This window comes from Sphingobacterium sp. GVS05A, assembly GCF_019969845.1.
GTDB lineage: Bacteria > Bacteroidota > Bacteroidia > Sphingobacteriales > Sphingobacteriaceae > Sphingobacterium.
In genome coordinates this window covers 57,672-288,357 of record NZ_JAHXYR010000002.1, presented here as the reverse complement: position 1 = coordinate 288,357, position 230,686 = coordinate 57,672, and the positions used below count along the sequence as shown (strand labels likewise).

Annotated in this window: 184 protein-coding genes and 4 pseudogenes (2 of these 188 only partly in view); 100 read left to right on the top strand and 88 right to left on the bottom strand. The window is 39.2% G+C overall.

Annotated elements, in window-relative coordinates:
- The 11 genes from LC454_RS06005 to LC454_RS05955 all read left to right on the top strand — a co-directional run.
- Positions 1-277, top strand: the final stretch of a protein-coding gene (locus tag LC454_RS06005) for a penicillin-binding protein (RefSeq protein ID WP_223580607.1). It extends 1,841 nt beyond the left edge of the window; 277 of the gene's 2,118 nt are visible here — the last part of the coding sequence; its start codon lies off the left edge, out of view; its stop codon occupies positions 275-277.
- Positions 277-1,737 (top strand): UDP-N-acetylmuramoyl-L-alanyl-D-glutamate--2,6-diaminopimelate ligase, encoded by a 1,461-nt coding sequence (locus tag LC454_RS06000; RefSeq protein ID WP_223580606.1) that lies wholly within the window; start codon positions 277-279, stop codon positions 1,735-1,737. The genes LC454_RS06005 and LC454_RS06000 overlap by 1 nt, the downstream gene beginning before the upstream one ends.
- 3 nt (positions 1,738-1,740) lie before the next feature.
- Positions 1,741-2,985, top strand: a complete 1,245-nt coding sequence (mraY, locus tag LC454_RS05995; RefSeq protein WP_120259581.1) for a phospho-N-acetylmuramoyl-pentapeptide-transferase — start codon at positions 1,741-1,743, stop codon at positions 2,983-2,985.
- A 2-nt stretch (positions 2,986-2,987) separates the two neighbouring features.
- Positions 2,988-4,361: a UDP-N-acetylmuramoyl-L-alanine--D-glutamate ligase gene (murD, locus tag LC454_RS05990; protein WP_223580604.1), complete on the top strand. Its 1,374-nt coding sequence runs from the start codon at positions 2,988-2,990 to the stop codon at positions 4,359-4,361.
- Positions 4,362-4,392: 31 nt separating this feature from the next.
- A complete protein-coding gene (locus tag LC454_RS05985; protein ID WP_223580602.1) occupies positions 4,393-5,592 on the top strand; it encodes an FtsW/RodA/SpoVE family cell cycle protein in 1,200 nt (399 codons plus the stop codon).
- A gap of 14 nt (positions 5,593-5,606) precedes the next feature.
- On the top strand, positions 5,607-6,710 hold the full coding sequence (gene murG / locus LC454_RS05980; protein ID WP_223580601.1) for an undecaprenyldiphospho-muramoylpentapeptide beta-N-acetylglucosaminyltransferase: 1,104 nt from the start codon (positions 5,607-5,609) through the stop codon (positions 6,708-6,710).
- Positions 6,711-6,719: 9 nt separating this feature from the next.
- Positions 6,720-8,075 (top strand): UDP-N-acetylmuramate--L-alanine ligase, encoded by a 1,356-nt coding sequence (gene murC / locus LC454_RS05975; RefSeq protein ID WP_223581216.1) that lies wholly within the window; start codon positions 6,720-6,722, stop codon positions 8,073-8,075.
- Complete coding sequence (locus LC454_RS05970) at positions 8,068-8,904, top strand: cell division protein FtsQ/DivIB (RefSeq protein ID WP_223580599.1); 837 nt, start codon at positions 8,068-8,070, stop codon at positions 8,902-8,904. Before murC ends, LC454_RS05970 begins: the two co-directional genes overlap by 8 nt.
- A gap of 25 nt (positions 8,905-8,929) precedes the next feature.
- On the top strand, positions 8,930-10,303 hold the full coding sequence (gene ftsA, locus LC454_RS05965) for a cell division protein FtsA (RefSeq protein WP_223580597.1): 1,374 nt from the start codon (positions 8,930-8,932) through the stop codon (positions 10,301-10,303).
- Positions 10,304-10,443: 140 nt separating this feature from the next.
- On the top strand, positions 10,444-12,144 hold the full coding sequence (gene ftsZ, locus LC454_RS05960; protein ID WP_223580595.1) for a cell division protein FtsZ: 1,701 nt from the start codon (positions 10,444-10,446) through the stop codon (positions 12,142-12,144).
- Positions 12,145-12,233: 89 nt separating this feature from the next.
- Positions 12,234-13,376: a sugar phosphate isomerase/epimerase family protein gene (locus LC454_RS05955; protein WP_223580593.1), complete on the top strand. Its 1,143-nt coding sequence runs from the start codon at positions 12,234-12,236 to the stop codon at positions 13,374-13,376.
- A 23-nt stretch (positions 13,377-13,399) separates the two neighbouring features.
- On the opposite strand, the gene LC454_RS05950 is transcribed toward LC454_RS05955, so the two are convergent.
- Positions 13,400-14,041 (bottom strand): response regulator transcription factor, encoded by a 642-nt coding sequence (locus LC454_RS05950; RefSeq protein WP_223580591.1) that lies wholly within the window; start codon positions 14,039-14,041, stop codon positions 13,400-13,402.
- Positions 14,042-14,325: 284 nt separating this feature from the next.
- On the opposite strand from LC454_RS05950, the gene mscL reads away from it, so the two are divergent.
- The 5 genes from mscL to tsaB all read left to right on the top strand — a co-directional run bounded on the left by mscL (position 14,326) and on the right by tsaB (position 16,542).
- Positions 14,326-14,733 carry a large-conductance mechanosensitive channel protein MscL gene (gene mscL / locus LC454_RS05945; RefSeq protein WP_120259590.1) on the top strand — a complete coding sequence of 136 codons (408 nt, stop codon included), beginning with the start codon at positions 14,326-14,328 and terminating at the stop codon, positions 14,731-14,733.
- 240 nt (positions 14,734-14,973) lie between these two features.
- The gene (gene rpmH / locus LC454_RS05940; RefSeq protein WP_075991291.1) at positions 14,974-15,132 is read left to right on the top strand and encodes a 50S ribosomal protein L34; all 159 of its coding nucleotides are present in this window, start codon (positions 14,974-14,976) and stop codon (positions 15,130-15,132) included.
- Positions 15,133-15,192: 60 nt separating this feature from the next.
- Positions 15,193-15,609 (top strand): ribonuclease P protein component, encoded by a 417-nt coding sequence (locus LC454_RS05935; protein ID WP_223580589.1) that lies wholly within the window; start codon positions 15,193-15,195, stop codon positions 15,607-15,609.
- Positions 15,572-15,826, top strand: coding sequence for a membrane protein insertion efficiency factor YidD (gene yidD, locus LC454_RS05930; RefSeq protein ID WP_223580587.1), 255 nt, complete (start codon positions 15,572-15,574; stop codon positions 15,824-15,826). Before LC454_RS05935 ends, yidD begins: the two co-directional genes overlap by 38 nt.
- A 14-nt stretch (positions 15,827-15,840) precedes the next feature.
- Entirely contained in the window at positions 15,841-16,542 is a 702-nt protein-coding gene (gene tsaB, locus LC454_RS05925) for a tRNA (adenosine(37)-N6)-threonylcarbamoyltransferase complex dimerization subunit type 1 TsaB (RefSeq protein ID WP_223580586.1), read from the top strand.
- Here the strand turns inward: tsaB and LC454_RS05920 are convergent.
- Positions 16,537-17,442, bottom strand: coding sequence for a CorA family divalent cation transporter (locus LC454_RS05920; RefSeq protein WP_223580584.1), 906 nt, complete (start codon positions 17,440-17,442; stop codon positions 16,537-16,539). The genes tsaB and LC454_RS05920 overlap by 6 nt on opposite strands.
- A gap of 163 nt (positions 17,443-17,605) precedes the next feature.
- Positions 17,606-18,223 (bottom strand): OmpH family outer membrane protein, encoded by a 618-nt coding sequence (locus LC454_RS05915; RefSeq protein ID WP_223580582.1) that lies wholly within the window; start codon positions 18,221-18,223, stop codon positions 17,606-17,608.
- 191 nt (positions 18,224-18,414) lie between these two features.
- Between LC454_RS05915 and gyrB the strand changes: the two genes are divergently transcribed.
- From gyrB to LC454_RS05895, 4 genes are all read left to right on the top strand, one after another.
- Complete coding sequence (gene gyrB, locus LC454_RS05910) at positions 18,415-20,373, top strand: DNA topoisomerase (ATP-hydrolyzing) subunit B (RefSeq protein WP_223580580.1); 1,959 nt, start codon at positions 18,415-18,417, stop codon at positions 20,371-20,373.
- Between the two features lie 214 nt (positions 20,374-20,587).
- A complete protein-coding gene (locus tag LC454_RS05905) occupies positions 20,588-22,567 on the top strand; it encodes a ComEA family DNA-binding protein (RefSeq protein ID WP_223580578.1) in 1,980 nt (659 codons plus the stop codon).
- The gene (locus tag LC454_RS05900; RefSeq protein ID WP_223580576.1) at positions 22,555-24,654 is read left to right on the top strand and encodes a ComEC/Rec2 family competence protein; all 2,100 of its coding nucleotides are present in this window, start codon (positions 22,555-22,557) and stop codon (positions 24,652-24,654) included. The genes LC454_RS05905 and LC454_RS05900 overlap by 13 nt, the downstream gene beginning before the upstream one ends.
- Positions 24,651-26,552: an ATP-dependent DNA helicase RecQ gene (locus LC454_RS05895; RefSeq protein ID WP_223580574.1), complete on the top strand. Its 1,902-nt coding sequence runs from the start codon at positions 24,651-24,653 to the stop codon at positions 26,550-26,552. Before LC454_RS05900 ends, LC454_RS05895 begins: the two co-directional genes overlap by 4 nt.
- On the opposite strand, the gene LC454_RS05890 is transcribed toward LC454_RS05895, so the two are convergent.
- The 6 genes from LC454_RS05890 to LC454_RS05865 form a co-directional block, all read right to left on the bottom strand.
- Positions 26,553-27,392: a sulfurtransferase gene (locus LC454_RS05890; protein ID WP_223580572.1), complete on the bottom strand. Its 840-nt coding sequence runs from the start codon at positions 27,390-27,392 to the stop codon at positions 26,553-26,555.
- Positions 27,393-27,490: 98 nt separating this feature from the next.
- Positions 27,491-29,422, bottom strand: a complete 1,932-nt coding sequence (rpsA, locus tag LC454_RS05885; protein WP_223580570.1) for a 30S ribosomal protein S1 — start codon at positions 29,420-29,422, stop codon at positions 27,491-27,493.
- Between the two features lie 236 nt (positions 29,423-29,658).
- The gene (locus LC454_RS05880; protein ID WP_223580568.1) at positions 29,659-30,627 is read right to left on the bottom strand and encodes a YihY/virulence factor BrkB family protein; all 969 of its coding nucleotides are present in this window, start codon (positions 30,625-30,627) and stop codon (positions 29,659-29,661) included.
- A 1-nt stretch (position 30,628) separates the two neighbouring features.
- Complete coding sequence (locus tag LC454_RS05875; RefSeq protein WP_223580566.1) at positions 30,629-31,036, bottom strand: acyl-CoA thioesterase; 408 nt, start codon at positions 31,034-31,036, stop codon at positions 30,629-30,631.
- Positions 31,036-32,076 (bottom strand): endolytic transglycosylase MltG, encoded by a 1,041-nt coding sequence (mltG, locus tag LC454_RS05870; protein WP_223580564.1) that lies wholly within the window; start codon positions 32,074-32,076, stop codon positions 31,036-31,038. The genes LC454_RS05875 and mltG overlap by 1 nt, the downstream gene beginning before the upstream one ends.
- Positions 32,077-32,172: 96 nt before the next feature.
- Positions 32,173-33,174 (bottom strand): PASTA domain-containing protein, encoded by a 1,002-nt coding sequence (locus LC454_RS05865; RefSeq protein WP_223580562.1) that lies wholly within the window; start codon positions 33,172-33,174, stop codon positions 32,173-32,175.
- A gap of 116 nt (positions 33,175-33,290) precedes the next feature.
- On the opposite strand from LC454_RS05865, the gene LC454_RS05860 reads away from it, so the two are divergent.
- On the top strand, positions 33,291-34,301 hold the full coding sequence (locus LC454_RS05860) for a D-alanine--D-alanine ligase (RefSeq protein ID WP_223580560.1): 1,011 nt from the start codon (positions 33,291-33,293) through the stop codon (positions 34,299-34,301).
- A 52-nt stretch (positions 34,302-34,353) separates the two neighbouring features.
- Here the strand turns inward: LC454_RS05860 and LC454_RS05855 are convergent, their stop codons facing one another.
- The 3 genes from LC454_RS05855 to LC454_RS05845 all read right to left on the bottom strand — a co-directional run bounded on the left by LC454_RS05855 (position 34,354) and on the right by LC454_RS05845 (position 36,994).
- Positions 34,354-35,598 (bottom strand): serine hydrolase, encoded by a 1,245-nt coding sequence (locus LC454_RS05855; RefSeq protein ID WP_223580558.1) that lies wholly within the window; start codon positions 35,596-35,598, stop codon positions 34,354-34,356.
- Positions 35,599-35,606: 8 nt separating this feature from the next.
- The gene (locus LC454_RS05850; RefSeq protein WP_223580556.1) at positions 35,607-36,101 is read right to left on the bottom strand and encodes a dihydrofolate reductase; all 495 of its coding nucleotides are present in this window, start codon (positions 36,099-36,101) and stop codon (positions 35,607-35,609) included.
- 71 nt (positions 36,102-36,172) lie between these two features.
- The gene (locus LC454_RS05845) at positions 36,173-36,994 is read right to left on the bottom strand and encodes a thymidylate synthase (protein ID WP_223580554.1); all 822 of its coding nucleotides are present in this window, start codon (positions 36,992-36,994) and stop codon (positions 36,173-36,175) included.
- 357 nt (positions 36,995-37,351) lie between these two features.
- On the opposite strand from LC454_RS05845, the gene mtaB reads away from it, so the two are divergent.
- Positions 37,352-38,674: a tRNA (N(6)-L-threonylcarbamoyladenosine(37)-C(2))-methylthiotransferase MtaB gene (mtaB, locus tag LC454_RS05840; RefSeq protein WP_223580552.1), complete on the top strand. Its 1,323-nt coding sequence runs from the start codon at positions 37,352-37,354 to the stop codon at positions 38,672-38,674.
- Positions 38,675-38,835: 161 nt separating this feature from the next.
- Here mtaB and LC454_RS05835 read toward each other — a convergent pair whose 3' ends face one another.
- Positions 38,836-39,732, bottom strand: coding sequence for an EamA family transporter (locus LC454_RS05835; RefSeq protein ID WP_223580550.1), 897 nt, complete (start codon positions 39,730-39,732; stop codon positions 38,836-38,838).
- A 201-nt stretch (positions 39,733-39,933) separates the two neighbouring features.
- Here LC454_RS05835 and LC454_RS05830 point away from each other — a divergent pair, with 201 nt between their 5' ends.
- From LC454_RS05830 to LC454_RS05820, 3 genes are all read left to right on the top strand, one after another.
- Complete coding sequence (locus tag LC454_RS05830; protein WP_223580548.1) at positions 39,934-40,596, top strand: C40 family peptidase; 663 nt, start codon at positions 39,934-39,936, stop codon at positions 40,594-40,596.
- Between the two features lie 175 nt (positions 40,597-40,771).
- A complete protein-coding gene (locus LC454_RS05825; RefSeq protein ID WP_120260009.1) occupies positions 40,772-41,191 on the top strand; it encodes a hypothetical protein in 420 nt (139 codons plus the stop codon).
- A gap of 429 nt (positions 41,192-41,620) precedes the next feature.
- Positions 41,621-43,180, top strand: a complete 1,560-nt coding sequence (locus LC454_RS05820) for a calcineurin-like phosphoesterase C-terminal domain-containing protein (protein WP_223580546.1) — start codon at positions 41,621-41,623, stop codon at positions 43,178-43,180.
- A 443-nt stretch (positions 43,181-43,623) separates the two neighbouring features.
- On the opposite strand, the gene LC454_RS05815 is transcribed toward LC454_RS05820, so the two are convergent.
- From LC454_RS05815 to LC454_RS05795, 5 genes are all read right to left on the bottom strand, one after another.
- A complete protein-coding gene (locus LC454_RS05815; RefSeq protein ID WP_223580544.1) occupies positions 43,624-44,937 on the bottom strand; it encodes a mechanosensitive ion channel family protein in 1,314 nt (437 codons plus the stop codon).
- A gap of 38 nt (positions 44,938-44,975) precedes the next feature.
- Positions 44,976-46,346, bottom strand: a complete 1,371-nt coding sequence (locus LC454_RS05810) for a nucleoside permease (protein WP_223580542.1) — start codon at positions 46,344-46,346, stop codon at positions 44,976-44,978.
- Positions 46,347-46,391: 45 nt separating this feature from the next.
- Entirely contained in the window at positions 46,392-47,018 is a 627-nt protein-coding gene (locus LC454_RS05805; protein ID WP_120259614.1) for a bifunctional nuclease family protein, read from the bottom strand.
- 202 nt (positions 47,019-47,220) lie between these two features.
- The gene (locus LC454_RS05800) at positions 47,221-48,195 is read right to left on the bottom strand and encodes an electron transfer flavoprotein subunit alpha/FixB family protein (RefSeq protein WP_223580541.1); all 975 of its coding nucleotides are present in this window, start codon (positions 48,193-48,195) and stop codon (positions 47,221-47,223) included.
- A gap of 21 nt (positions 48,196-48,216) precedes the next feature.
- Positions 48,217-48,954, bottom strand: a complete 738-nt coding sequence (locus tag LC454_RS05795; RefSeq protein ID WP_223580539.1) for an electron transfer flavoprotein subunit beta/FixA family protein — start codon at positions 48,952-48,954, stop codon at positions 48,217-48,219.
- Between the two features lie 614 nt (positions 48,955-49,568).
- Here LC454_RS05795 and LC454_RS05790 point away from each other — a divergent pair.
- Together LC454_RS05790 and LC454_RS05785 are read left to right on the top strand one after the other, a co-directional pair.
- Positions 49,569-49,901, top strand: a complete 333-nt coding sequence (locus tag LC454_RS05790; protein WP_223580537.1) for a tetratricopeptide repeat protein — start codon at positions 49,569-49,571, stop codon at positions 49,899-49,901.
- 85 nt (positions 49,902-49,986) lie between these two features.
- On the top strand, positions 49,987-50,406 hold the full coding sequence (locus LC454_RS05785) for a copper resistance protein NlpE (protein WP_223580535.1): 420 nt from the start codon (positions 49,987-49,989) through the stop codon (positions 50,404-50,406).
- A gap of 81 nt (positions 50,407-50,487) precedes the next feature.
- On the opposite strand, the gene LC454_RS05780 is transcribed toward LC454_RS05785, so the two are convergent.
- The 4 genes from LC454_RS05780 to rsmI form a co-directional block, all read right to left on the bottom strand.
- Complete coding sequence (locus LC454_RS05780; RefSeq protein WP_120259619.1) at positions 50,488-51,624, bottom strand: cysteine desulfurase family protein; 1,137 nt, start codon at positions 51,622-51,624, stop codon at positions 50,488-50,490.
- Between the two features lie 310 nt (positions 51,625-51,934).
- Positions 51,935-53,557: an apolipoprotein N-acyltransferase gene (gene lnt / locus LC454_RS05775; RefSeq protein WP_223580533.1), complete on the bottom strand. Its 1,623-nt coding sequence runs from the start codon at positions 53,555-53,557 to the stop codon at positions 51,935-51,937.
- A gap of 15 nt (positions 53,558-53,572) precedes the next feature.
- Positions 53,573-54,298, bottom strand: a complete 726-nt coding sequence (locus tag LC454_RS05770) for a PH domain-containing protein (RefSeq protein WP_223580531.1) — start codon at positions 54,296-54,298, stop codon at positions 53,573-53,575.
- A 36-nt stretch (positions 54,299-54,334) separates the two neighbouring features.
- Positions 54,335-55,000, bottom strand: coding sequence for a 16S rRNA (cytidine(1402)-2'-O)-methyltransferase (gene rsmI, locus LC454_RS05765; protein WP_223580529.1), 666 nt, complete (start codon positions 54,998-55,000; stop codon positions 54,335-54,337).
- Between the two features lie 91 nt (positions 55,001-55,091).
- Here rsmI and LC454_RS05760 point away from each other — a divergent pair, with 91 nt between their 5' ends.
- The 15 genes and pseudogenes from LC454_RS05760 to LC454_RS05695 all read left to right on the top strand — a co-directional run bounded on the left by LC454_RS05760 (position 55,092) and on the right by LC454_RS05695 (position 85,181).
- Positions 55,092-56,165, top strand: a complete 1,074-nt coding sequence (locus LC454_RS05760; protein WP_223580527.1) for a class I fructose-bisphosphate aldolase — start codon at positions 55,092-55,094, stop codon at positions 56,163-56,165.
- Positions 56,166-56,624: 459 nt separating this feature from the next.
- Complete coding sequence (gene serS, locus LC454_RS05755; protein ID WP_223580525.1) at positions 56,625-57,896, top strand: serine--tRNA ligase; 1,272 nt, start codon at positions 56,625-56,627, stop codon at positions 57,894-57,896.
- 647 nt (positions 57,897-58,543) lie between these two features.
- Entirely contained in the window at positions 58,544-61,723 is a 3,180-nt protein-coding gene (locus LC454_RS05750; protein WP_223580523.1) for a SusC/RagA family TonB-linked outer membrane protein, read from the top strand.
- A gap of 10 nt (positions 61,724-61,733) precedes the next feature.
- The gene (locus LC454_RS05745; protein WP_223580521.1) at positions 61,734-63,326 is read left to right on the top strand and encodes a SusD/RagB family nutrient-binding outer membrane lipoprotein; all 1,593 of its coding nucleotides are present in this window, start codon (positions 61,734-61,736) and stop codon (positions 63,324-63,326) included.
- 769 nt (positions 63,327-64,095) lie between these two features.
- The gene (locus LC454_RS05740) at positions 64,096-67,158 is read left to right on the top strand and encodes a SusC/RagA family TonB-linked outer membrane protein (protein ID WP_223580519.1); all 3,063 of its coding nucleotides are present in this window, start codon (positions 64,096-64,098) and stop codon (positions 67,156-67,158) included.
- An 18-nt stretch (positions 67,159-67,176) separates the two neighbouring features.
- The gene (locus LC454_RS05735; protein ID WP_223580517.1) at positions 67,177-68,544 is read left to right on the top strand and encodes a SusD/RagB family nutrient-binding outer membrane lipoprotein; all 1,368 of its coding nucleotides are present in this window, start codon (positions 67,177-67,179) and stop codon (positions 68,542-68,544) included.
- Between the two features lie 391 nt (positions 68,545-68,935).
- Complete coding sequence (locus LC454_RS05730) at positions 68,936-72,064, top strand: SusC/RagA family TonB-linked outer membrane protein (protein WP_223580512.1); 3,129 nt, start codon at positions 68,936-68,938, stop codon at positions 72,062-72,064.
- Positions 72,065-72,068: 4 nt separating this feature from the next.
- On the top strand, positions 72,069-73,580 hold the full coding sequence (locus tag LC454_RS05725) for a SusD/RagB family nutrient-binding outer membrane lipoprotein (protein ID WP_223580511.1): 1,512 nt from the start codon (positions 72,069-72,071) through the stop codon (positions 73,578-73,580).
- Between the two features lie 203 nt (positions 73,581-73,783).
- Positions 73,784-74,002 (top strand): annotated as a pseudogene (gene tnpA / locus LC454_RS26615) (IS66 family insertion sequence element accessory protein TnpA); the annotation flags it as partial.
- Positions 74,003-74,142: 140 nt separating this feature from the next.
- A pseudogene (tnpC, locus tag LC454_RS05720) lies at positions 74,143-75,418 on the top strand (IS66 family transposase); the annotation flags it as partial.
- Positions 75,419-75,760: 342 nt separating this feature from the next.
- A complete protein-coding gene (locus LC454_RS05715) occupies positions 75,761-78,934 on the top strand; it encodes a SusC/RagA family TonB-linked outer membrane protein (RefSeq protein ID WP_223580509.1) in 3,174 nt (1,057 codons plus the stop codon).
- A 17-nt stretch (positions 78,935-78,951) separates the two neighbouring features.
- The gene (locus LC454_RS05710; protein ID WP_223580508.1) at positions 78,952-80,454 is read left to right on the top strand and encodes a RagB/SusD family nutrient uptake outer membrane protein; all 1,503 of its coding nucleotides are present in this window, start codon (positions 78,952-78,954) and stop codon (positions 80,452-80,454) included.
- A gap of 448 nt (positions 80,455-80,902) precedes the next feature.
- The gene (locus tag LC454_RS05705) at positions 80,903-82,138 is read left to right on the top strand and encodes a porin (protein WP_223580506.1); all 1,236 of its coding nucleotides are present in this window, start codon (positions 80,903-80,905) and stop codon (positions 82,136-82,138) included.
- A 115-nt stretch (positions 82,139-82,253) separates the two neighbouring features.
- Positions 82,254-84,368, top strand: a complete 2,115-nt coding sequence (locus LC454_RS05700; RefSeq protein ID WP_223580504.1) for a WG repeat-containing protein — start codon at positions 82,254-82,256, stop codon at positions 84,366-84,368.
- A gap of 33 nt (positions 84,369-84,401) precedes the next feature.
- Complete coding sequence (locus tag LC454_RS05695) at positions 84,402-85,181, top strand: hypothetical protein (RefSeq protein WP_223580502.1); 780 nt, start codon at positions 84,402-84,404, stop codon at positions 85,179-85,181.
- 5 nt (positions 85,182-85,186) lie between these two features.
- Here the strand turns inward: LC454_RS05695 and LC454_RS05690 are convergent, their stop codons facing one another.
- The 6 genes from LC454_RS05690 to LC454_RS05665 form a co-directional block, all read right to left on the bottom strand.
- Complete coding sequence (locus LC454_RS05690) at positions 85,187-85,756, bottom strand: Crp/Fnr family transcriptional regulator (RefSeq protein ID WP_223580500.1); 570 nt, start codon at positions 85,754-85,756, stop codon at positions 85,187-85,189.
- Positions 85,757-85,766: 10 nt separating this feature from the next.
- Entirely contained in the window at positions 85,767-87,041 is a 1,275-nt protein-coding gene (locus tag LC454_RS05685) for an adenylosuccinate synthase (RefSeq protein ID WP_223580499.1), read from the bottom strand.
- 128 nt (positions 87,042-87,169) lie between these two features.
- A complete protein-coding gene (locus LC454_RS05680; protein ID WP_172391981.1) occupies positions 87,170-87,751 on the bottom strand; it encodes an NAD(P)H-dependent oxidoreductase in 582 nt (193 codons plus the stop codon).
- Positions 87,752-87,810: 59 nt separating this feature from the next.
- Positions 87,811-88,377 (bottom strand): Crp/Fnr family transcriptional regulator, encoded by a 567-nt coding sequence (locus LC454_RS05675; protein WP_223580497.1) that lies wholly within the window; start codon positions 88,375-88,377, stop codon positions 87,811-87,813.
- A 128-nt stretch (positions 88,378-88,505) separates the two neighbouring features.
- A complete protein-coding gene (locus LC454_RS05670; RefSeq protein ID WP_223580495.1) occupies positions 88,506-88,973 on the bottom strand; it encodes a cupin domain-containing protein in 468 nt (155 codons plus the stop codon).
- Between the two features lies 1 nt (position 88,974).
- Positions 88,975-90,009 carry an NADP-dependent oxidoreductase gene (locus LC454_RS05665; protein WP_223580493.1) on the bottom strand — a complete coding sequence of 345 codons (1,035 nt, stop codon included), beginning with the start codon at positions 90,007-90,009 and terminating at the stop codon, positions 88,975-88,977.
- 139 nt (positions 90,010-90,148) lie between these two features.
- On the opposite strand from LC454_RS05665, the gene LC454_RS05660 reads away from it, so the two are divergent.
- Complete coding sequence (locus LC454_RS05660) at positions 90,149-90,529, top strand: winged helix-turn-helix transcriptional regulator (protein WP_223580491.1); 381 nt, start codon at positions 90,149-90,151, stop codon at positions 90,527-90,529.
- Between the two features lie 125 nt (positions 90,530-90,654).
- Here the strand turns inward: LC454_RS05660 and LC454_RS05655 are convergent, their stop codons facing one another.
- The gene (locus LC454_RS05655) at positions 90,655-91,122 is read right to left on the bottom strand and encodes a DinB family protein (protein ID WP_223580489.1); all 468 of its coding nucleotides are present in this window, start codon (positions 91,120-91,122) and stop codon (positions 90,655-90,657) included.
- 202 nt (positions 91,123-91,324) lie between these two features.
- Between LC454_RS05655 and LC454_RS05650 the strand changes: the two genes are divergently transcribed.
- From LC454_RS05650 to LC454_RS05605, 10 genes are all read left to right on the top strand, one after another.
- Positions 91,325-91,945 carry an RNA polymerase sigma factor gene (locus LC454_RS05650; RefSeq protein WP_223580487.1) on the top strand — a complete coding sequence of 207 codons (621 nt, stop codon included), beginning with the start codon at positions 91,325-91,327 and terminating at the stop codon, positions 91,943-91,945.
- Positions 91,946-92,005: 60 nt separating this feature from the next.
- Entirely contained in the window at positions 92,006-93,208 is a 1,203-nt protein-coding gene (locus LC454_RS05645; protein WP_223580478.1) for a FecR family protein, read from the top strand.
- 130 nt (positions 93,209-93,338) lie between these two features.
- Positions 93,339-96,806: a TonB-dependent receptor gene (locus LC454_RS05640; protein WP_223580476.1), complete on the top strand. Its 3,468-nt coding sequence runs from the start codon at positions 93,339-93,341 to the stop codon at positions 96,804-96,806.
- Positions 96,807-96,810: 4 nt separating this feature from the next.
- Positions 96,811-98,544, top strand: a complete 1,734-nt coding sequence (locus LC454_RS05635) for a DUF4397 domain-containing protein (RefSeq protein WP_223580474.1) — start codon at positions 96,811-96,813, stop codon at positions 98,542-98,544.
- 135 nt (positions 98,545-98,679) lie between these two features.
- Positions 98,680-99,885, top strand: a complete 1,206-nt coding sequence (locus LC454_RS05630; RefSeq protein WP_223580472.1) for a hypothetical protein — start codon at positions 98,680-98,682, stop codon at positions 99,883-99,885.
- 120 nt (positions 99,886-100,005) lie between these two features.
- Positions 100,006-101,010, top strand: a complete 1,005-nt coding sequence (locus LC454_RS05625; protein ID WP_223580460.1) for a fasciclin domain-containing protein — start codon at positions 100,006-100,008, stop codon at positions 101,008-101,010.
- Complete coding sequence (locus LC454_RS05620) at positions 101,000-102,343, top strand: hypothetical protein (RefSeq protein ID WP_223580459.1); 1,344 nt, start codon at positions 101,000-101,002, stop codon at positions 102,341-102,343. Before LC454_RS05625 ends, LC454_RS05620 begins: the two co-directional genes overlap by 11 nt.
- A gap of 2 nt (positions 102,344-102,345) precedes the next feature.
- Positions 102,346-103,344, top strand: coding sequence for a fasciclin domain-containing protein (locus tag LC454_RS05615; protein ID WP_223580451.1), 999 nt, complete (start codon positions 102,346-102,348; stop codon positions 103,342-103,344).
- A gap of 37 nt (positions 103,345-103,381) precedes the next feature.
- Positions 103,382-106,696 (top strand): carboxypeptidase regulatory-like domain-containing protein, encoded by a 3,315-nt coding sequence (locus LC454_RS05610; protein WP_223580449.1) that lies wholly within the window; start codon positions 103,382-103,384, stop codon positions 106,694-106,696.
- 100 nt (positions 106,697-106,796) lie between these two features.
- The gene (locus tag LC454_RS05605; protein ID WP_223580448.1) at positions 106,797-108,953 is read left to right on the top strand and encodes an IPT/TIG domain-containing protein; all 2,157 of its coding nucleotides are present in this window, start codon (positions 106,797-106,799) and stop codon (positions 108,951-108,953) included.
- Positions 108,954-109,040: 87 nt separating this feature from the next.
- Here LC454_RS05605 and LC454_RS05600 read toward each other — a convergent pair whose 3' ends face one another.
- From LC454_RS05600 to LC454_RS05590, 3 genes are all read right to left on the bottom strand, one after another.
- Positions 109,041-109,781 carry a metallophosphoesterase family protein gene (locus tag LC454_RS05600; RefSeq protein WP_223580446.1) on the bottom strand — a complete coding sequence of 247 codons (741 nt, stop codon included), beginning with the start codon at positions 109,779-109,781 and terminating at the stop codon, positions 109,041-109,043.
- Positions 109,782-109,974: 193 nt separating this feature from the next.
- Positions 109,975-110,736, bottom strand: a complete 762-nt coding sequence (locus LC454_RS05595) for an SDR family NAD(P)-dependent oxidoreductase (RefSeq protein WP_223580444.1) — start codon at positions 110,734-110,736, stop codon at positions 109,975-109,977.
- Between the two features lie 93 nt (positions 110,737-110,829).
- On the bottom strand, positions 110,830-111,744 hold the full coding sequence (locus LC454_RS05590; protein ID WP_223580436.1) for a helix-turn-helix domain-containing protein: 915 nt from the start codon (positions 111,742-111,744) through the stop codon (positions 110,830-110,832).
- Between the two features lie 175 nt (positions 111,745-111,919).
- Here LC454_RS05590 and LC454_RS05585 point away from each other — a divergent pair, with 175 nt between their 5' ends.
- The 5 genes from LC454_RS05585 (at position 111,920) to LC454_RS05565 (ending at position 114,372) form a co-directional block, all read left to right on the top strand.
- Positions 111,920-112,345 carry an organic hydroperoxide resistance protein gene (locus LC454_RS05585; RefSeq protein WP_223580434.1) on the top strand — a complete coding sequence of 142 codons (426 nt, stop codon included), beginning with the start codon at positions 111,920-111,922 and terminating at the stop codon, positions 112,343-112,345.
- 3 nt (positions 112,346-112,348) lie between these two features.
- Positions 112,349-112,717: a DUF1304 domain-containing protein gene (locus tag LC454_RS05580; protein ID WP_223580432.1), complete on the top strand. Its 369-nt coding sequence runs from the start codon at positions 112,349-112,351 to the stop codon at positions 112,715-112,717.
- Positions 112,718-112,729: 12 nt separating this feature from the next.
- Positions 112,730-113,365, top strand: coding sequence for a nitroreductase family protein (locus LC454_RS05575; RefSeq protein WP_223580430.1), 636 nt, complete (start codon positions 112,730-112,732; stop codon positions 113,363-113,365).
- A 44-nt stretch (positions 113,366-113,409) separates the two neighbouring features.
- The gene (locus tag LC454_RS05570) at positions 113,410-113,841 is read left to right on the top strand and encodes a MarR family winged helix-turn-helix transcriptional regulator (protein WP_223580428.1); all 432 of its coding nucleotides are present in this window, start codon (positions 113,410-113,412) and stop codon (positions 113,839-113,841) included.
- A 99-nt stretch (positions 113,842-113,940) separates the two neighbouring features.
- Positions 113,941-114,372, top strand: coding sequence for a hypothetical protein (locus LC454_RS05565; RefSeq protein ID WP_223580427.1), 432 nt, complete (start codon positions 113,941-113,943; stop codon positions 114,370-114,372).
- 23 nt (positions 114,373-114,395) lie between these two features.
- Here the strand turns inward: LC454_RS05565 and nudK are convergent, their stop codons facing one another.
- From nudK to LC454_RS05540, 5 genes are all read right to left on the bottom strand, one after another.
- Entirely contained in the window at positions 114,396-114,977 is a 582-nt protein-coding gene (gene nudK, locus LC454_RS05560; protein ID WP_223580426.1) for a GDP-mannose pyrophosphatase NudK, read from the bottom strand.
- 53 nt (positions 114,978-115,030) lie between these two features.
- Entirely contained in the window at positions 115,031-116,257 is a 1,227-nt protein-coding gene (locus LC454_RS05555; RefSeq protein WP_223580425.1) for a hypothetical protein, read from the bottom strand.
- Positions 116,258-116,982: 725 nt separating this feature from the next.
- A complete protein-coding gene (locus tag LC454_RS05550; protein ID WP_223580424.1) occupies positions 116,983-117,840 on the bottom strand; it encodes a DUF2071 domain-containing protein in 858 nt (285 codons plus the stop codon).
- A gap of 17 nt (positions 117,841-117,857) precedes the next feature.
- A complete protein-coding gene (locus LC454_RS05545) occupies positions 117,858-118,748 on the bottom strand; it encodes an SIR2 family protein (RefSeq protein ID WP_223580423.1) in 891 nt (296 codons plus the stop codon).
- A gap of 239 nt (positions 118,749-118,987) precedes the next feature.
- A complete protein-coding gene (locus tag LC454_RS05540; RefSeq protein ID WP_223580422.1) occupies positions 118,988-121,177 on the bottom strand; it encodes an ATP-binding protein in 2,190 nt (729 codons plus the stop codon).
- A gap of 132 nt (positions 121,178-121,309) precedes the next feature.
- Between LC454_RS05540 and LC454_RS05535 the strand changes: the two genes are divergently transcribed.
- Positions 121,310-121,516 carry a hypothetical protein gene (locus tag LC454_RS05535; protein ID WP_223580421.1) on the top strand — a complete coding sequence of 69 codons (207 nt, stop codon included), beginning with the start codon at positions 121,310-121,312 and terminating at the stop codon, positions 121,514-121,516.
- A 150-nt stretch (positions 121,517-121,666) separates the two neighbouring features.
- Here LC454_RS05535 and LC454_RS05530 read toward each other — a convergent pair whose 3' ends face one another.
- Positions 121,667-122,389 (bottom strand): phytanoyl-CoA dioxygenase family protein, encoded by a 723-nt coding sequence (locus tag LC454_RS05530; RefSeq protein ID WP_223580420.1) that lies wholly within the window; start codon positions 122,387-122,389, stop codon positions 121,667-121,669.
- A gap of 535 nt (positions 122,390-122,924) precedes the next feature.
- Between LC454_RS05530 and LC454_RS05525 the strand changes: the two genes are divergently transcribed.
- The 3 genes from LC454_RS05525 to LC454_RS05515 are packed head-to-tail and all read left to right on the top strand — an operon-like array spanning position 122,925 to position 124,240.
- The gene (locus LC454_RS05525) at positions 122,925-123,419 is read left to right on the top strand and encodes an N-acetylmuramoyl-L-alanine amidase (RefSeq protein WP_223580418.1); all 495 of its coding nucleotides are present in this window, start codon (positions 122,925-122,927) and stop codon (positions 123,417-123,419) included.
- Positions 123,406-123,783, top strand: coding sequence for a hypothetical protein (locus LC454_RS05520; protein ID WP_223580416.1), 378 nt, complete (start codon positions 123,406-123,408; stop codon positions 123,781-123,783). The genes LC454_RS05525 and LC454_RS05520 overlap by 14 nt, the downstream gene beginning before the upstream one ends.
- Positions 123,740-124,240 (top strand): hypothetical protein, encoded by a 501-nt coding sequence (locus tag LC454_RS05515; protein ID WP_223580415.1) that lies wholly within the window; start codon positions 123,740-123,742, stop codon positions 124,238-124,240. The genes LC454_RS05520 and LC454_RS05515 overlap by 44 nt, the downstream gene beginning before the upstream one ends.
- 86 nt (positions 124,241-124,326) lie before the next feature.
- Here the strand turns inward: LC454_RS05515 and LC454_RS05510 are convergent, their stop codons facing one another.
- A complete protein-coding gene (locus LC454_RS05510) occupies positions 124,327-124,950 on the bottom strand; it encodes a hypothetical protein (RefSeq protein WP_223580413.1) in 624 nt (207 codons plus the stop codon).
- A gap of 360 nt (positions 124,951-125,310) precedes the next feature.
- Here LC454_RS05510 and LC454_RS05505 point away from each other — a divergent pair, with 360 nt between their 5' ends.
- Together LC454_RS05505 and LC454_RS05500 are read left to right on the top strand one after the other, a co-directional pair.
- Positions 125,311-126,117 (top strand): LexA family transcriptional regulator, encoded by an 807-nt coding sequence (locus LC454_RS05505; RefSeq protein ID WP_223580411.1) that lies wholly within the window; start codon positions 125,311-125,313, stop codon positions 126,115-126,117.
- Positions 126,118-126,623: 506 nt separating this feature from the next.
- Positions 126,624-126,857: a hypothetical protein gene (locus LC454_RS05500; RefSeq protein WP_223580409.1), complete on the top strand. Its 234-nt coding sequence runs from the start codon at positions 126,624-126,626 to the stop codon at positions 126,855-126,857.
- 368 nt (positions 126,858-127,225) lie between these two features.
- Here LC454_RS05500 and msrB read toward each other — a convergent pair whose 3' ends face one another.
- The 11 genes and pseudogenes from msrB to LC454_RS05450 all read right to left on the bottom strand — a co-directional run bounded on the left by msrB (position 127,226) and on the right by LC454_RS05450 (position 135,212).
- A complete protein-coding gene (gene msrB / locus LC454_RS26610; protein ID WP_279634411.1) occupies positions 127,226-127,675 on the bottom strand; it encodes a peptide-methionine (R)-S-oxide reductase MsrB in 450 nt (149 codons plus the stop codon).
- Between the two features lie 75 nt (positions 127,676-127,750).
- Positions 127,751-128,320 (bottom strand): annotated as a pseudogene (gene msrA / locus LC454_RS26605) (peptide-methionine (S)-S-oxide reductase MsrA); the annotation flags it as partial.
- 6 nt (positions 128,321-128,326) lie between these two features.
- On the bottom strand, positions 128,327-128,776 hold the full coding sequence (locus tag LC454_RS05490) for a DUF417 family protein (protein ID WP_223580407.1): 450 nt from the start codon (positions 128,774-128,776) through the stop codon (positions 128,327-128,329).
- Positions 128,777-128,853: 77 nt separating this feature from the next.
- On the bottom strand, positions 128,854-129,123 hold the full coding sequence (locus tag LC454_RS05485) for a hypothetical protein (RefSeq protein ID WP_223580405.1): 270 nt from the start codon (positions 129,121-129,123) through the stop codon (positions 128,854-128,856).
- Between the two features lie 11 nt (positions 129,124-129,134).
- Complete coding sequence (locus tag LC454_RS05480; RefSeq protein ID WP_223580403.1) at positions 129,135-129,686, bottom strand: sigma-70 family RNA polymerase sigma factor; 552 nt, start codon at positions 129,684-129,686, stop codon at positions 129,135-129,137.
- Positions 129,687-129,769: 83 nt separating this feature from the next.
- Positions 129,770-130,171: a DUF3784 domain-containing protein gene (locus LC454_RS26600; RefSeq protein ID WP_120259680.1), complete on the bottom strand. Its 402-nt coding sequence runs from the start codon at positions 130,169-130,171 to the stop codon at positions 129,770-129,772.
- A 65-nt stretch (positions 130,172-130,236) separates the two neighbouring features.
- Positions 130,237-131,319, bottom strand: coding sequence for a hypothetical protein (locus LC454_RS05470; protein WP_223580401.1), 1,083 nt, complete (start codon positions 131,317-131,319; stop codon positions 130,237-130,239).
- Between the two features lie 388 nt (positions 131,320-131,707).
- On the bottom strand, positions 131,708-132,211 hold the full coding sequence (locus tag LC454_RS05465; RefSeq protein ID WP_223580399.1) for a hypothetical protein: 504 nt from the start codon (positions 132,209-132,211) through the stop codon (positions 131,708-131,710).
- A gap of 344 nt (positions 132,212-132,555) precedes the next feature.
- Entirely contained in the window at positions 132,556-133,053 is a 498-nt protein-coding gene (locus LC454_RS05460; RefSeq protein ID WP_223580397.1) for a DUF1772 domain-containing protein, read from the bottom strand.
- A gap of 38 nt (positions 133,054-133,091) precedes the next feature.
- Positions 133,092-134,177: an NAD(P)-binding domain-containing protein gene (locus LC454_RS05455; protein ID WP_223580395.1), complete on the bottom strand. Its 1,086-nt coding sequence runs from the start codon at positions 134,175-134,177 to the stop codon at positions 133,092-133,094.
- A gap of 12 nt (positions 134,178-134,189) precedes the next feature.
- A complete protein-coding gene (locus LC454_RS05450) occupies positions 134,190-135,212 on the bottom strand; it encodes an LLM class flavin-dependent oxidoreductase (protein ID WP_223580393.1) in 1,023 nt (340 codons plus the stop codon).
- Positions 135,213-135,392: 180 nt separating this feature from the next.
- Here LC454_RS05450 and LC454_RS05445 point away from each other — a divergent pair, with 180 nt between their 5' ends.
- The 4 genes from LC454_RS05445 (at position 135,393) to LC454_RS05430 (ending at position 138,579) form a co-directional block, all read left to right on the top strand.
- The gene (locus LC454_RS05445; protein WP_223580391.1) at positions 135,393-135,995 is read left to right on the top strand and encodes an HD domain-containing protein; all 603 of its coding nucleotides are present in this window, start codon (positions 135,393-135,395) and stop codon (positions 135,993-135,995) included.
- 142 nt (positions 135,996-136,137) lie between these two features.
- On the top strand, positions 136,138-136,800 hold the full coding sequence (locus tag LC454_RS05440; RefSeq protein WP_223580389.1) for a hypothetical protein: 663 nt from the start codon (positions 136,138-136,140) through the stop codon (positions 136,798-136,800).
- Between the two features lie 509 nt (positions 136,801-137,309).
- The gene (locus LC454_RS05435; RefSeq protein WP_223580387.1) at positions 137,310-137,531 is read left to right on the top strand and encodes a methyltransferase type 11; all 222 of its coding nucleotides are present in this window, start codon (positions 137,310-137,312) and stop codon (positions 137,529-137,531) included.
- A 187-nt stretch (positions 137,532-137,718) separates the two neighbouring features.
- The gene (locus tag LC454_RS05430) at positions 137,719-138,579 is read left to right on the top strand and encodes an alpha/beta hydrolase (protein ID WP_223580385.1); all 861 of its coding nucleotides are present in this window, start codon (positions 137,719-137,721) and stop codon (positions 138,577-138,579) included.
- Between the two features lie 34 nt (positions 138,580-138,613).
- On the opposite strand, the gene LC454_RS05425 is transcribed toward LC454_RS05430, so the two are convergent.
- The 5 genes from LC454_RS05425 to LC454_RS05405 all read right to left on the bottom strand — a co-directional run bounded on the left by LC454_RS05425 (position 138,614) and on the right by LC454_RS05405 (position 145,030).
- Entirely contained in the window at positions 138,614-139,825 is a 1,212-nt protein-coding gene (locus LC454_RS05425; RefSeq protein ID WP_223580383.1) for an MFS transporter, read from the bottom strand.
- 87 nt (positions 139,826-139,912) lie between these two features.
- Positions 139,913-140,830, bottom strand: a complete 918-nt coding sequence (locus tag LC454_RS05420) for a helix-turn-helix domain-containing protein (RefSeq protein ID WP_223580381.1) — start codon at positions 140,828-140,830, stop codon at positions 139,913-139,915.
- A 103-nt stretch (positions 140,831-140,933) separates the two neighbouring features.
- Complete coding sequence (locus tag LC454_RS05415; RefSeq protein ID WP_223580379.1) at positions 140,934-143,591, bottom strand: glycoside hydrolase family 78 protein; 2,658 nt, start codon at positions 143,589-143,591, stop codon at positions 140,934-140,936.
- A 670-nt stretch (positions 143,592-144,261) separates the two neighbouring features.
- Entirely contained in the window at positions 144,262-144,747 is a 486-nt protein-coding gene (locus LC454_RS05410) for a hypothetical protein (protein ID WP_223580377.1), read from the bottom strand.
- A complete protein-coding gene (locus LC454_RS05405; protein WP_223580375.1) occupies positions 144,716-145,030 on the bottom strand; it encodes a hypothetical protein in 315 nt (104 codons plus the stop codon). Before LC454_RS05405 ends, LC454_RS05410 begins: the two co-directional genes overlap by 32 nt.
- A 230-nt stretch (positions 145,031-145,260) precedes the next feature.
- On the opposite strand from LC454_RS05405, the gene LC454_RS05400 reads away from it, so the two are divergent.
- Positions 145,261-145,707, top strand: coding sequence for a nuclear transport factor 2 family protein (locus tag LC454_RS05400; RefSeq protein WP_223580373.1), 447 nt, complete (start codon positions 145,261-145,263; stop codon positions 145,705-145,707).
- Between the two features lie 127 nt (positions 145,708-145,834).
- Here the strand turns inward: LC454_RS05400 and LC454_RS05395 are convergent, their stop codons facing one another.
- Complete coding sequence (locus LC454_RS05395) at positions 145,835-146,737, bottom strand: DUF6528 family protein (protein WP_223580371.1); 903 nt, start codon at positions 146,735-146,737, stop codon at positions 145,835-145,837.
- Positions 146,738-146,846: 109 nt separating this feature from the next.
- Here LC454_RS05395 and LC454_RS05390 point away from each other — a divergent pair, with 109 nt between their 5' ends.
- The 3 genes from LC454_RS05390 to LC454_RS05380 all read left to right on the top strand — a co-directional run bounded on the left by LC454_RS05390 (position 146,847) and on the right by LC454_RS05380 (position 149,338).
- On the top strand, positions 146,847-147,455 hold the full coding sequence (locus LC454_RS05390; RefSeq protein ID WP_223580362.1) for a hypothetical protein: 609 nt from the start codon (positions 146,847-146,849) through the stop codon (positions 147,453-147,455).
- 151 nt (positions 147,456-147,606) lie between these two features.
- Positions 147,607-148,053 carry a nuclear transport factor 2 family protein gene (locus tag LC454_RS05385; RefSeq protein ID WP_223580360.1) on the top strand — a complete coding sequence of 149 codons (447 nt, stop codon included), beginning with the start codon at positions 147,607-147,609 and terminating at the stop codon, positions 148,051-148,053.
- A gap of 148 nt (positions 148,054-148,201) precedes the next feature.
- The gene (locus tag LC454_RS05380) at positions 148,202-149,338 is read left to right on the top strand and encodes a hypothetical protein (protein WP_223580358.1); all 1,137 of its coding nucleotides are present in this window, start codon (positions 148,202-148,204) and stop codon (positions 149,336-149,338) included.
- Positions 149,339-149,412: 74 nt separating this feature from the next.
- Here the strand turns inward: LC454_RS05380 and LC454_RS05375 are convergent, their stop codons facing one another.
- The 6 genes from LC454_RS05375 to LC454_RS05350 all read right to left on the bottom strand — a co-directional run bounded on the left by LC454_RS05375 (position 149,413) and on the right by LC454_RS05350 (position 153,818).
- Complete coding sequence (locus LC454_RS05375; RefSeq protein WP_223580356.1) at positions 149,413-150,168, bottom strand: YwqG family protein; 756 nt, start codon at positions 150,166-150,168, stop codon at positions 149,413-149,415.
- A 56-nt stretch (positions 150,169-150,224) separates the two neighbouring features.
- Positions 150,225-150,986, bottom strand: a complete 762-nt coding sequence (locus LC454_RS05370) for a hypothetical protein (protein ID WP_223580354.1) — start codon at positions 150,984-150,986, stop codon at positions 150,225-150,227.
- Between the two features lie 50 nt (positions 150,987-151,036).
- Positions 151,037-151,561 carry a GNAT family N-acetyltransferase gene (locus LC454_RS05365; RefSeq protein WP_223580352.1) on the bottom strand — a complete coding sequence of 175 codons (525 nt, stop codon included), beginning with the start codon at positions 151,559-151,561 and terminating at the stop codon, positions 151,037-151,039.
- 171 nt (positions 151,562-151,732) lie between these two features.
- Positions 151,733-152,536 (bottom strand): helix-turn-helix domain-containing protein, encoded by an 804-nt coding sequence (locus LC454_RS05360; RefSeq protein WP_223580351.1) that lies wholly within the window; start codon positions 152,534-152,536, stop codon positions 151,733-151,735.
- Positions 152,537-152,554: 18 nt separating this feature from the next.
- Positions 152,555-152,959 (bottom strand): GlcG/HbpS family heme-binding protein, encoded by a 405-nt coding sequence (locus LC454_RS05355; protein ID WP_223580348.1) that lies wholly within the window; start codon positions 152,957-152,959, stop codon positions 152,555-152,557.
- A 67-nt stretch (positions 152,960-153,026) separates the two neighbouring features.
- Positions 153,027-153,818: an SDR family oxidoreductase gene (locus LC454_RS05350; RefSeq protein ID WP_223580346.1), complete on the bottom strand. Its 792-nt coding sequence runs from the start codon at positions 153,816-153,818 to the stop codon at positions 153,027-153,029.
- 720 nt (positions 153,819-154,538) lie between these two features.
- Here LC454_RS05350 and LC454_RS05345 point away from each other — a divergent pair.
- The 7 genes from LC454_RS05345 to LC454_RS05315 all read left to right on the top strand — a co-directional run bounded on the left by LC454_RS05345 (position 154,539) and on the right by LC454_RS05315 (position 165,319).
- Positions 154,539-155,144: an RNA polymerase sigma factor gene (locus tag LC454_RS05345; RefSeq protein WP_223580344.1), complete on the top strand. Its 606-nt coding sequence runs from the start codon at positions 154,539-154,541 to the stop codon at positions 155,142-155,144.
- Between the two features lie 104 nt (positions 155,145-155,248).
- Positions 155,249-156,421: a FecR family protein gene (locus tag LC454_RS26500; RefSeq protein WP_223580342.1), complete on the top strand. Its 1,173-nt coding sequence runs from the start codon at positions 155,249-155,251 to the stop codon at positions 156,419-156,421.
- A gap of 238 nt (positions 156,422-156,659) precedes the next feature.
- Positions 156,660-160,070: a TonB-dependent receptor gene (locus tag LC454_RS05335; RefSeq protein WP_223580340.1), complete on the top strand. Its 3,411-nt coding sequence runs from the start codon at positions 156,660-156,662 to the stop codon at positions 160,068-160,070.
- 11 nt (positions 160,071-160,081) lie between these two features.
- Positions 160,082-161,707 carry a RagB/SusD family nutrient uptake outer membrane protein gene (locus tag LC454_RS05330; RefSeq protein WP_223580338.1) on the top strand — a complete coding sequence of 542 codons (1,626 nt, stop codon included), beginning with the start codon at positions 160,082-160,084 and terminating at the stop codon, positions 161,705-161,707.
- 77 nt (positions 161,708-161,784) lie between these two features.
- Positions 161,785-162,927, top strand: coding sequence for a SusE domain-containing protein (locus tag LC454_RS05325; protein WP_223580336.1), 1,143 nt, complete (start codon positions 161,785-161,787; stop codon positions 162,925-162,927).
- A 9-nt stretch (positions 162,928-162,936) separates the two neighbouring features.
- Entirely contained in the window at positions 162,937-164,064 is a 1,128-nt protein-coding gene (locus LC454_RS05320; RefSeq protein ID WP_223580334.1) for a glycoside hydrolase family 76 protein, read from the top strand.
- 70 nt (positions 164,065-164,134) lie between these two features.
- Entirely contained in the window at positions 164,135-165,319 is a 1,185-nt protein-coding gene (locus tag LC454_RS05315; RefSeq protein ID WP_223580332.1) for a glycoside hydrolase family 76 protein, read from the top strand.
- Between the two features lie 284 nt (positions 165,320-165,603).
- Here LC454_RS05315 and bla read toward each other — a convergent pair whose 3' ends face one another.
- Positions 165,604-166,524, bottom strand: a complete 921-nt coding sequence (gene bla / locus LC454_RS05310; protein ID WP_223580330.1) for a class A beta-lactamase, subclass A2 — start codon at positions 166,522-166,524, stop codon at positions 165,604-165,606.
- A 214-nt stretch (positions 166,525-166,738) separates the two neighbouring features.
- Here bla and LC454_RS05305 point away from each other — a divergent pair, with 214 nt between their 5' ends.
- Together LC454_RS05305 and LC454_RS05300 are read left to right on the top strand one after the other, a co-directional pair.
- Positions 166,739-167,665, top strand: coding sequence for a 2-hydroxyacid dehydrogenase (locus LC454_RS05305; protein ID WP_223580328.1), 927 nt, complete (start codon positions 166,739-166,741; stop codon positions 167,663-167,665).
- A gap of 206 nt (positions 167,666-167,871) precedes the next feature.
- Positions 167,872-168,321 carry a nuclear transport factor 2 family protein gene (locus LC454_RS05300; RefSeq protein WP_223580326.1) on the top strand — a complete coding sequence of 150 codons (450 nt, stop codon included), beginning with the start codon at positions 167,872-167,874 and terminating at the stop codon, positions 168,319-168,321.
- A gap of 167 nt (positions 168,322-168,488) precedes the next feature.
- On the opposite strand, the gene LC454_RS05295 is transcribed toward LC454_RS05300, so the two are convergent.
- Complete coding sequence (locus tag LC454_RS05295) at positions 168,489-169,025, bottom strand: STM3941 family protein (RefSeq protein ID WP_223580324.1); 537 nt, start codon at positions 169,023-169,025, stop codon at positions 168,489-168,491.
- Between the two features lie 1,033 nt (positions 169,026-170,058).
- Here LC454_RS05295 and LC454_RS05290 point away from each other — a divergent pair.
- Positions 170,059-170,505, top strand: coding sequence for a nuclear transport factor 2 family protein (locus LC454_RS05290; RefSeq protein ID WP_223580322.1), 447 nt, complete (start codon positions 170,059-170,061; stop codon positions 170,503-170,505).
- Positions 170,506-170,859: 354 nt separating this feature from the next.
- On the opposite strand, the gene LC454_RS05285 is transcribed toward LC454_RS05290, so the two are convergent.
- The 5 genes from LC454_RS05285 to LC454_RS05265 form a co-directional block, all read right to left on the bottom strand.
- Positions 170,860-171,639 (bottom strand): GLPGLI family protein, encoded by a 780-nt coding sequence (locus tag LC454_RS05285; protein WP_223580320.1) that lies wholly within the window; start codon positions 171,637-171,639, stop codon positions 170,860-170,862.
- Between the two features lie 80 nt (positions 171,640-171,719).
- The gene (locus LC454_RS05280; protein ID WP_223580318.1) at positions 171,720-172,058 is read right to left on the bottom strand and encodes a hypothetical protein; all 339 of its coding nucleotides are present in this window, start codon (positions 172,056-172,058) and stop codon (positions 171,720-171,722) included.
- A 1,308-nt stretch (positions 172,059-173,366) separates the two neighbouring features.
- Positions 173,367-174,281 (bottom strand): hypothetical protein, encoded by a 915-nt coding sequence (locus LC454_RS05275; protein ID WP_223580316.1) that lies wholly within the window; start codon positions 174,279-174,281, stop codon positions 173,367-173,369.
- Positions 174,282-174,314: 33 nt separating this feature from the next.
- On the bottom strand, positions 174,315-175,172 hold the full coding sequence (locus LC454_RS05270) for a helix-turn-helix domain-containing protein (protein WP_223580314.1): 858 nt from the start codon (positions 175,170-175,172) through the stop codon (positions 174,315-174,317).
- 90 nt (positions 175,173-175,262) lie between these two features.
- Positions 175,263-176,168, bottom strand: a complete 906-nt coding sequence (locus LC454_RS05265; protein WP_223580312.1) for an alpha/beta fold hydrolase — start codon at positions 176,166-176,168, stop codon at positions 175,263-175,265.
- Positions 176,169-176,555: 387 nt separating this feature from the next.
- Between LC454_RS05265 and LC454_RS05260 the strand changes: the two genes are divergently transcribed.
- Positions 176,556-178,343 carry a hypothetical protein gene (locus tag LC454_RS05260; RefSeq protein WP_223580310.1) on the top strand — a complete coding sequence of 596 codons (1,788 nt, stop codon included), beginning with the start codon at positions 176,556-176,558 and terminating at the stop codon, positions 178,341-178,343.
- Positions 178,344-178,759: 416 nt separating this feature from the next.
- Here the strand turns inward: LC454_RS05260 and LC454_RS05255 are convergent, their stop codons facing one another.
- The gene (locus LC454_RS05255) at positions 178,760-182,818 is read right to left on the bottom strand and encodes a response regulator (RefSeq protein ID WP_223580309.1); all 4,059 of its coding nucleotides are present in this window, start codon (positions 182,816-182,818) and stop codon (positions 178,760-178,762) included.
- 382 nt (positions 182,819-183,200) lie between these two features.
- Between LC454_RS05255 and LC454_RS05250 the strand changes: the two genes are divergently transcribed.
- The 7 genes from LC454_RS05250 to LC454_RS05220 all read left to right on the top strand — a co-directional run bounded on the left by LC454_RS05250 (position 183,201) and on the right by LC454_RS05220 (position 194,637).
- The gene (locus tag LC454_RS05250; protein ID WP_223580307.1) at positions 183,201-184,316 is read left to right on the top strand and encodes a glycoside hydrolase family 88 protein; all 1,116 of its coding nucleotides are present in this window, start codon (positions 183,201-183,203) and stop codon (positions 184,314-184,316) included.
- Between the two features lie 13 nt (positions 184,317-184,329).
- Positions 184,330-185,574, top strand: a complete 1,245-nt coding sequence (locus tag LC454_RS05245; protein ID WP_223580305.1) for a DUF2264 domain-containing protein — start codon at positions 184,330-184,332, stop codon at positions 185,572-185,574.
- 43 nt (positions 185,575-185,617) lie between these two features.
- On the top strand, positions 185,618-186,955 hold the full coding sequence (locus LC454_RS05240; protein ID WP_223580303.1) for a BNR repeat-containing protein: 1,338 nt from the start codon (positions 185,618-185,620) through the stop codon (positions 186,953-186,955).
- A 14-nt stretch (positions 186,956-186,969) separates the two neighbouring features.
- On the top strand, positions 186,970-188,979 hold the full coding sequence (locus tag LC454_RS05235) for a DUF2264 domain-containing protein (RefSeq protein WP_223580301.1): 2,010 nt from the start codon (positions 186,970-186,972) through the stop codon (positions 188,977-188,979).
- Between the two features lie 508 nt (positions 188,980-189,487).
- Positions 189,488-192,451 carry a SusC/RagA family TonB-linked outer membrane protein gene (locus LC454_RS05230; RefSeq protein ID WP_223580299.1) on the top strand — a complete coding sequence of 988 codons (2,964 nt, stop codon included), beginning with the start codon at positions 189,488-189,490 and terminating at the stop codon, positions 192,449-192,451.
- Positions 192,452-192,489: 38 nt separating this feature from the next.
- The gene (locus LC454_RS05225; protein WP_223580297.1) at positions 192,490-194,202 is read left to right on the top strand and encodes a RagB/SusD family nutrient uptake outer membrane protein; all 1,713 of its coding nucleotides are present in this window, start codon (positions 192,490-192,492) and stop codon (positions 194,200-194,202) included.
- Positions 194,203-194,427: 225 nt separating this feature from the next.
- Entirely contained in the window at positions 194,428-194,637 is a 210-nt protein-coding gene (locus tag LC454_RS05220) for a hypothetical protein (RefSeq protein WP_223580295.1), read from the top strand.
- Between the two features lie 277 nt (positions 194,638-194,914).
- Here LC454_RS05220 and LC454_RS05215 read toward each other — a convergent pair whose 3' ends face one another.
- From LC454_RS05215 to cobA, 4 genes are all read right to left on the bottom strand, one after another.
- The gene (locus LC454_RS05215) at positions 194,915-196,384 is read right to left on the bottom strand and encodes a rubredoxin (RefSeq protein WP_223580294.1); all 1,470 of its coding nucleotides are present in this window, start codon (positions 196,382-196,384) and stop codon (positions 194,915-194,917) included.
- A complete protein-coding gene (locus tag LC454_RS05210) occupies positions 196,374-199,895 on the bottom strand; it encodes a nitrate reductase (RefSeq protein ID WP_223580293.1) in 3,522 nt (1,173 codons plus the stop codon). The genes LC454_RS05215 and LC454_RS05210 overlap by 11 nt, the downstream gene beginning before the upstream one ends.
- Before the next feature lie 18 nt (positions 199,896-199,913).
- Positions 199,914-201,158: an MFS transporter gene (locus LC454_RS05205; RefSeq protein WP_223581214.1), complete on the bottom strand. Its 1,245-nt coding sequence runs from the start codon at positions 201,156-201,158 to the stop codon at positions 199,914-199,916.
- 293 nt (positions 201,159-201,451) lie between these two features.
- On the bottom strand, positions 201,452-202,213 hold the full coding sequence (cobA, locus tag LC454_RS05200; protein WP_223580292.1) for a uroporphyrinogen-III C-methyltransferase: 762 nt from the start codon (positions 202,211-202,213) through the stop codon (positions 201,452-201,454).
- A gap of 201 nt (positions 202,214-202,414) precedes the next feature.
- Between cobA and nirB the strand changes: the two genes are divergently transcribed.
- From nirB to LC454_RS05180, 4 genes are all read left to right on the top strand, one after another.
- The gene (nirB, locus tag LC454_RS05195) at positions 202,415-204,931 is read left to right on the top strand and encodes a nitrite reductase large subunit NirB (RefSeq protein WP_223580291.1); all 2,517 of its coding nucleotides are present in this window, start codon (positions 202,415-202,417) and stop codon (positions 204,929-204,931) included.
- A gap of 74 nt (positions 204,932-205,005) precedes the next feature.
- Entirely contained in the window at positions 205,006-205,365 is a 360-nt protein-coding gene (nirD, locus tag LC454_RS05190) for a nitrite reductase small subunit NirD (protein ID WP_223580290.1), read from the top strand.
- Positions 205,366-205,413: 48 nt separating this feature from the next.
- Positions 205,414-206,226, top strand: a complete 813-nt coding sequence (locus LC454_RS05185; RefSeq protein WP_223580289.1) for a formate/nitrite transporter family protein — start codon at positions 205,414-205,416, stop codon at positions 206,224-206,226.
- A 68-nt stretch (positions 206,227-206,294) separates the two neighbouring features.
- Positions 206,295-206,663 (top strand): hypothetical protein, encoded by a 369-nt coding sequence (locus LC454_RS05180; RefSeq protein ID WP_223580288.1) that lies wholly within the window; start codon positions 206,295-206,297, stop codon positions 206,661-206,663.
- A 61-nt stretch (positions 206,664-206,724) separates the two neighbouring features.
- On the opposite strand, the gene LC454_RS05175 is transcribed toward LC454_RS05180, so the two are convergent.
- From LC454_RS05175 to LC454_RS05165, 3 genes are all read right to left on the bottom strand, one after another.
- Entirely contained in the window at positions 206,725-207,384 is a 660-nt protein-coding gene (locus LC454_RS05175) for a Crp/Fnr family transcriptional regulator (protein WP_223580286.1), read from the bottom strand.
- A gap of 93 nt (positions 207,385-207,477) precedes the next feature.
- Complete coding sequence (locus tag LC454_RS05170; RefSeq protein WP_223580284.1) at positions 207,478-207,744, bottom strand: hypothetical protein; 267 nt, start codon at positions 207,742-207,744, stop codon at positions 207,478-207,480.
- 179 nt (positions 207,745-207,923) lie between these two features.
- Positions 207,924-208,259 carry a hypothetical protein gene (locus tag LC454_RS05165; RefSeq protein ID WP_223580283.1) on the bottom strand — a complete coding sequence of 112 codons (336 nt, stop codon included), beginning with the start codon at positions 208,257-208,259 and terminating at the stop codon, positions 207,924-207,926.
- A 519-nt stretch (positions 208,260-208,778) separates the two neighbouring features.
- Between LC454_RS05165 and LC454_RS05160 the strand changes: the two genes are divergently transcribed.
- A complete protein-coding gene (locus LC454_RS05160; protein ID WP_223580282.1) occupies positions 208,779-210,329 on the top strand; it encodes a discoidin domain-containing protein in 1,551 nt (516 codons plus the stop codon).
- Between the two features lie 64 nt (positions 210,330-210,393).
- On the opposite strand, the gene LC454_RS05155 is transcribed toward LC454_RS05160, so the two are convergent.
- From LC454_RS05155 to LC454_RS05120, 8 genes are all read right to left on the bottom strand, one after another.
- Positions 210,394-213,240, bottom strand: coding sequence for a glycoside hydrolase family 2 TIM barrel-domain containing protein (locus LC454_RS05155; protein WP_223580281.1), 2,847 nt, complete (start codon positions 213,238-213,240; stop codon positions 210,394-210,396).
- Between the two features lie 248 nt (positions 213,241-213,488).
- The gene (locus LC454_RS05150) at positions 213,489-215,078 is read right to left on the bottom strand and encodes a RagB/SusD family nutrient uptake outer membrane protein (RefSeq protein ID WP_223580280.1); all 1,590 of its coding nucleotides are present in this window, start codon (positions 215,076-215,078) and stop codon (positions 213,489-213,491) included.
- Positions 215,079-215,097: 19 nt separating this feature from the next.
- Positions 215,098-218,484, bottom strand: coding sequence for a TonB-dependent receptor (locus LC454_RS05145; RefSeq protein ID WP_223580279.1), 3,387 nt, complete (start codon positions 218,482-218,484; stop codon positions 215,098-215,100).
- A gap of 115 nt (positions 218,485-218,599) precedes the next feature.
- Positions 218,600-219,760 carry a FecR family protein gene (locus tag LC454_RS05140; RefSeq protein ID WP_223580278.1) on the bottom strand — a complete coding sequence of 387 codons (1,161 nt, stop codon included), beginning with the start codon at positions 219,758-219,760 and terminating at the stop codon, positions 218,600-218,602.
- 74 nt (positions 219,761-219,834) lie between these two features.
- The gene (locus tag LC454_RS05135) at positions 219,835-220,455 is read right to left on the bottom strand and encodes an RNA polymerase sigma-70 factor (RefSeq protein WP_223580277.1); all 621 of its coding nucleotides are present in this window, start codon (positions 220,453-220,455) and stop codon (positions 219,835-219,837) included.
- A 377-nt stretch (positions 220,456-220,832) separates the two neighbouring features.
- Positions 220,833-222,488 carry a hypothetical protein gene (locus LC454_RS05130; protein WP_223580276.1) on the bottom strand — a complete coding sequence of 552 codons (1,656 nt, stop codon included), beginning with the start codon at positions 222,486-222,488 and terminating at the stop codon, positions 220,833-220,835.
- 37 nt (positions 222,489-222,525) lie between these two features.
- Positions 222,526-222,684: a hypothetical protein gene (locus LC454_RS05125; protein WP_223580274.1), complete on the bottom strand. Its 159-nt coding sequence runs from the start codon at positions 222,682-222,684 to the stop codon at positions 222,526-222,528.
- Positions 222,685-223,008: 324 nt separating this feature from the next.
- A complete protein-coding gene (locus LC454_RS05120; RefSeq protein ID WP_223580272.1) occupies positions 223,009-224,409 on the bottom strand; it encodes a LuxR family transcriptional regulator in 1,401 nt (466 codons plus the stop codon).
- Between the two features lie 358 nt (positions 224,410-224,767).
- Here LC454_RS05120 and LC454_RS05115 point away from each other — a divergent pair, with 358 nt between their 5' ends.
- Positions 224,768-225,154, top strand: coding sequence for a helix-turn-helix domain-containing protein (locus tag LC454_RS05115; RefSeq protein WP_223580271.1), 387 nt, complete (start codon positions 224,768-224,770; stop codon positions 225,152-225,154).
- A gap of 80 nt (positions 225,155-225,234) precedes the next feature.
- On the opposite strand, the gene LC454_RS05110 is transcribed toward LC454_RS05115, so the two are convergent.
- A complete protein-coding gene (locus tag LC454_RS05110) occupies positions 225,235-225,408 on the bottom strand; it encodes a hypothetical protein (RefSeq protein WP_223580269.1) in 174 nt (57 codons plus the stop codon).
- A 642-nt stretch (positions 225,409-226,050) separates the two neighbouring features.
- On the opposite strand from LC454_RS05110, the gene LC454_RS05105 reads away from it, so the two are divergent.
- The 3 genes from LC454_RS05105 to LC454_RS05095 all read left to right on the top strand — a co-directional run bounded on the left by LC454_RS05105 (position 226,051) and on the right by LC454_RS05095 (position 228,088).
- The gene (locus tag LC454_RS05105) at positions 226,051-226,806 is read left to right on the top strand and encodes an SDR family oxidoreductase (RefSeq protein WP_223580267.1); all 756 of its coding nucleotides are present in this window, start codon (positions 226,051-226,053) and stop codon (positions 226,804-226,806) included.
- A gap of 65 nt (positions 226,807-226,871) precedes the next feature.
- Positions 226,872-227,627, top strand: a complete 756-nt coding sequence (locus tag LC454_RS05100; RefSeq protein WP_223580265.1) for a type 1 glutamine amidotransferase domain-containing protein — start codon at positions 226,872-226,874, stop codon at positions 227,625-227,627.
- Positions 227,628-227,734: 107 nt separating this feature from the next.
- Entirely contained in the window at positions 227,735-228,088 is a 354-nt protein-coding gene (locus LC454_RS05095) for a DoxX family protein (protein WP_223580264.1), read from the top strand.
- Between the two features lie 519 nt (positions 228,089-228,607).
- Here LC454_RS05095 and LC454_RS05090 read toward each other — a convergent pair.
- The gene (locus LC454_RS05090) at positions 228,608-229,384 is read right to left on the bottom strand and encodes a type 1 glutamine amidotransferase domain-containing protein (protein ID WP_223580262.1); all 777 of its coding nucleotides are present in this window, start codon (positions 229,382-229,384) and stop codon (positions 228,608-228,610) included.
- Positions 229,385-229,696: 312 nt separating this feature from the next.
- Here LC454_RS05090 and LC454_RS05085 point away from each other — a divergent pair.
- Positions 229,697-230,110, top strand: a pseudogene (locus LC454_RS05085) (DUF1016 N-terminal domain-containing protein); the annotation flags it as partial.
- A 492-nt stretch (positions 230,111-230,602) separates the two neighbouring features.
- On the opposite strand, the gene LC454_RS05080 reads toward LC454_RS05085, so the two are convergent.
- Positions 230,603-230,686: the 3' end of an ADP-ribosylglycohydrolase family protein gene (locus LC454_RS05080; RefSeq protein ID WP_223580260.1), read on the bottom strand. 930 nt of this gene lie beyond the right edge of the window; the window shows 84 of its 1,014 coding nt (coding positions 931-1,014); the start codon falls outside the window, past its right edge; it ends in the stop codon at positions 230,603-230,605.

Here is a 230,686-nt window from a genome sequence, read left to right as displayed (position 1 = left end):
AGTATACGATAAGTTGGGAATTAATACAGTGAATTGGGATATGGTCGCCAGAGGCGAAGTAGATACGTCGAATAGAGGTGTACCATTTGTGGATTTGAAATATAAAGAAGGAATTGTTCCAAATGTAGTGGGAATGGGATTAATGGATGCATTGTATGTGATGGAGAATGCGGGATTTAAAACACATGTATTTGGAAAGGGAAGAGTGGGAGCGCAATCTTTGACTGCGGGTCAAAAACTCCCGTTTGGAACAGCGGTAAATTTAGAACTTAAGTAATGATGGATTTAAAAAAAGTATTGCATGCTATCCCTGTTCAACAGGTGGTGGGAAACCTCGAAGAGGTCGATGTGCACTCTTTGTGCTTTGATTCCAGAAAGGTGGAACTGGGAAGTTTGTTTATCGCTGTGCGTGGTGTTCAGACAGATGGGCATTTGTTTGTCGATAAGGCAATTACCTCTGGAGCAAGAGCCGTTATTGTTGAAGAACTTCCTGTGGAAACATTGGACTCTGTGGCTTATATTTTAGTGGCAGACTCAGCATATGCTTTGGGAGTTGCTTCTGCTAATTTCTATGGTAATCCATCCGAGCAACTCAAGTTGGTTGGAGTGACAGGAACCAATGGAAAAACGACAGTAGCCACATTGTTATTCCAATTGTTTACTGAGTTGGGATATCATGTTGGTTTGCTGTCAACAGTGCAGAATCAAATTGGTCCAAAGATAATTCCCGCAACACACACTACACCGGACCCGATCCAGTTGAACCAACTCTTACGGAATATGGTAGACGATGGTTGTGATTACGCTTTTATGGAAGTCAGTTCGCATGCTGTGGTGCAGGAGCGTATAGCAGGGTTAGTGTTTGCAGGTGCAATATTTACGAATATTACACACGACCATCTGGATTTTCACAAAACTTTTGACAACTATATCAAAGCAAAGAAGAAGTTCTTTGATGATCTAGACATACATGCGTTTGCTTTAACAAATGCGGATGATCGCAATGGTCAGATCATGTTGCAAAATACGGTTGCCCATAAAAAAAGCTATGGCTTGCGTTCTGGCGCTGATTTTAAAGCTAAAGTTATCGAAAGCCATTTTGATGGTATGTTGATGAGTATTGATGGGCAGGAAGTATGGGTCAAATTGATCGGTGATTTTAATGCTTATAATCTTTTAGCGGTGTATACCGCAGCAATCCTATTGGAGCAGGAAACAGTAAAGGTGTTGACGGCCTTAAGTACATTGAAAGGGGCAGAAGGGCGCTTTGAAACGATGAAATCCACTTCAGGTGTCTTTGGTATTGTGGATTATGCACATACACCTGATGCTGTTGAAAATGTCTTAAAAACCATTAGTTCTTTGAGACGTCCAGAGCAAAAGATTATTACTGTTTTAGGTTGTGGTGGTGACCGCGACAAAACCAAAAGGCCAGAGATGGCAGAAGCAGCGTTACGTTATAGCGATCGTTTCTTGATAACATCTGATAATCCACGCACAGAGGATCCATATCAGATTATTAAAGATATTGAAGCTGGGGTAGGAGCTGAACAAAGGGTAAAAACACTTTCTATTGCAGATCGTAAAGAAGCAATACGTACAGCGTATCAATTGGCAAACCCTGGAGATATTATTCTGGTCGCCGGAAAAGGACATGAAAAATATCAAGATGTGAATGGTGTTAAGCATCATTTTGATGATAAAGAAATTTTAGAGAATACATTTAACGAAAAATAGAATATGTTGTACCATCTATTTACGTGGCTTAGCGAATATATCCATATACCAGGAGGAGGTTTGTTTCAATACATCTCCTTTAGAACATCTATGGCTGTTATCGCTTCATTAATTATTACCACGGTTTTTGGGGGAAAATTGATCCAGTTCTTGCATAATAAACAAGTTGGGGAGACAATTCGTGATTTAGGGCTAGAAGGTGAAAAAAAGAAAGCTGGTACGCCCACAATGGGAGGAATAATTATCATTGCGGGGATCTTGGTTCCTACCTTATTATTTGCCAAGTTGACAAATATCTATGTGATCATCATGATTGTAACGACACTTTGGATGGGGGCAATAGGTTTTCTGGATGATTATATTAAAGTTTTTAGACATAATAAAGAAGGGTTAGCTGGAAAATTCAAAGTGGTTGGCCAGGTCGGCCTTGGGGCTATTATTGCCTGCACGATGTATTTTCACCCGGATATTGTGGTACGTAAAGGTGTGGATAAGCCAACTTCAACTAAACCGGTGGAAGTGGTTATTAACGAAGGTACAGGAGAAAAAACATATGCTGAAAATGTGAAATCTTCTAAAACAAATATCCCTTTTTATAAGAATAATGAATTTGACTATGCCAAGGTGTTCAAGATGTTTGGCTTGCAAAGTGACTATTTGACTTTTGTAGTCTTTTTAATTGTTGTCATTTTTATCGTTACTGCAGTATCCAATGGTGCTAATATTACCGATGGCATCGATGGCCTGGCCACAAGTACGTCCGCAATAATTGGGGTTACCTTGGCAATTTTGGCTTATGTGTCTGGTAACGTGATTTTTTCAGACTATCTCAATATTATGTATATCCCCAACTCTGGTGAGCTTGTGATTTTTGCAGGAGCATTTGTGGGAGCTTGTGTCGGTTTTCTATGGTATAATACCTATCCTGCACAGGTTTTTATGGGGGATACAGGTAGCTTGGCAATTGGAGGTATCATTGCGGCATTTGCGATTTTGATCCGTAAAGAATTGTTGATTCCGATTTTATGTGGTGTGTTTTTGCTGGAAAATCTCTCTGTAATCCTACAGGTTTCCTATTTCAAATACACCAAAAAGAAATATGGTGAAGGAAGAAGGATATTTTTAATGTCTCCTTTGCATCACCACTTCCAAAAGAAGGGGTATCATGAAGCAAAAATTGTAACACGTTTTGTCATTGTGGGAATAATTTTAGCCATTCTGACAATTGTAACATTAAAAATTAGATAACGATGTCAAATATATCAACAGCATATTACCCTCAATCAGGAAGCTTGGTCATTTTAGGCGCAGGTGAAAGCGGTGTGGGTACAGCAATCCTGGGAAAGGAAAAGGGCTATGATGTTTTTGTGTCGGATAAAGGGCTGATAGCGGATCATTATAAGGAGCAATTGAAAGCGGAAGGCATTGCTTTTGAAGAGGGGAATCATGATGAATCTCGCATATTGAATGCGGCTCTTGTTGTCAAGAGCCCCGGAATTCCGGAGACAGTGCCCTTGGTGGTCGCCTTAAAGGAAAAAAATATTCCGGTAATTGCCGAAATAGAATTTGCAGCCCAATATACTGCTGCTAAATTAATTTGTATCACAGGATCAAATGGGAAGTCTACGACAACCATGTTGACATACGAAATGCTAAAGCATGGTGGTCTCAATGTTGGTTTGGCTGGTAATATTGGAAAAAGTTTTGCCCTTCAGGTCGCGCGTGAAAATTTTGACTGTTACGTATTGGAAATTTCAAGCTTTATGTTGGATGATATGTACCATTTTAGAGCAGATATTGCTGTAATTCTGAATATCACGCCAGATCATTTGGATCGTTACGACCATAAAATGGAGAATTATGTGGATTCCAAATTCAGAATGATACAAAATCAGACGGAGAAAGATTATTTTATATACTGTCTAGACGATCCTGAGACGATCAAAGGATTGGAAAGACACCATAGTAAGGGGACTTATTTACCTTTTACACAAGAACAGCTTGTTGAATTGGGAGCCTATTTAACTGCCAATAAAACAATGATTATTAATACACCAAATAACGATACATTCACTATGAGAACTGAGGAATTGTCATTGCAGGGGAAGCATAATATTTACAATAGTATGGCTTCTGGATTGATTGCAAAAGTGCAGGAGTTGAGAAATCAAGCGATGAAAGAGAGTATGGGATCGTATGTGAATATTCCACATCGTCTTGAACACGTTGCCTGTATTGGGGGTGTAAACTACATCAATGATTCAAAGGCGACGAATGTTAATTCGGTATGGTACGCTTTGGAAAGTTTTTCGACACCGATCGTATTGTTATTGGGAGGTGTAGATAAAGGAAATGACTATACGATGCTTGCTGATTTGGTGAAAGACAAAGTGCATGCTATAGTTTGTTTAGGAAAAGACACTGCAGCAATTCATAAGGCCTTTGAGCAGGATGTTGAAATTATTGTTAACAGTACATCGATGCAGGATGCAGTTATCTTGTCTTCACATTTAGCTAAAAAGGGTGATACGGTATTATTGTCCCCAGCGTGTGCGAGCTTTGATTGGTTTAAAAACTACGAAGATCGAGGTGATAAATTTAAAGCAGCTGTAATGGAATTATAAATAAATGGTACAACCATAAAGGGAGAAGGATATGCTACAGAACATAATGTCTAAATTAAAAGGTGATCGATGGATATGGATCATTGTGATGATCTTATCGGGATGGTCACTTTTGGCTGTATACAGTTCGGTCGGAACCCTGGCCTATAAAGAGGGAAGGGGGACAGAAATGTATCTGTTGAAACATTTTTCTATCATCGCAGTGGGATTTATTTTGATGTACCTTTCTCACAAATTGGACTATCGTTATTACGCTGGTATATCCAAGATCATGATGGGAATTACAATCCCTCTATTGTTGTTTACCTTGTTGTTTGGAAGTAAGGTCAATGAAGCTAGTCGTTGGTTGACTATTCCGGGTATCGGCTTGACTTTTCAAACTTCGGATTTAGCCAAGCTTTCTTTGATTGTTTTTCTTGCACGGATGTTATCGCGTAAGCAGGAAGAAATTAAGGATGTGAAAAAGTCATTCTTACCAATCATGGGATCAGTATGTGGGGTGTTTATTCTCATCGCCTTGGCGAATTTGTCTACAGCACTCATGTTATTTGGTGTTAGTGTATTGCTGCTGCTGATTGGTCGGATATCGTTTAAACAGATTGCTATTGTTTGCTGTGGTGGAGGAGTTCTATTGATGTTAGTCATCTTTTTTGGTCCACGTAAAACAACATACATTAGTCGGGTAAAATCGTTCTTTAATACCGAAAAAGTTGATAAAACCGTTTCATTCCAGGATGATAAGAACTATCAGGCAAATAACGCAAAGATCGCAATTGCTACCGGTGGACTCTTTGGTAAAGGTCCGGGAAATAGCGTTCAGCGAAATGTATTGCCACATCCATATTCCGATTTTATTTATGCAATTATTATTGAGGAGTATGGCACCGTCGGTGGGGTGATCCTGCTATTTCTATACTTGGCTTTTATGTATCGATGTATACGTATAGTCACGATGAGTCCCAAGGCGTTTGGGACGTTCTTGGCCGCTGGTTTAGGTTTCAGTCTTACCATACAGGCGCTAGCAAACATGGCGGTAGCAGTAGGGTTAGGACCAGTAACTGGGGTGCCATTACCATTAGTGAGTATGGGAGGAACTTCGATTTTGTTTACAAGTGTAGCCTTAGGAATTATTCTGAGCGTGAGTAGAAATATTGAGGAATTAAAAGGAAAAGAACAGTTGGATGAAAAACCGAAGCCCAAAAAGGTGGTTATCGGCTCCATTCCAGCTTAAACGATATATTGAGCATGGCAATTCGAGTAATAATAAGTGGGGGTGGTACCGGAGGACATATCTTTCCGGCGATTTCAATTGCAAATGCGTTGAAGACGATGGATCCTGCAAATGAAATTTTATTTGTAGGTGCTAATGGTCGGATGGAAATGGATAAGGTGCCTGCTGCAGGTTACACTATTGTTGGACTTGATATTCAGGGAATCAATAGAAAGCAGCTTTGGAAAAATATCCTATTACCATTTAAATTAATGAAGAGTCTTCGTAAGGCAAAAAAGATAATTCGGGACTTTAAACCCGACGTCGCAGTAGGTGTTGGCGGTTTTGCTTCGGGACCTTTATTGATGATGGCGAATAAACTGGGAATTCCTACAGTTGTTCAGGAGCAGAATTCTTACGCGGGCGTAACAAATAAAAAAGTCGGTGCTAAAGCAGCAAAGATTTGCGTAGCCTACGAGGGGATGGAACAATTCTTCCCAGCTGATAAAGTGTTGTTGACTGGAAATCCGATACGAAGAGAGTCTGTTGCGATCGAGGGAAAAAAGGCTGAGGCTTTGGAGTTCTTTGGATTGGATCAACATAAGAAGACAATCTTGGTACTAGGAGGAAGTTTAGGTGCTAGAACATTGAATGAAAGCGTCGTTGCCTATTTGGATGCTCTGCGTAATGAAGAGGTACAGGTGATTTGGCAATGTGGTAGCTTTTATATCGACACTCTTCGGACGGAATTGGAAGGAAAACTTCCGGCAAATGTGAAGATGATGGCATTTCTTCAAAAAATGGATTATGCCTATGCTGCGGCTGATTTGATTATTAGCCGAGCAGGAGCAGGTACGATCTCAGAACTGTGTGTGATCGGGAAACCCGTTATTCTGGTTCCTTCGCCAAATGTTGCGGAAGATCATCAGACTAAAAATGCAATGGCATTGGTCAATAAACATGCAGCACTGTTAGTGAAAGATATAGATGCTGCAAAGACTTTGATTCCAACAGCCTTGGATTTATTCGGGAATCCGGATAAAGTGGCAGAGTTGAGTGAAAATATAAAAATACTTGGTAAGCTGGATGCTGATATTCAGATTGCAGAGCAAGTGTATAAATTGGCAAATAAGAAATAGATAATGAGTATGAATCTAGATGCAATAAAACAAGTTTACTTGATCGGAATTGGCGGCATCGGCATGAGTGGCCTTGCACGCTATTTTAAGCATTTGGGCTGTGAGGTGAATGGATATGACCGTACGGAAACCGAATTGACCAAGACATTGGTCAAAGAAGGTATTTCGGTCACATATCAGGATGATGTGAATTCTATTGATTCTATTTTCCATCAGCCTGTAGCTGCTACATTGGTGATATTTACACCTGCGATTCCTAAGGATTCTAAGATTAAAGCATTTTTTGAATCTCAGGGTCATGTATTGTATAAAAGGTCACAAGTACTCGGTATCATTAGTGAAAGCAGGTTTACCATTGCGGTAGCAGGAACACATGGTAAAACGACTACCTCAACGATGGTAGCACATTTGTTAAAAGATTCGGGATACGATTGTTCCGCTTTTTTAGGCGGTATCAGCTCTAATTACGATACGAATGTGCTTTACGGAAACAATAATACCGTAGTGGTTGAAGCTGACGAATTTGACCGTTCATTTTTGACACTTCATCCGAATATCGCGATCGTAACTTCTTCGGATGCAGATCATTTGGATATCTACGGTGATAAGAGCCATTTGCTTGAATCTTTCCAGTTGTTTTTGGACAAGGTCGTTGATGGTGGCACACGTATAATAAGGAAAGGACTGGAATTCAAGGGCCAGATTAGTTATTCTGGCCAGGAAGTGGCAGATGCTTATGCGTCCAATGTTCATGTAAGAGAAGGAGAGTTCTTTTTCGATTACCAGGATGCCAATGGGAAAATTGAAGATATTCATTTGGGTATTCCTGGGATTCACAATGTTGAAAATGCTGTTGCAGCAATTACGGTAGCACGTCTGTTGGGAATTTCGACCGAGGCAATTAAGACTGCTTTGACAACATTTAAGGGCGTCAAAAGACGATTTGAATATATTGTCCGCACGCCGGAGGTGGTTTACATTGACGATTATGCACACCATCCTGAAGAGTTACGGGCATTTTTGACTTCAATGCGGAAATTGTATCCAACAAAGAAACTAAATGTTGTATTTCAGCCACATTTGTTTACGCGTACCAGAGATTTTGTGGATGGGTTTGCTGAGGTATTATCTACTGCGGATAATCTTCTCTTAATGGAAATATATCCAGCACGGGAACTTCCGATAGAAGGGGTTAACTCAAGTTGGTTGTTGGATAAAATTACAGCGCAGCATAAACAGATTGTTACAGCCGAAGAAGTATTAGATTTTGCACGGAATGAAAAACCGGATTTAATCGTGACTGTAGGAGCAGGAGATATAGATAAATTGGTAAAACCATTACAAGCGATTTTAGAACATGCTTAAAAAATTACGTGACATACAATGGAATCGTGTACTCTACTTTACCCTATTTTTTATTGGGGTTATTGTAGTTGTTGTGATCATGAACATTGTAGGCAAACGTGATGAACAACAACTTTGTAAGGACGTGAAAATAGTCATCGAAGGGACAGAGGCTTTTATTGATCAAGCAGATATTTCAAAATTAATTGAGCAAAACTACGGAAGTTTTGTAGGGAAGAAGGTCAATGGCATTCCTTTTCAGCGCGTGGAGAAGACACTGAAAAAATTGCCTTATGTATCGAATGCAAGCATTCATGCCGATATGAATGGTACAGTAAAGATTAATATAGATCAGCGCGAAGCGGTCATGCGGATTATCAATAAAAATGGACGTGAGTTCTATGTTGATCCCAAAGGTTTAAAGATACCGACTACATTAAAGTATATCCCGCACATCATGGTGGCAACTGGCAATATAGCCGAAGGATACAACGAAGCATTGGATACAATCTCAACTTCCTTGGTGAAAGATTTGGTGAAGGTGGCGGAGTTTATTGGAAAGGATGAATTGTGGAGTAACCAGGTTGTACAGATTTATGTGAATGCCGACCATGACATTGAACTTGTGCCCCGTGTTGGAACACAACAATTGATTGTTGGATCTGCCGATTCGTTGGAACAAAAATTTGAATTATTAAAAACATTTTATACGCAGATCATGCCAAAAGTAGGTATCAATGCCTATGGTGTGGTGAATGTAAAATACGGAGGACAGATCATTTGTGAAAAGCGAGGAAATTGGAGCTTTTCAGATGATCAAACAAAAAAAATAGCAAATAATACATTATAGTAATACAGCAACAATACAGGAAATTATGAACTCAAAGGCAGCAGAAATTGAAAGAGAGAATCCAATTATCGTGGGACTCGATATTGGTACTACCAAAATTTGTGTTACGGTTGGGAGACGTAGCTCAGGGAACAAAATCGAATTATTAGGTGTGGGCAAAGCCGACTCTGCTGGTGTGAGCAGGGGAGTGGTTGCCAATATCCAAAAAACTGTGGGAAGTATTTTGGAGGCGGTAGAAATTGCCGAAGCACAATCTAATGTCGATATTAAGGTTGTCAATGTGGGGATCGCTGGTCAGCACATTAAGAGCATCCAACACCGTGGAATATTTACCAAAACAGATGGTGATGATGAAATCATTCGAAGAGATATCGAACGATTGATTTCAGATATGTATAAACTGGTACTGCCTCCAGGAGAAGAAATTATACATGTTTTACCTCAAGAGTTTACGGTAGATAATGAACCGGGTATCCGCGAACCTATCGGCATGGCTGGACGTCGTATAGAAGCAAATTTCCATATTATTTCGGGAAGAGTTACCGATATCAAAAATATTAAAAAATGTATTGATAATTCCAACCTGGAAGTTGCTGAACTGATCCTTGAGCCTTTGGCATCTTCGGAAGCTGTATTGGATGAAGATGAAAAAAATGCTGGTGTTGTATTAGTTGATATTGGTGGTGGAACGACAGATGTTGCAATCTTCCATGAAGGAATTATTCGTCATACTGCTGTAATCCCATTGGGCGGTAATATCGTGACTGAAGATATTCGCCAAGGTTGTTCTGTATTGCGTTCGCAGGCGGAATTGCTGAAAACTCGATTTGGATCTGCTCTTGCAGATGAAAATAAAGAAAATGAGGTAATTTGTGTGCCGGGATTGAAAGGTCGTGAGCCGAAAGAAATTTCGGTGAAAAACTTAGCTTATATTATTCAAGCTAGAATGGAAGAGATTATCGAGCACGTGTATTACGAGATCAAATCTTCTGGTTATGAAAATAAACTGATAGGGGGTATCGTTATCACAGGAGGTGGAGCTCAATTGAAACATTTGGTACAACTCGTTGAGTACATAACTGGAATAGATTGTCGTGTAGGTTTTCCTAACGAGTATCTTTCGAAGAATGAAGTGTTACCGAAACCGCTATTTGAAGAATTGAAAAGCCCATTATACGCAACAAGTATTGGCTTGTTGATCAAAGGGATTCAATCGCATGAAGAAGAGGAAGATAGTCGTAGAGAAGTGCATGCTCCTGCTAAAAAAGTGCAGGCGACCACGACGACGAAAGAAGTTTCGGAACAACAGCAAAAAGAGCAAGGATTGTTGTCATGGTTCAAACGATTTATTAAGGATGGTAACGAAATTGATGACGCAAGTTTTTTAGATAAAAAGTAAGTTTTCCACAATGGTTGAAGTTTTCCACAATTTCACAAATGTGGAAAACTTTTGTTGAAATTATATTATTATTACATTACATATAGTGGGTTTGGTTCATTTTGATATCGTGTTCATTATAAGTTAAATAGGGATAAGTTATGTCAATACAGTTTGAAATGTTAAAAGAGCAATCTTCAATAATCAAGGTTATTGGGGTTGGTGGTGGTGGCGGCAATGCCGTAAACCACATGTATAAACAAGGAATTAGTGGGGTAGATTTTATCGTGTGTAATACTGATGCGCAAGCATTGGAGTTAAGCCCGATCCCAAATAAAGTTCAATTGGGAATAAGTCTAACCGAAGGTATGGGTGCTGGAGCAGATCCTGATGTAGGTGAAAATTCCGCTATCGAAAGTATTGAAGATATTAAACGCATGTTGGGCACCAATACCAAAATGTTGTTTATTACTGCTGGTATGGGTGGTGGTACAGGTACTGGAGCAAGCCCCGTTTTGGCTAAGGCCGCTAAGGAATTGGGTATTCTTACTGTTGCGATCATTACCACACCATTTACGTTCGAAGGTAAACGTCGTCGCTCACAAGCGGAAGAGGGACTTTCGGAATTACGTAAATATGTAGACTCTTATCTTGTTATCTCCAACGATCGCTTGCGCGAAATCTTTGGAAATCTAACGATGACAGCAGCTTTCGCAAAAGCTGATGATATATTGACGACGGCAGCAAAAGGTATCGCCGAAATTATCACTATCCCTGGTTATGTAAACGTCGATTTTAAAGATGTTCGTACAGTTATGAATGATAGTGGTGTAGCGATTATGGGTAATGCGATTGCCGAAGGCGAAGATCGTGCGTTACGTGCAGTAGAAGGTGCTCTGGCTTCTCCATTGTTGAAAGACAATGAGATCGAAGGAGCTCGTTATATTTTATTAAATATTACTTCTGGAACAAAAGAGGTAACGATGGATGAAGTTGCAATCATTACAGATTATATTCAAGAAAAAGCAGGCTTGTCTGCTGATTTGATCTGGGGTAATTGTATTGACGAAAACTTTGAAGATGAATTGTCAGTAACAATTATCGCAACAGGTTTTCAGACTTCAGAAGAACGTGATAAAGAGCGCGAAAATACAAAGGTATCTATGCCCTTGACACCTGAACCGGTAAATTCTTTTGTTAAACCTGTTTCTCAGGTGGCTCCAAAAGAAGCGCCAGTTGCCAATAGTTTTGTCACTCCGGTTCAACGTGTGGATACACCAGCTCCTTCAACAAATACATCGACGCCGAATAATCTGCAGTCTGACTTATTTACTTCTCCTAAAAATGTTGTGCAACAACAGCAAGTAGTGATTGAAGAACCACAAGTAATACGTCATGATTTGGGGTTTGATGGCGCTTATGAAGAGGAGACTCCATTCGCTGAAAGTGATTTTCAATTGAAAACTTCACCTTCTGTTTTTCAGTTTCAAATGCCGACAGTATTTGATTCATATGCTGCTCCATCATCATCAGACTATGATGAAAGACCTACGTTTTCTTCTAGCACAACCAATGAGCAGATCGAAGTTCCTCAGGTAGAAGAAGAACAGGTTTCGTTTGAGGATCAATTGGTACGTACAAAAGAGCGTATCCTGCGCTTGAAAGAACTAAGCATGAAATTGAAATCTTCGAATGGTCTTCATGAGTTGGAAAATGAGCCAGCTTACAAAAGAAAGCAAATGTCATTGGAGGATACACCACATTCTTCGCAGTCACAAGTCTCTCGCTTTACATTGTCATTTGAGGATGGAAATACCGAGATTCGACCAAATAATTCATTTTTACATGACAATGTAGATTAATCGAATTGACATAAAATACTAAAAAAGCCATCCAATCGGATGGCTTTTTTAGTATCTTTAAATACCGATATAATACAATTATACAAGCTATGACTACAAAATTAAATAACCCTGTATGGGTGATGAGTTCTGCCTTTGATAAATTGTCACTACCAGAATTGATTCAAACAACAAAAAGAATTGGCGCCGGTGGAATTGACCTTTGTGTTTTCAGAAAAGATGGTACACGCGAGGACCATACAGCTACACATTTAGACTATGAGGGATTTACACCAGTAAAAGCTAAAGAGACGCTAGAATTGTTTAATCAGGCCGATTTAAAGCTTTCACTTGGAGCCTTTGAGAATATGATTGGAGGGGATCCCGAACAGCGTGTGAAAAACCAGAATCACCTATTAAAATTGATCCGGATTGCCCATTTGTTGGGTGGTGATGAGAATAATGTCAAAGTTGGTACTTTCGTCGGTTATAATCACGAATTGGGAAATCAGCTAGATGGATTTCAAAAAAACCTGGATGAGTATAAACGCGTATTTGCACCAATTGTTAATTACGCTGAGAGTCTTGGGGTAACAATACTATATGAAAACTGTCCTATGGAGGGCTGGCGTTCTTCAAGGTATAGTTCTACCTACAACAACTTACCTGCCGTCTTGGCAGCACGTAAATTGATGTATGCAATGGTTCCTAGTAAAGCACATGGTGAAATTTACGATCCTTCACATGATGTTTGGCAAAATACAAACCCAATTGATATTATTCGTAATACTGATATCAGTAGATTGCAGCGTATACATGTGAAAACTACGCGAAATCTGCAAACAACTGCTCGTGTAGACTGGGGTGGAATGTATCCCATGCAACATGTTGATGCTGAACTAGCAAAAAAAGCGAATGTGAGTATTCCGGGGCATGACTGGGATAGACATCATTATGAAGCGATGCTTCCAGGATTTGGTGGATCAGATAGCATGGATTGGCGTGGTTTTGTTGATCTACTTCAGGAACGTGGATTCAAAGGGCCTTTTGAAATTGAAAATGAGGCAAAAAATTCAAAAGATACGGGTGATTTCTCAGCAACAGTACAGGGATTTACGACCTGTCTTAATTTCTTAGCTCCTATGTTATGGGATTTGGAAGCTGAGGTTGGTTACACTTATAAAAAATCTGAACCTTTAAAAGATATCAATGCAAAAGATATTCCGGTTACTACGATGGATGATCTGATCTAAAAAAAATACACTCCAACAATCTTCTAATTGCTGGAGTGTATTCTGAAAAGTTCAATTAGTTCAGGAATATTGGAAACATTTAATTTCTCAAATATCCTGCTTTTATAGGTACTCACGGTTGATGGGCTTAGCTCAAGTAGGCCCGATACTTCAATGATTCCTAGACCTTTGATCAGTTGTTTTGCTACATCCACCTCTCTGTTTGACAAGCGTGCCAATGGGTTTAATTTCGTAAGTTCGGATTTACTCTGAGTCAATTTTTGGACGTATAAATCCTGCACATTGCTCGACATATACTTACCTCTTTCTTGGATAGCTAATATAGCGTGGCTCAATTCTGCCATCGCGGTAGTTTTATTGAGATAGCCTACTGCTCCAGCTTCAATATAACGTAAAGCATACAATGATTCATCATAAGATGAGAAAATTAGAATTTTTATAGTAGGTTGAATCTGTAGGATTTCTTCAACAACTCTAATATTGTTTCCTCCTGGCATATTGATGTCCAGTAATAATAGATCGAAATCTTCCAGTTTTATCTTTTCTAGTACCTCGTCGAAATTTTCGGCTTGAAATATTTCCGCTTTTTTAAGGGTCTCCTTAATAATAACGGAAGCTCCGAGTCGTACAATACCGTGGTCGTCTGCAATAAGAATCTTCTTCATAGATACTTTATATTATTCTGGGCTTTAATTACCGTACGAAATTTAAAGTACTATCAATATACAATATATCTTGATATTTTGCCCTAGTTAACGAGCAAATATAGCAAATTAAGTTAATAAAAAACTTGAGCATATCGTTTTAGGTCATAATTTTAAAAATAGGATTTAAGAAGCAAAAATATAGGACAATAAAAGACTCGCGATAAAAAAGTGGTTTATTTTAATTAGATTTATGTGACAATTACTAGTTTTGGTAAAATTTTAAAAGATTAAATGGTTTTAATATGGGATTTTTAAAAGAATTTAAAGAGTTCGCAATGCGCGGTAGCGTTGTTGATTTGGCTGTCGGTGTTGTTATCGGTGGGGCATTTGGTAAAATTGTTACCTCATTGGTTGACGATATTATCATGCCACCCATAGGTTATTTAACAGGTGGCGTAGATTTTGCATCCAAGAAAATTATACTTAAAGTTGCTGATGAGGCTACAAAACAAGCTGAAGTTTCTATTAATTATGGGAATTTTATCAATGTGGTCATCCAGTTTATAATTGTTGCATTATGTATTTTCACTGTTATTAAAGCATTAAATTCGTTAAAACGCAAAGAGGAGGCTGCTCCTGCCGCTCCAGCTGCACCAACAAAAGAAGAAACATTGTTGACAGAGATCCGAGATATTCTGAAAACTAAATAATTTCAAATTTTTATTTGATTTCGAATAAACCAGAGGAGTAGCACTTCTCTGGTTTTTATTCTTGTGCAATTTGTAAATTGGTTTTTTAGGCTGTCAATGAATAAATTAGAGATGACTTTTTACTTAAAGTCTAAATGTTCTCAATATTGTTTGTTTTTGTCTAAAATAAACTTTACTTTTGCATTCCTCTTGGGGAGTTTTGTATTAATTGAAGTAAGAACAAATTAGCATAATAGCGTCATGAAAAGAACATTTCAGCCATCGCAAAGAAAAAGAAGAAACAAACACGGTTTTAGAGAGCGCATGAGCTCTGCAAACGGTAGAAGAGTATTAGCTTCACGTAGAGCTAAAGGTAGAAAACGTCTTACAGTGTCTGACGAATACCGTCACAAAGGTTAATCTTTGACAAGGATCGGTGGCCGCTTATAAGAGCTTTTTCTGATAAGATCAAGTCATCGTATGAGAAATACATTTACAAAAGAAGAACGGTTATGTGCGAAAAGGCGTATTGATACGCTTTTTAAAAGCGGTTCTTCTTTTGTTTTGTACCCTTTTAGAATTGTTTTTGTATTCGAAAAAAACAGTGAGACTGAAAATTTCCCCCCCTGTCAGTCTATTATATCAGTTTCCAAACGTAGGTTCAAAAGAGCAGTAGATCGTAATGCGATAAAGCGTATGATGCGTGAAGGCTATCGTCTTCAGAAATCGAATGATTTGATTCCTTTTTTGTTGAAACATAATGTAACTTTGTATTTAGCTATTCAATACGTGGGCAAACATATCTTAGCATATGATGTGTTCCATACCGCGATGAATAAAATGCTGAAAAAATTACAGGATGAATGTGCTGATGCTTATTTGGAAAAAGGGAATTAAACCTTTCTTTAGTTTTATTTTCTTAGCTATTATTCGTTTCTATCAACTATTTATTTCACCATTCTTGGGTGCCAATTGCCGGTATACACCTACTTGTTCTCAATATGGCAGGGAGGCTATTCTAAAATATGGGCCTTTTAAAGGGGGCTGGATGGCTTTGAAGCGAATTGGACGTTGTAATCCTTGGGGCGGCCATGGCCATGATCCTGTACCTTGATCTCAATATAAACGATGAATAATTTAATTTTACAAATTGATACCTCAACCACCGTTTGTTCGGTTGCTTTAAGCGAAAATGGACAGACATTGGCTGTGATAGATCTTGACGAACCTAATGCACATGCGGCTAAACTGACTGTTTTGATCGAACAAATTTTGTCTGAAACAGAACGTTCTATGAAAGAACTGGCAGCGATAGCGGTGAGCATGGGACCTGGATCTTATACAGGGCTGCGTATTGGTGTGTCTACAGCGAAAGGTCTTTGTTATGGTTTAGATATACCTTTGATTGCGATCAATACGCTTGAAGCATTGTTTTTTGGATATCAAGAGCAATTTGGACTGCAAGAAAACGAAGCTTTTATACCAATGTTGGATGCACGTCGCATGGAAGTATATTCTGCAATTTATGACCATAAGCGCGACCTTGTAAAACCTACTTCGGCAGAAATCATTGACGCTGATTATTATGAAGAACTGTTGACTACATACAATTGTGTTAATCTATTTGGCTCAGGTGCTGATAAATTTGATACATTGTTTGATACCAACGATCGGGTGAATGTGCAGTTGGGGTTTAAAGATTCGGCTGCATTTTTATCGCAGTTGGCGTTTGATAAATTTCAAAATAAAGAATTCGAGGATGTTGCCTATTTTGAGCCTTTCTATCTGAAAGACTTTGTGGTAATGACAAAGAAAAAGGTTGGCTTATAGCCAACCTTTTCTTTTGAACCATAAGTAAATGGCCATCGAAATAGCAACCATGATTGCCATAGCAATGGGGTAACCATAATACCATTCTAGTTCTGGCATATTTTTAAAATTCATTCCATATACTCCAGCCACAAATGTAATCGGCATAAAAAAGACTGAGAAAATCGTCAAAATACGCATGATTTCGTTCGTATGATTTGATGATATATTAAAGAATACATTCAATAATTGCGCAACATTCTCAGATAAGTTTTCATACAATGTCGAGGTGCGTATTTGAAGATCTTTTAAGTCTCGCGTGTATACGTCTTTTTTGGAGGATGAATGAAAATGTTCGATGACCTCCTTATACAAGAAAATAACTTTTCTGGCGACATCTATTTGCCGTTTGATGAAATATAGATTTTTCAGTACAGGCTGTTGCTTCATGCGTTTCAGAAAAATCAGTTCCTCATAAGAATCGATACGTGTTGACAGTTGCTCCAATGTTTTACTGAAAGTGAAAACCGCAGCTGTGGTAATAAATACAGCCAGTTTTCGGCTATTTTTTGTCTTTATACTCGTAAACTCAATGTTTTTGAGCTTCTCTAAAAACTCAATACGGCGTTTATGTACAGTGATTACAAAATCGCTCCCATAGAAGATTGTTAGGCGGTCTGTTACTTCGCCTATACTATCCGAATTCTCTTTGAAACTATCAGACATGACCCGGAGAATAACAAACGTGTAGTTTTCAAATTCTTCAATTTTAGGGAGATGATCCGGTTCCTTGGAATCCTTAATGGAGGCATCATTTAGATTATATCTTTCCTTGATGAACGCAAAATCTTCTGAGGTAGGCTCGGAAATATCAATCCATTCGTAATTTGCGATTTCTTTTTCAACAATCGTTTTGATCATAAATCTAATTTATACAAAGACAAGATACTAAACAATTTTGTTTGTTGCCAATATTTGCAGAGGGGGATTGGGGTGTGCTTTTTAATCAGTAGGCTCAGAGGCTTAATAAATCAAAAAAGCCATCAAATGTTATGATGGCTTTCCTGATATTATTTTAGTCTTCTTATTTGTTGGAAGATTTGTATTCGTCATTTAACTGTTTGATTACTTCATTGGTGATTTCCAGAGAAGGATCAGCATATAATACAGTAGGATTAGATTTAGAATAAGTCAGTACAAGTTTATAACCGTTATCTGAAGCATGTTTTTTCAAAAACTCAGTGATTTTATTATACACGTTGTTGAATTCTTCTGACTCATCTTTAGCGAGGGATGAAGAAGCCGTCTGATCTAATCTTGCCAACTCATCTTGTTTGCGCGCTAATTTTTGTTCGGTAGCTTGTCTATCTGCAGCAGACATTGTAGCGGCATTTTTTTGATAGTCAGCCACCTCACGTTGAAACGCAGCACTTTTAGCTTGAAGATCAGCTTGCGCTTTTTTTACTTTGTTTTCAAGCTTTGATTTGATGTCTTTAAAATATTGATATTTTTCCGAAAGTGAATCAGAATTTAAATAAACGATTTTATCCTTGCTGCTGCCTTGACTCTCTTTGCTTACAGCGTTTGAATCATTTTTGGAAGGTTCATTTTGCGTTTTCGCACCTTGATTACATGATACGATTGTTCCAGCCAATAAAAGACCAAAGGAAACTTTCGATACAATTGAAAATATAGTGTTCATTTTTTTATTATTTGCGAATTAATACTGAAACAAACCTAACATAAAAAAATCGAAATTCTAATTTTTAACCATAAAAAAGTAAAATTATCGACCACTTAATTGTTTCGGATTATCCATTTAATACTTCACCACAGACTTGATAAATCGGCCAAAATTTCGTATTTTTGAATATTACATTTAACAGTTTTTCAATGAGCGAAGAAAAGAAAAATGCATCCACCTACTCGGCCGATAATATTCAGGTATTAGAGGGTTTAGAGGCGGTTCGTAAGCGTCCATCCATGTATATTGGTGATACCGGTGTAAAAGGATTACACCACTTGGTATACGAGGTTGTAGACAATTCAATCGACGAAGCTGTAGCAGGGTACTGTACAGATATCTTTGTTACCATCCATAAAGACAATTCAATTTCTGTTCGGGATAACGGTCGTGGTATCCCTACCGGAATCAACAAAAAAGAGAATAAATCAGCGTTGGAGCTCGTTATGACGGTATTACATGCTGGTGGTAAGTTTGACAAAGATACATACAAAGTATCTGGGGGTCTACATGGTGTGGGGGTATCTTGTGTGAACGCATTGTCTACACTTTTGAAAGCTGAGGTACACCGCGATGGAAAAGTATACCAACAAGAGTATCAAATCGGTAAACCTTTATACGATGTAAAAGAAGTTGGTGTCTCTGATAAGACAGGTACAATTGTAACATTCCATCCAGATGCAACAATATTCACACAGACCACGGTATATAATTACGATACTTTGGCCAACCGACTTCGTGAGCTTGCATTCTTGAATAAAGGAGTAAGCCTTACTTTGGAGGACGAGCGTGAAACCAACGAAGACGGTTCAGAAAAAAAAGAAACTTTCCATTCTGAAGGTGGTTTGAAAGAATTTGTCAAATTCTTGGATGGCACGCGTCAAGCATTAATTCCTGAACCAATCTATGTAGAGGGAATCAAACAAGGTATTCCTGTGGAGTTGGCTTTACAATATAATGATACTTATTCTGAGAATGTCCATTCTTATGTAAATAATATCAACACGATCGAGGGTGGGTCACATGTCGCGGGTTTCCGCAGAGGTCTGACACGTACCTTGAAAGCATATGCTGATAAATCAGGTTTGCTTAAAAACTTAAAAGTCGAAATTACAGGCGATGATTTCCGTGAGGGATTGACTGCTGTCATTTCGGTGAAGGTTGCTGAGCCTCAATTTGAAGGGCAGACAAAAACCAAGTTAGGTAACTCCGAGGTAATGGGAGCTGTTGATGTAGCTGTTGGTGAGATTTTAGGTGTTTACCTTGAAGAAAACCCACGTGAAGCGAAATCTATTGTTCAAAAGGTTGTTATCGCAGCCCAGGCGCGCGCAGCGGCACGTAAAGCTCGTGACTTGGTACAACGCAAAACTGTAATGGGCGGTTCCGGACTTCCAGGTAAATTGGCCGATTGTCAAGATAATGACCCTACCAAATGTGAGATTTATTTTGTCGAGGGGGATTCTGCGGGGGGGACAGCTAAGTCTGGCCGTGACCGGAAGCACCAAGCCATTATGCCATTACGAGGTAAGATCCTGAACGTTGAAAAAGCAATGGAGCATAAGATCTATGAAAATGAAGAGATCAAAAATATGTTTACCGCTTTAGGCGTAAGCGTTGGTACCGCTGAAGATGCCAAAGCGTTGAATATTGACAAATTACGTTACCACCGTATCATTATCATGACCGATGCCGACGTGGATGGTTCCCACATTACGACTTTGATTCTGACATTCTATTTTAGATATATGAAAGAATTGATCGAAAGAGGATATGTATACATTGCTACTCCTCCTTTGTATCTTGTGAAAAAGGGTAAAGAACATGAGTATGCATGGAATGAAGACCAACGTATGAATGCTATTCAGCGTCTAAAAGGAACAGGTAAAGAAGATAGTGTACACGTACAGCGCTATAAAGGTCTAGGTGAGATGAATGCGGAGCAATTATGGGATACAACAATGAATCCTGAGACGCGTACTTTGCGTCAGGTAACTATTGAAAATGCTGCTGAATGTGACCGTATTTTTTCGATGTTAATGGGAGACGAAGTTGCACCTCGTCGTGAATTTATTGAGAAAAATGCACGTTACGCAAAAATTGATATCTAAGCACAATTTTATAGCGAAAATAAAAGGTCTGATGAAATTTTTCATCAGACCTTTTTTTATTCCATTTTATTTTCTAACTTAATACAAAGGAATCATTTTTCTGCCGGGATAAGTGCTTCTTCAACCAACGGATAGCCAATATTTAATAGAACCTATTATGAAATATTGTAGCAAAATTTTGCTCTTTATAGGTTATTTTATTGGGATAACCTGTATGGCGCAAACAAATGAAAAAATCAACCTTGAAGAACTATTTGAAAGTTTATCGGAGGAACTACCCGAAGATACCGATTTAAGTGAACTAAGTGAAAAATGGACTTACTATCTAAAAAATCCAATTGATCTGAATAAGACTGATGGGACAGAACTAATCGAATTACAATTTATAGATCCTTTATTGTTGCAGCGGTTGATTGAGCATCGTCAGGTTTCCGGCGACTTTATCAATATCTTGGAGATCCAGTCCATTGAGGGGTTTAATACACGGATTGTGAGCTTATTGTTGCCTTTCGTTAAAGTCGGAGAGGCTAGTCCATTTACTGGAAGCAAATTCAATGATTTATCACACGAATTTATATTGCGTTATGGACGGACCATAGAGAAAACAAAAGGGTACCAAATTATAGATACCACAAGATCCCGTTACCTGGGAGACCCCAACCGATATGCCTTCCGATATCGGGCTAATCTAAAAGATAAAATTCGCTTAGCAATAAATATGGAAAAGGATGCTGGCGAGCCATTTTTTAGGGATAAGCAAAAATTAGGATTTGATTTTTATGGAGTAAGTTTATTCGTTAAGTCCATTGGTCCAGTCCGCAACCTTGTCATTGGAGATTATGCATTGCAATTTGGTCAGGGACTTAGCATGTGGAATGGTTTGAGCTTTGGTAAGGGAGGACTCGTACAGAATACCGCCAGACAAGGAATCGGTGTGAAGCAATACACGTCATTAAATGAGGTTAATTTTATGCGCGGGATTACTGGAACCTTACAACTGTGGCGATTTGAGATCACACCATATTTTTCATACCAGAACATCGATGCTAATGTATCCGATAATATAGAATCTAGGGTAATTAAGACGATTGCAAAATCAGGATTACACCGGACAGCAACTGAGCAACGCTATAGAAATGCTGCACATCAAATGACTTATGGGGTGAATGTTTTATGGCGACATAATCGATTCAAAATAGGAGTCAATTTCAATCAATCTCAATTGGATGCGATTAAGCTCAAAGGGACGGGCAAAAGACAGCAGTATGATTTCGAAGGCGATTTGTTGCAAAATATAAGTCTATATACAAACTATACGTTCCGAAATGCCCATCTATTTGGAGAATATGCCAGTAGTCTAGATGGTGGATCGGCTATGTTATTGGGGTCAATTGTCAGCTTACACTCACGCGTATCCACAGTTGTTCTTGTTCGGAATTATAGAAAAAACTACCATACTTTTTATGGGCAGGGCTTTGGTGAATCGAGTAACAACTCAAATGAAGAGGGAATTTATGCGGGACTTAGCTATCAATTGGCAAGAAAGTTAGTTTGGTCCAGTTACATTGATATATTTCGATTCCCAGAGGCTAAATATCAGGCCGATACCGCATCTGTAGGTGCGGACTTTTTTAGTCAACTCAGTTATATATGGTATAAGAGGGGACAACTCACGTTGAGGTATAGAAATCGATTAAAACAGACAGATTATTTAGGAGAGGGGCAAACTGAATCAGGACTGGCGAATAGCTCAAAACAACAAGTTCGTATAGAGTTTCAATATAAATTGAATCGTATCTGGACTATTCGTTCCCGAGCTGAAGCTAATTTATTCCAGAAAGAATATGAGGATAATAGCTTGGGCTATCTATTTTATCAGGATGTTTTCTGGAAACCAGATGTCGGAAAAATTCAATTGAATTCACGGATAGCCTATTTTCAAGCTGATACTTATGATAATCGGATCTATGCTTATGAGAACGATGTGTTATATGCTTCAGGATTTGGAATGTATAATATGAAAGGCTGGCGTGCATATCTGAATTTAAGGTATAGAATAAACCATAATCTTGATATATGGGCAAAGTATGGCGTTTATTATTATCCTGATAAAGACGTCATCGGTACAGGATTGGATGAGATCAGCGGTAATAGAAAGTCCGAAATCAAGCTGCAATTGAGATGGCAATTATGAAGGAATTGAGTTTTTATCAAAAGCTGGAACGAATTCCTATACTAAAGATTGCTTCGGTTTACGCTATTGGGCTTTTTACAGCTCCAGTGCTAAAGCTCTCACCTGTATGGTTTCAATACCTGCAATATAGCTTGTTCCTGTTAACAGGAATAACCCTTTGTTGCTATATACTCAAAGGAAGACTCTTTAAATATAGCTATCTTATCGGATATTATATGCTGGTCCTGTTATTTGCTGTGTGGCAATTTTGGCGTAACGACCCGCTTTACGTCACAAATCATTTTTCACATTTTGAGTTAGATAACTATGTTGTGGATATTACTGAGGAGCCTAAAGCTAAGTCCGGTGTCATTCGATTCTCAGCTGAGGTAATAGGTGGTTATAGCCAGGGAGGTTTTATTGCAACTACCGGCAAGATTATGATCTCCTTAAAGTCTAGAGTGAAAGACCAGTTTCAATATGCCGATCGGATTTGGTTAGCCGGTAAAATGGTAAGCGTACCTCCGCCATTGAATCCACTCGAGTTTGACTATAAAGAACACTTGGAAAGAGCCGATATCTATCATCAAATTTTCTTACGAACGGATAGCTGTACCACAATCGAAAAAGGAGCTTCCCAATCCGCCGATATTACCGGTATGGCGCTAGAAATACGGGGGTATTTTTTAAAGAAACTTCGGAATTATTTTAAGAAAGAGGAACACTTCTCCATTGTAGCTGCTTTGATATACGGTTTTCGTAATAATCTTGATGAAGATACCATAAGGACATTTACAAATACGGGAACGATACATGTATTGAGCGTTTCTGGAATGCATGTGGCAGTGCTTTTCGGGTTTTTATCGCTCGTATTTAGATATATTCCCTTGCCGTTAATGTTGAACTGGGTGCCTGTTGTAATAACATTTTCCGCGATTTGGCTATACGCTTTTATTACGGGCTTAGATCCACCTATTACCCGCTCTGCTATTATGATAAGTTTTGTTTTATCCGCACAATATTTTAAACGAAATAGTTCGACTTTAAATGCGCTGGTTGCTGCCGCAACAGTTATTTTGCTTTTGTCTCCTAGGGCGGTTACGAATGTGGGATTTCAGCTCTCATTTTTGGCGGTCTTAGGCATGATATTATTTTTGCCAATTTTTGAAAAAATGATTGTTGCAAAAAATCCGGTACTGCGTTTTTTTAGGGATACCGTTGGTATCTCTATAGCCGCACAAATTTTGACAACACCACTTACGCTCTATTATTTTGGACAATTCCCTACCTATTTTTTACTGGCTAATCTACTAGTTGATTTCCCTTCAACATTAGCAATGTATCTGGGGTTTGTGATGACAATCAATCCCATTGATTGGTTAAATGAGATCTTGGGAAATCTTCTGGAAAATTTAATCAGATTTATGCTTTATTTCCTGAATTCCATTGATCATTTGGCCTTTTCAACGATCAAAATCAATATCATTGACAATGGTCTCCTTTTTCTTTCATATGCGGCTATTTTTTCGTTTTTGTATGCCTATCAATGGAAAGACAAAAAGTATCACTATCTGGGGCTCCTTTGTGTGACTGGGATCATGATCATAGACATCAATCAACAGATGATAAATAAAAATATGGAGCGATTTCGGGTATACAATACGAAAAATGAACTAACAGTAGCTTATTTTAAGAATAGACGGGCTGTAATTTATAGCACCTTTGATTCATTAAATCATAAAGCTCTGCAATATGCTTGCGGTCGGGAAATCCAGGTATTGACTACTGATGGCAATATTCAATTTATTCCATTAAATGGTAAAGCTATAAGGAATAATTATTTAATAGAGCTACCAATAGGAAAAGTAGTCATTATGGAGCATTTTAAAGATACACTACCACAAGCAGATCTATTGGTCATTAGGAAGAATGCTATTCATAAACTATCTGCGGCAGTGCGTATAATTTCACCCAAACAGGTTATCCTTGATGGTTCCAATTCACTGACAAAATCGTTCAAAGCCCAGGTCATACTGGACAGCTTGCGTATAAAGAGTTATATCATAAAAGATAATTTTGCGTATGTTTGGGATAAGGAGAGCTTATGACTTTAGATAGTATATCAATCTTAAGGCAATATTGGGGTTTTGAATCATTTCGACCATTACAGGAAGAAATTATTCAGTCAGTTATTTCTGGTAAAGATACACTTGCTTTACTACCTACAGGAGGGGGGAAATCCATTTGTTTTCAGGTGCCAGCATTGATGATGGAGGGAATCTGCATCGTGGTAACACCGCTGATTGCGCTGATGAAAGATCAAGTAGAACATCTGAAGAAAAACGGTATTCAGGCAGTCGCTATTTATTCAGGAATGAAAAAGAGGGAAGTGGATATTACCTTGGATAATTGTGTCTATGGAAAAATAAAGTTTCTTTACCTATCTCCTGAGCGATTGTATAATGATCTTGTCAGGGAGCGGATCCGCTTTATGAACGTCAATCTGTTTGCTATCGATGAAGCACATTGTATTTCTCAATGGGGTTATGATTTTAGGCCACCTTATCTGGAGTTAGCAAAACTGAAAGAGCTTCATCCTAAAGTGCCATTTTTAGCGCTGACAGCAACCGCAACTGAACGGGTTATTGTCGATATACAGCAGAAACTCAATTTTCCGCAGAAGAATGTATTTGTCAAAAGTTTTCTTCGGGACAATTTAGCCTATATGGCTATTGAGGAAGAGGACAAAATGGGACGGATGGTGCGTATTATTCATAAACTGGGTGGATCAGGTATTGTGTATGTTCGAAATCGGAGAGAGACGCAGGAAATAGCACGTATTTTAATCAACAATGGAATTGCATCAGACTACTATCATGCGGGACTGCCGGGGCAAGAGCGTGATCAGAAGCAGAATGGCTGGATGACTAATGCTGTTCGTGTTATCGTTGCCACAAATGCTTTTGGTATGGGAATCGATAAACCTGATGTTCGTTTTGTAATTCACCTAGATCTGCCTGATTCGCTGGAAGCTTATTACCAGGAAGCTGGTAGGGCCGGACGTGATGGTAAAAAAGCTTATCCAGTTATTCTTTATCAAAAGAATGATGAAAAAAAGCTTGTTGATAACTTGGAAGCCAGCTTTCCGGATGTTCCTTTCATTCAACAGACTTATCATTATTTATGTAATCATTTCCAGATTCCCTATGGAGCGGGCGAAGGTCTGACAATAGATTTTGATGTGGTTACGTTTGCCAAAAAATATCAATTGCCTTTGGTGCCGGTCATGAATGCATTGAAATTTTTGGAACGCGATGGTTGGTTGACGTTGTCAGAAGCGGTAACGATACCCTCACGTTTCAAATTTGAAATTGATAGCACAGAATTGTATAAGGTTCAAGTGCAATATGTGAAATATGATAAATTGATTAAGGCAATTTTACGTACCTATGGTGGCGTTTTTGAGAATTACATACTAATTAATGAATATGAATTTGCAAATAAGCTTGGAGTTCCATACGGTCGGGTGGTAGAACTGCTAAAATCACTGGAAGCATTGGAAATTGCGAGTTACCTCCCTTCTACGGATGCACCACAGCTGACATTTTTGCAAAATCGTGTTGACTATAAACACCTGTACATCGATCATATCTTTATTCGCGACCGTCATCAGGTCAAAGGGGAACAGGTCAATGGAATGATAGATTATATCGAAAAGTCCCATTGTCGCAGCCAGTCCTTGCTGCTTTATTTTGGCGAAAAGAATGCAGGTTTCTGCCAGGTATGTGACCTCTGCTTAATGCGTATACATAAAGAAAGCCAGCGAGCTAAAATTAAGGAAGAGATAAAAAACAGCTTGTTGTTGGCACCTAAAAGTCTTCACGACCTGATTGACAGTTTGACCCTTGGAACTGAAAAAAGAAGAATAGAGGTTGTCCGAGACCTACTGGATGCCGAAGTAATTCGTTTGGAGGACAAGCTCTATTCCTGGAATACTTTATTTTGATTATTTTTCTATTGGGAGGTTAAGTTCTTCTCGGCCCCATTCAGACCAGGAACCATCGTATACACGTATGTTTGTTTGGCCTGAAATATACGATGCAAAGGCAAGGATAGAGGCAGTTACCCCCGAACCACAGGAAAATATGTATTCACTTCCTGTTGTTTTAAATTGATCAAATTGCTGCTTAAGTTCATCAACTTGTTTATAATAAATACCATCAAGCAATTCTTCGAAAGGCAGGTTTTTGGAATGTGGAATATGTCCACCATTAAGGCCTTTTCGGGGTTCAGCAACTAAACCAATAAATCTTCCTTTACTTCTAGCATCGAAAATACTTACTTCTGGTGCTTTGTAATGTGCTAAGATATACTCTTTGTCAGCGTAAAGGTTTTTTTGGAAATGTGCCTTGAAATTTCCCGTATTATGCTGCTGCTTGTAACTGTCTGTTAGTTCAAATTTATTTTTTTTCCAGGCAGGAACTCCTCCATTTAAAATATAGACCTGATCAAACCCCATGACTTTAAACATCCACCAGGCACGTGGACTGGAATAAACTCCCCATCTATCATATAAAACAACGATACTGTTCTGATCAATTCCTAAAGCTTGAGCTTCTTTCTCAAACACCTGTTCAGATACTAAGGTATGGGGCAATTTAGCCGCGTGCTCAGAGAATTTCCCCTCGATATCAAAAAATAATGAATTTGGAAGTAATTCTAATTTTGCGTCTTTTAAAGATTGACCGACCTTATCGATGGTGCAGTCTAGTAGGATTACATTTCCATTTTGGACCAATGTATCCTGAAGTTCGGATGGACTAATTAAGGCTGATTTGAATAACATAACAATGATCTTATGTACACAAAATTACAAAGCAGACCGTTAAAAACAAAGCGGCTGTTCTTTTGGAACAGCCGCTTTTTATGGATTGAAAATACTAATTACTTAGCGTTTTTGTCATTTTCCATTTGCTCTTTCAATTGAGCTAACACGTCTAAGTCGCCTAAAGTAGATTTTTCAACTGAATCTTTTACTTTTTTAACAGCTGAAGACTCAGCTTTAGCGTCTTTTTTACGGTTGCTAGACTCTTCTTTGCGAGCTTCTTCTTTCTCTTCTTCCCAGATACGAGAGTGAGAAATTACCAAACGTTTGTTCTCTTTGTTGAACTCGATGATTTTGAATGAAGTTACTTCATCAACTTTCAATGAAGAACCGTCTTCTTTAACAGAGTGTTTAGAAGGACAGAAACCTTCAACACCATATTGTAGCGCAACGATATCACCTTTGTCACCAACTTTGATCACAGTACCTTCGTGGATAGAACCTTCAGTGAAGATTGTCTCGAAAGTATCCCAAGGATTTTCTTCCAATTGTTTGTGACCTAAAGATAATTTACGGTTTTCTTCATCTAATTCTAATACAACTACTTCTAATGTTTCACCAACTTTAGTGAATTCGTTAGGGTGGTTAATTTTTTTAGACCAAGATAAATCAGAGATGTGGATCAAACCGTCGATACCTTCTTCTAACTCAACAAATACACCGAAGTTAGTCATGTTTTTAACAACAGCTGTTTGTTTAGAGCCTACTGGGTAACGCTCAGTAATGTTTTTCCAAGGATCTGGAGTCAATTGTTTGATACCTAAGCTCATTTTACGCTCATCACGATCTAAAGTTAAGATTTGAGCTTCGATCTCATCACCAACTTTTAAGAACTCTTGTGGAGAACGTAAGTTTTGAGACCAAGACATTTCAGAAACGTGGATCAAACCTTCAACACCTGGGATGATTTCTAAGAAAGCACCGTAATCAGCAACTGTTACGATTTTACCTTTAACTTTAGAACCTACTTCTAATGCTGTATCTAAAGATTCCCAAGGGTGCTCAGATAATTGTTTCAAGCCTAAAGCGATACGTTTTTTCTCATCATCAAAGTCTAATACAACAACGTTGATTGTTTGATCTAAAGATAAAACTTCTTTTGGATGCTCGATACGACCCCAAGAGATATCTGTGATATGCAACAAACCGTCAACACCACCTAAGTCGATGAATACACCGAAGTCAGTGATATTTTTAACAGTTCCTTCTAATACTTGACCTTTTTCTAATTTAGCAACGATCTCAGATTTTTGGTTTTCTAAGTCGTTCTCAATTAATACTTTGTGTGATACGACAACGTTTTTGAATTCGTGGTTGATTTTAACAACTTTGAATTCCATTGTTTTACCTACGTATATATCGTAGTCACGGATAGGCTTGATATCAATTTGAGATCCAGGTAAGAAAGCTTCAACACCTTTGATGTCAACGATAAGACCACCTTTAGTACGGCTCTTAACGAAGCCAGTAATGATTGCATCATTTTCCAATGCCTCATTGATAGCTTCCCAAGATTTTTGAGTTTTAGCACGTTTGCGAGAAAGTACTAATTGACCGTTAGCATCTTCTTGAGATTCAACGAATACGTCAACTTTGTCACCAATTTTTAATTCTGGTAAGTCACGGAATTCGGATAAAGAAACTAAACCGTCAGATTTGAAACCAACATTTAAGACTACGTCTTTATTGTTGATAGAAACGACAGTACCTTCAATAATTTCACCTTGGTTAACTTGGTTGAAAGTATCTGCGTATTGTGCTTCAAGTTTAGCGCGTTCAGCTTCGCTATAATTTCCGAAACCTTTATCATTTGCATCCCAGTCAAATTCACCTTCTGGTGTGATCCAAGTGTTTGATTTGATTTCGTCGATTAAGTTTGAATCAGCTTCTGATTCAATTTTTTCAGTGTCTTTCACTACTTTAGTGTCAGCACCTTGTAGCTCTGCGTTTTTCGCTGCTAATTCTTTTTCTGCTTCTTGTTTTTTTGCCATTAATTAATTTTCTCCTTTTTCCTACGTTGTAGGAGTTGCAAAGGTACAAAAAAACTTTTAATGCAAAATTTTATTTTTCTTATTTTATTGAAAGACTTTCAGTTATCCCCTAGTTATAGGTTGCTGTCGTACAACTGGGGCTGAAGGGGCTCAGGACATGAGCTTTCATTGGTCAGAATAGGAGAGGTTTAAGCCTGACAACATTCTTTTTGACTGTTCGTTGTGTCTTGTAGTGCCTATTCGTTATCTTTTTTAAATGAGTTGAAGATCCGCGGCTTGGCAATGACAATGGTTTGCTTGGACAATGCTATTGCGGCATTTAGCTCATAGCCCAATAATAATATCAGGGTATTGAGGTAGATCCAGAGCATAATGACGATCAATGTTCCGATCGAACCATATAATTTATTATATGCACCAAAATGATTAATATAGAATGTGAAAATCGAGAAAGTCAAAATCGCTAATATTGTGGCCATGGAGGCGCCGGGGCTAAAAAGCTTCCACTTGTTTGATGTAGATGGACCAAACTTATAGATACAGCTCACCGTAAAGAAATAAATTGCGAAAATAATAATCCATCGTGCGAGTTTTAACAAAGTCGCCCACATACTGGATTTAATGCCCGTGGTTTCTTTTAGATAATCAATCGTTACACCAGCAATGGTGAATACAGTCATTCCGACGGTGAGAGCAAAAATAATCAGAAAGGCTAATGTTAGCGCAATGAGCCTTTTTCTTATCCAAGGTCTTTTCTCGGTCATTAAGGAAGCTTTATTGAAAGCATTCATTAATGAGGCCATGCCATTGGTCGCAAAATATGCTGCGAAAAGAAAACCAAAGGAAAGGAGCCCACCATTCTGGTTTTTAATAATATCCTCGAGGGTGGTTTCAACAACAAGGAATGCATTTTTAGGAATGACAACCGCTAAAAAATCCAGTAATTGCTCCTGAAAGTTGTTGATTGGGATATACGGAATTAATGTAAATAGAAAGATTATGCCAGGAAATATGGCCAACAAAAAACTATATGATAATGAAGAGGCCTTACTGACGATTGAATCTCTGGCGAGCTCCTGGAAGAAAAACACCGCTACAGTATAAAGGGGAAGTGAACCAAATCCTGGTAACACAACCCGTTTGCTCCATTCGATTAATCTAAAATAAGGTTCAAAATTTAATAGCCATTGGTGGAATTTCCCCATATCAATTAAAATATTTACTCATCTTATCCTGAAAGATCTGTGGAGGCATACAAGGTTTGTTCTTTTCCATATTGACAAATACCAATGTTGTCTCTCCTTGATTGAGTAACTCGCCACTTTCGTTAAAAAGTTCATATTCAAAAATAATACGGACCGCCGGTTTCTTACGAATAGTTACCCGGATCGTTATCAAATCATCATACTTACCCGGTTTGAGATATTTTGTTTTCAACTCCGTGACAGGAAGCATAACGCCCATTTCTTCCAGTTCTTTGTAAGATATCCCAGTACTTCTCAGCATTTCAGTTCTCGCTATTTCGTAAAAAGCAGCGTAATTACCATAATAGACATAACCCATTTGGTCTGTTTCTGCATAGCGGACACGAATCTGATGGTCAAATACAAACATTATTTCTTGATATTTCTGGCATCTAACGCTTGTTGGAATTTTCGCGCATTTACCAGGTGTTCTACTTCTGTTTTTGCAAAATTATGGTAGCCTGAGAAATCATCCTTTGCACACATATAGATATAGTCATGTTGTTTGAAATTCAGAACCGCATCAATGGCAGCAATACTCGGGATGGAAATAGGCCCCGGAGGCAAGCCTCTATATATGTATGTATTGTAAGGGTTGTCCATTCTTAAATGTTTATTTAAGACCCTTCTGATCGTAAAATCATTATTAGCAAAGATTACTGTTGGATCGGCTTGTAGGAGCATGCCTTTTTTTAGACGATTTAAATATAAGCCAGCGATCATGGGCATTTCGTCTTGGTGCAAAGCCTCGCCTTTAACGATGGAAGCCAATGTACTCACCTGTTGTGGTGTTAGATTCAGTGTTTTTGCTTTAGCAATGCGATCTGCGTTCCAGAATTTTTTCCACTCATCATCAAAGCGGGCAATAATCTTTTCTGGACTCGTGTTCCAGTAAATTTCATAGGTATTTGGAATGAAAATTGAAATCAGGTTTTCTTTGGTAAATCCAAATTTTTGCGCTGTAGCTTCATCATTCAGTATTGCAATAAATTGTGCTGAATCAGCCTCAAAGTTTTTGCCCAATAATGCAGCCATATTTTCTTTTAGCCTTACATTGGCAAATCTAAATTTCACAGGTTCCTGATAGCCTCCGATCAAGTTACCGATCAAACGTCTATTGTTCATCCCGGGAGTTAATAAGTAGCGACCCGGCTTAACATTTTGTTCGTATTTTTTATATTGAGCAGCACGTTCGAATGAAGCGATATCATCCAAAAGACTAGAGTCTTGAATCGATTTGAGGACATCTTCATACTTTGCACCCTCATGAATGTAAAGATATTTTTTCTCTCCAGAAACGTTTGAGGCAAAGAAAGCCTTATAAAATGTCCATGCAAAATACCCCCCGACAAGGATGACGATTAATGCAACAATTTTTAACCAACTTGGTATTCCTTTTTTATTTTCCATCAGAATTACTTTTTTATATCTGTGATAAAACCTTCACCGACATAGAACTCATCTTTTATACAAATGATTATGGCTTATGAAGGTTTCATGATCGCTTTAGAAGCCTAGACTATTTGCTTTATTTTCCTTTTTTTGTCCCGCTGTAGGCGCTGTATTTGAAGACTTGGCGGGAGGGGTGTTTGTTGTCGTTTTTGTCGTGGTAGCTGGCTTCGTAGCAACGGGCTTCGCGGCAGGTGGGTTCGACTGAGTCGGAGTTACCTGTGGTTTGGGTACAGTTGAAGAGCCTGGTGTACCTGTTGTCGGTGAAGGCGCTGTCAGCGAAAGTGTCACGTCTATTTTGGCACCTAAGCTTGTTAATCCCTTTTCTACCCCCGGAGATTGCACACTGATCACCGCTGTTGTTGTATCGGTTACATTGGGATCGTAGGTTACTGTTCCCAAGCCAAGTCCGGCACCAGAAAGGGCAAATTTAGCTTCGTTCAAAGGCAGTCCGATCAGATTGGGGATTTCAACTTCATTCGCCCCAAGACCATTACCTAGGACAAGATCTATCCGTGAACCTTTTGGAATCATTCGGCCATTTCGAATAGACTGACCCGCAAATTGAGCATCCAGAACAATATCTCTAGCAATATCAGCAACATAAGAAGTGTCACCTATTTTAAGATTATGATTTTTCAAGATAGCTGTTGCTTCGATCAGGGTCTTATCTTTAATATTTGGAAAGGAGACTTCCGGAGCCACCTGGGTGATAATGGTCAGATAAATTGTTCGACCAGATTTCACATGAAATCCCTGCTCGGGATCTTGTTCGATCACTAGGCCCGGTTTAGCATCCATCTGATAGACGGAGTCTATTTGATATTCTAATCCGGCATCCTCCAAGGCTTGGATGGCTGCGTTGATATGGAGTCCCTTTATTTTTGGAACTGCAATAGATTCATCATGCTTAGTATATATTTTCAGCCCCACATATACGGCAAGAAATAAGCAGACTATCGCGATGAATGCGGCAATGAGATTTTTTCTGAAGGTGGGTGTCTGAAGATATTGTACGACTTTGGACATTACTGTGTTTGATAAAAATGAATTCTGCATAGAACCGCAATATTGAAGCCAATTTTGCAGAATGGTTAAATAAAATTATTCCTCACAAAATTATTCGTTTTTCCGTGTATAGCAAATTATATTTGCTATTCGAATCGCTAAAATTTATGAAAGCAAAAATAGCATTAATAACTGGAGGTTATACAGGGGAGGCCGAAGTTTCTTTTAAAAGTTCTGCCTTTGTCAACTCTCAACTCGATCATGACAAATACGATGTGTACCTGATTACCATATCAAAAGACGCATGGTTTTATACTGATAAAGATGGTCGGCAGTATCCGATCCTGCGCGAAAGCTTTACCTTACCATTAAATGGAGAGACAATAAGTTTTGACTTAGCCTTTATTATGGTTCATGGCGTACCCGGAGAGGATGGAAGACTACAGAGCTACTTTGATTTACTGGATATTCCTTATACTTCATGCGATGCGCTGACGTCAGCTTTGACGATGAACAAGGGCTACACGAAGGCGGTCTTAAGTGGTATTCCTGAATTGTACCTGGCCAAATCGGTTTTATTATTTGAATCGCAACGGGCGGAAGCAGTCAACGTTGTAGAAACTAACCTTTCCCTTCCATATTTTGTGAAGCCTAACGCTGGTGGAAGTAGTATCGGAATGACAAAGGTGAAAGAATCAGTTCAGTTACAGGAAGCTATTGACAAAGCATTCGATGCCGAGAATACGGGAAAACAAGTGATTGTTGAAGAATTTGTGACCGGACGTGAGTTTTCTGAAGGGATTTTCCGTAATGCGAAAGGGGAATTGGTCGTGTTGCCTGCAACAGAGGTTCGTACGACACGTGAATTTTTTGATTTTGAAGCGAAATATATCCCTGGCTTGACCGAGGAAATTACACCAGCAGACCTGACGACAGAGCAGCAAGAACGTGCTGCCCGTATTCTGAAGGAAATTTATGTTAGGTTAAATTGTAAAGGCATGGTGCGCGTGGACTTTTTCCTGGAAAACGGTACCGATAAGTTTTACTTTATCGAGATCAATACAATTCCTGGGCAGACAGCACAGAGTTTTATCCCGCAGCAGGTGCGTGCCTTTGGTATGAAAGAAGGTGATTTCTATGGTGAATTGATCGAAAGCGCTTTATTATCCGCTAAATAAAATAGATCATTTCTAACACAAAGGGACTTTCAATTTTTTGAAAGCCCCTTTGTTATTTTCTGAAATCAAACTTGGATAAATCAGGTTTGATTTTTTTTGTTCTCTTTAATTCTTCCTGATAGATAAGCTGTCCGATGTTTTTCAAAAATGGATAGGTGACCGTCTCGTATTCATAAATACCGTCATTGTAAATACCATTTTCATTAGACTGGACAACGACGGCAAGGAGAAACTCTACGCCATGTTCAAAATCTACAATATAGGCGTTATCAATATTATAACCATAAGAGTCACCATACTTATTGAAGATACGGATATTAGGGTTTAGCTCTGCACTTTTTTCACGTCCATAGAACAGTAATTTGCTATATGTTGGCCAAAATTCTGTCGTATCATATTTAGGGAAATCCGATTCAAATGGATATCGTGACATATAATCATAGAGTAGCGTATAATCCTCTTTCAACAGATTAAATCTGTCTTTGCTTTTGAATGCTTCTGGAAATAGTAATTTCTTCAAGATCAGCTGTTGATCCGCTAGCGCATAAACGTTTAGGCCCTCAAAACTCCATGGTTCGTGGATGAGTTCATCTTTATCATTCATGTAACCTTTTCCCTGAAGCGTATTGGCTAACTTGATATCATAGTCTTTGGGGTCAAATTGTTCTTTTTGCTGATAGATAATATTGTCACCGTTGTAGAAGGTGAAAGGATTAGTATGCTTCGCCCAGATTCCTTTGTCACTTATAGCAAGACGGTTGACAATTCGGCTGTACTTGGTGCCATATTTTTTGAGTTTTGCATTTAGCTCAGCACGGCCAATAAATTCGAACAGTCTGTTTTGGGCATCATTGTCACTGGTCAATAATATTTTTTTTACATACTGAGCAATTGACGGAAGACCATTAACTGCAGATTCATCCACAGATACTTTGGTTTGTTTTTCAAAAGCAGAGTCAATGCGTAGGGCGGTATCTTTTGTAAGGCCCTTAATATGTAGTTCATTGATTTTTTCCAGAGCCAAAATCGCAGTCGGCAGTTTTACGGTGCTTGCGGGATAGAAGTACCAATTGGGATTCAGTCGATAACTATAAGACCTGAAGTGTGGGATATTGGATTTATCACGATCAATTTGAGTGTATAGGATCTGCACTTCATTCTTTGTCGGATGATTTAATATTTGTTGGAATAGATCAGGACGACTTTGAAGTAATTTTTCCAAGTATACGGTATCTATCTTTTGAGCATAAGTCTTGGACATCAGCATAATGAAAACAAGAGATAAATATTTTAACATTCCAATAGTTATTTTCTTGTATACACTTCAAAGGTGTAGTTGAATGCATGTTTATCATCGGCCTGGTGTGGTTCCGCGGAAACCAGTTCCCATTCTTCCGATGATAGTTTGGGAAAAAACGCATCTCCCTGAATTGTTGTGTGTACTCGTGTTAAAAGTACCTTATTTGCCAATGGTAAAGCCTGTTGATAGATATTTGCTCCACCGATGATAAATACTTCACGCTCGTCACGACAATATAAAAGAGCCTCCTGGATACTGTTGGCAACATCAATATCCTCTCCTTGAAAATTAGCATTACGTGTGATGACGATATTTCTTCGATCGGGCAATGCCTTACCAATAGCCTCAAAGGTCTTTCTGCCCATCAGGACAGAATGCTCAATGGTGTTTCTTTTAAAATATTTAAAGTCATTTGGTAAATGCCAAGGCATCTGGTTATTGATGCCGATCGCATTGTTTTCCGAGGCAGCTACGATTAATGTGATCGTTGGGTTACTCATTTTTGTGTCGTGTAGATTAGTTCTGTTGTGTAAAATGATGTTGCGTAAAGGATAGCTTCTTAAAGGTTTTTCTAAACTGCAACCGGCGCCTTGATATGAGCATGTGATTCATAATTCAGCAATTCGAAATCTTCGAATTTGAAATCAAAAATATCTTTCACCTCTGGGTTTATCTTCATTTGTGGCAATGGCTTTGGATCACGGCTCAGCTGTAGTTCCGTTTGTTCAAAGTGATTGCTATAGATATGTGCATCGCCCAATGTATGGATAAATTCAGCGGCTTCCATGTCACAGACTTGTGCCACCATCATCGTCAACAGGGCATAAGAGGCAATATTGAAAGGAACACCTAAAAATATGTCGGCGCTACGTTGATAAAGCTGACAGGATAATTGCGGCTTCATAATCCCTTTCTCAGGCTGTGCTGGTGCTACATAAAATTGAAAGAAGGCATGACAAGGAGGTAAGGCCATGTTTTCGATTTCAGCAACATTCCATGCCGATACAATAATGCGACGGGAATCCGGTGAATTTTTCAGTTGGTTGATAACCTGTGTGATCTGATCGATATGACGACCATCAGGTGTTGGCCAAGAGCGCCATTGCGAACCGTAAACAGGGCCTAGGTTCCCCTGTTCGTCAGCCCATTCGTCCCAGATACTCACGCCATTGTCTTTTAAATACTGAATATTGGTTTCTCCTTTCAAAAACCAGATTAACTCATGAAGAATTGATCGCAAGTGCAATTTCTTTGTTGTTACTAGCGGGAATCCTTCCTGAAGGTTGAAACGCATCTGATATCCAAAGACACTTTTGGTACCTGTCCCGGTACGATCCGTTTTTACAACACCATCCGTATATACGTGTCTGAGTAAATCTAAATATTGTTTCATCTGTAAGTTTTATTTATTAAATGCTTAATATCCGAGGTCTGTATCTGTATGTTCTAATGCTTACTATTATAGGTGTGTGCTTTTAGCTGCAGCAGCAGTATTTATGCTGTTCGGCTAAAACTTCCCTTGCTGGAAGCATCTAGCTTAGATTAAAATTTACACGCCTTTCTATATCCAAATTGCATTAAAACCATAACCAGTGGATGCAGTATCTGTCTTTAGCTATAAAATTTAAATCTTCTAGCGCATCCAACCTTTCAAGATAGTCAAAACTAAGGAAAATCCTTATAACGAGAAAGTCAAAACTGAAAATGATAAGAGGGGTTACTAAAAAAAAATGTAATTTTGCAAAATATTATGGAGAATAAAAAAGTAGCTTTTTATACACTTGGATGTAAACTGAATTATTCGGAGACATCATCCATAGGACGTTTATTTAAGGATGCGGGCTATGATACAACAGCTTTCAATAGCCGTGCGGACGTCTATGTAATCAATACATGTTCTGTAACGGACAATGCTGACAAGAAGTGTAGAAAAGTGGTTAAAGAAGCTTTAAAGCACTCTCCGAATGCCTATATTACCATTGTTGGTTGTTATGCCCAACTAAAACCAAAGGAGATCGCGGAGATTCCTGGTGTAGATATGGTATTGGGAGCTGCTGAGAAATTTAATATCATTGAACATATCAATGACTTGACCAAACAGGAGAAAACAATTGTTTATAATGGCCCGATTGATGAAACCAATCAATTTGTGTCGGCTTATTCCATCGGCGACCGTACGCGTACCTTTTTAAAAGTACAGGATGGATGTGACTATTCATGTACTTTCTGTACAATCCCTTTGGCACGTGGAGCTAGCCGTTCAGGAAAGATTGAAGAGATTGTCAAGCAAGCGGAAGAAATCGCTGCCTCAGGTGTAAAAGAAATCGTATTGACAGGGGTTAATATTGGTGATTTTGGTATTCGGGACGGGAAACGAGAAGACCGCTTCCTGGATTTGGTAAAAGCACTGGATGAGGTGGATGGTATTGATCGGATACGTATTTCTTCTATTGAACCTAATCTTCTTTCCAACGATATCATCGAATTTGTGGCACAATCTAAACGATTTGTTCCACATTTTCACATGCCATTACAGTCCGGAAGCAACAAGATTTTAGGGCTGATGCGCCGGAGATATAAACGGGAGTTGTATACAGAGCGTGTGGAATTCATCAAGTCATTAATGCCGAATTGTTGTATAGGTGTTGACGTGATTGTTGGATTTCCTGGAGAAACACGTGAGGACTTTATAGATACCTATAATTTTCTGAACGATATGGATATTTCCTATTTGCACGTGTTTACCTATTCGGAACGTGAAAATACGATTGCAGCCCAAATGGAAGGAGCTGTACCGGGGGCACAACGTAGTGATAGAAGTAAGATGTTACATATTCTTTCAGAGAAGAAACGTCGCGCTTTTTATGAATCACAGCTTGGAGCTCAAGGAGATGTCCTGTTCGAAGCAGATGAAAAAGACGGATATATGCATGGTTTCTCTAAAAATTATGTCAAGGTGAGGACTTTGTATGATCCGTTATTGGTGAACGAGGTTGTACCTGTGAAATTTATGGAAGTAACAGATGCTTGTGAAGTAGAAGTCGAGGAGGTTCCTGAAACATTAGCACATTAATTTTTTAAGAATTATACATTCATAAAAAGGGCAATCTTCTATAAGATTGCCCTTTTTACTAAGGAAGAGTTTCATTTCAAGATCTTTTGATCATGGTTGATATTCTATCCAATACGATTGTATAGAATACCTGAGATCGTGTTTTGAAATGTACGCATTGATTAGTGCGCACTGCTTTTTGCGGCATTTAACCAGATCACTGTCCCTAAAATCAAAAGAACACCGATCCATTGTACCAACGAAACAGATTCATGTAATATAAAATAAGACATACAGGTCGCTACAGGCAATTCTGCAGAACTTAATATTCCACCTAAAGAGAAGCCCGTTTTTGGTAAACCATAAGCGAATAGCAATGGCGGAATGACGGTGCCAAATAAGGACAGGATCAGTCCAAAAAGTAGAAAATTAGCATCAAATTGACCATTAAATAAATAGTTCGGTGGAAATAACGTGAAAATCAAAATACAGGAACCTGTTACCATGATTGCACTTTTTTGTATTGGATGATAATCATTGCCCACACGGCCATTCACGATCATAAAAACCGAATAAGCGGTAGCGGCCAAGAACCCAAATAATAAACCTGTTAAGCTGAGATCCTCCAATCCTTTCTCAATGAGCCCTGTTGCCAATAATGTTGCAATCAATACGATACCAATACCGATCAAGTTGTTTTTTGATGGTTTTGTTTTGAAAAAGATAAATTCAATAACCACACCGATCCATATATACTGCATCAGTAGGACAATAGCAAGAGATGCCGGAACCAGCTGCACACATTTATAGTATAAGACACTCACAAGCCCCGTTGATGTACCACTGATCAATATTTTGACCCAAGATGATTTTTTAGTTGAAGATTGAAAGGATTTTCCAGAAAATAGTTTGATCACGATAAAGATAAGCCAAAGCATAAGCATGCCAAATAATACCTGAATCCCTGTTACCTCTCCTAAAGTAAGCCCCTGACCATATGCTTTTTTTACAAACGTTGATAGTATCCCAAAACTACTCGCACCTAAAAAGACAGCTAATGCACCTTTTAATTTTTCCATTCTCAAATAAATTAGGCGGCAAAGTTACGATTTCTGGACAATTCTTTTTCCGATCCTACGTTCTTGGTAGGGAAAAAGGATAGATCCGCAGCTATTGAGGATAGTTGAACTAAAAGCTTCAATGAAGATCAACCAATCCTAACTACTCAGTGTATGGGAATAATCCTTTATGACGAATAGCTTATCAATAAAATAGGGAGAATGAATAAATTGTTTTTTAAGAAGGGGGTTAGGTTGTATATCAGGGGCAATTTATTTAAGTTTGTCTTACAGGAAAGTAAATCGAACATAATGATTGCTAAATCTTATTTTATCTTCTTTTTAAGCGCACTACTATTCTTGAGCAGTTGTTCAACGAAGAAAAAAGTACTCACCTCCGGTTCGCGTTCCTCCAGTGGTTCGGTGTTGACAGATGCGAGTTCGGCGCGAGGAAAAACATTTTCTGGATCTCGTCTCGATAATTATGCCTCCTTACTGAATGTAAATACGAAGAAGCTAAACCCACAGCTCTATTCATTTATCGACGACTGGATGGGGATACCGCATCGAATGGGTGGACAGACCAAAAGTGGAGTGGATTGTTCGGGTTTTGTTAATCTATTATATATCGAAGTCTACAAAGGCAATCTTCCGCGGACATCACGAGATATGGAAGGTATTGTGAAAAGAAAGAAGCCTGAGAAATTGGAAGAAGGTGATTTGGTGTTTTTTTCTTTCGGTAAAAAAGGAATTGACCATGTGGGCGTATACTTACACAACAATAAATTTGTTCATGTCTCAACGCGCAAAGGGGTTATTATATCAGATCTGACGGATAGCTGGTACGCCAAAACTTTCGTTGATGCAGGTTCTCCAAAGATCTAACCAGGTGAAATCCATGTAGGTTTTATGTCATATCTTGACATAAACTTTTATACCCTATATAAATCCTTATTTTTGTCAAAATTTTATAGAAATGACAATAAAGAGTAAAAAGATTTTTTTAGGCCTTTGTATTATTGTGCCATTTTTAATGTATTGTGTTTATTATTATAGCAATATGATTAAAAACGCACCTTTCCGTTTTGCTGATTTTGAATCCATTGAATTCAAATATGGTGAACCGAATCATATGGTCAATGAATACAATTCGAAAACGCGTATCTATAAATATTTAGACAAACAAGATTCATTAATTACGGATACTGTAAAGTTCACAAAAGATGATCTATTGTATTTGCACCGCAAAGCAATGGAATTAGGGTTTTGGAATTTAGATACCGATATGACAGGTCCAGAATGGAAAAAGGACTCCACAAATTCTAAAGTACCTCGTTTTTATCTGGAATATAACTACAAGGATAAGTCAAAACGTGTCACTTTAGATGCGGACTTTGCAGGCAATCCACGGATGCATGATGCCGCCAAATCGATGATAGACGAAGTAAATCGTATGTTAGCGACTGCCCAAGCAAGATAATAACGATAATTATATTTATTGAAAGAAGGAGAGACCGAGCATTTGGTTTCTCCTTCTTTTTTTTACGCTTTTCCGAATAAATGGAATCCTTTATCGATAAGCCAATTATTCAAATAATTTCATGCCATTACAATTCTAAAATTTGAATGCAATGATGCTGGAAAACCTTATATCAAGTGGTGAGCAAATTCATACTAAACAGTGAACTAATAGGGACTTGATACGGACCTTATACGGACCTCACTCGGACCTCATTCGGATAAATACGTATAAAGTCCGATTTAAATCCCTATCATATAAGAACTAATTAAGTGTTATTTGGTAAGTAGGTCACCCTTTGATACGCGTTTATATTTACGAATCCTTTATATTCAATTGATATTTTCTTAATGGGAATAAGGTACTTTAGCGGCAAAACTAACGTTCGATATGAAAACATTTATGGCATTGGCCATTTCTTTGGCGCTAGCCCAGACAGTACAAGCACAAGAATTTGCAAAGGGAAAAGTTTTTCTAGATGTAAACAGAAACGGAAAATTAGATAAAAATGAGAAAGGGATGGCATCTGTTTCGGTAAGCAACGGTCGCGAAGTTGTTGCTACAGATAAAGATGGTAACTATCAATTACCAGTTGGAAATGATAATATCATTTTTGTCGTCAAACCTTCGGGATATGCAGTACCCGTGGATGAGAATAACCATCCAAAATTCTATTATATACACAAAGTCAATGGTAGCCCAACATCAAAATATCCCGGTGTAACTGCAACGGGTAAAATCCCTGCCAGTGTGAACTTTGCTTTATATCAACAAGATGAGCAAGCCAATTTTTCCGCTTTTGTCTTTGGTGACCCACAAGCATATACCGAGGAAGAACTGGGATTTTTTAAGGATGGCATCATCAATGAAATCGCTGATAAATCTGTCGCTAAATTCGGAATCAGTCTAGGAGATTTGGTCGGTGATGATTTGTCTCTTCAGCCAAAATACAAGTCGGTCATTTCTACAATGGGATTACCTTGGTATAATGTCATGGGAAATCATGACATGAATTATGATGCTAAAACCGACAGCCTTTCGGATGAGTCTTTTGAGCGAACTTTTGGCCCTAATAATTATTCCTTTAATTATGGAAATGCACATTTTATTGTATTGGACAATATTATCTACCCCAACCCACGTACCGGAAAAGGGTATCTCGGAGGTTTTCGGAAAGATCAATTGGATTTTGTTGAGAATGACTTAAAGCAGGTAGCTAAAGACAAATTGGTTGTCCTTTCCTTCCATATCCCATTATATCATGAAAACTCTAATGTGTTTCGCAATGAAGACAGACAGCGTCTTTTTGATATTTTAGCCCCTTTTAAACACACACTTTCGCTTTCGGCACATACACATTTTCAACGCCAATATTTTTATGGACAGAAAGATGGTTGGAAACAGGAACATGCGCATCACGAATATAATGTCGGAACCACATCAGGGGATTGGTATTCAGGCGAACTGAATGACAAGGGAATTCCGGTTTCGACCATGCGGGATGGTACACCAAAGGGGTATGCCATTTTGAAAATTGAAGGTAATCAATATAGTTTCGATTATAAAGTGGTGGGTAAGCCGGCAAACTATCAGATCGATATTTATGTTGCTTCCGTAGTACCCGAAAAGTATACGAAAAGATACCCGATTTATGCAAACTTCTTTATTGGTAGGGAAGGAGATAAAGTGGCTTATCGAATTAACCAAGGAGATTGGAAAGAGATGGAATATGTTAACGAGAGTGATCCCGCTTTCTTAAAATCGCTAGCGAAATATGATACCGCCGAAAAGCTGATGACAACTCGCCGCCCATCTAATCCGGAAAAATCCAGCCATCTGTGGGTAACGAATTTGCCGAAACTTAAAACAGGGAAATATCAGATCGAAATTAGGGCAATAGATATGTTCAACAGAGAACATGTCGCGACGAAAAGTATTGTGGTGGAATAATTGAGTATTTACTATTTCAGGAAAAGGCAATCTTCGGATTGCCTTTTTTTTGGAAAAACCGCAGTATCCCTATTGCGATAGGGGTAAGAAATTAATCGAAAAACAATTCCAACAGGTTTGGCACACAATCTTATAGGATTGGTTCAGTTGACGAGCCAAGATTTATTTTAAGTGTATTGAAGTCTGATTTATTGATAAAAGATGCGAATTAAATGATTTAAATAACTATTTGTCGAATTGTTTTAAGTTTAAAGTTAGCTTAAGATGGACTTAACATAGCAGTCCTATATTTGTGTAGAGTAATTTTTGATTCATAAAGAGTTAGGGTTAATGTGTAGATCTGTTGTGAAACACGTCTAAAAATTTAGTTTGTTTTTAAAGTGAAAAGGTAATCTCCCCGGATTACCTTTCACTGTTTTTATGGATAGCGCTTGTTACTGGCACTAATTCAATACACTGATTTTTTGTGCTCTTATAAATTGTCTAAAATCATCCGAAGCAGGATTTTCAAATATTTCGAGGTCAAAATATTTTGTGGCAGCAAACAGATGGTCAAAAACATCGGATACAATGCCTTCATAATATTCCCAGCGTATATCATTGACAAAGAAGTAAAGTTCGATCGGTACCCCATGTTCGGTCGATGCCAACTGCCGTACCATTAAGGGCATGGTTTTATGGATATGGGGATTCTGACGGAGGTAAGTAAGTGCATAGGCACGAAACATACCCAAATTGGTCATTTTCCTGCCATTAATTGGATTGGAAGGATCAATCTGATGAATGCTGTTAAATTCATCTATTGTTCTTGCACGGTCTTCGATATAGGGACGGAGAATCTGTATATTCTTTAGTTCTTCAATCTCCTTATTATCTAAAAACCGGATCGTGGAAATTTTAATATTTATAGCTCTTTTTAGGCGCCTTCCTCCAGATTGCTGCATGCCCCTATAATTCTTAAAGGAATCCGATAATAAGGTATGTGTTGGGATTGTTGTGATGGTCTTGTCGAAGTTCTGCACTTTAACATTATTGAGGTTGATTTCCTTTACGGTTCCGTCGGCTCCGTATTTAGGCATTTCAATCCAGTCGCCTACCCGTATTGAATCATTGGCCGAGACCTGTATACTGGCGACAAAACCTAAGATAGTGTCTTTGAAGACCAGCATCAGGATCGCTGAGGCTGCACCCAGTGATAACAGAAATGACCATGGAGAACTGCCTGTTAAGATCGAAAAACAGATGGTACCACCGATAAAGAGCATGATGATCTGGCAGACTTGTAAATAGCTTTCTAACGGTTTGTCCGCAAAGGATTTTTTTGTTCGTAATATATCCCTAATACTTTTTAATAAGGAGTGTACAATCAGCAAACTGACAACTGTAGTGGCAATCGCCAACAATTTGTTGATGTTTTCTTTCCAATTCGGGAAACCCATGAAAATAACGGGTATGATATATTGTGCGACCAATATGGGAACAAAATGGGCAACCAGTTTTAATGTTTTATTCCGAATCAATAAGTCATCAAATCGGTTGGTGCTTCTTCGGATGGCTTTGATCGTTAATAATAAGAGTGTTTTTTTGCTGAAATAATCAACAATGATCAAAAATAAGACGACCAACAACAATAAAATAATTGAGTTGATAAAATGGTTGGTTTGGTTATCCAAACCAAGATTTTTAATCCATTGAAAAGTCCAGTTATAAATTTGGGATTGAGAATCCTTCAACAATTCTGTTGCTGTGTTTTGCATCCTGCAAATATACAAAAAGCCGCATTTGCGGCTTTTTGTTATTTTAAATTTTGCGATTCACGCTCATGTTTATGTCTAAAGAATACTGCGAAGAGAACTGCTATAATCAGCGTGTAGATGGCAAAGGCAAGCCAGATGTCATGCCAATCCTTGAGCATGAGACTATTGTTCAGTGTCCCGTCAGGCAATAGGGAGATACTTTTTTCCTTCAGAAAATTAAGGAAATGCGTATCATTGATATTGGTGTCCAGATATTGGGCAAGATCTTGTCCATTCTGAAAGCTTTTGGTGAAATAATGGTCAATAATCCAACCGGAAGCAAAACTGCCAAATACTGCACCAAAGCCATTTGTCATCATCATAAATAAACCTTGGGCAGAACTACGTATGCTCGAAGTTGTAGATGTCTCTACAAATAGGGAACCCGAGATATTGAAAAAGTCGAATGCCATTCCGTAGACGATACAGGAAAGTACAATCATCCATAGACCACCTGCCGGATCCCCGAACGAGAATAGGCCAAAGCGCAAGACCCAAGCAAACATAGAGATCAACATGACTTTCTTAATACCAAATCTTTTTAGGAAAAACGGGATTGCCAAAATAAAAAGTGTCTCTGATATCTGCGAAATCGACATGATGATCGTTGAGTATTTCACAACAAAAGATTCCGCAAACTTCGGGTAGAATTTAAATTCGTCCAGAAATACATCTCCATAGGCATTGGTTAACTGTAGTGCAGCGCCCAAAAACATGGAAAATATAAAGAAGAGAGCCATTTTATAGTTTCCAAATAATTTAAAAGCTTCTAATCCTAATAGTTGTGTCCAAGATGCATTTTCCTGCTGTAATTTTTTGGGTGGACATTTTGGTAATGTAAAGGCATAGAGACTTAAAGCCAAGGCCGCTGTTCCAGCAATATAAAATTGATATGCTGTTGCTTTATTGCCTGTTAGATTTGTAATCCACATCGCTACAATAAATCCAATAGTTCCAAAGACACGGATAGGAGGGAATGCTTTGACCAGATCGTAGTTGTTTTCATTCAACGCCGTATAAGCGATTGAATTGGACAGGGCCAATGTAGGCATGTAGAAACACATCGCCGCGAGCATCGCATAAAAAAAGGTGTTAGGGTCATTTACCTGCGGTAGATAAAAAAGAACAGCAGCATAACATAAATGCAGCATGAAATATAGTCTTTCAGCATTTATCCAGCGGTCTGCAATGATCCCCATTAGTGTTGGCATAAATAGCGAAGCTATTCCCATTGTCGCGAAGATAGCGCCGAATTGTGTGCCATCCCATTGCTTTGTGCCAAACCAATAGTTAGCTATTGTAATCAACCATGCTCCCCAGACAAAAAACTGAAAGAAGCTCATAATGGTCAATCTTAATTTAATAGACATAAAACGATATTATTTAGAGTTTTTGTTTCGCTTTAGAGAAAGGAGTTATTTTCTTTTGGAAATTTCATCCCTAATCAACGCTGCTTGCTCGTAATTCTCTTCCGTTAATGCTTGGTTGAGTGCTTGCTCCAATTGTTCGTCTGTTAACGAAGAAAAAGGGTTATTAGGGGATTTGGAAGGAGTCTTTTCTTCGACCTCAACCATACTGGGATCTTGTACTTTATTGGCTTTGTCCAGATTTTCCAAAAATGCGAATTCATGTCCCTCAATAATGATTCCCGCAGATGACATGATAAATTCGTAGGCATAAATTGGTGCTTCAAATCGAACGGCCAGCGCAACGGCATCGGAGGTTCTTGCATCAATTTCAACCATTTTGTTGCCGTCAGAACAAATAATCTTCGCATAAAAAATACCCTCAATCAGGTTATAGATAAGCACCTCAACGAGTTTAATACCAAAAGATTCCGCGAAAGATTGAAATAGGTCATGCGTAAGGGGGCGGCTTGGAATCATTTTTTCTATCCGAATAGCAATAGCTTGGGCTTCGTGGCTACCAATAATGATGGGCAATCTTCTGTTGCCCTCCACTTCTCCCAATACCAGGGCATAAGCCCCAGACTGTGTTTGACTATAGGATAAACCAACTATATCTAATCTGATTTTCTTCATTTTAATTCCAAAGCGGTGTACAAACTTAGATAAATTTGCTTTTATATGCAATTATAATTACGTTCTGTGTGAAACAAATTTATCGATTTCTCCTTAGTAATTAAGACCTTTTCGAATGTGGAGAGTGCAAATATTTAAAGGCAAAACAAAAACTCCCCATTCACTTTTTTATGAATGAGGAGGAAAATATGGTATAAAAAGCTTAACTACCTTTGTAAGCTTTTAATGCTTGTGTCAATTTGGGTACAATATCAAAGGCATCACCAACGATACCATAATCAGCAACTTTGAAGAATGGCGCTTCGGGATCCTTGTTGATGACAACAATAGTTTTCGATGAGCTGACCCCAGCCAAGTGTTGGATGGCACCTGAGATACCAATTGCGATGTAGAGATTAGGACTCACAACAATACCCGTTTGGCCAACGTGTTCAGAATGGGGACGCCATCCTGCATCAGAAACAGGTTTTGAACATGCTGTGGCGGCACCAAGTACATCTGCTAATTCTTCGATCATTCCCCAGTTTTCAGGACCCTTTAGTCCACGGCCTGCGGAGACAACGATTTCTGCCTCAGGTAATGAAACTTTATCTGTCGCACGTACAATCTCCTTGACGATTGTAGAGAAGTCTGCCTGGGCAATATTTGCGCTAAATGATTCAACCACAGCGGTGCCTCCGGTTTCCTTGGTCTCGTAAGCATTGGGACTAAGGGCAATGACCTTGGTTGCTGCGGTCAATTCTACTGTGGCAAATGCTTTATTTGAAAATGCGGTCTTTTTAATCGTCAGTTTTTCACCTTCGATAGTTGGTAGGGATAGCGCACCATCTGCAAGAGCTGCATGGAGCTTCGCAGCAATCCGGGGAGCAAGTCCTTTACCCGAGAATGAGTTGGAAAGTACAAGCAGGTTAGCTCCTATGCTCTTGACAGCCTCAGCGATAATGCTTGCATAAGCCTGATTGACGAAAGAGGAGAGTTGCTCGTTATTTACGGTGAGTACTTTGGAAGCACCATAGTTGCCCAGTGCAGCAAGTTCATCCTGCGCAACATTACCAATGGAAATGGCGACAAGATCAGTGTTTGTATTATCAGCGATGGCTTTCGCATAAGAAACTACTTCAAAAGCAGACTTTTTGAATTTTCCATCGGTATTTTCTACATATACTAGTATTGACATAGTTTTTTCGGAATTTAATGATTAAATAACTTTGGCCTCATCATGTAATAGAGAAACCAGTTTCTCAACTTCTGCAGCATCAACGAGTTTTACAGTGCCGCGTGGAGCTGGAGTCTCATAATTAACAATGTGGGAAAGTGTATCAACTGCGGATGGTTCTAGCACATCCAATGGTTTGGTACGTGCACTCATAATACCACGCATATTGGGTATCTTAGGTTCGGCAACTCCTTCCGCTGTGCCAATAACAATGGGAAGTTTAGACGTTACGACTTCTTTTCCACCTTCTATTTCACGTTCAATACTGACGGAATCAGCAGCTATATCAACCTTTTTGGCGATTGATACCGATGGTATATTCAGCAATTCGGCAACTATTGCACCGACCTGAGCACCATTATAATCGATGGATTCTCGTCCGGTTAAAATCAGATCAAAAGCATTGTCCTTTGCGTAATTTGCGATTTGATTGGCCACAAACCAGGCATCTCTGGGAATAGCATTAATACGTACGGCATTGTCTGCGCCTATAGCCAATGCTTTGCGAATGGTCGCATCGGTGGATGCATCTCCAACATTGATGACAGTCACTGTTCCTTTTCCTCCTTCAGCCAATTCAACTGCCTTTGAAAGGGCAATCTCATCATAAGGGTTTATAATAAACTGCACCCCAGCTGTATTAAAGGCAGTGTTGTCATTTGTAAAAGTGATCTTCGATGTAGTGTCAGGGACATTACTTATACAAACTAATATTTTCATATACGATTGGTTTTACCCAAACTTACCATATTTTCTCTCAAATAAAAAGCCCCGACCCGCTTAAAATTTTGTCTCAGGGTCCACTTGTGTTGTTGTGTTATTTTTAATTTGTATTGCTTATGTCTAGTTATTTTTACTGTATTTTGAATTTTTCGGCTTATTTTGTTTGTATTTGTTAAATTTTGACAGTTTCAGTATTCTTTTTTTTAATGAAGATCATGCGTCAGTATAATGTCATTTTATATGCTAGCATAGTATTTTTACTTCGACGAATTGCTCAGACTGTAGCATTTAATGTTCAATTGCTTGGAGCAAGCTAGCAATATAACTTTGTTGTTTTTTGATGAAGTTGAAAAGGTGACAGCTTTTTATGATGACCTTCATTGTGATGACCTTCATAGGGTACTATTATGATTGTTTAGGAAGCGGCCATGATTTAGATTTTATAGCTGAGATATAGCCGAAATTTAGAACACTAAATTGAATACATTTCACTCTCTCATTACGAGAGAAGTATGCCGAATGGGTTGATTTACGGCATAGCAGCTACCGTAGAATTAAAACAATTGTTTACAGATAAACACATTTTTAGTTAAATTTGAAATAAAAAAGATATGTCGACACGATTGGATCAACTCAACGAATTTTTGAAAGAGAGTCCTGAAGATCCTTTTTTAAAATACGCCATTGCAGCGGAGTATCTGAAGCTGAATGATGAGCAGGAAGCTTTGGTCAGATTTGAAAAGCTGATAGAAAACCATCCCGACTATGTGGGGACATATTATCATCTGGGAAAATTATATGAAAAACTGGACAAACAGGAACCTGCAATTACAACCTATAAAAATGGAATTGAAATAGCACGTAAAAGCCGTAATTTCCATGCATTGGGAGAGTTACAGGGAGCTTTGTCATTTTTAGTAGAGGATGACGATGATGATTTTTAATCCATTCTAAATTTTTGGTATCTAATTTGTTATGAATTTTATGGGTGTAACTATTAGATGCTGATTTTTTTGAATTTGGAATGAGATGAAAAGGTTTATTTGGACAGTGGGATTGTTGGTAATGATTGTATTTGGGGGATGTGATAATCCCAAACAGAGTGTGGCTGCCTATAAAGACAATTTGCAAGAATTAAAGGGAAGAGACAGAGCGGAAATCGTGATCGGAGAATATAAAGGGGTGATGCCCTGTGCCGACTGCGATGGCATTGAAACATTGATCTCATTACACAAAGACAACTCTTATAAATATTCGTCCAAATATCTCAATAAAAGTGATGATGTTTTTGTACGTGAAGGAAAATGGAAGTTGGATGGAAACATTATTACACTGGACGGCGTTGATTACAAATTCAAATTAGGCAACCATTTCTTAAGCCAGTTGGATTTATCGGGTAATGATATTACCGGGGATATCTCCAAATACTATGTGCTGACGAAAAACTGAAATTTATTGAACGATATAGTACCTACATAGAAAAAAACCGAAGAGAATTCTCTTCGGTTTTTTTGTTTAGTCGACTTATTGCTATTTATTTTTTGTACAAAGTTCTTTTAAGGTTGACACAACAAAATCCACTTCTTCTTTGGTGTTGTTTTTGCAAAAGGAGAATCTGACCGATGGACGGTCTGAATTTGTTTTAATAGCCCCTAGTACATGGGATCCAATATCGGTTCCTGAACTACAGGCGCTTCCACCGGAGCAGGATATGCCCGAAATGTCAAGATTGAATAGCAACATGTCAGCAAGGTCACTGCAAGGGAAGGATACGTTTAGTACCGTATATAGCGATTTACTAGGCTCGATAACACCATTGAAATCAATATCTGGAATTGCTTTTTGCAGCTCATCAATCATATACGATTTAAGCGCTTGGATATAAGCTTGATGTTCTTCCATATGTTCATAGGCAAGTTCTAAAGCCTTGGCTAGTCCCGCTATACCATAAACATTCTCAGTTCCGCCACGCATATTCCGCTCTTGAGCTCCACCATAAATCAACGGTTTGATTTTGTTATTTGCATTGATATAGAGAAAACCTACACCTTTTGGTCCATGAAACTTGTGCGCTGCACCTGTAATGAAATCGATTTTAAGATGACCTAGATCATGCGGATAATGACCCATTGTCTGTACGGTATCGGAGTGAAATATCGCATTGTATTGTTGGCATAATTCCGATATACGTTGGATATCATTCAGATTGCCAATTTCATTATTGGCGTGCATAATGGAAACAAAAGTACGGGGATTACTACTTAAAAGCTCTTCCAGTTGATTCAGGTCCAGATTCCCCTTGTTGTCCACATGGAGCAGGTCAAGATGAACTTTTCCTTGCTTCTCCAGCTCCTCCAAGGTATGGAGAACAGCATGGTGCTCTATCGGTGAGGTAATTGCATGTGTGATGCCAAAGTCCGTGATCGAACGTACTATAGCCATATTATCGGCTTCAGTTCCACCCGAGGTAAAGAAAATTTCTGCCGGAGATACATGGAGTAGGTTTGCGATTGTTTTCCGAGCTTTTTCTACTATTGTTTTTACTTGTCTTCCGTGACTATGAATAGAAGATGGATTTCCAAAATTGTTATCCATGACATCTACCATTACTTTTATAACTTCAGGATCTAAGGCTGTAGTCGCAGCATTGTCAAAATATACTTGCATGATGCAAAATTACAAATCTCAAAAGTAAATCAAATGCATTAAATGACTTATTTTCATCATAATTTAGTCGTTTTTTTTATTGAAGCGTTGAATAAGGATGGAGAACTTATCGATTGAAATCAGAAGACCTCAAAAAAGTAAAAGTGGATATGTAGTGAATTGGATATTTGATATGGAATAGCAAGGGAATATGAGGGTAATAGGGACAAACTTGTTGTATCGAGGTTGAAGTGTACCCCAAAAGTTAAATAATAACTTTTGGGATTCACCAACTATGCCAAAACATACATTTGAGTAAAGGAACTAGCTATTATAGTAAACGAGGATCGCGTTTGCGTACAATTATTATAAGAAATCCAGCCAGAGCGATCGCTAGACCAAGATATGCAGCGATGTCACCTACTTTGGTATATGTTGTAATCTCTTCGTTCAGATTGATCTCCTGATTCAATGCTGCGGGCTCCCACCATTTTGTCTGCTGTATGATATCACCACGTTGATTGATAAAACCAGAAATTCCGGTATTCGCCGATCGGGCAACCCAGCGTCGATTTTCAATGGCTCTTAATTTTGCATATTGCAAATGTTGGTCTTTTCCAGAAGTATTGCCCCACCAGCCATCATTGGTGATGATCGCTATAAACTGCGCTCCTTTTTTAACATATTTTGCCACATAATCTCCCCAGATAGATTCATAGCAGATGACAGGAGCAGCGCCAATACCACTTTGTGCATAGAAAACCGAAGGTTCTGCTTGTTTTCCATAGCCACCTGTCGTACCGCCAAAAGCTTTAAACAAGGGTTTTAAAAAATTCATCGCAGCACCAAAGGGCATCTGTTCTACGCCAGGAACCAATTTAGATTTATGGTAAAATTGCAGCTTGGAAGAATAATCGATCAATGTTGCCGCATTAAAATTATCCTGGTAAATGTTAGGGGCAATTTCACGTGCAGTTGCTGTTTTCGCATAATTGTATAATTGATAACTCTCTATACCCGATAAGACATTGCCATTTTTGTATTGATCCAAAAATTTTAGAATCCGTTGATAGGAATACGTTTCACGCAGGCATTCTTCATCAAAATCACCATTTTGGGAAAGAGCCGTTTCAGGCCAGATAAAAAACTCCGTATTGGGTTTGGCTACTGAACTTGACAGTGAAAACAGGGTGTTTAATTGCTCCTCAGGGCTGATCTGAAACTTGATGTAAGGATTCACATTGGGCTGCACCACTACCACCTGGGCTGGGTTTTGGTGTTCCTCGTAATTGAAATAGCGAACCAATGAATAGACCGTTGGAACACATAAGACCAGCACTAGACAAAGAATGGGAACTATCCTATTTTTGAGTTGGTAGATACCTTTTCGATTGAGGTATAGCACAAAAACCAAGATATTGACCAACCAGATCCATATTGATCCGCCGTATACACCAGTGATATCGTACCATTGAATCAATTGATGAAAATTAGCAAAGCCGTTTCCTAAAGTCATCCATGGAAATGCAAGATCCCAAGTAGCATGAAGAAATTCATAACTAATCCAAAATCCCATTAATCCAAAAAGGGATAACAACAGCGAAGTCTTACGTCTTAATCGATAGTATAAGTTGAATGCAATGGCCATTAATGCAGCGCCCAGACAGAAGGGGATCAAACTGATCAAAATCGCTGCAAAAGGAGGCATAACTGCAGAGATGGAATTGTATACCCAATAAATGGATGCGGTATTCCAGATGATTGCCGTCAGACCTGCCGTTAGAAAGATCTTTTTACCTTTCTTTTTAATTGTATCATTACGGATGATATTTTCCAGCGCAATCAATAAGGGTAAAAAGCCGATAAAAAGCAATACGCTGGAATAGGGGATGGGAGGCCAACCCAACCACAATAAAAAGGCACTTAAAAGTGCCAATAAATAGTTGTTCTTCACAATATCCACTTATTTTTATAAACTGGATAAAACTTCTTTTTTCTTTTGTTCATATTCATCTTGTGTGATGAGTTGCTTGTCAAAGAGAGTTTTTAGTTTTTTTAGCTTTAAGGTAATTTCATCCTCTTCTTCTTCGATAACCGGAGTCACAGGGGCGGAAACAGGTGGCGCTGGTGGAACTACGGGTGCCGAGAAAACAGGTTGTGCTACTGGCGCAGGAGGGGTAACGACTGGTGCAGGTGTCGAAACTGGTACCGGAGTCGGCTGATTGTCTTCAACCTTCTCCACGATAACCTCCCGAGGGCTGCTGGGGGCGATTACGATCTTTTCCTTTTCAGCTGCTAGCTCTGCTTTTTTATAATTTTCAAGAGCAGCTTTAATATATTGGTAGAGTTTTCTGGCTTGAACTTTTGGAATGTAGTCAATACTTAAGTTTTCTCCAGTAAAAGGAATGACAGTGACCTTTGAACCAAAGATCTCTTCTTTGAAGGCAATATCTTTAATATCCTGCCATCCGAAAATCTCAAAATCAGTCGCTAAGCCCAATTTGGTAAATTCACACATAAAAATGCGTTTATTACTAATGGTGATACTGTCCGGTAAAATTGTCACCGCAGGTTTTTTCTGTACCGCGATATAATCTATTTTTTCTCCTGGAGTAAGCATGTCCTGGACTTTAGTAATCAATTTTTCAATGATTTTTATATCCTGTCCATCTTGTGCAAATTGTTCCATGTTCATGTCAAATACGTTTTATTAATCAAAGATTGTCAAAATTTATTCCAATCCACCTACACAAAATACAAATTCTCCTTTAATTGGATTGTTTTCAAAGTGTAATTTTAAATCAGTTAAAGTTCCGCGGACATTTTCCTCATATAACTTGCTCAATTCTCTAGAAATAGAAGCTTGTCTCTCTGCACCGAAGACAGTAATAAACTCTTCGATTGTCTTGAGGATGCGGTGCGGTGATTCGTAGAAAATCATTGTTCTCTTTTCTTCAGCTAAAGCTTTGAGACGAGTTTGGCGTCCTTTTTTAACAGGTAAAAATCCTTCAAAACAGAAACGGTCGTTTGGTAAACCTGAGTTTACAAGTGCCGGTACAAAAGCGGTGGCGCCGGGTAGACATTGTACCTCTAACCCTTCTTTAAGAGCAGCCCGCACCAATAAAAAACCGGGATCAGAGATTGCTGGCGTCCCAGCATCTGAAATTAGGGCAATTTTTTGGCCTTCTTTCAGAAACTTTATGATTTCGGAAACCGCTTTGTGCTCATTATGTTGATGATGTGCAAATACCTTTTTATCGATGCCAAAATGCTTTAAAAGGGGAGCACTTGTTCTTGTATCCTCTGCTAAGATGATGTCTACTTCTTTCAGAATATTGACTGCACGAAAGGTCATGTCTTCCAGATTGCCAATAGGTGTTGGAACTAAATATAACATGGTCAAAGTTAAGTTTTTTTTACTATATAATATGTGCTAAAACATTCTGTCTATTTTGGAGTTATTTTCTATATAAATGCAATAATAAATTATGCAAAACATCGAAAAAATACAGGCACATCTAGGTGCAGAATCAGATTATCTATTAGCGTTTGACAAACCAGCAATTTCCAAAACGATGCTCCATCTTCCCGAAACTACTTTTATTGATCAGGTATATGGTGCTAGCGACCGCACGCCGCAGGTATTGCGTAGCTTGGGACAACTTTTCGGAACGGGACGGCTTGCGGATACAGGATATCTTTCCATCTTGCCGGTAGATCAGGGGATCGAACATAGTGCTGGCGCTTCTTTTGCTCCCAATCCCCAATATTTTGACCCGGAGAATATCGTGAAATTAGCATTGGAAGGAAACTGTAATGCCGTAGCCTCGACTTTTGGTGTTTTAGGGGCAGTATCCCGAAAATATGCGCACAAGATTCCTTTTTTGGTCAAGATCAATCACAACGAATTGTTGACCTATCCCAATCGTGCGGATCAAATTCTGTATGGAACGATACGTGAAGCTTGGAACATGGGAGCGGTAGCAGTTGGAGCGACCATTTATTTCGGTTCGGAAGAGTCCGATCGTCAGATTATCGAAGTAGCAAGGGCATTTGAAGAAGCACATTCACTTGGTATGGCTACGGTATTGTGGTGCTATTTGCGGAATTCAGCATTTAAAACAGGAGACAAAGATTATCATTTAGCTGCGGATCTAACGGGACAGGCCAATCATCTCGGTGTAACCATAAAGGCAGATATTATTAAACAAAAACTTCCGGAATTGAACGGCGGTTTTAAGGCGTTGAATATGGGTAAAAGCAGCTATGGTAAATTGGATGAACGGATGTATACTCAGTTATCATCCAACCATCCGATTGATCTTTGTCGCTATCAGGTACTCAATTGTTTCGCCGGTAGGGCAGGACTGATCAATTCGGGTGGAGCATCGGGACAAAACGATATACAGGAAGCTGTAAAAACCGCTGTGATCAATAAAAGAGCCGGCGGGACAGGCTTGATATCCGGTCGGAAAGCTTTCCAAAAGCCGATGAATGAAGGAGTCGAATTGCTACATGCAATCCAAGATGTCTATTTATGTAAAGAAGTTACGATAGCTTAGATGATCGTTTAAATCTGATTTAATATCAAGGTGTCGACAAAAGATCTTTACCTACTGATTCATTTAGTGAAAAAATATTGCTTGGGACGTACTTCAGGAAACTGTTTTTTCGGAGGACGTTTTTTATATCGGTCGGATCGGAATGAAAATAGGTAAAGAAAATCTCTTTCACTCTTATTGAGCGTATCGCTACCTGATGGTAAAAGTGCGTTAACTTTGATTCTGATTAAATCATTGAGGGATCTTGCAAGCTATCAATAATAGATGGTATCTTCTGAGCAAAGCCAAGCCTTTCCATTCAATCGACACGTGTATAACGCACAAGGGTGACGGGGAGACCTATGCGGGTGAAAGGAGTATGAACGCGCTACAAACAGGCGCTACTGAATAAATTTGCTTGTTTATGAAGGCAAATTTATCTAAGTTTGTTCACTATTTTTTAAATAACACATTTATATTATGTTGCAATTAAATTATATCCGTGAAAACAGGGATACGGTTATCGAAAGATTGGCTGTCAAGCATTTCAAGGAAATTGGATTGGTCGACGAAATCATCAGTTTAGATGAAGACCGCCGTAAGATCCAAGCGGAATCTGACGCCCTTTCGGGAGAAGCTAATGCGGCAGCAAAACAGATTGGAGATCTGATGCGCCAAGGAAAAAAAGAAGAAGCTGAAGCCGTTAAATCACAATCGTCCGGATATAAAGAGCAAGTAAAGCAACTGTTGGATAAATTAGGCGCGATCGAAATCGAGTTGAATGATAAGATTGTACAATTGCCTAATTTACCCCATCAATCTGTTCCCGTTGGTGTAAGCGCTGATGATAATGAAGTCGTATTAACAAATGGAGAGATTCCAGCTTTATCAGAAGATGCATTGCCACATTGGGAATTATTAAACAAATATGATATCGTGGATTTGGAGCTCGGAGTAAAAGTTGCGGGAGCCGGATTTCCAATTTATAAAGGCAAGGGGGCAAAATTGCAACGTGCATTGATCAATTTCTTTCTGGATCAGGCAGCTGAGCAAGGATATGAAGAGGTACAAGTGCCGATCTTGGTGAATGAAGACTCTGCGTTTGCTACAGGGCAATTGCCAGATAAGGAAGGGCAGATGTATTATGTCAACAATGACAATCTATACTTGATTCCTACAGCAGAGGTTCCCGTAACCAATATTTACAGAGATGTAATCGTTAAGGAAGCGCAGTTCCCGATTAAGCATTGTGCGTATACACCATGTTTCCGTCGCGAAGCAGGTTCTTATGGTGCTCATGTACGCGGTTTGAACCGTCTGCACCAATTTGATAAAGTTGAGGCTGTACAGATTGTTCATCCGGAAAAATCGTATGATGTGTTAGAAGAAATGAGCCTATATGTACAAGGTCTGCTTAAAAAATTGGAACTACCTTATCGCGTATTGCGTTTATGTGGTGGCGATATGAGTTTCACTGCTGCGTTGACTTATGATATGGAGGTGTATAGTTCAGCCCAAAAACGCTGGTTGGAGGTTTCTTCCGTATCTAATTTTGAAACGTATCAAGCCAACCGCCTGAAAGTACGTTTCAAAAATTCCGAAGGAAAAATGCAATTGGCTCACACATTAAATGGTTCGGCCTTAGCTTTACCACGTATTGTTGCGGCTATTTTAGAGAATAATCAAACGGATAAAGGTATTCGGATACCAGCTGTTTTGGTACCTTATACCAAATTTGAATATATTGATTAATAGATGTAATTAAGTAATAAATTCCTGTTTCAGGATTTTTATTGAAAAGAGACTCTACCTGAACAGGTAAAGTCTCTTTTTTTTGGAATAACTCGATTCAAAACAACTTTAGAATCATTATAAATTACACCTTTTTGGTTATAAAAAACGAATCTATCCTTATGTTAATGTTTTCTTATTGCATTGTTAATATTTTGTTAAATATAAGTGATTCCGTATAAAATTCTGTTTTGAATTTGTTTGTAGAGTTTTTATTCTAAAATGGATCTCGCGTTTGAATTTGTAAGATACTGATGTCTTTATTGCAGTATTTTTTGTTTTTGCGAGTGAATGTTAAAAAACTTGTAAAAGCAACTTTGGCTTTATATATTTGGAACCGCTAATAAAAATCGCACTAACTATTATTTACTGTAAATGCTGAAAGGAGCAAATTTTACAGCTGAGTATTTTCAACGGATTGACTCTACATCTACCTAGGGTTGACTTTTCCAATAATATTTTCAACTGTTACCAACTGAATGGCGATATGCTGTTTTGCGTATTGTTATTTATTGTCTAAACAATGTCTGTTTAGACAGTTATGTTAACGGATATAATTTATATCAATATAAAGGACTAGAAAAATAATAAAATTAACTAACTAAAACATGAAACAAACATTACTAAGTTTTCTTGTTGGTGGAATGATCCTGACTTCGGTCGCATTCGCACAAGAAAAGAAGATTAGTGGTCGTGTTACATCTGCTGATGGTAAGGGGTTACCAGGGGTTACAGTTGTTGTACAAGGAACTAATCAAGCGACACAAACAGATGCTAGTGGTAATTATTCATTAAATGTACCTGCGGGCAAAGTTGTTGTCTTCCGTTCAGTTGGTTTTGACGATAAAACCATTATTGTTAATAACAATAGCACCGTATTCAATGTTTCTATGGAGAATCATGACAACGCTTTAGAAGAGGTTGTTGTGACTGCAATGGGACAATCGCGCCAAAAACGTGCATTGAGTTATGCGACACAAGAAGTCAAAGGCGATAAATTGACTGAAGCTGCAAATAGCAACTTGGCTACAGCATTACAAGGTAAAGTGTCAGGGGTTCAGGTAACACCTTCATCAGGTATGCCAGGAGCATCTGCGAATATTACGATCCGCGGTGCACGTTCATTTACAGGAAATAACTCGCCGCTATACATTGTCGACGGATTGCCAATTTCTTCGACTTCAGATCAGTCTACAGGTAACTCTGTTTCTGGTGCAGATTATTCATCCAGAGGGCTGGACATCGATCCGAACGATATCGAAAGCATCAATATCCTAAAAGGACAGGCAGCATCGGCATTATACGGTATGCGTGCTTCTAATGGTGTAATTATTATTACCACGAAGAGCGGTAAAGGAAAACAAGGTAAGCCACAAATATCATACAGTTCCAATGTTTCCTTCGATAAAGTCTCCGTTCTTCCGGACTTTCAGACGAAATATGCACAAGGAACAGGTGGAAAGTATTCACCGTTGTCATCTATGTCCTGGGGACCTGTTATCGATCAATTGGCTAATGATGCGACTTATGGTGGAAATACCGATAATGAGTATACGAAACAATATGGTAAACACCAAGGGCAGTATTACGTTCCACAACGTGCCAATGCAGGGTTAGATCCTTGGGCAACTCCGCAAGCATATAACAATGCGAAGGATTTCTTTAATGTTGGAAATACCTTTAATAACTCTTTTAATATTGTACAAGGATTTGAAAAAGGAAGTTACGCGTTGTCTTTAGGTTCTACCAATGCCAATGGTATTGTCCCTTCGACAGGAATGGACCGTTATACGGCTAAATTATCGGGTGAGGCGAAATTGTCTGATAAATGGACGACTGGTTTCACGGGTAACTATGTGAACTCCCATATCTCAAAACAAACAGGTGCAAATAATGGAATTGTAGCTACTGTTTATGGTGCTCCAGCTTCATATGATCTAAAAGGTATACCATCCTATTATTTGAATGCGCCTACAAGCCAAAATACTTACCGTGGTACAGCTGGATTTGATGGTGCTTATTGGGCAGTTGAGAATAACAAATTTACAGAGGATACACAACGTTTCTTTGGTAATGGCTTTGGACAATATGCGACTAACTTAGGCGAGAACCAAAAATTAACACTAAAGTATCAAGCAGGTGTTGATTCATATACAACAAACTACACTGATCTTTGGGGGTACGGCCATGCGAATGGTTTTGGTGAAGTCGAAAATTTCAACGTCTCTGTTACAGAGTGGAACTCCTTAGGAACAGCTGCTTACAATTGGAAGATTAATGATGATTTGGTCTTTGATGCCATGGTGGGTAACGAGATTGTAAACCGTGTTCGTAGAAGAGATTACGCTTATGGAATGAACTTTAACTTTCCTGGATGGAATCATATCAATAACGCTTCAAGTGTAACTGGTGAGCAAACTTTGCGTCACACACGTACTTTTGGTACTTTTGGTAGTTTAGCATTGGCGTACAAAAGCATGTTGTTTTTAAATGCCACTGGTCGTAATGACATCGTTTCTTCCATGCCTAGAAACAACCGTTCATTCTTCTACCCTTCTGTTTCGGCAGGTTTTGTCTTTACAGAATTGGAAAGTGTTAAAAATTCGGTATTGACCATGGGTAAATTGAGAGCTTCATACGCTGAAGTTGGTCAAGCAGGAGATTATTATGAGAGCTACTATGACAAACCAACATATGGTGGCGGTTTTTCTAGTGGTACACCAATTATTTATCCAATCAACAGTGACGGTATAACTTCTTATACCCCATACTCCATTGTTTATGACCCGAATCTAAAACCGCAAAACACGCAAGCGATTGAAGTTGGTACAGATTTAACATTCTGGAATGGTTTAATTAATTTGAATTATACCTTCTCACGTCAGAATGTAAAAGACCAAATATTTGAAGTGCCTTTAGCGGCTTCTACAGGTTACTCTAGCTTGGTTACAAATGGTGGTAGAATTCATACCAATGCACATGAGGTTACTTTAGCGGTTGCACCATATCGTAAGGGAGATTTTAAATGGGATTTTGCGTTCAACTTTACCAAAATAGATAACTATGTCGATGAATTGGCAGAAGGTGTAAACAGTATCTTTATGGGAGGTTTTGTTACTCCGCAAGTTCGTGCAGGTATTGGATCTAAATTCCCAGTAATTTACGGGGTGTCTTATTTGAGAAATGACGCCGGACAGATTGTCGTTGATAAAAATGGCCTTCCTCAAGCGGGTGAAGAAAAAGTAATCGGTAGCGTTTCTCCAGATTTCAACCTAGGTTTCAATACCAACTTTGAATACAAAAAAGTAAGACTTTCAGCGGTACTGGATTGGAAACAAGGCGGACAAATGTATCACGGTACTTCAAACACGTTAGATGTTTATGGTGTCACACAGAAAACAGCTGATTTTCGTGATGGAAATGGATTCTTATTTGAGCAACCTGCTGTAAAAGAAGTAGCTCCAGGTCAATATGAAACTAACGATATCCTGATTGATCCTTCAAAAGCATATGATTATTTCAATACTTTAAGCAATATCTCCGAAGCTGGTATTCGTGGAACTTCATTCGTGAAGTTACGTGAAATTGCTGTAGGATATCCGGTATATCAAAATTCAAAAATCAAGGTTGATGTAAATGCATTCGCACGTAATATCATTCTTTGGTCCGAATTAAAGGGTTTTGATCCTGAGGTTTCACAAGGAAATACAAATATGTCGGGTGCATTTGAGCGTTTCTCTCTACCGGGTACATCGAGTTATGGTCTAGGTGTTAATGTTAAATTCTAAGATTAAGACAATGAAATTAAAATTAAATATAGTAGGATTATTGGCTATGGGCGTCTTGGCTGCTCCAGTAATTTTTACTTCTTGTTCAGAGGATGCGATGGACAAGATCAACGAAAATGTAAATAAACCTACAGATGTACAAGCTAAATTTGTTTTGACTGATGTGATCACAAGGACTGCTTTTTATAATGTCGGTGGGGACTTCAATACTTATCTTTCTACTTATGTAGAGCATGAAGTGGGAGTGTTCAATCAGACATGGAATGCCGAACATCGTACAAATGAACCATCGGCAGCATCAACGTTTAACAATACTTGGGGGAATATGTATTTTGCCCTTCGTGATGCCCGTATTGTCATTGAGAAATGTTCAGAAGGTGGTCCACAAGCTGGCAACTATACCACATTGGGTATGGGGCAGGTAATGGCGGCTTACAACTTAGCTTTGTTGACCGATATGTTTGGTGACGTGCCATATTCTGAAGGGTTTAAACCTTTGGAAATTAAGAATCCCAAATTAGATAAACAGCAGGAACTATATAAACAAGTCATCGCTTATTTGGACGCGGCTATTGCTAATCTTCCTAAAGGAGATACGCATGCGTCGGGTGCTGCCGGTGGACAAGATATACTATATAATGGTAACAGCGCTAAATGGCTGAAATTTGCATATGGGCTTAAAGCTCGTTACGGAATGCGCCTTTTGAATGTTTCTTCAAATAAGTCGGCTGCATTAACTGAGGTTATCGCGAATGTAGATAAATCTTTCGCGAGTGCTTCGGATGAAGCGAAATTTACGCAATACAGCAAGACAAACTTAAATCCATTATTTGATTTTCAGTGGTCAAGAGATGGTTTAGCTGCAAGTAAAAGTCTAGCAGATAAGATGGTTGCACGCAAGGATCCACGTTTAGTAAGAGATTTCTTTACGCCACAGAATTCAAAAACTGGTGTTTGGACACAAGTAAATGATATCGCGTCAAATGCAGCATCCTATAAGCTATTGGCTCCAAATGGAGAAAGCGAGCAAGTACAATATCAGTACTTAACATCAACATTTGTGTTTTCTCAAACTGCTCCTACTCAGTTTTTGAGTTATCATGAGTTGTTATTTTTGAAAGCAGAGGCTATGCAACGTTTAGGACAGGGAGTGAATACGGTAGAGGCTGTGTTGAAGGATGCGGTAATAGCGTCTATAGCTAACTCTGAGGTTTCAGTTGATGCGGCTTTGGCTGCACCAACAGTAGCGGCAAATGGTACAATGGTTGAAACGTCAGATAAAATTACAAGTTCAGCTGCTTCGGATTATTTCAATAATAACGTTAAACCATTATTTCAAGCTAATGCATTGAAAGAGATTGCTAACCAAAAATATTTAGCCTTCTTTGGTGCTTCTGGTGAGTCAACAGAGATGTACAACGACATCCGCCGCTGGAAAGCAAATGGTGAAAACCTTATCGAATTGAAAAATCCTGGTAAATTCCCATTACGTTTACCATATGGTAACGATGATACCACAACTAATCCAAATGTTCAGGCAGCATATGGTAATGGACAATACGTCTACACTGAAAATGTTTGGTGGGCAGGCGGTACACGCTAGTCTATCGGCTTAAGGTTATAAATTGGAAGGCGGTCTCGAAAGAGGCCGCTTTTTTTTGTTATCAACCTCAAAACTGACGCCTCGATTACTGACACGTAAGGATTGTTTTGTTCGTAAGCGTATTTCAATAGATTTATTAAATTTCAGAAAGATTCTTTTTCATTACTATAGTTTTATGTTTAAATAATATAGTTATGCTTTACTTCTGTTTCGTTTATTTTAAGATATTAATGAATTTAAAATATTTTTTTTATAGCCAAAAGGCTTTAAAATACCTTTAGATGTCTTTTGTAATATAAATGATACTTTAAATATTCTCTAAGAAGAAATTTTATTTTTTGCTATGTTGTTGTAAATAAGTTGTTTTCTTGTTGTAGAGTTGCAGTTTTAAAATTGTGTGTAATTGAAATCTGAAAACCTTGATTTAGTAAATGGTTTAGAGAATTGAAATTGTTTAATTTAATACTAGCGACATGTCTACCGTAGTTGTAAAGGGAGATTATTAGCCTTAAGGTTATTGTTATAGTTTTTTTATAAATTAATTATTTGTTAATCAGTTGTTTGTGTGTTTTGGTATTGCTAAATGATCTCATGTTTTTATGCATGCATTGTAAAAGATAAAAAAAGTTATAAATTTGCTCTTAACATTTTTTAACAAGAGAAAATTTTGTTAAAAATACATTACTAACTAAAATACTTATTTATACTAGATGGCACTTGCCTACATAGCTTTTATAAGATATAAACACTTTTAATAAACATAAATTATATGAAACAGACATTACTCAGTTTTTTTGTGGGTAGTATGATCTTGACTTCTGTTGCGTTTGCGCAAGAAAAGAAAGTCAGTGGTCGTGTTACGGGTGCCGATGGTAAGCCATTGGTCGGAGTAACTATTGCCGTACAAGGATCAAATGTGGCAACCTCCACAGATGCTAACGGAAACTATACTTTGACGGTACCAACCGGTAAAGTAATTGTTTTTCGCTCTGTGGGTTTTGCTGATAAAACATTGATTGTAAAAGAAGGTCAGACATCCTTTAATATGGTGTTGGACAACAAGGATAATGCTTTAGAAGAGGTCGTTGTGACGGCATTGGGAATTTCAAAAAGTACCAGAGGTATAGGTTACTCAACATCTAAGGTAAGTGGAGATGATTTGGTAAAATCTGGTGAAGCAAACATTATCCAGGGTTTAGCTGCAAAGGCATCAGGTGTTCAAATCACTTCATCAGCGGGTACACCAGGAGCTTCTTCAAAAATTGTGTTGCGTGGTGCGGCCTCTTTTTCAGGAGATAACCAGCCACTTATCGTTGTTGATGGTGTTCCAATTGATAATGGTTTGAACAATACAAAGGCTGGCGATGATCCTTATAACCAGAGTCTTTCTGGTGTGCAGGTTGCTAATAGAGCGTTAGATATTAATCCTGATGATATTGAAACAGTGACCATCCTCAAAGGTCCAGCGGCGGCGGCTTTATATGGTCAAGCAGCAGGTAATGGGGCTGTTATTTACACCACAAAAAAAGGTAAACTAGGCTCAGGTCTTGGTATTACTTTCTCTTCGAGTTATGAAATGCAGAAGGTAAATAAATTGCCCGAGTTTCAAAAAAAATATGGTCAGGGAACGGATGGAGTATATACTAACGAGACGGCGGATAGCTGGGGTGAAAATTTAATAGCTGCAGGAAAGCCAATCTATAACAATGTGGATGAGTTTTTCAAAAACGGAAATGTTTTCAATAATAACTTGTCGATCACTTCCGGTGGAGAAAAAACCACCATGCGCTTTTCGGTAGGATCCACAAATAATACCGGGATAATACCGAACACAAGTTATAATCGTTATACTTCCCGACTGAACGCAGAATCAAAATTGAATGACCGAATTACCGTAGGCGGAAATTTCAGTTTTACAAATGCAAATACACGAGCTGCCCAAAACGGTAGTAATATTGCTGGGGTGATGCTTGCTCTCTTGCGCTCTCCGGTAGATTTTAATCTGAAAGATTATCAAAATGAATTAGGTGTGCAAAAAACCTATTTCGAAAGTTATGATAACCCCTATTGGTCAACCGAGCGTAATCCCTATAAAGAAGAAAATAATCGTTTTTTAGGTAACGTCTATGCAGACGTCAAATTAAATGATGTTTTCTCTGTTTCTTGGAAAACTGGACTTGATACCTACGCAACTAACGGGAATCAGATTTACGCGGTGGGATCAAGCGGTGATGATGATTCAGCTGGATGGGGTGAAATTAAGCGGACAAATGTCAACTACCGTAATATTTATACCGATCTTTTGTTAAAATTTAATAAAAAAATTTCGGAAGACTTCTCTGTTTCGGGTTTGTTGGGGGGAAATTTTAACTATATTCAAAGTGTCGCTAATTTTGCTAGGGGAAAAAATCTAAGTATTCCAGATTATTACAATTTAAATAATGCAAAGATCCTTTATGCGAGTAATTCTGAAGAATACAGAAATAGCAAAGCAATCTTCTTAGACGCAACATTTGATTATCGGAGTATTTTATTTTTGACATTGACTGGTCGTAACGAGTGGTCAACTACCTTTGGCCGAAATGCAAAAGGATTCTTCTATCCGAAAGCTGATATCTCATATGTTTTCTCAGATTTGTTTAAAGAATCGGAAATTGTAAATTTTGGTAAAATTCGTTTGGCTTATTCAAATGTGGGTATATCACCTAAGCCTTATTCAAATAGAACGTATTTCACATCACCATTGATTGCGGACGGTATGACAAATGGTTATTCCTTTCCATATCAAGGACAGTTAGGTTTTGCTATTTCAAATGAATATGTCTCTGAAAATCTTAAACCAGAAAGAAACGTTGGTTATGAAGCAGGTTTGGAAATGAAATTTTTGAATAATCGTCTTGGCTTTGATTTCACCTACTATCAACAACATGCATCTAATCTTTTGATTTCGATGCCAGTAGATCCAACAAGTGGATTCGCTTATTACTATAACAATTTTGGAAAAATGAAAAATAGTGGTATTGAAGTTACTTTAAATGGACACGTTGTGAAGTCAGACAATTTTAACTGGAATGCTACTTTAAATTGGTCCAAAAATACCAACGAAGTGACGGAACTAGCACCTGGCGTGGATAAATTATCTATTGGTGACGCTTTTTCCGCCCCGCAATCTTTTGCGATCGTAGGACAACCATTTGGAGTGATCTATGCGCAAAAATTTCAGCGAAATGCGCAAGGACAAGTATTGATTGATCCAAACAGTGGTTTGCCAATGTATGAATCTGATTTAGGCAGTGTAGGAAGTACTATTCCTAAATGGTTAATGAATATCAACAATGAATTTTCCTATAAAAATTGGTCTTTCTCTTTCTTATGGGATTTTAGAAAAGGCGGTAAGTTATGGGGAGCTACAAATGCCGTATTGATCAACCGGGGTAAGGCGGCTATTACCGAAGATCGGGAACGCAAATATGTCATCGATGGTGTCTATGGTGGTGGTGCTAATGAAGGCCAGAAAAATACGACAGAACTGACCGCATTTAATTATTTTAAGAATTATTTAGGGAATTCCTCTTCTGAAGTATCCATTCAAGATGGTACATGGGCGAGACTGCGTTCAATTGATTTAAATTATCGCTTTAATAAAGTTTCCAAAGCGATACAGTATATTCAAGTAGGCGTTAACCTTAGAAACCCAATCTTAATTACAAAATATAAAGGGATTGACCCGGAAACAAGTTTGACTGGTTCAGACCAAAATTTTGCAGGTTATGATTTCTTCAATAATCCTGGTACAAAGTCTTATTCACTTAATTTTAGAGTCGGTTTTTAATTAAACATTATTCATAACATGAAAAATAAAGTAAAATTATTATATGCCTTATGTTTTACAGCTATTGTCGGATGTAAAACAGGCGATGATCTATATATAAGTCCCAATAATCCACTTGATGGGAACTTGCCTTCCATGTTGACAGCAGCTGAGGTGAATACCTTTCAAAATGTAGAGGGGGATCTGTCCCGTATGAGCAGTATTTTAGTGCAGCACTCAGTAGGTCTGAACGCCCAGTATTCAGATGTTCAAAATTACCGTATTACCCAAGGAGATTTTGATAATGTTTGGATCGGATTATATACGAATACGATGTATAATTTGAAGCTGATGATCGATAAAGCAAAGATCGCTGAAACCAAAAGCCCGTACTATGAGGGTATAGCGAAAGTTATGATGGCGCTTAATATCAGTTTAGCGACTGACCTATGGGGCGATGTGCCCTATTCTGAGGCTTTTCAATGGACAACTGGTAATAAAACACCTAAATTGGATTCCCAACAGGATGTGTACAAAAGTATTGACAATCTGCTAGCTGATGCAATTACAGATTTATCTGTTGCTGAAGATGAAAACTATTATCTGCCAGCAGAAGATGATTTGATTTTCAAAGGGGATACTGAAAAATGGGTGAAGGCAGCTTACACGTTAAGAGCACGCTTTTTGAATCGGACGTCGAGTAAACAGGCAGGTACTGAGACTAAAGTGCTTGACTATTTAAAGAAGGGAATTTCTTCTAATGATGAAAACATGATAGCTCCACACGATGAAAACTCTCAAAATCAATGGGGAGCTTTTCAGGCTGCGAGAAGAGGCTATTTGGGAGCGAGCAATCTATTTGTTGATAGATTGTCTGCAAAAAATGATCCACGGCTAGCTTACTTTCTACGTCCTAATTCTAAGAAACAATTTATTGGAGGAGATATTACTAAGGAGTCTATTACTCCCGATATATCAGTGGTTGGTCCTTTTTTCGCAGCGGATCAGAATTTTCCGATCATCACATATTATGAAGCAAAGTTTATTGAGGCGGAAGTTAAACAGCGCCAAGGTACAAATGCTTCAGCTATATTAAATGAAGCAATCAAGGCGAATGTGGAGTATATAACAAGTGGAAAAGAGTCGGCCAGTGGTGTAGCAAATTATGCTTCCGCTACTAAAACAGATATTTTGACCGAAAAATGGGTTGCTCTTTATAATCAGGGTATTGAACCTTATAATGATTATAGGAGAACTGGAATTCCTACGTTGACGCCGAGACCACAAAGTGTTGGAGCAACTTTGCCAATTATTCCAAAACGTTATCCGTTCCCACAAACAACAACTTTATATAATCCAAATGCGAAGAACATTCCGATGGATGTCGCTGTTTGGTGGGGAATGTAATATATTTAATTCATTTATATAGGTATTAAGGGTTGTATCATTTTCTCTGATACAACCCTTTTTTGTGTTCATCTTTTTTATTTTATATCAATAAATGAAGATTTTTTTCTTTACAGTGTTTTTCTTTTTTTAAGAAATTTAAAGAAAATAATTTACTGATTATTAGGTGTTTGTTATTTTTTATTTAGTTTAATGTTATGACAAAATTATGCATGCATTGCAAATGTTAAAAAAAGTTATAAATTTGTATTTAACATTTTTTAACAAAGGTAGCTTTGTTGGGGATGTATTGCTAACTAGACAACTTATTTATAGATTATTGAAAAGATAGAATTTCTAGCCAAATTATCTTTTACTAAAGAATAAACTTACTTATAATAAACATAAACATATGAAACACAAATTACTCAGTTTTTTCGTGGGTAGTATGATCCTAACCTCTGTAGCATTTGCGCAAGAAAAAAAGGTAAGTGGTCGTGTAACTGGAGTGGATGGAAAACCATTAGCAGGGGTTACGATCGCTGTGCAAGGAACAAATACTGCTACCCAAACTGATGTGAACGGTAACTATTCGTTATCTGTTCCAACAGGAAAGATTATCGTATTCCGCTCGGTAGGATATGCTGATAAAACCTTAATTGTCAAAGAAGGGCAGTCTGCTTTTAATATTACTCTTGATGGCTCTGATAATGCATTGGAAGAGGTGGTTATCACTGCTTTAGGCGTAAAGAAAGAGAAAAAATCTGTTGGTTATTCTGTCCAAGAAGTTAAATCCTCAGATATCTTGAATTCGCGTGAACCCAATGTTGTAAACTCTTTAGCAGGAAAAGTAGCGGGGCTGCAGATTTCGAGTTCAGGAGGACAAGCTGGCTCTTCAGCTTCAATTCAACTTAGAGGAAACACCTCAATAACAGGTAGTAGTGAGCCTCTTTTTGTAATTGATGGTATTCCAATGGATAATTCTGTCAATGAAGGGGATACGCAAGTTGATGCATTGTTTGCTGGAACAAATGGAAGCAGAATAGCAGATTTGGATCCGAATATTATTGAAAGTGTTTCGGTTTTGAAAGGAGCTGGGGCGAGTGCCCTTTATGGTTCTAGAGGAGCAAATGGTGTGATTATGATCACAACAAAGAAGGGATTGGCTGAAGAAAACAGAAAAATTCCAAGGGTTTCATTGTCTTCTTCAGTTACATTTGATAATGCAATAACTGATGGTTTTCAGACATCCTATCTTCAGGGTACAAATGGTAAATACCGTAATGGCTTACCATTGATTTACGGTGGTTATGCGGAAGAAGGTGGAACAACTAATCCTCAAACTTCTGCGATATGGGGCCCTCATAAAGACTCAGTAAGTCAGAAAGTAATTGACGAAATTGGTATGCCTAAACTGACTGACCCTCGTAAGCAATTCTATCAGACTGGTGTCATGTGGAATAATTCGGCAACTATTAGCGGTGGTGTAGGAAATACAAGTTATAGATTAACTTATTCTAATACTAACCAAGATGGTATTGTTCCAAATAATACCTTTAAGCGGAATGGATTTAGTGGTGGATTCGGAACAAAGCTAAGTAAACTGGTTACCTCTAATACTTCAGTATCATATACTAATACAAAAAATAATCGGATGCTTGAAGGAAATGGTTCTCAATCATTTCTTTATGGACTAAATTTTGCACCTGTAAGTTTCGATATGAAAGAGGCTTACGAAAAACACGGTAATTTGTCTTGGCAATCGGCTGAAACCGCGACATCAGGTTTTAATAACCCATATTGGCTTGTAAATCATAATTCAAGACCAGGTGTTACTGACCGATTCGTTATTTCCAACGAAACTGTAATAGATATATTGCCATGGTTAAAAGCTACAAATAGAATAGGGTTAGACACCTATACCGATTTGTTAGAAGAAAAAATTGATATTGGTACGAAGGGTGTTCCAAGAGGAAGATATTTTTCAGCTTTGGTTAATTATAAACAATGGAATAATGATTTTATCTTATCTGCAAACCATAAAATAAACGACGATTGGAATATTTCAGGATTATTAGGAACGAATTATAACCAGCGTGGATCTCATCGTAGAACTGTCCGTGGGCTGGATTTGAATATACCTGAATTTTTTGATATCAGTGGAATGGCAACGGTTCAAGCATACCAGGCTGATATGCTTAGACGATTAGTTGGTGTTTATGCTTCAGCGAGTATCGACTATAAAAATTACTGGTTCTTAAATGTTACCGCTAGAAATGACTGGTCATCAACTATGCCTAAGGGAAATAATTCGTATTTTTACCCTTCTGTCTCATCATCTTTTGTGTTTTCTGAAGCATTTGGATTAACTAACGATATCTTCTCTTTTGGTAAGGTAAGGGCTTCATATGCTGTAGCGGGAAATGATGCACCAGAATATTACACTACTCAAACTTATACAAAAGCAAATCCTGGTGATGGAACTAGGGGGAATATTGATTTTCCATTTAATGGGTTAAATGGATTTAAAATAAGTAGTGTTTTGGCTAGTAATGAGTTGAAGCCAGAAATTGTTACTGAGTATGAATTTGGTACTGAATTGAAGTTTTTTAAGAATCGTATCAATTTAGAATTTTCGTATTATAATAAGCAAAGCGAAAAACAAATCCTTCAACAACCGATTGCAGCGTCATCTGGATATAATTTCAGAGTTGCTAACGCTGGAAAACTAAGGAACTCAGGTATAGAAGTTATGTTGGATATTGCTCCCGTAAGAACAGAGGACTTTCAATGGAATATCGTTACAAACTTTGCTAAAAATAAATATAAGTTAGAATCATTAGCAGAAGGAGTAGATAATATTTTTATTGGTGGATTTACTAGTCCTCAAGTACGGATTGATAAAGATTATGGCTATGTGATTTGGGGACAGGGTTTTAAGAAAAATGAACAAGGACAAACACTAATCGGTGATGATGGTTTACCTGTATTAGCTGATGATTTAGGACCAATTGGGAACGTGATGCCGAAATGGACCGCTGGAATTAGAAATACTTTTAGATATAAAAATCTCTCAGTATCTGGTCTTTTAGATATTAAACATGGAGGTGAAGTCTTAAACTTGGATTTGTATTATGCAACATTCTATGGTTCGTCAATAAAAACAGCTGATAGAGGGACAAAAACAGTTTACGAGGGTATTCGTGAATCAGATGGCCAAACTAACACCACAGAAGTGGTGAAAGACCAAGCTTACTATCAAAACTGGTTTTCTGCCGTAGATCAGAATTTTGTTGAAGATGCTGGATTTGTAAAACTGAGAGAGTTGACACTTAGCTACTCATTACCAAAGTCGTGGTTAAAAAGATCAAAATTGGGAGATGTAACAATATCTGCGACAGGTAGAAACCTGTGGATCAAATCTGATTTTACTTACAAAGATCCAGAAGGAAGCTTGTTAGGGAACCAGATGCAAGGATTATACCATGCTGTAACTCCCAATACGAAAGGTTTCACATTTGGTGTAAACGTTAAATTTTAAGATAATGAAAAGAAATAATATTATACTATCCATACTTTTAGCATTGTTTGTAGCACCTAGTACATTGCTAACTTCATGTAGTAAGAAACTGGATATTAATCAAGACCCCAATAATCCTACAGATGTACCAGAGAACTTAATGCTAACTGCATTGTTGTCAAATTTTTCTTACGAAGTTATAGGAGGGTATCCCGCAAGAATTACGGGACTGTGGTCAAAAAATATTGCTGGTGCTATCTCAGGTAACCACGAAGGTAATTATTACCTAACGACAAATGATGTAAATAATTTGTGGGAAAATTATTCATATACTGATGTTATGAATAATGCCGTGGTGCTAAAAAATAAAGCAGCTGCAAATGGTAATCCAAATTATAGTGCTATAGCAAAGATTATTCTCGCATGGAATCTATCTATTGTTACGGATTTATATGGTGATGTTCCTTACTCAGATGCTTTTAAAGGTGCCGAAGGTTTAAAGCCTAAATATGATAAGCAAGAAGATGTTTATAAATCTATTCAAGGTTTGTTAGATGAAGCTATTTTAGAGGCAGGAACTTCGGCTAATGCTTTAAAGCCAGGTGCGGATGATTTTGTCTATAAGGGGGACATGTCAAAATGGGTTACATTAGCACATTCCCTCAAGGCGAGGTTTTATTTACGATTATCTAATGCGCCTGGAATGGTAGCTGCAACTCAAGCGAAACTAGCATTAGATGAATTGGCTAAGGGTTCGATTACAGCAGCTAGCCAGCCAACGTTCGCTTATTTTGCGAGTACGGGATCAGAAAATCCTTGGTACCAATATGCCATAGATGGGAAATGGGCTAATACCACACGTCCATCTCAATACTATGTTAACAAATTATTGGCTACTAACGATCCTCGTATTGAATTTCAAGCAACAAAAGTGGTTGCTGGAACTAATGTTAATCCCGCCAACGTTGGTAAGTATATCGGTGTGACTAATGAAGCTCCATCTAATAACATTGGAAACTACTCAGCAATAGCGCCGTTTTATAGCGCTGCTGGTGCAAAATTATATTGGATGGCTTATCCGGAAGTGGAATTTATAAAAGCGGAAGCCCAATTCTTGATGGCAGGAAAGACTGTTACTCCGGGTGTGAAAACCGCCTATGAGAATGCAGTGAGAGCTTCTATGGATTTTTATAGCATACCTGCTGGTGAAGCAAACATATATTTGACAAATAATGCTTTAAGTTCTAATTCAGATAATGCATACAAACAAATTATGACTGAAAAGTACATCGCAAATTATTTAATGTTTGAATCATACAATGATGTAAGAAGAACGGGATACCCACAATTGCCAATTAATAATGAAGTGTATCCTGGTCAGACAGAATTGGATCAACCTCCTCGTATTAATCAAATACCTGTAAGGTTTCCTTACCCTTCTTCGGAAAGACAATATAATGGAGCTAATATTCCTTCGGAAATACCAAATGATCCTATAAAATCAATAACAATCCCTGTTTGGTGGGATAGTAAATAATTCATAAAAAACAAAAGCCGTTCAATCAGAACGGCTTTTGTTTTTTATTTGTAACCATTCTAAATATTTTCTAATTGATCCTCCGAAATATGTAATTTGTATAATTGCGTAAAAAGTCCACCACTTATTAAATCAATAAGTTTGCAACTACATGTTTTATTGAAAAAATTTATTGAATAATAGCAGACTGACAGCAGAACGGAAAAAGTAAGAAAGCTTACTGTGCTGAAAATGGGATCAACGAAGCGACCTTTTATTATTGGTTTTCACGCATTAAAGAAAATGGCACAGGTAGTGGTAGCTTTATAACAATCGATAAGGCGCCAAGAAAGAACGATGTTGAGATCATTTATCCCAATGGTGTGCGTATAAAGACTGAAAATGATCTTGCCTTTGTATCACAGCTGATCCGTCTGTACTGATGTTTGCATTGGGTTCTTCGCACCGGTTTTACCTGTATGACGGCTTTTGAGACATGAGGAAATCATTCGACGGACCCTGCGGACTGATCAGTTCAGGGATGCAATTTCAGGCTACGAGTGGTGAAGTGTGTGTAGAAAAAGAGCAACAACAGGAAGAAACCAGGCAAAAGATCGAGTATACACGCAAGCGTGCGAACCATAAGTGACGGGCGAAACTACCCTAACACCTTCCCGTAGTAGAGATCGACATCCACCCGGAAGGTACCCTGTCAGATATGGTATGCATCGGAAAAGAGATCATCGAGGAACTCGAGTGTGAACCCGCCAAATTCTACATCAACCGCTACAACCGCTATAAATACATGCCTAAAAATGGTGAGGGAGTTAAAATCGGTGGCCTTCCTGAGCGGGTGATTGACAAAGGTATCCCCGGGGCAGGCTTATTGGCGATGATCCTTACGGGTTAATATGCAGACCACCTCCCGCTGCACCTCCAGAAGCAGATTTTCGCCAGGGAAGATATACAGATCGCTTCTTCAACGATCGAAGGATGGACAAAAGAAGCACTGATCAAGCTCGAACCGTTATATAACCAACTGGTCTCCGATACGAAAACAAAGGGTTACCTGCAGGTAGATGAGACGGTTATAAAAGTATTGGACAGTGATAAAAAAGGCGCCACCCATCAGGGATCTTATTGGGTGTACCACTCGCCATTGGACAGAACGGTATTGTTCGATTACAATTCTCCACGTAGCAGGTACGTACCTAAATCCATGTTGGCGGGCTTTAAGGGCTAACTGCAGACGGATGGGTATGCCGCATACGAAAAGTATGGACGGCAAAAAGACTTAACACATCTGGTCTGTTGGGCGCCCTCAATTCGAAAAAGGGCTGGACAATGACCGTTCATGGGCCGAAAAGGCACTGCTGATGATACAGGAGCTGTAGAAAACAGAACGAAAGGCAAAAGAAAAACAGCTCTCATCCCAGCAGATCAAGAAACTGCGACTAAAAGAAGCCTTACCTGTAATCAACGAAATGGGAAAATGGATCTTCCAGGAGATCAAAAACACACTGCCCAAAAGCCAGATCGGAAAGGCCATGGCTTATGCCTATGCACGTTGGGATGCCCTTTCGGCTTATCTAAACGACGGGAATCTCCATATTGACAACAACCTTATCGAGAATGCCATTCGCCCGGTTGCTCTGGGACGCAAAAACTACCTGTTCACTGGCAGCCATGAAGCCGCTCAGCGGTAGGCGATGATATATTTATTCTTCGCCATCTATAAAAACCATGAGGTCAACCCGTTCCAGTGGTTAAAAAATACACTATTGAATATAGCATCAATAAACCACAAAAATATAAAAGATCTTTACCCGCGGAACTTCAATAAATCAACTGACCTGTAGTTCGTCGGGAGCATGCTGCCATAGTAATAGAGATATAAGGTACAATAATATTGATTTCTTCATTATCAGAGAATTTACAGTTTTTTAATTTTTTTTTGGAAAATGCTATGTAAGCATTGCAAATAAAAAAGTTTATTATATCTTTGTTTTTAACATAATCTTAACAATTGCGTTTGAATATGTTATATCATTACTAACTAAAAGCTCATGAAGCTAACCTGATTTTTATAAATGAATTTGATTAAGATTGCAATTAAACTTGCCAGAATATTTTAATAAAAATATAAACAGCCAATATATTTTGTAGAAAATAAACATATTTATTTAAACAATCATAAACATATGAAACACAAATTACTCAGTTTTTTCGTGGGTAGTATGATCCTGACTTCAGTAGCGTTCGCGCAGGAGAAAAAAGTAAGTGGTCGTGTAACTAGCGCTGATGGCAAGCCATTGGCTGGGGTGACGATTGTAGTACAAGGATCAAATACTGCTACACAAACAGATGCAAATGGTAATTATTCAATTACTGTGCCAAATGGGAAAGTTATTGTTTTTAGATCAGTTGGTTATGCTGATAAAACATTAATTGTAAAAGAAGGACAATCACTATTTAATGTCGCTCTCGATGACCAAAATGAGAATTTGGAAGAGGTCGTTGTTGTTGCTTATGGTACCGCCAAGAAGAAAGAAGTAACAGGTTCAATGGCTACAATGAGCTCACAAGACTTAGAGAAAAGAGTTGTAACCAATGTAACGAATGCTTTAGCTGGTATAGCTCCAGGGGTAGCAGTAAATGCCGGGAATGGCCAGCCAGGTACAGGATCGTCTGTTCGTTTGCGTGGTTTTGGATCAATGTCCGCATCTCAGTCGCCACTATATGTTGTCGATGGTTCGGTCTTTGACGGCGATATAGGTGATATCAATGGAACAGATATTGAAAGTGTATCTGTTTTAAAGGATGCTACATCTGCAGCATTATATGGTTCAAGAGCAGGTAATGGTGTTATTATCATTACAACCAAAAAAGGCAAAAGAGGAGGGGCATTAAACGTTAACTTCTCTCAAGGTCTTTCTTCGAGGGGTATTCCTGAATATGATTTGGTGGATACATATAATTATTATCCTGTAGTATTTCAGGCTATCAAGAACTCATTGATGTTTCCGAATAGTGGAACTCCACTTTCTGAAGCAGATGCTGCGCAAAGGGCAAAAAATACAGTTAAAAATAATCTTGTTTACAATCCGTTTAATGTGGCTGATACAGAAATTGTCGGTCTAGATGGTAAAATGAATCCTGATGCAAAATTGTTATATAATGATTTTGATTGGTATAAGTATATCGTGCGGACGGGGAAAAGAACTGAAGCTAATATGAGTGCTTCTGGTGCCTCGGACAAATCTGATCATTATGCCTCATTTGGTTACTTGAAAGATCAAGGCTATGTGCAACAGTCAGATTTTGAGCGCTTCAATGGACGTTTGAATTTAAATACGCAGGTGAAAAGCTGGTTAAGAGCTGGTTTCAATATCGCAGGAAGCATGTCACAGGGAAATCTTGCTGCCGATGCATCAACAGGAAATGGTTCGTCCTTCGTAAACCCTTTTAATTTTATAAGGGGGATTGGTTCTATTTATCCTGTAAAAGCTTGGGACAAAGAGGGAAATCCAGTCATTAACTCGATTACGGGAGAACAGTGGTATGATTACGGAATGCATCCTGGTGCAGTTAACCGTCCTCAAGGTGCTAACCCTGGACGACACGTCTATTACGAAACATTGGTCAACGACCGTGACAATAAACGAACTTTGTTAAGCTCAAGAACATTTGTGGAAATCAAATTCCTTAAAGATTTCACATTTACTCCTAGCTTCAATGCAGATCTAAGAAATCGTACGTATCGAACTTTTTGGGATAACTCAGTTGGCGATGGTGTTACTTTGAATGGATCTGGTTACGAGCTGAACTCACAGATTAGATCATTTACTTTCAACCAAATTTTAAATTATACAAAGAAGATTGATCAGCATAGTGTTTCTGCCATCTTGGGACATGAAAACTATGACTATTACTTACACAGCGCAGCAGCTGAAAAAAGAGGATTAATCTCAGCGGGAAATATTGAATTTGACAACTTTGTTACCCCTTATTCGATTAGCGGATACACAGATAAGAATAAATTGGAATCTTATTTTGCAAAAGCTTCTTATAATTTTGACGAGAAGTATTTCTTTGACGGAAGTGTGCGTCGAGATGGGTCTTCTATCTTTCATCCAGATAAACGCTGGGGGACATTCTTTTCACTAGGAGGTGCGTGGGCCCTAAAAAAAGAGAAGTTTTTGGAAGGTGCTGACTGGCTGAGTGATTTAAGACTAAAAGCTTCTTATGGACAGGTTGGAAATAATAATCTTTTGGATCCTGATGGAAATACCATATTCTATGCTTACCAATCACTTTATACTTTGGGATTAAATAATGGTGTTTCGCCAGGAACCTTGTTATATAGCGCACCGAATCCAAACTTAACTTGGGAAAGCTCAAATACTTTTAACGCTGGAATTAATTTTGGACTTTGGAATAATCGTTTGACAGGAGAAATTGAAGTATATAAAAGAGGATCAGATAAATTATTATTATCTGTTCCGCTCCCTGTTTCGGATGCTATTAATACACAAATTAGGAATGTAGGGGCAATGTATAATTCTGGATTAGAAATTTCGTTAAACGGTGATATTGTTAGAAAGGAAGATTTTAGATGGAATTTGGCAACGAATTTTACAACATTTAAAAATAAGATTACAAAAATGCCTACGGAAAATCCAGTTATTACGTCTGGAACTAAACGTCGGGAGGTTGGAAAAGACTATTATTCTTTTTGGTTAAGACAATATGCTGGAGTTGATCATACAGATGGAGCTTCACTGTATTTACCAGCCGAAGGTACGGAGGCGAAGAATATTACAGTGATAGACGGGAAAGAGTATGTTAAAAATCAAAATTATGCAAAATTTGACTATTCAGGATCAGCTATTCCAGATTTTTCCGGTGCTGTAACGAATACGTTCAATTATAAAGATTTTTCTCTTTCTTTCTTAATAACCTATCAAGTGGGGGGAAAATTCTATGATTCTAACTACGCAGGCCTAATGGGGACTTCTTCCTATGGTAAGGCATACCATGCTGATGCGCTAAAAGCTTGGACGACAGAAAACACGGATAGTGATATTCCAAGACTTGATGCTGCAAACTCTACAAATATCAATGCCGCTTCTACTCGATGGTTGGTAGACGCATCTTACATCAGTTTTAGAAATGTCAATTTCGCTTATTCTCTACCGAAATCATTCTTGAGTAAATTGGATGTATCTAATGCTAGAGTGTTTTTTACCGGAGAAAATTTGGGATTGATCTCTAAGAGGAAAGGAATGAACCCGACGGAAAGTTTTGATGGAACAAATTCTTCGACTTACTTACCAAGTAGAGCGTTTACCGTGGGAATTAATGTATCGTTATAATTTAGTTGAAACAAGTGATGAATAAAATATATTTAACTTCAGGATTGATCGCATTACTAGCGTTCAGTTCATGTAAAAAAGATTATTTAGATACTGCACCGACCAATAAGGTGGATATATCGAAAGTCTTTACGACAACAGAAAACGCCAATACTGCTTTAAGCGGTATATATAGATATATGTTTGAACGGACCAATGAGGTCGCTAGTAATCAACAGAACAAACCAGGTGTGGGGGGAATCTTGTTGGATATGGATTTTATGGGTGAAGATCTTGGTATATCATCCGGAAATTGGTTTACATCCACAGGAGAAGGTAATTGGGTTGGACATAGAACGGATAATCATGCGGTGACTTTTTATGTTTATCGTACATTTTATAAGATTATTGGAAATGCAAACTTTATTATCGACAACATAGATCAAGCTGAAGGAACCGAAGCTGAAAAGACGCGTATAAAAGCTGAAGCCTTGACTCTTCGCGCGTACGCTTATTCATTTTTGATTCAGCTTTATGCGAAACGTTATAATGCCAATGCAAAACCAAATAGTCAGCCGGGAATTCCTTTGTTATTAAAATCTTCTGATACGGCCAAACCAAGAGAAACAGTAGAAAATGTCTATGCTGCAATTATCAACGATTTGGAAGAGGTAATCAAACTTAATGTTGAAACACGTGGTAATAAGTCTCAGGCAAACGTGCATGTTGCGATTGGTTTGCGAGCTCGCGTGGCCTTAACCATGCAGGACTATACAAATGCAATTAAATATGCAAATATGTTTATTGCTACAGGGAAATATCCACTTATGGATCAGACTACTTATCAAAAGGGCTTTAATGACGCTACACTCATGAGTGAAGAAGTCTGGGCATCTATGCCAACACCGGATCAGGGAGATACCTTTGGGTCTTATTTTGCTCAAATAGCGTATGATGCAAACACATCGTTTATGCGAGCCAATCCAAAACGGATAAATTCAGCATTGTATGATAAAATATCTGCTACCGATATTCGTAAAAAAATGTGGGAACCAGCGCCTACTGCAAGTAATTTTCCATTGCCGGCATCTACTTTTGCCAGACAGCCTTATATGTCGCGTAAGTTTGCCGTTAAAGCAGCTGGTGGTACTTTAGGAGATGTTCCATTATTACGTGCTTCGGAAGTTTATTTAATTTTAGCCGAAGCTTACGCAAAATCTAATCAAGATGGGCTTGCACAAAATGCACTGTATGATTTAGTGAAAGTACGCGATTTAGCGGCAATAAAATCAACTCAAAGCGGCCAAAGCTTAGTTGATGAAATATTAATTCATCGTCGTGTTGAGCTTTGGGGAGAAGGATTTAGATTTTTAGATTTAAAGAGACTAAATCTCCCTTTAGATAGAACGATTGTTCCTAACTATGTGTCGGGCTCTGTTAATAATTGGATGACGGTAGCAGCAGGTGATGATAACTGGCAATATCTCATCCCTAGAACTGAAATGGAATCAAATCCAAATATTGGAGAACAAAACAAATAGTGAGAGTCTTCTTTTCAATCAGATCTCTTTTTGATTCGAAAAAAAAGACTTATTATTAGAATAGAAACCAACAAGCTATTTTGCTTGTTGGTTTCTTGTTTTTTTACCTACATTCATTATAAAAATTGAAAAGTTATTATTACCAAATCATTAATTTTATGTATACAAATTAATAGTCTAACAATTTATTAATACTAACTTAACATTGAGAATCTATTTTTACGGCGTTGAAAGAAGAGCGCTTATACGATTTAATGAAAGCATATAATGCGCTTAAAATTCATTCATTATATTAGAGATTATTTTATTCCAATGAAACCATCAAAAAGTATTCAAACCGTATAAGGAATTGAATAGATTTGATAGTTTCATAACAGCTGAAAACAAACCGAGTGCAACAAGCTCATTTATAACGATGAGATTAGTCACTTGTAAATAAATTAAATAGATGAAAAAAGCACTTTTACTCGCAACTCTGATCGGTCCAGCAGTAGCCATGGCGCAAAATAACAATGCACCATCAAGTTATGATCCACATGATATCAAAATCACAGGATACCTTCAGACGCAGTTTCAAAAGGCTCAATCGCCTGGAATAACTTCTTTTTCCGGCGGTGATTTCTCCAAAAATTCCGATAATCGTTTCATGATCCGACGTGGTCGCCTCAAGATTGACCGTGTAGATACCTATTCCAGTATTGTATTCCAGCTCGATGCAACCCAAGACGGGGTGCAATTAATGGATGCTTTCATTCAGTTGCGGCACCCCAGCCAAAAGGGATTAAGCCTTACTGCCGGTCTTTTCAATAGACCCTTTGGTTATTCCATTGTTTACTCGTCCGGTTATCGTGACTTCCCTGAAAGAGCTCGTGTTTTCCAAACCTTAATGCCACGAGAGCGTGACCTTGGGGGGATGATCAGCTACCACCCTGGAGGCAAAATGAAATTCCTGAACTTGGACTTGGCTCTGGTAAACGGAAGCGGCCACTCAGCCAAAGATTACGACTCCAAAAAAGATCTGATCGGTAACTTAGGATTTAAATTCGATAGCCTTGCAGATAAAAGATTGCAGCTCGGATTTGGTGGTTCCTTCTATAAAGGTTCTGTCCGTAATGATACCAAAACATACTACAAAGCGATCTCTAATGGTTATACTGCTCATACCAGTGATGACAATGAAGGAAAAGCCATCGGTCGAAACTACTATGGTGCAAACTTACAGATTGAACTTGACCATAGCTTTGGAAAATCTAGCTTCAAGACAGAATATGTAGCTGGTGATCAGCCTGGTGTCGCAGGAGGTACGGATATCAAAGGCCCATATGCGAGCAGAAGTTTTACGACACAACCGGCGACGGATTTATATCAACGGAAATTTAACGGTTATTATCTTTGGCTTACCCAGGAAATCGCAAAAACGGGTGTTACAGCTTTATTGGCTTACGATGTGTATGACCCCAATACTAAGGCAAGTGGCATGACCATAGGAATGCCTGATAATTTTACGGCGGATGGTGATGTCAAATTTAGTACATTGGGTTATGGCGTCGCTTATCAGATCAGTAATAGATTAAAACTTACGGTATATAATGAGCATGTGACCAATGAAAAAACGAGCTTGAAAAATTTTTCTGATGATCTGAAAGACAATGTTTTTACAACCCGATTGTTATACCGTTGGTAAAATGTACCAGTTAATTTTATTGAATGTTTAAAAATTAAAGCAAACTCTCCGAATTAGGCAGGATATTTGATCATATGGTGAAATAAATGACTTGGGTTTTGAAAAGAGAAATTGCATGAGAATAACATTCCTATTTTTATTGTTCTTGTTTTTTGCTTCCTGTACGCAGAAAAGAGATATTGGACAATTCGATAGCCGGACAGAGATGCTGGCTCATATCCGTAAGCTTTCCCCTCAGGATCGGGCGAACTTTTTTAAACAGCAGGTACAATTGATTGATACCGCCCTAGCGAAGGTAAAGGATCAAACCATTTATTTTAGCTTTTCAATGGGATTATCTTCAGGTGATCCTAAGGAAGTTAATTGGGATACGGTAAACTGGAATCGGATGGATATCCAAAATAAGGCCTTTGTTATTCCTAATCCCGACACATTAAAAGCTGCATTTGAAAGTTATTCCAACACGCTTAAAGCTGTGCAACGTTTTGGCATTCCACATTCATCATTTAAGCTAGATGCTACCGATGATAAAATATCAGAAACAGGACAGCTCTCAACCTCATTTAAACAATTGTTCCAAGGAAATAAATCCCTTGATTCATCCAAAGTTGGCCTTTTGCCCGTTAGTCAGGCGCTTGTGGAAATAAAATACCAACTTCCACATGAATTAGACTCTTTGGTAATCGCTCCAAATGCCAAAACGGTGAAATATATGGGCTACGATTTAACGATTGATACCATTAGCCCACAGGGAATAGAACTCGACCTGCCACTGGATTTATATGACAACTATCTTGGTCACCGAGGGAAAATTCCAAATGATAAACTGGTGGAATCGAATTCTTATTCGGCGATGCCACTTTATGGACTACATCCGGAAATTCAGAAACAGGCGAAGTCGGCTGGTCAGTTGTTTCAAAAATTCCAAACCGCAGCGGTAGAGGATGCCATGCTTGACCGTTTTGAACCGCAGTTTACTGAAGCGATGTTTCAAGGTTTGAAAAAGTTGAATTACTACCAGTCAGCTATTGAGAAAGAGCTTAAAGTATTGTTGGGCGATAACAAAAATGAAGATGTGTTTGATGTTATCAAAAAACTTAGAGAATATATCGAATCCAATGAGGAATATCTAGGACCTGTTGAACAGCGACTCTCCATCTCTTTCCCTTATCCTGTAAAGCAATTCTTACTGTATTTTGGAAAATCAAATGAAACAATTAAAGCAGAACGCCGGATTCCTGTTTCACGTACTGCTTCCTATGGATATATGACCTATTTAGACCAAGAAGCAAAGAAATATGGTATTGTGGATTCCATGGGTAATGTTATTATTGAACCTCGTTTTAAAGAATTGACCCGTAGTAGTCAAGATTACTTCTTTGACTCAAGTGATAGCATTGATTATTTCCTAAATGTGAAAGATAAAAAGCTGGAACCTGTTAAAGCTAGTTATCGATTTGAGCGGAAGCTTGATGCGGATTTATCCGTATTTAAAAATAAAAAGGAAGATTTGGGTGTGCTTCGCAATGGACAGGAGGAAATAGTGCCTTTTAAGTATACGACTATAGAAAGACAGGGTAAGCTATTCGTTGCAAAATACACACTAAGGGGACGCGAGACGTTTGATCTATATACATTAAAAGGAGATCTGATCGAAACTCCATTGTTAAGTGCCGTTGAAATACTTGCAGATAGTAGTTTTATGGTACGCAGTAAGTTGCATAAATTCGGTGTCTTAAATACCAGCGGAAAATTAGTCATTCCGATGGAATATGATAAAATTGAAGGATTGAAAACTGCGAATTGGGTGTATGCCACTAAAGCTCGGGAGACTTTTTTGCTAGATTACCAGAATAAACGGGTTGATCTTCCCGCCAACCTTAGATATGTAGACATCAGTCGGAGCGCCGAAGGGATGATTCCTTTCTCTGACTATGATGGTTATGGTTTTATTGATCTGAACGGAAAGATTGTTATTCAGCCCCAATATAGTAATATTACCGAATTCTACAGGGGGCATGCATTGGTTCGCACTGCAAAGGAGGAGTTATTTCTGATCGATAAAAACAATAGTATCTTCAAAAAAATTGTATTGCCTCCTTCTCCAGATGGTTCTCAACGCTTGGATGTTGCCTTTTCAAAGGATGGTACAGGATATTTCACCATGGGAGAGATCGTTCTTGACAAGGACGGAAATGTTGTTAATGTTTCTATTGATAACCTCTACTAATAGGACGAATAGAAACTTAAAAAATCAAAACGTATGAAAAATACAAAGATAGGGACTATAGGCATTGCAATCTTATCGCTTAGCATATTTGCCTGTAAACAGTCTGTCAAGCCATACGCAGAAGCCCCACTGCAGTTGAAAGGGGTTGATATGAATGTGGATCTTACAAAATTTCTAGGTAATGAGGATCTTTTTCGGGGTAAAGTCGATATGGTGAATCTCGATGTGGAAGAAAATGAAATCGTACTTGAGCGAAAAGATCTTCCTGATAGCACAGTGTATTATGTTCAATATAATGTCAATTCTAATAAGGATGACATCAATCTGGCGGATTATGGTAGTTTTAAATTTAAAACACTTGAACTCCTAACAGATCTGGCAGAAAAGGAAGTTTTTGCCTGGATGGCTGAACAAGAGGATGTATCTGCGGATGATGTGAATAAATTAGTGGACCAGATTGCATTGGATAATCCTGAGGCAACAATGAATTCGAGGGAATTGGAAGGTGTTTCCTCTGGATTGCGTTTGATCTGGCATACCAAGGATAAAGTATTTCAACTCGTGGTGCCCGAAATAGAACCCCTGCGATTTGACCGGAGCAATGAGGAGTATAGTCCTTCCTATGATGACGATGGTAATCCTATAGAACCGAAAGAGACTTTTAGTAAAGAGCAGATTATTACATTGTTTAAGGACAAATTAGACGATTCAGCGAAAAATAAAATTACATTCTTTATCGCCAAACCTCAGTTTGATGAGTGGTTCCGTGATAACTCACCAAGTTCGCGAGGAACGATGACCCGATATGATTAGTATCCTCACGTAATATTTTTTCGGATGCGACTTAAGGAAGAAGCTGTAATCCCCAGATAGGAGGCCAGCATCGTTAAGGGAACACGATTTGCCAGTCCGGGATAGAGCTTTAGAAATAGAAGATAACGTTCGCTGGCATCAAGATTCATCATAGTATTCGCTGTTTTTAACTTGCTTTCAATGACAAACCCATACAGCTTTGCCATTAATAAGGGCCAGATTTTGATCTCCTTTTCCAACAACAGAAAATTATGGATATCGAGGCTCCATAGCTGTGCATCTGTAACGGATTCGATATAGTCGTTGGATGGAGTACGATCCAGAAAACTTTGGAAATCTCCAATAAAACGACCTTCATAAATAAAGTATCGTGTAAAATCGTCACCTTTATCATTGTAATAAAGGGAACGAAATACCCCGCTTTCTACGAAGGCTATACTATTGGTAACTTTTCCGCAGGCAACAAAATAGGTCGCTTTTGGAAGATGCTTTTTCTCAAAGGCCTGCCTGATTAGACCTTCCTCCCGCTTATCAAGCTGACCAAATTTTCGTATATAGGCTAAAAGCTGCTCCATAATACTTGTATTAATTACCTAAGATAATCAATTCTTCCCGTTGCGGTCCAGTGGATATATATTTTACGGGGATCTTTAATTCCTCCTCCAAAAAGGAGATAAGTAGTTTCAGTGCTTTTGGAACTTGTGCCTGCTGGTTGATTTTATTCAGTGGAGCATCCCATCCGTCTAAAAATTTCCAGACCGGCTTTGGGACATTGTCTAAGCATGTCGGAGCAGCTAAGGTTTTTGTTTCACCATCAATCTCATATGCTGTACAAATTGGCACCTCGGACATTCCATTTAGGATATCCGCCTTTGTCAGTACAAGGTCGGTCACTCCGTTTAACATGGCAGCATATTTTAATGCGGGAAGATCAAGCCAGCCCACTCTTCGCGGGCGTTTGGTGTTGGATCCAAATTCACCTCCTTTTTCACGTAGTTCTTCGGCAAGGGGGCCTGTTAATTCGGTTGGAAATATGCCGTTTCCTACACGTGTGCAATAGGCTTTGGTAATACCATAGATCTTATCAACTAGCTTGGGCGACACCCCTAGACTTACACATGCTGCGGACGCGATGGTATTTGAGGAAGTGACATAGGGGTAGCTGCCATGATCGATATCCAATAAAGTGGCCTGAGCACCTTCGGCCAATACTTTTTTATTGTTGCTGAGTGCTTCATTGATGAAAATTTCTGTATCAGTAATTTGTAGCTTTTTTAAAAAATTACATGCCTCTAGAAAATTATCATATAATTCTTGTACTGCCGGCATATCCTGCCCCAAAGCCTGTAATTCGGCATACTGTTTATTCAAAATTTGGAAAACATAGGCTTCGAAATCTTTGGAAAAGATATCCTCCACGCGTACATTCTGCCGAAGTATTTTATTTGAGTAAGTGGGTGCAATGCCATTTTTTGTTGTTCCAATAGTACGGTATTCCGGTGATTCTTCGAAATACATATCCCAGTACTTGTAGGTTGGCAACACAAGATGAGCCTTCACCGATATCAGGATCCGGTGGATTAAATTAGCGTCAGACAGACAGTCTTGAAGCTGTTCCACTTCCGCCTGGAGTGCAACTGGATCGATCACCACAGCGGTACCGATAATATTTTTGATATGGGGATAAAAGATTCCCGAGGGCAGTAATTTCAGCGTAATCCGTTTATCATTGTGGTAAATGCTATGTCCAGCGTTTGCGCCACCATTAAACCGGGCAATAATGTCATACTCACGGCTGATCAGATCAATGATTTTTCCTTTTCCTTCATCTCCCCACTGGAGTCCAATTAAAATATCCATTTTGCTATTGTGTTGAATTAATGGATCAAAGCTAGGGGATAACAGGAAGGGTACAATTGCCATTTGACAAAAAAACAGATGCTTATGTTTATTCCTGAAAAATTGAGCAAAGAGAACCAGGTCAGTTTTTAACCTTGTCTTTTTCCGAGCTGTTTGATTTTATATAACCATTTATCCCGCTTTGTCGCATCGGACGTTTTTATAATACCAAGATAAGTCACTTTCACAGGTGATATGCCACAAAATTGCAAGGTTGATCTTTTGAGCTGATTGACACTGGGCCTACCGTAGATAAGGGCATAATACCAACCGGGCTGATCTAGGGTCGTTATAATTCTGGCGGATTTCCCTTTGAGTAATTTGTCCCAAAAAAGTGAATTTTCACGGTACTGGAAAGCAAAGCCAGGTAGAAAGAGTCTATCGATAAAACCTTTCATAATAGCCGGAAGACCACCCCACCATACAGGGTGTACCCAAACTAAATGTTCGGCCCATAGGATATCTTCCCAGGCTTGCAGGAGATCTGGTTCGAGCTCTGTCCGCTTCTGGTATCCAAACTGGAGATTGGGATTAAAATTCAAATCTGCAATGTTAATCGAGCGAACTTCCGCTCCAGATTCTTTGGCACCTTCTTTATAAGCTGCGGCAATACCAAAATTGAAGGATTCCCTATTGGGGTGACCGTTGATGATAAGTATTCTCTTTTTCATGTTATTCTTCTGATAACACAAAAGTAGGGGGGCTGTCCCTTCAATTATAGGACAAATGTCTAAAAAGTAATCTCATTGCGGATCCGGCTTAAATGCCGTTGTGTGATGCCCAGGTAGGACGATAAATACTGCAATGGTATTTGTCGGACAAATTCGGGCTGATCCCGAAGTAGGACCGTATAGCGTTGCAAAGCTGTTTCTTTCTGCAATTGAAAGATACGTTTTTCGAGTTCCAGATATTGCTGTTCAGCAATCATCCTGAGGTATTTTGTCCAGACTAGACTTTCAGCTGCAAGTTTGTCAATAGCACTTTTTTTAATCACCCATAGTTCAGCAGAAGAGATGGCCTGCATCGTCTCCACACTTGGTCCACCTGTAATAAAAGAGGAGTAGGCAGCGATTAGGCTGTTTGGAAATCGAAAACAATAGGTGACATCTTCTGTGTTTGAGCTGCTGTAATACGAACGAAAAATTCCAGAGGCAATGAAGGCGACCTCGTTACAGGGCTGATTTTCTTTAACAAAAAAATCATTCTTGTTTAGCTTCCTATATTCAAAAAGCTGAACAATTTGGGTGATGTCTTCCCGGTCGAAGAGACCCAAAGACTGAAAATAAGTTGCCATCATAGACATCAAACTTAACTAAATTGCGTTAGCAATGCAAGATAAAGTTATCGGGAAACATTTTTATTAAAGTAGTGTTTTTCAATACAATATAAATATGATCGTTTTTTAGTATGAATGATGTATGCAATCTATTTCGCATCAATAAGAATAGCCAATTGCAGACACATTTGATCGGAACGGTTGCTCCAAGCGTGGTTGGTACCGCGTTGGATCACAATATCTCCAGCTTGTAATAAGGTTTCTTCGGTATCTGTAATCAGATAGATTTCGCCCGAAAGAATCACAATATAGTCCAGACTGGCAGTTTGATGCATTAGAGGGTGTGGCTGACCAATCGGGACCTCAATACCGAGCTGTTTGTCGGGGGGAATTTGTACATAACGGAAATAAGTTCCATTCCTAATGACTTGTGGTATGGCTGAATTTTCTACAGGGCTTTCCTCAATAAACTGTGCTGGCATCTGACTTGTCTGCCAGATGTCTGAAATAATGAGGTTGGGATAATGCTCAGATACATTCGTTACGATAGCATCTTGTTTTATATACGATTTACCGTTTCGTTCTGCGGTGATGACTCTTCTCGGAATAGCTCTCATACTATAATGGATTGTGTAGGATTAATTTATAACCTTCGGTTTTGTTATTTTTTAATAGCTGATGTCCTTTTTCGATCGTCTCTGATGTCAGATCGCCGATCGGATGAATTGGCATAGGCAGTATAGTTTCTTGCTCTATATAATTTGTAATACGGTTCAATGCCTGTTTGAAATATGTATAATTGAGGTTTTGCGCATGAATAAAGTTAGAGATATTGATGATTTTGGCGGCTGAGCTAAAAAGTGTGTCTCTCGCTGAGGTTGTTGTAAAGTGGGTAATATCAATATAGCAGCCATAGGGTTTCAATACGACCGCTGAGGTCTCTGAAAGGGCATGTCCTACCGCATCAATAGAAAAGTCAAACCCTTGATTATTAGTCTTATTTTTTAGTGTTTCGATTAAATTGTACTGTTTATAATCGATGATATTATCGGTGTTTAATCCCAGCTGATGTAGTCTTTCGAAACTTGTTGCATTTCCTGCTGTAGCAATAATATTATTTATACCATTGGCCAAGAGTAGTTTTAACACAAAAAGGCCTACACCACCTGAAGCTCCTGTAAGGAATACTTGATCGGGGGGAGTAATGGATGCGCGATCAAAGACTTGTAAAGCTGTGATTCCAGATGTAGGTAGTGCAGCCGCTTGTTCAAAAGAAATATTCTTGGGCTTTAGAGCAACGAGGGCTGCGGGTAGTAAAATGTAATCTGAATATGTGCCATTGCTTCCCATACTGCCACAAGCAAAGAAAACCTCATCACCGATGAGGAAATCTATGACCTCGGAGCCTACCTCTGTGACTACGCCCGCACCTTCCCTCCCTAAAATAGGTGAAAATATATACCTTCTTTCGTATTCATTTTCACGCATTTGATAATCGATGGGATTGATTGCAGATGCGATTATTCTAATCTTTATCTCCTGGGGTTTTAATTGACGCAGTACCACTTTGGCATTGACCAATTGATTTTTTTCATTTAAAATGACAGCATTCATCTCATATTCATTTATGTTTTTCAGTCTTATTGGCATCATCTAACTTATTTGAAACCGATAGTATCCTATGATCGGACTAGATTTTTTGCCCTGAACAGTCATTATTACAAATTTAAGTGAGTTTTGATATATATTTGTTGGTGGTTAACAAGTGGTAACTAGTAGTTTTGATAAATTAATGGGTAAAGTCATCGAAGAAAATACTGTAAGGAGGGAAGCAAGCTGTGGTGAGGAACTACGTGCAATGCGTGATGCGTTGGATATTTTAGGTGGAAAATGGAAATTAATGATCCTCCGCTATTTAACTAACCGTGAGAAACAAGACATTCATTTTAAAAAAATGCAGCGGGAGATCCTGGGGATTTCAGCGAAAGTGTTGACTAAGGAACTGCGGGACCTTGAACAAAATTTATTGGTGTCACGTCAAGCAAGTGAAGAGCCTGTTCGGGTTTTCTATAAAATCACGAATTACGGGAAAAGTGTTGTTCCCGTTACTGAATCGTTGGTCGACTGGGGGTTGGAATACCGTGAAAAGATCAAACAGGAGCATTCAATCTAAGCCCAATGATATGATCTAAGCAGCTATGTCAATAGTAAGATCCATTTTTAGATTCTTTTAAAAATAATATGGGCTTGCTAACTGAACGTTGGGGATCAAAAAAACGAGGGAAAGTTCTTTACATTTCATTGGCTGATTATTTTCTTGATCAATACGATTTGTCCCAGATGATAATAACTATGCTCAATCACGCCTTCCATATTCCTTAGATAGGAACCATATTTCTCATCAAAAAAAGGCTGGCTAAAAATTTCTGTATCAAATTGTTCAATTTTATCTGCGAAGCGCTCTGCATTTCTGATGAAATCAAGCCGGAGCTCTTCCCAATCGGCTTTGTTGGTTATTTCAGGTAAATCAAAACTGTATTTATCATTAATTTCCAGCTTTCCCGTTTCAAATGCGGCAAGTAATCCCTTTAAGTAATAATTGATGTGATAGGTGAGTACGGCAATGGAATTTAAATTGTTGATCTTCAGGATAGCCTGTTCCCAACTGATATCTGCTAGTTGTTCTTGGTAGTTGGTATTTGCAATCCAATGACCATTTAATAAAACTTCTCTAAGTCTGCTTGCAATAAATAGCTGCTTTTCCATTTCCTGTTAAAATTTTCTATTGATTAGTACTCCTTTGTTTTTGATAAAAAATTAGATTTTTTAAAGTAATGTCAGTATCGTAAGGTTTATATCATTTTTATAATTCTAATTTACGTACAATTTCCTTATTCTTCATCTTGGCTTAATCTCTTGTTAATAAGACTTTTGTTCTTTTGTTCAAAGTCATCATTACCAGGAGATCATGTTTGCACTAACCGGAAAAGATTTAAGGAATGTTTGGGACCAATTTGTGGAAGATAAATGTGAAGAGTCATTTTATATTTTATATAAACACTATTACCATTATCTTTCGTATTTGGGGCTGAAGAAAAAAATGTCGATGCAGCGCATTCAGGATAGTATCAATGATGTGTTCTTACATCTGTGGGAGAAAAAAACAGGCAATCGACAAATACGAAATCATCACAATTATATTATCACCGTGTTCTTTCGAAAGCTCTTTCGGAAGGAAATGTTGCAACTAGCGGATCTGGATTTTTCCGAAGAAGCACATGATCCAGCAGTCCATCAATCTGTCGAAGAACAATATATTCGTACGGTAACAACAGATACTGTTGCGCAATTGGTACAAGAACACCTGGAACAGCTGGGCGCAAAACAACGTCTGGTAATTTATCAGCGCTTTTTTCTGGATCTTTCCTATCAGGAGATCGCTGATGCGAATCAAGTTTCTATTCATACCATTTATAATACCATCTATAAATCGCTGGAAAAGATCAAAAATAATCTGTCCAATGAACAAGAAATCTTTCTTAAAGTGGCCGTAGGACTGCTTTCTTCATTTTTGTTGATTTTTTCTTAAAAATAAGTAGTGAAAAAATGATGTCCCTTGCTCTATTGGATAAATTACAATTAGAGCAGAATGGACGAACTTAATTTACAGGCTTTATTGCAAGATGAATCTTTTATTAATTATTGCAAGAGAACTGATCAAGAGGATATCGAGAAATGGGAAAAATGGTTGCAAAAATATCCGGAACATCAACAGTCCATTGGAGAGTTAAAGGCGACTATCCTGGCATTGGGCTATTACTCCGGTGAAGAATCCGTGCAGGCAAATTATTTCCGTTTGCAGCAACAGATAAAAAAGCGTTCTGACCAGCACCGTTTTAAGAAAATTGGCAAAACGGTCTGGTTTAAAATTGCAGCCGCCTTACTTGCTGTGGGGGCAATTTCACTGTTTTTATTCCGGCAACAAGCTCCTAAGGAAACAAAAGCAATAGGCCAACAGGTTGGTTCTCCAGGAAAAGATGCCGCAGTACTTACTTTAAAAGATGGATCAGTCATTTCCTTAGCAGATATTCGCAGGGGGAGTGTTGTGGCGCTCCAAGGTGGTGTAGAGATACAAAAGAACAAAGACGGTGAGTTGGTCTATCGAGCCGTTGAGCAGGATGCTGCGGCCACTGCTGCGGTCAATAAAATTACAACCAATCGGGGCAATCAATATCAGGTTATTCTACCCGATGGCTCCAAAGCTTTTCTGAATGCAAATTCAACATTGACCTATCCATTGAAGTTTGCTCAAAATGCCCGAACTGTACGTATGACGGGTGAAATCTATTTTGAAATCTCAAAATTGGAAATGCAGACTGGAGGGGATAAAAAACGGATTCCTTTTTATGTGGAAACAGCAGAACAAAAAATTGAAGTACTTGGCACTCATTTCAATGTCAATGCTTATCCCGATGAACCTTATACCACGACAACGTTGCTGGAAGGCAGTGTGCGCGTTACTTCTTTAAAAAGGAATGAATCTGTTTTATTGAAACCTGGACAAAGGTCATTGTTAAGTGAGCGCTTGCGTATAGATAATACTGATAGTTCGCAAGATGTGTCATGGACACAGGGCGATTTTGTATTTAAAGGTGAAGAGTTGAGTAGTTTGTTGCGTAAGATTTCGAGGTGGTACAATGTGGATGTGGAGTGTCCGCAACGACTAGAAAAACTCAAATTTGATGGTATGGTATCGCGTTCTCAGCCGTTATCCACCATCATTGATATGTTAGAAATCACTGGGAAAGTAAAAATAAAAATTAATGGAAGGAGGCTTATTGTGATAGATTGACCTATCTAATCATGCGATAAGCCAAATGAAAACAACCAAAGGTGCTGGTAACACCCTTGGTCAATGTGTTAAGCTTATCGATAACGTTGCGATTCAATAATCATCAAATAATATTAACAACAACAAATATATGAGTTTTTATCAATGCATGCGTGTTATGAAAATCACCATGGTATTTTTAACTTGTTTGTTGGTGAAAGTCAGTGCGTTTACTTATGGTCAACGGATTACACTCAACAGGCAAAATAGCAATATCCCAACTATTTTAAAAGAAATAAGGCAGCAGAGCGGCTATGATTTTTTTTATGATAATGGCTTATTTAATCGAGCAAAAACCATTAATATAAGCCTCAAAAATGCGACCGTGGAGGAGGCGTTAGCGACTTGTTTTGCAGGACAGCCTTTTGGCTATGTCGTGAAAAATAAATTGGTTGTTGTGACGGCTGCACCTTCGGGTTCCAACAAAGCGGCTTCTATTTTACAGCAACAGCTTCTTTCGGGGCGGGTAACCGACCAGGAAACCAAGCGCGCGCTGGCCAGTGTGTCCATCCGTGTCAAGGGAACCTCGGGCGGAACAAATTCCGATGGCAATGGAAACTTCTCCTTAACGGTTGCCAGAATTCCAGCAACATTGGTTGTTTCGTATTTAGGCTATCAGACAAGAGAACTGGAGATAAAAGAAGCACAGGCAAATCTTGCGATTAGTTTGGCACCACTTGCGACTGCTTTGGAGGAGGTCACTGTTCAGGCAAGGCGCAAAACGAATACAGAAACGGCCGTACTGGAAGAACGTAAGCGTGCATCCATTGTACAGGATGCTATTTCCGCTGAAATGATAGAGCGAACAGGGAGTATCACAACTACTCAGGCACTCCAGCGTGTCACGGGAGTGACCGTAACGGATGATAAATATATTGCCGTTAGAGGGCTAGGGGACCGGTCTGTGATTGGACAATTGAATGGGGTACGTTTGGCATCTTCAGATCCTGACCGTAGTGCTATTCCCTTAGATCTCGTTCCTGCTTCACTTCTGGACAATATTACCGTATATAAAACAGTTACGCCAGATAAGCCTGCGGATGCAGCTTCAGGTATCGTTGAGCTCAAAACGAAATCTGTACCTGATAAGATGACATTCGAACTTATCGCGCAGACGGGTCTCAATTCGAATATCGGTCTAGGTGGTAACTATAATAGCTTCTGGAATAGTGAAATGGGATTATTAGGGACACGAATCAATAAAAAAGACCTGTCGAATGATTTCCTGGATCTCTCAAAGCAATACCCAAATGGACTCAGTTCTATTCAGGATATGATTGCCAATAGCAATTATAGCCCTTCCGGCTATCAGGAAGTGAACCGTATCAATGGTATTATGAAAAGTTTTGATCCTGTCATGACGACGCGATATCGCCGGGCACCTATGAATCAACTGTATTCCGCTACCTTTGGAAATAGCTACGATGTCTTCGGTAAACACAAGTTGGGACTTGTTGTCGGTGGAAATTATTACCGAAGGTTCTCTGATACTTATCAAGGCGAACTGACACAATACAGTATCTACCAAGGTGTCGTCACAGGTAATCCCGATATATTTAGTTTTAGAAATATCCCCAATTATATTACACCCAATAGCTTATTTATGGGCAAATATCAGACCTATCAAGAAAATACAGGGACAGAAACTCTTAACTATGGTACGCTTGTGGGTGTTACCTATCGGTTTAATCCGCAACATGAAATCAGCATGCAATACCTCGGAAGCTGGGGTGGTGAATCCATCGCAACTAATCTGAATGGACGTTATGAATATTCCGGATTACCGGGAGAGGTCCGAAGCACCATTCATTCTTTAAAACAGACTTTTCGAAATCTGAATACGTTTAATTTACAAGGTGAACATAAGTTTTTGAAAGATGAATTTTCCCCGCGATTGAGCTATAACGTGGCGACATCAAAATCCACCCAAAATGATCCGGATTTTAGATTTGTAAGTCTGGTGGATTACACCCCCAGGGGCGGGGGCTGGTATAGACGGCCGATTGTTGGAGAACAGGCAGGTAGCGATGATTATGTCTATTCTGAACACTTGTATGCACTCACATCAGGCTATGTAAACGGATTTGGAAATTATGGCATTATTCAGGCTGAACCCAATGGTCGGAGATGGCGAAATTTAAATGAGGACAATTTTAATGCAAAAGCGGATTTAAATATTCCTTTTAAGCTGTTTGGACAGAAACAATCGTTAAAGACGGGCTTTAACTACCTGTTCAGAGACCGTAAATTCATGGAAAACCAATTGTTTCTGCCAGGATCAAATTTTACGGGCAATAAATCCATTCCATTGTATGATGTTCAGGGCAATCTGGATCGCCTGGTCAGCAATGAAATAGTTGGCGTTGTGCTACCCAAGGCCGGACAGGGAGAAGGAATGATGCCTATAGGGGGATTTCTATACAATAGCCAAAAATCACCAAATAACTATAAAGGTTATTTCGAGACGAATGCGCTTTATGGTATGTTGGATCTTAAAATTGCAGAGCAACTACGTATAGCGGGTGGTGTACGGTTTGAGCTGACTAACATCGGGTCAGCAGTAGATACAGCTAATGTGTTTTTAGATCCTGCACTAACGGCAACATCTCCGGATGGAACACGTATTCCATTGGATCCAATTAATCCAAATTCTGTCTATAAAACGGGTTACAAACCTTTTTATTCGGTAAATGCTACTTATACGCTCAACGACAATATGAATTTTCGTGGAGCTTTCAATACGACCTTGGCAAGACCGGAGTTGAGAGAGATTACGAACGTATTTGAATTTGATGCTTTCCAGATGGGGTTGGTCGTAGGTAATCCTAATCTGAAAAATCAGTATACACAAAATGCAGATTTTCGTTGGGAATGGTTTCCCGCAAAAGGGGAAGTGATCGCTATTTCTGCTTTTGGAAAACGTATCGAGAACCAATTGGTCAAAGTCTTTAATTTAAAAACGGAGGGTCTGGCGGCCACTTACCCTGAATTTCCGACAATTCAATTTCAAAATGATGCTAATGTCGGTAAAGTGTGGGGACTGGAGTTCGAGGTAGTCAAGAATTTAGGAAGCTTATACGATCCTTTAAAAAACCTGTTTCTCGGTACCAACCTATTGTTGGCACAGAGTGAGATAAAAAAATCTGCCGAACGTTATGAAGCGAATCGTTCCCTTGACCGGTACACGCCTAAAAATAGCCCACTGTTTGAACAAGCCCCTTATTCCATCAATGCTTGGTTAAATTATGATAATGACAAGTCCGGCACTGACCTGACCTTGACCTTCAACATGGTCGGAGAACGTCTGGTACAGATCAATCTGACAGGGGAGCCTGATCTGTATACACAACCTGTACCTTATCTTGATTTTGTATTCTCACAAAAGCTCAATAGACGAATCTTATTTAAAGGCTATGCAAAGAACATTATGAATCCTGCCATAAAAACAGTGTATGCAAATCCACAAACCGGCGGGAAATGGTATGGAAATGAATACATCAACCGAAGCTACAAACGTGGTGCGGAAATTATGATCGGTTTTACCTATAACTTATTTTAATCCAATGAAAATCAATGTATTTGCCAATAGCTATTGGTGGTTATTAGGAATTTCGGCTGTATGTTCCCTTTCTTTTTCCGCTTGTAAAAAAGAAAAGTTGGACGTTATTACCGACAACCGCCCTGTAACCGAAAATAGGCCAAATTCGAATTCGAGAATTATTAACTTATTTGACTACAACCAACTTATTGCCAATGGTGATAGCTTGACCAATTTCGTGGTATTACATCCGCTAAACCCGGGTAACCACAAATATCCGGGGACATCCTATTTCCCAACGGATGGACGCCTGGGGAAAATATGGCCTATTCCACAAGATCTTTTTAACCAGAATGAAGAGGCTGAATTGAGTTTTGCCGCACGTTATTATGCGGGATTTGGGCTAGACCATGATCTTAAAGTCAATGTAAATAATAGTTACGATACGCCCAAAGACTATTTTTTACTGCCAACTACGTTCATGAATGGTCAGCCTGAGGTTGTCTCCATAGCGCGGGTTGCGACAAGTCCGAGCAAACCCGATCATTTCAAGATCAGGATTGTGAATCTAGCTGGGGCAATTAAAAATCCAGCCAGTGGATTGACGGGGCCACAGGAGAATTTGGTTGGGGAGATATCGCTGGCCTATGCCGACGGTACGCTAGTTAGCCCAAAGACGAATGCAATATCCGTTGCCCGGAAGGTATCTGATTATGTTGAATTGCCTTACGGTACTTATCAATTCAAGGTATTGCTTCAGGATGGGAGACCGCTTCCTGCATTGGGATCCGAACGACATGAATATGGTCTGATTGATCTGTCAACTTCTACTATCCCCGAAAATCATGCAAGATCAACTAATCTGGTCTATGCACCCATTCAGGACTTCAAGCCCGGTGGGGTATATACGATTGTAGTTGCTCCGCAGAAATTTAGCTATATCTCCAATGAAATAGATGAAACTGTTAATGTGTATCAGAATTCATTTCAGATTATTACAGATATCGCCGCGCCGGTAAACCAAAGTTATCTCCGGATACAGGGAGTCAATGCATACAAAGACCAATCTATCGGATTTAAGATAGAAGGAAAAACGCTTGTATCGGGCCTTGATTTTGGAGAAGTAAGCGGCTACGGTGTATTTACCCAGAAACGGTATACGATCGAGGCAGTTGACAATTCGGGCAATGTTATCGCTTCCTTAAATTCGGAGTTACGGAGTAATCAAAATTATACGATTTGGATATACCCGGATCAAAATGGAAAGGCTCAACTGTTACTGATTGCTAATGATCTCAGTGGTACGTTGCCTTTACCTGCCGAAGATGATGGAACGTATAGCAGACTCGCCTTTAAGTTTTTCTTTTTCAATCGTTTCTTAAATCTATCCATTGGTAATCCTTATATCACGTTTACACTTCCAAATGGGCAAGCCATCGGAAATCATTCCAATGTGAATCTTCAGCCGGGAATTCCGTCGACAAATATGCCTTACACGAATATGAATACGATGATGGAGCCTTACCAGATTATGGCTTATCGATCTAAGCCCGATGTGGTTCCCGGAGTGTGGGCCGAAGATATCAATGTACTGAAATCTACAGACTTTATCGCTGATAAATCACTCTACACAAAAATCAAAAGAGCATTGCCTGCCCACGAACCCGGAATTTATACCGTCGCATTAATTGGAAAAAGCGGTGCAGGAGCATCTGCTAAAGAGAAAGCTAGAATGATCATTATCAAACATAATAAGTAATGAAACCATCATGATTTATTCATTCACATAGGGGAATGGTTAACCGAACAAAGCGAGCTCATGAATGCCGCTTTAAGCATACACTCGATGGATAAATCTGATCGCTTCATCACAGCTGAAAAATAAAATTAAACGATGAAAACACAAAGAATACTACATTGCATAAGCGTATTGGGCATTTTTCTCATCCTGCTCACGGCTTGTACCAAAATTGACTATACACAGATCGCTGAGCCTGCTTACTTAAGGGTGTTTAATAACATCAATTATGTGCAAACCATGGGCAGCAAAGATGATAAGGTACCTTATTTCTGTATGCTCATCAATCCAAAGACTGGAGCAGACGGGAAATTTACAGGAGCAGAAATCATAGGTGACTTTTTGGACAAGCGTGATCCTTATGCGCCACCTTATCCTTCACATATCGGCAACAGTACAAGCTTGAGTAATCCAGAATATCCGGGAAAAGAGAATGTACTGGTTGGCCCAGTTTTAAATGGATTTGATCTAAGCAGCTGGGCACAGATTCCATCTGGAGAAGTTCGTATTGTATTTGCTTACCGACCCAAAAATACAGTTCCTTTCTTTGAATTGGAGGAACGCTTAAGAAATGACATCCTGATAGATACGGTGATTAACCTGCAAAGTAAGGAGGTGTATACATTGCATCTGCTGCAAAAAGATTTTGTCAAGAAAGACCATGGGATTTTATTGAGGCAGGAAAACTTCCATAAACTCCCTTTATCGGATTCATTGGTCTACGTCAATTTTTACAATATGAGCGCAAAAGGATTTTGGGAAGCTGATGCCAGTTTAAAAGATGACGATTACAAACTCGCAAGTTTTAAGTATGGCATCAAGGATGAAATGAATGTGTATATGTCGCTTTATGAAAGTCAGGAAGAGTTGAGCCACTATGCCGCCACCGTAAAAGGATACCGCGGTAAGTTTATGTCCACAATTAGACGTAATACGAGCTCAGATGTTGTAAGTTCCTATGCGAGCTTTCCGCTATGGGCAAGTAATCATGCTAATGGCATTCGAACATCCATATGGGAACGGTTTGACTTTTTTGCGCCCGGAATGAATCCGGTTACAAATCCTTTTTACGATAGTGACCGCAATACAGGAAGCAATTGGGCTGTACTTAACTGTCTTCTGAATGGAAAAGTTGGATTAACAAGTAATGAAAATGGAACGCTTCTTCCGAATTTATTGGTCAATGTCCATTCCGGAAAAGACAACCCGCGCACTTTCGCCACGGTCAATACGATTGAAGTTGTTAATGGTCGAGTGTACTTAACGACAATACAACGGAAATATGCACCTCCTATCTACTAAACATAAGCAAAGATGAATCGAAATATAAAATATAAGATGTCTCAGATGAGGTTTATAGGCTGCTTTTTTGTATACCTGTTTATTTCTATCTTACAAAGTTGCAAACATGACAATCTTACTATGCCTGTACCGAATGAAAATATACGGCCGGCAGCAGATTTTATTCATAATAATTACGAAATGCGCCTATTTGATGCTGCGCTCCAAAAGACAGGCATGGCTATGGAGCTCAATGAAGCGGGACCATTTACAGTGCTCGTACCCAATGATCTTGCATTTAATGAAATAGGGATATTTAGGCCAACTGATTTTGACAAGATGAATAAAGATAGTCTGCGACGGATGATTGCCTACCATATTCTTCCGCGCCGTCTTTACCTACGTGATATTCCAAGTAACGCTGTCGATTTTCGGTATGCAACCCTTGAGGGGTCAGAATTATATGCTTCCATAGGTTCGATCATGCCAGGGGCAACTTCACCATCCAACATGTTGTTTTTCAGCGGTGCAAAGGCAATCCGTAAGGACGTGGTTCTGTCGAACGGTGTCCTGCATGTGCTTGATAAGCTGATGAAGCCCCAGTTTGAAAAAAATATTCAGGAATGGTTGAGTGATAAAAAGGAATATACGGTGTTTGTAGCCGGATTGAAGAAATTCGGTCTGTGGGATCAACTTGCTGAAAAAGGTCCATTTACGGTGTTCGCACCAACGAATGAGGCGCTGGAAAAGAAGGGAATTACAATGGGCTTTTTGGATAGTGCCGTGCCTCAAAGATATATAGCTGAGGTATTATTCGGTGCCTATATCATGTATGATAAACATTTTTTTATCTCGGATTCGCAAGTGTTCAGCATTATTAATTCGAACGGTTCGTATAACTATCATTTGAAAGATAACATTCATTACATGGAATACTTTGCGAATGAGGCCTATCCGACCTGGAAAATGAGTTACTATATGAAGCTCAGAAGTAACGATACATTTTATTCAATTATCCTGGCGGATATAAGTTATTCGGTCGGGGCTAAAATGGACTATTTGTGTAGTAATGGTGTGGTACATGATTTGGATCAAGGCTTAGTAAGTCCTGATCAGGTTATTAAAAAGGAAGAAAATGAAAAATAAATCAATTAAGGTCACTCGACATATCGTACTGATGTGGGTTGCGGGTTTATTTCTGATCTTATCTTGCCGTAAGACCGAATTTATGCCTGACATTGTAGGTGAACAGGTTCCTTATCAAAACGAGGCAACACAAGATATAGGCCAATTACTGGCTAAACATAGCGAGACGACAGTATTTTTGGCAGCCTGGCAAAAAAGTAATATCTCAGCACTTATTAAAGCGCAAGGTATTCATACGAAAGTCACGGTTTTGGCTTCAACTGACAAAGCCCTCAAGCAAGCCGGAATAACAGCGGAGACTATTCAAAAAATGACAACCGAAGAACTTAACGAGTTTATTCAGTTTTATTGCTTTTGGGGCGAGCTTGATCAGGCTAAACTTGGTAAATATAGTTTAATGGTCCGTTCGATGTTGAAAGATTCAAAATTTCGAGTTCCCTTTTATGATAATGAGGAACCTATAGGCCGACGCTATGATCTGTATTATTATCGGCATTACCTGGCTACAAAAGATGGAAATCTGCTTGTCAATGGTCAATCTGTAGGCAAATTAATTTACGAACCCGCAACAGATGGGGGGATCTATTTCATGGGAAAATCTGTCCAAAAACCTACGATGACCATATTGGATGCATTAAAAGCAGATGGAAGGTTTACCTTTTTTATCGAATCCCAGCGATTGGCGGAGGAGGCATTTTTTGAGAAAATGTTGGATGATATTGAACCATTATGGGGTTATCGAATGAGCAAAGAGGAGTTTTTAAGCTATTATCCCGATGCCAGGGCACCTTATACCCGTGGCTGGGCGGCGGAAAGCGATCCTATTTACGAAAATGAGGCCAATCTGACCTTGACCGCAACATTTGCACCTACGGATGATGCCTTTAAACGGGCGGGATTTAACAGTGTACAGGATATTTTAGCGTTCAATGCCAAAAGGGGAGATGTGAGATATGATGAATTATACTTTGAGCCCCGTGGAGCCTATCCGATGGATACTCTGTTCAGCTATCATCGCAATTGGGGAAGGATAGTGGCGACAAAGGATCCGGCATATGGTATGGCGATGGGTAATAACACTGTATTTTATAGCAATGACCTGGATCCTGTATTGTTAAACGATTATTATGTGAATATCGGCGGTTCAGGGCAAGTTCAATATGCTTATAAAATGCCATTCGCCTTTTCCCGGAATGAGAACCAGATCCAGATGAAGATAAAAAATGCAGAACAGGCGCCGGCCAATATGGTGGAGACGGATATCAATACCATCAATGGACCTATTCACGTACTTGATAATTTGTTAGTTCCGAAAGGTTTTAAACTTAAATAGAGATGAGACAATATAAATTTAGCGCTAGCAGATATGTAATGCTTTTGCTGATCAGTAGCCTAACATTTGCCTGTAAAAAGGAGGACAGTGCTGTTGGCTTCGATAATAACAGTGTGAATCTTGTCGTTGCTGATAATTTTAATTTATCGGCGTTTAATGCTGCTTTGCGTGTAAGCAATATGGATAAGGAACTGAAAACAGGTAAGGGACCTTATACCTTACTTGCACCGTCAGATGATGCTTTCGCCAACGCAGGGTACACCAGTGTCGTGGAAATATTAGCTGAGCGAGCTTCGATCATTGCGGACATTGCCAATTATCACCTACTGGACGGGAAATATGAATTGGATAAACTGCCATTTTTATTTAATCAAGAGCTGCAAACACGAAAAGGTAAAGTTTATGCCACACATTGGGTCAAAGGCGCAGATACGGTACTCACATTAAATGGTGCCCGTATTTTGACCCAAAATTTGCCAGCCTCGAATGGACTGGTACAGGTCCTCGACCGGGTGATGACGCCTTATGTACATGATAAGATTGTGGACGCGATCAATGCAGATGCAAGCATCAGCATATTTGCCCGAGCTGTCAAAAGAACTGCTGTGTTATCGGATAAAGGTAATCAAGGGCCTTATACCGTTTTCGCGCCAATCAATACGGCGATGGCGAAACTGGGATTCGCTTCGGTACAAGAGGTTGACAAAGCAGGTTTGGCAGAGTTGAAACAAGTAGTCAACTATCATATCGTTCGCGATCGCCGCTTTGTATACGATTATATTTTAAGTACAGGTAACACAAATTTATCTAAGCAAACGATGCTGGATGGAAATAGTATTCAAATAAGATTGATTCCCAATGTAAACTCCCCGGGATCATTTACGGGCATCGCACTCCGTGGCCTGGGTAATACCAGTGACGTCCTCCTGCATAAACAGGATATATTAACTGGTGAGGGGGTACTGCATATTGTCGATCAGGGCTTGCAGATTACACAATAATAAAAAAGTTTTATCTCACGATTTAGGAAAACAAGAAATGAATAGATATCAATATGACAATATATGCATAGGAAGATCAATCGGGATCGCCTATCCGCTATTGTCAACACTCAAGTTAATTTTCCTCTTTTTACTTCTCGTGCAAGGATTTGTTTCTTCGGCACAGGAAACGTCAGGTGCACTCATCGGAAAGGTTCAAAATAGTGCTGGAAGCGCTGTCGAGAAAGCGACAGTTACTGTTGTACACACCCCCACAGGCACGCGTTACGTACAGTCCACAGATAAAGATGGACATTTTACTTTGAACAATATTCGTACCGGTGGGCCGTATACAGTGGATGTGAGCAGTGTAGGGCTTCAGGCCGATCACAGAGAGGATATCTTTGTGCGCCTGGGAGAAGCTTTGCAAATTGACTTTATCCTGCAACAGCGCACAGAAACCCTTGGTGAAGTTGTCATAACAGGCCGAAAACGGGAAACTAGGGCCGGTACAGTAGGAACAGGGAGTCATATTAGCCGTGAACAGGTACGAAATATGCCAACAGCAAATCGTTCGATTACGGATGTGACTAGACTAACACCACAGGGAAGCCGGGATAATAGCTTTGGCGGAACTAACTTCAGGTATAATAATGTGACGGTGGATGGCGCTGTCAATAATGATGCGATAGGTTTTAGCCCTTCTCTAGGTGGACAGACCGGTACTTCCGGAATGGCAGGAAGCAGTACGCGGACTAATCCGATATCGATTGATGCTATCCAGGATATGCAGGTGTATCTAGCTCCTTATGACGTCAAAATTGGGAATTTTACGGGTGGATCTGTCAATGCCGTAACACGGAGTGGGACGAATCAGGTCGAGGGTTCGGTGTACGCTTATGGACGTAATGCCGCGCTTACTGGGAAAGATCGTGTGGGAACGCTAGGGAAAATGAATAAAGATTTTTATGACTATCAAACGGGATTTCGAATTGGGTTTCCGTTGATAAAAGATAAGTTGTTTTTCTTCAGCAATGAAGAGCTGACACGACGTCAAGATCCTACACAACTGCGTGTAGGAACGGTTGAAACGGCCCATATTCTGGATTACGCTGATGTCGAGGCGATAAAAACGGCGGCGCAGTCGCGTTACGGAGATATTTTTAATATCGGAACAGCTGATAATTATACCAACTGGTCACGTTCAACCAAATTCTTTAACCGCTTGGACTGGAATATCAATGCCTTGCATCAGCTGGCTATTCGTAACAATACGATCTTCAGCAAAGCGACACATATGGACAGGGATCAGCAAGATTTTCGTTTCAGTGGAATGGCATTTGAACAGGAAAATAACCAAACGAGTACTGTGGCAGAATTAAAGAGTAGATTTAGTAACAATCTCTCCTCCAATATTGTATTGGGGTATACGCAGGTAAACGACCGTCGTGACCCGCTGAGTGACCCTTCTTTGCCTCAGGTGCAGATTCAGGGACGTACACCAGGAACAACAATCTATCTCGGAACTGATCGCGAAGCCAGTATTTTTAATATGCGACAAGGGACATGGGAGATTACAGCAAACCTGAACTGGACGAAAGGTAGACATAAGTTTTTGTTTGGAACACATAATGAACTTTATCGTATTCGGTATGGTTTTGTCAACGGTTGGAATGGTCGTGTGGATTACAACAGTATTGCCGATTTTGTTGCCAATGTACCTTATCGTGTTAGAGGGAGCTATAATTATACAGACAATACACGATCCTATATTTTAGATCATCCCGCAGCGGATTTCTCGGTCAATATGTATAGTCTGTATGTTCAGGATGAAATCCGTGTAAATGATCATTTACAAATTATCCCTGGACTTAGAGCAGATTTAGCTAGCCTACCCGATATGCCAACGTTAAGTGACAAAGTCAGCGATATGTGGGCGGATCCTGGTTTTGGGACAAGTTATACATACACCCCTGCCAATCGCCTTAGAAACGAATTTTTAAATAAAATCCAACTTTCCCCACGTATTGGGTTTCGATGGGAAGCAATGGACAACCGACAGTTGGTCATAAGAGGAGGGACCGGATTATTTACGGGACGTATACCATTTGCCTGGCTCGCCTATGCTTATTACAATACGGGTGACAGTTATGGCGCATTTGATCAAAAAGCAGATCAAAAACCTTTTGCTCCGGGCTCTGATCCCATTAAACCTAGCCAGAATGGGATAGGTGACTTTATTGGACAAAACGGTGCCATAATCAATGATCCAAGCACGGGTAAGACACAGGTAGACTTGGTTGATAATAATTTTGTACTGCCGCAAGTTCTACGGTCAAGTTTAGGGATAGACTATCAGGCGGAAGGCTGGAAATTCACACTGGAGGGTATTTATACAAAAAATATAAAAGATGTATTATTCCAACAGCTAAATAATAAAGATAATCCGTTATGGTATGGATATGATATCGGCAAGCAGCAACCTGTTTACAGTGGTACTGTTGATAATCGTTTTTCAAATGTTTATCTGTTGAGCAATACCAGTCAAGGCTATCGGTATAGCATCACAGGGACGATCGGGAAAACGATCAAAGAAAAGCTGAATGCGACTTTGAGCTATACCTACGGTCAGTCCAAAGATTTGAGCAATGGGGTCCGTAATTCTATGGAGAGTAATTGGCAGCTCAATCAATCGTTAATTCCGAACAATCCGAAATTGGCCTATAGTAACTTTGATATACGTCACCGCATCGTTTCAAGCATAAATTATGAGCAAGTATGGCACAGTGCTGGGCGGACAAGTTTTACCTTATATTTTAGTGCACAATCAGGTAGCCCATTTACCTATGGTATTGTCAACAATAGTATCCAAGGCTTGCCACAGCAGGTCAGTTTGGTTTACATTCCGAGACAGACAGAGGCAATACATTATTTCAAGGATATCCCCGGCGGAATGTCTGCTCAACAACAGGCAGACGCTTTTAATAAATTTATTGATGGTAACGCGTACCTAAGCTCCCGCAGAGGTGATTTTACAGAACGAAACATGGGACGTACGCCATGGAATCTGCAGGCTGATCTACGTGTTGCACACGATTTTTTTGTTCAAAAGTCAAAAAAGCAATTTATCACCTTTTCGGTGGATGTCATGAATTTGACAAATCTGATCTATAGAAAATGGGGCGTTCAATACTTCTCGCCAAATACGTTTAATTCGACGAGTAGTGTAGGACTGACGCCGTCATTGTTTCCACCGAGGCAAAATGCAGATAACTGGCCTGTATTTACATTCAGCGATCCGGGGCAGCCCTATAGCATAGATTATTTTAACTCAAGGGCGCAGATACAGTGTGGCGTTCGCTATACTTTCTAATTTAAAAGGTGCTATCATGATAGTTAAGATCATAAAGAGTGAAACAATGAATCGAGCAATGAGGCTCAAGAAATAAGGTGTAAAAAAAGAATTTATTCCCATGAAAAATATAGTGAAACTAACGATGATATGTATATCAATGGTGATTGCATTAATCGGCTGTAGTAAAAAAGAGGAATTGATAGAAAAGGAGGTGGCGAAAGTAAACAGCTATTACCCTAATTCAGGTAAGGCAGGGACATTGGTTACGATTGAAGGACAGGGCTTCGGCAGTTCGATCACTGAATTTACGGCGACAGTCGCTGGGAACCCGGCGGAGGTGATCAGCGCGACTCCTACCTCTGTTGTGTTGCGTGTGCCGAAAGGTGATAAAAGCGGAACAGTTATATTGAAGTATGGCAGCAATAGCTTCGATGTCGGCACATATACTTATCAAGACTTGTCTGTAGCGAAAGTTTTTCCGACGAATGGTACCGGTGGAACCCAATTGCGGATTGATGGTGAGGGGTTTGGCAGTACGGATACGCCGGCAGAGGTTTACGTTAATAGCAAAAAGGCATTGGTGGTGAGTGTTACCGATAAGGTCATCATTGCTGAAGTACCAGAAGATGCTGGATATGGTGCTGTAGAAGTACGCGTAGACGGAAAAAAATCCCAGGGTCAAAATTTTACCTATCAGGTTATTCGGAGCATCAAACCAACAACTGGTGGAGCAGGGACAAAGGTAACGTTGACCGGTGAGGGCTTTGAGAAACTGAATTCGGGCAATGTGGTTGATTTTAACGGTAAAATTGCTGTTGTCCTAGAGTCCAGTCCTGAAAAAATTGTTGTTGTTGCACCAGCTGGAGTGGGAACGGGGCTTTTGTCCGTCAATATCAATGAACAGAAAATATCAGGACCAACATTTACTGTTGTTGGTAAACCAATCATTGACGCTGTTTCACCTTTAAGTGGTCCAAAAGGGGCTGAAATGACGATTAACGGACTATTATTTAGTAAGGTACTGGACGAAAATCAGGTATTTATCAATGGAAAGCAGGTCGCTATTTCTTCAAGTAGTGAAAATCAGATTAAACTGACCATTCCCGGTGGAACAGGATCGGGCAAGGTAAAGGTTGTTGTCAATGATCAATCGGTCGAAGGCCCACAGTTCAAAGATCAGACATTGGGGATACGTTCAATGAGTCCGGACAATGGTCTGGCAGGGACAAGTGTTACGATTATGGGAACTGGTTTTAGTACAAATCCGGTAGAAAATCTCGTTTATTTTAACGGAGTTTTGACGCGAGTAAGCAGTGCTAGTGAGAATCAATTGGTACTGGAAGCACCACAGGGAGTAACGACAGGTCAGGTGAAAGTTGTCGTTGGCAGCCAAGAAGCTTTGGCACCGCGACCATTCCGTAGGGCAGGAATAATGACCTTGGCAGGTGGCCCAGGAATGACCACTTTTGGCAATAACATGGCTGGAATGGCAATTGATCAACAAGGCTATATCTACGTCACAGATCCAGAGAATAAACAAGTGAAGAAGGTATCGCCTACAGGGAATGTTTCCATCCTGCAGGTTGATGGCGCCAACGCAATTTTTGATTATCCGTCAGGAATAGCAATTGACCAGCAAAATAATATCTACGTCAGCGATCAACGAGCAAATCAGATCTTTAAAATTACGCCTGCAGGTAAACGTACAGTACACGCAAGCGGATTTTCGCCGACAGCCATGTGTATAGACTTATCAGGAAATTTGTATGTCTCGGTTGCTGGATTTGGATTGGGGATCAACAAAGTCAATAACACTGGAAGTTATACAAGGGTAACGGGACCATCCTGGGTGTTGGGCAAACCCTTTGTGGATAGTCAGGGCTACCTGTATTATTCCGATCAGAATACAAGCAGCAACAATGGGATTGAAATAGTGAAACCGGGTGATAACCGCGGGGTAATATTTGTTGGAAATCCGGATGCTGGATACGGAGATGGCATAGGAACTGCCGCAAAGTTTAATGGTATCGGTGGAATTAGCCCTGGCCTGAATAACCGATTAATCGTCGCTGATAACAATAATTTTGCGATTCGTGAAGTCAATATGAGCACGAGGGAGGTTACGACTTTGATAAAATCAAGCTATGGTTATGTAGACGGTAATTTAGCAACGGCGAAATTTACATTGGTAAAGGATGTTGTGGTGGATAAAGAGGGTAATATTTACCTTATGGATGTGGCGAATAAAGCGATTCGGAAATTGTTCCTAAAATAAAAATGTATATCCCCGATGTGTTAATATTGTTCTCAAAAAGTTAAGTTCTTTTTTGAAACGATATAAAATAAGCATCGGGGATTTTTGTTAATTACTTTCTATGGTGCGTAAAAAATCGCCATAGAAATCGGGAATATCACTGTGATAAATAGCCGCTGCGACTTCCTCAATTGGATAATCTACTTTAACTATTTTGGCTTCTATGTTTTCTTCTGTCAGCGTCACTAAGGTATAGGAAGCCTTTCTGTCTTTTTCTTTGCTTCGGCCGACAGAGCCACAATTGATAAACAGGACTTCTTCAGTCCGTTGGACATAGGAGTGATGGGTATGACCCATGACCAGGATATCAATGGCTCTTTCGCGCAATTGAACTGACAGGTCCGCTTTGGGTGTTGATTCATGAATGTATTCATCATTACTATGAAGACTGGCGTGCACAAGCAGGATCTTTCTAAGATGATTACCGACTTTGAACGTTAATTCAATATTGTAAGGTAATGTTGCCAGCCATTTTTTGTGAGCGGCTGTTATATCGTTTTTGCTGAGATTGATGGCGATGTCACGGTTTACTGTTTCGATCGCATCGTGGTGTGGTAAGGGAGTAATAGGCTCATCGAAGGCAATCCGCTGATCGTGATTTCCGAGTAAACAGGGGATATTTCTTTCCTGTATTCGGGCAATAACCTCATTTCCCCATGGGGCAAAATCGACCAGATCACCTAAACAGTAAATCTGTGTTACCCCGCTCTTTTTTATATCCGCTAGTACTTCATCCAATGCTACAATATTAGCATGTATATCACTTATTATTGCAAGTTGTATCTTCATCTATCCTACAAACTTAGCCATTCGAAGCGCAAATTAACAGTATGGTTATTGTTTTTAAAAAGAAAATGAAATTGGTATTATATTCATTAAGATGAACCATAAGTAATAGCAGCGAAAATAATATACAATATTTTAATAAGTATATATCCTGTATTATAACAGTAAGATATATACTTATTTTCTATTAAGATGATTAAAGATTCATACCACCAGATACTTCAATGCGTTGTCCATTGATCCATCGGGCATCCTCTGTACATAAGAAGGCTACAACTCCACCAATGTCGTCAGGTATACCAGCACGACCTAGGGCTGTTACACTCGCGATATGTGCATTGGTTTCTTTGTTGTCACGAACATGTCCGCCGCCAAAATCTGTTTCAATAGCTCCTGGGGCGACTACGTTCGCTGCAATACTACGAGGGCCTAGTTCCTTGGCAAGATATCTTGTCAAGACTTCGATGGCACCTTTCATCGAACCATAAGCAGAAGAACCAGGAAAAGCGAAACGGGCAAGACCTGAAGAAATATTAATGATACGTCCACCATCGTTTATAAAAGGAAGTGCTTTCTGGGTTAGAAAAAAGACACCTTTATAATGGATATTGTAAACTGCGTCAAATTGCTCCTCCGTGGTCTCCATAAAAGGGGCATATAATGCCGTTCCTGCATTGTTGATCAAAAAATCAAAATTCGATTGACCTGTTTGATTTTTGAGATGATCAGTTATTTGTGCTATAACCTTATCAAAGGATTTTATATCACCCGCATTGAATTGAAATGCAGCGGCATGCTGTCCTAAGGCCTCAATGGTAGACACAACATGATCTGCTTCCTCTTTATTGCTATGGTAAGTCAGTATGACATCAATTCCTTTTTTAGCAAGATTAATTGCCATGTTTCTTCCCAAACCCCGGCTTCCGCCAGTTACTAAAGCGATTTTATTTTTAGCCATTTTTATTTTGTTTTAAAATTTAATAAGACAAATTTCGCATGAAAAGTATCTGCTGAGTTTGTGAAAAGCAAATCAATATTTGCGAAATTCAAATTATAGCGGCTGAGAACGAAAATTGTTTGGCGAGAGCTTAGTCTGCTTTTTAAAGAAATTAGAAAAATGTGCTATTTCTTCGAAACCGAGCGAGTAAGCAATCTCGGAAATATTCCAGTCTGTTTGTTTGAGAAGAATTTTTGCCTCCTGCGTGATTCGGGCACTAATTATGTGGGTGGTTGTCTTCCCTGTATTGTCTTTCAGAATTTTATTCAGATGGTTCACATGGACTGCAAGGCGTTCGGCAAAATCATTTGCTGTTCGTAGCTGCAAACGCTGCATCGGAGATTCTACTGGGAACTGTCTTTCCAATAGCTCGATGAATAGGGAGGTAATTCTAGTGGCGGCATTATGGGTCGGGTTGCTGATGCCTTTCGGTTGTAGTTTCTGTCCATAATGAATAATTTCGAGCACATAATTCCTTAAAAGATCATATTTAAACACATAATCGGAAGATAACTCCTTATTCATTTTTTCGAAAATGTGTTCAATATCAAGACGCTGCTCCGGGGAGATCTGAAAAACGGGAAGTCCGCCCGGCTGAAAGATAGGCAGATCATCCAATACGACACCACTTTTATTTCGCGCTAGAAATTCATCAGTAAAAACACAAAAATAGCCTTGTTGATGTCCGTCTTTGGGTATCCAATGGTAAGGAACTTTCGGTGTTGCAAATACCAATGCAGATCCCTCAATTTCGATTACTTTATCAGCATATTCGGCTGTATTCTTTCCTGTAATTAAACTGATTTTGTAATAAGTTCGCTTATTGTAAGGCATGATGGGCTTCTCTTTCAACTTTGCAGCGAGCTCCTCGAAGCTAAATACGTTGAAGTGTCCGATCTCACGTGCTATTTCCTCGGGTATAGAAGCATTGATCTCATTGTAGAACTGTTCGATTGTAGTTGTTTTCATATCAATTACATTTGCAAGAATCAAATTTAGCTTTTTTTATTGACTAACTTCCAGTTTTCCTCATTTGGACAATACGGACAATTTTCATTTAAATGTCATTAGTCAAATTATATTTTGCACAATATAATTTTTCAATCTACATTTGTGTAGTAGAAACAAAAAAAACAAAATAAATATGAAAACGTTATATACAATCGGCGCTATAGCCACAGGAGGAAGAAACGGTCAAGTAAAAAGTGAAAATGCTGTATTGGACTTGGCGGTACGTATGCCGAAGGGTCTTGGCGGAGCAAATGATGATTATGCAAACCCAGAAATGCTTTTTGCAGCGGGTTATGCTGCCTGCTTTGATAGTGCCTTGAATTTGGTGATTAGACAAGAAAAGATAAAAACAGGTGAAACAACTGTTACCGCCCAGGTGAGTATTGGTCAATTAGAAAATGGTGGTTTTGGACTTGCCGCGGAGTTGCATGCCAATATCCCTGCGGTTAGTTTGAATGTAGCACAACAACTGATTGAAAAAGCACATCAGGTATGTCCGTATTCTAATGCGACCAGAGGTAATATCGATGTGAAGTTAACCGTATCAAATAACGAATAATATATGAATCATATTGCCACAGTGCTTACTGTACTTGTATTAATAGAACATATTTACATTGTGTGGATGGAAATGTTCGCATGGGAAACTGCTGGAAGGCGTAGTTTCGGTAAAGCGCTACCAAGCGAGCTATTTAAACCTACAAAAGGGCTTGCTGCCAATCAGGGCCTATATAATGGCTTTTTGGTCGCCGGTTTGGCTTGGTCATTTTTTATCAATGATCCGATCTGGAGTGACAATGTTCGCCTATTCTTTCTAGGCTGTGTTCTTGTTGCCGGCATTTTCGGAGGTATCACAGCAAGTAAAAAGATATTCTTTGTACAGGGAATTCCGGCATTGCTAGCAATATTATTCGTTCTTTTTTCAAAATAAACAAACAATTAAATGTCATTAATAACAGATTTACAATGGAGACATGCTGTGAAAGCGTATGATCCGACAAAAAAGGTTACTCAAGAAAATATAGATAAGATATTGGAGGCAGCTCGTTTTGCGCCAACATCATCGGGTTTACAACCTTTTAAAGTATTGGTAGTTGAAAATCAAGCTTTGAAAGATGAATTAGCAAAAGGAGCCTTAAATCCAGAATGTATGCGAGAATGTTCCCATGTGCTGATTTTTGCAGCTTGGGATAAATACACCGAAGAGCGCATTGATAAAGTATATGATTTCACTACAGATGAGCGAGATTTACCTCGTGGCCGCTTTGGATCGTATACAGATAAGTTGAAATCCATTTATCTAAATGAAGCTGCGGAACGTAATTTTGCTCATACAGCACGACAAACTTATATTGCTTTAGGTTTAGCTCTGGCACAAGCAGCAGAACTCAGGGTTGATTCCACTCCAGCGGAAGGCTTTGATAACAAAGTAGTAGATGAAGTATTGCAATTGGAAAAACTTGGATTGAAAAGTGTATCATTAATGTATGTTGGTGTTGCAGATACTTCCCGTGACTGGATCTCTACAATGAAAAAAGTCAGAATGCCGAAAGAAGAATTTGTTGTTGAGTATAAATAGAAACATTATATACTTCAAACTATAGAAAACAATATCTTTGTAAGATGGATGATTTATTGAAACTGGACAAACAATTATGTTTTTCCGTATATGTTCTGCATCGCGAGATTATGCAGCACTATCGCGGTATTCTAGCAGAAGTAGATTTGACTTATCCACAATATATCACAATGATGGCTTTATGGGAAAATAACGAACAAACCGTAAACCAATTAGGGGAGAAGTTATTTTTGGATAATGGTACCCTTACACCACTGCTGAAACGATTGGAAAGCAAGGCGCTACTTACCCGCACGCGCAGTAAGACGGATGAACGAGTGGTAAAGATTCGTCTCACAGATCTGGGCTTGCAATTGAAAGAAAAAGCGGGCTGTATTCCGATGCAGATTTTTGAAGCTTTAAAACTGGATTATTCAGATATGCAACAGCTTAAAGCTTTGGCAGATAAAGTCGTCGCTAACGCGGGAAATGGCTAACATTTTAATGATAGATTTATTTTATCACAATTTCGTTGTTTTTAAGAAGAATAGGTTATTTTTAGCACATTCTAGGAGTATTTAAATTTCATAGGAAGAATGCGTTTAATAATAATTGCCGTTTATTGTGTTTTGTTGGTTCTCTCGTTTGCAAGCTGTGAGGAAAAGAGGCGGGATGCAGAGTTATTAAAGAAGTATGTTGCTTATAGTAATCGCGATAGTGCTCAACTGGAACTTGATCTCTTTGAAAGCCGTTTTCATGGAAAGTTACGTTTTTATAGACCCGGTGGTGAAATTGACTCGGGAGAGGTTCGGGGGAATATCAAAAATGATACCCTGAGCGGTGATTATTACTATACGCCGTTCGGCTGGGGACAGAAAAAAAGGAGACCCTTTATTTTGCTTAAGAAAGGGTCTCAATATATTTTAGGAACTGGTACCGAACAAGAATATATGGGCATTCCTCATTATATACCATCGACAATCAATTTCCAAGAGACTAAATTTATTTTCAGGGAGGTAGCCCATTAAGATGCCCAGTTGAAAGTAACGATTTACATAATACTTTTCAACTTAATATATTGTAAGAGCATGATAGTCTTGCCATCCTTGATTTCACCGCTTTCGATCATAGCTAAAGCATCATCAATATTAATTTCTAGGATTTCAATATTTTCCTCCTCTTCCTGTAAACCTCCTCCATCACTAACCTTCATATTGTTCGTATACTCCGCGATAAAGAAATGTAGAATTTCGGTAACCGAGCCTGGGGACATATACGCTTCAAATATTTTTTTTGCTTCCTTGATCTGATAGCCAGTTTCTTCTTCTGTTTCTCTGCGGATACAATCTTGTGGCGAGTCTTGATCTAACAAACCTGCACAAGCCTCTATTAACATTCCAGATTCATTCCCATTTATATATGTTGGAATTCTAAACTGTCTTGTCAGTATAACGGTTCTGGATATTGTGTTATAAAGTAGTATTACAGCACCATTTCCACGATCGTAAGCTTCTCGACTTTGTTGTTGTACTGTTCCGTCCGGCTTTGTATATTGATAGGTGATTTTTTTTAAGGTATACCAATTATCCGATAGAATCTCTGTTTTTACAATTTCAATATCTTTGATTGTCATTTTTAGTGCGTTAAGGTCAAGCTATAAAAGTAAGTATTACAGCCCATATTATTTTATTTTAACCCATCTTCCAATACCTTCTTGTTTAACTTAAATTCCCTATAACCAAACGCACCGGATTTATAGCCAATAACAGCACCAAATTCGATGTCATTTGTTGAAGAAGATTTGGCAAACACAGCCGAGCGATATACATTTGATGAAGCTAAAGGTGTTTCAAATACACGGAAATGTATTCCATCCTTTGAATAGGCGAGATAATTCAAGTCTGAGGAGTATCTATCCACATTTCCTATAGCGAGACATAGAAAATAATAACCGTCAATATAGGCAGCTTGCAGATGCCAGGTCGAATAACTTTTATTTAATTCAAGCCAAGGTTTATTGATTAATTTAACTTGTCTACTATTTCTATAGGCTGTAAAGTCCAGTCCATTGGATGACGAACGCAGTAAGATGTTTGTCATGATAGGAGATTGATAGGTTGGCTTAAAATCTACTTCGTAGCTAAACATCTCATTCTCATTTCTAACAAAAGAAGGTGATATGATATGATTGTCCTGAATAGAAGCTGGTTCATTGCTCGTGTATACAACTTCAAGGGGAGTCCAATGAATTCCATCGATCGAAGTTTGCCTAACAACGACACGCTCGGCTTCTTGATTTAGTTTTCTCGTATTATTATTGCTCTTTGCACCCCATTGTCTTAAAATTTTATTGGAAAAGAAACATCCTCTATAATATAATTCAAACTCCTTTCCATTAAAGTTCCAATCGACATCAGACCAGTAGCCTTGGTTGGGTATGCCACTCGGAGGAATATAGGAATCTTCTAAAGCAGGACGACGTTGTATGGGATTGGATAACCCTGTTGGCGTGATCCATTCTTTGCCGTCATTTGATACCACAATACTGGGATTTTCGTATAAAGATGCAGCTCGATCAGAACCTAATATACCAAAATAGGGTGTAAAGACCATCCAATATTTGTATCCGTTGAAGCCTTTTGGGAAATACTCAACATCAGGATGACAATAACTTGCATTTTTACCAGATATATCCTGGATCAATTCAGGACGTGAAGATCCAGGCTCATTCGCATTGGCTATACTACTAATCTTTATTGAAGCCAAATTATCTGTAAATCCTGCTGGAATAGGCATTTTGCTTCTATCAATTGGTTCGGGATCTACTGGAGTGATACCAGATGGAATGTCTTTTTTACATCCAATAAGCAACAATAAACCTAAAAAGAAATAGGTGGATCTCTTGAAAAACATTGTCGAACAATAAAAATATGAAAATGTAGATACGGTAATTTTTTGGTATTACTTTCCCTGTTAATTTTAACTTAGCCAAGACAAAATTGATGTATTTTTTTTATTTCTCAAAATATATTTTTTAGGCATTATGATTAAATTTATTTCACTAATTAATTCATTTTTAGTGTTGTGTATTAATTTGTTTTTAAATATTTTCGTTGCCACGGCTTTTACGCTATTGTTTACAGGGAAGATTCCAATAATGCAAGTTGGTTGTTTTGATCGAGTTCCTTCATCTGAGATTCTGCTAAGTTTGCCGGATAAGGAGACTCTGGTATGGAATTGTCATTTTGTTTCAATGGAAATAGGGTGAGAATGTATTCAGCAAGGTTTTATAAAAGCTATTTGATTATGCTAACCAAATAGAGTGTGAGGAGAAAAAATACGCTCAATATTGTGATAAAACAGCTCAGATTATTTTTTACGGAACTTATTTATGAGCAGTCTGCCAAATACAAAGTAGAGCAAAAGCACAGCTAGGCTACCAAGTATAGCAGGATTTGTAAAGATATTCGTTATTCCATATTGATGAGAGAAGAGCCATACTGCAATAATGAACTGGAAAAGAGCATAGCAGATATTGCCTGTTGGTGAATAACCAAAAAGTCCTAAAAAACGTATTTTGGCGATCCCAAAAATGAAGTGCGGTATCGCATTCGCTATCAAAACAGCGATAAGAAAATCTATATAAAACATTGTTTTATTCTTTTTTCATTATTCATAAAAAATGTCAATGACGGTATTTGAAAGGCAAAGCATTCTTCCTCTTTTACAATTTCATATAATGTATGACTTTTGAAAAAGTCAATTTTTAAGGGTTTGATCTCCTTTATATCAAAAGCGAGTGAAATGTTGGCAATATGTGACGAATTCAGATCCTGAGATGTTAATGCACGATTTTGAAGAATAATTTTTTCAAGAAGCTCGCTGGGATGAGTTGATATATACTGAAAATCGTTGGGAATTTTCCATTCTTCAACTGAATGGCAAATGACTTCCAGATCTGGCGCATTGCTGGTGCCGGGATCTATTTTTGTATGAATATGATCATCAATATATTGATGGCTAAATGATAGGGGATGATGTGTATACATCATACTGCTAAATAGGCGACTGCCTAAACAGTAGAGGAAACTGCTCATACTATTGGAAACAAATAAGACCGTTGGTTCTTTAAATAGGTTAGTATCTGTTGCAATATAAAACCTCCAATTGCTTTGTAGGGGCGAACTATAAAATGATCTCAGTCCATCTGGTTGAGCTGGTCCGAAATGACCATGACGATAGGTCAAAATAGAAAATAGTACTTTCCCCTGAATAACATTCACTTGTAGCCCTTTGGGAATTATGTCTCGAATTTTTTCAAGAGGTATCATCCAGTTCAAATAAACGACATTCGTGATTTCACTCTTTAGTTTTACATCCGAAAATGGGGGCGGAAATATATTTTTTATTCTCTTTAGGAGGGAACCATTTAAAAGGCTTTCAATACAGGGAGAAAGTATATTTCTTTTTGATAAGCGAAACTCTTTTTTTGTCAATGACATCGAATAGTAGGCTATTTATTAGAGGGAAGCTGGTATCGTTTACTGATCTCTTTCAATACTTTCTTGTAATATTTTGTTTTGTCAGATTCATCAATAACGATAATTTCCACATCGTTGGCTTTGAGTAATTGCATTTTATCAACAGCGATTTGATGCCATTTTTTTGTGGTATAGTAAAACAGCTGATTTTGAATGAAGTCACTTTTTCTATAAAACTTATTTCGGGCACGATAGGTCAATAACCACCAGAGATCTATTTCCACAAAATCCAGCGATAGTCCCAAAATATGAATATCTTGGGTAAAGAACAAGTCTATCCATGATTGCAGCTGTAAGTCTTTTTTCTGTTTCAATCTCTTTATTAAAGCCGCTTTAAATACCGTATCCGAGGAATAATTAGTGCCATTTACAACATAATCTCTCATTTTCTGAAGCTGCCCACAATAATGTTCGTACCCCAGATTGATGGAGCTGGGACTGTCACAATCACCATGGATATGCCAAAATGTTTTGTCCGAAGTTTCATGTCGGCGAAAAACACTGTATGTTGTTTCTCGGATCAGGCTTGTATTCTTCTTTGAAGTGGATCCTTCCAAACTAAATTCATAATTTGTTGTGATGATGTTTTTAGTAGGGAGGGTCCGGATCAACTGGTGAATTTCATTTTGATTTATCTGGGAGACACTCTCCGAGATATATGTTTTAAGTTCTTTCTCATTAAGATGCTGTATCTTAATTGCATTTAGAAAAATCTCTTCATACAACATCGGAAAAGGTTTTTGCCCATTTTCCAATGCCGTTACATGATATTTTGTTTTAATGTTAGACAGCAAATCACTCCAACTGATTCCAGGGGAAATGTTATTGATATCATTGCCAACTAACAAGCTGAATTTATCCATTTTACAATTAATACTTATTGAAGATTCCCTCTATGACCGGTAAATCAAATGATTATGTACACATTATAATTTATACCTGTTGAGTACGAATCTGCATCTATCGGCTGGTCCCTAATTTAATAAAAAAGAATGGATGAAACGGGGTACAGATTGCTTTGCACCTTCATCTGTTCTAGACCTTCTTTTGACCAACATTCTTGTCGGAAATAGTGCATTTTTTTGTTTCTATACCATAAAAATCAGTTTCTTATGGGGAATCTGATCTCGAAAATTGTACCCTGATTCAACTTGCTTTCGACAGAGATTTTTGCGTTGAGTCGGTCTGCAATTCTTTTCACAATTGATAGGCCGACTCCTGATCCATCAAATTGCATCGCGTTAGGTAAACGATGGAATATTTCGAAAATCCGTTCAGTTTCTTCCGCTGACATTCCAATGCCATTATCCCATATTTTATACAAAACATAATCTTCTTCTATTTGGCTGTTTATACCTATTAAGGGAGCCGTTTTATTACTGCTATACTTGATCGCATTTCCCAAAAGATTTAGAAACAGTTGATAGACTAAGGTCTTTTCACCATCAATTGGAAGGATTCGCCCTTTTTCGAATTGCAGATTTTGAACATTAAATCTTACACTGCAGTCATCAATGATATTTTCAATGAATCGCTCCGGATAGACAGTTTCGTATTCGAACTCATAGCTTTTGCTACGGGCGAAATCGACTGTTTTATCTAGCATGTTATTCATTAACAGGATAGCGTCCATCATGTTTTTACCTGCTTTTCCAAGAAATTCCTGACTTAAACCGGTTCTGTCCCGGATCATCTGAGCTGTCATCTGTAGTGCAGCCAAAGGATTTTTCAGGTCATGACTCAGTGTGTAACTGAATGTTTCCAGGACATTATTTATCTCGATTAATTTCTCGTTGAGCGCTTGGATTTCGATGATCTTCTTTAAGCAGGCTTCCTGAATTGTAATGCTTAGGCTTTTTAAGAAATTAATTTCGCGTTCTTTCCATTTCGGGGCTGTGCCTTCGACTATTTTCTTCCAGGCATTGAAGGATGTGCGGGGCGAAGGGAAATTTATGGTCTTTGTCGGATCGTAAATAAGCTGTTTTTCAGGTTCCCCCGCCCAAGTCTCTTCTATTTTTACTTCCTTTCGGAAGAAATAGATTTTAAAGTCTAATTTATTTTCCAAATCTATTCCAGCAATACCAGGAAATGGAAATGTAGTCTCGTTTTCATCTTGATGTCCTTTGAAATCCGATTGCCAAAACAATTGATCAGAAATTGTTCTACTGAAATGACTATCCAGATTTAATAACATATCTTTTTTGGGCGCATGGCCAACAATATGCCATTTGTCGAGATATTTAAATGCGATTCCATCTGTTCGAAGGATGTCCATTAGGCTCGTGGTCAGTGCACTAATTACTTTGTAAAGATCTTTCTTTGTAAATAGATTTTGTCTGATTTCAAATGCGACACTCTTCGTTTTAAGTTTGAAGTTATTCTCTTCAATATGTTTATTGGCCAAAAAACTATTTACAGCATATTGAACAATGAAAATGGAAAGATGTCTTTGTGCTAGATCAATGTATTTGGGTAGTCTATTTTGACAAGCAACCAATCCCCATAGTTTTCCGTTGATGATGATGGAGAAACTACCACTTGCTTTTACTTGGGCATTTCGAAGATATTGCAGGTGTATGGGAGACATTGCGCGTATCGCTGTCATAGAGAGATCTAATTTCTCAGGTTCAAGACCCCAAATTGGTACTGGGACACTATCTACATCGGGTGTTACCCTAGCAAATATTTTAGTATAGAGTTGGCGCGCTTGTTGGGGAATATCAAACTCAGGATAACGATAGCCTAGTAATGGTTCCAAGTCGCCAACAACATGTTCAGCAATGACTTGGCCATCTCCACTCTCTGAAAATTTATAGATCATAACACGGTCATAGTCCGTCACCGTAAAAATATTCTCAGCCAGAGCCTTCCAGATGTCCTCACTGTCATTGATATGCTTGGCATAAAAGAATGTGTTTTTAAATTGATGCGATTGCGAACGATGTTGTTCGATTTCAATATATATCTTATTGTCAAAGGGATAGATGCTTAGGTAATATGGGATTTGTTCCAGATAGATATCAGCAACATAGCGGTGTTTGAAACTATCAGTATGATCGTGTAATATCTGATCAAGATCGATTGCATGTTGAATAGCTAAACAGTCGATAAACTTGGTTAAGCTTTGTCCCAAGAATACACTTTGTCTAGGCAAACCTGTTTCTGTCCAGTTTTCACTCCAGCCTATACAATTTTGAGTGGCATCAAATAGGATGAGACAACCAAAATGCTGTATTTGACCACAAAGATGTATTGGTTCTTGGTCACAATTAGAAAAATGATTATTGTCCATAAAACGCCGTTTGATATATTTTTCTAAAGTACAAAATAAATAATTAAGACATGGCTATTGCTGTCGGACATGTATTAACTGCATTTCGAAAATTATTTTTTTGGATTTATTTACACAAATAGAAATAACACTATGATAAAATATTGGTTATTTAGCTGTCTGCTTTTTGTTGCTACAGTTGTTGAAGCCCAGCGGCTTAATTCTGGATTTAACCTGCTTGAATACCAGGAAATGTTGCGAGTCAATGCATATATCTACGAACAGGTTGTGCATTCTACGATGCTGCCATCACAGCAATGTTTTGTGATGTTGAGTAAAACAAATAATGACTCGTTTTAGTGCTGATGGATGTATTGGCGCTGACAATAAAAAGGCTAGGTGAACCGATTTCCTAGCCTTCACGATATAACTCATCCTATGCTATAACGACCAAATAACAATGGAATAACGGAAAAGTTTTTTTTGTGGCCAACGAGAGTATCTTTTATACTAGAATCTTTCCGCCCAGCATAAGTTATTGGCTAGTTCTATACTAGAAAATTCAATATGGATAACTCTTCTACGTTTGTTGTTGCTTGTGCGTTTGGAACTATGGAGTAATAGTGGTTTCATGATCATAATTCCGCCTTCCGGGACAGGACAGTTTTTTTCCTGTTCCATGCTCCAATCGATGGTTTCGGGACGGTATATTCCTTTGTTATGTGAGCCTGGAATAATATTTAGTGCACCATTCTCCGCATCCGTGTCATCAAGATGAATTCTTATCGTAACTATATTTTCCAAAATTTCCAGCGGGGGCTGTACTGCATATTGATTATGTTTGACCGTCCAGTTCGAAAAACCGTCAGAATCAATTTTTTCGAGTACAGATATCGTTAAGTCTTGGTGGTATGATACATACCAATTTGATGTTGCGGGTTTATCGAAATAGATGCTCTTTACAATAAAATGGTCTGCTCCCAGTAATTTAGAAATAACATCTTTAAGGTTATCATTGAAAATTATAGTATATATAGCAGGTATTTCTTTAATTATCTGGCGGATCGCAAAAAGATCAGAGGAACGCCTGAATGTATCTCTTGAATGATCTTCGTTTTCAATCATGGTTACCAATTGCTCAACTTCATTTCTGCTAAAGACATTCTCGATGACAGTGAAACCGTCTTCTTTTATCTCGTTTTTTTTAATTGTTATTTGTTCGGATGTAAGCATTCCTATTATCTTATGTTGTACGTGTTGTTAATCTAAAACTTATGGCACTATGGTTGCTTTTTAGTATATTTTCCCTTGAAATTAGTTAGTTACAACTAAAATGAGATAGTGACTGTTGTTTTGGGAGCCCATATTTTGCTCAAAATACACTGCGTTTTGGTTATTGGCATAATAATACGTCTTGGATACTAATTTAATATATAGTTTCGAAAGATTTACATTTTCATTCCCCCTAGATAATCTCTTTCCAAATATTCTATTCGACGGGAAGCGTTTTTTATTTTTTGAGCGCCTTCTTTTTTGTTATGAATTGACCGACAATAAAAAATATTCGTTTTGAGCTGATATTCGGTAGTTGTTCCATACCGCTTACATACCGTTGATATTCTAATTTTCAAGCTTGATTCCCACCTAAATTTGTATAGAAATAGCAAATAAAGTAAATGCTGGCGGCCTTTATCGGAATAAAATTGGAATCCAGATAAGAAGAAGGAGACGATTAACATCAAAGTAAATTATAATAATAAAAGAAGACATGAATATTAAAGAACATCAATTGGTAGGTGTGTCCTATAAAGATACACCTAATAAAAGCGGTAATATCAAACCTATTTATATCATCATGCATTATGATGGCGCGTCTAATGCTACTAGTGCGATTTATTGGATGTCAGATCCAAAAAGCAAAGTTTCGGCTCACGTGCACATCAGTCGCGATGGTGTTGTAACACAACTGGCGCGATTCAATGTCAAATGTTGGCACGCAGGCCTGAGTTCCTGGGATGGATTGAAAGATCTGAACAGATACAGTATTGGGATTGAGTTGCAAAATAGAGGGACAGAATCTTATACCGAAAAGCAGATCAATGCGGCCATTGAAGTCTGTCAGGCAATTATTGCCCATTATCCTATTCAGGAAATTTTGGGGCACAGTGATATTGCCCCTGGAAGAAAGGAGGACCCGGGAGTACAATTCCCTTGGATGAAGTTTAAGCCACTATTAAAAAATAATTACTATGGAACTACTTGAAATTTTGGAAAAGCTGATTATTCCTATCGTTACTGCTATCGGAGGTTACTTTGTTGGTCGTCCCAAGCAGCAGGCGGAAGTGGAAGCTACAAATGTGGAGAATGCTGGGAAAGTGATTGATAAGTGGGAAGGTTATGCAAACCGGCTGGAAAAAGATATAGAACATTTAAGAACCATTATCGAAGATCTTAATGAAGGACTAAAACTCGCCAATGAGGACCGTATAGCCTGCTCGAAGACGTTGGCTGAGCTGCAGATGAAATATGATGACCTGATGAAGCTTTATAATGAATTGCAGATTGAACTAAAAAGAGTGAAAAATGAAAAATATATTTCGATTGACCGTAATGCTACTGCTCGTTAGTAGCTGCGGTTTATTTAAAAAGATTACTAAAACAAAGGAGTCGCAGACAGTGGAGGCGAACGAAAAAATGACCGAACTGTCAAGCGTGGATTCTAGTAGAAGGCACCTGGAGATTGAGCAATCATATAATCGACTCTTGACAGGGAGCGAGGCTCTGATGCAGATCGAAGGTGAAGAGATCGAGATCAGTCCGAATGGCGTTGTGCGAATAGGTAAGGGACGGGTAAATAAACGCCGAACGTATTATTCTGATAGCAGTAATGGTGTTGAGAAATATCTTTCTGATCAGCGTCGGGAGAGTGTCCACAATGTTCACTACAAAGAAGATAAACTGCGGATAGATGAAAGAGCTTCAAAACGGACGGTGCAGCCGGCTGGAACAAATATATTCTATTTTTTGATAGGCTTACTTGTAGTGATATACCTTATGGTCTGGTGGTTGCGTAGGAGAACGTAATAATTGGATAAAAGATTATTATACCGATCATGGAAAACTTCGTACTCGTTTGTTTTATGATCGGTATAATTCTTGGGAAACCAATCTTATTTATCATTGAAACGTTTATTAATGAAATAATAATTTGTCGCTTGCTTGATATCTTTCTTAAAATCATTATACATGTCAAATTGATTACATGCGCAGATGATGGACTTTTGTAAGGTGTCGCTATTTATCTTTAAATATGGACCAAGTTCCTTGTATATCGTGCTTTTTACTTTAGTCTTTAGGTTATCCAGTTTTTCGGGCTGAAAAATACGCAAGACAACGGCGATTGCCTTGTAACGATGCTGGATATCTTTGTAGTTGATGTACTCACCCATAATCTGTTGCGAGGGTATCCCCATAAATTCACAATAACAGTCGATGACCTGACTGATCTTGGAAAGATCGGGCTCGTATATTTTGTCAATTGATCTCAAAATTTCGGGATGGTTCTCTTTTAAGAAACTCATAATGAAAGAATAATATAAAGTGTTCATACGCTGGGAATTGGTCTTATCTTTTCGTTGACTTGTAATTGTTGTTAAACTTTTTGGTTGCATTAGCACGGTCATCAATTCTATACTTTGTGTTTCTTTTGAAGTAATACCATATTTTCTGATGTGCTGATGGTTCAATCCAGTTGACCTGTCTAGCTGCAAATTTGTTGTGAGGAAGCGTTCCATTTTTATGTTCTTTTAAAGTGTATATTTTTTGTTCTGTCTTATTGTAACTAATCATTCAAAGTCATTAACAGCTTCTTTTCCTTCTAATGATTTGCCGATAGTAAGCACTAAGTGTCCATAATGTTTGTTAAACAAAGTTAAACAAATTTGTTAATCATTCAAGGTTTTTAATGTTAATTTTGTTGAATATTTTGTATTCAATAAAAATTGTTAAACTTATTTGTTTAATTGTAATATGTTGATAATAAGGTGTTAATGTATTTATTTTATTTATTTATTTGTTTAGGTTTAATATCTTGTGTAACTTAGTGTCAGATTGTTATGAATTAGTGTAACATTTGTTAAATACCCTATAAAAACATGGAAACTTATCCGGATAATAATTTTGAGATTTTACGCTTGGAGATGGGAATTACCAATCGGGAATTTGCGGGCTTATTGGGGGTGCGTGAACAGGTGTATTCGCGTATAAAGAAGGGTGAATATCCGATCGGTCTCACCATGAAAACCCGTATTCAAAATGCTTTTCCCAAAGTTCAGTACGATTGGCTGCTTTATGGAAAAGGAGAACGAAATCAGTCCGGTGCAACCATTCAGCCTGATACTGTTTCCATGGTCAATGTAGGAAACGGAAAATCTATTGGATATTTTTCCAGTGATGTCAACTTTATTGACGAGAATAAGAACAATATATTCTTTGAGGTGTCTCCTGGACGCTATTTGATGCAAACTAAGCTCGTGACCGAGAAGGCAAAAGCTGGTTATCTTTCGGGATTTTCGGATGCTGAGTACATGGATGATTTACCTGCACATTTTATTACCGTGAATGAATTTCACAAAGGAGCTTACCGTTCTTTTGAAGTGAGTGGTGATAGTATGACAGACGGGACTGATGCCAGTGTCCTTGACGGCGATATTGTTACAGGACGTTTGATTAAACGAGAATTGTGGCAGTCAAAATTTCATACCCATAAATATAGATATTGGGTTGTTGTACATCGATATGAAGGGGTGATTATTAAGGAAATTGCTCATCACGATGTCGCTAATGGAATCCTTACATTACGTTCCCTCAATACAGACAAAGCTACTTATCCAGACTTTGAAGTCAGCTTGGATGATGTGGATCAGATCTTTAATGTTGTTGATATCAGCCGCTCATTATAAAGATGTTCAGTACATTTTTGTCTTTCACTGGACATCTTTGAAGTGATCAACCATAATCAAACCTTGTTTCGCAAATAAAACCCGCTTTTATTTGCGAAACAAGATTCCTGTTGCTCCTGCATATAGCTACTTGTATATGCCCAATTGTATCACCGCTTTCTCGTCCTAACGCTGTTTGGAATAATAAAGAGATTCTTTATGTCCGGAAAATATAAACCTTATGGCTCACAAGTTGTTAGTTTTTTAACTAAAAAATATAGCAAATAAAACTAATTTAATTAGTTTTATTTGCTATATTTGAATATGAATTGGAAGCAGATGAACATGTTTAATGTATGGTGTCTTAGCGTCGAACAGTATATATAATATACGCTATGACAAACAACCCTATATAAAGGATATTGGTTGCTCATTATTCTTACATGTTCATTGCTTTCAATTTCTATAAATCTAAGTGGTTAAATACGGCGTGTGCAGAGCATACGAGAAATAGAAACTTTAGAGAGATGAATATCCCGTTGACGAATGATATCCTTCAGGACTTAAAATGTAAAGGCTATAATATACTTAAGTCTGAGAATACTGTGGAAGATACGAATCAGTATTTTGTTCCGATAAAAGTGAATGATTTGTGGAGATTTCTGGAAGAGTTTGACAAAGAGTCTGCAACAATAGTGGTCGAAGATATCCTCGATGTTTCTGAGGGAGCCTTGGAAGGTAAATTTATTAGGGTATTTTAGAACTTAATGTAATTTCAAGTATAGATCCCGGATCGTATCGTGGAGATAGACTGTTCATAGGGGCTGCCATTTACTAATCCATCATATGTTTATTTTTAAGGCCAGGTTTTTTAACCTGGCTTTTTGTGTTTAAAAGAAGCGTTCCAAATCCCAAAAGCAAACCCTTTCGGATTTGGAAAATGATTATCGGGGGATGCCAACGAAATTAGATAAACTAGGGCTGTTCGACCTTTTTGGCTCTCCTGTTGTAAAAAGATTCCCCGGGCAATAATCTCTGTAAACTCTTTTATGACACCCCTCAAATGGACTAATGGAATTTTATCCTGCCAGCAATTACACTTATTAATAGTCTGATATGAGATGTTGTGCTACTTAGTTTTGTCGCTTTTGGTTTGTAACAGAGGAATAAATTTCTCATAACCTTCCGCTTTCATTTGATCTTTTGGGATAAAGCGTAGTGAAGCACTGTTTATACAATAACGTAGTCCCCCTTGTTCAGTCGGGCCATCATTAAAAACATGGCCTAAATGAGCGTCACCTGTTTTGCTTCTCACTTCAGTTCTATTCATCCCAAAAGACCTATCGCTTTTTTCGGCAATCAGCCGATCATTGATCGGTTTAGAAAAGCTTGGCCATCCGCAATCGGATTCAAACTTATCGGTAGAAATAAATAGGGGCTCGCCGGTGGTAACGTCAACATAAATGCCTTCCCGAAATTCATTCCAATAAGCATTGTCAAAAGCCTTTTCAGTAGCATTGTTTTGAGTAACATCATATTGTAATGCAGTCAGCTCCTTTTTCAGTGTTTTTTTGTCCACTTTATTGTACTTAGCCGGTTTCGGATTTGCCTGTCGCGCTTTCTCAAATAGGTCAGCGGGAATATGGCAGTAACCCTGAGGATTTTTCTCTAAATAATTTTGATGATAATTTTCAGCAGTATAGAAATTCCGTAGGGGACCAATTTCTACAACAAGCTTTGAGCTATAGCTCTTTGCAAGCTGACCAATCTCATCCCGGATCGTTTTTTCATCCTCTTTCTTTGTAAAGTAAATCCCTGTCCGATATTGAGTACCAATATCATTACCCTGTTTATCCATACTTGTCGGGTCAATTGTTTTAAAGTATAAGTCGATCAACAATTTCAAATCAACTAGCGTAGGATCATAATCGACTTTTACGGCTTCTACAAACCCAGTATTGCCCGTTGATACCTGTTCATAGCTCGGTTTGGCAAGATTCCCATTCGCATACCCAACTTCTGTAGCTGTTACCCCTCTTATTTGTTTGAAGTAATGTTCTGTCCCCCAAAAGCAGCCCCCCGCAAAGTAGATTTCGCTAGTTTTACTGTTATGAGCTGAGTTCTTTTCTGGAGCTGATGCTTTCTCTTCTCCTTGCGAAAAGCCTATTTTGACTATTATCAAGCCTATAAAGGCGAGTATAGTGATGGTCCATATAATTTTCATGATCTTTTATTTTTTAGCTGATTGCAATAAACTGATTCCAAAGCCAAGAAATAGTATATCCTTAAGGATAAAGAAATCTGTCACAGGAACTCCGTCTACATGTTTGAACATATTTGGTGTTGTAAAAAGATAACTTAAAGTCATCGTAAAAATAATACATACCCCAATTCCGGCGTATCGTCTCAATTGCTTAAATTTTAAACTCAGTAAGATAAGTATGGCAACAGCTATTTCAACAATACCAACAATATTGGACACCATTTGTTCACTCCATAGTTTGTATAGCCAGGAAGAGAGTGGATGATTCGCTATCAATGGCTTTATGGCCATCGCCTCCGTTGGGGTAAATTTGAAAACCCCAAGCCACAGAAGAATGAAGACTATGCCGAATGTTGAAATGTAGAAACCCCATTGCGATGATGGGGGGGAATTTTTTGTTTGCGTTATGAGATGCATTTTTCTAAAATTTTAATTTGTACTTACTGTTTCCCTTTTAGTAGCATGCACTTCAAAATCCTGACAAAAAAATCCTTTTATTTTAACTTGTCTTTTAATTTGTCTTTAAAGAGTTCTAGTTCATTTTTACTGAATTTTTCGGGAGCATCTTGTGTGAATATCTTTTTTATCATACTTTCCATTGCATGTACTTTGCGGTTATAGGCACTGCACCACTTACAGATCATAAGATGTAGCCTTAAGCGTATTTTTTGGAAAAATGGAATCTCACCAGCATTTTGCTGTTCGATAAGCAGTGTTGCTTGTTTGCAGGGCATTACCAATATATGAATGAGTTGTTTTATCATTGCTTACGAAATCATGAGATATTAAACCAGTTAAATTCCAGGCACTCCCGAAGTTGCATACGACTTCGTTGGAGGATTTTCCATAGATTAGTTGTCGTAAGGCCAGTTTCCTGACATACGCTAGCCGCTTTTTTTTCTTCTAAATAATAGAGCTTTACCGGGATAAGCCATTTTAGGGGCAATTTGTCCATACACTCAGCAATTACGCTATTAAAATCGTTGTTGTCAAGGAGGTTGTCGTCTTTTTCATTCCAGTCTTGTAGAACATCATTATGTTTCCATGATCCCTCATTATCAAAATAATGATCTAGTGGAATATTGCCTGTATGTCGGTACTTTTTACGGTAAAACTCAGCGACTTTATTCTTAAGAATAGCCATTAGCCAAGTCTTTACATTGCTCCGCCCCTGGAAAGAATGGTATGATTCGAATGCAGACATAAATACATTTTGGACTATATCTTCCGCATCTTGTCGGTCTGAAAGCAAAAAAAGAGCGCTATTGAGAAGTGTATCACTATAGATATCAATCCATTGTTGTAGATGTTCTGATCGCTTGTCCATGTGGTCAATTATAATCCTATAAAATTAGAAATAGTTTTTTGATACTTCTTATCTAATCAAAATTGATTACGGCGATCACAGAATTAGCTCTCTAAAAATTGGATCATAATCACTAAAAGAACAATAAGAAGAAAGCAAATGACAGTAATTGAAAGGATATACTGTTTTTTATTCCTTTTTATGAAAAAACTGTTCGCTTTCCAAATAAAAAATATATAAGCAAGTAAGGGATAAGCTATACTAAAAATCTTTGCCCAATACGAACTGATAGCGAAGAGAAGGAAGAGGGAAATCAACAAATATGAAACAGCTAGTGATAGATGAAATTTTCTAAAATATGGGACAAAAGCCTTTATGTCAAATTGTTGCTTTTCTGTTGACGAAAGGGTGTTATATCCAGAAAGGGACGAGTCTGCATTCTCTTCAGTGACTAGAAAAGCAACTGTTGCCAAAATTACGCTTAATACTAAAACTAAAGTAATCATCTGTTAAAAATTGTTTTTTGTGATCCTATTTTGTCTATTTTCTATTGAAACCTTACTTCGTTCCTCTAGTTCCATTTTCTGTAATTCTTGGGGATTAAAGGAACTCCTTTTGGGAAATAAAACCCGTTAAAATCAAAATAAAAAAAAGTTCCAGTTTTCGCATGTCTTATCTGTAGGAGCGCTTTTAAATTTTGGGTTGTGCTGATGTACCTGTAATCGAAGTGGCCATTTCCTAAGATGGAAGCATTTCCTTGCTGCGTATTGACAAGGACCAATTGTGTCTGATCATCTTTTGCTGGAATTAAGCTAAATTCGTCGTTCAATACAATTGTTTTATTTTGAGAGGTGATTATCTGGTTTTCAAGGTTTGGTGGAGGCATCATACTACCCCGTAGTTCAATTTCATGATTGAATAGTTGTTTGATTGCTACATTCTGGTAAATTGTATTGCCTAATTTTTTAAAATGTATATCATAGACTTCAACCATTTGGTTAGATTCTGGAATATTATATTTCTGGCCGAAAGCACGTTGAATAGCATTTTTGCTACCCAAGACAAATCCAACCAAAGTTATGGGGGCATCTTCATTTATTCGATATACCAGATCAAAACTTTCAAAATTCGGTAAGGAATTTATACGCGCAAAGTTTTTATCGGCACTCAAAACATCGTAGGTTTTATCCGTTTTTAATGCCCAGATATATTGCTTGCCATCCAAGCTTTCATTGTCCCACGCGTCATGATTTGGTTCAATGCTTTGGTATCGGATTGTTAGCTGTATAAGAGGACTTCCGGGCTTTAAGAGAGCTGAGTTTCCACCCACTTCAAAGTGATAATAACTGTCTTTGTTGATTTTCAAGCGGCCACATGCACTATCAAAATGCCCAGAAAACTGTTCCTGTCCCGAATAGGCATCAACTACAGCATCTTCCTTTTCATTTTTCGAGATAATATAACTACAGAAGTCTCCAATGACATAATATCTGTTCGGGCCATCCATTAGAGCGTCCGGATACACAGGTTCTGCTGTGGATACATCCATTAAACCCAATTTACCTTCAAATTTGAACGGAATAAGTTGGGGTCGTTCTTGAGCAGATACAAATAGTTGTATGGAAAAGAGAACACAAGTGAAAATAAATTTCATGATAAATTTACATTTAACAATGGCATCGATCACGATTGATTCGAACATTTAAACTTGAATTTACAAAAATAAATTTATTCAAGTGTTAAAGTTCTGTTGTGTACTTGTGCGCTCTTCCGTTTTTAAAATCTAAAAAAACAGCTATTGGAGAAGATTGCTTTTATTTTTCAAAAAGCCATTTTATGCCTACAACTAACATAATGATAACGGCAAGAACATATTTTATTTTAATTGCGTGTTGTTTTCTATAAGCGATGTAAATCCCCAGAGCCATGATAAGGGCAAATCCAATAATTACCCATCCAAAAGAGAAGCTGTTTCCAAGCTAAATATTGATCATATTTTTAGTTTTTATTAACGAGTTTGATCGGGTTTATAGCATGATTTTTTAATCTTTTTCGAAGGTTACGTCAGTTATTTTATAGTTGAAATTGCTTTTGTCCCTTTCACCTTCAGGTTTTTCTAATTCACTGTAATGTACAGTACCCGTCATTTTAAATGTGGTATGCGTATCGAGATTGATTTTCTCTCCGTTTTTATCAATGACATGGAAGTTTTTTAATGTATAGTTTTTTTGGTCTGCTGGGAGTTCAAATAGAACACTGTTTTTTTCTGTTCCAACAGGTAACATAACACTGAATGCTGTAAATTTCTCCGAACTGATTGCATGAGGTTTTACAACAAAATTCATTGACATGGTCTTCGATTTGCCTGATGAAAAGGTAAAGGAGGGAGCATCAAATTCACCGGTTAACTCGATGGTTTTATTCTGATTGTCATAGTTGGATTCCATGGCTTTAATCGTATCTACTGATGTTCCATTACATGCAGATAAGGACATTAAACCTATGGAGGACAATAATAGGGCGGGGATTATGTTTTGTGTTTTCATTGGATTTTTTTTATTAGTTTATACTCAAGATGATTTCATCTGGATCTTTTCTTCTTTTTTTTATAAAAGTACAATAGAATCTGTTATGCTTTATCGCAGGATTTAAATCCGTTGACAATGAATTTAAATCCGTATGCACTTTTGCTTTTTTCGTCTTTTTGCATGATCCGTTTTCCGCTACATCAGTACTTTTATTAAGGGAGATGGTATGGGGATGTATGTGCAAAAAGGGTCGGTTTAGAAAGCTTAAATGGAGGAAAGGCTACCTCATTAGGTAACCCACTAAACGAATTACAATGTAGCTTGGAATAATATGGAAGGAAATATGCCTTTTTTTACCGTCGTTAATCTTTGGATTTGAAAAATATAAGACTGATAATTAAACAGACTAAGGTTATGAAAGAGAACACCGTTCGCAGATTATTCCAGAATACCCAAGGTTCCTCAATAAGGAGACGCATTCGATTTAAAGCATCAGACGGTGCACCTGCAATATCTAATGTATCCAATTGATTGTTTAGCGGAACATTCTTTGCAGCCGTAATAATAAATACACCGATGATATAACTTGCACATGCAGCTGCGATCAAATAGAATTTTGGAGAAGATAAATCGAAATACATCACCGATGATGCAATCAATAATAATGGTGCTCCTAAAAAACAGCTGTAAAATACTGGATTTAAGATTTCTCTATTGATATTTTGCATTGCCATCAAATATCCCCTGTCATCCAGTTTGTGAAGTCCAAGATTGACGGAAAACGTGTAGGCGAAAAAGAGCCCGGATATTAATGCCGATGTTATCACAGCAGCAGCTAAAGTGATTTCTTGTAATTTCATTGGTGGTAAGTTTATTTTTAATCTTGACCTAGATAACATTACAAAAGGTTTAATGTTTTTACAAGTTCCCTTGCTGCTGCGCTTCCGGCGCGGTTGGCCCCGATTGTGGAGGCGGAAGGACCGTAGCCGACCAGATGAATTCGGGGTTCCTTGGCGATCCTTGTGGCGAGTCGCCCATCCATTAAGATGCCTCCATTTTCTTCTTTGGGCAGTACCGGATCTAAATGTTCCAATGCACTTTTGAAACCCGTATTCCAAAGGATAATATCTGCTTTTTCTTCCCTGCCATCTTCCCATTTCACACCGGTTTTAGTGATCTCACTAAACATGGGAAGCCGTGTGAGTACCCCTCGTTTTTCCATCGCGCGGATTTCAGCTGAATAAGGCAGTCCCGTCACGGATACAACTGATAGCGGTGGTAACCCTTGCCGCACACGCTCCTCTACCATAGCAACAGCATTGTGACCCGCCATATCATCAAAAGGGCCTTCACGAAATAGTGGGGGACGTCGTGTGACCCATGTTGTTGTAGTCACTTCCGAAATCTGATCCAACAATTGGATGGCAGATATTCCGCCACCGACTATAATAACATGCTTGTTTCTGAAATAGTCTGCTGTTTTGAAATCTCTTGTATGAAGTTGCTCTCCTTGAAATAGTGCTGCCCCTGGGTATAAAGGGATATAAGGGTTCTCCCAGGTGCCTGTGGCGTTAATGATGCCCGCTGCAGAAAACAACGTTTCAGCAGTATCTATATGAAAACGTTGCCCATGCGAAGATACCTTATCAACTTTAAGTGGTCGATAAACTTCTAGCCCATACCTTTTTTCATAGAGATCGAAATAATGTGGGACAGCTATATTTGCCTGTACCTCGGTCTCATTATTTGTCAATGTTTCTTCAAATGACATACCTGGTAGGTCATGGATTTTGTTAACCGTACTTAATGTGAGCGAAGACCAGCGAAATTGCCAAGCACCACCAGGAGCAGGGGCTTCATCCAAAATAATGAAGTCCTGATTAATCTCCAATCCCAATTTCTTTAAATGATAAGCAGAAGAAAGCCCGGCTTGTCCTGCACCGATTATCGCAATTTTGGTTTTGTAACGAATATTGTTTATCATCAATTAGGATATCTAGCGCCAGCCTAACTCAGGTGCAACATGTTCCAAAATAGCCGAAAGTACATGAATATTGTAATCTACACCCAAGGTATTTGGAATTGTCAGGAGAAGAGTATCAGCTTCTTGGATAGCTTCGTCCTGAGCCAGTTCTTTGATGAGCTGATCAGGCTCGGCCGCATAACTACGGCCAAAAATAGCGCGTTTGTCCGCTTCAATGAAACCTATCTTGTCGGCCCGATCTGCTTCCTGTCCAAAATAATACCTATCTAAATCATCAACCAATGCAAAAATTGACCGACTGACTGAAACTCTGGGTTCGCCAGGATGTCCAGCTTCTTTCCAGGTTTGTTTATATAGACGTATCTGTTCGGCCTGTTGTATATGGAAAGGCTTTCCATTTTCATCGTACTTTAATGTCGAACTTTGTAAGTGCATCTTGTTTTGAGCAGCCCATACCGCTGTCGCATTCGATGCTGCACCCCACCAGATACGGTCACGCAACCCTTCAGCGTGTGGTTCTAGCCTAAGTAAGCCCGGAGGGTTCGGAAACATCGGATAGGGATTTGGTTCAGCAAAACCTTTTCCTTTGAGTTTTTCCAGGAATTCTAAAGCCTTCCTACGGCCCATATCAGCGTCGCTCTCACCTTCAGCGAGCTCATAACCAAAATAACGCCATCCGTCTATTACCTGTTCAGGTGAACCCCTACTGATACCCAATTGTAATCGGCCTTCTGAAATTAAATCGGCTGCCCCAGCATCTTCCACCATATAAAGTGGATTTTCATAGCGCATATCGATTACTCCCGTACCTATTTCAATCGTATTGGTCTTTGCCCCAATGGCAGACAATAAAGGAAAGGGAGAGGCTAACTGATTGGCAAAATGATGTACACGAAAATAAGCTCCGTCTATGCCTATTTCTTCTGCTGCTACAGCTAGATCTATTGACTGAAGTAATGTGTCACTTGCTGTTTGGGTGCTATAAGCAGGGTGTTTGGACCAATGTCCAAAAGATAAAAATCCTATTTTCTTCATTCGTCGGGACGAGATTTGATGTTTATCAAATTTAATAAATCTATACTGATCTAGGACTCTTGGTTTGTCCTATGGATGTCAATAAAATAGCAATTGAAATCGTCCTCACAATTGCCATTTGGCAATTGTGAGGTGTATAAAAGCACTAACTTTGTATATTGATTGTACTATAATATATTCATGATGACATCCGAAAAATTGTTGAAACAGATTGATTTTATCAAGGAGATTGATAAGTTGAAATACATCCAGCGAAGGACTAAGCTTTTTAATAGTGATCGTTGTGAGAATGATGCCGAACACAGCTGGCATTTGGCGCTGATGGCTATTGTTTTAGCTGAGCATGCTGACGAGTCTATAGATCTATTGAAAGTTATTAAAATGGTATTGATACATGACATTGTTGAAATTGATGCTGGAGATACCTTTATCTATGATGACGAAAAAGCACATAGTAATACGGAGGAAGAGCGTTTAGCCGCCAAACGAATATTTGGAATGTTACCGGAGCAGCAAGCGGAAGAACTCATTTCGATCTGGGAGGAGTTTGAAGCTGGGGAGACTCGCGAAGCGCAGTTCGCCAAAGCAATGGACCGATTGGAACCACTGTTGCAGAATAGTTCTAACAATGGGGGTACCTGGAATGAACCTGGTGTAAACTATAATAAGGTATACGCAAAAAAGAGTGTGATCAGAGATGGTTCACCTGTATTATGGGAATATGCCGAAAGTTTAATTGACGATGGCGTGAAAAGGGGAATTTTGAAGAAAGCTAATTCCTAGCGGCCGTTTATTCTTTTTCTGCTATTCAAACGAATATTAAATCAACGCTGGCGAATTGTAAATGTGAGATTATGGTAAGGCGTATTTTATATACATTTATTTTGCAATCAGGTATGAATTATATAAAATCAAGAACAAGTACATGAACACGACACATCTTGGTAAATTTGAGCATGACCGTACAATTATTGATAAGTATGTGAAAAGTTCTGCTTTTGGAAAGAACAAGCTTGTCTATGCGCCTTTGATTATAGGCATAGGATTACTCTGTTTCCTCGCATTTGCTATTTTTGAAGGACTGGTCGAAACTATTGGTATAGGTGTCATTAGTATCATGTCGGTTATTGTGGTTGTCTGCTTTATTTTGGTAGCAGTTATTAATCGCTCTGCACATAAAAAACTTTATGAAGAGACTAAGACGGCGCCTGTATGTATCGCAAAGAAAGTCTACGGAAATGATGTGCAAAATATCTACTACTGTATCTATAGTACTGGAGAGACGAGACACGACAGCTCCTTTATCAATAAAATCTCTGAAAAAATTTTTGCTATTCCAACGAATACCAATGACAAGATAGATAAGGAAATTCTGGATCTTTTCAAGATAGATTTTGTGAAACCTGGAGAATTTGCGAAGAAACTTCCGTTGGCATTTACAGATGGGGTAGCGGTTTGGAGACGACAATTTGCATTAGGTAATTTGCCGAAAGATGTCCAACAGCAGATCGAAGATAATGACAGGCAGTTTTTTGTGATAGCGATCGTTCCTGAAAATCCACGTATACTTACAGAACAGTTTTCTTAAGAAGCCATTTAAATCAATATACTAACTGAGCCACATTTTGTCAAATGTGGCTTTTTTGTTTTAATGCTTGATGTGTATTAAAAGGAAAAAAGAGATTGTTTACCGACCTATATCCGCTTTTTGCCGAAAATATATGGGATAAGAACTCCTTATTTGGGAAATTGGCCCATCATAATTTAATCGCTATAGGTATGGTACATTTCTTTAACGCATTGATCATTTTGTTGTTTTTTATGATTTTAGCTTTGTTTTCGAATATCGAGGCAAAGAAACATAACGAAGTTTTCACTGATGCTTTGCAAGTCTATCATACGGATTCAGTACGTACATCTGACAAGAGGGAACCGACCGATTTACAACGCTTATCAATCGATAAGCAGTAGATGAGGTCTAAAGAGTTGGGCGATAGGGTCTTTTATGCTTAACGCATAGAAGAAAAACTAAGCGGAGGCATGATTCGTTTATGAGAGTATACTAGAGTTCTGTAAAATTAAGTGAGATCCGATACTATGAAAAGAGTTGAAATATTTAAAACGAATGTCAATAAATATAGAGAAGCACAACAAATCGTTGTGACGCTTCTACAGCTGTTCTCCTCCTATAAAGTTAACTTTGATCTTGACGATGAGGAACGGATTTTAAGGATTGAATCTTCACAATCGGATATTGAGATAGGTGGGATTGTCAAACAGATGCTCGATTGGGGCTACCAATGTGAACGTATAGAATAACGATGAGCGTCCACGACAGTGGACTTAGCTATAAATGAAATGGGGCTCGGTACAGAATAATAAAAAATGTTTTTTTAAATTAATTATTAGACTTACTTTCGATTCCAGTATCTCTCCTCCAGACAAAGTTTCTATACCGAAATGAAAATGTCTATGATGGAGGTTCTTAAATAACATCATGTTCGAAATGAAATACTGTAAAAATATCATTCTTTTTATAGCCATAATTTATAGCTGTATCTCTTTTGCACAAACCAAAAGCAATGTGCTTTCTAGCTGTCAATCCGAAGTATTGCATTCTAATATTTTAAACGAAAACCGGACGATCAATATCTTTCTTCCTAATAATTATCAGGCCAACGATACGGTAACTTATCCTGTCATCTATGTCTTGGACGGGGGTATGGAAGAAGACTTTTTTCATATTGCGGGAATTGTTCGTTTTGATACACAACCTTGGATTGCGAGATTCCCCAATAGTATTGTTGTCGGAATCGAGGGAAATACCCGAAAACGTGATTTTACTTTCGCTGTTCCAAACGTTGATTTCCTAGAGAAAGAAGGTTTTCAAAAAAGCAGTTTTCCTACCTATGGCGGATCCGAAAAATACATGGGTTTTCTAAAAGATGAATTACTGCCCCATATCAGTAAAAATTATAAGGTAAACACACAACGGACGATTATTGGAGAGTCACTAGCTGGGCTTTTCTCAGCCGAAATACTACTTAAACAACCTGATCTCTTTGATAATTATATTATTGTCAGTCCGAGTCTGTGGTGGGGACAGCAGGAGCTATTGAAAAATACAGAAAAGCTATTGGAGGCTAATTTGAGAAAAAAGGTGCGTGTATATTTGGGAGTGCCTAATAGAGAAGAAGATATTAGAATGTACCAGGATGCCGAGGCGTTTTACAAAGTCATAGGTAACCATAAGAAGATAGATGTTATTTTTGATTATATGCCTGAAGAATTGCATTCAACAGTTATCCATCAGGCTGTGTATAATGCATTCAAGAGATTATACCCAAAAACAGCCTATTCTAAGTAGTTCTCCTGACATTTTTTGTCTGACTAACCTTAGCTTAATGAGCTGTTTGTCTACTATTATGTTTTCGTAGTTTCCACATGTACATGATAATTAAGGTCAATAACACGGAAAAAATAAAATAACGCCAAGCTAATCCATTCTGTGTGGTTACTTTGCCACTAATGGCCACAATAAAGTTGGACAGTGATGTCACAATGTAAACCATTCCACCCATTAGACCGCCTGCGGTGCCTGCATGTTTTGGGAAAAATAACATGCTGTTGGTGAAAAAGCTCGTAAATAAAACACCTGAAATTATATGAATAAAAAAGGCAAAGCCAACCATGATATATAGGCTTTGCTGGAACATACTCACTACGATTAAAGCGACAATAAGTGATGCCTGGAATAGAACAGGAGCTATGATCCGAGGAACAAAATCAAGATGCATACGCTTTTTCGTAACAAACCCACCAATCATCCATGAAAAACCCAGTATCAACGTACAGTAACCAATTGTGACGGATGAAAAGTGAAATGTATTTTCAATAATAAATGGCCCAGTCATATTGAATAGCATTACAATGGAGTAACTAAACCCCAGTACCAGGATGCCCAATATAAAAAGCTTGTTTTGTAACATCATTTTATATAGGTTGAGATTGTCCCTTAGGTTAATCTTTTTCTTTTCGGCAATACTTTCCCCGCTGTACAACACTTCAAATAATAATAAGGCGCCAGCGTAGAAAGCAAGGAAATAAAAATTAGCCTGCCAATCGAATAGTTTTTCAAGATAACCTCCTAAAAAAGGTGCTAGTATTGGGCCACATGACCAGACGATGGTAAAATAGCTTAGGTAATTTTTTAATCGATCACCTGCATATAGATCGACGAAAAGTGCGCGTGTAGCCACCACCAAAATAGATATGGCTATACCTTGCACGACTCTTAATAAGCAAATAAGCAACACACTGTGTGTATGGGTTATCAATAAGCTGCTTAGTATCACCAGTGTTAATGCCAGAAGCTTCGGGCGATATCGGCCTATACTGTCAAGAATATTACCTATAAATAATTGGGAAATGCCATAGCTCAATAGGTAACTGGTCAATGTTAATTGAATATCGCGTTCGTGAACAAGTAGACTTTTGGCCATTGCCGGAAACGAAGGAAGATAGATATCTGTTACAAATCCTGAAAGGGGCATGGATACAAATGCCATGAATGTTACTAACCTGATGCGTTGCGAAGATGCTTCTTTTAACATTTTTACTCTTTTTTGTTAAACAAAACTAGAGACTTTTTGGCTAATACCGATGCTATCTGACAAAGTAAAAATTACGAAAATCAAATATCATTTGTTTTTCTGTCTAAACTTGAGCGGAGATGTCTCTGCATTTTTCTTAAAAAAGTTGTTGAAATGAGCTGGTTCATCAAACCCAAGGGTATAACCGATCTCAGCGACATTCCAATCTGTATAGATCAATAGATTTTTGGCCTCCTCATAGATTTTTTGTTTGATGATCTGCGTTGTTGTCTGATTGGTGACCGATTTGACAGAGGCATTGAGATGATTGACATGTACATTGAGCCTTGCAGCAAAATCGGCTGCGGTATGTAATGCAAGCGGGTAGGCGGGAGAATCCAATGGAAATTGTTTGTGAAGTAATTCATCAAACAAACGATACATCCGGACGCTGCCGGATTGATCTTGCAACTCTACATCTTCCATTCTCCACTCTAAGGCCAGATGAAGGATTGCTGCCAAATTACTTTTGATCGCACTACAACGAAGAGGGTAACTGGAATTATTCAACCGGAACATATTATCAAATAATGTTGTAATTAAATGCAACTGTTCTTCATCCAAAAAGATAATGGGTTTACTCCATTCTTTGAATAGGGAAGTCTTTTTAAATGGTTCAAATGTCTGGCTTCCGGAAAAGAATTCTTGATTGAAAAGGCAAAAGTATCCTTCTTGTTTGTTCGTGTCACATACCCATGTATAGGGAATATTTAATGCGGGTAAAAACAGGGCAGGCCGATCGATATATAATTCATGTTGACCGTATTTGAACCATCCTTTTCCTAAAATGAGACTGATTTTGTAAAAATCGCGTCTGTTATAGGGTGTTTTAAAATCACAGTATTTGCGTGGCGAAATATTGAAATGTGATTTTCCGAGTTCAACATCTAGTATATCCCCACTATTTGTATGGAGATGGCTCAATCGTTTATAGTAATCCTGTAAAGTTTCCAGTGTTTCGCTCATGATTATGCAAAGTTACAAAAATCAAATGTAATCCTAGCTCTTTACAATAACCTCCTCTTTTCTCATTGTATAAACTTAACCAAGATCTGAGCTAGATTGCGTATTAAATTTTACTTTCAAAATAGTATGTACCAGAACCAATTTCTCTGGTTAAGTCGGGCAAGATTACTTTGGCTTTGCTGTTTGCCGGTATGCTGACCTCAAGTTTCAATAGTCCATTTTCAAGTTTCCATGATGATTTTACCGTGCCATAAACGGTTTCTAATTCCGCAGATGCACTTGTAATTTTTCCATTCGGTTTGGGAGCAATGACAACAGCTTTATAACCCGGATTGTCAGCGACCGAATTGATTCCGGCAATCGTTCTGTACATCCAGTCCCCAATTGCCCCATATGCATAGTGGTTGTAGGAGTTCATATCTGGGGTTTGAAAAGATCCATCAGGTTTAATTCCGTCCCACCGTTCCCATATTGTTGTTGCGCCCATTTTTACGGGATAAAGCCAAGAAGGATAGCTTTCCTGCATTAAAAGGTCGTAAGCGACATCATTGTGACCAAACCTGGTCAACACATGACATAAATATGGTGTACCCAAGAAACCGGTTGTGAGGTGATTTCCATAGTCCCGAATATTGGCTACAAGACGATCCGCGCAGGCTGCTCTGAGTTGTTCGGGTAGCATATCAAATTGTAGTGCGAGTACATAGGCTGTTTGTGTTCCTGAAACCAACCTACCCGTTGGGGTCATGTATTCCCTTACAAAAGCGGATTTGATGCTTGTTAGGAGGGTACTGTATTTAGCTACGTCTTCCTGTTTACCCAATACATTTGCTGCATTGATCAACAGTTGGGTCGAATGTGCATAAAAAGTCTGTGCAATCAAATATTTGTCCGTTACAGCAGCTCTTCCATCGTTATCATCATTAGGACGATAAAAAAGCCAATCTCCAAAGTGGAAACCTGAATTCCATAGGTTATTTTTGGCGGTAGATGAGATATAATCTACCCATTTTCGCATGCTCTCATATTGATTTTCCAAGAACTGTCGATCGCCATAAGCCACATACATATCCCATGGGATAATGGTAGCTACATCTGCCCAGCCGGCAGAAGCACCATCATTTGCCCCCAGTACATTGGGGATTACGTGGGGGATTGCACCATTAGGGAGTTGGTCCGCTTTTACATCCTTTAGCCATTTGGTGAAAAATCCCGACACATCCATGTTATAGGCCGCTGTATTGGCAAAAGCTTGCGCATCACCAGTCCATCCTAGGCGCTCATCGCGTTGTGGACAATCTGTTGGCACATCCAAAAAATTTCCTTTTTGTCCCCATTGAATGTTGTGCTGTAACTGGTTCAATAATGCATTCGAGGTTACGAATTTGCCTGTGGTCTCCATTGCTGAGTATAAGGCAACAGCTGTAACGTTTTCCGGTGTCAATTCACCTGGGTAGCCTTCGATCTTCACATACCTGAAACCCTGAAATGTAAAATGAGGTTCAAAGATCTGTGCTGTGTTTTCCTTTAAAATATAGATATCCTGTGCCTTTGCGGACCTGAGGTTTGTTGTATAAAAATTGCCTTCTTTTGTAAGCACTTCAGCATGGCTCAAGGTGATCTTGGTTCCGGCTGCACCTTTCGCTTTGAGCATGACCCAACCTACTAGATTTTGTCCAAAATCTACAACTGTTTCACCTGCTGGTGTTTTGAAAACTTTAAGGGCTTTAAACTGTTCATGTTTCTTAACTGGTGGACCGGCCATCGCAACAAGTTTTTCTGGCCCTTTCTCCATGATGCCAACGTTATTCCATTTATTGTCCTCTTTAAAGCCGATATTATCCCAGCCGGCTATTTCCATCCTGGCATCATAAATTTCGCCGTCATAAATATCAGATGCCATGATGGGTCCATAAGCATATTTCCAGCTTTCATTGGAATTGATTGTTTCTGTTGTACCATCCGTATATTCCACGAGGAGTTGCAGAAGCAATCCACGCGTGTCGCCATAAAAATTATGTTGATTTCCGAAGCCTATCCGTCCTTTATACCAGCCGTTTCCGAGGCTGACACCGAATACGTTGGTACCATTTTTTAGTACAGTGGTCACATCATATACTTGGTACTGTAAATGATTTTTATAACTGGTCCACCCCGGAGCAAAATAAGTATCGCTGATGCGCTGGCCATTGATACGAGCTTCATATAGCCCTTTTGCTGTGACATAGACCATTGCAGACTTTAGTTTTTTATTTATGGAGAATTCTTTTCTAAAAATGGGGCTTCGTGCTGACGTGTCCGTTTCTGCTACCTTGATCCATTTCGCGCTCCAGTCCATAGCGCCGATACCCATCTGAAAGAAATGGACATCAGACCAGGCAGAGGTATTGCCATGATTGTCTTTTACCCTAACTTGCCAAAAATATTTTCTTTTTGAAAGCAGTGCTGCTCCATTATATTTAATCAGTACAGATTGATCTCTGGAGACAGTAGCTTCCCAGACGAGATCCTTTCCAAGGTTTATTGAAGCTTTATTTGTACCTACTCTGATTTCATAAGACGATTGTAAAGTGTTTTTTATAGGAGAAATAATTTTCCAGCTAAATCGGGGATTAGCCGTCTCGATTGCCATAGGATTTTTAAGGTGTTCTACCTTGAGGTCGATTACGCTTAATTTTTGAGCATAGGTCATAAGTGAAAGGATGCACAGAAATCCTACTATTACAAATTTTTGAAGCAGAGTCTTTATAAATGGTTTCATATTTGACGATCGGTTTGGCCGGAAATCCGGAATGATAAGCTATTATCCGTAATAAACTTGATAGATGCATCATGGGCTATCCTGCTCGCTTGGTCAGGAAATGATGGTATATCACTTGAAAAGAAATAGGTATCCTAAAGGAAAATGCAATTTTCCGCTTGATATGGAACGTCAAATAAGGGAAGGATTGTAGTCGGTGAAATCGGAGAGCTGAGCCTTGGACTCTACTTTTGTTTTAAAACATACTGGTGCAAAAATGGGCTAATAATTATTGGCCCATTTTGAATGTTTATCAGGACAGTTGTTTTTGGTTTTTTATTCTGGTCAATAGTAATGATAGCGAGCTTATCTAACGCTTGAAGATAGCTATAACCCCTATTTTGACTATATTTTTTTCTTAGTTGTGGCTATATCTTTGCTACTTTATTGTGTTTTTTTAATCTTCGATTTACTTATTTGATAGAATTTTTTATCATATTTTAGCCTTGTCTATTATCCTAGAATCTAGTTGGTCAATAAATTTTGTACAAGGATCGATTCTTTAGCTATCATGGTGCTATGAATCTGTAATAAAAAGGAGCTTATGAAAATGAAAAGAGGAACATTTATATCAGTGGGAATTTTTGCTATGATCATCTCTATCTGCTCGCAGGGCTGTCGACTTCATCTGTCAAGGTTTGGACAGTAGTACATTTTCCAGGTCAGCTAGATCTGCAATGCCTTTTTTTATGATAATTTCTTTTCCGAACCTAGGTTGATAATAAGAAAAAACGACAGCCTTATTTTCTTTAATTTTTAGTGTCCCCTCCTGAAAGTATTCACCCTTAATTTTTACCCAAACCTCTAGAATGGTTTGATGGCAAAAACGTACATCTTCTAAGAGTTCTTGATGTGATTTAGGATTTATCTTGATATAAAATCGAGCATCATTGATGTTGAGTTCTTCCGTAAAATCAATCTGTAATTTGAGGAATGGATGACTCATTGACAATGGTTTTCCGAGTAAGCTCTGTTCAGCTTTTTCCCACCAGAAGCCTTTAGCGATAACCTCTACAAATTCGTCATGAAAGAAAAAGTAATAATGTGTATAGTCGGTCAACATTTCTTCCACTGAATTGCCCCATTCATATGATTGGCCATAGTGTTTTTTTTTCATATTGATATCTTTCCATCAGCCATCTTGAGTTTTCAACCCGGTACACCCAAGTGCCTACCTCAAAATCTTCCCAATTTTCTCTGGGATCGTGATAAGGTGGAATTTCCCCACGGCAGATTCTGATTCCATCCATTTTTTGTATGGTGATTCTACCAAACTGTTCATCCTCCGTTTCAAAGCAGATAGAGGTCCCATTTTCATCGTATAGGACGGTGGGACTCAGTACTAGATCTGCAACGATGGGAACTTTAATTACTTGTATAAAGGGAATATTCTCTGTCATATATGTTTTGTTCTCAGATTTCTGAAAAGCGTTTTAAATTTCACCTCCCTATTTCCTTCGTTCACCGAGTTTTTATACCCGTTGACCTAAAGACCATAGGCGGAGGAGCTATCGTACTATAATTTTGAATCAACAAATAAGTACAATAAACCACCGAGAGTATAAAGCTTCATCACTAATAATGGATGAATTATTTAGATGAAAAGCTAATATAATAAAATAAGAATATTATGAAAACATTCGTAAAAACATTCGTGGCAGCAGCGTTGATCGCAATAAGTACTTTCGCTATGGCCGCAGATAAACCATCTTCAACTTCAGAGAAAGCTATTGTTAATCTATTCACTGCAGATATCGCCCTTAGTCATTATGTTGCGGTTATCACTGAGGGAGAGTCGGCCGGAGTAGATCAATTATTTGCTGCAGATTTCTGCCAAAAAATCCAATCAGGAAATGCAGCAACAAATAACCGTAGTGAAGTCATCAAATTTTTGAAAAAACAAAAAGGGGAGAAGCTCAACTGCAAGGTAAATACCAAGATCATCGAAGAATCGTCAGATTATATGGTCGCAAAGGTAACAATGCAATTTGCGGATTTCACCAAGACAGATCTTGTGACTTTGGTCAATGAGAATGGAAGCTGGAAAGTGTCCACTTCGGTAAATGCATATAAATAGGACAAAGAATCAATAACTAGTGGTGAGTCAAGTTAGCTCATAGCCTGACTACTAGTGAATCATAAGTTTATAAGTTTAGTTTAGTAGCCACGTCGTGAGATGTGGCTTTTTTGTGTTTCAGCTACTTCTAATCGCAGACACGGACTTTATAAAGTTTCAGGGTCGGTATATATACCTTCTGATTTGGGTTGGTCGCATAGATATTATATGTCCACCAACTTTCTTCTGCTTTTGTGTATACCAGACGGTTTGTTTTTGCATTCCAGTGTATGGATTTTATATGATGAGCATCAGCTAAGGGTGAGAATGGATCGAATTTTCGTTCTTTTATAGAAAAAATAACTACGCCATCTGTAAACGAAACCAATAGACGATTGTCATCTATCCGAGAGAGATCATGCCCGCCTTGTCCGGGAATTTTTATTGTATTGACGAGCGTTAAGCTTTTTTTAGCATCAGTTAATTTATACGTTCGCAGATCGTCATAGCCAAGTACAAATAATTGCTGTAATCTGTTGTTCCAGACTACACCATGTCCCGAATAAAGTGTGTCCTTGTAGATTGGTTTCTCCGGTTGGTCTAATTGATAAAGCTCCAGAGAGTTACCTTTTGGATGAGTTGAGTTTGCCACAGCTACAAGTTTTCCAGGCAATATGTCCGCTGAATGGGCCATGGGTGTCTTCGCGTAAAACTCAATTTTTTTATCGGCGATATTCAATAAGCAGGTTGCACCAGTCGATGATGTAATCAGGATTTTTTTATTCGAAAACACGGGCTTGCATTCATCTATTGACTTGAAATAGTTGCTATATTCCTTCGGTATTTGATGGGCGCTTTCTCCGAATTGCCATTTCCAGACAATGGCTGAGCTATCGGAACCAATTGCGGGATTGATAATAAGTACTTTGTCATCTCCACAGGCAACCCAATACCCCTTTTGGATCTGCGTCAATTGTTGGCCATTGCCTAGAAAAGGTATTGCTAAGATGATCCACAGTACCAATGTGTCAATTATTCTACCAGGTTTCATTCCTTGTTCGGTTTTAATTTCGTATTTAAAGTTAATTAGATAAGTTGTTTGAAAACGAATATGATAACAAAAATAATTAGCTTTACTTATGATCATTGATGTCTTACAAATGAAAGAGATTTATTTTTCGTGCCTCAAACCATATACTGAGGATATCGTCCTGTTGGAATCCTGCTGGAATGAGGTAATCGTATCATATTCCGATCAACGAAGGGCATATCATACCTTGGTACATTTGCAGCATTTTAGCAATCAATTAGATCTTTGTAAAAATAAATTGTCAGATTATTCTACCGCTTATCTTGCTATGATTTATCATGATATCGTCTACTTTATGATGGATGGCAGTAACGAAGAAAAGAGCGCGCTTGTTGCTGTAAATCATCTAAATAGACTGCAGTATCCATCTGATTTGATCAGCGTATGTAGCGAGATGATCTTAGCAACAAAGACACATGCGGGCAATAGTTCGTCTGATATCAATTACTTTATAGATGCCGATATGTCAATACTAGGGGCTGACAGTGTATCTTATGCTCAATATGCCGCCGGCATCCGCAAAGAATATGGAGATTCTATTTATTTTGACCAAGGTAGAAAACAAGTTCTGCAGAGTTTTCTGAATATGGAAAGGATCTTTAAAACAGATTTGTTTTTCGATAGGTATGAAAAACAAGCCCGTTTAAATATTCAACTGGAGATTGTGAGCTTAAGCTAAATTTCCTGTCGCCGATTTACCTCCCCATTTCCGCCATTCACCGAGTTTTCCTGTCCATTAGTCTAAAGCCCGTAGGTGAGGGGCGTATTGTGTTGTAGTTTTGAATCAACAAATAAGAACAACAGAACTAACACAATAGAATAAAGACATTATGAAAACACTAGTAAAAACATTCGCAGCAGTCGCTTTAATTGCATTATCTACTTTCGCTATGGCAACGGAAAAAATAGTCGGAAAAACAGAGAAAGCATCAGTTAATCTTTCCACAGCAGGCTTAGCCCTTGACCATTATGTTGCGGTTAAAACAAAGGGCGAATCAGCAGGAATAGAGCAGTTGTTTGCTGAGGATTTCAGCCAAAACGTTCAATCTTCACATGCAGCAACCAATAGCCGTAATGCTGTGGTCAATTTTTTCAAAAAACAAAAAGGAGAAAGGTTGAATTGTAATGTGAGCGCCCGGATCATCGAAAAGTCAGCAGACTATATGATCGCAAAAGTAACCATGAAATTTGAAAATTTCACAATGACGGATCTTGTTACTTTGGTTCGCGAAGGCGACAGCTGGAAAGTATCCAAATCTATTAACTCGTATAAATAAGCAGGTCGTTTAAAATAAATATATATGTTGAAGAGCCACATCGGGAGATGTGGCTTTTTAGTCGACCTATATGCTCCATACGATATCCATTTTCTTGCTTAACATATTTATATAAGTTTATATTCCTACACAATTATCAAAATAAAAAATGAAGATTTTAATGGTATTGCTTGTCTTGCTTTCGTTTCAGAAATCAGTTGCTCAATCCTATGAACAATTGATGGATCTGGCTGGTACACAAATTAAATTGGAAAAATACAAAGACGCTCTTCTGACTTTTCAAAAAGCCTTTAAAAAGCAAGATGATAAAGGAAAATATGATTATGCAAATGCGCTGGTGATTGCACTTCGCTGTGGTAAAACCGACTTGGCTATTGAATGGTTAAATGAAGGGGTTAAATTAGGCTTGGGCGATAATGAACAAGAGCTGTCCTATTTTAAAAATGATTCCATATTTAAATCAATAATACATGACCTCACATACAAAAAAATCTTAGCGAAGATGGAAGCTCAAATTCAGCAAAAATATAAGCTAGATAAAATTTGGCAAGATGAAATTCTATCGAATGCGATCTCAGGTAAACAAGCTTCCTATCAAAATGCACGACAAGGTTTTGCATTGTATCATATTAATCAAGGTGGATTTGAAATTCCATATCTTGTATTTGTTCCCAAGGGTTATCAGTGCGATACGCCAACAAGGACGCTTTTTTTCCTACATGGAGGAGTGAGTGCGCAAGAAGCATCGTTCACAGTAGACCCTCAGACACGGTTTGAACCTATTTTTACAATTGCTGATAGCACCAATTCGATTGTTATATATCCCTTTCAAAAAGGAAATCCTGGATGGAAGAATTACGACAATTGCTCTGCAATTATTGCGACGATATTGGCTGAGGTTAAGCTTCGTTATTATATTAACACAAATACAATGTATTTGGGCGGATTATCAATGGGGGGAAATGTCAGTTATCGGTTTGCTCAGGAACAAAATACCCCTTTTCGAGCATTTTATACCATTTCGGCACGGCCGAAGATTGGTGATTTTGAATCCGAAAACGGAATTCCAGAACTCACCCATTCAATCTACTCAATACATGCCAAAGACGATAGTCTTTATACCTACGACGACCTCATGAAAGTGTACCAACAAGTAGAGAAACGCACTAAAAATTGGGTGTTAAAATCTGTGGAAAGTGGAGGACATGGGTTTTCATACTTACCTACAGGTAAAAAATCAACTTTGGAATTTTTCAGAATGATATTCAATAAAGAAGAGGAATAATTCCTCTTCTTGCCAGCATCAATTTTTTTATGATACTTAAATTTTTCTTTATGAACTTTCTAATGTACTGTTGATTAACAGCAGTCCCAATTAAACCATGCTTTATCAAAATTTTTATTTTTAAGATCGTCGGGATGAATAAATAAATTGGCAATTCCCGAATCGCCAAACATGATTTGTTCGTCCGTATCTATTTGCAACAGTAATATATCTTCTCTTACTTTTTTTTCATAATCTCGGGGATCAGATTGTGTGAAATAAGCATAACCTCCAATTTTATGACCTGTAGCATCAAGAAAGTTCTCTACTGTTTTACATTCATCTTGTGTAAGTGTCTCACAAAATTCATAAAAGTCCATATTATTAAATCGAAGATTAAATCTATGATCTTCTGTTCCACCAAATTCAGTTGTCTTTATAAATTCAAGTTTATGCTCGCAATAAACAGGGCTGTCTTCATAAAGATCTTCCATCAGAAAAGGGAATTTGGTTTGATGTTCATTTGTAGCTTCATCATGATAAATGATTTTATAATCATCCATATCATACCAATCTGTCGAAGAAATAAATAACTGTAAAATGCCACTTTCGGGGTAGTTTTCGATATGAGGTATTTCTTCGAAATTTATTTGGGCAATTAAGATCATTGGTTTCCCGTTTTTATCTTTCGGATATTCATATTGCAAAGGTAAATATGGGATACCTAAGAATTTACTTTGAATAATAGTTAGAGATTCCTCAGTGTTAACAGGAATAGCATTTATCTTTACTGATTCAAGTTTTAATTTTTCTAATTCAGTGCTCAGTTCTTTTAAAATGATAGGTATCATATCGATTTTGTATGAATATGGCTTTTTATTGAATACTAATTTAGCAAACAGTATTTTTAATTTGCTATTAATGCTCCGCGTTGACTCAAAATTTTTTGGTTATCTTTTTCTACATCAAGGGTAATATCAGGCGCATTTTTTTCGGCAATAATATTCCGATATATTTTGTAAGTATAGTTTCTGTTTGTGAATGTAATGACGTGATTTCCTCCGCTTCCGCCAAACTCCAATTTGCCATTATTGAGTATAATATCAGGTTGCGCGTTTTCTTTGTTGCCAATCTTCCAAGAAGCATATCTGTACTTTCCGTTAGCAAGTTCATCTACTCTAATCAGATATTTTTCGGTTCTTATTGTATATACCGGATTTTTAAATTGTTTTAAAGAACTGTGTACGTAATCTTTTTGTTGTTGGATCAACGTTTGTTTTAATTTTTTTTCAAAAGGGCTCTGATAGTTTATGGCGGTTATTTTCCCTTCATCACTATCTATCCATACAGTGCCGTTATCGAGCATGATTCCCCGCCAACCAACTTCTGTCCATTGTTCAGTTTTTGAACCTGCAATCAGATTGAGGAGCGTCTGATCAAAAATCTCGTGAGACCTTTGCTTAAATTCTTTTGGATTTTTAATAGCTGGAATCGGGTTTTCTCGTTTCAAAGGGTAATTTATAATGGCTGAAATAGCGTCGAAGTTCTTTTGTTTGAAGAGTGAGATTATGTTATTGATCTTGGCTTTTTTTGAAGCGTTAATTTCGATATCCTGTGCCTGGCCAAAGCCATAAGTCAGTAACATTACAATTAAAAAGCTAAATTTCATCTGTTGTTTTATTATGCTGTATGTATCACCTTTGAAATTACTAAATTATATTATTCATGATCTATTGAGTCTTCTTTCTCTATTTTATTTATTCCATAAATAATAATGTCTGAATTATCCTCATCAATTTTACCCACTGCCAATTTAAAGCCGACTCGCTCCAAGAGTTTTTTGGACGCTATATTTTCGCGATGCGTATACGCTTCAATATATTCAAATCCTGCTTTATTGAAGGCATAATCTAGTATTGTCTTTACAGCTTCGCTCATTAATCCTTCCCCTTGAAATTGAGGAAGCAATTCGTAGCCTATCTCCGCATAATTTGTATTTCGGTCGATATTCCATAAGGTTATCGTTCCAATAAATTCACTGGGAACTATGGTATTGATCGTGAAGTAAAAATTATTTTTTTTGACCAACTCTATAAACTGCCTGATGTCTTCAAGGTTTTTATTGATATCCCGCTCAATATATTTAGCAACTTGTGGATTGGTCCGGAGATTATACATATTTTGGAGGTCGGACAGTTCGACAGGTTTCAATACTAGTTTGTCTGTGGAGATTTTTGTTTCCATATCCAGTCTGTTTGTAACGAATTGACTCAATTTATGAATAAAAATTGTCATTTTATTGGTCAATGGAGCATCTATTTTCCGCGTTCGATTTCAGCTTTGGTCAACAGCTGTAAGTACACTAAAAAGACTGCTTTTCCCATATTGTCAAAAAATTATAAGAGAAAAAGAATACTATATTTCTGAAGTTGTTAAGCCATATTTCTCTTTGAATGATGAATAAAAATGACTTAGGTTTTCAAAACCAAGATCCAGATAGAAGGTTGTTGGTTTTTGTCGTTTGTGTTTGATCAAATAATACGCTTCTTCCAGACGTTTATTCTTGAGCCACAATTTGGGACTACAATTAAAGATCTGAGCAAAGTCACGCTTGAAAGACGATATACTGCGTCCCGTAAGTTTAGCGAATGATTCTATCGGAACATTAAACATATAGTTGTTATTCATAAACTCTTCAAGATCGATTTTATAGGTTTTAATGAAATCGAATAAAATATATTTTAAATCAGGGTTACTATCAAGCAAGAGCTCGATAGCCTCCCTGACTTTTATATCGGCAAGTCTAGGTGTTGCCTGTTTCGTTTTATTTATATAAGGAGCAAGCGAAATAAAATAACTGGTGAGAAACTCATTGGGCTCAAAAAATAATTTCTGCTTTCCTCTATATTGTGTATCTATGACAATTTTATTTTCAAAAGCGTAACGCTGCAAAGTTTCTTTGTCCAATGTTATGGCAATGAAATTATATTTTCCAGATTTTGAAGGATATTTTATTGTACGGATCAGCTGATTTTTTTTGACCAGCACGACCATGTTTTCATGGATAACTGTAAATCCCTGATCATGAAAAGCATGTGTTTCACCGGAGAGCTGAAATCCTAAAAAATGATCCGGATAAAACTCCTCGGATCCCCTATGTTTTTCAAATGCACAGGAATACACTAGCCTATCGAATATGATCTCGTGGGTTGCAGTCATGACACAAATATCATTAAATTAAAGGATTATCTGACTACCCGCGCTTGCAATTTCTTTATCCTGCTCAGGAGTACCTCCGGAGCAGCCAATAGCTCCAATAATGTTGTCTTTCGCGTCTTTAATGACTATTCCTCCAGGTATTGTCAATAAACCATCATTGGAGTTGATCATGCCATAGGAATGGATAGCAGAGCCAGCGATAATACTCCCCATAATATCACTGTCTACACCAAACATGATCGCAGTTTTTGCTTTTTTTATCGCGAAGTCTATGACACCAAAGACACTGTCAAGTCTTGCTAAAGCCATTAAATGTCCGCCATTGTCTACTACTGCTATGCAGACAGAAATACCTATTTCGTTTGCTTTCACAATAGAAGCATTCAATAGTTGGGTTGCTTGATTATAATTTATATTCATCATATTGGTCCATTATTTTATGAAAAGAGCACAGCAAGGTAGCTGTGCCCATAGGATATTGTTTATTTAACTAACTTTTTGCAGTCCAGGCTTCGACCTGCAGCTGTTTTACAAAATCTTCGGTTTCCTTAGGATAAACATTCCTAAAATTAGAATTTTCGTCCAGCGTTACATCTACAATGCAATCTGCCATGCCTTGTGGATCCAATTGATTATTCAACGATTCAGCGATGCCATCAAATACAGCATGTGGTGTGAAATTGACTTCAGGATCATACCAGCGGAATATACTATCCACACCACGGTCATTGAATCCTGTACCATATACACCGGGATTACATGTGGCGATCTTAATGTTAAAGTCTGCTAGTTCAGTTTTTAATCCTTCTGCAATCGCTTCCATCGCGTGTTTTGAAGCGCAATAAGCCGCCACATAGGGCACTGTCCAAAGGCCACCCATTGAAGTTGTGAACACAATCTTGCCCGGCTTTTTCTGGGCAATAAATTTTTTGATAAATCCTTGTGCGAGCTCAAGACCTCCAAATACATTGACATCAAACATAGCACGGATTAAGTCCATTGGCTGTTCAGCAATTGGTCCACCTTCCATGATGCCAGCATTGCTGATCAGGATATCAATATCATATTTCTTGTGAATATAAGCTAGATCCCGAGGGTCGGTGACGTCTAATTTGTCAACAATAAGCTTGATTCCTTTTTCGGTGGCCTCACGTATTAAGTCGCTTACCTGTGGATAAACCTGTGCGGTTGCAATTACTTTGTAACCTTTGCTTGCCAGATCAAATGCAGCAATTTTTCCAAAACCGCTTGCGGCTCCTGTTATTAATATTGTTTTACTCATTTTTTTAATCTAAATGGTTTAGGCTAAGTTACCTGAGTTTTCATGTTGAAAGTGTTTCTATATGGTTCAATTTTATATTGTTCAATGGTTCAATCTTCCAATGCGAAAACGTATAGCCCTGAAGACGCGGCTAAATTCGGAGCGATCCTGAGATCTGGCTTTTTCTGTTTTTCAAGGGAGCAGGTAAGAGATTCTTTTCCAAATAATACTTATTTCATAGTTATATTATTCGTATTTGAAACAGACTTTATTCGCTTTTATCCGAACGAGGTCCGAGTAAAGGCCCTATGAAATCGCTAGATGATAGGAGCCAATCCATACTTTGTTTCCTCGTTATTTTAAGACAAAGGACAATTTGCAAAATCCACGGGGAGGCAATTGCTGCGGCCTGCTCATTTTTTAATTTTCTTCTGAAATAAGCAAAACCGTTTTAGTTTTTTTATATTTGTTTTATTCAATCTTATGGATGTATCAATAGCTAAGCTGTAGGCGTGTTGGAGTTTCACTTTTTCGGAATGCCAGCGCGCGTTTATTATCCGATTCTATGGTGATAATAAATGTATTGAATGAACCTAAGATGGATAGAGGATAACCAAATACGATAAAGCTATAGCATTTTTACTTTTCAACGAAGGGGATAGTTCTTGCTATTTTGTCATCACTATGAGAGAAAGGTCCAAGATTTGGTGACCCATTTTTTATATTTTCACCAGAGTGACAATGTATAAACCGAGATATGATCATATTGAAGAGAAGGAAAACCTGTTGGCCCTGCGTTCGGGCTGCCAAACAGCTTTTCGTCAAATTTATACCCTCTACAGTGGCCGAATCTATCTCAACATTCGTAAAATGGTCAAGTCCGAACAGGATGCTGCCGAGCTTTTACAGGAAGTTTTTATAAAAGTATGGGATAAGCGGGAGCTAATTGATCCCGAACAGTCTTTTCGATCCTATCTGTTTCAGATTGCTAAATACACCGTATATAACTTTATCCGTAAAAATAATCTGGAGAAACAGATTCAAGCCTACCTTAGTCGCCATAATACACAATTGTATAGCCACGTAGAAGAACAATTAGACGAGAAACAGGATGAACAATGGCTCTCCCAGACGATTGAACAGCTTCCACCCCAACGCAGACTGATCTATAAGCTTTGTAAGATCGAAGGTAAAAGCTACGCGGAAGTAAGTACCTTATTAAGAATCTCGACTTCCACAATCAATGACCATATTGTAAAGGCTACCAAATATATCAAAGAAAGACACGGTGTTTTGGATAAATCCACGCTGCTAATAGCCTCTTTTATACTTCTTCAACATCATTGATCCCTATTATTTTCTTTAGGCTGAAAAAATATAAAATAAAATTGCAACGGGAGCAGATGATCGTTGCTTTTGAAGTGTATTAGCTAAAAAGAAGATAACCAATTGTGGAAAAAAAAATACTTCAATATACGTTAAGGCAGTATATATATGGGGAACTCAGTGAGGAAAATTCGCGCGCTTTTCTGTCTTATATAAAATCGGGGGAAGACCGAATACTGATCCAGGAACTGATCCAGGAAGTCCTGGATGATCCTGTAGATCGGGTCTTGCTCCAGGATCCCGAACTTCTGCTGGTATTGGATAACACCTGGGAGCAATTACATCTTCAGATAAATAAACCAAAAGCGAGATCATTGTGGTCCTGGAAACGTATTGCCGCTGTTGCCGCTGCTGTCATTGGAATATCGTTTGCTGGTTGGTGGTTTTTTGATGGTGTAAGTGGTTCCGTAAATCAACAGTCTAAGCAAGAGTTGATATCACCAGGAAAACAATCTGCGACCTTAACCCTGGCCAATGGCGATCAGATTCGCTTACAGGAGACCATGAATGGACAGATTGCAGATGAAATGGGTATCAAGATTTCTAAAAGTAATGATGGACAATTGATCTACGAAGTGGGGAAAAATGCGGGTGCTGGGTCTGGCAATCACATATTATCAACAACCAAAGGAGAAACCTATCGGATTAAGTTACCAGATGGTACACAGGTATGGCTCAATGCTGCTTCAGCCCTTAAGTATCCAATGCAGTTTGCCCATAAAGGGAAAAGGGAAGTGGAATTGGTAGGAGAAGCCTATTTTGAGGTAGCAAAGGATCCCAAGCATCCTTTTATTGTCAATACATCCGGTCAACAGATCAAAGTACTGGGAACTCATTTTAATGTAAATAGCTACGCCGATGAACCAGCATTGCGAACTACACTTTTGGAAGGAAGTGTCGAAGTATCCTCCAGCAACCGAAAACTGAAGTTACTTCCTGGACAACAATCGAGCCTTAATGCCAACGGAACGCTTAAATTACAGCAAGTAGATACAGCTCCAATAATTGCGTGGACCAATCACGAATTTATGTTTGATGAGGATGATATCGAAAGTGTAATGCGCAAAATAGCACGCTGGTATAATGTGGATGTAATCTATCAGGGGAAAAAAACAACAGAGAAGTTCGGCGGAGGGATATCCCGATTTGATAACGTAAAGCAAGTCTTAAATCTGCTTGAAAATACGGGGGCAGTCCATTTCAGGATTGAAGGGAAAAACCTATATGTTCTTCCGTAATTATTTAATAAATCATTGATTATAAATACCTAAAAAAGCAACTGATGAATAGAAATATACAAAACGAATAGTCACCACGGTGGGCTATAAGAAAGCAACCAAGATCCCGAAGGACTCGGTTGCTGTTTGGGACAATTAAATTTTAACTATCCAATCTGCATTATATTTCTGTTTTGGACGACTCGAATATACTGCAAATCAAACCTTGCAAATGTATCAAAATTATATCAGAAAAAAGGTGATAGCATATTTGCTATTCCGTAAACTATGGCTTATTATGCGATTGACGACCATAATTATCTTGGTTACTTTTATGCAGGTTAGCGCTTCGACTTTTGCACAAAAGGTAACATTGGAATACTCCAATATGAGCCTTAAAAGAATATTTAAGGACCTCAAGTCACAGACAGGGTACAATTTTCTCTATACAGAACGGCAAATGTCGGCGGCTAAACCTGTCAATATAAAAGTAAAAGACCGCATGTTGTCAGATGTACTGGTTCAGCTTTTTGCAGATCAGCCGCTGTCGTATCAGATGGACAGCAAGACAATCGTCATTCGGGACAAGCCCCGGTCTACAAGCATAAGCCCATCAGTACAGCAAGCGACGGTGCCAGCTCAGGCAATGATCAAGGGACGGGTGACCAATGAGCGTGGTGAAGCGCTTGCCAACGTTTCCGTTCGCGTAAAAGGAAATGAATCAGCTGGAACTTCCACTGCCGCTGATGGTAGTTTTACGATCAGTAATCTTTCTCCAAAATCCACGCTGATATTTTCCTCTGTCGGGTACGATCAGCAGCTTGTGGAGTTGGCCGCTATGCGTACAGAGGAATTGGGACAGTTACATGTACTGATGAAAAGTAGCAATAGCCAGCTGGAAGAAGTTATCGTTATCGGATATGGTACCACGACACGGCAGCGCGTTGTCGGTGCCGTCGATCAGATCGGTGCAAAGACCTTTCAGGACCGACCGGTCGGCAACGTCACACAGGCCCTTCAGGGCGCTTCCCCAAGTTTGACCATTCAACAGAAAAGTATGGATCCAAACGATAATTCAATGAACATCAATATCCGTGGAATATCTACGGTAAATAGTAATGCCCCACTAGTAGTGATTGACGGAATTATTACCGAAGGTGGAACACTGAACAAGATCAATCCGGACGATATCGAAACAGTATCTGTACTCAAAGATGCAGGTTCCACAGCTATTTACGGCTCACGGTCAGCAAATGGTGTCATCTTGGTAACCACAAAAACGGGACGCCAAAATCAGAAACCCTCGGTTACAATTGGCACGCAATGGGGTGTGCAACAACCCAAAATCTTGTTTTCCCCAGTCGCTGGCTATGAAAACGCGACCTTACGTAATCTCGCGCTCACCAACTCAGGAATGGATCCACAGTTTTCACCAGAAGCGATTGCTGATCTGTATGCACATCAGGATATCGAAAAATGGAATTTGCCGGAAATCATGAAAAATTCGTTTCAACAAAAATATAATATCAACGTCACGGGTGGTGGTGAAAAAAGTTCTTATCTATTTTCAGGAGGCTTTTATAATCAGCCTAGCAATTTTGTTGGACAGGATTTTGGGATAAAACGCTATAATCTACGGACTAATCTCAGTACTGAGATCGGCCGTTTTAAACTGACCTCAATTTTAGCGTATACACGTAACAACAATATGAGCAATACAGCCGGAAGTGCTATCATCAATGCTTCTCGCCTCCCTTCTTATTATTATTATCGAATGCGGGCAGATAATGGAAAATATCTGGTCAATAACGCACTCACAGATCAAAATCCACTGGCTGAACTTAATGAAGGTGGTTATATTAAAAATGACAATGATTATTTTAACATCAATCTGAATCTCGAGGCAAAGCTGTTCGACGGTCTGAAGCTGCGTGGTATTTTTGGCGCAGATATCTACGCAGACCATCGTTTTATCAGACGGATCCAAGTACCCTTGTATTCCAACCCTGACGCATTGCAGCCACAGGTGTTCGTAAATTCAGATCGTAATACAGAAGATTTTAATGAAAAAGCTTCTTTGCTGAATTTTCAGTTATTGCTGGATTATGATAAGACCTTCGGGAGTCATCATGTTTCAGGTTTGATTGGGGCATCCAATGAGTCCTATACACGTAGACAAAATGAACTTAAAATGAAGTTTACCGATCCAGTGCTGGGAACACCGACTACCGGAACGGTGATCGATCCCGCCAGTGCTCGTGTCACACCAAATGGTACTTTACAGAATAGCATCAACTCAATCTTCGGTCGTGCCGGATATGACTTTGAAAGTAAGTATTTTGCCGAATTCAGCTTTCGCTACGATGGATCTTCCAAGTTTTCAAAAGCAAACCGCTGGGGATTCTTTCCCTCAGGATCACTTGGATGGCGAGCATCGGAAGAGCGTTTTATGAATTGGTATAAGGAGCATGTCGGTAGCCTCAAGATTCGGTCCACTTATGGTGTATTGGGAAACCAGGCCGTGGATGATTATTCATATTATTTTACTTATGAATCCTATCCAAACAGCTATGGATTTAATAATAAGCCAGTAGCTGCCGCGGGATTTAACTATGCCAGTTTAGATTTGCGCTGGGAGAAAACCTATAATTTCAATGTTGGCCTTGATGCAACTTTCTTTCAGGATAAGCTGACAGCAAGCTTTGATTACTTTAAGAAGCGAACAGTAGATATTCTGATGTCACCACAGATCCCATCCGTGTTTGGCACCTCATTAAAAAACCAGAATTTGGGCGAAATGAACAATGAAGGCTGGGAAATCAATCTGACCTATCACGCTAAAACAGGCGAGTTTCAGCATCAGATCAATGCCAATATAGGTGACAGTCACAATAAGATTGTCTCCATGCCAGGAGATGACCGGATTTCAACAGTAGATAATATTACCAAATTGACACGTGTCGGCCTGCCGTACAATTCATATTATGGCTACAAAATGGCTGGACTCTTCCAGAATATTTCGGATATCGAGACCTCGGCCCTGCCAAGTGGTATCACTGCCGCGGACTTGCGACCAGGAGATGTCAAATATGTGGATCGCAATAATGATGGAATGATCGATGCACGGGATAGATTTGTCCTGGGGAATGGTTTCCCACGATTTACATTCGGCCTGACCTATAACCTCAGTTATAAGGATTTTGATTTTAGCATGTTCTGGCAAGGTGTTGGTAAACGGGATATGATGATCCGCGGTGAACTGATCGAGCCCTTTCACCAGAATTATTCGTATGCTATTTATCAACATCAACTTGATTACTGGACGCCGACAAATATTGATGGGCAGTGGCCTCGACTTACAGCCAATGGATCTACAGCCTCAACAAACAACTTTGGGAAAGATTCTGATCTCTATCTTTTCAATGGGAAGTATGCACGTCTGAAAAATCTCCAAATAGGATATACATTACCAAAGAATGTCACATCCAAATTGGGGCTACAACGGGTACGCTTTTTTGTTAATGCCCAAAATTTGCTGACATTGAGTAAAAACTCCTGGATAGACCCCGAATCTTCCGAATTTGACTCCAATATGGGAGGTGCAGCCAATAGTGCCCGCAATTATCCAACGTTGAAATATTATGGCGGCGGATTAAATATTCAATTCTAACCATTTATGTGATGAGACTATATAAATTACTTATAGGAGGCTTGAGTTTAATGGCTGTGGTTCATTTCACTTCCTGCAATAAGTTGGATACCTTGCCAACAGATAGATTTACGGATGAGAACTTTTGGGATTATCCAGAAAATGCAGAAAAAATGGTCAACATGGCCTATAATCAACTCTTCTCAGCCGACCGATTATGGAATGATGAAGCGCTAAGTGATAATATTTTTGAAGGGCGGTCAAATACCGACCAACGCGCTATCCGCAATGGAATTGCTGACCCTACCTTGGGACGTTTTGCTTCGGAATGGTCCGATCTCTATGGCGGCATCAAGACCTGTCACGTCTACCTTGAAAATGTAGATCGTGTCCCCGGAATGGATGCTGTGCTCAAAAAACGCCGGATTGCGGAGGTACGATTTATCCGTGCATTCCTCTATTTTAGACTGGTCAATTTTTACGGCGATGTTCCTTTCTTTACCAAAGACATATCCCTAGAGGAATCTAAAATCGTTCCAAGGACGGCCAAGGCAACCGTCATGGCATTTATCCATCAGGAATTGGATGAATGCATGGCTGATCTGCCCAGCAAAGATGTTTTGCCTGCAGATGATAGAGGCCGAATTACAAAAGGTGCGGCTTCAGCTTTTCAGGCACGGGCTTTTCTCTATGAGAGCAACTGGAACAAAGTATTGCAGTATTGTGAGAACTTGATTAAGAAACAAGGGGAATTTGGGACATATGCGCTTTTCGATAGTTATCCGGAATTGTTTACTGCAGCAAAAGAATACAATTCGGAGGTTATTCTGGATTACGGCTATGTACCGCAGTTGAAAACCTGGAATAAACTCTATGATGCCGCCCCGATCTCTGCTCAGGCGCGACTGAACGGCTATGCCCCTTTGCAGAGCCTTGTTGACAACTATATCACCCTTGATGGAAATACCATAAGCGCGGATCCTAACTACAACAGTGATAATCCTTACATAAATCGAGACCCACGGATGGCGGCAACTATTGTTTTTCATGGCGGCCAATGGACTGACTTTGATGGGACAGTTCGTAAGATTTTTATCAAGCCAGGCTCCGGAGGAACAGATAAAGAGCGCTTGGACGAATATCAGGGAGCGAGTGCTAATGCTTCTGCAACCGGCTATTATGTAAAGAAATATTACGATGTGACAGCAACGGTAAAATACGATGCCGGGCTCAATATTATTATGTTCAGATATGCTGATATCTTATTGATGTATGCCGAAGCGAAAGAGGCGCTGGGGCAGCTCGATGCCGCAATTTGGGATATGACAATCAAACCTATCCGCAAAAGAGCTGGCTTTGTGGTGGGCAAAGCACTGGACTTTCCTATGACCGGTGATCTGAAAACGATCGTACGAAATGAACGAAGAAGCGAACTCGCTTTGGAGGGGCTACGTTACTATGATATCGTACGTTGGAAAGCAGGTAAAACCTTTCTGGACGGACAGGTAACTGGTGCTAAATATGGTGGTAACAATAGCTATATCAAATTGGATATTAGACGATTTGACGAGAGTAGAGATTATCTATGGTCGGTGCCAAGGACACAGATTGACCTGAATAAAAACCTATTGCCCAATAATCAAGGCTATTCAAACTAAAATTTAATCGAAACAAACCGTTGCAAACGATAGCGGGAACAACGTCCGTTTTGAACTACAAAATTAAAGATAAAGACATGAAATGGTATTTTAAAGTTATAGCAATGCTCGCATTGGTTGCGAACATCGTTTCCTGCAAAAAAGACGATATGAAATACTCGGATGCGGATGTATCCGCTGTGGAGAATTTATATGCACCGACAGATGGGAAGGCAGTCAAATTATTGAGCTCGAGTTCTGCGGCTCTGTATTTTGAATGGGAGTCTGCGCTGGTCGCCGATGGGGGAGCAGCCCAATATGAAGTTGTTTTTGATAAGCTAAATGGCGATTTCAGCAAGCCGCTATATACCGTTACTTCCGACAATAATGGGAATTCAAATGGCGCAAATATCAGTCACAAAATATTGAATCAGGTGGCTGCCAAAGCTGGGATAGAACCCGGTGCAAGTGGCGACATCAGTTGGTCCGTGTATTCCATACGAGGCATGAAACGTGTGCTGAGTAAAGTGAAAAAAAATCTGAACATCAAAACGCTGGAAGGGTTTGCAGATATTCCAGACGAATTGTTTATCACCGGTGAAGGTGCTGAGAACGGTACCGCCATTGCTCAAGCAATACCGTTTAAGCTTGTTGGTAATGGTGAATATGAGATTTTCACAAAATTGGAAGCTGGTAAAAAATATATCTTTACAGATCGTAAATCGGCAGATGGACGTGTATTCTATTCCGAAGATCAAACCAAGATAAAAGAAGAAGAGACCGGCAGCAATACCGTTGCCAAGACTGCGGTGTATCGAATTCGAATTGATTTCAACGTTTCGACGATTACCTATTCTGAAATCAAAAGCATGGGCGTTTATTTCTCACCTTCAGGTGCGGTGGTACTGGATCTCCCTTATCAAGGCAAGGGTATCTGGTCGGCAACAGGTGTTATCAACTTTAAGCAGGAAAGCTGGGGTCGCGATCAACGTTATAAGTTCCAGATGGAAACGGTCAAGGCAGGAAAGGCAGAGACTGTGCAATTGGGGACCCAGACGGGTACCGATAGCCCACCAAACAGTTCTTCAGCCCCATCGTATTACTTTGTCCGTATATTACCTAATCTTTCGCAATGGGATGACAAATGGAAATTTGTGGATGCTGTAGATGGGCGTCCGACCAAAATCTCCATGATCTTACAAGGGGACAAAGATTATACACATGCAGTAGTTCCAAATTAAAAAGAGGAAATGATGAAGAAAATAGTGATAATCTCATCCATGCTGTTCTTACTGTTTGGGTGCACAAAAGTCGAGGATACCTATCTATACGACGATACGATTCAGGAATCTTGGACAGAGGTCGCTACGCAGGTGTCCGACAAAATGATCTCTGGTTTCTGGAATGAAGCGGGATATTTTAACAACGCCATCAACCAATCGGATCAGGGCTTTCAATACTGGCCCAATGCCCACGCGATGGACGTAGTTATTGATGCTTATCAACGGACGAAGGACGCTAAATACAGCGCCTATTTCAGTAAGTGGTTTGAAGGTGTCAAGGTTAAAAATGGCAACACTTACTATAATGTATTCTATGATGATATGGAGTGGAATGCCTTGACTATGCTGCGACTATACGAGACGACTAAGGAGCAAAAATATCTCGATGCGGTCCTGCTTTTATGGACCGATATTTTGAAAGCCTGGAATGAACAATATGCTGGCGGTGGATTGGCCTGGCGCAAGGATATGTTATACAGCAAGAATGCCTGTTCTAATGGACCTGCTAGCATTCTTGCGGCTAGACTTTATAATTTAACAAAAAATGAAAACTACCTGACCTGGGCCAAAAAGATCTATGAATGGCAGAAGGCAACCTTATATAACCCTTCTTCAGGTGCAGTGTATGATAATATCAATGGAGAGACAGATGCGGTTGATGTAACCACGTTGACCTATAATCAGGGAACTTTTCTTGGTACGGCTGTGGAGCTTTTTAAGATTACCAAAGATCAGATCTATCTGGTCGATGCGCAGAAAATTAGCTATTACACCATTACCCGCTGTATAGATGTGGGGAATAATATTTTGCGCGATGAAGGTAATGGTGACGGTGCGCTGTTTAAGGGTATATTCATCCGGTATTTTGTTGAATATTTGAACCTGGAGGGAATCGATGCAGATTATCGCGCAAAGTTTGAGAAGTTTTTGGTTAACAACGGTAAAATTGCCTGGACCAAAGGAACCAGCTTACCGACGCTATTATTTGGCTCTTCCTGGTCTCAGCCGCCGATTGGTAATAGCGAAATTTCAGCCTACGCCAGTGCTGCCATGCTGTTTGAAGGGCTGGCACGCTATCAGATAAGGTCAAAATAACAGATTGAATACCTCGGAGCCATTAGATGAACATTAGTTCCTGATGGCTTCATTAAACTAATAGATGCAGATGAAACAAATAAATCGGATAACGACGACATTACTTTTGACAGGATTATGTTATTTGACGACGCATGCACAAGTTAAAAAAGATCAATTTTCCGATCGTGCGCAAAAGACCCTAGATGTGGTCTACGACAAATATGGGGGCGCTGAAAATAAACTATTGATCGAAAAATATCCTTTTGATGAAAATTTTAAAGCAGATTATCTGAATAATAACGAACAAGCAGGGCAGCAGAAAAAATACGCCTATCTCTGGCCTTTCTCAGGCAGTTTCTCGGCCGTAAATGCATTGATGGAGCTGTCAAAGGATAAAGCCGACCATCAGAAAGTATTGGATCAAAAGGTACTGGTAGGACTCCATGAATATAGAGACGAACAGCGTGTACCTGTAGGTTATGCCTCTTATATCAATTCTGCACCGGCATCAGACCGTTTTTACGATGACAATATATGGTTGGGTATTGATTTTACCGATAGCTATATCCAGACCAAAAAAGCTGATTACCTCAAAAATGCAAAAGAAATATGGGGTTTTGTGAAGAGTGGTGAAGATAACAAGCTGGGCGGTGGTATTTATTGGTGTGAGCAAAAAAAGGAATCCAAAAATGCCTGTTCGAATGCCCCAGCAGCTGTGTTTGCCCTAAAACTGTTTGAAGCAACCAAGGAGAAGAATTACCTAAATGAAGGTCGACGTCTATATGAATGGACAAAAGCAGGTTTGCAAGATCCAGATGACAAGCTGTATTGGGATAATATACATCTAAATGGTAAGGTAGATAAAGCCAAATATTCCTATAATTCAGGCCAGATGTTGCAGGCTGCGGCCTTGCTTTATAAACTGACGAAGGAAAAAAAGTATCTGATGGATGCGCAGCAGCTTGCTGAAGCTTGTTTAAGCTATTTTTTTCAAATCAGAGATGGAATTGATTTTCCAATCTTAAAAAACAGTAATGTCTGGTTCCATGCAGTAATGATGCGGGGATATATCAGTTTGTTCGAACAGGATGGGAATAGAAAATACATGGACATTTTTGCGAAAAATCTTGATCTGGCATGGCTTAACATGCGCGATCAGGATGGGCTGTTTGATGCAGATTGGACATTGGAGAAACCAAAAAAATCCAAGTGGTTATTGGATCAATGTGCTTTTGTGGAGATGTACGGCCGCTTAGCAAAATTCGGGTATTAGTAGTTTCTAAACAAAACAAATCATTACGGCTGATCACAGATGGGGCGTAAGTTTATTTAGGGCCACATTTCACAATGTGGCCTTTTTGTTGCGCCTTAAGATTACTTTCCTATGGTTTTATGTAAATGAAAGAATATTATTTTATAGCTTTGTTAATTTAAAATCCATCGCTTAGGAGCTTATTGCACTCGCAGGCCTGGGTGTTCTTGGGATCTGTTAAACACTTATAGTCGTTGGCAGGGGCTATATTAGGCGGTTTACGTTGTTTGGTAAATGCTTTGTTTTCAGTTTTTCATTGATGATTGCTTGGTATAAAAGTCATAAGTGGCTTTTGCGATGTCGGCGATAATTTTCTCGTTTGCATCGAAATTTTCCTTTGATTCACTCACAAAAACACTAATAATAAAATGCTCACCATTTGGTAAAAAGACAATACCAATGTTGTTTACAGCTGCAGTAATGCCAGTTGTTTTATTTGTTCCGGACCAACCGGTTTTATGAGCTACAATTGTTCCTTTGGGTAATTGTCCCTTTATTCGATTTGCCCCAGTTGTTGTTTCTATATTAGTCTTCCAAAAAAAATCATAACTGTTTTTTGAAAGTAAATTGTTCTTGTTCTCATAAAACATTTTTATCGTCTCACTTGCTGCTTTTGGGGTAGTCCAATTTTGAAACATATTTTCCCACTTGGCCTGCATCTCTTCTTCATTATATGTAATTTGTATTTCTTTGATATTGTTCTTTTTGAAATAATCTTCAACGGTTTTGGGCGTTCCGATCAGTCGTATCAGCACATCGCAAGCGGTATTGTCGCTATGGGAAACAGCATATTGAATTAATTTTTCAATTGTAAAACTTCCACCATTGGGATTTTCATCTCTCAGTGGACTCCAAAAATCCGCTGGTAGAAGCTCATCTTTACCTACCTCTATTTTTTTTCCTAAAGAAAGGTTTCCTTTGTCAATTTCAGACAGCACAGCCAATGCGATATGGAATTTAAAAACACTTTGCATTGGAAACCGCCGATCTCCGTTTAAGGAGATGGTGTCCTGACCATTATTTCCGATGATTGAAACACCAACAATTGCATCTTTATCTGAAACGATCTGAGCTATTTTATTCCGTAATAAATCTGTCTTTTTATTCGATGTATAGCAACTTACCAATAATAAGAATAGAGGTGCCAATTGTAATAGTCTTCTCATGTTCGTTTGTATTTACATTTTATTATCTAAGCTTTTACAAGTCAGTTAAATGATTGTTGATAACTCTAAATTATCAAAAAAATAATATACCCCGAGTAAATAGTATGTTTAATTCAGACTCTTTCTCTTAGCGTTTACTCGTACAGTAATTATTCTGGAACAAGTACATTGCCGTTTTTAGGATAAATGTTATTTTCGTATAAATGAAAGCAACATGAGTATAGCATTGATACTGAATAGTGGCCGGGCTGAAGAGTGGAAGTTCGAGATCAATAAACATTTACCCGAAATAAAAGTTGAGATCTATCCTGAGATCGAAAATAATGATGAGGTCGAGTTTGCACTTTGTTGGAAGCCTGAGGCAGATTATTATACTCATTTTCCCAATCTAAAAGTTATCCAGTCTGGAGGTGCCGGGATAGATCATTTATTTCCTAAATCAATACCTTCACATATCCATACCTGCAGGATTGTAGATCCCATGTTAAAAAGCGATATGTTTGAGCATATTTTGACATGTTTGATGCATTCGATGAAGAATTTTTCGGCTTATGCAACAGAAAAAGCGAAACAACATTGGCAGCCCCTCGTATATAAATCCATTGGTCAAACCTGTGTAACGATTTTAGGATTAGGTGAAATTGGGGGTTATGTAGCTGAAAGGTTAGCCCAGTTGGGTTTCAACGTCAACGGATGGTCCAATTCACCTAAAAATCTTCAAGGGGTAACCTCTTTCACGGGGATTGCGGGACTTGGCCTGGCCGTTGAGAAAACAGATTTTATTGTGAATGTTTTGCCATTGACTGATGCGACAAGAGGAATTCTAAACCATGATCTTTTCAGTTTATGTCCCAAGGGAACAGTTCTACTTAACGTCGGTAGAGGCGAACATCTTGTTGATGAAGACTTATTAGAAGCGATCGCTAAGAAACAAATTGCTAACGCTTACCTCGATGTATTTCATCAGGAACCATTAGCCCAAGATCATCCGTTCTGGAATTGCAGTTCTATTTTTATAACGCCACATGTTGCGAGTAGGACAAACATTAGTTCTTCGGTCCTGCAGGTAGTGGATAATTATAGAAGAATGACCGAAGGACGACCTTTACTCAACGAAGTCTCTTTGGAAAAAGGTTATTAAAAGATGGAGCTATGCTCGGAGCGCTCACCGCTACATTTTCGTCATTCACCGAGTTTTTCGTAATGTTAGTCTAAAGGCTGTATGCTATGGGCCTATTGTGTTGTAGTTTTGATTCAGAATCTACAAGGAAATGATGCAACAATATCAATATCCTTACGACAATTAGAAAAGAAACTAAAAAACTAACAATATAAAATAAAGACATTATGAAAGCATTAGTAAAAACATTCGCAGTAGCAGCCTTGATCGCGGTATCCACTTTCGCTATGGCAGCTGAAGGACCAGGTTCAAAATCAACAAAAGCAGACGTTAACCTTTCAACTGCAGGCTTCGCCCTAGAACACTATGTTGCGGTAATAACCGAAGGCCAGTCGGCAGGAGTAGAGCAGGTATTTGCTGCCGATTTCAGCCAAAAGGTTCAATCTTCTTCCAATGGGGGAACACATAGCCGTGAAGAAGTCGTTAAATACTTGAAAAAACAAAAAGGTGAGAAGCTAAACTGTACAGTAACTAGCGATATCATCGAAGAGTCAGCGGATTTTATGGTAGCCAAGGTCACTTTAGCTTTTGAAGAATTCACGAAGACTGATCTTGTGACTTTGGTACGTGAAGGTAATTGCTGGAAAGTATCCAAATCAATCAATTCTTATAAATAAAAAGCCATCTCTAGTAAATATATAACAGTTACAAAGCCACATCGAAAGATGTGGCTTTGTAGTATCTTGAGAAGATCACTAAAAGTCAAAGTAAGCATGATACAAGTTTACATAAGTATCGCCTACGCTTTTGATTCATCCGGTAGTGAAATCGTAGCATGAGGATATTAGGAAACAGTATTGTTGTCCTTGTATTTTATTAGATTTTCATTTAAAAGTTTCAAAAGCTCTCTATGACCTATATTCATATTGCCATTGCTCACGCTATAAGGTGAACCATAATTCATATTAAATTGCATCATTTTCTTTTTAATCTTATTAGACTCCTGTTGTATTACTGCATCACTATTTTTTATCAGTATAATAATAATTGGATTTGAATAGATCGAAATTTCTTTAAACCCAATAATATCTTGCCATAAGATAAATGTTTTGTATTTATCGCCGATATCCAGTCCCTGATCTGTAATCTCAAGCAAGAGATGGTTTGCGAGTAGATACCGGACGGACACAATCGCTGCGAAACCAAAAAATAATATACATATTATGCCGAGTGCTCTCGTTAATATAGGCTCCCTGTCAAAACTCTCAGGATACATGACAAAGAAAATACCGCCCATAACAAACAATAGCGATCCAAGTAAAATTAATGCTGTTTTCCTTTTGTTGCTATAGAGCTTAATTGTATTATCCAGTTTATTCATTTTGTAAAATTACTTTTCTATTGTATCTTCTTCATTAGACGCCTGTCTTTTAAGTGTACTGAACCGAGCAGATAAGAAGGCTTGGTCATACGCTCCCCAGGGATTTCTTATAAAAACTTGTATATTTTATTTCCTGGGGCCCCACGTTGTGTACCAATAATGCGAGGCAAGAAAAAATAAACAGCGATCATCGATATTTCGTAAGTCCAACAGATTTATACATTTGATTGATAGATTCTAATATTATGGTTTTGAGAAACAAAGATCAAACTAGTTATCGACTCGGTCTCTTTTACAGCAAAAAAAATCAATTGAGCGTCTGAAGATCAAAATCAAGCCTATTAAAAATAGATAAATTTCAACATCTGCGCAATAGCAGTAAAGAAATCACCCGCCCATTTCTACCATTCACCGAGTTTTCCTGTCCGTTGGTCTAATGCCCATAGGCTAGGGACCTATTGTGTCATAATTTTGATTCATAATCTACAAGGAAATGATGCAACAATATCAATATCCTTGCGAAAATTAGAAAAGAAACTAAAAACTAACAATATAAAATAAAGGCATTATGAACCATCACGAACGCTTTCAAATGGCACTCATGATAGCTTTATCACCAATAAAAAATAAGGTCGTCAGCATTCACCAAATAGTTAATCTCTTGTTAGACTCTTGATGTGCTGTACGTATGCGGACAATCTGTTTATAAACTGTTCATATGCGTACATTTCTTTTTAGAATAAGATTTTAAAAAGGCCATTATAGAGCTTAGGAGGTACAAATGGCCTCATTGCGGCAACTGGTATAGTATTTGGCACGCGGTTGATAAAATGGATTCTATTTGCTTTTCACCGAGTTTGGACGATCATCTGTCTAACTTCCGTAGGCTAAATACATATAGAATCTGATTTTTAGATTAACAAGTAAGAATATAGACCATCATGAGCATAGATGGAAACGCTTATGATAGCTTCATCGCAAATAAAAGACAAATTATTTAGATGAAAAACGAACACAACGAAATAGAGACATTATGAAAAGATTAGTAAAAACATTTACAGCCGCCGCCTTATTGGCGTTATCCACATGCACAATGGCAGCTGAGGGACCGGGCTCCAAATCAGAAAAAGTAACCGTTAACCTTTCTACGGCAGACTTGGCCTTGGATCACTATGTTGCGGTAACGACAAAGGGAGAATCAGCGGGTGTGGAGCAGTTATTTGCCGAAGATTTCAGTCAAAAGATCCAGGCTTCCAATGTATCGACCTACGGACGCAATGCTGTGATCAACTCTTTGAAAAAACAAAAGGGAGAAATCCTGAACTGCAAAGTGAATATCAAGATCGTCGAAAAATCGACAGATTATATGATTGCAAAAATTGTACTAAAATTTGACAACTTTAGCATGACTGATCTTGTGACTTTGGTTTACGAGAATGAGAATTGGAAGGTGTCCAAGTCAATTTATTCCTATCAATAAGAGCCATCTCAATAAATATATAAATGTTGTAGAGCCATGTCGGAAGATGTGTTTTTTTCGTTTTTAGTAGAAAAATTAGTCGTCAGCTTGGTAATAAGATCATTAGCCAGATTAGAAGTCAAGCTCTCTTGTCACAAATATTGATAAAATTTGTGACAAAAATCAATACATAATCAGGAGTTAAATACTATTTCACATCTGAGATTCAAAAGACTCGGATTGTTTCTTTTGAATCTGATTACTGATAGAAAAATACTTACTATCGTTATATACTTTTGTTTAAGAGATCCTGAAACTACCTGTGCATGCGCAAATACCAGCAACAGGTATTGCCTAAGCCACCCTACGAACTGCTTAATTTTTTTCCCACTCATATACTTGCTCTACACTGCCACGAACTTTTTTGCGTTCCACGGTTACACCTTCAATCAGGGGCATTTTGCTCATCATCATGCGCATCCGCTCTTCGTTTTCGAGATCTTCTTTTTTTATGTAGCTCTCCAGGCTGAGCTTAGGCAGCGCATTCATGTATTTTTCGTTAACGGGTACATCACCTATGTAGGGGTATTCAATTTCTTTAAGCAGCCAGTAGTGAGGGTTGGCCCCTTCGTTGTATAGCATTACGATAAGACCGGGCAGACCACCAAATTTGTAAGGCCCGGCAGGCACCGGAATATCGTTAGTATAATAGGCGACTAGGGTAGTGCCACGGTAAGTGGTGGTGGCCTTGTGGCATATATGTTTGCCTAGGGTATCGATATCGGTGTAGCTGGTGTTCCACACTAAGGGCGGAAAATCGTCGCTAACGAAGTAGTTGCTGCCTTTGAGCGAGCGGGTTTCGAGCAGTTTGGGCGCATTACTTTTTTGGATAATGATGTTTCTGTAGGTTTTGCCCATATCTAGTGTAATCGACATGCTACCACTCAGTTCCTCATCATTGGAATTGTCAGTGGCCTGGGGTTTGGGCTGTGGCAGCGAATCGCGAACGGACGTTTTTACCCCGTCCTGAAAATAAACCTCTTCCCGAAAAGTAGCCATGGGCGATGGCAGGTATTGGTATACAGCCTTTAGCTTTTGTCCATGGGAAACCGTTGTGGCCAGTGACAATAGAAAGAATAAAAAGTATTTGTTCATGATCGTTAGATTTGGAAAAGCGAGGCCTGAGCCCCGCTTAAATTTTTGCATTTGTAATTAGAATGAAATATATTCCTAGACTATATCCCTAGTTCTCCATGAGCAAGCATATGTCTATAAACCGCTTTGCAAGTGCTGAAGAATCCTGAACAAGAATTTTCTACATAGGTCTGCGAAGTGAAGGTGTCAATCACTTGACCACTACTATTGTAAACATTTAGCGTGTAAACACATTTTGTCAACATGCTTTTGCTTTCCTTTGCCGCTTCGGTAGCTTTAACCGGGGTGTTGTTTTTGGCTAGCTTGTAAGCGGTTGTTTTTACATTTGCATTTTCTTTGGGAGCATTTGCGTCCGTGCCGGCAAATGCTGCAGTTGATAGCGCAGCTACGGCTACCAAGCTCATCAATAATTTTTTCATTTTTTTAAGTTTTGTTGTTTAACCATACATGCTTTTGGGACATGTTTTAATTATCTGAGAATAAAAGTAGGAGAAGGAAATGAATTGATTTAGACCGTTTGGAATTCGCAAGGGCTGATCTATTATTCGCGCTTACTTATTCGATTTTAGTTTTTTTGTACTTGGTGACTCCTTTGCCCAATTGGGAGAAAGCCCTACAGCAGGCTCACCATGGGGAAACAATATTTATAAACTCAGCATCGCGATTTTGTCTAATACCAAAGATAAAGAGGAAACAAAAGGGGGGAGGAGAGGTAGGTAGCCTTAACGATAAGCGGATTCGGTAAAGATTGAAGCTATTTGTAAAAACGAAAGCAGGGCATAGGCCCCGCTTTCGTTTTTGATATCTGTTAAACAATAATTTATAATAGTTTTATTTAAGTTGTCTGCTTGTATGAACAAAAAGACCAGCTGTTTGCAACTCAACCATGCATCGCTGCCAAGAATTGCGCACAATCGCTAGCTGAAGACGTATAATCCGTGTAGACCGCGCTACCTAACAGAACAACAGCTGTAAATACTTACTTTGAAATTACAGCGGACGAATGCTACAGTAGCTTCTGTGGATTCTTTGGTAACCCGAACTGATTGTTGGCAAGGCGGTGGGTAGTTGTTTCACACTTGCCTTTTCTTTGGGAGCTTTTTCAGTTGTATCAGCAAATGTCCAGTTTATAGCACAGCGAGAGCTATTATACTCATCAATAATTTTTTACTGTTTTTAAGTTTTTGTTTAACTATATATGCCTTTTTGAGGTATTATTTGATTATCTAGAAATAAAAGTAGGGACAGGAAAGTATCTGATCACTTGTGGTTTGCCAGTAATAAAAGACAAACCACTAGTGAATCATATGTTTATTGAAGGCTACGTCGTGAGATGTGGCTTTTTTACGTCAAAAGGGCCTGATTCTCATCAGACCCTTTCTCTTAGCGTTTATTTGTACAGTAATTTTTATGTTTCCTATCGTTTCCTCTTTTTTGTTTCGTCATCCAATGTTTTTAAAGACAATTGGATTTTCACTGTACTACGCCAATTTTTATGTTGAACCTTTCTTTCGAAAGGCTGCCTGTAGCCGTTTTGTATAGTAAGAACAATAGCCAGTTCAAAATAGTTTTATAAAATTCTTACTAACTCCAGTTTTAATTCAAAAAAAAACTTATGCTCTTAGTGAAGTACAGGTTGGACTAGTAAAACATTCGCAGCAGCATTTAATTATCAACTAGATCATACAGAGCGGGATTAATCATAAGTTTTGGGCATTGAAGGACAACTATTCATAAAATACCTTCAGCTGCTCCAGTCTCTTTTTTACCAGCTTGTTCTTCATCGGTTCAAATCCCATGATTTCTTTACTGTTCTGTTTAACGGATATCTGAAACGGCTGGTTTAGCTTTGCTGTTAAATGATAGATAGATACCAACTCTGCGAGGTCTTCAAACCATGCGGCTGTACTGTAAAGTGAAGCAAAGGGCGTTTTTTGAAGCTCTTTGTAAATTTTCGGCACATCAGAAACCGGTACCTGCTTTCCGCTTCGGAAGCGTGTGGTTGCCAGCAAAGGGCTGATGAACGCTTTCTCGGGTACGTTTGAGGTATGCCAGATGCCCCGGGTAAATGCTGTGGGTGTTACCACTGTATCGCCTTCACCGGAGTGAGGTGTAAGTGCCAGTACTGCATCCACCACATGCGTTGCCTCGTGAAGCAATACGTACACCATAGCATCCAACTCGCCGGCGTCAATAGTTATCTCCATCCCGCTGTCTTTAGGAAAGGTATAGTATGTGTGCTCCTTCCATGTGGCCCATTTGGAAACAGTTTCATTAATGATTTCCGCACGAAAAGTGATGTTGAATTTTTGGATTGAATCGGCTGTTTCAACAGGGGACGTAAGTGCCGTATTGGGCATATTATCCATGAAACTTATGCTGTGCAAATGTTGTTTCAGAATTTTACCATGCAGTGGCGACAGCGTGGTAAAAGCTTTTGCTACCTTGTCTTTTTCTTTGGCCGTCAGTATGTGATTCACAGGTTGCATTCCTGCTTCGCGAAACTTGCTGAAAACTTCGTCCGGTGCAGGTTGTATTCGTGCTGCTAATGCTGCCAAGGACTGGCTTTCCGGAATTTGGGCGTGAAGAGCCATCGGGGTAAAAAGAGAAAAAAATAAGTAAGTAAAGAATCTGCGCATCATTTGAATTTTGTATTGAAATAACAACGACTGAATTTAATTTATGGCAAGAAATTTTGCTCTGAATGCTGACGGCGTTTCACCTGATTTCTGCACAAATAGCCTGCTGAAGTAAGCCGGGTCTTCATATCCCAGTTCATAGCCAACCTCTTTTGCCGTCAGATTGGTATGTACCAGTAGCCGTTTTGCTTCTAACAAAATCCTGTTTTTAATCACATCATTAGGCTGTGGCAGATTGAGCCTTTTAAATTTATGGCTAATCGTTTTTGGAGCCATAAACAGCAGTTCGGCATAATCGGCAACATGGTGCTTTTCCTTATAATGTTCGTCAACCAACAACGTAAACTTCCTGAAAAACTCCAGGTCGCTGTTCTGTTCGGTAAGTTCTTTATCCAGATTTTGTTTTTTCCACAAACGTGCGGATTTGATGAACAATTGTTTGAGATAGGTACGAAGCATCTCTTCCAACGAGGTATCATTTAACCCGAACTCATCCCCCATCTGTCCGAAAATATAGCTAAAGAAAGGAATTTCGCCATTGTCCAATTCTACCATCGGCATATTGTAGATATTGCTGAACAGCAATCCGTTACAGGCCACTTCCTCATCATGTATCTGGATACAATAAAAATCGCGGTTGTAAAAAATGAAGTGTCCCTCTTCTTTTCCCAACTTCTTTATATATAGGTGCTGATTGGGGCTTACAAAAAATAGGGATGGCTGTTTTACGGAATATTCAGCGAGATCAACCTGTAATTCTGCTCCCTTTGGAAGAAGCAGTACTTTTATGTATTGCTTATAATTCTTGCTATTAATGGAATCAACATTTCCTTCATGCAACGATATAAGCCCTATGGTTTTTAGGTCGCTCCGAAATACTTTTTCACTTGCCATATTGGTAAACTAATAGGGTTAAAAATACAAATCTTAGTTTAAATAGAAACTGGAGAACACAATATTCTTGCTCTCCAGTTTTACAATTCATCATGATTTTGCAAATTTCTCCAGCTCGGTATTGAATTTTTCCATTTCTTCCACAAACAAGGCATGACCGCTGTTTTCAAACCGGATAAGCGTTGCATTTTTTATACCTTTTTGTAATTGTTCAGCCCAAACAAGCGGACAGTTTTTATCATACACTCCCTGAAATATGGTCACAGGAATATTGATTTTTGAAAGCTGAGGGCCTAGGTCCAAACCGCTGAGTGCGGTGATAGATTCTGTCATGGCATAAGGAGAGGCCTGCAAGTTGATATTCTCCAACCATTTTTCTACGTTTTTAGAAATATTGCCTTCTTTTGCCACGAAACCTGCACCGAAACTGGCGATCAGATCCTGCCTTTGTGTTTTGGTCGCGTTTATCAATCCTTCTACAGCTGCATCCGGCAATCCGTCAGGAAAACCTTCCCGTTGTTTCCACGATGGTGCGGCTGCCCCAAACAGAGCTAGCTTGCTTATATGGGCAGAGTTATATTTTGTTACATAATGCAGCACCACTGCACCGCCGAGCGAAAACCCTCCAAGCGTAGCATTTTGTATGTTCAGTTTTTCCAGAACCACTTTTATATCGTCGGAAAAGACATCAAAGTCATACTTTCCGTAAGGTTTATCTGATTTTCCAAAACCACGAAGTGTAATTCCAATCACTCTGAAGCCTCTGCGTGATAGATATTGGTATTGGTATTCGTACATTTCATCACTCAATGGCCATCCGTGAATCAATACGATAGGTTTACCTTCGCCAAGGTCTGTTACGTGGAGCTTTACTCCCTTTTCGACTTCGATGTATTCTGCTCTTCCGGCAGAAGCTGGTACTCTTTTCCCTTGAGCAAAAAGATAGGTGCTAAATAAAGTCATAACTAAGCTGATTGTTGCAATAATTGTTTTCATTTTTTTTTGTGTTTAAATTGTTTTAATATTATGATACAAAGATATATTCAGCTTGATTCGAATGGAATGGATAATGGTGGATATGTATTGTACTTTTTTCCCTAGTTAGGAATTCAAGGGCAATAGCAGCGAATGGAGATGTTTGGCAAATAACTATTTCTGACCATTACCTAGACAGGATTAATCTGCTTACACAGTTTAATGGAAACATCAGTCACTACAATCTGTTATCTAGTTTTGTTTGATTAATTAAATTTCATATCTTAAAGTTATAAACAGTTCAGTCAGATTATTGACTGTTCGTTAAGCTATATTTTTTGATTATAAACTGATATGATTTCTGCAGCTGCGCTGTGCGAATCATGAACTATTTTAACCGATATCCATATGAACCTAGAGTCAGCAGATCAACATTCCGTGTTACAGGTATTTCTCAGTGATACGCCAGAGGTTCCAAAACCACATTCCAATTTTCATTTATCAGTTCAGGGACCCATTGTTCATTTTCAGGAATATATCTTTGGTGATTCTACCGTCAAATGCCACTATCTCTATGGTAAAAACATTACCGTCTGCTTGTCCGCCTGTATTATGGAAGATGAAAAAGAAATATACACTATTCCCGCTCAGCCCATCGTCACCTTTCATATCCAAGTGTCTGAATACTGTCTTACTAGATTTGCCAATGGGCAGGAACAAAGCCGCTATACAAAGGGGCAATGTTGTTTATTTTGGCAGAATGATCATACTTTGGAATATGTATTACCACAGACAGAGTCTGATTATTTTGATTTGTATATCCGGCCCGGCCATTTGCTGGATATGGCAGACCGTTACCCGGTACTGAGGCAATTTGCAATGGAGGTGGCTACATCTTCATCTAGTGACATGGAATTTTTTGTAGATCGGATTGACCAACAACTATTGGACTCCATTGACGAAATGCTTCTTGAAGTTAAGAACTTTCAGGTAAGCGAACAGCGTTTTACCCATCTGTGTGAATGTCTTTTGCTCCAATGTATGGATATTCCCGTTAGCGTAGAGCCTCCGCCCGTATGTGCGGTCAAACGGGTTTTTAATAGCACTTTTGCTCATTTGGAAGATGATGTATTTACTAAGGAGCAAAATAGTGACTTAGGGATAATAGCCCGCTATTACAATAGAAATCAGCTGATCGAAAAGTTTTACGAGCTCAAACAAGAATATCTACGTCTCAAGCAGAAACGTGCCGAGAGTAAAGCACTCGTGAAGGAAGTCAAGGTCTGTTTTCAACAGATTATGGGCGATTCGGCAGATCGCTTGGCTGAGACGTACTTCTGGATCGCACAGCAGCTGCATGAGCAGAAGGAAAGATTTAGTCTGACCGAATATGAGAAACAAACCGTGGCCGAGGCGATTACTACTGTCTGCAATCAATCCTTTGAGCTGTGTACACCCGGTACACATCAGCTAGAGTTTTATACCAGTTATACCCAACGGCCCTATGCAGGTGATGTAGGGCAAGAAGAGTTTGGCCGGATATTGAATATGGTCGTCCCCAATTTGAATATTCCCCTCGACAAACTGGACGAAAGTAAAGAGGGGGGCGCGATCATTGATCAATACTTACAAGACCATCTCGGGTTTACACCCTTATCGCATTTTACAGAAAAAGGGGAAAGGGACAAACCTCCAAAAGTGGTTGAGCTTTATCATACCCTTATGCAACGAATGACCGATGAGCTTACGATTACAGATACCGGAGACATCCAAAAGAGCGATTTGATCCGCATTTTGGATTATGCTTATCAGCAGAACGATATAATTATGCTATTGATGTTTGAGATCGACCACCTGACAGATCAGGAGGATTACGTCAAGAGTCAAAAGTTCAATAAAATAAGTGCATGGCTGATGGTGTTGGATGAAACCATCGAAAATTGGTATGATCAGACCTGCAGCAAGGAGGAGGAGCAATACAGCGATTTGACGTATATTTATATGCGGTCAGGTAATAATATGAAGGCTGTAAAGCAGAAAATCAGAAAAACCAAGGAGATATATGACAAGATGGTGCCGGCACTTCTGAATGTTGGCTATGCCATGGAATCACAGACTAAAAAGAGCATGTTTATGCTGTTGGCCGAATCATTGATTATCACCGCTCGAAATCCTTTTGAAGAAGGAAGGAAGTAAATATGAAAAGCAAAAAGAAAATCAAAACTCCAGATAATGCGGATCAGGAGACGCATATATCACTAAAACAATTCTGTCTTTTATTCTCACTCTCTTATCGATGGGGGTGTAAAACGATTATCGATTCTGCAGATTATTTTGGGTAAGCTTGTCCTGATTCTATCCCGGTTGTTTTTGCTCCGGGTACAATTTCGGTGAAGGGCAGATTAGAACATGGTATTTCATTTACATCTGATAGACGAGAATTAGCATTTGGGATACTTAAAAAGGACGACTTCAGTGGGGATATATTTTATGCGAAGAAGATAAATGAAAGCTATCCTGATACTTTCATGGTTACAGATGAATAGTCTTTTTTTCCAACGTACCCTGATCGGCCATGTAAAACTCTCATTACAGCCTTTTAGTACAAGTTATCAGGTTACGAAGGAGTTTGAAGTCGATCTCTTTTGAAATTCACTTGGAGTTATTCCGAATGCTGTTTTAAAACAAGTAGCAAAATAACGAGGATCCGAGAAACCTGTCTCGAAGGCTACCTCACTAACAGAAATAGACTTATCTTTCTCCATAATTTGACAAGCATGTTTTAACCTGATGTTTTTTATAAATTCGCTTGGGGATAAATTCAGGAGTACTTTTGTCTTTCGATAGAGTGTGGATTTGGACAATCCCAAAATATTACCAAGTTTAATGATGTCAAATTGGTCATCGGACAAATGCTCCTCGATAACTTGGATCATCTTTTGAACAAATTTTTCATCCAATGGTGTGTGATTGAGCGTTGAAATATTAATCTTCGTATTGTTATGGAAAACCAGTTGCCTACAGCGTTTGTTGATAATAAAGCTCTGGATCTTTGCTTCCAAAACTTTAACCTCAAAAGGTTTGCTAATATAACCATCCGCACCGGCTTGGTAGCATTCGATACGATCTTCAATACTATTCTTGGCAGTTAACAGCAAAACTGGGATATGGTTAAATTCGGCATTGGATTTAATGGTTCTGCAAAAATTCAGTCCATCGAGTTCAGGCATCATGATGTCACTCACTATGATGTCAATTTCAGTGTTTTCGAGTACTTCCAAACCAAGGATGCCGTTATAAGCTATGTGTACCTGATAATTTTGGCCTAAGATGTTGGCCATGGTTGAACTAAGTTCTTCATTATCTTCCACCAGTAATAGGTTCAGTCTTGGCTGTGGGACGGTGTTCAATAATTTTTTTTCAATTTCATGTGATTCGACAATGGTATTTTTAATTTCTTCGGCAAATGGTTGTTCCATAACCTCAATTCCCCTCCTAAAATAAAATGATTTATCTACAGGAATCGTAATCTCAAACATACTCCCGATATGGAGTTGGCTCTCTACACGGATTTCGCCATAATGTGCCTCTATCAGTTGCTTGGTAACTGATAGCCCAATACCATTACTTTCAAGATGCTTTGTCGACTTATTGGTATAGAATACTGTAAAAATTTTCTCTATATCTTCCGGAGATATTCCAATGCCATTGTCACGAATATAGATTAGGAGCCAACTATATTCTTTTCGTTCCTCCACATGATACGTAAGCGTAATTTTGCCCTCCTTGTCTGTATATTTAAATGCATTGGAAAGGAGATTAAAAAGGACTTTATCGATTTTATCGACATCATAAAAGAGGATTTCTGGACAGTCCCCGTGTTGAATTTCAAAAATAATGTTTTTCTTTTTGGCTATTGGTCCAAAATGCATATCCCCTAATTGGTTGATAAAAGTAGGGAAATTTGATGCACTGATTTGGAGTTTCATGCTATTATTTTCCATTCTTCTGAAATCGAGGATCTGTTGAAGTAGTCGCTTTAACCGACTTAGATTTAGCCGTATTTTATCATATTGTTCCAAATTTTTATTCGTAGACATCTGAACATCATCGACCAAACAGGAAATAATAGTCAGCGGAGTCAGCAAATCATGTGAAATATTGGTAAAATAGCTGAGTTTGGATTGTGCGAGCTCCTTAGCCTTCTCCTTTTCAATTTGAGCAATTTTTAAATCTCCTCGCAACTTTATTCGATTGAAGGAATAACTAATAAAAAAGAATACGATGCACCCGACAATACAGGCGTAGATAAAATAGGCTAGGTTACTTTCATAGAATGAAGGTTTCTTTATAATCTCAATTTGAGTAGAGGTAGAATTCCATTTGTTATATAAGTCAGTTGATTTCACTAAAAATCTATATTTTCCCTTACTTAAATTGTTATATGTTGCGAAGATACGATCTCGAGGAGCGTAGATCCAATCTTTGTCGACCCCCTCCAGTTTATAAGCATAGCGGATTTTACCTTCCTGCGTAAAAGGCAGTGTTGAAAAGGATATTTCAATGTTTTGATCTTGCGGATTCAGTGTTAGTTCAGCATGGTCGCCGCTGAACAATTCCTGTTTTGATTCCAGGATAATAGACTTATTGTTGATTTTTATGTCAGAAATAAGAACCTTTTCTTTGAAATTGGGTAAGATACTATGATCATTGAGTTGAACAATACCATTATAACCGCCAAAATAAATGGTATTGGAATTTTTATCCACAGCAAAGGCCCGTTTTGAGAACATATTGACTTGGAGACTATCAGAAGCAGAAAATTCACTGATGTTCTTGCTTGCGTTGTTGATCTTGTATAAATTACGTGTCGTAGATAACCAGGTGTAGCGATCGAGACATATGACATCAAGAAGCTGGTTTTTCTCAAATAATGTGTTATTTGTAACTTCTGATACTTTTTGGGTGACATGTTGATAATTCAGTAATCTATTATCTTTGGTACCAATCCATAAATTGCCATCTGGATCAACATCCATCGTTTCAATTTGGTCGCTTCTCAATCCAGGGGTCTCTTTACCGAGATGAGTGAGTATGGACCGGAAATTACGGTTGTCGATACAATAGATTCCATTTTCCTTGGTTGCAATCCAAATATGGTCTTGTTTACCTTGTGCAATCGCTACCGGTTGATCCTTTATCTCTGGGATAATCTTGATATTCTCCGATTCCGACTTTTTTAAGAGCAGTCCCTGAGTGGTTGCAATCCAAAGCCGTTTCTGTCGATCTGTGAAGAAAAAAGAGGGTATCCCCCGATGTTCGATATGTTGCACTAAATCGACCTTCCGCAAGAATTTAATATTATTGGTTGTCTTCTGAAAGACATTTATTGACGATTCATATGTTGAACCTACCCACAGTTCTTCTCCAAAATCTGTAGCACAGGTCACTGCGCGTATTGAAATCAAATCTCTGAAATTGGAATTGCTATACGTATTTAATTGATTCGTTTTTGGAGACAAGCTACCAAACCCAAAGCGTTCGAGATTAAACCATAAGATACCTTTGTGATCTCGATAGAGCATATTGAGGTTCGGCGCAATACTATATAATGTTTTGATCTGTTTGAAACTATAGTTTTTAACAATTGGTTTGTCAAAGCTAAACATTGACACCCCTTTGCCACCTATAGCGAGCCATAATGTGCCATATTTATCTTGGTAGATATCGTTGAAGATATTCGTCGTATTGTCGAAGTAACGAGAAAGATCGATTTCTTGCAATCGACCATTTTGATATTGAAGTGTTGATATACCTGAGAAAGAGAGAATCCATATAAAATGACGGCTTCGATCTTGAATGATGTTATAAAATAGATCTTCTTTGCCGCCATGACGGCGTTTATTTTTGATTTTAATTTCTTTGTAGGGATTATTCGGATCCTGTGGATTGAATAAATAAATTCCGTCTCCCCAAGTACATATCCAGAGTTGTCCATGATCGTCTTCCATGAGTTTGAAAGGATTGTTGCGTGTGCCAAGTTTGGGATAGGGCTGTAATTTGTTGTTGACAAGACTTAGCTTAAATAAGCCTGCTCCCCATACACCTAGCCAAATCTGGGCTTGGCTATCCTGAAAGATCGTATTAATAGTTTTGCCTCTCATCCTATTATTCAGGATCTGCGCACTTTGCGCGTCTGTCAAAGGCGTTAATGTGCTGTCATAGATAAAGATGCCATTATCTGTGCCGATCCAAAGCCGTTTTGCACGGTCAATCATCAATGTATTGACTCGAACTGTTGCTACACGTGGATCATTTAAGGGGAAGATCTTATAATTGCGTTTATCCAATACATAAATGCCTTTCTCACCTCCCAAAATCAGTTTATTTCCCAGTTCTACAAGCGTCCGAATAGCTTGTTGGCTTGTCACTTTCCCCGCTGCATCCCTTAATTTGAAATTCAGGATATTATATGCATCATAGCGACTTAAGCCCTGTGTGGATGCAAACCATATGTATCCCTCTCGATCCTGTATTGTCTGATTGATCGTTAGTGAGGGAAGCTCATAATTTTTTGGCATAGGGTCAAGCCCCATCTGTTGGCTATGTACAGTTATCAGGGATAGATATAGATACAAAAATGCGATTACTTGCCGTATATGTGCACTCATCTTAATAATCTTTTATTCCACCTGTCAAATCCAGTTTTGGTATACTTCTTATCCAACATATAGTTGATGTGCTCAACCTTCTACAGTTAACATTAGCGTACGGTGTCATTTCGCTTCAATACATCCGTATTGCATCGCGAATAAAGGGATACCAACTGAAGATTTTTAGGTTTATATGGATTAAAGATACAAATGTTTTTGTAATTAAGTGTATATTGGACATTTATTTAAAATAGGGTCGTTAAAAATGATTATTTAACCTTTTAGGCTCAAAATGATCCCATTTTGTGTTATGATTAGTCTTTATTCAAACATCTTCCAAACCGATTTGAAGTAGTTTTGTTTGTCCCGATTGGGAATCAAATTTTATAAATCTCAAGATATGCGTATCAATTTTATTTTATTCCTATTGCTTATTGGAAATTTTTCTTTTGGACAGAAACTGAAAAAAGAAGTTGTTCTTTCTCAGCTCAAAAGGGCAAACGGCTATTGGCAATCACATCACAGGCCGGAAGTTTGGGCATTTTGGGACCAGGCGGCCTATCATACTGGAAATATGGAATTCTATAAAATTTCAAATTCAAAAAGTGATCTGAAATATTCTGAAGATTGGGCAAGATTCAATGGTTGGAAGGGTGCTAAATCAACCGACAAGCAACATTGGAAATATAGTTATGGTGAAACTGATGATTATGTGCTTTTTGGAGATTGGCAGGTTTGTTTTCAGACCTATATAGATCTTTATAATTTGTCGCCAAGTCCCGAAAAGATAGCTCGGGCTAAAGAAGTTATGAACTATCAGATTCATTCAGCCAATTCTGATTATTGGTGGTGGGCTGATGGTTTGTATATGGTCATGCCTGTCATGACCAAAATGTACAGATTGACGCAAGATCCACTTTATCTTGATAAAATGTATGCCTATTTGCACTATGCAGATAGTATCATGTTCGATCAGGAGCATCATTTATACTATCGTGATGCGAAATATGTCTATCCGAAACACAAAAGTCTCCATGGCAAGAAGGATTTTTGGGCGCGAGGTGATGGTTGGGTGTTTGCAGCCATGGCAAAGGTTCTTCAAGATCTGCCCAAACAGGATAAACATCACGGTTATTACCAGGAAAGATTCAAAAAAATGGCAGTTGCGATTGTGAGCTGCCAACAGGAAGAAGGATTTTGGACGCGAAGTATGTTGGATCCTGAACATGCTCCTGGGGGAGAAACTAGTGGTACTGCTTTCTTTACCTATGGTCTACTTTGGGGAATCAATCAAGGAATACTCGTTGATCCGAAGTTTTCAAAGGCCGCCATTAAAGGTTGGAATTATTTGAGTGAAATCTCCTTACAAGCTGATGGCAGAATCGGGTATGTACAACCCATCGGTGAGAAGGCTATCCCCGGGCAGGTGGTTGATGCCAATTCTACGGCTCCATTTGGTGTAGGTGCATTCTTATTGGCCGGGACCGAAATGTATCGTTATCTCGATAAAAAATAAGTTAACCATATAAATGAAAAGTCAAATTTTATTAACCTTCCTATTGCTGCTGTCAGCAATACTGTCTGTCCAAGGTCAAATTGAAAAAAAGAAATCCACAGGCAATGATGAAACAAGTAGAGTTTTCTGGCTTCAAGAAATGGATCGTATGCTGCGTCCCGTATTACGGAGTTTAGCACATGACAGCCTTCGAATAAACATGCCTCAGATCACATCAGCCCAGGTGGATAACAAGGAACATCGTATTAAAGTGCAGTATGTTGAGGTATTGGGAAGAGTATTATCAGGTATTGCTCCTTGGCTTTCATTGGATGGTGGGTCGGAAGCGGAAAGAAAGCTACGCGAGCAATATAGAACCTGGACTGTTCTGGCACTTAAAAACGCGTTGGATAGTAACGCACGTGATTTTATGCGTTTTGATCTCGGTGGACAACAGCTTGTAGACGCCTCCTTTATTACTTTAGGTTTTATGCGTAGTCCATGGCTGTGGGAGAACATCGATGATCAAACCAAAAAGAATTTGATTGCATCGGTAAAGATAACGCGTCAATTTCGGCCGGCCTATTCGAATTGGTTGCTTTTTTCGGCGATGAACGAAGCTTTTTTAGCCAAATATTCCGAGGATTGGGATGTGATGCGGGTTGATTATGCTTTACAGCAACTGGAGCAATGGTATGTCGGCGATGGCATGTACATGGATGGTCCGTACTATGCCTTTGATTACTACAATAGCTATGTTATCCATCCTTTTTTGGCTGGCATCATGGACATAATCCAATTGAAGACCAAACATTACGATAGCATGTTTGCTAAAATCAGACTTCGTAATGAACGATATGCCATTATCCAGGAGCGGTTAATCAATGCAGATGGTAGTTTTCCGCCTACAGGAAGATCCGTAATTTATCGTGCTGCAGCCTTTCATCATTTAGCCGATATGGCGTTCAAGAAGCGACTTCCTAAAGAACTGTCAAACGGGCAGGTTCGTGGAGCGCTGTCTGCTGTTTTGAAAAAGACGACACAAAATCCAAATACCTACCAAAATGGCTGGTTGACATTAGGGGTCTACGGTAGTCAGCCTGGCTTGGCGGATTCTTATAATAATCAGGGCAGCCCTTATCTCTGTTCAGTGATTTTCTTGCCTTTGGGATTGCCGGATGAAGATCCTTTTTGGAAAAGCGAAGTAACGGACTGGAGTGCCAAACGTATCTGGTCAGGACAGGATTGGAGCAGGGACGGTAGTAAAGCGATTCACTAACATAGTATTTATGAAAGGGGCATCGCACTCAATTAAATAATGAATGAAAACATTTCGCAGTCAAATTTTTAGAATAGGAATGTTCTGTTATGCATTCCTGTTATTTACTTGTCCAGTGCAGGGACAAGAAGTTAAGGAAACAATCGTCGGAAGCGGATGGGCTAAGAATACGGTCAACACAGCTGTATTTCGTAAAAATTCTCTAACCAGCAACCGTAAATATCAATATACAGCCTATTACGACCACGAGGGATATGTCGTGTTAGGTAGACGTCTGTTATCCGGAGAGGTTTGGCAGCTACGTCGTACAGGTTATACTGGTAATGCCAGAGATGCACATAATGTGATCAGCATCATGGTAGATCAGGCTGGATATCTTCACGTCTGCTGGGATCAGCATAATAGTCGATTGAGATATGCCCGTTCCATCCATTCGAATAGCCTCGTGCTTGGTGACGAACACGTTATGGTGGGGCAAAATGAAACACTGGTGACTTATCCCGAATTCTTAAAACTGCCCAACGGTCAGCTACTGTTTCTATATCGGGATGGCGGATCCGGCAACGGCAATCTTGTGGTGAATAGCTACGATATCAAACAGCAGCAATGGAAACGTGTCCATAGCAACTTGATTGATGGTGAAGGCAGAAGAAATGCGTATTGGCAAAGTTATGTTGATAATCGGGGAACAATACATCTCTCTTGGGTCTGGCGTGAAAGTCCGAACGTAGCGAGCAATCATGATATGGCTTATGCTTGTTCAAAAGATGGTGGATTAACATGGGAACGAAGTAATGGGATAAGGTATGATCTGCCGATGAAAGCATCTACAGTAGAATATGCTGCTCGTATTCCGCAGCAACACGAATTGATTAATCAAACATCAATTGCTGCTGACGATAAGGGGAATCCTTTTATTGCAAGCTATTGGCGTACCCCTGAATCACCGATTCCGCAGTATAAAGTTATTTATTTACAGGATGGCCAATGGAAGGTCCGATCTTTTGATTTTAGAAAAACCCCATTCAGCTTGAGCGGTGGAGGGACAAAAGAGATTCCCATCGCAAGACCGCAGGTATTGGTTCGCGGTAAAGATAAAAAGGTTGCTTTAACGTTGATCTTTCGGGATCAGGAAAGAGGGTTTCGGCCTTCAATTTTGACCTTGAGGGGGATGCAACAGGAAGCGATTGATATTGTTGACCTGTGTGATGCATCTGTAGGCGCCTGGGAGCCTACATACGATACCGAGTTGTGGCGAAAGAAGCGCAAGATTGCGGTATTCCTACAGGCGACGGTGCAAAAAGATGGTGAGGGATTAGCCGAAACAGCTCCAACAGCAGTAAAAGTGCTGGAATGGCGCGACAAAGTCATAAAAAGATGACGAAATTAAGAAACATGAAAATAAAACAGGGCATACTTCGAATTCTGGTATTTAGTTGCGTTTATATGATTTTTGCAACAACGGCGCAGAGCCAGAAAAAATCCGTTTTCGAATTGAAAAATCCGGATTTTAAAAAGAGCCCTTACACCGGACTTACACGCCAGCATTGGATGGATGCTGCGTCCTATTTGTTGAAAGGGGCATTTTCTGTCGTTCAAGACTTAAATAGCCCCATGTTATTTCCCAAGCAACCCGGCCGTAGTTACCCTAGAGATGGGGTGCGCAACGAAACGGAACGATTAGAGGGGCTGTGCCGTACGCTTTTCATCGCTGTCCCCCTTTTAAAGAAAAATGCTGACTATGAGATTCGAGGTATTCGCGTAGCGGATTATTATAGGCATCAATTGGAATTGCTATTGGATGAGACTTCTGAAAGCTATATCGCACCCCTCCCAGTAAAAGGAGGACCAAGTCAAAAGCTGGTCGAATTTGGAGGTTTAGCGGTTGCGCTAATGGCAGCTCCAGAGGTGCTATGGGATCCTTTGCCGGATCATACGAAAAATGCGCTTGCACAAACGATGCTGAGTTATGGTAATGGACCAACGATACAGATGAATTGGCGCTTTTTCAATATCATGATCCTCAGCTTTTTTAAAAGTAGAGGTTATCTTGTTAGAGAAGATTACCTCAAGGATTTATTGGAAAAATGCCTTAAAGATTATCACGGTGATGGTTGGTATAATGACAGTCCTTACTATGACTACTACAGTATGTGGGCCTTCCAGCTTTATGGAACACTCTGGGCGAATAATTATGGCGCGACAATGTACCCTGAACTTGCTGCAAAATTTAAATCGAACCTACATGATGTGGTGAAAAGCTATCCTTATTTATTTAGCCGTAATGGCGAAATGATTATGTGGGGGCGTAGTATTTCGTATCGTATGGGGGCCGCAGTACCATTTCCATTATTGGGGTTATTGGATGATCCCTCCATAAATTATGGTTGGATGCGGAGAATTGCATCGGGTACCCTGTTACAATTTTTAGAAAATCCGGATTTTCTTTCAGACGGTATTCCAAACCTAGGCTTTTATGGCGCTTTTGACCCTGCTGTACAAGAATACAGTTGCCGGGGAAGTGCGTATTGGTTCGGGAAATTCTTTTTAGGTCTATTGGTCCCGGAAAACAGCAACTTTTGGACTGCTTCAGAAAATCTGGGTGCTTGGGATCGTCAAATTCCAGCCGCTAAGGTTCTGAATACTTATGTAAAAGCAGCTGAAATGTTAATAACTGATTATAGCGGGATAGGTGCTTCTGAAATTCGATCGTGCAACACAAGTAAGACCGTTGGCTATTATCAAGGAACAGAAAATTATAATAAGCTCTCCTATAACAGTGCATTTCCCTGGCAGGCCGATGGGAAGAACGGTGAAATTTCAATGAATTATGCGTTTCAAACCCAGCCAGACAATTGGGAATCACTTCGTATTTACCAATTTAAAGGATACGAGCGGGGGCACTATCGCCGTACGGCGACCTTAGCTTCGGACACGACTGTACGTCTAGCCTTATCGGAACAGTCAATAACAAATGGAATTCTGAGATGTGATCAATTACTTTCCGGCAATTCTTTGAGCTTTCGGTTAGGGCATTATGCCCTCCCAAAATGGAAGGATAGGCCTATCCATACTCGAAAACTTGAGTTTAAAGGGCAAGAGGCAATGATTTTAGATAATGGGGAGTACCAATTGGCTATGGTAGGGCTCATGGGCTGGGAGGGAATAGAAAATGTCAGTTGTCATGGGCTTCATCCCGTAACGGACGAGAGTGCCGTATTGAATTGTTTTGTACGAGGGGCAAAACCGCGAGCACAATGGTACGTCACATTGCAGCTGTGGAAGAAATCGGGGGAAAAATGGACAAATGAAGAACTTTTTCCGCAATTGAAAGCAACGGCTAAGAAAGTTGAGATTCGTTGGCGTAATGGGGAGAGGCAAATCTTTCATACCTTGATGCCATAAACACAATATTGATATCTGGGAGGGGCTTTCCAAAAGTGGACAGCCCCTTTATTATTTCATGTTAACAGTATCTTTTTTCGCTGTTATTTTAACCAGCCGTGGCCCAAAGGGCTTGGCTGGTTCAGCTATAGTATCGCGATAGAATCAGTTCATAAATGTTCGATAGCGAATTTTTTGGCATTTTGAAGCGAATTTCAACTCAATTGAACTAAAATCGAACACCCTAATCTCGCTTCAAAGCTACTTTTGTCTTAAGCCCAAAACATTGTTGGACGAGATTATTCACTTGTTTCTTTAGAAAATTTGCGCGCTATTTTCCTGAGGAATCGAGAATACCAATTATAAAAAAGAGTTTATGAATTCAAATTGAGAAGAGTATCCATCGGACATTCTGGCATTGCTAGGTTGATTCCAGAAGCGCTTAGAAAATTACAAACTAACCAAATCAATTATTAAATAAATCATGTTAAATCATTACTATAACAGATATTCAAAAAAAGGCCTTTTGTTGAACAGTCTTTTTTTGATTGCCATGTCCAGTTATGGGCAGAGTGCAACTGTCAAGGGGGTTATTAAAGATCTCTCAGGGAAGGGAGTTGCAGGTGTTACCATTCGTGTAAAAGGGGGGACTGAAACAGTTCAAACCAATGCACAGGGAAATTTTTCCATTCCGGCATCCCCCGGCAACACTTTAATCATTACATCAGTTGGCTTTCAGGAGAAGCAAATTACAATAGGGCAACAGGTCAATTTGGACGTTACACTTGCGCCTTCCGAAAATGTCTTGGAGGAGCTTGTTGTGGTGGGCTATGGTAGTCAGAAGCGATCTGATATAACAGGATCGGTTGCTTCAGTTCCTAGGGATCGTCTTTCAAAGATCCCTGTTAATAATGTGATGCAGGCAATTCAGGGTGCTGTGTCTAATGTGACGGTTTCCCAAGCATCATCCATTCCTGGAGATGCGCCATCGGTACAGGTAAGAGGAAGAAACTCAATCAGTGCGACAACGGAGCCTTATGTTGTGGTCGATGGAATCCCCTTGACGAAAACAGATGGCTCCATCAATGATATTAATCCCAATGACATTGAATCGGTAGAAATACTTAAGGATCCTTCCGCAGTGGCTATCTATGGCGTAAATGGGTCGAATGGTGTCATATTGATTACAACAAAGAGAGGGACAACAGGTAAACCGTCGATTCGTTACAGTGGTTATGCTGGTGTGGAGAATGTTGCGCATCTCCTCGAGCCGGTTTCGGGCGAAGAATTGTTAAAGCGTTATGCAGAATATGCTCGGATCACCAATACAAGTTTATACAACGGCGGTCCAGTACGGAATCAATACGAATATGACAATTATAAAAATGGTGTAACTACGGATTGGCTGGATGCGGTTATGCAGACTGGCGTTATACAGAATCACAACGTAAGTTTGTCCGGAGGTAGTGAAAATGCCAAATATTTTGTGTCGGGCGATTATCTAAACGAAAAAGGAGTCTTGTTGGGGTACAATTACAAACGTTACTCCTTCCGTACTAATACCGATTTTAAGGCCACCAAATATCTATCTGTGGGTACATCTTCGTTTATCGTTGCACATAATAGAGATGGGGGCCGGGCGAATCTGCTACAAGCTGCGGCAATGAGTCCCTATGCAAGAATGTATAATGAGGATGGCTCTTTGACACAGTACCCGATGTATTCAGAGCAATTATGGTCCAATCCTTTATTGCCAACGACCTTAGATCCACAGCGCCGGCAATTTAACATTTCTTTGAATGGCTATGCCGATTTAAATTTTGGTGAATTATATAAACCATTAGCGGGATTGAAATATAAATTGAATGCGGGCTATTCTTATGTACCGGTCAGGAACAATGAATATGAAGGCGAATCGGTCTATAATTTTGCTGGTCTCGGACGCATTACCAATAGTGAAACACAGACCTATACCGTAGAGAATATATTAACTTATACCAAAGACTTTGGTAAGCACCATATTGACTTCACGGGGCTATATGCGGCTAAAAGCAAATATTGGCAACAGGCGATTGCGACAGGCGAGGTATTTCCCAACGATGCACTTGGTTGGGGTAACTTGGGGGCCGCGTCAACACAAAAAGTTTCTTCGACGGCAGATTTATATCGTACAATCTCACAAATGGGGCGCTTAAATTATGCGTATGATAGCCGCTATATGCTGACCTTGACCGTTCGTCGGGATGGTGCATCTGTATTCGGAAGAAACAATAAATATGGTGCTTTCCCATCCGCAGCTGCGGCATGGAATATTCATAACGAATCCTTTATGCAAAACGCCAAACATATTGTCAGTAATTTAAAATGGCGTATTTCTTATGGCCTTTCTGGAAATGAGGCTATACCTGTTTATCGCACTCAATTTTTAATGGACTCAAACCCAATGGCAATGAATGGCTTGTCGAATACGGCCTTAACTATTCGAACCTTGATGGGCAATTACGATCTACAGTGGGAGAAAACAAAAGGTCTAAATACCGGTGTCGACTTTGGACTATTAAATAATCGGATCACAGGTAGTATTGATATGTACAAATCCAGCACCTATGATCTGCTCCTGACCCAAGGATTGCCCAAGCTAACTGGTTTTGCGACAGTTTATTCTAATATCGGTAAAATTGAGAATAAGGGTATCGACCTGACCTTAAATACCAAAAATATCGTAAAAGATCATTTTAACTGGTCGAGTACACTGGTCTTCTCTCGTAATAAAAATAAAATTACGGAAGTATATGGTAACGGGAAAGACGACCTGGGCAATAGGTGGTTTATAGGGCAGCCTCTAGGGGTAATTTACGATTATACGAAGGTGGGTATCTGGCAGGCGGACGAGATTGCGTCTGGAGCGAATAAGGGCTGGGATGATGCTGCGCAAGCTGGCGATCTCAAACTTGCAGATATAAATGGTGATGGAAAAATCGATGACGGCGATCGATCTGTTTTGGGGCAGACTGCACCGAAGTGGACTGCCGGTTTGACAAATACGTTTACTTACAAAGCGTTTACGCTAAATGTTTTTATCAATACAGTGCAAGGAGCGTTGCGCAATAATCCGCAGATAGGAGGAGCGTCGGACGAGATGGGACGTCGAAGCACACCAGCAGCGCTCGGGTATTGGACACCGGAAAACAAAAGCAATGAATGGCGTTCTTTGGGTAACCATTCCAATATTCATGGATATGGCTTCCCCTCAAATGCTAGTTTCACTCGTTTGAAAGATGTAACCTTAAGTTATACAATGCCGCAGCAGCTTGTCGAAAAAATTGGAGTACAGGGCTTGACAGTATATGCTAGTGGTCGCAATCTGTATACATGGACCAATTGGCTTGGCTGGGATCCCGAAGCTAGGGATATTACACGTGGATCAGGAAATGACAACATCAACTACCCAATGGTAAGGACGTATGTATTAGGTATTAACCTTAGTTTTTAACGCTTAACCATCATTTTGCAAAAATCAATTATATACACATGAAAAAGACGATAAACAATTATACCACCTTATTTTCCATATTTGCTTTGTTATCCGTAGGAGCGATCTCTTGTGGTAAAGGCTATTTGGACGAGAAACCATATTCAAGTTACGATGCTACGAATGTTGATCCCACCACAGTGGAGAACAGGTTGCTGGGCTTACATTACAATTTTGCACAGCTCTGGGGCTACAGTGGCCGGCAAGGATTTCTTTCCAGCTGGCAGATTGGGACAGATATTACGAGTGCAGGATCGACAGAGGGTGTTGAAAATCCTTTTTACCAATATGCTGATCTGAATTCAGAAAATGGAAGTGTAAGTTTTTTGTGGGAAAAATGCTATGCATTTATTAATAATGCCAACCTTGTCATAGATGGAGTGGGTGATAGCAATCCAAAGGCTACTGCAGAAGCGCGGTTTTTTCGTGCCTACGCCTATAATATGCTGGTTACTTTATGGGGAGATGTACCTTTGTTGACCAGTTCAATTAAGGTGCCTTCATTTAATTATACACGGGCCGCTGTTGCTGATATCGATAAAGTTATCACCGATGATTTGAATTATGCAGTTAAAGAGCTCCCCGATCTTGCTACAGCCAGCACACCTAGCCGAATCAATAAAGATATGGCGAGACAGCTTGCTGCAGAAGCTTTTTTACGTATTGGTATGCGTGATGCAAGCTATTTCGCGCAAGCGGAAGCTATGGCAACCGCCATTATCGACGGGGGTAACTATAAGTTGATTGAGACACGTTACGGAAAATACCTGTCTGAAGGCGGCGATTATTTTAGAGATATGTTTCGTCAGGGGAATATGCGTCGTAGGCAGGGGAATACCGAGGCTATCTGGACTTTTGAGGTGGAGTTCAATCGAGAGGTTAATGGCGGTACTATTGACAACCCACAACAACGCCGGGTATGGCAGCCAGCTTATCATAAGTGGGATGGGATGGTCAATGCCGATTCGCTGGGTGGAAGAGGAAATGGCCGTTTACGGTTGAGTAATTTTATGAAATATACGGTATGGAATGGGCTAAAGGGCGATATTCGCAATAGTAATTTTAATATACGCAGGACAACCAATTATAATCGTCCAAATTTCAGTGCAGAAATTGGTGTCAACGCCGATGGATATCGCGTAGCAAAAGGTGCAGGAATTAAAAATATTGTTATCAAAACAGGGGATAAAGTAGTTCCTTTTCGTACCGATAGTTTAGAAGTTTGGTATCCATTTCCAACAAAATGGGGTGGTTATGATCCACTCGATGATTTTGGTTATGCGCTGGTGAAAGATTGGCCTGTGATGAGATTCGGCGAAACCTATTTGCTGCGTGCAGAAGCTCGATTGCGTCAGGGAAATGCAGCCGGTGCGGCAGAGGATATCAATAAACTGCGGGATCGCTCATTTAAAATGGCACGTACAGAGTCTGGAAATAATCAGTTAGGAAAAGTAGCCACAAGTGATTTAACGATTGATTTTATCCTGGACGAACGCGCTCGGGAGCTGATTGCAGAAGAAAACCGTCGGATGACTTTAGTCAGAATGAATAAATTAAAAGAACGGATTTTACGAAATGGGGACACAGGACCTGCAAACAAAATAACAACTGGTTTTCAGGATTACAATGTTTTACTGCCTATCCCATTAAGTGAGATTCAACTGAATAACAAAGACGGCGACAATCTAAAGCAAAATCCAGGGTATAAGTAATCTTTATCAGGATATTGTTTGATCGATATGATCTGATTTTTTACAAATAGGCTTATTTTAGGGTAAGTCTATTTGCCCTAATCATTCTTTCAGAGGGAAGTGATAATAATCTTTCATTATCAATGAAAAAGGGGGGGATTGTGTAATGGCCTTCCAATGGCTAGATATTATGAAATATTATGGAGGTAATATATTGGCCAATATTGCAACAGGCACTGATCGGCAATGGAAAGCCCAAATCGGTCAAAGGCCTCGAGGGGAAATCTTGGACAGACAAATTTCATATCTGTCGTATGGTCTGAACGGGCAATTACGCTTTATGTGGATGATATCGAGATGCTCCGTGTACCGATGTACCTTCACCTTCCTGCCATTCACCGAGTTTTTCTGTCCGTTAGTCTAAAGTCCATAGGCCGGGGGCGTATTGTGTTGTAGTTTTGAATCAACAAATAGGAACAAAAACCATCATGAGCATAGATGGAAATGCTCATGATAGCTTCATCACAAATAAAGAACAAGCTATTTAGATGAAAAACTAACACAATAAAATAAAGACATTATAAACTCATTAGTAAATACATTCGCAGCAGCAGCCTTAATCGCAGTATCTACTTTCGCTATGGCAGCTGAAGGGCCAGGTTCAAAATTAGTAAAAGCGGCCGGCGACCTTTTGTCAGTATCTAGAAGATGATACGTTAAAAAGTATAGTTCTTTATTTGATCAGTTTCTTAAAAGTTGACTTTTCATTTTCACAAATGCTACAACAATATGTCGCAGGCAGCTTCTCAAATAGTGTTCCTGCGGCGACATCCTGCGTACTATCTCCCCAGATGGGATCATATATTGTCTGACAGGCTGGACATTGATAAGTGACTCTGATCAGATCGGACTTTTCTGTTGTAGCCAGCGTAGGAATATTATGAGGTTCTTGGATCACTGCTCTACCTCGAAGTTGATAAAATTCTTCGCACAGTGCCAAGATCACACTTATAAGTTCTGCTCGTTCCACGCGTTTTTGATAAGTGACAAAGTCTCTTGAATTAGGGTTGAAATCTTGCGTATGTTGCACCTGAAACCAAGATTTCTCTCCCTTAGAGTCGATGAAACGTAAAATTACAGATCCCCAGATCCCACTCTTTGGTTGCATTTTAATACCAAAACAAAGTTTGTACGTGCGAATATCCAACCAGTTCATGTGGTGCACCAATTCCTGCTTAAGCGCTAATGCAATTGGATCAAAATCTTCGGTCATCCAATTGAGTTCATTTAGGGCATGCCGCAGGTTGATTCGATGTCGATCTAGCACAATATCCCAATCAGGTCTTGTCGTCGTTTGAATATCTTTAATAACAATTGATTTCCAAGGCGTAGTGTACAATTGGCCGATCCTGTGTTGCAGACAGAGATTACATATGTCGCGTAAAAAAGCGGTCGAAAAGGTTTCGGAGCGCCGGTATACGCCCAGCCATAATCTATCTTGGTAGGTATTAAATCCCTCATAATAGGGGAGTTTAAAGGTGGGTTCCATAAATGGCTGTTCTGTGGACTGGAAAAGAAATTTTCCGGAGGCAATAGCTGACGCTTCTAACTTTTGTCCCAACTGTTGTCCTTCGCTTGAAGTTGCAACCAGCGACCCGATCATCATTGGCTCCAAAAACAGACTTAGTCTCGCAATATCGTCGGTATTTACAAGAGTGGACCAGGTGTAAAATAAGTTGCTTTTGGGAAATCGGAGCTGAAGGTACCAATAATTGCTAAATTCCGAAGTGATGAAATTTAGATTTCCAGTATAATACGGTACCAAGGATTGAGTGCAGTCCACAACATTCACTTTCAACTGGGGATTGAACTCGAAACTGTCCAAAATATCTTTATATACGCCTTCACGTACCCATGCTCCCTGATTAAAAAGCCCATCGGCTACATATGAACTCACAATGTTTGGATATATATCCTGACCAATTTCATAAGCAAACTCCTGATTGAACAGTATATATTCTAATTCTTCAAGTTGCGTATCGTTTACTTTAAAATATAGTTGCTGCCTACTGCCAAATTTGACTTCCGTAATACCCACCTCTTCCAAAGGAATCAATAAGTTGTCGAGTTCTCCTGGAGATATTGCACCTCCTGAGAGGTTAACCTTGATAAACTGTCCTTTTTTCATTGTTTTACTTTGCATAGGATTTTACCTCCTTATCCTTTTCTGCAGCGTAGTTTTCCAAAATACGCTTAACTTCGGGTTTACAGGATCCACAACCTGTCCCAGCTCCGGTGGATGTACATAACTCCTGAAAATCGGTACATCCACCGCTAATACATCGTTGCAGATTTCCCTCTCCAACTTGGCTGCATGAACATACCAATCGCCCAATGACAGCTTCTTTGGCAGTTCCGCTTCGTAGTAGCTGTAGCCGTTTTTCACTTAATTCGATCCTGTTTGCAATCAAGTTTTTAAACTCAGAAAATTCGTTCTTGTCACCGATCAAAATGGCACCTACAAGTCTATCCTGATAGATAATACATTTTTTGTAATAGCGCTTGGCCTTGTCAATAAAAATAATCTCTTCATAGTCCTCATTTGGCGTTTCTGTAAGACCGATGCTACAGAGGTCAAAACCTTGTATTTTGATAATATTCATAAACAGGCTTCCCTTATAATAGCTACTGATATCCCCCTGATGATAATGTGCAACTATACAAGCCTGTTCTTCGGCAGCTGCAGTGATACCGTAAAGTGTCCCTTCAAATTCTGCAATCTCTCCGATGGCATAAATAGCAGGGTCGCTAGTTTTCATATGACTATCCACGACCACACCCCGTTGGCAAAGTAGGCCGGCATCCCTTGCTAATTCGATATTGGGCGTAGTACCTATCGCTAGGATTAGTGCGTCGCATTTGATCTGTCGTCCACTCTTTAATTCGATCTTTGTCAGTTTATTGCGGCCGTAGTATAGTTGAACTTCATCGTTATAGAATATATCGCAGCCGAGGTCTATCATTTCTTCGTGAAGCAATTGACTCCCAAGTGGATCTAGCTGACGATTCAAAAAACGCGAAACACGTTGAACGATGGTGATTTTTGTCCCATTTTCACGGAGTGAAGCTGCCATTTCCAGTCCTAATAATCCTCCGCCTACGATAACGACATGCGCCTGCCCGGGAAGGTATCGCTTCAATAGGTCAGCGTCAGTCCGACGCCGCATCGTAAAAATACCAGGTAGCTTCGGCACATGCTTTGGCAGGCTGGGACGGCTGCCTGTCGCGAGAATTAAGATATCATAATATGTTTTAATACCTCGAGAATCCAAAACATATTTGTTGATTCGGTCGATTGCATTAACCTGGATACCACGTAGATGTTGGATATCGAGTAAAGGTTCCTCTTCGTCTTTCATTTTTACCAATTGCTCCCATTGAAGCTCGCCACTGACATAATGTGGCAGCATGACACGATTATAAAAAGGCAGATCCTCATTACTGAAAATGATAATTTCATCGGTCTTGTTTAGTTCCCGAAAGGAGCGGACAAAACCATGCGCTCCGGCACCGGCACCAACAATGACAATACGTTCCTTACTCTTCACATGAGGTTCGACACGTACCGCGCAAAATTTAAAGTCAGGCTCCTTCGAAATAGGATCCACTAAATCGTTGGTCAGATTATTAGCTCTATGGAGATCAGATCCCAATATCTTACCCCAATGCATCGGTAGAAATACGACCCCAGGTTTAATCGTCTTGCTGATCCGTGTCCTGACACGAACTTCGCCTCGTAGAGAATAAACATTTGCCAATTGCCCGTCAATCAAGTTCAGTGCTGTTGCATCTCTTGGATGAATTTCCAAAAATGCATTCTGAATATGTTGGTTCAGCTTACTGACCTTACCTGTTTTCGACATGGTATGCCATTGGTCACGGATCCGTCCTGTTGTCAGGATAAACGGAAAATTTTGGTCAGGCAATTCACTGTGATGCTGATCAGGAGGGCTATGCAATTGCGCCCGCCCACTTGGCGTAAGGAATTTGTTATCCTGAAAAAGTCGTGGAGTACCTTTTCTCTTTGACAGATCAAAAGGCCACTGCACGGTATTTAGATTGTCAATAAGTTTATAATCCAACCCAGTAATGTCGATACTTGTCCCTGCCGTTAACTGGACATGTTCTTTATAGATGTCCTGTTGTGTAGGATATGAAAAACCTTTAAAACCCATTTTTTGTGCAAACCTTGAAAGGATTTCTGCATCCGGAAGAGCTTCGCCTGGAGGGGCAATAGCCTGATGCAGGTGACTGATCCTGCGTTCTGAATTCGTCATTGTACCTTCTTTTTCGGCCCATCCAGCTGCAGGAAGAATAATATCCGCAAAGTCCAGGGTCTGGGGCTTATTGGATATCTCCTGAACTACAACGAATTTAGCCATTTGCAATGCTTTTTCCACCAGCCGTGTGTTCGGGAGACTAGTGAGTGGGTTGGTGCAAAGAATCCAAATTGCCTTCAATCGTCCGTCCGCTAAGGCTTCAAACATTTCGGTAGCTGTGAGCCCTGGTTTGCTGCTCAAAGTAGTCCCTGACCAGAATTGTTGAATTTCATCGCGATGTGTCTTATTATCCATATCACGGTGAGCGGGCAGTAGATTGGCAAGCCCTCCAACTTCTCTACCGCCCATAGCATTGGGTTGTCCAGTTAGTGAGAAAGGACCACTTCCCGGTTTTCCGATTTTCCCTGTAATCAGGCTAAGGTCAATTAGGCTCAGGTTTTTGTTAACTCCCACTACACTCTGATTAAGCCCCATTGTCCACATACTCAGAAGACTCTTGGATTCGCCAATATAGCTGGCTGCGCGTTCAATGTCTTCCACTGGGACACCACATATTGCAGCGGACTCCAGTAAAGTACGTTCGAATACCCGTTTTTTGTACATTTCATATCCTTCGGTATGATTGCTTATAAAATCAAGGTCTATATCTCCTTGTTCTATAAGTAATCTTCCCAGCGCATAATTGAGGGTAATGTCTGTCCCTGGGTTAATTTGCAAATGCAGGTCAGCCAATGCGCAGGTATCAGTAACACGAGGGTCGACAACAATAATTTTGGTCGCTGGATTTTTAGCTTTGTGCGCCTCTACACGTCGCCAAAGGATCGGATGGCACCAGGCGGGATTGGCACCTGCGACCAAAAAGCAATCAGCAATCTCGATATCGTCGTAGCATATCGGTACACTATCCTCACCCAACGCTTTTTTATATGCTGCCACAGCGCTGCTCATACAAAGACGTGAATTGGTGTCAATATTGTTCGTGCCAATAAACCCCTTGACTAGTTTATTGAGAATGTAATACTCCTCTGTAAGGCATTGTCCAGAAGCATAAAATGCCACAGAATCAGGACCGTATTTTGCAATTAGCGTGCGTAAGACCGCTGCCGCACGATCCAACGCATCATCCCATGAAACACGTTGTAACGGACTGGATCTATGGTGCCTCATCTGCGGGTAGAGAAGTCTGTCTGAGCGATCATTGACTGTATATTGCAGATTCATGCCCTTGCTACATAATTTGCCTTGATTGACAGGGTGTTCACTATCGCCGATAACGGAAATCATTTTATTTTTTTCGACCGATATCTTCACACCGCAACCTACACCACAGTAGCAGCAGGTACTTTTATATACATTGTTCGACTCTTTATTCATAGCAAAAGGATACTAATTCTACACTTCTAATGACACGTTTTGAACGACAGTTTCAATTCGAGGATGAAAACGCACGAGGAGTACAGTGAAACCTATCAGAAAAACACCAATACCGATATACTGAAAGGCATCAGCATAACTGAGCGTTTCAGATTTAAAAAGAAACCCGACTAACATGGCTCCAATATTTCCTCCGGCACCGACGATTCCGCTCACACTGCCAATGTTATCTTTATTAATGAAGGGTACGATACCATATGTACAACCATTTGCCATCTTAAGGAAGAGTGCAAAAAGCAACATCGTAATAATAGCTAGAAGCAATGTGTTGGAAGCGGCGAATAGGCTTATGCCGATTCCTTCCAAAATCAACAGTATACCGAGAATCATACCCTTACCTTTAATACCGTAACTTTGCCCCACTTTATCACTTACAATACCGCCAAGTGCACGGGCGAATAGATTCATACCGCCAAAGATACTGGCAAGGGCTCCAGCCAGGATAATCCCTGTATCAAAACGATCCATAAAGAAGGTAGCAGCGACGTTGTCGACCGTGATCTCTATCCCGAAACAAGCTGCATAGGCCAGTGTGAGGATCCAGACGCGATAGTCTTTTAACGCGAGCAAAAATGAGCCATTCTTCTTTCTATTGATTCTCCCGCCCTCGGACAGTTTTTTGAAATTGCCTTGCGGTGTATCTTGCGTATATCTATAATAGATGTATGCCATAATGAGTAGGATAATACCGGGAACAACCATTGCGACCCTCCAAGAATCCGACTGACTAACGAAGCCCATGCCGACGAATGCCGCAGCAATGAGCGGCATGACCAAATTAGTAACCCCTCCACCAAGGTTGCCCCAACCACCAGTTACGGCATTGGCCGTACCAATAATGTTGGGGGCAAACATCATTGAAGTATGGAACTGCGTAATCACAAAAGACGCACCGATGATACCGATGAAAAAACGAAATAACAAAAAAGACTCATAACTATTACTCAATCCAATAAGTAAAACAGGAATCGAACCTGCGACCAGCAGGATAGTGTAGGAGAGTCGTGGTCCTAGCGTATCACACATCTTCCCGATAAATAATCGCGCAATAATTGTTGCTGAAACAGATGCGATAATGATATTTCCTACTTCACTTTTAGTCAATCCAAGCTGTTCTCTAACTAGTGGCATAAGCGGTGCGGCGCCGAACCAGCCAAAGAAACAGAAGAAAAAAGTAATCCATGTAATGTGAAAAGTACGCATCTGTACGCCCTTAAAAGATAAGATACTGAGCTTTTTGAGAGGTTTGTTTTGTGGATTCATGAGTAATAAGTTTTTGGTTGATGATTGAAATAATTATCAAATGTTCATATAGTTTTTTTGTTGTTGTTTAGGATATGTTTTTTAATAAATCTTGTAAAAGTGTTTGAATTATTGTCCACCAGAATTTAAGTATGTCGTTTCGAGCGATACTGGCTATGTGATCTTGTTTGTCGTGCCCGATGAGGAGGTGATCCTGTCTGAGTACCGTATTTGCAGCCTGTCAAACAGTCGGCTTATACAATAGATCTGTGTGCGACAGCGAGGCTGTGTGCATGCTGCAAATCGACCACATCACCGATGACGATAATGGCTGGATGGCCAAGTCCATATTCTTTACTTGCTCTGACGAGATCTTTGGCTTTGCACAATACCTGTTTTTGCTGGGGCAGGCTCGCATGTTGTATAATAGCCGCCGGCGTTTCTCCTTTGCCATAGAGTACATAGGTGCGGGCTATCTCATCAAGTTTGCGCATCCCCATGTAGATCACGACAGTGGATCGGCTCTGGACAGCCAAAGGAAGATCAGCCGATAGACTGCCGTCTTTTTTCATCCCGGTCAGTGCCCATACCCCTTCGCTGATGCTACGGTGCGTCAAGGGAATATTGTTGATGCCTGCGCCTTGCATGCTACTGATGCCCGGAATGTAAGAAACCGCAATATTTTTCCCCTGTACGGTAAGCCATTCTTCAAAACCACGCCCAAAAAGATAGGGGTCGCCCCCTTTTAACCGGACCACCCGGTCGTAGCGAGCACAATAATGTAGGATAAGTTCGTTTATTTCTTCCTGAGGAACGTATTTTCCATAAGGATGTTTGCCAACATAGTGTTTTATACAGTTTTTATCTGCTATTTGAAGGATTTCTTCATTGATTAAGTTGTCATAAAGGATGATCTGTGCGTTTTTTATCGCTTTATAAGCTTTTATGGTTAATAGTTCTGGATCTCCAGGACCGGATCCTACAATAAATAACGATGTTTTGCCTAATTTTTTCATGTTATTTTGTTTTTTATGTTCATTTTATATGTAAATCTATTAAAAAATCTGATATAAATCATGAAATAATGAATTTTAACTGATTTTTATTTGATAAAATATTATAAAAATCATATTTATTTTGATTTTTTAATTTTTTATTCCATAAATTAGTGTTGTTTAAATATGAAAATGATTTTTTATCAGAAAAAAACAGTAATTATGGAAAGAAAAAAGATTGTTATTGTTGGAAATGGTATGGTTGGTAATAAGATTTGCGAAAAATTAAAGCATAAATCTGATATTCTGGATATAATTGTGTTTGCAGAGGAGCCAATACGTGCCTATGACCGGGTGCATCTGACCGATTACTTCAAAGTTTCATCTATGGAGGAACTTTTCCTGTCAAAAAAGGAGTGGTATGCGGAAAATAATGTGAAAATCCATTTAAATGATCCGATTGTTGATGTAAATCGCTCAAAAAAAGAAGTACTGTCATTACAAGGGCTTATTGTCCCGTACGACTATCTGGTCTTTGCAACTGGTTCTGCTGCTTTTGTGCCACCTATTCCGGGAGTGGAAAAGGAGGGGGTATTTCTCTACCGGACGATTGAGGATCTGGATTTGATCAAAGCTTACGCGGCAAAAGTCAAAAAGGGTACCGTGATGGGCGGCGGACTACTGGGCTTGGAAGCGGCCAAAGCGCTGGTGGACCTCGGCTTGGAAGAAACGGCAGTGATTGAATTTGCGCCGCGCCTGATGCCGCGTCAGATTGATGACAGCGCCAGCCTGCTCCTACAAACAAAGCTGGCAGCATTGGGGTTGAGTTGCTTATTGCAAAAATCAACAAGTCAATTGCTGGGGGAAGAGCGCCTGACGGGAATCGCTTTTCAGGATGGTTCATCGATCGAAACGGATCTGCTGGTGATATCGGCGGGCATACGGCCGCGGGATGAACTGGCTAGGAAAATAGGGCTGGCCATCGGCGAGCGAGGCGGGATTGTGGTCAATCCGCAAATGCAGACCTCAGACCCTTCCGTGTATGCCATCGGCGAATGTGCACTTGTCAATGATATGATCTATGGCCTAGTGGCACCGGGCTATGAGATGGCTGAAATAGCAGCCGAACATATCCTGGGGGAAGAAAAGTCCTTTAGGGGATTTGATATGAGTACCAAATTGAAACTGATGGGGGTAGATGTGGCCAGTTTTGGGGATCCCTTTATCAGTGAACCTTATGCACGGACCATCGTACTGGAGGACCGTAACAAAGGGATCTATAAAAGGTTGAACGTCAGTACCGACGGTACGCGCCTGCTTGGAGGAATACTGGTGGGGGAGGCAACAGGTTACAATATGCTCTTGCAGATGGTCAACAACAGCATGCCGCTGGCGGAGCATCCTGAGCTGCTCCTGATGAGCGAGCAGGGGGAGAGCAAATCGGCTTCTACGGGCTTGGAAGCCTTGCCCGATGGTGCCCTGATCTGCAGCTGTGAGGGGGTGACCAAAGCGCAGATCTGTGATGCGGTGATCAATGGGAACTGTGAAAATGCGGATGGGGTAAAGAAATGCACCAAAGCAGGATCGGGCTGCGGGGGCTGTGTACCGATGGTAAAGGACCTGGTCAACTACACGATGAAACAGCAGGGTAAATATATACGCAGTACCATCTGTGAGCATTTTGATCTGAGCCGGCAGGAACTCTATGACCTGATCAAGATCCATGAATTGAAGAGTTATGATCAGGTGCTGGATACTCTGGGCCGTGGACACGGGTGTGAGGTCTGTAAGCCGTTGGTGTCTTCACTGCTGGCCAGTCTCTGGAATGAGATGATCTTGAGCAAGGGAAATGATGTGGCGCAGGATAGTAATGACCGGTACCTGGCCAATATACAGAAAGGTGGTACCTACTCGGTTGTTCCCCGTATCCCAGGTGGGGAGATTACGCCGGACAAATTGATTGTTATTGGCCAGGTGGCCAAGAAATATAAGCTGTATACAAAAATTACGGGCGGGCAGCGCATTGATTTGTTTGGTGCACATCTCAATGATCTCCCGCTTATCTGGGAGGAACTCATTGCAGCCGGATTTGAAAGTGGACATGCCTATGGCAAGGCCTTGCGGACGGTCAAAAGCTGCGTGGGCAGTACCTGGTGCCGGTTTGGCCTGCATGACAGTGTGTCCTTCGCCATAAAAATAGAAGAGCGTTATCGTGGGCTCCGTGCGCCGCACAAGATAAAATCAGCGGTGAGCGGCTGTATCCGTGAGTGTGCCGAGGCGCAGAGTAAGGACTTTGGTATCATTGCCACAGAAAAGGGCTGGAACCTCTATGTCTGCGGCAATGGTGGCAGCAAGCCACAGCATGCTCTGCTGCTGGCTGCCGATATCAACAGTGAGACCTGTATCCGTTATATCGACCGTTTTCTGATGTTCTACATTCGTACAGCCGATCCTTTGACGCGTACCGCCACTTGGCTCAATAAAATGGAGGGCGGAATCGACTATTTGCGGAATGTTGTAGTCGAGGATAGTCTTGGTATGGGGGAAACGTGGGAACAGGATATGCAACTGCTTGTCGACAGCTATCGCTGTGAATGGAAAGTTGCCGTCGAAGATCCGGAGATTCGGAAACGCTTTGTCCATTTTGTAAATGCTCCGGAAGAGCGGGACGAGTCGGTACGCTTTGATACCATGCGCGGTCAAAAGAAAGCCGCAGACTGGAACCTGAAGACATATTAAAAGGGCATGGGGTAACATCATTGACTGATGAAATCACTTACATAGAATCGCTAAACCTTTAAAATAAAAATCACATGAACACGCAAATTGACCCACAAGTTGACCTGCAATGGCTAAAGGCCTGCCAGATTGAGGATGCCGTTGAAAACGGTGGTGTCTGTCTTAAGTTGAATAATGAGCAGGTAGCCCTATTTTATTTCGCCCGTCGCAATGAGTGGTATGCTACCCAGAATGAATGTCCACATAAGCGGCAGATGATTTTGAGCCGTGGGATGTTAGGCTCCTTGGGAGATACGCCAAAAGTGGCTTGCCCATTTCACAAAAAGACCTTTGCACTGGATACGGGCGAATGTCTTTCGGGTGATGAATGTGCGATCAAAACGTATCCGGTCAAGGTGGAGAATGGGACAGTATATATTGGAATGACAGCTTAAGTCTGAGCTAAATAATTGAAATAAAAACTATTTTAAAGCAAACAAACGATGGATTATATTAGTCCCAAAGAGGTAGCCGGTGTGATGATGAATACCGCTATCTACAAATCTTCGCTCCCGATCAAAGACCTGCTGATTCGGGGTGCATTGTCTGGCGCCTTACTGGCGATATCTGTTACGCTCGCTCTATTGGCTACAGCACAGACAGGGTTGGGACTTGTCGGTGCATTTGTCTTTCCTGTGGGATTTGTGATTATTGTTATCTTGGGCCTGGAGCTCGTCACAGGAAGTTTCTCCTTAGTGCCCCTGGCCTGGCTGGAAGGGAAGATCAATTTTAAGGTGATGGCCAATAACTTGCTCTGGGTCTTCCTTGGAAACTTATTGGGCAGTGTCCTCTTTGCACTTTTGTTTTGGGCTGCAAGTACTGAAACTGGACAGGCTAGCCAGCTTGGGAATATCGAGCAAAGTCTGATTGTCATTAGTGAAAAGAAAACCTTGGGCTACGGCAACCATGGTGCTGCCGGGTTATTCTCAGCCTTTCTCAAAGCCATTCTCTGCAATTGGATGGTCTGCATGGGTGTGGTGATGTCCATGACATCCAAGTCTACCTTAGGCAAGATCCTGGCGGCGGGGATTCCCATCTTTATTTTCTTTGCCTTGGGCTATGAACATGCGGTGGTCAATATGTTTGTGATCCCTGCCGGGATGATGTTTGGTGCTCAGGTGACGATGTCGGACTGGTGGTTGTACAATCAGTTGATCGTGACGGCGGGTAATATTGTTGGTGGGCTGTTGTTTACGGGAATGGCCATTTATTATACTTATCACCGGAAAGAACAGGTGTCTACCTCCCAAAACTAACTATTATGTACGGAATTGAAAATAGGTGTATCTGGAAGAAGCGCGCAGAGATAGTATTGCTTCAACTGTTGTTTTCGGTAGTTTTTTACCAAACTTATGCGCAGCAAAAAACAGTGAAAGCGAGTTTGTTCGAAGGTGTCGTGGTGGCGGGTTATACCGACCAGGGGGCCTATATCAACTGTACGGGGCCAGCGATTAAATATAGTTTCGCCCCCAAGGGGAATATCCTGTTGGGATTGCTGCCGAGCCTGAAAATAAAGGAAGATCAAGTGGAGGAAGGAAAGCCCAAGAATGCGTGGGTCACTCCGACATTGGGAGTTGGCCTGACTGCGGTGTTCAGGCATATCGCCGTTCAGCTGCCTGCTTTCTACAGCCCGAAGACCAGTACCGCAGATGGTAAATGGAAGCTTGGGGTCGGGCTGGGCTATAAATTTTAAAATGACGTATTTTTAGGGAAATATTTACGTTGGGGAGGGAGCATGCCAGTATTGGTTTGTTTTACTCCCCATATTTTTCTGTTGCCAACTTGTTTAATAGTTCCTTGTTTTTGATGAAAATCTTCTTTTTGTCGACTGTTATAGCATCCGAATCAGCAAGTTCGGCAAGCATGCGGTAGACGGTTTCATAGGTGGTGCCCACATAGGATGCGAGATCCTTTTTGCTGAGTTCAAGACCGATGTACCCGTCCTCTGTTCCTTCAGCGAAAACGCGATGAAGCAATAAAAGGCTCCACGCTAAACGGTTTTTGACGGAAAGCTGGGCCAGGTTGGCCATCTTCTGCTCCGAAAGATGCAACTCATCGGCAAAAAATAGCATCAAACGATAGCTTAATTCAGTATTGATGCGCAGGGTGGACAAGAAAAATGGTAACTCTACAAAACATAGCTGCGTAGCGGCAAGTGCTGTGGCCGAAATAGGGTAAATGCTTTGTTCGGATGAGATCCCCCGATGGCCTACCATTTCTCCCTTTTTAGCAAAACGAACGATGGTCTCCCGGTCTCCAAGGTTGCGGTGGACTTTGATGAATCCTGATTGGACAAAGTAAATACCACGAACCGGCTCTCCTTCACTGATAAACTGTTCGCCTTTTTTCAGTTTGATATTCTTTCGGTGGAGGTCGATTTGTCCAAGCCACTCTTGTAAGACGTATCGGCACATCAGGCAGGAGTGGTCACAGGTATTCGCTTTCTTCGTTTTCATCGGAATCAGTTTCGTATGGTGGAGTCTTTCTTGTCTGACCAAAGGTATCACCTATTCATCTAAAATCCTATTTTGTTTGGTATTAAAAGCATGATTGGGCGATGGGTATTTCTTCACAAGTTCATCTTTGCGATTTGTAAAGTGTTGTAAATAAGGTGAAATATATTTTTTTAGATCAGTAAGAGGAGAGATTTTCTTCGTTGATGATTTTGCTTCATTTGGTACACCAAACAATGTTCGGAAGGAGCTTTCCTGATTGGAGAAAGACAATTCATTGGTAGCTTTAGCATAGGGGTGCATTGAAGAAATTGCTGACAATGACGTTTGAAAACTTTACCAAGACTGACCTAGTGACTTTGATACGTGAAGGGAATAGCTGGAAAGGATCGAGTTCAATCAACGCTTATAAATAGAGTAGCCAATAGCTAGTGGTGAGTCCAATCAACCCAAGGCTTACCATCAGTGAATCATATGTTTATTTAACACGTTATCTTATCCTAAATAATTTTGTCAGGGATTTGATTTAGCTGTGAAACCAAATAATTAATGGGGGCGTTCAATTCAGATTGGTTACAAATATATTGCTCAATAACGCCATAGATTTCAAACGTTGATATATTAAAGCCATCTTCGATGTCATTATAATAAATTATTTGATTTCCAAATAAAGCAACCACCCAAAAACCCCCACCTTCATTTCCAAATAATTTTTCTTGCCACTTATGAGGAGTGACTTTGATGAGATTCCAAAGGTTTAAAGCTTTATAATCCATTTTCAGTTCTGCCTGTAAAATAAGAAGTTCGATTTTGTCAATTGATATCGGTGTCCACATGCTCAAAAATAATGAAATTTAAAGGGAATTGCCTGAATATTGCCATAATAGAATCGCGGCTTATAAGGGGAATTATTGATTAATATTTCCGAATGCGTGCATAAGCTCAAGCTACCTTTACCAGTTTATAATAAAATTTTGGCAACGATTGGGGGGAACTAACTCTTTTTTACACATACACTATATGATTGTTTATAGACCAGTTAAGCTTAACAAAAAACTTTAAAAATTCTGTTGTCAATGCTGAAGTATTACAATAGGCTTAACCTTAATGAAAGGAGGGATATGTCTGACCCATAAAAAAGATTAAATACAATCGGACTCAAAAAGCTAGAGATATTTTGATCAGATCAAGAAATAAGAGAATTGTTTTCAAATTACAATTATACTGACTGATCATGGGAATTCGAAGTTTTGAGTGCTATAAAATTTGCCTCTAAATTTTTGACCATTTAAATAAAACAATTGTTGGCTCCCTAAAGTGTCTAATCCATGAAAATAGACCAAATTAAATTTAAAATGATGAAAAAAATAATCCCATTTATATTAATTGCAGTATCCTTTTTTAGTGCATGCAAAAAAGATTTACACCCTGTAGATCCAAACACAGTACATACCCCCGACGGTTTTAGTAGTGATAGAACTAGAAACTTAAATATTGTTTATTTTGTTCCCAATGATTTAGATACGTTGCCCGACTACCAACGTCGGATAAGCGATATCATGTTATGGGTCAGGCAATTTTATAAAAGTGAGATGACCAGAAATGGATATACAAATAAAACTTTTGGGATGTTCGTTAATAGTGATAGTCTGATCAAGATCATAACAATTAGGGGTACGAAACCCAAAAGTGCCTATCCATACGAGGGAGGAAGTGGAGCAGTAGCAGAGGAGGTCAATGCATGGTTTGAAGCTCACCCCTCAGATAAGACGAGCGATCACACCCTTATTATTATTCCTAGATATGAATTTAGGCAAGATGGTACAGCCACAGGCGGACCGTTTTACGGAACAGGGAGGTGGTGTTATGCACTAGATTATGAAGATTTTAATATTGCCAATATCGGTTTGGGCAATAACCAATTTACAGGGTGGTTTGGTGGTTTAGCTCATGAACTAGGCCACGGGTTAAACCTCCCGCACAATTCAGAAAAAGTTTCTGATAAATCAACACTAGGAACCGCCCTGATGGGATATGGCAATTATAGTTTGGGAAAAGAAGGGACCCTTTTAACAGCTGCAGATGCTGCAATTTTGAATGCAAACCAGATCTTCAATAAGGATAGCAAAACTTATTACGATGCTGCGAATGCGGAAATTGATCGTATTCACGCCAAATATGACGCAACAAAAGAAGCCATAGTTGTTTCGGGTAAGTTTCATGCATCAAATAAGATCAATAGTATTGCATATTACAATGATCCCGAAGGAGGTGGAGATTACAATGCGATAACATGGGAATCAAAAACCATTGGCGTTGATAGTTTTTATGTTGAAATGAAAATTTCAGATTTACAATACAAAGGAGACTCATTGTACGATCTAAGGCTGAGATTTGTCCATGAGAACGGGATCATTTCTACTTTCACTTACAACTATAAGTTCGGTAACAATATACCAATAATGAATTTCAGTACCCGTTCAGAGCTAAGCAAGCAAGGTTGGCAAGTACATACTTTCAGTTCTGAAGAAACAGCTGAAGAAGATGGAGCGGCGACAAATGTTATCGATGGCAATTCTTCGAGCTATTGGCATTCTAGATGGTCGGCCAACGAAACAGCTTTTCCACATGAATTAGTAATAGATTTAGGATCCACCAAAACTGCTCATGGATTAAGCTATACACATCGCAGTGGATTGTCACGTGCTGTTAAAAATATTGAAGTTTCTTACAGTATCGATGGGGTAAGCTTTAACCAGGCTGGAAATTATGAGGTTCCCAATTTCAATGGTCCACAATATTTAGATTTTATGACACCAGTTTCATTGAGGTTTCTTAAAATAAAAGCTATTGATGCCCGTGATGGGGAACAGTTCGCAGCAATTGCTGAACTGGGTCTTTACTGATCCGGTGACTAAATTTTTATAGCATCAACGCTGATTCTGACCATCAACGTTGATGCTATAAATACTACAGCAAATCAGACTTTTTGCCAGAGAACTCAATTTCTCTCACGGCCACAATGCTATTTTCAGGTTTAATTCCTTCGATTAAAAAGCGGATGTAGCGAACCCGTAGCTGCTTTATGCTCTTGGAACTGTAATCTTGCCCCGAGGAGGATAGGTGACTGCCTATTGGTGACCATTTAGCCCCATCAGTAGATGATTCCAACGAATAAAGATACCAATCACTATCCTTTCCCCAATAAATACGGTAGGTATCCAGATCATAGCTATCTCCGAGATCTATAGAAATTGCAATCGGGAGTTTTAACTTATCAGCTCGCCAGGAACTAGTGAGGTTTCTATCGATGATGACCTTTAGTGAATCCACTGGAATTCCATCTATCTCAACGGAGGCTGCAGAAAGATTTAACGTTTCCCTTTTGTGCGGTAATTTTATGGTATCTATATTTTCAGCATGAAAATTATCATGTTCACTCATCCAGATATATCGTTTCCCGTCAGGAACCTGATCCTGATTAGAGGGAATACTTTCTATTTTGGCAGTTGCGGATTGTAATCCATCACTACTTGCTTCGATAATAACTTGACCTGCCTCAGCCATTGTACGTATAAGTGCATATGCGATGCCACCTTCGGTAAATTGTGGAGAAACTCCCGTATGATGATTATTTCCACCTATCAGACGACCTTTTCCTGAGACCACAAGCTTAACTGGAATTGCATCCGCTTGGTCTGGCGAGCTTACCAAATTTCCTTTTTCATCATAAACTTTAATATAAACTGGAATCATATCTGATCCTCCAGCCAAAGGGGCGATGCCCTGATCCGCGAATTCAATTTTTAGGTGATGTGGTGATGCAGCAGTCGAGACCTGATGGGTACAAACAATACCTCCATCCAATATTCCCTCCGCTTTTAGTTCTCCCGGCTCATAATCTTTTAATTCAAAACGAAAATACGGGCTGCCTCCTTTTTTATAAATAAATGGTGCAGTTACCGAATTGTTTTCCCTAGTTTTTTCCCCCACAAGTTTGTTATTTCTAAATAGCCTGACCGTGTCACAATTTGAGAAAACGATGATATTAGTATCAAGATCCTTCCTTGTGTTGTGCGTTGCTATATGCACAATGGGGCCATAAGTTGGATTCCTGGCATCCTGCATCGCTTTCATTTGATAGTAGCCAAATTTTGGGTATCGGTCTAAATCAACAACTCCGCTAAATGCCGTGACAGGATCATAACCGCGTGTATAATCGTTGAAACTCCAAAGAAAATATCCACCTATACGTGGATTGGCATCTAGACCTGCGTGATCCCAATAGCCTCCGAGAGATTCTTCTTTTTCCCCATTGAGTGCATTCTGCCGCAACATAGATTGATTAATTAATCCTTTATCTCCATAGCGCCTCGACGCACGTAATCCATTCTCTTTACTGGCATCCGCAAACCATGCATCACCCCACTCCCTCGTCAATGAAGGGCTGCTGGGCAATGGGTCAGTTCCGTCAGGATCGATTACTTTATAAAACACGTCATAGAAGGGCTGACTTCTATTATTTAGATCATCTGCTGTAAATAGCTGGTCACCGGGCAACTCATCGTGTGCGATCTTTACCGCCTTCATCATCCAGGATGCCGGAGTTGGAGACTCGTTGAGCGATGTCTCCCATAAAAAAATAGAGGGATGATTACGGTCTCTTCTGATCATTTTGCGTATATCACGATATGTACGTTCGATAAATAGTTTATCGTCGTTGAAATATTGCCAACCTGGCTGGCATTCGATGACCAAAAGTCCGAGAGAATCACAAGCATCCAGAAATGCTGGTGATGGCGGATAGTGCGCTGCTCTTACCGCATTAAATCCTCCTTTCTTCAGTAGCATAGCATCCCGATATTGCATAGAATTGCTAGCAGCATCTCCTACATAAGGAAACGCCTGATGCCGGTTGGCTCCTCGGAGATACAGTTTTTTGCCATTTAGATAAAAACCGTCGGCTTTACCCGCAGGTGAACGAAAGCCGAATCTCCTTATTCCTATCCAAGTGTTTACCTCGTCAATCAAGATATCTTTGTCATAAACCCGTGATACTAACCTGTATCGAAACGGATGGTCGGGAGACCATAATTGCGGATTAAAAACCTCGAGATTGTGGGCAAAAGTTGAATCACCGGAAGGCATGTGTGCCTTACTATTGGTTCGTGCGACGATTTTTCCAGTATTATCCAATAGCATTGTCTCCAATCGTAATTTGGAGATCGAATGAGTTTTGCTGTTTACTATATGGGTTCGGCAACTAATTGTTGCCTTTTCTTTCGTAACCGTTGGAAAGCTCACTAAAACTCCACCTCCGCCTACGATCTCTGTTTCCATTGGATCCGAAATGTAAGTTTTATTGGTAATAATCATCTTCACATCACGGTAGATTCCGCCATAATAATTAAAATCAAGCTTTTGCATGGGCTTGCCGGGGGGCGTCAGGCCATCATCCATATTGTTAACGCGGATCGCAAGTATGTTATCTTTATCATATTGGATATACGGCGTTATATCAACCACAAAACCTATGTATCCGCCAGCATGTTGAGCTATTTTTTCTCCATTAAGAAAGACTGTACAATTCGTTTGAACTCCCTCAAATTGAAGGATGACTCTTTTATTTTGTAGCTTGCCGGAAAGGTGAAAATAACGGCGATACCATCCTGTACCCTGGAATACACTACCGCCGCTGTGTTTTGGCTCCAATCGCATAACATGTGGTATGCTGACTGCTTGCCATTTACTATCATCATAATTTGTCTCCATTGCCTGATCTATATCTCCCCGATAAAACGCCCAATTGGCGTTCATATCAAGGACTGTTCTTGCAGATTGTTTATTCTTTGCAAACGATAACGAGCATATAGCCCATAATGATAAGGTGAGCAAGATGTAATTTATTTTTTTCATGTAAAAAATGGGGACACTCTCTTTAGTTCTTGTTAAAACAGTCAGAAAATAACTTTGTTAGTGACAAATAATTTGTGAAAATAGTCTGTTTCTTTGTAAAAAAAAGTAGCCATCCGTGCTAAATTTCTCCAGCTGATGGCTACGATGCACTAATTAGGATAACCCGGGTTTTGCCCGAGGTTGTTGTTTACATCCGTTTCCTTTCTGGGAATAGGCCAAAGATAATCCCTCCCGGCATCAAATGTTCTGGACTCTACCTCGACATGATCACCTGAAAGGGTCAAAGCTCCTGTTTTTGGATCGACTTTTCCCAGACGAGTACCATATACTTTTCCTTCGCGTACCTGCGGTCCTATTTTCCAGCGTTTAATGTCAAACCATCGCAAACCTTCCAAAGCAAATTCTACTCTTCGTTCTCTTCTTACCAGTTCGCGCATGGCTGTTTGACCGGCATAGACAGACCGGTTCACTTTAGGCATTCCGGCCCGTTGCCTGACCGCATCAATTGCATCATATACACTGTTGTCTATGGCTCCGGTTTCGATTTTGGCCTCGGCATAGGTCAGCAGCACTTCTGCATAACGGATGACAATCATGTTCAAGCCTGTATTCCATATATCATCATAGTCAGATAAATCGGAAGTGAATTTTTTGTATAGGTATCCAGTTTTGGAATTATTTCCACCATTGTAGTAATCGCCCGAATTGCTCTCTATCGGGTTATAATATTTTCCCTCATAAAGCTGTCCCGGAAAGGCAATCGACGCACTTAAACGGGGATCCCGATTTTTATAGGGTTCCTTTTCATCATAGCCTGAATTGAGTTCAGCAATGGTCTTTCCATTACTCATTTCATAAGAATCTACTAAAGCCTGAGTGGGGCATAGCGAGCCCCATCCACCGAAGGTTGAAGAGGGCATGACGCCCAGGTTTGAATTGGGATGGTCATTTGCCCGGTACTGAATGTCCAGAATAACTTCACGATTGTTTTCATTCTGTATACGAAAGAGATCAGCGTAGGAAGAAAAGAGTGAATATCCCAACGCCATAATCTGCTCGCTTGTCGTAATGCAGTCAGCGTACCGTGCAGTATATAACTCCAGACGGGCTTTTAGGGACAGCGCAGCACCCCGGGTGATCTTTCCCACCTCATTGCCCGAATAGCTTACCGGCAGTTCCGGTGCTATAGCCCCGAGTTCATCCAGCACAAACTGCTGTACCTCGGTAACGGGGGTTCTGTTAATGGTATTGGCCTCGTCCTGACTGAGCATTTTGGTAGCTAAAGGGACATCGCCATAAAGCTGCGTCAAGGTGTAATATTGATACGCACGGAGGAAACGGGCTTCTGCTTTCATCTGTGTTTTCTTTGCCTCATCCATCGGGGTCTGGTCTACATTTTCCAGAAACCAGTTGCATTTCAGGACAGCCGAATAAGCAGGGCTCCATCGGTCGGTTACCCAGGTGTCGGAAGGGCTGGCGCTGCCGTTTCCCAAGCTGGTATAGCCTTCCCAGTAATACTGGCTGTATGCGTTGTCCGAAATGGCATCCATATAGAGGATCTGGTAATTATCATCCCAACTGCTGTATACACCGTTCAGGGCTGCCTGGGCATCAGCTTCGGAAGACCATAGGGAAGAGTTGCTGTAGGCATCTTTGGGATTTTTGTCTAGAAGGTCCTTCTGGCATGCCGGAAGCAAACCGACAAGGAAAAAAAATAAGAGATATGTGTGTTTTTTCATGTTGATTACGCTTTGGATATTAAAAAGTTACGTTCAAACCTATGGTGTGGAGTTTCACCTGCGGATAGTAATATATGCCACTGCTATAGGATGCCTCCGGGTCGATCCAGTCGTAAAGTCCGCTGAAGGTCAGTATGTTCTGGCCGCTATAATAGATGCGTGCCCGGCTAACACCCAGTTTTTTTGCCAGGTTCGTAAAATTATATCCCACCTGGAGATTCTTTAACCGTATGTAGGATCCATCTTTCACCCAGAAGGAAGACGGGTTGTCTATCGCACTGTTCTGTATCTGGGAGTATAAAATTCGTGGAAGCGAAGCTCCGGGATTATCAGGCGTCCAGGAGTCTAATAACGCTGAAGTAGGTTTCGTAGAGCCCTCGCTTACTGCCCCAAGTTTCCCTTCCAGATAAGTTTTTACGCTGGCAGCTCCCTGGAAGAAGAGGGTCAGGTCGAAATTTTTATACGATCCGCCCAAGGTTAGCCCAAAAGTGGTTTTCGGATAAAAGTTGCCCAGATACTGCTTATCATCGCTGTCGATCACATTGTTGCCATCCAGATCCTTGTATTTCAGGTCTCCGGGGGCCGTACGGTTGCTTTGTAAAGCGTGGTTTTTGACCTCTTCTTGTGACTGGAAAATCCCCTCGGCTATAAAGCCATAAAGCGAATTGATGGGGTAGCCTACATCCCGGAAGGTCGTGTTTGTTAGGTGTGGGCCAGTTCCATGAAGATCGGTAACCTTGTTATTAATAAAGGAAATATTAAACGATCCGTTGTATGAAAAATCGCCTTTCCGATCTTTATAGGAAAGCACAAACTCCCAGCCCTTGTTTTCTACAGCTCCTGCATTCTGGATGGGGGCGGTAAGCCCGTAGACGGCGCTCACCGGCACGGCCAGTAACATATCATTGGTTTTTCGGTTAAACCAATCGATGGTCAGGTCTAATTTGTTCTGTAGAAACGATGCATCGATCCCGGCTCCATAAGTAGTGGTACTTTCCCATTGTATATCTTTGTTGGCTCCATTGGTAGGTGCCACACCCGCTGCGATGGTAGAGGAGGTCCCCCCAAAAGTATAGTTCTGCCCAGCACTGATTGTGGTAATATAAGGATAGTAGCTCAGTACCTCCTGATTACCCAGTTTACCCCAGGATCCGCGGACCTTGAGCGCTGGTATGATTTCTTTTAAAGGTTTAAAAAATTCTTCTTTACTCAGGTTCCAACCAGCGGAGAATGAAGGGAAGGCACCCCATCGATTGTCGGGAGCAAAGCGGGAAGTCGCATCATAGCGTATGTTGGCCTCAAAAAGGTATTTTCCTTCATAATCATAATTCAACCGGCCGAAGTATGATCGTAGTCCCATTTCATAACCGTAGCCGGTAGCTACCTGCCCATCTGTTGATCCCAGGTTTATTTCACTCAGCTCATTATTGAGAAATCCCTGCCTATAAGCACTATTTTCAGTATATTGGGTAAGCTCCTGAAAATAACCGCCAAGTAGCTTGAAATTATGGTTGCCAAAGTTCCTGGTGTAGTCCAACAGCCCCTGTAAGGTGGTCCGGCGGAAGGTCGTATTTTTATCAGTGAGTTTGTTTGGTCCCTGATAAAAAGCTTTATCGCCTGCAGCATTATAATATTGGATGTCGGCGATAAATGTTTTGTTCTGGGCGGTAGATGTAACAAATCCCAAAGTAGGTTTAAAATGGAGTCCTTTTATGATTTCCCAATCGGCGCCGACATTTCCTACAAAATCATAATAATTTTCACGGTTGAAAGAGGGGGATTCGAGCCAGGCCATGGGATTTCCGTCACTGATACTTCCATATTCCCCGTTCTCATATTTATAAGCAATCATCGGAGCAATCCGGTTAATCTGACGGATAACTTGGGTAAAGCCCGGAACACCGGACATGCTCGACTGGGGTTCTTCCATAGGTGAAAAGGTGTAGGCCAAGTTGCCGTGTGCACTTAACTTATCATTTATCTTCGTCTGAAGATTCAGTCGGGAGGTATACCTTTTCGCGTTGGTCTTTTTTATCAGGCCATTTTGATCATAATACCCCAGTGACATCATATAACTTGATTTATCATTACCACCATTTACGCCAAGATAATGGTTCTGTTGGAAACCATTTCCTTTATAGGCGAGATCCAACCAATCGGTGTTCGGATAATTGTAAGGGTCGGAACCGTCACGGAACTTATCGATCTCTTCTTGTGTATACCGCGGTTGACGGCCTTCATTGCTGAGGGCCTGATTATAGAGGTCAGCTGCCTGCCAGGAGGGGAGAAAATCAAATAAACCTGTGGCGCTTTGTTTGCCAAGGTAGTTGTTATAAGTAAGTTGAGTTTTTCCTGCCTTGCCTTTCTTGGTCGTGATCAAGATAACCCCATTAGCTGCACGGGAGCCGTAGATAGCAGCAGAGGCCGCATCTTTCAGCACAGATATGCTTTCTATATCATCCGGATTGACATTGTTCATGGAGGAGACCATACCGTCTACCACCACCATGGCACTGGCGTTGTTGATCGTGCCGATACCTCTTACCCGAATCGTAGCCGCATCACGGCCGGGCTGCCCGGAGCTAGCCGCTGTAACGGTGACTCCAGCCATTGTTCCTTGCAGCGCGTTCCCCACACTACTCACAGGACGGTTGGTAAGTTCTTTTGGCCCAACTGTCGATACGGAGCCGGTAAGGTTTTCTTTGCGCTGCTGGCCAAATCCGACGATAACCACTTCCTGAAGATTCGCCTCGTCCGATTGCATGGTGACATTGATCGCATGTTTTCCACTGGTTGCTATCTCCTGAGGTTTATAGCCTATATAACGAAAGACAAGAATACCATCGTGAGGTATTTTCAGTTGAAATTTTCCATTTGCATCGGTCGTTGTTCCAATTCCAGTATTCCCTTTTAACACGATACTGACCCCAGCCAATACTTTTGAAGAATCACGGACAGTTCCTGAGATTATAAGTTCCTGTATTTTATAGGCTGGAACAATACTTTCTTTCATTTGGACGATGATGGTTTTATTCTTTATTGTATAAGTAATGGGCTGATCAGCAAAACACAGGTCAAGAGCTTTTATCAGTGTTACATTACTTACAGTGAGGTCTACTGGTTTACTTTTCTCCAATACGTCATTTTTGTAGACAAAATCATAGCCAGTCTGTTGTTTGATCGTGTTGAATATAGTCAGTAGTGTGGCATTTTTCTTATTAAGGGTTACTTGTTGACCATTTACGGCCAATGAAGACTGGAAGAAGGCAATTGTTAACAGGATACTGGTTAGGCATAACTTTATAAAGCCTTTTTTTAAAATAGATCCATATGCCTCGCTTATTAGCTCATAAAGGTATTTGACATTGGGGTGGGGAGAACAGTCTCCCTTGGAATTTTTTAACATCTTTTTATATTTAGGGTTAAATCAATTGAAATTAATCTGGCTACATCCAGTTTGTATAAAGCAATAGGAGACAATTCCAATTTACAATGTGGATGACTTATAGGTTGTTTTTTGTCTAGCGTGTAACCATAATCCTCCTTCCTTTTAGGTTGAAATGAATTCCGGTTAACTTGAGTACCTCCAATACCTCCTTGATGTCTTTTGAGCGGGAGATCGACCCTCCAAACTTTATTTTGCCCATATTGTCTTCGTAGCTAACCTCCACATCATACCAGCGTGATATCTGCCGCATAATTTCTTCTAAAGGCATTTCATCAAATGTGAAATCACCCTGTTTCCAGGCAACAGCCTGCGAGACATCTATCTGATGTATACTTAAATTTTTACCATTGAGTACGCTCTGTTGTCCCGGTTTTAATATTTTTGGAGAAGCCTGTTCGCTCGGAGATACCTGTACACTGCCCTCTATCAGTGTAGTTTTTACGTTTTTTTCATCTGGGTATGCATTAATATTAAAGGTTGTTCCCAGTACGAGCAATTGCTGTCTGTCCGTTTCAACAATAAAGGGAACTCTTTCTGTTTTTGTACCTTTAATTATTTTTTTAGCCACTTCAAAGTATGCTTCTCCTTCTAGTTTCACCCGTCTTTCGCTACCAGAAAAGTTTGTCGGAAAGGTTAGCGAAGAAGATGCGTTGAGCGATATCTTAGTTCCGTCAGAAAGCAACAGACGAAATTGTCCGCCCCTGGGAACGGTGATCGTATTGGTTCCCAGCCCTTGCTTTGGCCCTTTCAAGTTGCTATAGTCCAATACTCCCATTTCTGATATTTGAACTGCCCCCGCGGTAGCATGCGCTATATTTTCTGAGGTGGTGCTATCAAGATATATGGTCCGACCATCGGCAAGCCGAAGTTTAGCCTTGTCTGATCCCGGTCTAATAACCAAATTCTGTGGTTCTTTTTCGTTTGTTCTGGTTTGATAGAATACCAAGGAGCAGACCCCCAAAATAACAACAGCCACAGTGGCCGTAGCCATCAACGGTCTGAGAAGAAACCGAAATGGCTTATGTGTTTTTTGATCATCGGCAGTTCTTGTATCGATCTTTTTCCATAACATATATGCTCGTATTTTTTTATTACCATGTAGGGATTCATCCCAATCTTCTCTCTGGGATGCGATATGCTCGTAAAATGAAAAGAGTTGTTCATCTTCTTGCTTGCTCGTTTTGTTTTTCAGGTATTTTTTAATGATGCTCTGTATGGTCTTGCTCTTTTTCATATCTGTATTATATTGTATGTGCAAAAAAAAAGCACCAACCCCTAAGAGCTGATGCTTTTTTTGTTTGTAGTGAATTATCTAAAAAGCTCGAGCGTTGCCAACAATAGCATTGGCAATGTCCAGGGAGATAGGTATTTTCTCATTTTTTTGATGGCGATCGTTATTTGGTTTTCAACGGTTTTTATAGAAATGTTGAGCCGCAGTGCTATTTCTTTGTTACTCAGATGTTCCTGTCGGCTTAAGTGAAATATTTCACCACATTTTTCAGGTAGTCTCTCGATGCCACTTTTTAGCGCCTCTTCGATTTCTTTATTATCTCTTTGTGAATTGAAAAAATCGGCCGGTAGGGTAGTCAGTTCCATGACAAAACTGTTTCTACACTTTTTATCGTTAATGCAGCGGAAAACCTGAAAGCGTACAGCTGTAAATAAATATGCTTCTAAATTTTGGATCGCTAGGGACGACCGTCGCATCCAAAGTTGGCAGAATATCTCCTGGACGATATCTTCACACACTTGTTTGTCCCGAATTATATTGTACGCAGCGAGATACAATCTATCCCAAAAGCGGTTGTACAGCTTTTCAAAAGCAATCTTTGACCCGCCACAAAGCGCTCCGACCAGTATGGTGTTTTCATGCTGTTGAATATCCTTCTTTTCTAAATCTGATAAATAAACATTATGAATAATTTCCATAGCATTTGAATGGTTATTAGTTTTTTTCTGGACTGGTATTAAGGCTCTTGTTGATAACTGGAAGGCGATCTGACGTGAGCATTTTGCTGGCTGGGCAAATTAACTGGCTGTCGCGCTCATATGTTGTGCCCAGATCAGATAGGTTTTTGTATTAGCAAAGCCAATTAGTGGGATTAGCAGTCTTAATTGATTTTATAATATTGTCAAACACTGGTTTGTATTAATAAGTGAAAATCTTTAGGAAGAGGTCACTAAGAGCATTTAAAAGCCAATAGATAATAAAAAGCAACCTATTAAATAGGTCGCTTTTTACCGTTATCTGTAAGGAACGCCTCCCCGCTAGATAACTTTATTATCCATTAAAAAGAACGCACAAATTAATTTCTTACACAACGGACGTTTTTCAGCTGGGTTTCTACTAAATCCACGCCAATTACTGACACATTGAGCAAGCTAGCTGTAAGATCGTCATTGTGAATATTGAAAGCACCTCTATCTGCATGATAATACCATGCGCCAAAACCAAAAAGCCCGCCAAGGTTTATTCCCGATGTACCTGTCCATAATTCGGCACGGTTACCATAATTGGCCAAGTTGATCTGTAATATACCATTGACAAAAGCGAATGAGTCACTGCCACCGTTAAAGTTAAAATGAAGCTTGTTGCTTGGATAAGGAGCGGCCGTTCCACTTGCATCATATTCAAAATAACCACGGTTATTAACTGACCCGTAAGTCGTTTGCTTACCGCCAATTCCTAATAGTCCAGTGAGCTTTCTGAAATCGCTTTCACTCGCCTGGCGCCATACGCCAGTAGGATACACCTGAGCACAAGGATCACTATTTACGCCAAATTGATCCGGAACAAGGCCTTTAAATGAAAAGTATGTATTTCTGGCATTGGAGTGCGCATACGTATGGTGAAAACGATAAGGGTTGTGTCCGGCTTGGTAATAAATATTTTGTCTAGCCCATCTGGTTCCTTCCACTGTCAATGGAGATTCTATCAGGTTGACCAGCAAACGGTGACTGTTTCCTAATACCGGAGTGATGTTGAATGCAAAGTTGACAGGAGTCGCTGAAAATTGACGGGTGGAGTTGTCATCAATCTTTAATGCTAGATTGGAGACATTCACTTTGATCCCGCCTGTTACTGCCGCTGGATCCGCTGTGTACGTATAGGCGATTTTAGCATCTTGATAGAGAGCATTAATGTCCTTAAAGTCGACAAATGGGATTTCGTGGTCGGCGGCGACAAGATCACTTAAGGCGCCATTGGCGACATCAATCGATGCCGTTTTGATTCCGGCTACTGCGACCTTTGCTCCGGTCATATTTGCAAACATCCCTTGGGTATTTAATTCTATACCAAGTCTGGCAAATTTGTGGTTGAACATGATATTGATAGGCACATTGACGCTACTGCCACCAGTTGGAACTGATACCTCACCCGATGTATATAAGATATCTTTTCCGCCGGGAAGGCTGATTTTAGTATTGGTAGGAGTAATCGCAGGGACATCATCTGTTGTATTGTACGAAAGTGCCACCCATTTATACGTTGTTCCTTGTGTCACATCAATAGTTCCCTGAGTTCCGGCAATAAACTGCTCCGAAGAAATCAATTGAGTTCCATCTTGTGAAAACAAGTATAGACGATATTTTACCCCATTTTCTATAGCAGCAGCTCTAGTTGAGCTACCGCTAGTTGAAGCTGCTTTAGTTAAAGATTGTGCCGCCTTAAATGGTATGTTATTATCGGTCTGTAGGACAGCATCAAATTCTGGAAATTCCAATACTTTGTTGTTCCCTGAGTTTGACGCAGCTACTTTTGCTTGCGAACCCTTTGTTGATATAGGTTGACTCTCAACAATACCCGACACGTTCAACATTAATTTTGTCCCCTCGACTTTAGCTGTTTCTTCGACGTGTTCCTTGTCTTTCGAACAACTTGAAAAGGTACCACTTCCCACCAGCAATAATGCAAGAGAGGCAATGGTCCAATTTATTTGCTTTTTATATAATACTCTCATAAAAATTTTAATTTTGTAGTTTTTTAATAGCTTAATTTTATAAATCTCCATTACCACTACCATCCGAACCATCGCCCCAATCGCCTACACCAGGGTTAGGGGTGCCTGTTCCTGAACCAGCAGCAATCCCTTGCTCCAGTTCGATTGTAAGCACGCTGATAGCAGGTGCTTCATAAGTTCTCTTTTCTGTTTTCATTTTGAATTATTTAAGTTTTAAATCATTGTTAATGATTAGTCGTTGGATTTTAATACATGGCCGAGCTTTTCCGGGAGCAGGGCAAGTCCTTGGAAATCCGATACAAACATGAATATTTTATGAAATAGAAATGAAAAATCACTCCCCCCAAGGACTACTCTTGTTTTGTTAAGTTGTTGTTGTTGAGCGCTTTAATTTTAATTCAAGGTGTTGGGTTGCGCTCGGGGAGCCTGCTGTTTATTGTTTATTATCGAAAATATTTTAATATTTTATGATGATAAATAACTCTGAACAGATCTGGAGTTGATTTTTTAGGGGGATCTCTTAACCTTCCGTTGGAGGATTGTCGTCTACACGGTTGCGGAGCCAAAGGATAAGGTCTTCCTCCGGTGCAAGTCCCAGCTTTTTTCGCAGGTTATAACGATTGTTTTCAATTGTTTTGGTTGCTTTGAAAGTATAATCTGCAATTTCTTTTGTTGAAAACCCCAGATAGATATAAGCACATAGGATTAATTCAGAGGATTTGAAATTTGCATCGATGCACAGCATTCTTTTTAAGAATTTCGGATGGACCTCTTGAAAGCGAGCCCAAAATGTTGGTGAATTTTTTTTAGCTAATTCAATAAGCTCTGAAAATGATTCATTTACCTTAAGTTCAAGAGTTTCTATAAGTTGTTTGTTTTGCTCAATTTCTATTTTTTGTGCAAACAAGATCTTTTTCTTTTTTTGTTTATATTCCCTATATTTCCAGATAAACAACAGTAAGGTGATCAACAAAGCTATACAGAGGATTATTTTTAGTTGGTTATCTCTATTTTTTATTATTATATCGTGATTTTCGATATTATCTAATATAGCTTGCACCCTTTTTCTGTTTTTATTCTCGTCAATCAATCTTTCTGCGGCAGATAACCGAAGGAATTTTTCTCCCTCTTTGTACTGATTGATCTTATTATAACTTTTGGATATTTTTAGATATAAGTCTGCAGAGGTAGATCTGTTCCAGGTTCTTTTTTTCTTGTCAGCTATAGCAAGTAAATAAAATTCAATGGCTTCTTCCGTTTTTCCTATCTGCATATAGTAATCGGCGTATAGTTCATGGAAAAGAGTGAGAGGCTTATTGTCTACTATAGCTTGTTGATAGGCTTGTTGGATAAAAGGAAGTGCTTCTTTAGCCCTTAACTGTTCGATGTGAGTCATCGCCTTGTAATAGAATAAATTTGCCTTTACTTTGTAAATCTTTTTAAGTTTATGATATACCGTATCAGGGACTGTTTTTGCGTGTTTTAGGGCAATATCTATGAAATGGTGGGCATTGGTGTAATCATTGACTATGGTGTACGAAAGTCCTAGCGAAGACAGACTCAATGACGCTGTCATTACTGATTCCGGATCCTTCCTTGACATTGTTAGATCTATCACTTCTTGGTGTTGCTTCGCCTGCTGTTTGTAGAGATGGAGTCGTGAGTAATGATAGCCTTTTAGAGATAAGAAACGGGCTTTTAGGGGGGGACTTACTTTCGTGGCATGTTCCTTTAGTCCTTTTTCAATAAATGGTAGTGACTTTTCATATTCTTCCAGAATGTTTAACGTAAAGGCGATGTAATAATAAGTTTCCGCTTTCCTTTTTGAATCATTCGACTTTTCAGTAATAAAATTAGCTTTTTGGGCATACTCCAATGATTTAAGAGAATTGCTTTCAAGTAAGTTGTCTGCCTGTTGCAACAGTATATCACTCGTGAATTTGTTATCTTGTTTGCGAGTGCAAGAAAATATGAATACACAGATAAATAATGATAGAAGTTTAAAATTACTCCTTAAAGTACTGTTTAACATAATTGTTAGATAGATATCCTTAAATTTATAATACTTATTTCAACGGTATTCTCAGCTATTAGATGATCTTTTTCATCTGCAGTGTATAATCGGATAACAAATAGAGCTAATGACGTTCAATATTTATAAAGTCGTCTTATCATATCAAATTATCACTAGTAGTTATATTTTTGTAAATTGGTGCAATAATAAGAGGCCTTAAGCCCATATTCCTCTTCAGATCATTATTTTAGTTTTTTTTAATCAGATGAAACAAAAACAACAAGAACAAGTCAATAGAGGAACGGAAATTGCAGAGCGATATTTCGAGTTTTTGAACCAACATATTGATGATGTTGTGTCGGGCAGAGTCATAGAGTTTATGGAAATTAACGAGATTGCAAGCGCACTTTTTGTTTCCCATACTCATTTGACTGATACCATACAAAAGGAAACAGGAAACCATCCTTGTCATTTTTATGACCTAAAAATTATAGACGCGGCAAAGGAATTACTTTCATCATCTACCAAACCTATAGCTGCAATTGCACGTTTGCTGACCTACGACCCCTCCAATTTTTCTAAGTTCTTTAAAAAATTTGTCGGAAAAACTCCCGGAGAATATCGCAGTGATCTAAAAAACGAAAAGTTCTAAAAATTTGCCATAAAATAAATACTTCCTATTGCTACAGTTCTCCTTTCCGGCAATATATTGAATAGCTGAACGTTGCTAAATCAAGTTTTTTGATTTGCTTCTACATGCTTTCTTAACCAAGTTATAATTGTTCTTCTATCAAAAATATTATATTTTTTCATGGCTTCTTCGAGGAATAATTCTCCTTTCAAGATAGAAAGAACAATAAATTCCTTATTTTCTTTAGAAAAGCGGTTAGCAGAATTCTTTTTCATAATTTTTATAACAATGTTGATTAAAATAGTTAAGCTACCTTATCAAATAGTAAGACAGTTGGCTCTGTGAAGATTCTGAGAAGTATCACAATTGTACTACAAAATTGAATAGTTTTTTGTTAGGATTGAAAAAACTCACCCCCCAAGAACTACCCTAGGCCGAATAATTATTTAATAGTTGGCTATTTTAGGCCATATAAAAAAATGTAGTGAACTAGCGGTACTGATATCTTTTATGTTTAACGCGTTTATTAGCTCTTGCTGCTATTCTTATTTTTTCATAATCTATGCATCAAGAAATTTATAAACCATAGTTGCCGGGAACTATAACAGCAATTTAAAAGCACAATAATAATATGTAGTAAAGTAATATGGCCAAATCTATAAATCTTTTTCAATCTCCAATCCAGGTATAAGATTAATATAAAAATATATTTATCTGCGTAAAAATGGCAAGTTATATCCATGTGATTGATAGATGCTAAGGAAAGATCAGATGATCATAATGAGCCCTTGGAAAATAATGGGAAAGAAATCAAAAAAATAGAATCAGTTAAAGTTCCGAAAAGTTCACCATAAAAAGTAAACATGGGATGAACATATTTGTGCTATCAATTTTAAAACATTAAAATAAAGAGAAAAATGACAAGAAACGATTTAAATGGAAAAGTAGTTTTAATTGCGGGAGGTGCAAAAAACTTAGGTGGATTACTAAGCCGTGATTTTGCAACAAAAGGTGCAAAAGTGGTAGTTCATTACAATAGCGAAAGTACAAAAGTGGAAGCCGAAAAGACTTTGGCTGAGATTAATAGCATAGGGGGGGAAGCATTTTTATTTCAAGCAGATCTCACCGATGTAAAGAATATCGTTAAGCTTTTTGATGCAGCAATCGAGAGATTTGGAGGTGTCGATATCGCTATCAATACAGTTGGAAAGGTTTTGAAAAAACCTTTTGCCGAAACGACTGAGGAAGAATATGATAGCATGAGCGAAATTAATTCCAAAGTGGCATATTTTTTCATACAGGAAGCAGGTAAGAGAATAAATGACAATGGAAAGATCAATACAATTGTAACATCCTTGCTTGCAGCATTTACTGGGTATTATTCTACTTATGCAGGAGCTAAAGCCCCAGTAGAGCACTTTACTCGAGCGGCTTCCAAAGAATTTGGAGGTCGGGGTATTTCAGTAACAGCTGTTGCTCCGGGACCGATGGACACTCCTTTTTTCTATGGTCAGGAAACAGATGATGCTGTTGCTTATCATAAATCAGCTTCGGCGCTGGGTGGACTGACAGATATTAAAGATATTGCTCCATTAGTGGAATTTCTCGTAACCGATGGTTGGTGGATTACCGGACAGACCATTTTTGCAAATGGTGGATATACTACTCGATAACTAAATAAAGAAGACGATGTGATACAGAAGTGTGCGCATTGTCTTCTTACTAAAAATTAAAAATTATGGCTAATCAGGATAACGTAATCAAAAAGCATGGGCGACATGTTTATAAAAAAAAGAAGGTATTATGTCTTGTTTCCAATGCAACTAGCCTTCATGGGATAGAGGTTGGATTCTTTGCAGAGGAAATGACCAGGCCTTTCTATGATTTTATTATTGCGGGTTATGATGTTGATGTTGCATCACCTAAAGGCGGGGAAGTGAAGTTTGATTCCCATAGCAATCCTGAAAATCCCGAAGGGGCTTATCCGAATGATCTGATTAGTATTGGTTTTGTACATCACAAGGAATTTAGTAAATGGCTGCAAAATACTAAGGCCATAACTGAAATTGATGTAAATGATTATGATGCAATTTGTGTGGCGGGTGGAGGTGCCCCGTTGATCACCTTTAAAGATGATATAGCGTTGCATCAACTTATTGCGGATTTTCATGAAGCAGGAAAAGTGATCTGTTTGATTTGCCATGGTACTTCTTTGCTTTTATGGACTAAATTAAAAGACGGAAAATTTCTAGCAGACGGTAAGACATGGACCGGATTTGCAGATAGTGAGGAAGATATTATTAACCAAATGTTTGGAATGACCGTCAATGACTATACTATTGAAACCGAAGCACGTAAAAATCCAAATACCAACTTTGAGGTGGCGGGACCATTGGAACCTTTTGCCATAAGGGATGGGAGATTAATTACCGCTCAACAGCAACATAGCAGTTATCTTGCGTCACAGCTCGTAATTGAAGCACTTTCTGAATAATTCAGCATACTTCTTCTATGTGCTAAGACCCTATCTATTGTAAAATGGTAATGTGACATATTGCCATAACTGGAGAAAAGGTATATTTTACATCTAATACATACTATATGTTTCCAAAAATTATCAATTCGATTTTAATCCTTGTAGCGGTATTTATGGGCTTTAAACAAGGCTATGCCATGTTTTCGGGCAAGCCCGAAATGATGGAAATGTTTGGGAAATGGGGCTTTACCAAAACCGGCTTAACTGTAAATGGTCTTATTACTATAGTTGCCTCGCTACTGATTCTATTTCCAAAAACCTTTATATGGGGCAATTTTTTGATGTCAGCGGGGATTTTATTGATTATTTGCTTCCATTTATTGGACAAAGATTTGAAAGAAATGGCGATTGAAATTCCATTTCTATTATTGAATCTTATTATTATCTATTTGCAGCATCCTTTAAAATCAGCCGTTTAATTTCGCTTTAGATCATTATGTTGCGGTAACCACCGAGGGAGAGTCAGCAGGAGTAGAGCAGATATTTGTTAGCGATTTCAGCCAAAAGGTTCAAGTTTCCAATGCACATTCTATCAGCCGAAGTACTGTAATCAAATCCCTGAAAAAAACAAAAGGGAGAGAAACTGAACTGTGAGGTCAACACGCAGATCATTGAAGAGTCAGCAGATTATATGATTGCTAAAGTGACCCTAACATTTGAGAATTTCAGCAAAACTGATCTTGTGACTTTGATGCGTGAAGATAACAGCTGGAAAGTATCCAAATCGATCAAATCGTATAAATAGATTTTAAAGACTAGATGTCTGTCATAGCATGCTCAGGAGAGCCATCAGTGAATCCTATGTTTATGTAAAGCCACATCGTGAGATGTGGCTTTTTACGTCAAAAAGGGCCTGATGTTGATTACATGCTTTCTCTTTGCATCTTCTTGTACAGCAATTATTGGACAGATCCTATGGTTTTCAAAAGCCAATGTTGTTATCGTGAGACTTTACCTTGTTCATCTAAAGCCTTGACGATGGCCATGCCTACAGCCTTGGCCGATTGCGGATTTTGGCCGGTGACCAATCTGCCGTCAACGGTAACATGGGACTGCCAAGGTTCGGATTTTTCATAAATTCCACCTATTTCCTTTAGTCTATCTTCAAGTAAAAAGGGGACGACATTGCTTAGTTTTACAAGCTCTTCTTCTTCATTGCTAAAGCCATTGACATTTTTTCCTTTTATCAAATATTCACCGGTGCTCAGTTTGATGTTGGTTAAGCCAGCAGGTCCATGACATACAGCTGCAACAACGCCGTTTGCCTCATAAATTTCGCCAGCAATCTTGGCGATTGCCGAGTCGAAAGGCAGATCCCACATCGCACCATGTCCTCCGGCGTAGAAGATGGCTTTATATTCTTCAGGTTTTACCTCAGAAGGTTTTAGTGAATGGGTGATTTTATTGTGGTAGTATTTATCCTTCCAGAATTTTTTGTTAACGGGATCATTCAGGTCAAATCCATCCACAGGTGGATTCCCGCCCTGTGGGCTAAGGAAATCAATCTCATATCCAGCCGCTGTTAAGACCTCCCAGGGATGTGAGACTTCGCCGAGATAATAACCTGTTTTTTCGCCAGTATTGCCTTTTGTATCGTGGCTAGTAACAACAAATAAAATTTTTGGTTTTCGGTTTGTTGCAAAGGAATGCGTCACCATTAGGGTTAATAAAACCGAACATATTCCTATTTGTCTAAAGAGTTGTTTTGCTTTCATATTATTTTTATTTTCTTTTTGTTGGAACAAATTTCTTGATTTCATATAATAATTTACCGTGATCCACATCACAAAATTAAAATTCACCTTACCATTCCTGCCATTCACCGAGTTTTCCTTATCGATTAATTCGTATAAATAAGAGCCATCTCAAGTAAATTTATAAATGTTATAAAGTCACATCGTGAGATGTGGCTTTTTGTTTATTATAAGATGTTTGATTGCTAATTTTTTAGATTTTTGTATATTTTGGAAATAAATCTTTATACATGGAGCAGCGTTTTGTAGAAGTAATTCAGCTTATTAAAGAATCGTCAATCTAAAGCTATTAAGGCGGTAAATACTGAATTAATGAATTTATATTGGCGTATTGGAAAGTATATTAGCGCGCGGATTGAAACTTCCGAATGGGGGCAGTCGGTTGTCAAAGAATTGGCTTCTTTCATTAAGCAGTACGAACCTGAGTTAAAGGGTTTTTCAGATAAGAATCTGTGGCGAATGAAACAATTTTATGAAACTTATCGCAGCAGTGAAAGACTCTCGGCATTGACGAGAGAATTGAGTTGGACAAATAATGTTTTAATCTTTAGTCGTACCAAGACAGTTGAAGAAAAGGAATTTTATTTGAAGCTAACTATCGAGGAAAAATATAGTTCCAGGGAGTTGGAACGACAGATTAATAGTTCTGTCTTTGAGCGGCAGCCTTTCACCAACTGTCATAGCTGAATATAAAACGCAATTACCAGACAAAAAGCTACTTCAACAAAAGTTACACGAATTATTTAAACAGGCTGATAATAGTGATATTTAGATAATTATTTGTATACTATATATTAGCGGTGAAATCATAGGAATTTTTATTTTCTTCAGTGTTACGAACGTAAAATCAATAAAAATTTAATCTTGGTTTTTTATACGTCAAAAGGGCCTGATTCTCATCAGACCCTTTCTCTTAGCGTTTATTTGTACAGTAATTTTTATGTTTCCTATCGTTTCCTCTTTTTTGTTTCGTCATCCAATGTGTTTTGAATACTATTGGATTCTCACTATACGACGCCAATTTTTATGTTGATCCTTCCTTTCGAAAGGTAGCTAATAGCCGCTTTGTATAATAAGAACAATAGCTGATTTAAAATAGTTTTAAAAATAAATATTTCGATGTTTTAAATTGACATGGTCGAAATAAGCTTATACTTGTTAGAGAGTACTATCGAATTCCTAATCCGGATATCTTCTCGCTATTTTTTCTATCAGCAATTTGATATCATCATAGCGTGCGAGGTTCAGGAGCCAGTCTTCAGG

Excerpts from the sequence above, each read along its gene's own strand:
- LC454_RS05405 (WP_223580375.1), bottom strand. The coding sequence starts at position 145,030 with ATGACAGAGAATATTCCCTTTATACAAGTAATTAAAGTTCCCATCGTT.
- LC454_RS05815 (WP_223580544.1), bottom strand. The coding sequence starts at position 44,937 with ATGCAAAACACAGCAACAGAATTGTTGAAGGATTCTCAATCCCAAATT.
- LC454_RS05350 (WP_223580346.1), bottom strand. The coding sequence starts at position 153,818 with ATGAGTAAAACAATATTAATAACAGGAGCCGCAAGCGGTTTTGGAAAA.
- LC454_RS05215 (WP_223580294.1), bottom strand. The coding sequence starts at position 196,384 with ATGCAAAGTAAAACAATGAAAAAAGGACAGTTTATCAAGGTTAACCTC.
- nirD (WP_223580290.1), top strand. The coding sequence starts at position 205,006 with ATGAACACGCAAATTGACCCACAAGTTGACCTGCAATGGCTAAAGGCC.
- mscL (WP_120259590.1), top strand. The coding sequence starts at position 14,326 with ATGGGATTTTTAAAAGAATTTAAAGAGTTCGCAATGCGCGGTAGCGTT.
- LC454_RS05380 (WP_223580358.1), top strand. The coding sequence starts at position 148,202 with ATGAAGATTTTAATGGTATTGCTTGTCTTGCTTTCGTTTCAGAAATCA.
- LC454_RS05690 (WP_223580500.1), bottom strand. The coding sequence starts at position 85,756 with ATGGAGCAGCTTTTAGCCTATATACGAAAATTTGGTCAGCTTGATAAG.
- LC454_RS05250 (WP_223580307.1), top strand. The coding sequence starts at position 183,201 with ATGCGTATCAATTTTATTTTATTCCTATTGCTTATTGGAAATTTTTCT.
- LC454_RS05580 (WP_223580432.1), top strand. The coding sequence starts at position 112,349 with ATGAATCATATTGCCACAGTGCTTACTGTACTTGTATTAATAGAACAT.
- nudK (WP_223580426.1), bottom strand. The coding sequence starts at position 114,977 with ATGACAATCAAAGATATTGAAATTGTAAAAACAGAGATTCTATCGGAT.
- LC454_RS05650 (WP_223580487.1), top strand. The coding sequence starts at position 91,325 with ATGTTTGCACTAACCGGAAAAGATTTAAGGAATGTTTGGGACCAATTT.
- LC454_RS05615 (WP_223580451.1), top strand. The coding sequence starts at position 102,346 with ATGAGACAATATAAATTTAGCGCTAGCAGATATGTAATGCTTTTGCTG.
- LC454_RS05385 (WP_223580360.1), top strand. The coding sequence starts at position 147,607 with ATGAAAACACTAGTAAAAACATTCGCAGCAGTCGCTTTAATTGCATTA.
- LC454_RS05730 (WP_223580512.1), top strand. The coding sequence starts at position 68,936 with ATGAAACACAAATTACTCAGTTTTTTCGTGGGTAGTATGATCCTAACC.
- LC454_RS05860 (WP_223580560.1), top strand. The coding sequence starts at position 33,291 with ATGAAAGCAAAAATAGCATTAATAACTGGAGGTTATACAGGGGAGGCC.
- LC454_RS26600 (WP_120259680.1), bottom strand. The coding sequence starts at position 130,171 with ATGATTACTTTAGTTTTAGTATTAAGCGTAATTTTGGCAACAGTTGCT.
- LC454_RS05545 (WP_223580423.1), bottom strand. The coding sequence starts at position 118,748 with ATGGATAAATTCAGCTTGTTAGTTGGCAATGATATCAATAACATTTCC.
- LC454_RS05785 (WP_223580535.1), top strand. The coding sequence starts at position 49,987 with ATGAAAAGGTTTATTTGGACAGTGGGATTGTTGGTAATGATTGTATTT.
- LC454_RS05575 (WP_223580430.1), top strand. The coding sequence starts at position 112,730 with ATGTCATTAATAACAGATTTACAATGGAGACATGCTGTGAAAGCGTAT.
- LC454_RS05565 (WP_223580427.1), top strand. The coding sequence starts at position 113,941 with ATGCGTTTAATAATAATTGCCGTTTATTGTGTTTTGTTGGTTCTCTCG.
- murG (WP_223580601.1), top strand. The coding sequence starts at position 5,607 with ATGGCAATTCGAGTAATAATAAGTGGGGGTGGTACCGGAGGACATATC.
- LC454_RS05100 (WP_223580265.1), top strand. The coding sequence starts at position 226,872 with ATGGCTAATCAGGATAACGTAATCAAAAAGCATGGGCGACATGTTTAT.
- LC454_RS05410 (WP_223580377.1), bottom strand. The coding sequence starts at position 144,747 with ATGAAAAAAAAACACTATGGCCAATCATATGAATGGGGCAATTCAGTG.
- LC454_RS05850 (WP_223580556.1), bottom strand. The coding sequence starts at position 36,101 with ATGAGTAACCCAACGATCACATTAATCGTAGCTGCCTCGGAAAACAAT.
- LC454_RS05855 (WP_223580558.1), bottom strand. The coding sequence starts at position 35,598 with ATGTTAAAATATTTATCTCTTGTTTTCATTATGCTGATGTCCAAGACT.
- LC454_RS05330 (WP_223580338.1), top strand. The coding sequence starts at position 160,082 with ATGAGACTATATAAATTACTTATAGGAGGCTTGAGTTTAATGGCTGTG.
- LC454_RS05125 (WP_223580274.1), bottom strand. The coding sequence starts at position 222,684 with ATGAAAACAGAAAAGAGAACTTATGAAGCACCTGCTATCAGCGTGCTT.
- LC454_RS05695 (WP_223580502.1), top strand. The coding sequence starts at position 84,402 with ATGAAAAATACAAAGATAGGGACTATAGGCATTGCAATCTTATCGCTT.
- LC454_RS05425 (WP_223580383.1), bottom strand. The coding sequence starts at position 139,825 with ATGTTAAAAGAAGCATCTTCGCAACGCATCAGGTTAGTAACATTCATG.
- LC454_RS05745 (WP_223580521.1), top strand. The coding sequence starts at position 61,734 with ATGAAATTAAAATTAAATATAGTAGGATTATTGGCTATGGGCGTCTTG.
- LC454_RS05145 (WP_223580279.1), bottom strand. The coding sequence starts at position 218,484 with ATGTTAAAAAATTCCAAGGGAGACTGTTCTCCCCACCCCAATGTCAAA.
- LC454_RS05435 (WP_223580387.1), top strand. The coding sequence starts at position 137,310 with ATGAAAAGAGTTGAAATATTTAAAACGAATGTCAATAAATATAGAGAA.
- LC454_RS05175 (WP_223580286.1), bottom strand. The coding sequence starts at position 207,384 with ATGTGCCGATACGTCTTACAAGAGTGGCTTGGACAAATCGACCTCCAC.
- yidD (WP_223580587.1), top strand. The coding sequence starts at position 15,572 with ATGAATGTGCTGATGCTTATTTGGAAAAAGGGAATTAAACCTTTCTTT.
- LC454_RS05090 (WP_223580262.1), bottom strand. The coding sequence starts at position 229,384 with ATGAAAGCAAAACAACTCTTTAGACAAATAGGAATATGTTCGGTTTTA.
- LC454_RS05570 (WP_223580428.1), top strand. The coding sequence starts at position 113,410 with ATGGATGATTTATTGAAACTGGACAAACAATTATGTTTTTCCGTATAT.
- LC454_RS05300 (WP_223580326.1), top strand. The coding sequence starts at position 167,872 with ATGAAAGCATTAGTAAAAACATTCGCAGTAGCAGCCTTGATCGCGGTA.
- LC454_RS05500 (WP_223580409.1), top strand. The coding sequence starts at position 126,624 with ATGAATATCCCGTTGACGAATGATATCCTTCAGGACTTAAAATGTAAA.
- LC454_RS05185 (WP_223580289.1), top strand. The coding sequence starts at position 205,414 with ATGGATTATATTAGTCCCAAAGAGGTAGCCGGTGTGATGATGAATACC.
- LC454_RS05640 (WP_223580476.1), top strand. The coding sequence starts at position 93,339 with ATGAGTTTTTATCAATGCATGCGTGTTATGAAAATCACCATGGTATTT.
- LC454_RS05510 (WP_223580413.1), bottom strand. The coding sequence starts at position 124,950 with ATGGAACGCTTCCTCACAACAAATTTGCAGCTAGACAGGTCAACTGGA.
- LC454_RS05320 (WP_223580334.1), top strand. The coding sequence starts at position 162,937 with ATGATGAAGAAAATAGTGATAATCTCATCCATGCTGTTCTTACTGTTT.
- LC454_RS05305 (WP_223580328.1), top strand. The coding sequence starts at position 166,739 with ATGAGTATAGCATTGATACTGAATAGTGGCCGGGCTGAAGAGTGGAAG.
- rpmH (WP_075991291.1), top strand. The coding sequence starts at position 14,974 with ATGAAAAGAACATTTCAGCCATCGCAAAGAAAAAGAAGAAACAAACAC.
- LC454_RS05890 (WP_223580572.1), bottom strand. The coding sequence starts at position 27,392 with ATGTTATTCAAATCAGCCTTAATTAGTCCATCCGAACTTCAGGATACA.
- LC454_RS05600 (WP_223580446.1), bottom strand. The coding sequence starts at position 109,781 with ATGAAGATACAACTTGCAATAATAAGTGATATACATGCTAATATTGTA.
- LC454_RS05585 (WP_223580434.1), top strand. The coding sequence starts at position 111,920 with ATGAAAACGTTATATACAATCGGCGCTATAGCCACAGGAGGAAGAAAC.
- LC454_RS05345 (WP_223580344.1), top strand. The coding sequence starts at position 154,539 with ATGTATAAACCGAGATATGATCATATTGAAGAGAAGGAAAACCTGTTG.
- LC454_RS05270 (WP_223580314.1), bottom strand. The coding sequence starts at position 175,172 with ATGGCAAGTGAAAAAGTATTTCGGAGCGACCTAAAAACCATAGGGCTT.
- LC454_RS05670 (WP_223580495.1), bottom strand. The coding sequence starts at position 88,973 with ATGAGAGCTATTCCGAGAAGAGTCATCACCGCAGAACGAAACGGTAAA.
- mltG (WP_223580564.1), bottom strand. The coding sequence starts at position 32,076 with ATGGAAAATAAAAAAGGAATACCAAGTTGGTTAAAAATTGTTGCATTA.
- LC454_RS05590 (WP_223580436.1), bottom strand. The coding sequence starts at position 111,744 with ATGAAAACAACTACAATCGAACAGTTCTACAATGAGATCAATGCTTCT.
- LC454_RS05985 (WP_223580602.1), top strand. The coding sequence starts at position 4,393 with ATGCTACAGAACATAATGTCTAAATTAAAAGGTGATCGATGGATATGG.
- LC454_RS05295 (WP_223580324.1), bottom strand. The coding sequence starts at position 169,025 with ATGAATAAACTGGATAATACAATTAAGCTCTATAGCAACAAAAGGAAA.
- serS (WP_223580525.1), top strand. The coding sequence starts at position 56,625 with ATGTTGCAATTAAATTATATCCGTGAAAACAGGGATACGGTTATCGAA.
- tsaB (WP_223580586.1), top strand. The coding sequence starts at position 15,841 with ATGAATAATTTAATTTTACAAATTGATACCTCAACCACCGTTTGTTCG.
- LC454_RS05130 (WP_223580276.1), bottom strand. The coding sequence starts at position 222,488 with ATGAGAGTATTATATAAAAAGCAAATAAATTGGACCATTGCCTCTCTT.
- LC454_RS05635 (WP_223580474.1), top strand. The coding sequence starts at position 96,811 with ATGAAAATCAATGTATTTGCCAATAGCTATTGGTGGTTATTAGGAATT.
- LC454_RS05645 (WP_223580478.1), top strand. The coding sequence starts at position 92,006 with ATGGACGAACTTAATTTACAGGCTTTATTGCAAGATGAATCTTTTATT.
- gyrB (WP_223580580.1), top strand. The coding sequence starts at position 18,415 with ATGAGCGAAGAAAAGAAAAATGCATCCACCTACTCGGCCGATAATATT.
- LC454_RS05555 (WP_223580425.1), bottom strand. The coding sequence starts at position 116,257 with ATGTTTTTCAAGAGATCCACCTATTTCTTTTTAGGTTTATTGTTGCTT.
- LC454_RS05865 (WP_223580562.1), bottom strand. The coding sequence starts at position 33,174 with ATGCAGAATTCATTTTTATCAAACACAGTAATGTCCAAAGTCGTACAA.
- LC454_RS05210 (WP_223580293.1), bottom strand. The coding sequence starts at position 199,895 with ATGAATAAAGAGTCGAACAATGTATATAAAAGTACCTGCTGCTACTGT.
- LC454_RS05795 (WP_223580539.1), bottom strand. The coding sequence starts at position 48,954 with ATGAAAATATTAGTTTGTATAAGTAATGTCCCTGACACTACATCGAAG.
- LC454_RS05620 (WP_223580459.1), top strand. The coding sequence starts at position 101,000 with ATGAAAAATAAATCAATTAAGGTCACTCGACATATCGTACTGATGTGG.
- LC454_RS05290 (WP_223580322.1), top strand. The coding sequence starts at position 170,059 with ATGAAAAGATTAGTAAAAACATTTACAGCCGCCGCCTTATTGGCGTTA.
- nirB (WP_223580291.1), top strand. The coding sequence starts at position 202,415 with ATGGAAAGAAAAAAGATTGTTATTGTTGGAAATGGTATGGTTGGTAAT.
- LC454_RS05675 (WP_223580497.1), bottom strand. The coding sequence starts at position 88,377 with ATGATGGCAACTTATTTTCAGTCTTTGGGTCTCTTCGACCGGGAAGAC.
- LC454_RS05895 (WP_223580574.1), top strand. The coding sequence starts at position 24,651 with ATGACTTTAGATAGTATATCAATCTTAAGGCAATATTGGGGTTTTGAA.
- LC454_RS05735 (WP_223580517.1), top strand. The coding sequence starts at position 67,177 with ATGAAAAATAAAGTAAAATTATTATATGCCTTATGTTTTACAGCTATT.
- LC454_RS05285 (WP_223580320.1), bottom strand. The coding sequence starts at position 171,639 with ATGAACAAATACTTTTTATTCTTTCTATTGTCACTGGCCACAACGGTT.
- LC454_RS05450 (WP_223580393.1), bottom strand. The coding sequence starts at position 135,212 with ATGAAGAAAATAGGATTTTTATCTTTTGGACATTGGTCCAAACACCCT.
- LC454_RS05390 (WP_223580362.1), top strand. The coding sequence starts at position 146,847 with ATGAAAGAGATTTATTTTTCGTGCCTCAAACCATATACTGAGGATATC.
- LC454_RS05115 (WP_223580271.1), top strand. The coding sequence starts at position 224,768 with ATGAAACAAAAACAACAAGAACAAGTCAATAGAGGAACGGAAATTGCA.
- LC454_RS05935 (WP_223580589.1), top strand. The coding sequence starts at position 15,193 with ATGAGAAATACATTTACAAAAGAAGAACGGTTATGTGCGAAAAGGCGT.
- LC454_RS05355 (WP_223580348.1), bottom strand. The coding sequence starts at position 152,959 with ATGATGAATATAAATTATAATCAAGCAACCCAACTATTGAATGCTTCT.
- LC454_RS05595 (WP_223580444.1), bottom strand. The coding sequence starts at position 110,736 with ATGGCTAAAAATAAAATCGCTTTAGTAACTGGCGGAAGCCGGGGTTTG.
- LC454_RS05400 (WP_223580373.1), top strand. The coding sequence starts at position 145,261 with ATGAAAACATTCGTAAAAACATTCGTGGCAGCAGCGTTGATCGCAATA.
- LC454_RS05805 (WP_120259614.1), bottom strand. The coding sequence starts at position 47,018 with ATGAAGAAAATCAGATTAGATATAGTTGGTTTATCCTATAGTCAAACA.
- LC454_RS05280 (WP_223580318.1), bottom strand. The coding sequence starts at position 172,058 with ATGAAAAAATTATTGATGAGCTTGGTAGCCGTAGCTGCGCTATCAACT.
- LC454_RS05665 (WP_223580493.1), bottom strand. The coding sequence starts at position 90,009 with ATGATGCCAATAAGACTGAAAAACATAAATGAATATGAGATGAATGCT.
- LC454_RS05725 (WP_223580511.1), top strand. The coding sequence starts at position 72,069 with ATGAAAAGAAATAATATTATACTATCCATACTTTTAGCATTGTTTGTA.
- LC454_RS05825 (WP_120260009.1), top strand. The coding sequence starts at position 40,772 with ATGATTAAAAACGCACCTTTCCGTTTTGCTGATTTTGAATCCATTGAA.
- LC454_RS05110 (WP_223580269.1), bottom strand. The coding sequence starts at position 225,408 with ATGAAAAAGAATTCTGCTAACCGCTTTTCTAAAGAAAATAAGGAATTT.
- LC454_RS05820 (WP_223580546.1), top strand. The coding sequence starts at position 41,621 with ATGAAAACATTTATGGCATTGGCCATTTCTTTGGCGCTAGCCCAGACA.
- LC454_RS05630 (WP_223580472.1), top strand. The coding sequence starts at position 98,680 with ATGAAAACACAAAGAATACTACATTGCATAAGCGTATTGGGCATTTTT.
- LC454_RS05260 (WP_223580310.1), top strand. The coding sequence starts at position 176,556 with ATGAACCTAGAGTCAGCAGATCAACATTCCGTGTTACAGGTATTTCTC.
- LC454_RS05900 (WP_223580576.1), top strand. The coding sequence starts at position 22,555 with ATGGCAATTATGAAGGAATTGAGTTTTTATCAAAAGCTGGAACGAATT.
- LC454_RS05915 (WP_223580582.1), bottom strand. The coding sequence starts at position 18,223 with ATGAACACTATATTTTCAATTGTATCGAAAGTTTCCTTTGGTCTTTTA.
- LC454_RS05370 (WP_223580354.1), bottom strand. The coding sequence starts at position 150,986 with ATGAAATTTAGCTTTTTAATTGTAATGTTACTGACTTATGGCTTTGGC.
- LC454_RS05415 (WP_223580379.1), bottom strand. The coding sequence starts at position 143,591 with ATGAAACCATTTATAAAGACTCTGCTTCAAAAATTTGTAATAGTAGGA.
- LC454_RS05520 (WP_223580416.1), top strand. The coding sequence starts at position 123,406 with ATGGAACTACTTGAAATTTTGGAAAAGCTGATTATTCCTATCGTTACT.
- LC454_RS05740 (WP_223580519.1), top strand. The coding sequence starts at position 64,096 with ATGAAACAGACATTACTCAGTTTTTTTGTGGGTAGTATGATCTTGACT.
- LC454_RS05375 (WP_223580356.1), bottom strand. The coding sequence starts at position 150,168 with ATGATACCTATCATTTTAAAAGAACTGAGCACTGAATTAGAAAAATTA.
- mtaB (WP_223580552.1), top strand. The coding sequence starts at position 37,352 with ATGGAGAATAAAAAAGTAGCTTTTTATACACTTGGATGTAAACTGAAT.
- LC454_RS05135 (WP_223580277.1), bottom strand. The coding sequence starts at position 220,455 with ATGGAAATTATTCATAATGTTTATTTATCAGATTTAGAAAAGAAGGAT.
- LC454_RS05360 (WP_223580351.1), bottom strand. The coding sequence starts at position 152,536 with ATGACTGCAACCCACGAGATCATATTCGATAGGCTAGTGTATTCCTGT.
- LC454_RS05715 (WP_223580509.1), top strand. The coding sequence starts at position 75,761 with ATGAAACACAAATTACTCAGTTTTTTCGTGGGTAGTATGATCCTGACT.
- LC454_RS05880 (WP_223580568.1), bottom strand. The coding sequence starts at position 30,627 with ATGGGGAAATTCCACCAATGGCTATTAAATTTTGAACCTTATTTTAGA.
- LC454_RS05835 (WP_223580550.1), bottom strand. The coding sequence starts at position 39,732 with ATGGAAAAATTAAAAGGTGCATTAGCTGTCTTTTTAGGTGCGAGTAGT.
- LC454_RS05780 (WP_120259619.1), bottom strand. The coding sequence starts at position 51,624 with ATGCAAGTATATTTTGACAATGCTGCGACTACAGCCTTAGATCCTGAA.
- LC454_RS05430 (WP_223580385.1), top strand. The coding sequence starts at position 137,719 with ATGAAATACTGTAAAAATATCATTCTTTTTATAGCCATAATTTATAGC.
- LC454_RS05770 (WP_223580531.1), bottom strand. The coding sequence starts at position 54,298 with ATGAACATGGAACAATTTGCACAAGATGGACAGGATATAAAAATCATT.
- LC454_RS05920 (WP_223580584.1), bottom strand. The coding sequence starts at position 17,442 with ATGATCAAAACGATTGTTGAAAAAGAAATCGCAAATTACGAATGGATT.
- LC454_RS05845 (WP_223580554.1), bottom strand. The coding sequence starts at position 36,994 with ATGAAACAATATTTAGATTTACTCAGACACGTATATACGGATGGTGTT.
- LC454_RS05150 (WP_223580280.1), bottom strand. The coding sequence starts at position 215,078 with ATGAAAAAACACACATATCTCTTATTTTTTTTCCTTGTCGGTTTGCTT.
- LC454_RS05220 (WP_223580295.1), top strand. The coding sequence starts at position 194,428 with ATGGAAAGCCCAAATCGGTCAAAGGCCTCGAGGGGAAATCTTGGACAG.
- LC454_RS05680 (WP_172391981.1), bottom strand. The coding sequence starts at position 87,751 with ATGAAAAAGAGAATACTTATCATCAACGGTCACCCCAATAGGGAATCC.
- LC454_RS05710 (WP_223580508.1), top strand. The coding sequence starts at position 78,952 with ATGAATAAAATATATTTAACTTCAGGATTGATCGCATTACTAGCGTTC.
- LC454_RS05465 (WP_223580399.1), bottom strand. The coding sequence starts at position 132,211 with ATGAAAACACAAAACATAATCCCCGCCCTATTATTGTCCTCCATAGGT.
- LC454_RS05950 (WP_223580591.1), bottom strand. The coding sequence starts at position 14,041 with ATGAAGAAGATTCTTATTGCAGACGACCACGGTATTGTACGACTCGGA.
- LC454_RS05540 (WP_223580422.1), bottom strand. The coding sequence starts at position 121,177 with ATGGACAATAATCATTTTTCTAATTGTGACCAAGAACCAATACATCTT.
- LC454_RS05685 (WP_223580499.1), bottom strand. The coding sequence starts at position 87,041 with ATGGATATTTTAATTGGACTCCAGTGGGGAGATGAAGGAAAAGGAAAA.
- LC454_RS05325 (WP_223580336.1), top strand. The coding sequence starts at position 161,785 with ATGAAATGGTATTTTAAAGTTATAGCAATGCTCGCATTGGTTGCGAAC.
- LC454_RS05205 (WP_223581214.1), bottom strand. The coding sequence starts at position 201,158 with ATGCGTACTTTTCACATTACATGGATTACTTTTTTCTTCTGTTTCTTT.
- LC454_RS05155 (WP_223580281.1), bottom strand. The coding sequence starts at position 213,240 with ATGAACGCCAATTGGGCGTTTTATCGGGGAGATATAGATCAGGCAATG.
- LC454_RS05660 (WP_223580491.1), top strand. The coding sequence starts at position 90,149 with ATGGGTAAAGTCATCGAAGAAAATACTGTAAGGAGGGAAGCAAGCTGT.
- mraY (WP_120259581.1), top strand. The coding sequence starts at position 1,741 with ATGTTGTACCATCTATTTACGTGGCTTAGCGAATATATCCATATACCA.
- LC454_RS05800 (WP_223580541.1), bottom strand. The coding sequence starts at position 48,195 with ATGTCAATACTAGTATATGTAGAAAATACCGATGGAAAATTCAAAAAG.
- LC454_RS05245 (WP_223580305.1), top strand. The coding sequence starts at position 184,330 with ATGAAAAGTCAAATTTTATTAACCTTCCTATTGCTGCTGTCAGCAATA.
- LC454_RS05440 (WP_223580389.1), top strand. The coding sequence starts at position 136,138 with ATGAACACGACACATCTTGGTAAATTTGAGCATGACCGTACAATTATT.
- LC454_RS05505 (WP_223580411.1), top strand. The coding sequence starts at position 125,311 with ATGGAAACTTATCCGGATAATAATTTTGAGATTTTACGCTTGGAGATG.
- LC454_RS05525 (WP_223580418.1), top strand. The coding sequence starts at position 122,925 with ATGAATATTAAAGAACATCAATTGGTAGGTGTGTCCTATAAAGATACA.
- LC454_RS05830 (WP_223580548.1), top strand. The coding sequence starts at position 39,934 with ATGAATAAATTGTTTTTTAAGAAGGGGGTTAGGTTGTATATCAGGGGC.
- LC454_RS05165 (WP_223580283.1), bottom strand. The coding sequence starts at position 208,259 with ATGTGGACACCGATATCAATTGACAAAATCGAACTTCTTATTTTACAG.
- LC454_RS05790 (WP_223580537.1), top strand. The coding sequence starts at position 49,569 with ATGTCGACACGATTGGATCAACTCAACGAATTTTTGAAAGAGAGTCCT.
- LC454_RS05535 (WP_223580421.1), top strand. The coding sequence starts at position 121,310 with ATGATAAAATATTGGTTATTTAGCTGTCTGCTTTTTGTTGCTACAGTT.
- LC454_RS05485 (WP_223580405.1), bottom strand. The coding sequence starts at position 129,123 with ATGATAAAACAACTCATTCATATATTGGTAATGCCCTGCAAACAAGCA.
- LC454_RS05655 (WP_223580489.1), bottom strand. The coding sequence starts at position 91,122 with ATGGAAAAGCAGCTATTTATTGCAAGCAGACTTAGAGAAGTTTTATTA.
- LC454_RS05760 (WP_223580527.1), top strand. The coding sequence starts at position 55,092 with ATGCAAAACATCGAAAAAATACAGGCACATCTAGGTGCAGAATCAGAT.
- LC454_RS05705 (WP_223580506.1), top strand. The coding sequence starts at position 80,903 with ATGAAAAAAGCACTTTTACTCGCAACTCTGATCGGTCCAGCAGTAGCC.
- bla (WP_223580330.1), bottom strand. The coding sequence starts at position 166,524 with ATGAGAAGACTATTACAATTGGCACCTCTATTCTTATTATTGGTAAGT.
- LC454_RS05515 (WP_223580415.1), top strand. The coding sequence starts at position 123,740 with ATGAAAAATATATTTCGATTGACCGTAATGCTACTGCTCGTTAGTAGC.
- LC454_RS05275 (WP_223580316.1), bottom strand. The coding sequence starts at position 174,281 with ATGATGCGCAGATTCTTTACTTACTTATTTTTTTCTCTTTTTACCCCG.
- LC454_RS05610 (WP_223580449.1), top strand. The coding sequence starts at position 103,382 with ATGAATAGATATCAATATGACAATATATGCATAGGAAGATCAATCGGG.
- ftsA (WP_223580597.1), top strand. The coding sequence starts at position 8,930 with ATGAACTCAAAGGCAGCAGAAATTGAAAGAGAGAATCCAATTATCGTG.
- LC454_RS05315 (WP_223580332.1), top strand. The coding sequence starts at position 164,135 with ATGAAACAAATAAATCGGATAACGACGACATTACTTTTGACAGGATTA.
- LC454_RS05455 (WP_223580395.1), bottom strand. The coding sequence starts at position 134,177 with ATGATAAACAATATTCGTTACAAAACCAAAATTGCGATAATCGGTGCA.
- LC454_RS05470 (WP_223580401.1), bottom strand. The coding sequence starts at position 131,319 with ATGAAATTTATTTTCACTTGTGTTCTCTTTTCCATACAACTATTTGTA.
- rpsA (WP_223580570.1), bottom strand. The coding sequence starts at position 29,422 with ATGGCAAAAAAACAAGAAGCAGAAAAAGAATTAGCAGCGAAAAACGCA.
- LC454_RS05490 (WP_223580407.1), bottom strand. The coding sequence starts at position 128,776 with ATGCATCTCATAACGCAAACAAAAAATTCCCCCCCATCATCGCAATGG.
- LC454_RS05460 (WP_223580397.1), bottom strand. The coding sequence starts at position 133,053 with ATGAAATTACAAGAAATCACTTTAGCTGCTGCTGTGATAACATCGGCA.
- LC454_RS05105 (WP_223580267.1), top strand. The coding sequence starts at position 226,051 with ATGACAAGAAACGATTTAAATGGAAAAGTAGTTTTAATTGCGGGAGGT.
- LC454_RS05530 (WP_223580420.1), bottom strand. The coding sequence starts at position 122,389 with ATGCTTACATCCGAACAAATAACAATTAAAAAAAACGAGATAAAAGAA.
- LC454_RS05700 (WP_223580504.1), top strand. The coding sequence starts at position 82,254 with ATGAGAATAACATTCCTATTTTTATTGTTCTTGTTTTTTGCTTCCTGT.
- murC (WP_223581216.1), top strand. The coding sequence starts at position 6,720 with ATGAATCTAGATGCAATAAAACAAGTTTACTTGATCGGAATTGGCGGC.
- LC454_RS05955 (WP_223580593.1), top strand. The coding sequence starts at position 12,234 with ATGACTACAAAATTAAATAACCCTGTATGGGTGATGAGTTCTGCCTTT.
- LC454_RS05265 (WP_223580312.1), bottom strand. The coding sequence starts at position 176,168 with ATGAAAACAATTATTGCAACAATCAGCTTAGTTATGACTTTATTTAGC.
- cobA (WP_223580292.1), bottom strand. The coding sequence starts at position 202,213 with ATGAAAAAATTAGGCAAAACATCGTTATTTATTGTAGGATCCGGTCCT.
- LC454_RS05240 (WP_223580303.1), top strand. The coding sequence starts at position 185,618 with ATGAAAACATTTCGCAGTCAAATTTTTAGAATAGGAATGTTCTGTTAT.
- LC454_RS05480 (WP_223580403.1), bottom strand. The coding sequence starts at position 129,686 with ATGGACAAGCGATCAGAACATCTACAACAATGGATTGATATCTATAGT.
- murD (WP_223580604.1), top strand. The coding sequence starts at position 2,988 with ATGTCAAATATATCAACAGCATATTACCCTCAATCAGGAAGCTTGGTC.
- LC454_RS06000 (WP_223580606.1), top strand. The coding sequence starts at position 277 with ATGATGGATTTAAAAAAAGTATTGCATGCTATCCCTGTTCAACAGGTG.
- LC454_RS05875 (WP_223580566.1), bottom strand. The coding sequence starts at position 31,036 with ATGTTTGTATTTGACCATCAGATTCGTGTCCGCTATGCAGAAACAGAC.
- LC454_RS05235 (WP_223580301.1), top strand. The coding sequence starts at position 186,970 with ATGAAAATAAAACAGGGCATACTTCGAATTCTGGTATTTAGTTGCGTT.
- LC454_RS05445 (WP_223580391.1), top strand. The coding sequence starts at position 135,393 with ATGATGACATCCGAAAAATTGTTGAAACAGATTGATTTTATCAAGGAG.
- LC454_RS05395 (WP_223580371.1), bottom strand. The coding sequence starts at position 146,737 with ATGAAACCTGGTAGAATAATTGACACATTGGTACTGTGGATCATCTTA.
- LC454_RS05225 (WP_223580297.1), top strand. The coding sequence starts at position 192,490 with ATGAAAAAGACGATAAACAATTATACCACCTTATTTTCCATATTTGCT.
- rsmI (WP_223580529.1), bottom strand. The coding sequence starts at position 55,000 with ATGTTATATTTAGTTCCAACACCTATTGGCAATCTGGAAGACATGACC.
- LC454_RS05420 (WP_223580381.1), bottom strand. The coding sequence starts at position 140,830 with ATGAGCGAAACACTGGAAACTTTACAGGATTACTATAAACGATTGAGC.
- LC454_RS05810 (WP_223580542.1), bottom strand. The coding sequence starts at position 46,346 with ATGTCTATTAAATTAAGATTGACCATTATGAGCTTCTTTCAGTTTTTT.
- LC454_RS05905 (WP_223580578.1), top strand. The coding sequence starts at position 20,588 with ATGGCGCAAACAAATGAAAAAATCAACCTTGAAGAACTATTTGAAAGT.
- LC454_RS05970 (WP_223580599.1), top strand. The coding sequence starts at position 8,068 with ATGCTTAAAAAATTACGTGACATACAATGGAATCGTGTACTCTACTTT.
- LC454_RS05140 (WP_223580278.1), bottom strand. The coding sequence starts at position 219,760 with ATGAAAAAGAGCAAGACCATACAGAGCATCATTAAAAAATACCTGAAA.
- LC454_RS05160 (WP_223580282.1), top strand. The coding sequence starts at position 208,779 with ATGATGAAAAAAATAATCCCATTTATATTAATTGCAGTATCCTTTTTT.
- LC454_RS05605 (WP_223580448.1), top strand. The coding sequence starts at position 106,797 with ATGAAAAATATAGTGAAACTAACGATGATATGTATATCAATGGTGATT.
- ftsZ (WP_223580595.1), top strand. The coding sequence starts at position 10,444 with ATGTCAATACAGTTTGAAATGTTAAAAGAGCAATCTTCAATAATCAAG.
- LC454_RS05750 (WP_223580523.1), top strand. The coding sequence starts at position 58,544 with ATGAAACAAACATTACTAAGTTTTCTTGTTGGTGGAATGATCCTGACT.
- LC454_RS05255 (WP_223580309.1), bottom strand. The coding sequence starts at position 182,818 with ATGAGTGCACATATACGGCAAGTAATCGCATTTTTGTATCTATATCTA.
- LC454_RS05365 (WP_223580352.1), bottom strand. The coding sequence starts at position 151,561 with ATGGAAACAAAAATCTCCACAGACAAACTAGTATTGAAACCTGTCGAA.
- LC454_RS05095 (WP_223580264.1), top strand. The coding sequence starts at position 227,735 with ATGTTTCCAAAAATTATCAATTCGATTTTAATCCTTGTAGCGGTATTT.
- LC454_RS05625 (WP_223580460.1), top strand. The coding sequence starts at position 100,006 with ATGCCTGTACCGAATGAAAATATACGGCCGGCAGCAGATTTTATTCAT.